Source organism: Bradyrhizobium sp. Leo114, from assembly GCF_055229415.2.
This window is the reverse complement of sequence record NZ_JBUYEN020000005.1, coordinates 111,515-303,275: the sequence shown is the minus strand read 5'-3', so window position 1 is coordinate 303,275 and position 191,761 is coordinate 111,515. Positions and strand designations below refer to the sequence as shown.

The 191,761-nt window shown below is 63.8% G+C and carries 177 protein-coding genes, 1 other RNA gene, 3 pseudogenes and 3 riboswitches (1 of these 184 only partly in view); of the genes and pseudogenes, 74 read left to right on the top strand and 107 right to left on the bottom strand.

Annotation, left to right across the window (positions count from 1 at the left end):
- Together ACZIRK_RS08990 and ACZIRK_RS08985 are read left to right on the top strand one after the other, a co-directional pair.
- Positions 1-122, top strand: a pseudogene (locus tag ACZIRK_RS08990) (ISAs1 family transposase); the annotation flags it as partial.
- A 196-nt stretch (positions 123-318) separates the two neighbouring features.
- Positions 319-1,920: an ABC transporter permease gene (locus ACZIRK_RS08985; RefSeq protein ID WP_463327160.1), complete on the top strand. Its 1,602-nt coding sequence runs from the start codon at positions 319-321 to the stop codon at positions 1,918-1,920.
- Positions 1,921-2,899: 979 nt separating this feature from the next.
- On the opposite strand, the gene ACZIRK_RS08980 is transcribed toward ACZIRK_RS08985, so the two are convergent.
- Positions 2,900-3,550, bottom strand: a complete 651-nt coding sequence (locus ACZIRK_RS08980) for a CoA transferase subunit B (protein ID WP_130227435.1) — start codon at positions 3,548-3,550, stop codon at positions 2,900-2,902.
- Between the two features lie 18 nt (positions 3,551-3,568).
- On the bottom strand, positions 3,569-4,276 hold the full coding sequence (locus tag ACZIRK_RS08975) for a CoA transferase subunit A (protein ID WP_028167022.1): 708 nt from the start codon (positions 4,274-4,276) through the stop codon (positions 3,569-3,571).
- Between the two features lie 243 nt (positions 4,277-4,519).
- Here ACZIRK_RS08975 and ACZIRK_RS08970 point away from each other — a divergent pair, with 243 nt between their 5' ends.
- From ACZIRK_RS08970 to ACZIRK_RS08955, 4 genes are all read left to right on the top strand, one after another.
- The gene (locus ACZIRK_RS08970) at positions 4,520-6,469 is read left to right on the top strand and encodes an AsmA family protein (RefSeq protein ID WP_130227434.1); all 1,950 of its coding nucleotides are present in this window, start codon (positions 4,520-4,522) and stop codon (positions 6,467-6,469) included.
- Between the two features lie 123 nt (positions 6,470-6,592).
- Positions 6,593-7,981, top strand: a complete 1,389-nt coding sequence (locus ACZIRK_RS08965; protein WP_130227433.1) for an ABC transporter substrate-binding protein — start codon at positions 6,593-6,595, stop codon at positions 7,979-7,981.
- Positions 7,982-8,052: 71 nt separating this feature from the next.
- Positions 8,053-8,922 carry a carbohydrate ABC transporter permease gene (locus tag ACZIRK_RS08960; RefSeq protein WP_130227432.1) on the top strand — a complete coding sequence of 290 codons (870 nt, stop codon included), beginning with the start codon at positions 8,053-8,055 and terminating at the stop codon, positions 8,920-8,922.
- Positions 8,919-9,770 carry a carbohydrate ABC transporter permease gene (locus ACZIRK_RS08955; protein WP_130227431.1) on the top strand — a complete coding sequence of 284 codons (852 nt, stop codon included), beginning with the start codon at positions 8,919-8,921 and terminating at the stop codon, positions 9,768-9,770. Before ACZIRK_RS08960 ends, ACZIRK_RS08955 begins: the two co-directional genes overlap by 4 nt.
- A gap of 4 nt (positions 9,771-9,774) precedes the next feature.
- On the opposite strand, the gene ACZIRK_RS08950 is transcribed toward ACZIRK_RS08955, so the two are convergent.
- From ACZIRK_RS08950 to ACZIRK_RS08940, 3 genes are read right to left on the bottom strand one after another with little or no spacing between them, the layout of a single operon-like run.
- Complete coding sequence (locus tag ACZIRK_RS08950; RefSeq protein ID WP_463327159.1) at positions 9,775-10,590, bottom strand: ABC transporter permease; 816 nt, start codon at positions 10,588-10,590, stop codon at positions 9,775-9,777.
- Positions 10,590-11,504: an ABC transporter permease gene (locus ACZIRK_RS08945; RefSeq protein WP_130227430.1), complete on the bottom strand. Its 915-nt coding sequence runs from the start codon at positions 11,502-11,504 to the stop codon at positions 10,590-10,592. The genes ACZIRK_RS08950 and ACZIRK_RS08945 overlap by 1 nt, the downstream gene beginning before the upstream one ends.
- Positions 11,501-12,673, bottom strand: a complete 1,173-nt coding sequence (locus ACZIRK_RS08940) for an ABC transporter ATP-binding protein (protein WP_463327158.1) — start codon at positions 12,671-12,673, stop codon at positions 11,501-11,503. The genes ACZIRK_RS08945 and ACZIRK_RS08940 overlap by 4 nt, the downstream gene beginning before the upstream one ends.
- 134 nt (positions 12,674-12,807) lie before the next feature.
- Here ACZIRK_RS08940 and ACZIRK_RS08935 point away from each other — a divergent pair, with 134 nt between their 5' ends.
- Positions 12,808-14,133, top strand: a complete 1,326-nt coding sequence (locus ACZIRK_RS08935; RefSeq protein WP_165435328.1) for a tetratricopeptide repeat protein — start codon at positions 12,808-12,810, stop codon at positions 14,131-14,133.
- 14 nt (positions 14,134-14,147) lie between these two features.
- Here ACZIRK_RS08935 and ACZIRK_RS08930 read toward each other — a convergent pair whose 3' ends face one another.
- The 3 genes from ACZIRK_RS08930 to ACZIRK_RS08920 all read right to left on the bottom strand — a co-directional run bounded on the left by ACZIRK_RS08930 (position 14,148) and on the right by ACZIRK_RS08920 (position 18,478).
- Positions 14,148-15,137 carry a Bug family tripartite tricarboxylate transporter substrate binding protein gene (locus tag ACZIRK_RS08930; RefSeq protein ID WP_130227429.1) on the bottom strand — a complete coding sequence of 330 codons (990 nt, stop codon included), beginning with the start codon at positions 15,135-15,137 and terminating at the stop codon, positions 14,148-14,150.
- A 257-nt stretch (positions 15,138-15,394) separates the two neighbouring features.
- On the bottom strand, positions 15,395-15,604 hold the full coding sequence (locus ACZIRK_RS08925; RefSeq protein ID WP_130227428.1) for a hypothetical protein: 210 nt from the start codon (positions 15,602-15,604) through the stop codon (positions 15,395-15,397).
- Between the two features lie 183 nt (positions 15,605-15,787).
- A complete protein-coding gene (locus ACZIRK_RS08920; RefSeq protein WP_463327157.1) occupies positions 15,788-18,478 on the bottom strand; it encodes a sensor domain-containing protein in 2,691 nt (896 codons plus the stop codon).
- 248 nt (positions 18,479-18,726) lie between these two features.
- On the opposite strand from ACZIRK_RS08920, the gene ACZIRK_RS08915 reads away from it, so the two are divergent.
- Entirely contained in the window at positions 18,727-19,824 is a 1,098-nt protein-coding gene (locus ACZIRK_RS08915) for an NAD(P)/FAD-dependent oxidoreductase (protein ID WP_130227426.1), read from the top strand.
- Positions 19,825-19,911: 87 nt separating this feature from the next.
- On the opposite strand, the gene ACZIRK_RS08910 is transcribed toward ACZIRK_RS08915, so the two are convergent.
- Positions 19,912-20,097, bottom strand: a complete 186-nt coding sequence (locus ACZIRK_RS08910; protein WP_028167009.1) for a YdcH family protein — start codon at positions 20,095-20,097, stop codon at positions 19,912-19,914.
- 243 nt (positions 20,098-20,340) lie between these two features.
- Between ACZIRK_RS08910 and ACZIRK_RS08905 the strand changes: the two genes are divergently transcribed.
- From ACZIRK_RS08905 to ACZIRK_RS08895, 3 genes are all read left to right on the top strand, one after another.
- Complete coding sequence (locus tag ACZIRK_RS08905; protein ID WP_028167008.1) at positions 20,341-20,547, top strand: YdcH family protein; 207 nt, start codon at positions 20,341-20,343, stop codon at positions 20,545-20,547.
- A 352-nt stretch (positions 20,548-20,899) separates the two neighbouring features.
- Positions 20,900-21,091, top strand: coding sequence for a hypothetical protein (locus ACZIRK_RS08900; RefSeq protein WP_028167007.1), 192 nt, complete (start codon positions 20,900-20,902; stop codon positions 21,089-21,091).
- Positions 21,092-21,107: 16 nt separating this feature from the next.
- The gene (locus tag ACZIRK_RS08895; RefSeq protein WP_028167006.1) at positions 21,108-21,356 is read left to right on the top strand and encodes a hypothetical protein; all 249 of its coding nucleotides are present in this window, start codon (positions 21,108-21,110) and stop codon (positions 21,354-21,356) included.
- 12 nt (positions 21,357-21,368) lie between these two features.
- On the opposite strand, the gene ACZIRK_RS08890 is transcribed toward ACZIRK_RS08895, so the two are convergent.
- Positions 21,369-22,103: a GGDEF domain-containing protein gene (locus tag ACZIRK_RS08890; protein ID WP_165435327.1), complete on the bottom strand. Its 735-nt coding sequence runs from the start codon at positions 22,101-22,103 to the stop codon at positions 21,369-21,371.
- 145 nt (positions 22,104-22,248) lie between these two features.
- Between ACZIRK_RS08890 and purE the strand changes: the two genes are divergently transcribed.
- Positions 22,249-22,737: a 5-(carboxyamino)imidazole ribonucleotide mutase gene (purE, locus tag ACZIRK_RS08885; RefSeq protein ID WP_130227437.1), complete on the top strand. Its 489-nt coding sequence runs from the start codon at positions 22,249-22,251 to the stop codon at positions 22,735-22,737.
- Complete coding sequence (locus ACZIRK_RS08880; protein ID WP_130227424.1) at positions 22,734-23,831, top strand: 5-(carboxyamino)imidazole ribonucleotide synthase; 1,098 nt, start codon at positions 22,734-22,736, stop codon at positions 23,829-23,831. Before purE ends, ACZIRK_RS08880 begins: the two co-directional genes overlap by 4 nt.
- A 54-nt stretch (positions 23,832-23,885) precedes the next feature.
- Here ACZIRK_RS08880 and aqpZ read toward each other — a convergent pair whose 3' ends face one another.
- The gene (gene aqpZ, locus ACZIRK_RS08875) at positions 23,886-24,608 is read right to left on the bottom strand and encodes an aquaporin Z (protein WP_028167002.1); all 723 of its coding nucleotides are present in this window, start codon (positions 24,606-24,608) and stop codon (positions 23,886-23,888) included.
- Positions 24,609-24,874: 266 nt separating this feature from the next.
- Here aqpZ and rpsU point away from each other — a divergent pair, with 266 nt between their 5' ends.
- Complete coding sequence (rpsU, locus tag ACZIRK_RS08870; protein ID WP_027579707.1) at positions 24,875-25,174, top strand: 30S ribosomal protein S21; 300 nt, start codon at positions 24,875-24,877, stop codon at positions 25,172-25,174.
- Between the two features lie 199 nt (positions 25,175-25,373).
- Positions 25,374-25,988 carry a tetratricopeptide repeat protein gene (locus ACZIRK_RS08865; protein WP_130227423.1) on the top strand — a complete coding sequence of 205 codons (615 nt, stop codon included), beginning with the start codon at positions 25,374-25,376 and terminating at the stop codon, positions 25,986-25,988.
- Between the two features lie 249 nt (positions 25,989-26,237).
- Here ACZIRK_RS08865 and ACZIRK_RS08860 read toward each other — a convergent pair whose 3' ends face one another.
- From ACZIRK_RS08860 to ACZIRK_RS08805, 12 genes are all read right to left on the bottom strand, one after another.
- Positions 26,238-27,125: a hypothetical protein gene (locus ACZIRK_RS08860; protein WP_130227422.1), complete on the bottom strand. Its 888-nt coding sequence runs from the start codon at positions 27,123-27,125 to the stop codon at positions 26,238-26,240.
- A gap of 108 nt (positions 27,126-27,233) precedes the next feature.
- Positions 27,234-27,518: a cupin domain-containing protein gene (locus ACZIRK_RS08855; RefSeq protein ID WP_028166999.1), complete on the bottom strand. Its 285-nt coding sequence runs from the start codon at positions 27,516-27,518 to the stop codon at positions 27,234-27,236.
- 13 nt (positions 27,519-27,531) lie between these two features.
- Entirely contained in the window at positions 27,532-28,629 is a 1,098-nt protein-coding gene (locus tag ACZIRK_RS08850; RefSeq protein ID WP_130227421.1) for a calcium:cation antiporter, read from the bottom strand.
- A gap of 43 nt (positions 28,630-28,672) precedes the next feature.
- Positions 28,673-30,004, bottom strand: a complete 1,332-nt coding sequence (locus tag ACZIRK_RS08845) for a sodium:proton antiporter (RefSeq protein ID WP_165435329.1) — start codon at positions 30,002-30,004, stop codon at positions 28,673-28,675.
- A gap of 97 nt (positions 30,005-30,101) precedes the next feature.
- The gene (locus ACZIRK_RS08840) at positions 30,102-30,902 is read right to left on the bottom strand and encodes an alpha/beta hydrolase (RefSeq protein ID WP_130227420.1); all 801 of its coding nucleotides are present in this window, start codon (positions 30,900-30,902) and stop codon (positions 30,102-30,104) included.
- Between the two features lie 18 nt (positions 30,903-30,920).
- Entirely contained in the window at positions 30,921-32,318 is a 1,398-nt protein-coding gene (locus ACZIRK_RS08835; RefSeq protein ID WP_028166995.1) for an NAD(P)(+) transhydrogenase (Re/Si-specific) subunit beta, read from the bottom strand.
- Positions 32,319-32,355: 37 nt separating this feature from the next.
- On the bottom strand, positions 32,356-32,673 hold the full coding sequence (locus ACZIRK_RS08830; RefSeq protein ID WP_028166994.1) for a proton-translocating transhydrogenase family protein: 318 nt from the start codon (positions 32,671-32,673) through the stop codon (positions 32,356-32,358).
- Between the two features lie 11 nt (positions 32,674-32,684).
- Positions 32,685-33,812, bottom strand: a complete 1,128-nt coding sequence (locus ACZIRK_RS08825; protein WP_130227419.1) for a Re/Si-specific NAD(P)(+) transhydrogenase subunit alpha — start codon at positions 33,810-33,812, stop codon at positions 32,685-32,687.
- Between the two features lie 137 nt (positions 33,813-33,949).
- Complete coding sequence (locus ACZIRK_RS08820; protein WP_028166992.1) at positions 33,950-34,102, bottom strand: aa3-type cytochrome c oxidase subunit IV; 153 nt, start codon at positions 34,100-34,102, stop codon at positions 33,950-33,952.
- An 86-nt stretch (positions 34,103-34,188) separates the two neighbouring features.
- Positions 34,189-34,575, bottom strand: coding sequence for a type II toxin-antitoxin system death-on-curing family toxin (locus ACZIRK_RS08815; protein ID WP_130227418.1), 387 nt, complete (start codon positions 34,573-34,575; stop codon positions 34,189-34,191).
- Entirely contained in the window at positions 34,572-34,844 is a 273-nt protein-coding gene (locus ACZIRK_RS08810) for an AbrB/MazE/SpoVT family DNA-binding domain-containing protein (protein ID WP_130227417.1), read from the bottom strand. The genes ACZIRK_RS08815 and ACZIRK_RS08810 overlap by 4 nt, the downstream gene beginning before the upstream one ends.
- Positions 34,845-34,915: 71 nt before the next feature.
- Positions 34,916-36,793: a M3 family oligoendopeptidase gene (locus tag ACZIRK_RS08805; protein ID WP_130227416.1), complete on the bottom strand. Its 1,878-nt coding sequence runs from the start codon at positions 36,791-36,793 to the stop codon at positions 34,916-34,918.
- Positions 36,794-36,929: 136 nt separating this feature from the next.
- On the opposite strand from ACZIRK_RS08805, the gene ACZIRK_RS08800 reads away from it, so the two are divergent.
- From ACZIRK_RS08800 to ACZIRK_RS08790, 3 genes are all read left to right on the top strand, one after another.
- Positions 36,930-38,426: a sigma-54-dependent transcriptional regulator gene (locus ACZIRK_RS08800; RefSeq protein ID WP_463327156.1), complete on the top strand. Its 1,497-nt coding sequence runs from the start codon at positions 36,930-36,932 to the stop codon at positions 38,424-38,426.
- A gap of 415 nt (positions 38,427-38,841) precedes the next feature.
- A complete protein-coding gene (locus tag ACZIRK_RS08795) occupies positions 38,842-41,088 on the top strand; it encodes a L,D-transpeptidase family protein (RefSeq protein WP_463327155.1) in 2,247 nt (748 codons plus the stop codon).
- 261 nt (positions 41,089-41,349) lie between these two features.
- Positions 41,350-42,960, top strand: coding sequence for a peptidoglycan L,D-endopeptidase MepK (locus tag ACZIRK_RS08790; RefSeq protein WP_245475030.1), 1,611 nt, complete (start codon positions 41,350-41,352; stop codon positions 42,958-42,960).
- A 244-nt stretch (positions 42,961-43,204) separates the two neighbouring features.
- Here ACZIRK_RS08790 and ACZIRK_RS08785 read toward each other — a convergent pair whose 3' ends face one another.
- The gene (locus ACZIRK_RS08785) at positions 43,205-43,474 is read right to left on the bottom strand and encodes a DUF2312 domain-containing protein (protein WP_028163653.1); all 270 of its coding nucleotides are present in this window, start codon (positions 43,472-43,474) and stop codon (positions 43,205-43,207) included.
- A gap of 292 nt (positions 43,475-43,766) precedes the next feature.
- On the bottom strand, positions 43,767-44,069 hold the full coding sequence (locus ACZIRK_RS08780; RefSeq protein WP_028163654.1) for a DUF1244 domain-containing protein: 303 nt from the start codon (positions 44,067-44,069) through the stop codon (positions 43,767-43,769).
- A 198-nt stretch (positions 44,070-44,267) separates the two neighbouring features.
- On the opposite strand from ACZIRK_RS08780, the gene ACZIRK_RS08775 reads away from it, so the two are divergent.
- Both ACZIRK_RS08775 and pyk read left to right on the top strand, forming a co-directional pair.
- Positions 44,268-44,858: a DUF1036 domain-containing protein gene (locus ACZIRK_RS08775; RefSeq protein ID WP_463327154.1), complete on the top strand. Its 591-nt coding sequence runs from the start codon at positions 44,268-44,270 to the stop codon at positions 44,856-44,858.
- Entirely contained in the window at positions 44,855-46,291 is a 1,437-nt protein-coding gene (gene pyk / locus ACZIRK_RS08770; RefSeq protein ID WP_028163656.1) for a pyruvate kinase, read from the top strand. Before ACZIRK_RS08775 ends, pyk begins: the two co-directional genes overlap by 4 nt.
- A 152-nt stretch (positions 46,292-46,443) precedes the next feature.
- Here pyk and ACZIRK_RS08765 read toward each other — a convergent pair whose 3' ends face one another.
- From ACZIRK_RS08765 to ACZIRK_RS08755, 3 genes are all read right to left on the bottom strand, one after another.
- The gene (locus ACZIRK_RS08765; RefSeq protein WP_028163657.1) at positions 46,444-47,118 is read right to left on the bottom strand and encodes a TetR/AcrR family transcriptional regulator; all 675 of its coding nucleotides are present in this window, start codon (positions 47,116-47,118) and stop codon (positions 46,444-46,446) included.
- 180 nt (positions 47,119-47,298) lie between these two features.
- On the bottom strand, positions 47,299-48,423 hold the full coding sequence (locus tag ACZIRK_RS08760; RefSeq protein WP_130229342.1) for a ribonucleotide-diphosphate reductase subunit beta: 1,125 nt from the start codon (positions 48,421-48,423) through the stop codon (positions 47,299-47,301).
- A 23-nt stretch (positions 48,424-48,446) separates the two neighbouring features.
- Positions 48,447-51,323 carry a ribonucleoside-diphosphate reductase subunit alpha gene (locus tag ACZIRK_RS08755; protein ID WP_463327153.1) on the bottom strand — a complete coding sequence of 959 codons (2,877 nt, stop codon included), beginning with the start codon at positions 51,321-51,323 and terminating at the stop codon, positions 48,447-48,449.
- A gap of 114 nt (positions 51,324-51,437) precedes the next feature.
- Positions 51,438-51,656, bottom strand: a riboswitch (cobalamin riboswitch).
- 132 nt (positions 51,657-51,788) lie between these two features.
- A riboswitch (cobalamin riboswitch) is annotated at positions 51,789-51,989 on the top strand.
- Positions 51,990-52,096: 107 nt separating this feature from the next.
- On the opposite strand from ACZIRK_RS08755, the gene metE reads away from it, so the two are divergent.
- Positions 52,097-54,427 carry a 5-methyltetrahydropteroyltriglutamate--homocysteine S-methyltransferase gene (metE, locus tag ACZIRK_RS08750; RefSeq protein ID WP_463327152.1) on the top strand — a complete coding sequence of 777 codons (2,331 nt, stop codon included), beginning with the start codon at positions 52,097-52,099 and terminating at the stop codon, positions 54,425-54,427.
- Positions 54,428-54,477: 50 nt separating this feature from the next.
- Entirely contained in the window at positions 54,478-54,786 is a 309-nt protein-coding gene (locus ACZIRK_RS08745; RefSeq protein ID WP_463327151.1) for a hypothetical protein, read from the top strand.
- 136 nt (positions 54,787-54,922) lie between these two features.
- Here the strand turns inward: ACZIRK_RS08745 and ftsH are convergent, their stop codons facing one another.
- The 10 genes from ftsH to tolQ form a co-directional block, all read right to left on the bottom strand.
- The gene (gene ftsH / locus ACZIRK_RS08740; protein ID WP_130229339.1) at positions 54,923-56,845 is read right to left on the bottom strand and encodes an ATP-dependent zinc metalloprotease FtsH; all 1,923 of its coding nucleotides are present in this window, start codon (positions 56,843-56,845) and stop codon (positions 54,923-54,925) included.
- Between the two features lie 262 nt (positions 56,846-57,107).
- Positions 57,108-58,130 carry a tRNA lysidine(34) synthetase TilS gene (gene tilS / locus ACZIRK_RS08735; RefSeq protein ID WP_463327168.1) on the bottom strand — a complete coding sequence of 341 codons (1,023 nt, stop codon included), beginning with the start codon at positions 58,128-58,130 and terminating at the stop codon, positions 57,108-57,110.
- Positions 58,131-58,176: 46 nt separating this feature from the next.
- Positions 58,177-59,241: a tol-pal system protein YbgF gene (gene ybgF, locus ACZIRK_RS08730; protein ID WP_463327150.1), complete on the bottom strand. Its 1,065-nt coding sequence runs from the start codon at positions 59,239-59,241 to the stop codon at positions 58,177-58,179.
- Between the two features lie 137 nt (positions 59,242-59,378).
- Positions 59,379-59,870, bottom strand: a complete 492-nt coding sequence (gene pal / locus ACZIRK_RS08725; protein WP_028163665.1) for a peptidoglycan-associated lipoprotein Pal — start codon at positions 59,868-59,870, stop codon at positions 59,379-59,381.
- A 274-nt stretch (positions 59,871-60,144) separates the two neighbouring features.
- Positions 60,145-60,882, bottom strand: coding sequence for an N-acyl amino acid synthase FeeM domain-containing protein (locus ACZIRK_RS08720; protein ID WP_130230745.1), 738 nt, complete (start codon positions 60,880-60,882; stop codon positions 60,145-60,147).
- 192 nt (positions 60,883-61,074) lie between these two features.
- On the bottom strand, positions 61,075-63,402 hold the full coding sequence (locus ACZIRK_RS08715; RefSeq protein ID WP_463327167.1) for a putative bifunctional diguanylate cyclase/phosphodiesterase: 2,328 nt from the start codon (positions 63,400-63,402) through the stop codon (positions 61,075-61,077).
- A 185-nt stretch (positions 63,403-63,587) separates the two neighbouring features.
- Positions 63,588-64,877 (bottom strand): Tol-Pal system beta propeller repeat protein TolB, encoded by a 1,290-nt coding sequence (tolB, locus tag ACZIRK_RS08710; protein WP_463327166.1) that lies wholly within the window; start codon positions 64,875-64,877, stop codon positions 63,588-63,590.
- 110 nt (positions 64,878-64,987) lie between these two features.
- Positions 64,988-65,968, bottom strand: coding sequence for a protein TolA (locus ACZIRK_RS08705; protein WP_130230747.1), 981 nt, complete (start codon positions 65,966-65,968; stop codon positions 64,988-64,990).
- Positions 65,969-66,009: 41 nt separating this feature from the next.
- Positions 66,010-66,483, bottom strand: a complete 474-nt coding sequence (locus ACZIRK_RS08700) for a biopolymer transporter ExbD (RefSeq protein WP_028163670.1) — start codon at positions 66,481-66,483, stop codon at positions 66,010-66,012.
- Between the two features lie 41 nt (positions 66,484-66,524).
- Positions 66,525-67,238 (bottom strand): protein TolQ, encoded by a 714-nt coding sequence (gene tolQ / locus ACZIRK_RS08695; RefSeq protein WP_027579741.1) that lies wholly within the window; start codon positions 67,236-67,238, stop codon positions 66,525-66,527.
- Positions 67,239-68,369: 1,131 nt separating this feature from the next.
- On the opposite strand from tolQ, the pseudogene ACZIRK_RS08690 reads away from it, so the two are divergent.
- Positions 68,370-69,444 (top strand): annotated as a pseudogene (locus tag ACZIRK_RS08690) (tartrate dehydrogenase).
- 176 nt (positions 69,445-69,620) lie between these two features.
- Here the strand turns inward: ACZIRK_RS08690 and ACZIRK_RS08685 are convergent.
- The 8 genes from ACZIRK_RS08685 to ACZIRK_RS08650 form a co-directional block, all read right to left on the bottom strand.
- A complete protein-coding gene (locus ACZIRK_RS08685; RefSeq protein WP_130228246.1) occupies positions 69,621-70,592 on the bottom strand; it encodes a Na+-dependent transporter in 972 nt (323 codons plus the stop codon).
- Between the two features lie 531 nt (positions 70,593-71,123).
- Positions 71,124-71,618 carry a DUF2852 domain-containing protein gene (locus ACZIRK_RS08680; protein ID WP_130228245.1) on the bottom strand — a complete coding sequence of 165 codons (495 nt, stop codon included), beginning with the start codon at positions 71,616-71,618 and terminating at the stop codon, positions 71,124-71,126.
- A 120-nt stretch (positions 71,619-71,738) separates the two neighbouring features.
- Positions 71,739-72,434 (bottom strand): TetR/AcrR family transcriptional regulator, encoded by a 696-nt coding sequence (locus ACZIRK_RS08675; protein ID WP_130228244.1) that lies wholly within the window; start codon positions 72,432-72,434, stop codon positions 71,739-71,741.
- Between the two features lie 287 nt (positions 72,435-72,721).
- Positions 72,722-73,087, bottom strand: a complete 366-nt coding sequence (locus tag ACZIRK_RS08670) for a YciI family protein (protein WP_463327149.1) — start codon at positions 73,085-73,087, stop codon at positions 72,722-72,724.
- A gap of 40 nt (positions 73,088-73,127) precedes the next feature.
- Complete coding sequence (locus ACZIRK_RS08665) at positions 73,128-73,547, bottom strand: YciI family protein (protein WP_130228243.1); 420 nt, start codon at positions 73,545-73,547, stop codon at positions 73,128-73,130.
- A gap of 155 nt (positions 73,548-73,702) precedes the next feature.
- Entirely contained in the window at positions 73,703-74,116 is a 414-nt protein-coding gene (locus ACZIRK_RS08660; RefSeq protein ID WP_130228242.1) for a YciI family protein, read from the bottom strand.
- Between the two features lie 154 nt (positions 74,117-74,270).
- A complete protein-coding gene (locus ACZIRK_RS08655; RefSeq protein WP_130228241.1) occupies positions 74,271-74,639 on the bottom strand; it encodes a nuclear transport factor 2 family protein in 369 nt (122 codons plus the stop codon).
- Entirely contained in the window at positions 74,640-75,293 is a 654-nt protein-coding gene (locus ACZIRK_RS08650) for a glutathione S-transferase family protein (protein ID WP_130228240.1), read from the bottom strand. It lies immediately after the preceding gene.
- Between the two features lie 162 nt (positions 75,294-75,455).
- Here ACZIRK_RS08650 and ACZIRK_RS08645 point away from each other — a divergent pair, with 162 nt between their 5' ends.
- Entirely contained in the window at positions 75,456-76,244 is a 789-nt protein-coding gene (locus tag ACZIRK_RS08645; RefSeq protein ID WP_130228239.1) for an SDR family NAD(P)-dependent oxidoreductase, read from the top strand.
- On the opposite strand, the gene ACZIRK_RS08640 is transcribed toward ACZIRK_RS08645, so the two are convergent.
- Positions 76,241-76,810 carry a histidine phosphatase family protein gene (locus ACZIRK_RS08640; RefSeq protein WP_130228238.1) on the bottom strand — a complete coding sequence of 190 codons (570 nt, stop codon included), beginning with the start codon at positions 76,808-76,810 and terminating at the stop codon, positions 76,241-76,243. The genes ACZIRK_RS08645 and ACZIRK_RS08640 overlap by 4 nt on opposite strands.
- 150 nt (positions 76,811-76,960) lie before the next feature.
- Here ACZIRK_RS08640 and ACZIRK_RS08635 point away from each other — a divergent pair, with 150 nt between their 5' ends.
- On the top strand, positions 76,961-77,398 hold the full coding sequence (locus ACZIRK_RS08635; protein ID WP_028163682.1) for a hypothetical protein: 438 nt from the start codon (positions 76,961-76,963) through the stop codon (positions 77,396-77,398).
- 1 nt (position 77,399) lies between these two features.
- Here ACZIRK_RS08635 and ACZIRK_RS08630 read toward each other — a convergent pair whose 3' ends face one another.
- From ACZIRK_RS08630 to ACZIRK_RS08620, 3 genes are read right to left on the bottom strand one after another with little or no spacing between them, the layout of a single operon-like run.
- On the bottom strand, positions 77,400-77,813 hold the full coding sequence (locus ACZIRK_RS08630) for a VOC family protein (protein WP_130228237.1): 414 nt from the start codon (positions 77,811-77,813) through the stop codon (positions 77,400-77,402).
- A 36-nt stretch (positions 77,814-77,849) separates the two neighbouring features.
- On the bottom strand, positions 77,850-79,127 hold the full coding sequence (locus ACZIRK_RS08625) for an RNA polymerase sigma factor (RefSeq protein WP_130228236.1): 1,278 nt from the start codon (positions 79,125-79,127) through the stop codon (positions 77,850-77,852).
- Complete coding sequence (locus ACZIRK_RS08620) at positions 79,124-79,492, bottom strand: YciI family protein (protein ID WP_130228235.1); 369 nt, start codon at positions 79,490-79,492, stop codon at positions 79,124-79,126. Before ACZIRK_RS08620 ends, ACZIRK_RS08625 begins: the two co-directional genes overlap by 4 nt.
- 404 nt (positions 79,493-79,896) lie before the next feature.
- Between ACZIRK_RS08620 and ACZIRK_RS08615 the strand changes: the two genes are divergently transcribed.
- The 3 genes from ACZIRK_RS08615 to ACZIRK_RS08605 all read left to right on the top strand — a co-directional run bounded on the left by ACZIRK_RS08615 (position 79,897) and on the right by ACZIRK_RS08605 (position 82,197).
- Positions 79,897-80,862, top strand: coding sequence for a 2-hydroxyacid dehydrogenase (locus ACZIRK_RS08615; protein ID WP_130228234.1), 966 nt, complete (start codon positions 79,897-79,899; stop codon positions 80,860-80,862).
- A gap of 737 nt (positions 80,863-81,599) precedes the next feature.
- Positions 81,600-81,947 carry a hypothetical protein gene (locus tag ACZIRK_RS08610; RefSeq protein ID WP_130228233.1) on the top strand — a complete coding sequence of 116 codons (348 nt, stop codon included), beginning with the start codon at positions 81,600-81,602 and terminating at the stop codon, positions 81,945-81,947.
- A gap of 64 nt (positions 81,948-82,011) precedes the next feature.
- Complete coding sequence (locus ACZIRK_RS08605) at positions 82,012-82,197, top strand: hypothetical protein (protein ID WP_028163688.1); 186 nt, start codon at positions 82,012-82,014, stop codon at positions 82,195-82,197.
- Between the two features lie 256 nt (positions 82,198-82,453).
- Here ACZIRK_RS08605 and ACZIRK_RS08600 read toward each other — a convergent pair whose 3' ends face one another.
- The 3 genes from ACZIRK_RS08600 to ACZIRK_RS08590 all read right to left on the bottom strand — a co-directional run bounded on the left by ACZIRK_RS08600 (position 82,454) and on the right by ACZIRK_RS08590 (position 83,291).
- The gene (locus tag ACZIRK_RS08600; protein WP_130228232.1) at positions 82,454-82,669 is read right to left on the bottom strand and encodes a hypothetical protein; all 216 of its coding nucleotides are present in this window, start codon (positions 82,667-82,669) and stop codon (positions 82,454-82,456) included.
- Between the two features lie 68 nt (positions 82,670-82,737).
- Complete coding sequence (locus ACZIRK_RS08595) at positions 82,738-82,983, bottom strand: transcriptional regulator (RefSeq protein WP_130228231.1); 246 nt, start codon at positions 82,981-82,983, stop codon at positions 82,738-82,740.
- 98 nt (positions 82,984-83,081) lie between these two features.
- Positions 83,082-83,291, bottom strand: coding sequence for a cold-shock protein (locus tag ACZIRK_RS08590; protein WP_130228251.1), 210 nt, complete (start codon positions 83,289-83,291; stop codon positions 83,082-83,084).
- A gap of 528 nt (positions 83,292-83,819) precedes the next feature.
- Between ACZIRK_RS08590 and ACZIRK_RS08585 the strand changes: the two are divergent.
- The 3 genes and pseudogenes from ACZIRK_RS08585 to ACZIRK_RS08575 form a co-directional block, all read left to right on the top strand.
- Positions 83,820-84,128 (top strand): annotated as a pseudogene (locus tag ACZIRK_RS08585) (transposase); the annotation flags it as partial.
- A gap of 495 nt (positions 84,129-84,623) precedes the next feature.
- Positions 84,624-86,099, top strand: coding sequence for a flavin monoamine oxidase family protein (locus ACZIRK_RS08580; RefSeq protein WP_463327148.1), 1,476 nt, complete (start codon positions 84,624-84,626; stop codon positions 86,097-86,099).
- Between the two features lie 175 nt (positions 86,100-86,274).
- Complete coding sequence (locus ACZIRK_RS08575) at positions 86,275-87,966, top strand: arylsulfatase (protein ID WP_130228229.1); 1,692 nt, start codon at positions 86,275-86,277, stop codon at positions 87,964-87,966.
- A 123-nt stretch (positions 87,967-88,089) separates the two neighbouring features.
- Here the strand turns inward: ACZIRK_RS08575 and ACZIRK_RS08570 are convergent, their stop codons facing one another.
- The 3 genes from ACZIRK_RS08570 to ACZIRK_RS08560 form a co-directional block, all read right to left on the bottom strand.
- Positions 88,090-89,007, bottom strand: coding sequence for a 5'-methylthioadenosine/S-adenosylhomocysteine nucleosidase (locus ACZIRK_RS08570; RefSeq protein ID WP_245474914.1), 918 nt, complete (start codon positions 89,005-89,007; stop codon positions 88,090-88,092).
- Positions 89,008-89,122: 115 nt separating this feature from the next.
- On the bottom strand, positions 89,123-89,893 hold the full coding sequence (mddA, locus tag ACZIRK_RS08565; protein WP_130228249.1) for a methanethiol S-methyltransferase: 771 nt from the start codon (positions 89,891-89,893) through the stop codon (positions 89,123-89,125).
- A 199-nt stretch (positions 89,894-90,092) separates the two neighbouring features.
- Complete coding sequence (locus tag ACZIRK_RS08560; RefSeq protein WP_130228228.1) at positions 90,093-90,758, bottom strand: TetR/AcrR family transcriptional regulator; 666 nt, start codon at positions 90,756-90,758, stop codon at positions 90,093-90,095.
- A gap of 97 nt (positions 90,759-90,855) precedes the next feature.
- Between ACZIRK_RS08560 and ACZIRK_RS08555 the strand changes: the two genes are divergently transcribed.
- Positions 90,856-91,500 carry a glutathione binding-like protein gene (locus ACZIRK_RS08555; RefSeq protein WP_130228227.1) on the top strand — a complete coding sequence of 215 codons (645 nt, stop codon included), beginning with the start codon at positions 90,856-90,858 and terminating at the stop codon, positions 91,498-91,500.
- 148 nt (positions 91,501-91,648) lie between these two features.
- Here the strand turns inward: ACZIRK_RS08555 and ybgC are convergent, their stop codons facing one another.
- The 6 genes from ybgC to ACZIRK_RS08525 all read right to left on the bottom strand — a co-directional run bounded on the left by ybgC (position 91,649) and on the right by ACZIRK_RS08525 (position 96,673).
- Complete coding sequence (gene ybgC / locus ACZIRK_RS08550) at positions 91,649-92,050, bottom strand: tol-pal system-associated acyl-CoA thioesterase (protein WP_080663688.1); 402 nt, start codon at positions 92,048-92,050, stop codon at positions 91,649-91,651.
- Between the two features lie 116 nt (positions 92,051-92,166).
- Complete coding sequence (locus ACZIRK_RS08545) at positions 92,167-93,087, bottom strand: metallophosphoesterase (protein ID WP_130228226.1); 921 nt, start codon at positions 93,085-93,087, stop codon at positions 92,167-92,169.
- A gap of 217 nt (positions 93,088-93,304) precedes the next feature.
- Positions 93,305-94,348: a Holliday junction branch migration DNA helicase RuvB gene (gene ruvB / locus ACZIRK_RS08540; RefSeq protein ID WP_130228225.1), complete on the bottom strand. Its 1,044-nt coding sequence runs from the start codon at positions 94,346-94,348 to the stop codon at positions 93,305-93,307.
- 253 nt (positions 94,349-94,601) lie between these two features.
- A complete protein-coding gene (ruvA, locus tag ACZIRK_RS08535) occupies positions 94,602-95,219 on the bottom strand; it encodes a Holliday junction branch migration protein RuvA (protein WP_028163700.1) in 618 nt (205 codons plus the stop codon).
- Entirely contained in the window at positions 95,216-95,743 is a 528-nt protein-coding gene (ruvC, locus tag ACZIRK_RS08530; RefSeq protein ID WP_028163701.1) for a crossover junction endodeoxyribonuclease RuvC, read from the bottom strand. Before ruvC ends, ruvA begins: the two co-directional genes overlap by 4 nt.
- Before the next feature lie 183 nt (positions 95,744-95,926).
- The gene (locus ACZIRK_RS08525) at positions 95,927-96,673 is read right to left on the bottom strand and encodes a YebC/PmpR family DNA-binding transcriptional regulator (protein ID WP_130228223.1); all 747 of its coding nucleotides are present in this window, start codon (positions 96,671-96,673) and stop codon (positions 95,927-95,929) included.
- Between the two features lie 201 nt (positions 96,674-96,874).
- On the opposite strand from ACZIRK_RS08525, the gene ACZIRK_RS08520 reads away from it, so the two are divergent.
- The 4 genes from ACZIRK_RS08520 to ACZIRK_RS08505 all read left to right on the top strand — a co-directional run bounded on the left by ACZIRK_RS08520 (position 96,875) and on the right by ACZIRK_RS08505 (position 102,926).
- Complete coding sequence (locus ACZIRK_RS08520) at positions 96,875-98,638, top strand: methyl-accepting chemotaxis protein (RefSeq protein WP_463327147.1); 1,764 nt, start codon at positions 96,875-96,877, stop codon at positions 98,636-98,638.
- Between the two features lie 265 nt (positions 98,639-98,903).
- Positions 98,904-99,368 (top strand): (2Fe-2S)-binding protein, encoded by a 465-nt coding sequence (locus ACZIRK_RS08515; protein ID WP_207231038.1) that lies wholly within the window; start codon positions 98,904-98,906, stop codon positions 99,366-99,368.
- Between the two features lie 10 nt (positions 99,369-99,378).
- The gene (locus tag ACZIRK_RS08510) at positions 99,379-101,586 is read left to right on the top strand and encodes a xanthine dehydrogenase family protein molybdopterin-binding subunit (RefSeq protein WP_463327146.1); all 2,208 of its coding nucleotides are present in this window, start codon (positions 99,379-99,381) and stop codon (positions 101,584-101,586) included.
- Complete coding sequence (locus tag ACZIRK_RS08505; protein WP_130226469.1) at positions 101,583-102,926, top strand: c-type cytochrome; 1,344 nt, start codon at positions 101,583-101,585, stop codon at positions 102,924-102,926. Before ACZIRK_RS08510 ends, ACZIRK_RS08505 begins: the two co-directional genes overlap by 4 nt.
- A gap of 247 nt (positions 102,927-103,173) precedes the next feature.
- On the opposite strand, the gene ACZIRK_RS08500 is transcribed toward ACZIRK_RS08505, so the two are convergent.
- The 3 genes from ACZIRK_RS08500 to ACZIRK_RS08490 all read right to left on the bottom strand — a co-directional run bounded on the left by ACZIRK_RS08500 (position 103,174) and on the right by ACZIRK_RS08490 (position 107,314).
- Positions 103,174-104,457, bottom strand: a complete 1,284-nt coding sequence (locus ACZIRK_RS08500) for an amidohydrolase family protein (protein ID WP_245474758.1) — start codon at positions 104,455-104,457, stop codon at positions 103,174-103,176.
- A gap of 533 nt (positions 104,458-104,990) precedes the next feature.
- Positions 104,991-106,520 (bottom strand): hypothetical protein, encoded by a 1,530-nt coding sequence (locus tag ACZIRK_RS08495; protein WP_130226471.1) that lies wholly within the window; start codon positions 106,518-106,520, stop codon positions 104,991-104,993.
- A gap of 143 nt (positions 106,521-106,663) precedes the next feature.
- Positions 106,664-107,314, bottom strand: a complete 651-nt coding sequence (locus ACZIRK_RS08490) for a LysE family translocator (RefSeq protein WP_130226472.1) — start codon at positions 107,312-107,314, stop codon at positions 106,664-106,666.
- 272 nt (positions 107,315-107,586) lie between these two features.
- Here ACZIRK_RS08490 and ACZIRK_RS08485 point away from each other — a divergent pair, with 272 nt between their 5' ends.
- Together ACZIRK_RS08485 and ACZIRK_RS08480 are read left to right on the top strand one after the other, a co-directional pair.
- Positions 107,587-108,159, top strand: coding sequence for a hypothetical protein (locus ACZIRK_RS08485; protein WP_245474759.1), 573 nt, complete (start codon positions 107,587-107,589; stop codon positions 108,157-108,159).
- A 272-nt stretch (positions 108,160-108,431) separates the two neighbouring features.
- Positions 108,432-109,181 (top strand): response regulator transcription factor, encoded by a 750-nt coding sequence (locus tag ACZIRK_RS08480; RefSeq protein WP_130226473.1) that lies wholly within the window; start codon positions 108,432-108,434, stop codon positions 109,179-109,181.
- Between the two features lie 21 nt (positions 109,182-109,202).
- Here the strand turns inward: ACZIRK_RS08480 and ACZIRK_RS08475 are convergent, their stop codons facing one another.
- The 9 genes from ACZIRK_RS08475 to ACZIRK_RS08435 all read right to left on the bottom strand — a co-directional run bounded on the left by ACZIRK_RS08475 (position 109,203) and on the right by ACZIRK_RS08435 (position 117,339).
- On the bottom strand, positions 109,203-110,627 hold the full coding sequence (locus ACZIRK_RS08475; protein WP_463327145.1) for an HlyD family type I secretion periplasmic adaptor subunit: 1,425 nt from the start codon (positions 110,625-110,627) through the stop codon (positions 109,203-109,205).
- Complete coding sequence (locus ACZIRK_RS08470; protein WP_130226495.1) at positions 110,624-112,378, bottom strand: type I secretion system permease/ATPase; 1,755 nt, start codon at positions 112,376-112,378, stop codon at positions 110,624-110,626. The genes ACZIRK_RS08475 and ACZIRK_RS08470 overlap by 4 nt, the downstream gene beginning before the upstream one ends.
- 122 nt (positions 112,379-112,500) lie before the next feature.
- A complete protein-coding gene (locus ACZIRK_RS08465) occupies positions 112,501-112,959 on the bottom strand; it encodes a hypothetical protein (RefSeq protein WP_130226475.1) in 459 nt (152 codons plus the stop codon).
- A 173-nt stretch (positions 112,960-113,132) separates the two neighbouring features.
- On the bottom strand, positions 113,133-114,521 hold the full coding sequence (locus tag ACZIRK_RS08460; protein ID WP_130226476.1) for a hypothetical protein: 1,389 nt from the start codon (positions 114,519-114,521) through the stop codon (positions 113,133-113,135).
- A 200-nt stretch (positions 114,522-114,721) separates the two neighbouring features.
- Positions 114,722-115,546, bottom strand: coding sequence for a TIGR00282 family metallophosphoesterase (locus ACZIRK_RS08455; protein ID WP_130226477.1), 825 nt, complete (start codon positions 115,544-115,546; stop codon positions 114,722-114,724).
- 6 nt (positions 115,547-115,552) lie between these two features.
- Positions 115,553-116,128 carry a 5-formyltetrahydrofolate cyclo-ligase gene (locus ACZIRK_RS08450; protein WP_130226478.1) on the bottom strand — a complete coding sequence of 192 codons (576 nt, stop codon included), beginning with the start codon at positions 116,126-116,128 and terminating at the stop codon, positions 115,553-115,555.
- 250 nt (positions 116,129-116,378) lie between these two features.
- Positions 116,379-116,539, bottom strand: a non-coding RNA gene (ssrS, locus tag ACZIRK_RS08445) — 6S RNA.
- Positions 116,540-116,635: 96 nt separating this feature from the next.
- Positions 116,636-117,019, bottom strand: a complete 384-nt coding sequence (locus ACZIRK_RS08440) for a cell division protein ZapA (RefSeq protein ID WP_463327144.1) — start codon at positions 117,017-117,019, stop codon at positions 116,636-116,638.
- Positions 117,016-117,339, bottom strand: a complete 324-nt coding sequence (locus ACZIRK_RS08435) for a DUF4164 domain-containing protein (RefSeq protein ID WP_028163719.1) — start codon at positions 117,337-117,339, stop codon at positions 117,016-117,018. The genes ACZIRK_RS08440 and ACZIRK_RS08435 overlap by 4 nt, the downstream gene beginning before the upstream one ends.
- Before the next feature lie 396 nt (positions 117,340-117,735).
- Here ACZIRK_RS08435 and tkt point away from each other — a divergent pair, with 396 nt between their 5' ends.
- From tkt to ACZIRK_RS08395, 8 genes are all read left to right on the top strand, one after another.
- A complete protein-coding gene (gene tkt, locus ACZIRK_RS08430) occupies positions 117,736-119,721 on the top strand; it encodes a transketolase (RefSeq protein ID WP_130226479.1) in 1,986 nt (661 codons plus the stop codon).
- A 142-nt stretch (positions 119,722-119,863) separates the two neighbouring features.
- On the top strand, positions 119,864-120,871 hold the full coding sequence (gap, locus tag ACZIRK_RS08425; RefSeq protein WP_463327143.1) for a type I glyceraldehyde-3-phosphate dehydrogenase: 1,008 nt from the start codon (positions 119,864-119,866) through the stop codon (positions 120,869-120,871).
- A 151-nt stretch (positions 120,872-121,022) separates the two neighbouring features.
- Positions 121,023-122,216 (top strand): phosphoglycerate kinase, encoded by a 1,194-nt coding sequence (locus ACZIRK_RS08420; protein WP_130226480.1) that lies wholly within the window; start codon positions 121,023-121,025, stop codon positions 122,214-122,216.
- Between the two features lie 46 nt (positions 122,217-122,262).
- Entirely contained in the window at positions 122,263-123,330 is a 1,068-nt protein-coding gene (gene fba / locus ACZIRK_RS08415; protein WP_130226481.1) for a class II fructose-bisphosphate aldolase, read from the top strand.
- A gap of 290 nt (positions 123,331-123,620) precedes the next feature.
- On the top strand, positions 123,621-124,646 hold the full coding sequence (locus ACZIRK_RS08410; protein ID WP_130226482.1) for a class I fructose-bisphosphate aldolase: 1,026 nt from the start codon (positions 123,621-123,623) through the stop codon (positions 124,644-124,646).
- Positions 124,647-125,333 (top strand): thiamine phosphate synthase, encoded by a 687-nt coding sequence (locus ACZIRK_RS08405; protein ID WP_130226483.1) that lies wholly within the window; start codon positions 124,647-124,649, stop codon positions 125,331-125,333.
- Positions 125,330-126,430: an SEL1-like repeat protein gene (locus ACZIRK_RS08400; RefSeq protein WP_130226484.1), complete on the top strand. Its 1,101-nt coding sequence runs from the start codon at positions 125,330-125,332 to the stop codon at positions 126,428-126,430. The genes ACZIRK_RS08405 and ACZIRK_RS08400 overlap by 4 nt, the downstream gene beginning before the upstream one ends.
- An 87-nt stretch (positions 126,431-126,517) precedes the next feature.
- A complete protein-coding gene (locus ACZIRK_RS08395; RefSeq protein ID WP_028163727.1) occupies positions 126,518-127,309 on the top strand; it encodes an inositol monophosphatase family protein in 792 nt (263 codons plus the stop codon).
- Between the two features lie 109 nt (positions 127,310-127,418).
- On the opposite strand, the gene ACZIRK_RS08390 is transcribed toward ACZIRK_RS08395, so the two are convergent.
- Together ACZIRK_RS08390 and ACZIRK_RS08385 are read right to left on the bottom strand one after the other, a co-directional pair.
- The gene (locus ACZIRK_RS08390) at positions 127,419-130,577 is read right to left on the bottom strand and encodes a multidrug efflux RND transporter permease subunit (protein WP_130226486.1); all 3,159 of its coding nucleotides are present in this window, start codon (positions 130,575-130,577) and stop codon (positions 127,419-127,421) included.
- A gap of 6 nt (positions 130,578-130,583) precedes the next feature.
- Positions 130,584-131,795 (bottom strand): efflux RND transporter periplasmic adaptor subunit, encoded by a 1,212-nt coding sequence (locus tag ACZIRK_RS08385; protein ID WP_130226487.1) that lies wholly within the window; start codon positions 131,793-131,795, stop codon positions 130,584-130,586.
- Between the two features lie 590 nt (positions 131,796-132,385).
- Here ACZIRK_RS08385 and ACZIRK_RS08380 point away from each other — a divergent pair.
- From ACZIRK_RS08380 to ACZIRK_RS08370, 3 genes are all read left to right on the top strand, one after another.
- A complete protein-coding gene (locus ACZIRK_RS08380; RefSeq protein ID WP_130226488.1) occupies positions 132,386-133,387 on the top strand; it encodes a flagellar motor protein MotA in 1,002 nt (333 codons plus the stop codon).
- A 221-nt stretch (positions 133,388-133,608) separates the two neighbouring features.
- Complete coding sequence (locus tag ACZIRK_RS08375) at positions 133,609-134,637, top strand: peptidoglycan -binding protein (RefSeq protein WP_028163731.1); 1,029 nt, start codon at positions 133,609-133,611, stop codon at positions 134,635-134,637.
- Between the two features lie 133 nt (positions 134,638-134,770).
- Positions 134,771-135,220 (top strand): GNAT family N-acetyltransferase, encoded by a 450-nt coding sequence (locus tag ACZIRK_RS08370; RefSeq protein ID WP_028163732.1) that lies wholly within the window; start codon positions 134,771-134,773, stop codon positions 135,218-135,220.
- Between the two features lie 18 nt (positions 135,221-135,238).
- Here ACZIRK_RS08370 and ACZIRK_RS08365 read toward each other — a convergent pair whose 3' ends face one another.
- Positions 135,239-137,098, bottom strand: coding sequence for an ABC transporter ATP-binding protein/permease (locus ACZIRK_RS08365; protein WP_463327142.1), 1,860 nt, complete (start codon positions 137,096-137,098; stop codon positions 135,239-135,241).
- 185 nt (positions 137,099-137,283) lie between these two features.
- Between ACZIRK_RS08365 and rpmE the strand changes: the two genes are divergently transcribed.
- Positions 137,284-137,511 carry a 50S ribosomal protein L31 gene (rpmE, locus tag ACZIRK_RS08360; RefSeq protein WP_028163734.1) on the top strand — a complete coding sequence of 76 codons (228 nt, stop codon included), beginning with the start codon at positions 137,284-137,286 and terminating at the stop codon, positions 137,509-137,511.
- A 207-nt stretch (positions 137,512-137,718) separates the two neighbouring features.
- Here rpmE and rcdA read toward each other — a convergent pair whose 3' ends face one another.
- Complete coding sequence (gene rcdA / locus ACZIRK_RS08355) at positions 137,719-138,231, bottom strand: protease adaptor protein RcdA (protein WP_165435262.1); 513 nt, start codon at positions 138,229-138,231, stop codon at positions 137,719-137,721.
- Here rcdA and ACZIRK_RS08350 point away from each other — a divergent pair.
- The gene (locus ACZIRK_RS08350) at positions 138,230-138,421 is read left to right on the top strand and encodes a hypothetical protein (RefSeq protein WP_165435263.1); all 192 of its coding nucleotides are present in this window, start codon (positions 138,230-138,232) and stop codon (positions 138,419-138,421) included. The two genes, rcdA and ACZIRK_RS08350, sit on opposite strands and share 2 nt — an antisense overlap.
- A 267-nt stretch (positions 138,422-138,688) precedes the next feature.
- Here ACZIRK_RS08350 and ACZIRK_RS08345 read toward each other — a convergent pair whose 3' ends face one another.
- Positions 138,689-138,880, bottom strand: coding sequence for a DUF1192 domain-containing protein (locus ACZIRK_RS08345; RefSeq protein WP_130226490.1), 192 nt, complete (start codon positions 138,878-138,880; stop codon positions 138,689-138,691).
- A 154-nt stretch (positions 138,881-139,034) separates the two neighbouring features.
- Between ACZIRK_RS08345 and ACZIRK_RS08340 the strand changes: the two genes are divergently transcribed.
- Both ACZIRK_RS08340 and ACZIRK_RS08335 read left to right on the top strand, forming a co-directional pair.
- Positions 139,035-140,036 (top strand): NAD(P)H-quinone oxidoreductase, encoded by a 1,002-nt coding sequence (locus tag ACZIRK_RS08340; protein WP_130226491.1) that lies wholly within the window; start codon positions 139,035-139,037, stop codon positions 140,034-140,036.
- A 119-nt stretch (positions 140,037-140,155) separates the two neighbouring features.
- A complete protein-coding gene (locus ACZIRK_RS08335) occupies positions 140,156-143,032 on the top strand; it encodes an EAL domain-containing protein (RefSeq protein WP_028163738.1) in 2,877 nt (958 codons plus the stop codon).
- A gap of 101 nt (positions 143,033-143,133) precedes the next feature.
- Here ACZIRK_RS08335 and ACZIRK_RS08330 read toward each other — a convergent pair whose 3' ends face one another.
- Positions 143,134-143,412 (bottom strand): DUF7662 domain-containing protein, encoded by a 279-nt coding sequence (locus tag ACZIRK_RS08330; RefSeq protein WP_456640923.1) that lies wholly within the window; start codon positions 143,410-143,412, stop codon positions 143,134-143,136.
- Between the two features lie 137 nt (positions 143,413-143,549).
- On the opposite strand from ACZIRK_RS08330, the gene ACZIRK_RS08325 reads away from it, so the two are divergent.
- The gene (locus tag ACZIRK_RS08325; RefSeq protein WP_130226493.1) at positions 143,550-145,043 is read left to right on the top strand and encodes a GGDEF domain-containing protein; all 1,494 of its coding nucleotides are present in this window, start codon (positions 143,550-143,552) and stop codon (positions 145,041-145,043) included.
- Positions 145,044-145,179: 136 nt separating this feature from the next.
- Here ACZIRK_RS08325 and ACZIRK_RS08320 read toward each other — a convergent pair whose 3' ends face one another.
- Positions 145,180-146,061, bottom strand: coding sequence for a UTP--glucose-1-phosphate uridylyltransferase (locus ACZIRK_RS08320; protein WP_130226494.1), 882 nt, complete (start codon positions 146,059-146,061; stop codon positions 145,180-145,182).
- A 249-nt stretch (positions 146,062-146,310) separates the two neighbouring features.
- On the opposite strand from ACZIRK_RS08320, the gene ACZIRK_RS08315 reads away from it, so the two are divergent.
- Positions 146,311-147,645, top strand: coding sequence for a lytic murein transglycosylase (locus ACZIRK_RS08315; protein ID WP_463327141.1), 1,335 nt, complete (start codon positions 146,311-146,313; stop codon positions 147,643-147,645).
- A 147-nt stretch (positions 147,646-147,792) separates the two neighbouring features.
- On the top strand, positions 147,793-149,472 hold the full coding sequence (locus tag ACZIRK_RS08310) for an SGNH/GDSL hydrolase family protein (RefSeq protein WP_463327140.1): 1,680 nt from the start codon (positions 147,793-147,795) through the stop codon (positions 149,470-149,472).
- Positions 149,473-149,590: 118 nt separating this feature from the next.
- Here ACZIRK_RS08310 and ACZIRK_RS08305 read toward each other — a convergent pair whose 3' ends face one another.
- Together ACZIRK_RS08305 and ACZIRK_RS08300 are read right to left on the bottom strand one after the other, a co-directional pair.
- On the bottom strand, positions 149,591-149,959 hold the full coding sequence (locus ACZIRK_RS08305) for a CsbD family protein (RefSeq protein WP_130229637.1): 369 nt from the start codon (positions 149,957-149,959) through the stop codon (positions 149,591-149,593).
- Positions 149,960-150,020: 61 nt separating this feature from the next.
- Positions 150,021-150,755: an SDR family NAD(P)-dependent oxidoreductase gene (locus tag ACZIRK_RS08300; RefSeq protein WP_130229636.1), complete on the bottom strand. Its 735-nt coding sequence runs from the start codon at positions 150,753-150,755 to the stop codon at positions 150,021-150,023.
- A 102-nt stretch (positions 150,756-150,857) separates the two neighbouring features.
- On the opposite strand from ACZIRK_RS08300, the gene ACZIRK_RS08295 reads away from it, so the two are divergent.
- A complete protein-coding gene (locus ACZIRK_RS08295; RefSeq protein ID WP_165435544.1) occupies positions 150,858-151,637 on the top strand; it encodes an SDR family NAD(P)-dependent oxidoreductase in 780 nt (259 codons plus the stop codon).
- A gap of 131 nt (positions 151,638-151,768) precedes the next feature.
- Positions 151,769-152,656 (top strand): TauD/TfdA dioxygenase family protein, encoded by an 888-nt coding sequence (locus tag ACZIRK_RS08290; RefSeq protein ID WP_130229635.1) that lies wholly within the window; start codon positions 151,769-151,771, stop codon positions 152,654-152,656.
- Positions 152,657-152,771: 115 nt separating this feature from the next.
- Here the strand turns inward: ACZIRK_RS08290 and ACZIRK_RS08285 are convergent, their stop codons facing one another.
- Positions 152,772-153,422, bottom strand: a complete 651-nt coding sequence (locus ACZIRK_RS08285; protein ID WP_130229634.1) for a YqgE/AlgH family protein — start codon at positions 153,420-153,422, stop codon at positions 152,772-152,774.
- A 135-nt stretch (positions 153,423-153,557) separates the two neighbouring features.
- Here ACZIRK_RS08285 and ACZIRK_RS08280 point away from each other — a divergent pair, with 135 nt between their 5' ends.
- Complete coding sequence (locus ACZIRK_RS08280) at positions 153,558-154,397, top strand: protein-disulfide reductase DsbD domain-containing protein (protein WP_463327139.1); 840 nt, start codon at positions 153,558-153,560, stop codon at positions 154,395-154,397.
- A 206-nt stretch (positions 154,398-154,603) separates the two neighbouring features.
- Complete coding sequence (locus ACZIRK_RS08275) at positions 154,604-155,980, top strand: lipopolysaccharide biosynthesis protein (protein WP_165435543.1); 1,377 nt, start codon at positions 154,604-154,606, stop codon at positions 155,978-155,980.
- A gap of 406 nt (positions 155,981-156,386) precedes the next feature.
- Here ACZIRK_RS08275 and ACZIRK_RS08270 read toward each other — a convergent pair whose 3' ends face one another.
- A complete protein-coding gene (locus ACZIRK_RS08270; RefSeq protein ID WP_130229638.1) occupies positions 156,387-157,034 on the bottom strand; it encodes a TIGR02594 family protein in 648 nt (215 codons plus the stop codon).
- A gap of 256 nt (positions 157,035-157,290) precedes the next feature.
- Here ACZIRK_RS08270 and ACZIRK_RS08265 point away from each other — a divergent pair, with 256 nt between their 5' ends.
- Positions 157,291-158,151 (top strand): alpha/beta fold hydrolase, encoded by an 861-nt coding sequence (locus ACZIRK_RS08265; RefSeq protein WP_130229632.1) that lies wholly within the window; start codon positions 157,291-157,293, stop codon positions 158,149-158,151.
- 276 nt (positions 158,152-158,427) lie between these two features.
- On the opposite strand, the gene metW is transcribed toward ACZIRK_RS08265, so the two are convergent.
- Together metW and metX are read right to left on the bottom strand one after the other, a co-directional pair.
- Complete coding sequence (gene metW, locus ACZIRK_RS08260) at positions 158,428-159,096, bottom strand: methionine biosynthesis protein MetW (protein ID WP_130229631.1); 669 nt, start codon at positions 159,094-159,096, stop codon at positions 158,428-158,430.
- Positions 159,097-159,099: 3 nt separating this feature from the next.
- Positions 159,100-160,302, bottom strand: a complete 1,203-nt coding sequence (metX, locus tag ACZIRK_RS08255) for a homoserine O-acetyltransferase MetX (RefSeq protein WP_130229630.1) — start codon at positions 160,300-160,302, stop codon at positions 159,100-159,102.
- Positions 160,303-160,384: 82 nt separating this feature from the next.
- Positions 160,385-160,464, bottom strand: a riboswitch (SAM riboswitch).
- Between the two features lie 307 nt (positions 160,465-160,771).
- Between metX and ACZIRK_RS08250 the strand changes: the two genes are divergently transcribed.
- From ACZIRK_RS08250 to ACZIRK_RS08240, 3 genes are read left to right on the top strand one after another with little or no spacing between them, the layout of a single operon-like run.
- On the top strand, positions 160,772-161,620 hold the full coding sequence (locus tag ACZIRK_RS08250; protein WP_130229629.1) for a chorismate mutase: 849 nt from the start codon (positions 160,772-160,774) through the stop codon (positions 161,618-161,620).
- 10 nt (positions 161,621-161,630) lie between these two features.
- Positions 161,631-162,728, top strand: a complete 1,098-nt coding sequence (gene hisC / locus ACZIRK_RS08245; RefSeq protein ID WP_456640910.1) for a histidinol-phosphate transaminase — start codon at positions 161,631-161,633, stop codon at positions 162,726-162,728.
- The gene (locus ACZIRK_RS08240) at positions 162,725-163,660 is read left to right on the top strand and encodes a prephenate/arogenate dehydrogenase family protein (RefSeq protein ID WP_130229627.1); all 936 of its coding nucleotides are present in this window, start codon (positions 162,725-162,727) and stop codon (positions 163,658-163,660) included. Before hisC ends, ACZIRK_RS08240 begins: the two co-directional genes overlap by 4 nt.
- 140 nt (positions 163,661-163,800) lie before the next feature.
- Here the strand turns inward: ACZIRK_RS08240 and ACZIRK_RS08235 are convergent, their stop codons facing one another.
- Positions 163,801-164,988 (bottom strand): DUF2125 domain-containing protein, encoded by a 1,188-nt coding sequence (locus ACZIRK_RS08235; protein WP_130229626.1) that lies wholly within the window; start codon positions 164,986-164,988, stop codon positions 163,801-163,803.
- A gap of 107 nt (positions 164,989-165,095) precedes the next feature.
- On the opposite strand from ACZIRK_RS08235, the gene ACZIRK_RS08230 reads away from it, so the two are divergent.
- On the top strand, positions 165,096-165,692 hold the full coding sequence (locus ACZIRK_RS08230; protein ID WP_028163760.1) for a gamma-glutamylcyclotransferase: 597 nt from the start codon (positions 165,096-165,098) through the stop codon (positions 165,690-165,692).
- Positions 165,693-165,904: 212 nt separating this feature from the next.
- Here the strand turns inward: ACZIRK_RS08230 and ACZIRK_RS08225 are convergent, their stop codons facing one another.
- The 4 genes from ACZIRK_RS08225 to ftsE all read right to left on the bottom strand — a co-directional run bounded on the left by ACZIRK_RS08225 (position 165,905) and on the right by ftsE (position 169,123).
- Positions 165,905-166,678 (bottom strand): lysophospholipid acyltransferase family protein, encoded by a 774-nt coding sequence (locus ACZIRK_RS08225; protein WP_130229346.1) that lies wholly within the window; start codon positions 166,676-166,678, stop codon positions 165,905-165,907.
- Between the two features lie 27 nt (positions 166,679-166,705).
- Positions 166,706-167,428: a YdcF family protein gene (locus ACZIRK_RS08220; RefSeq protein ID WP_130229347.1), complete on the bottom strand. Its 723-nt coding sequence runs from the start codon at positions 167,426-167,428 to the stop codon at positions 166,706-166,708.
- Between the two features lie 71 nt (positions 167,429-167,499).
- Entirely contained in the window at positions 167,500-168,471 is a 972-nt protein-coding gene (locus ACZIRK_RS08215) for a cell division protein FtsX (RefSeq protein ID WP_130229348.1), read from the bottom strand.
- Positions 168,464-169,123 (bottom strand): cell division ATP-binding protein FtsE, encoded by a 660-nt coding sequence (ftsE, locus tag ACZIRK_RS08210; RefSeq protein WP_130229349.1) that lies wholly within the window; start codon positions 169,121-169,123, stop codon positions 168,464-168,466. Before ftsE ends, ACZIRK_RS08215 begins: the two co-directional genes overlap by 8 nt.
- Positions 169,124-169,326: 203 nt before the next feature.
- Here ftsE and ACZIRK_RS08205 point away from each other — a divergent pair, with 203 nt between their 5' ends.
- Entirely contained in the window at positions 169,327-170,184 is an 858-nt protein-coding gene (locus ACZIRK_RS08205) for an MJ0042-type zinc finger domain-containing protein (protein ID WP_130229350.1), read from the top strand.
- Between the two features lie 35 nt (positions 170,185-170,219).
- A complete protein-coding gene (locus ACZIRK_RS08200) occupies positions 170,220-170,597 on the top strand; it encodes a response regulator (protein ID WP_028163766.1) in 378 nt (125 codons plus the stop codon).
- Between the two features lie 134 nt (positions 170,598-170,731).
- On the opposite strand, the gene ACZIRK_RS08195 is transcribed toward ACZIRK_RS08200, so the two are convergent.
- Positions 170,732-173,329, bottom strand: a complete 2,598-nt coding sequence (locus tag ACZIRK_RS08195) for a TIGR02302 family protein (protein ID WP_463327138.1) — start codon at positions 173,327-173,329, stop codon at positions 170,732-170,734.
- Positions 173,330-173,582: 253 nt separating this feature from the next.
- Here ACZIRK_RS08195 and ACZIRK_RS08190 point away from each other — a divergent pair, with 253 nt between their 5' ends.
- Positions 173,583-173,963, top strand: coding sequence for a carboxymuconolactone decarboxylase family protein (locus ACZIRK_RS08190; protein ID WP_463327137.1), 381 nt, complete (start codon positions 173,583-173,585; stop codon positions 173,961-173,963).
- Between the two features lie 143 nt (positions 173,964-174,106).
- Entirely contained in the window at positions 174,107-175,015 is a 909-nt protein-coding gene (locus ACZIRK_RS08185) for an NAD(P)-dependent oxidoreductase (RefSeq protein WP_130229353.1), read from the top strand.
- Positions 175,016-175,298: 283 nt separating this feature from the next.
- Here ACZIRK_RS08185 and ACZIRK_RS08180 read toward each other — a convergent pair whose 3' ends face one another.
- The 4 genes from ACZIRK_RS08180 to argH form a co-directional block, all read right to left on the bottom strand.
- Complete coding sequence (locus ACZIRK_RS08180) at positions 175,299-175,526, bottom strand: hypothetical protein (RefSeq protein WP_028163770.1); 228 nt, start codon at positions 175,524-175,526, stop codon at positions 175,299-175,301.
- Positions 175,527-175,938: 412 nt separating this feature from the next.
- Positions 175,939-177,204: a diaminopimelate decarboxylase gene (gene lysA / locus ACZIRK_RS08175; RefSeq protein ID WP_130229354.1), complete on the bottom strand. Its 1,266-nt coding sequence runs from the start codon at positions 177,202-177,204 to the stop codon at positions 175,939-175,941.
- A gap of 7 nt (positions 177,205-177,211) precedes the next feature.
- Complete coding sequence (gene lptM, locus ACZIRK_RS08170; protein ID WP_028163772.1) at positions 177,212-177,481, bottom strand: LPS translocon maturation chaperone LptM; 270 nt, start codon at positions 177,479-177,481, stop codon at positions 177,212-177,214.
- A gap of 92 nt (positions 177,482-177,573) precedes the next feature.
- Positions 177,574-178,971: an argininosuccinate lyase gene (gene argH, locus ACZIRK_RS08165; RefSeq protein ID WP_130229356.1), complete on the bottom strand. Its 1,398-nt coding sequence runs from the start codon at positions 178,969-178,971 to the stop codon at positions 177,574-177,576.
- Positions 178,972-179,093: 122 nt separating this feature from the next.
- Here argH and tlpA point away from each other — a divergent pair, with 122 nt between their 5' ends.
- Positions 179,094-179,771: a thiol:disulfide interchange protein TlpA gene (gene tlpA / locus ACZIRK_RS08160; protein ID WP_130229357.1), complete on the top strand. Its 678-nt coding sequence runs from the start codon at positions 179,094-179,096 to the stop codon at positions 179,769-179,771.
- Here tlpA and ACZIRK_RS08155 read toward each other — a convergent pair.
- The 6 genes from ACZIRK_RS08155 to ACZIRK_RS08130 all read right to left on the bottom strand — a co-directional run bounded on the left by ACZIRK_RS08155 (position 179,768) and on the right by ACZIRK_RS08130 (position 183,819).
- Complete coding sequence (locus tag ACZIRK_RS08155) at positions 179,768-179,956, bottom strand: putative motility protein (protein WP_028163775.1); 189 nt, start codon at positions 179,954-179,956, stop codon at positions 179,768-179,770. The two genes, tlpA and ACZIRK_RS08155, sit on opposite strands and share 4 nt — an antisense overlap.
- 99 nt (positions 179,957-180,055) lie before the next feature.
- Positions 180,056-180,937, bottom strand: a complete 882-nt coding sequence (locus ACZIRK_RS08150; protein ID WP_028163776.1) for a 3-hydroxybutyryl-CoA dehydrogenase — start codon at positions 180,935-180,937, stop codon at positions 180,056-180,058.
- 243 nt (positions 180,938-181,180) lie between these two features.
- Positions 181,181-182,131 carry an electron transfer flavoprotein subunit alpha/FixB family protein gene (locus ACZIRK_RS08145; RefSeq protein WP_130229358.1) on the bottom strand — a complete coding sequence of 317 codons (951 nt, stop codon included), beginning with the start codon at positions 182,129-182,131 and terminating at the stop codon, positions 181,181-181,183.
- Positions 182,132-182,881 (bottom strand): electron transfer flavoprotein subunit beta/FixA family protein, encoded by a 750-nt coding sequence (locus ACZIRK_RS08140; protein WP_130229359.1) that lies wholly within the window; start codon positions 182,879-182,881, stop codon positions 182,132-182,134.
- 120 nt (positions 182,882-183,001) lie between these two features.
- Positions 183,002-183,574, bottom strand: a complete 573-nt coding sequence (locus ACZIRK_RS08135; protein ID WP_130229360.1) for a cob(I)yrinic acid a,c-diamide adenosyltransferase — start codon at positions 183,572-183,574, stop codon at positions 183,002-183,004.
- 50 nt (positions 183,575-183,624) lie between these two features.
- Positions 183,625-183,819, bottom strand: coding sequence for a twin transmembrane helix small protein (locus tag ACZIRK_RS08130; protein WP_035690040.1), 195 nt, complete (start codon positions 183,817-183,819; stop codon positions 183,625-183,627).
- A gap of 121 nt (positions 183,820-183,940) precedes the next feature.
- Between ACZIRK_RS08130 and ACZIRK_RS08125 the strand changes: the two genes are divergently transcribed.
- Positions 183,941-184,834 (top strand): YihY/virulence factor BrkB family protein, encoded by an 894-nt coding sequence (locus ACZIRK_RS08125; protein WP_130229361.1) that lies wholly within the window; start codon positions 183,941-183,943, stop codon positions 184,832-184,834.
- On the opposite strand, the gene ACZIRK_RS08120 is transcribed toward ACZIRK_RS08125, so the two are convergent.
- Positions 184,761-186,011, bottom strand: coding sequence for an ATP-binding protein (locus tag ACZIRK_RS08120; protein WP_456640898.1), 1,251 nt, complete (start codon positions 186,009-186,011; stop codon positions 184,761-184,763). The genes ACZIRK_RS08125 and ACZIRK_RS08120 overlap by 74 nt on opposite strands.
- Positions 186,012-186,178: 167 nt before the next feature.
- Positions 186,179-187,051 carry a tRNA glutamyl-Q(34) synthetase GluQRS gene (gluQRS, locus tag ACZIRK_RS08115; protein WP_463327136.1) on the bottom strand — a complete coding sequence of 291 codons (873 nt, stop codon included), beginning with the start codon at positions 187,049-187,051 and terminating at the stop codon, positions 186,179-186,181.
- A gap of 117 nt (positions 187,052-187,168) precedes the next feature.
- Between gluQRS and ACZIRK_RS08110 the strand changes: the two genes are divergently transcribed.
- Positions 187,169-187,837 (top strand): DNA-3-methyladenine glycosylase family protein, encoded by a 669-nt coding sequence (locus tag ACZIRK_RS08110; RefSeq protein ID WP_130229751.1) that lies wholly within the window; start codon positions 187,169-187,171, stop codon positions 187,835-187,837.
- A 96-nt stretch (positions 187,838-187,933) separates the two neighbouring features.
- Here ACZIRK_RS08110 and ACZIRK_RS08105 read toward each other — a convergent pair whose 3' ends face one another.
- Both ACZIRK_RS08105 and ACZIRK_RS08100 read right to left on the bottom strand, forming a co-directional pair.
- Positions 187,934-188,449, bottom strand: a complete 516-nt coding sequence (locus tag ACZIRK_RS08105) for a hypothetical protein (protein WP_130229750.1) — start codon at positions 188,447-188,449, stop codon at positions 187,934-187,936.
- 157 nt (positions 188,450-188,606) lie between these two features.
- Entirely contained in the window at positions 188,607-189,494 is an 888-nt protein-coding gene (locus tag ACZIRK_RS08100; RefSeq protein WP_130229749.1) for a LysR family transcriptional regulator, read from the bottom strand.
- Positions 189,495-189,624: 130 nt separating this feature from the next.
- On the opposite strand from ACZIRK_RS08100, the gene ACZIRK_RS08095 reads away from it, so the two are divergent.
- Both ACZIRK_RS08095 and ACZIRK_RS08090 read left to right on the top strand, forming a co-directional pair.
- Positions 189,625-190,599 (top strand): NAD(P)H-dependent flavin oxidoreductase, encoded by a 975-nt coding sequence (locus tag ACZIRK_RS08095; protein ID WP_130229748.1) that lies wholly within the window; start codon positions 189,625-189,627, stop codon positions 190,597-190,599.
- Positions 190,600-190,812: 213 nt separating this feature from the next.
- Positions 190,813-191,761, top strand: the 5' portion of a protein-coding gene (locus tag ACZIRK_RS08090) for an ABC transporter substrate-binding protein (RefSeq protein WP_130229747.1). 233 nt of this gene lie beyond the right edge of the window; the window shows 949 of its 1,182 coding nt (coding positions 1-949); its start codon is at positions 190,813-190,815; its stop codon lies off the right edge, out of view.

Sequence of the window (191,761 nt, the reverse complement as noted above, 5' to 3'; positions counted from 1 at the left end):
TGCGCAGGCTCGCGCTCAACATCCTTCGGTCTTGTCCTGGTCCCACCTCCATACGTCGAAAAATCAAGCGCGCCGGCTGGGACGACAGCTTCCTCCTCACCTTGCTCGGCCATATGCGATAGCCCTGCGCCTGCGGGGGAGGGCCGGGGCGGTGGTGCTTCCGCGATTCACACTCCCCCAGTGGAGAGAGCCTCCACCCGCCGCGCTCTACGAGCACGGCGACCTCCCCCGCAAGCGGGAGAGGTGAAGGGAAGCAGCCGGTCCGGACAATCACCTCGACGACGCGTCTACGCCGGGCGAATCGCCGCGGCGATCGCGGTGGCGACTGCGGCGCTTGTCGCCGCGCCCGTCATCTCGATCGTTTCGCTTTCCATGCAGCCGGCGCCGGAAGTGTGGCACGACCTGATCAACTACGTGCTGCCCGTGGCGATGATCGACACCGCGCTTCTGCTCGCCGGTGTCGGTGCGCTGACGCTTCTGCTCGGTGCCGGCACGGCGTGGCTGATCTCGCGCTATGATTTCCGCGGCCGCCGCACGCTGCTGTGGTTGATGCCGCTGCCGCTGGCGGTCCCGACCTATCTCGCGGCCTATGTCTACGCCGATTTGTTCGAGCCGCTCGGCCTTGTCCATCGCACGCTCGCGATCTGGCTGCCGCTCCGTGACGCCGTGGGCTGGCTGCCCAATCTGCGATCCCTGCCCGGTGCGATTGTCGTGATCGGACTGGTGCTCTACCCCTACGTCTATCTGTCGGCGCGGGCGATGTTCCAGTTTCAGACGGCAGAATTCGCGGAGGTCGCGAAGACGCTCGGCGCCGGCAAATGGACCGTGTTCTGGCGCGTCTCGCTGCCGATGGCGCGGCCGGCGCTTGCGGTCGGCGTGGCGCTTGTGTCGCTGGAGACGTTGAACGATATCGGCGCCAGCGAATATCTCGGCATCCGCACGCTGACGGTTTCGATCTTCACGACCTGGCTCAACCGCGGCAGCCTCGCCGGTGCTTCGCAGCTCGCCTGCCTGATGCTCGCCATCGTCGCCGGGCTCGTCCTCATGGAGCGCTACGGCCGCCGCAATACCAATGCCGAACTCGCCGCCGAAAGCCCGCGGGTCACGCCGCGAACACCGCTGGTCGGCGCTCGAGCGTGGTCGGTATTCGCAACATGCCTGCTGCCGGTGCTGATCGGCTTCGTCGTGCCGCTGCTCTATCTCGTGCATCAAAGCGCCAGGCGCGGGCTGCTCGCCAATTTCGATGCGTCGCTGTGGCGCCACGCGTTCCACTCGGTCGCGTTTGCAACCCTGGCCACGCTGCTGGCGCTGCTGCTCGGGTTCTCCACCATCATCGCCCATCGCTGGCGGCCAAGTCCGTTGCAGCATATCGCGATGAACATCTCGCAGGCCGGCTACGCGTTGCCCGGCCTCGTGATCGCGCTTGGCCTGCTCGCGCCGGTGCTGGCCGTCGACAACGCCCTGAACGCGCTCGCCGGGTGGACCGGAGGATCGCTGCCGGGATTGATCCTGATGGGCTCGGGCTCAGCCGTGGTGATGGCCTACGCGATCCGCTTCCTGGCGGTGCCGACCGGCTTGATCAAAGCCGGCTTCGAGCAAATCCCACGCGATTATGACGAGAGCGCGCGCGCCGTCGGCGCCGGTCAGGCCACGATTCTGCACCGGATCCACCTGCCGCTGTTGAAGCCCGCCCTGTTCGGCGCCGCCATCATCGTGTTCGTCGATTGCCTGAAGGAGTTGCCAGCAACGCTTCTGCTGCGCCCGCTGAATGTCGAGACGCTGTCGACCTCGATCTACCAGTACGCCAGCCGCGGCAGCTTCGAGGAAGGCGCACTCGCAGCGCTCCTGATCATCGCCGCCAGCATCGGGCCGGTGGCGTGGCTGACACGCTTCTCCGACGTGCCCAACGGCCCGGCGTAGTCGCGCGGCGCACTCCGCTCTCGCCGTCATTCCGGGGCGCGCGTAGCGCGAGCTACGATGTGCAATTGCACATCAGAGAATCCATCGGGCCGCATGCGCAGGCGGAGAAATGGATTCCGGGCTCGTCCTTCGGAAGCCCCGGAATGACGGCGGAGAAAAATTCGCGAGCAATTTCAAACTGATTTGCCCCGTCCACCCCTCACGCAAAAAACATTCCGCTTCCGTCGTCGGGCAAATCAGTGATTTAACTCCGCGCGTCTCACCCAGATGAGGGGCGGCTCGCGATCGTCACGAACGTTGCGGTGAGATGCGGTGGACGTGAAGCGTGTGACTGACGAGCACACACATCACGGACGGCGAAGTCGTGTGGTCCTGGCGCCCCGACGCTGGCGCTAAGCTTCTTACGAAGTGACGGTGGCAAGAAAGCCCGGTCACCGGGGAGAGCGCGAAGGAAACCGTAACACCATCGCGCAGGGAAAGCCGGAATGCTTCGGTTGAACCTGTGGTCCTACCCCCGTGCTTTTTGTTGCACGGGACCCACGGGTGCAACCTGCACCCGGCTTTCCCTGCGCCCTCTGTTTTCGAGGAGGGTGAAACGAGAGCAAAGCACGGGCGTGACACGCCGTGAGAATGCGAACTCACATCCCCACTGCTGTTTGAAAATTGAATCGGAATGCCAGCCCCGTCATTGCGAGCGCAGCGAAGCAATCCATCGCGCCACTTGCGGAGGCATGGATTGCTTCGCTGCGCTCGCAATGACGACAATAGTGGAGAGAGCGTGCGATACGACGCTTTCTCCGTGCCCGTTGATGCGCCCTCTCCCCTTGTGGGAGAGGGCTACTCCGGCGTCGGCAATGAAACTCATTTGGGTGAGGGGTCTCTCTCCACGAGCACCGTCGCCCGCGGGGACAACCCCTCATCCGTCGCACATTTCATGCGCGCCACCTTCTCCCACAAGGGGAGAAGGGAAGAACCATCATCACGTGTTCTTCAGCGCCACCCGAAACTCGGCTTCGGTCTTGGCCTTCACCTCATCCAGCGTGACGCCGTCGGCGAGTTCGACCAGCGCCATGCCGTCCTTGCCATGCTTGTCGATGGTGAAGACGGCCAGATCAGTGACGACCATGTCGACCACGCGTTCGCCGGTCAGCGGCAGCGAGCATTGCTTGAGCAGCTTCGGGCCGTCCTTGGCGGAATGCTCCATCACCACTACGACGCGCTTGACGCCGGCGACGAGGTCCATGGCGCCGCCCATGCCCTTCACCATCTTGCCGGGGATCATCCAGTTGGCGAGATCGCCGTTCTGGGCCACCTGCATCGCGCCGAGGATCGAAAGGTCGATATGACCGCCGCGCACCATGCCGAAGGAATCGGCGCTGGAGAAATAGCTGGTCGACGGCAATTCGCTCACCGTCTGCTTGCCGGCGTTGATGAGGTCGGCATCCTCCTCGCCCTCGTAGGGGAACGGGCCCATGCCGAGCATGCCGTTCTCGCTCTGCAGGCTGACGTCGATGCCTTCGGGGATGTAGTTCGAAACCAGCGTCGGGATACCGATACCGAGGTTGACGTAATAGCCGTCGCGCAGCTCTTTCGCGGCGCGCGCCGCCATCTGTTCACGGGTCCAGGCCATGGGACTCTCCTGCTAAATTTAGGCTGCGGGGCGCGGGCGGGTATTGCGGAACTCGATCCGCTTCTTACCGGTGCCGACCTCGACGATGCGCTTTACGAAAATGCCTGGGGTGTGGATGTGATCGGGATCGATCTCGCCGGCCGGAACCAGATGCTCGACCTCGGCCACGGTGATCTTCGCGGCCGTCGCCATCATCGGGTTAAAGTTGCGCGCGGTCTTGCGATAGACCAGGTTCCCGGCGGTGTCGCCCTTCCAGGCGTGGATGATGGCGAGGTCGGCGAACAGGCCACGCTCCATGATGTACTTCTCGCCGTCGAATTCCTTCACTTCCTTGCCCTCGGCAATCAGCGTGCCGACACCGGTCTTGGTGTAAAAGGCCGGGATTCCGGCGCCGCCGGCGCGGATGCGCTCGGCCAGCGTGCCCTGCGGATTGAATTCGAGCTCGAGCTCGCCGGCGAGATATTGCTGCGCGAACAGCTTATTCTCGCCGACATAGGAGGAAATCATCTTCTTGATCTGGCGTGTCTCCAGCAGCCGGCTCAGCCCGATACCGTCGACGCCGGCATTGTTGGAGACCACCGTCAGGTTCTTGACCCCGGAGTCCCGGATCGCATCGGAGAGTGTTTCGGCGATGCCGCAGAGGCCGAAGCCGCCCGACATGATCATCATGCCGTCCTTAAGGATGCCGTCGAGTGCCGATTTGGCGTCGGGATAGACCTTGTTCATGAAAGAGGACCTGATCGAGAAAAGGCGCGGCGGCCGGAATTGGTTGGGATTATTAGGCGAAATCTTCGCAATGCGTCAATGACGCCCCGTTTCGCCATCTCACCTGCCTACAACCTCGACGACGGCCTTGAAAGCGTCAAGAAAACCCTTCAAGTTGCGTGGCTTGGCAGGGGCGCCAGGTGCGCTGCCCGGTTTTATTCGAAGATCCGATCACCTCAACCCGACCTGGATATGTCACTGACGATGGCCCAAGGAATGAAGCGCCTGGGGATGCCGATTGCGGCGTTTTTCGGCCTCGCGCTGCTTGGCCTGATCGGGACATCCTGGTTTCTGAACCGGGACGCCCTGCAGCAGGCGGTGGAGGCGCAAATCCGCGCCGTCACCGGGCTCGACCTCGTCGTCAACGGCCATATCGATGTCTCGGTGTTCCCCGGCAGCTATGTCTCGTTCCATGACGTCGGGCTGAGGGGCGGCGGGACCATCGACCCTGCGCTGCGGGTCGACGTGCTCACCGCCAATCTGCGCCTGCTGCCGCTATTGCTGCGGCGGTTCGAGATCGCCGACGTCATGATGCTGCGACCGCATATCCACGTCATCAGGGACGGCAAGGGCGACAGCAACTGGACGCCGTTCATCGACACCATCGCGCGCGCGATGAAACCCGGCGCCGAGAACCAGATGTCGTTCTCAGAGATCCGCATCCAGGACGGCATCCTCAATTATGAGGATGAGAGCAACCATGTCAGGGAGCAACTCGGCGACATCGACCTGTCGCTGGCCTGGCCGTCGATCTCGCGTTCTTTTGCCGCAACCGGACAGTTCGACTGGCGCGGCGAGCGCGTCGACGGCTCGATCAGCGCCAGCGACTTCATCGCGCTGTTGTCAGGCGAGCGCTCGGGGCTGAAGGCGCGCCTTGCCAGCGCGCCGCTCAAGCTCGCCTTCGACGGCACGGTCGCCAACCGGACCAGCCTGATGATGGAGGGCACCGCGACCATCGACAGCGTGTCCTTGCGCAACGCGCTGCGCTGGATGGGACAGGCCCCGCCTGGCAGCGGCGGGTTCGGCCGCTTCACGCTAAAGGCGCGCGCCAATCTCGTCGGCGGCTCGGTGGCGCTCACCAATGTCAATGTCGAGCTCGACGGCAACGTCGCCGAGGGGGTGATGACCTTCGCCAACAATGGCCGACAGACGCTGCAGGCGACACTCGCCGCCGGCAACCTCGATTTCACGCCCTATATCTCGACCTTCCGCCTATTGGCGAGCGGCCAGCGTGACTGGAACCGGCAATTGTTCGATTTGAACGCGCTCACCGCGACCGACCTCGACATGCGGCTGTCGGCGGCGCGGGTGACGGTCGGCTCGACCAGGCTCGGGCGCACGGCGCTCGGCGCCAATTTGCGCGGCGGCACGCTCGCGCTCTCGGTTGCGGAAGCGCAGATGTATGGCGGCATCGCCAAGGGCTCGCTCGGGATCGCGCGGTCGGATGCCATCGCCGATGTAAAGGCGCAGCTCGAGTTCATCGATGTCGACCTGCAGGCCTGCGCCAGCGAATTGTTCGGCGTCAGCAAGCTCACCGGCCGCGGCAACCTCAACGTCGCGCTGACGGCGTCCGGCTCCAGTCCGTTCGGGCTCGCGCAATCGCTCGATGGTACCGCGACGCTGAGCGGGCATGATGGCGCGATCGCGGGCTTCAATGTCGAACAGCTTCTGAAGCGGCTGGAGCGGCGACCGCTGTCCGGCGGCGGCAATTTCCGCTCGGGCTCGACGCCTTACGACAATCTGACGATCGGCGTGCGATTCAATGATGGCGTCGCCACCGCCGAAGACATCCGCCTCGAAGGACCTGCGGCCAAGATCACGCTGACCGGCACCGCCTCGGTGCCGTCGAGGGAATATGATCTGAAGGGCGTCGCCAGCCTGAATTCGGCGCCGAGCGGCAGCAACGGTTTTGACCTGCCGTTCGTGGTGCAGGGTCCGTGGGACGATCCTTTGGTCTTCCCGGATCCGGAAAGCCTGATCCGCCGCTCGCCGGCGTCGTCGCAGTTGCTCGATGCGGTGAAGGACCGCAAGACCCGCGACACCGTGCGCTCGGTGATCGAGCGCTTCACCGGCGGCCCGCGGCAGCAGCCCTCTGATGCCGCAGCATCCCCGACGCGAGCGCCGACGGCGGCCGAGAACGCCAAGCCGAATTGAACCTTTCGACTTTCGTCGTGGTTCAAAGGCGAACCGCGCGCGCCATCTGGATCAGGCCGCGGCCATGCGCTAGTCTTTTATCCAACCGGTTAAAAAAACCGGCATCAAGACAGGGAGAACAACGTGAAATCCAAGTTGGGTATTGCTGTGCTTTCTTTCGCGGTCGCCGCCATCGGGCTGATCCACGCGACCGCGCCGGCACTGGCGCAGGAGAAGAAGATCACGGTCTGGTGGGGCAAGGGCTTCTACAAATCCGAGGATGACGCGCTCCTCGAGGCGATCAAGAAGTTCGAAGCCAAGACCGGCATCAAGGTCGAGCTGTCGCAATACGCGATCCAGGACATGATCCCGAAGACGGTCGCCGCGCTCGATTCCGGCACCGTGCCCGACGTCGCCTATTCCGATACGTATGACGTGCAGGCCGGCGGCAAATGGGCGTTCGAAGGCAAGCTCGAGGACCTCTCCGACATCCTGCTGCCGATGAAATCGGCCTTCGCCCCGAACACGCTGGAGACTGCCTATCTCTACAACGACCAGACCAAGAAGAAGGGCTATTACGGCTTCCCGCTGAAACAGCAGAGCATGCATGTGCAGATCTGGGGCGACATGCTGCAGCAGGCCGGCTTCAAGCCGAGCGATATTCCGACCAAGTGGGCGGATTACTGGTCGTTCTGGTGCGACAAGGTGCAGCCGGCGATCCGTAAGGCGACCGGCAACCGCATCTACGGCGTCGGCCAGCCGATGGGTGTGGAATCGACCGACTCGTTCCAGTCGTTCTACACCTTCATGGACGCCTACGACGTCAAGCTGGTCGATGACGACGGCAAACTCCTGGTCGATGATCCCAAGGTGCGCGACGGGCTGATCCATGCGCTGAAGGATTACACCGACACCTACATCAAGGGCTGCACGCCGCCCTCCTCCACGACCTGGAAGGACCCGGACAACAACGTCGCCTTCCACAACAAGACCATCGTGATGACCCACAACTTCACGATCTCGATCGCGGCGAAATGGTTCGAGGATTCCAACAACCAGGCGCTGACGCCCGAGCAGCGCGCCGCCGGCAAGAAGGCCTATGAGGAAACCATCATCACAGCCTCCTTCCCCAACAAGCCGGACGGCAACCCGATCAAGTACCGCTCCGACGTTAAGACCGGCGTGATCTTCACCGCGGCCAAGAACAAGGCCGAGGGCAAGGAGTTCGTCAAATTCCTGCTGCAGGAGGAGAACCTCGGGCCTTATGTCGAGGGTGCGCTCGGCCGCTGGTTCCCGGTCACGGTCGCCGGCCAGAAGAGCCCGTTCTGGCAGGCCGACCGGCATCGCAAGGCGGTCTACACCCAGTTCACCGGCGGCACCACGCCGTTCGACTTCACCAAGAACTACAAGTTCACGATCCTGAACAACGAGAACGTCTGGGCCAAGGCCATGAACCGCGTCGTCAGCGAGAAGGTGCCGGTGGACAAGGCCGTCGACGAACTGATCGCCCGCATCAAGCAGGTCGCGGGCTGACGTCAACAAGGCCGGTCGCGGTCGACGCGGCCGGCCTCCCTGTCACGGCGATGTAGGACGTGATGTAACACATGGCGATCACGCTTTCCGATCATGCGATCCCGAGCCCGCCGCTGTCGGCGCGGCTGTCGACGCCGCAAGTCTGGGGCATCGTGCTGCTGGCGCCCTATCTGCTCGTGTTCCTGGCCTTCGTGCTCTATCCCGTCGGTTACGGGCTATGGCTCGCGCGCCATCCGCAAAGCTATGTCGAGCTCTATCACGACCCGATCTTCGCGCGCGCCGCCGTCAACACGCTGATCTTCCTCGTCATCGGCATCAACGTCAAAATGCTGATCGCGCTGTTCCTGTCGGGCTTCTTCGTCCAGCAGCGCCACTGGATCAGGTGGCTGTCGGTGCTGTTCATCCTGCCCTGGGCGGTGCCGTCGATCCCGACCATCCTGTCGGTGCGCTTCATGCTCAATCCGGAATGGGGCGTGGTCAATCACATCATCTTCAGCCTGACCGGCGATGACGGCCCGAACTGGCTCAACGATCCGGCGGTGGCGCTGACCATGGCGATCGGCGTCCACATCTGGAAGTCGCTGCCGTTCTGGACGCTGATCCTGATGACCGGGCGGCTCGCCATCTCCAACGACCTGTTCGAGGCCGCTGCCGTCGACGGCGCGAGCTTCTGGCAGAAATTCCGCTACATCACCTGGCCGTCGATGCGGACGCTCTACGTCACCTGCACGCTGCTCTCGATGATCTGGACGCTCGGCGACTTCAACAGCGTCTACCTCCTGACCGGCGGCGGGCCGGCCGACCTCACCCATGTGCTGTCGACGCTCGGCATCCGCTATCTCCGGCTCGACCAGCTCAATCTGGCGATGGCCTCGATCGTCTGCGCGCTGCCGCTGGTGCTGCCGCTTGTCTATTTCATGATGAAACGGTTGTCGCGATGAAGCTGCCCACCCTGCGCGAGATCGGCACCGAGGCCAAGCTGCTCCTGATCGGCATCCCCGTCCTGATCTGGACGCTGGTGCCGATCTATCACATGTTCCTGTTTGCGATCTCGCCAAAGGAGGACGCGTTCTCCGGCAAGCTCTGGCCCGATCATCCGACGCTGCACAATTTCGAGATCGTGTTCCGCCAGCAGCACTACTTCCTGCGCGATTTCTGGATGCAGTTCGGCAATTCAACCCTGATCGCGCTGGCGACCGGCGCGCTGACGCTGTTCATCGCAACATCAGCGGCGTTCTCGATCTCGCGATTGCGTACGCCCGGCGGCCGCGCGGTGATGAACCTGGCGCTGTTCACCTATTTCATCCCGGCCGCATTCCTGGCCGTGCCGATGTACCGCACCATGGGCAATTACGGATTGCTCAACACTCACTGGTCGCTGATCCTGGCGATGGTGACCATCGCCTCGCCCTACGCGATCTGGGTGTTGAAGCAAGCATCCGACAAACTGCCGGTCGAGCTCGACGAAGCCGCGACCATGGACGGCGCGACCACGCTGCAATTGTTCCGGCTGGTCTACGTGCCGCTGATGATGCCCTCACTGGTCGCGGTCGGCACGTACGCCATCCTGCTGGCCTGGAACGAATATCTCTATGCGTTCCTGCTGCTATCGAAGGACACCGACATCACGCTCCCCGTTGCGCTCGGCAATTTCCTCGCCGCCGACGATTCGCCGTGGGAGCTGTTGATGACGACCGGCTTCATCTACGCGCTGCCACCGGCGGCGATCTACTATGCCTTCAAGCGCTACATGGTCGGCGGCCTCACCGCGGGCGCGGTGAAGTCGTGACCGCTCACAGCGGCGCGGCGCTCTCGCCCTGGGAGCTCGACAATTTCGAAGCGAACGAGGCGATCACGATCAGGACGGCGATCAATGCGATCACCAGCGTGCAGATCGCGTTGATCTCCGGCTTCACCCCGAGCCGCACCTCCGAATAAATCCGGATCGGCAGCGTCGCCGAGCCGGGACCGGTGGTGAAGCTTGCGATCACGACGTCGTCGAGCGACAGCGTGAAGGCGAGCATCCAACCCGCGACGATGGCGGGAACGATCAGCGGCAGCGTCACCATCAGGAACGCCTTCACCGGATTGCAGCCGAGGTCCATCGCGGCCTCCTCCAGGCTGCGGTCGAGCGAAGCAAGGCGCGACTGCACCACCACGGTGACGAAGCACATGGTGAGCGTAGTGTGGGCGATAGTCACCGTCCAGAAGCCGCGCTCGGCGTTCAGCGCCACAAACAGGAGTAGCAGTGACAGTCCCGAGATCACCTCCGGCATCACCAGCGGCGAATAGAGCATGCCGGAGAACAGCGCGCGGCCGGCAAAGCGCTCGCCGCGCGCCAGGCCTATGGCCGCGAGGGTGCCGAGCAGCGTCGCCAATGTGGCGGACACGGCGGCGACGCGCAGGCTCATCCAGGCGGCTTCCAGCATGGCGCGGTCATTGAAGAACTCGATGTACCAGCGCGGCGACCAGCCGCCCCACACATTCACCAGCCGCGACGCGTTGAACGAAAAGATCACGAGGATCACGATCGGCAAATAAAGGAACGCGAGCCCGAGCGCGAGCGCGGTCATGTTGAAGCGCGAAAGCCGGTTCACGGTACGTGCCATCAGCGTCGGCCCTCGACCTGCCGACGCTGCAGCCGGTCATAGAGCACGAGCGGCGGCACCAAGAGAAGCAACAGCGCGATCGCGACGGCCGAGGCCACCGGCCAGTCCTTATTGGTGAAGAATTCGAGCCAGAGCGTCTGGCCGATCATCAGCGAATTGGAGCCGGCCAGAAGATCGGGGATCACGAACTCGCCGACAATCGGTATGAAGCAGAGCAATACCCCTGCCCCGACGCCCGGCAATGACAGCGGAAACGTCACAAGCCAGAAGGCCTTCCGCGGCGAGGCGCCCAGATCTTCGGCGGCCTCCAGCAGCGTGCGGTCCATCTTCGCGAGCGTGGCGTAGAGCGGCAGGATCATGAACGGCAGATAGGAATAGACGATGCCGATATACATCGCGGTGTCGGTCGACAGCCAGACAACAGGCCCGGGCACCAGATGCAATGCGAGCAAGATCCGGTTGAGCAAGCCGTCATGCTGCAGGATGTTGATCCAGGCATAGATGCGGATCAGGAACGAGGTCCAGAACGGCACGATGACAAGGGTCATCGCGATGCCCTGCCAGCGCTGCGGCAGCCGCGCCATGCCGTAGGCGATGGGATAACCGATCACGAGCAGAATCAGCGTCGATGTCGCGGCGACGACGAGGCTGCGCAGATAGGACAGGATGTAGAGATTGTCCGAGAGCAGCAGCCGGAAATTTTCCAGCGACAACTGCTCGAACGCGGCCTTGAACGCCACCCATCCCTCGCCGAGGTCGAACACCGGCGTATAAGGCGGCTGCGCAATCGCGGTCTGCGACAGGCTGATCTTCAGCACAAAGCCGAACGGCACCAGGAAAAACAGCGCCATCCAGAGATAGGGCGCGATGGCGGCATAGCGCGCCGGACGGGCAAAGATACGGCGCGTGCTCATTGCTCGAGCACCACCCCATCGTCGGGCGTGAACCAGACAGCCACGCGCTCGCTCGAACCATAGCCATCCGCGTCAAGCCGCGCGGTATTGGCCATCACCGAGCGGACCACCGCACCATTGTCGAGCCTGATCCTGTAAGCGGTGAGGCCGCCGAGGTAATTGATCTCCGCGACCTCGCCCTCGAAGCGATTGATTGCTTGCAACGCGTCGGCACCCGACGCCAGTCCACGCCGCGATAATTTGATCTTCTCGGGCCTGATCGCGACGGTCACGATCTCTTTCATCACCGATTGGCGCGGTTCGGCCACCGTGATGATCCCTGCTTCACGCGTCGTGACCTTCAGCCTGCCCTGCTCGCGCGAGATGACCTGCCCCTCGAACAGATTGACGTCGCCGACGAACTCGGCGACCCAGCGCGAGGCCGGCGCCTCATAGAGGTCGCGCGGGGTTGCGACCTGCGCCAGGCGGCCGGCGTCCATCACACCGATCCGGCTCGCCATCGTCATCGCCTCTTCCTGGTCGTGGGTGACGATGATGAAGGTCATGCCAAGGCGGCGCTGCAATTCCATCAATTCTGCCTGCGTGCTCTCGCGCAGTTTTTTGTCGAGCGCGGCCAAGGGCTCATCGAGCAGCAGCATCTGCGGCCGGCGTGCCAGCGAGCGCGCCAAGGCCACGCGCTGCCGCTGGCCGCCGGAAAGCTGGTCGGGCTTGCGTTTCTCCATCCCCTCGAGCTTGACGAGCGCCACCATCTCGGCGACGCGGGCGGCGATCTCGCCGCGCGCCATGCCGGCGCGCCGCAGGCCGAATGCGATGTTGTCACGCACCGAGAGATGCGGAAACAGCGCATAGTTCTGGAACATCATATTGACGGGCCGCTCATGCGGCATCACCTGCGCGATGTCGCGACCAGCAAGCAGGATGCGTCCCTCGTCCGGTGTCTCGAATCCCGCCAGCATGCGCAACAGCGTGGTTTTGCCGCACCCGCTCGGGCCAAGCAGGGCGAAGAATTCACCGGCGCGGATATCGAGTGAGAGCTCGTTGACCGCGGTGAAGTTGCCGAACCTTTTCGTCACGCCCTCGATGCGCAGCAGCGGCATGTCGGTCGCCCTCCGCGGCGCAGTTTTTTCCGTGGTCGAATTATTTGCGGTCTTCGCCAGTTCCTCAGCCATGATTCCCTTTAGCCCGAACGTGACCGCAAGCTAGCGGCGGATCGCCACTGGCTCAACCGCCTCACGCGGCGTCTTCCGCAATATTGTTGTCACAGGCGCCTCTGCTAGATTTCGCCTGCACGTCAGGAGGACGAATGATGAACCGGGACCGCTACGACCTGCCGCTGACGACCGCTTCCGATCGCGCCGCGGCGCTCTACCGTGATGGCATCGACTGTATCCTTGCGGCCTGGCATGGCGCGGATGCGGCCTTTGAGGCGGCCATCGCCGAGGATCCCGATTTTGCGCTTGCCCATGTGGCGCGTGCCCGCGTCCATCAGATCAACATGGAAGGCGCGGCGGCCCGCGACAAGGCGGCAAAAGCCCGGCAATTGGCCGCCGCCGCGAGTCGGCGCGAGCAGCAGCATGTCGAGATCGTAGCCTCGGTGGTTGAAAGCCAGACCAGGCACGCATTGCAAGTGGCCGAACAGCACCTGACGGAATTTCCGCGCGACGCGCTGATCCTGTCGCTGCTGCTCGGCGCCTTCGGCCTCTACGCTTTCTCGGGACGGCCCGACCATGACGCGGCACGGCTTTCGATCTGCGAGCGCTATGCTGCCGACTATGGCGAAGACTGGTGGTTCCTCACCTATCTCGGCTGGTCGCGAACCGAGGCGGGCGACGTCATCACCGGCCGCGATACCACCGAGCGCGCCTATTGGATGAAGCCGGCAAATGCCAGCGCGGCCCACGCTCTGTCGCATGCCCTGTTCGAGCAGGGTGATCCCAAGGAAGGCCGCACCTTCGTGTCCGGCTGGTTGCCGGCACACGACCGTGTGAGCTTCTTGCAGGGACATCTTGCCTGGCACCTGGCACTGATCGCGCTCGAGGACGGTGACACTGACGGCGCGCTCGACATCTACGAGCGGCATATCAGACCGCAGGGGCGGCCCTATCCGCCGCTGAACATTCTGACCGATACCACCTCATTGCTGTGGCGGGTCTCGCTGGCGGGAAGGACCGGGCTTGACTCGCATTGGCAGGAAGTCGCCGCCTACGGCGAGAAATTCTTCCCGAAAGCCGGGGCGCATTTTGCCGATGTCCATCACGCATTGGCTGCCGCGGCGAGCAACGGCGGCGCTCTGGAGCCGCGGCTTGCCGAAATGGAGGCGCGGCACGCCGAGGGCAAGCTGGCGCCCGGCGCTTCCGCGATCGGTCTTTGCCGCGGTATCCAGGCATTTGCCTCGGGCGACAACGAGGGCGCCGTGCGCATCCTCGAGCCGTTGATGCCGGAACTGGTGCGGATCGGCGGCAGTCACGCCCAGCGCGAGCTTTGGGAGGACACATTCATCGTCGCCTGTCTTCGCGCGGGGCGCGGCGAGAAAGCGACAAAGCTGATCGCCGACCGCCTGCACCGGCGGCCATCCCGCCGCGACGAAGCTTGGTCGCAGCAGGCGGATCGAAGCAGGGCGCTCAGCTAGTATCTCCAGATTGTCTAGGATGGTTCCAAGCCGAGCGCTTGCGCGCTCTCCATCCAGACCGGCAATTCCCTCTGATACAAAGCGTTGCTTTCCCTAAAGCCGAGCGCCGGGTCGAGCACGAAGGTGCTGAGAACTTCCTTCACTTTCGCATCGTTATTGGCTGCCACGCAGAGTTCCGCCAACCGGTCGACGATCGGCTGCGGCGTCGCCTTCGGCAACGCCCAGCCCGTGAAGCCGCTCACGGTGAAGAATTTCGCTGTCGCGCCTTGCTCAGGTAAAGTCTTGATGTTCGGGATCGCGTCGACCTTCTTCGAATGCACCGCGAACACAACGCCGCGATTGCTCTGCAGGACGGTTTGCGCAGCCGTGTAGCTGCCCATCGCGACATCGAGCGTGCCTTCCGCCAGCCCCGTCCACATTGGCGCTTCGCCACGGTAATGGATCGGTTCGATGTTGAGACCATACTGTTTGTTGAGCTCATTGATCGTCATGTGCGGGGCCGAGCCCGCACTATAGGTGCCGAAGTTCACCTTGCCGCTCTTGCGCGCGAAAGCGACGAATTCGTCCAACGTCTTGACGCCGGCCTTCGGGCTCGCGACCAGCAGCAGCCCTGCCCCCGGGATGATGCTGACGAGCGTCAGGTCCTTGTCCATGTCGTAGCCGGGGTTCTTCATCATGGCTCTGTTCATCACATAGGTGGTTGAGATGGAGCACAGGATCGTATGGCCATCTGGCTCCGCGCGCGCGACTTCCGCGGCGCCTATCGAGCCCGAGGCCCCCGCTCTGTTCTCTATGACGACAGTCTTTCCCACCTGCCTGGAGATGAATTCGCCGAAGGCGCGCGCGAGCAGGTCGGTCTGGCCGCCGGCCGGATAGCTGCAGATCATACGGATTTGCCGCGACGGCCACGCTTCCTGCGCCGCGGCCCTGCGCAAGAGGAACGGCATCGCTGCCGCTGTCGTACCCGCAGCAATGAATTGACGGCGATCAAGTTTCGCTGACATGGCTCCCTCCCTGAATTTTTCATCAGGGTATCGCATCGTCCGACCTCGGCCAGGGGCGAAAGACGGGACAGATTGGCGCAGAGGCACGTCAGAAGCGAACGTTTACGAACGTCCGCTTTGGTCTCTTTTGAATGTCGGCGTCAGCGTGCGGGCGTCTCTTCGTTCCACCACGCGGCACTGCGTGAGCTTGAACTTTGCCAAGGCGCTTTGGGCCGTCCGTTCGCTCGCACACACCGGATGGGATCGGAAGTCGATGCTCAGGGGCTTTTCCTGCTGACGATTCCGTCGGCTTCGAGGGCCTGAGCGATCTGCTCGAGGATTGCCTCCGTCGAATTCTCGCCCGACGCCAGAGTCTTACTTGCCAAACTGAGCTGCGCTGGCGCAGGCTGCTGGCCCAAGGACGCGTTCGCCTTTGGCACCAATTCGCCGAGTTCCTGCTCGACGCGGCTCCAATCCCGTTGATCCACGGCATCCTCCGCACTGATCAATTGCAAGACTACAGCGGGAGGTCTCGGGCGAAAAAGTAAAAGAAGCGCGATGGTTAAGACTGGCTAAGCGGCCGCGACGAGAGCACGCCCATGCCGGAAGGTCATAGCGCTCCCACGTGAAGGAGATACAGGCGCGGGTGAAGAAAACCCGTCCAGCAAGACTTACCCGGTCTTGCGGACCAGTTCCACGACATTACCGCCGTTGCCCACCAGCGCCGCGTACTGGCCGACCGGCGCCGGCTTGCCGATCAGATAACCCTGCACCGCGTCGCATCCCTCCTTTGCCAGGAAGCCGAGCTGCTCCTCGGTTTCCACGCCCTCAGCGACGATCGACATCTGCAGGCCGTGACCGAGATCGATGACAGCGCGGACGATCGCCGCCGATTGGGGGTTGCGGCCGAGATTCATGACGAAGGCGCGGTCTATCTTGATCTTGTCGAAGGGAAACGCCTGCAGGTAGCTCAGCGAGGAATAGCCGCTGCCGAAATCGTCCATCGAGATGCGCACGCCGAGCGCCTTCAGCCGCCTGAGCAGCGCCAGGCCGCGATCGAAATCCTCGATCAGCACGCCCTCGGTGATTTCGAGCTCGAGCCTGTCGGGCCGCAAGCCCGTTTCGAGCAGGATCGAATGCACGAGGCTGACAAGGTCGCCGTGCATGAACTGCGCCGGAGAAAGATTGACCGCGATCTGCAGCGGCTGCTTCCAGGAGGCGGCCTCGCGGCAGGCCTCGCGCAGGATCCATTCGCCCATCTCGACGATCAGGCCGCCTTCTTCCGCCAGCGGAATGAAATCCGCGGGCGAAACGAAGCCGCGCACTGGATGCTGCCAGCGCGCCAGGGCCTCGAAACCGATCACCCTGCTCTCGTCCACCGTTGCGCCGGCCGCGGCCAGCGGCTGGTAGTAGAGCGATAATTCGCCGTTCCGGATCGCGGCGGAGAGATCCTGATGCAGCACGCGCCGGTCGCGGATCTGCTGGTCCATTTCCGGCTCGTAGATCGAGATCGTGCCCCGCGACTTCGCCTTCGCGCGGAACAGCGCCGCGCCGGCATTGGCGAGCAGCGAGGCGGCATCCGAGCCATTGTGCGGGAATACCGAAATGCCCGCAGTGACGCCGGTGCGGACCGATTTGCCATCGATCAAGAATTCCTGGGCGAGCGCCTCCGCCACCTGCTCGGCAAGAACGATGCCGGCGGCCGGCTGCTTGCCGTCGATGATCAGGCCGAACTCATCGCCCGAGAGGCGCGCCACCACGCCGCCGCGCGCCGAGGTCTGCAGGCGCCGGGCCACCTCGATCAGCAATTTGTCGCCGATCGCATGGCCAAACACGTCGTTGATCTCTTTCAGGCCGTCGAGGTCGACGCAAAGCACGGCGAATTCCTCGTCGGTGCCGCCACAGGCCTCGATCATCTGCGCCAGCGCCTGCAGGAAAGCGGCGCGGTTCGGCAAATCGGTCAAACCGTCGTGATAGGCCATATGGGCCATGCGGGATTCGGTCTGGCGTCGATCCGTGACGTCCTCATGCGTCTTGATCAGGTATTGCGGCTCGCCATGCTCGTCGAGCACGGTCATGCGGCGGGTCAGGAATAGCCGCAAGCCGTCCTTGGTCGAGATCGGATGCTCCTCGGTGAGCAGGCCGCGTTTCTTGATCGCAGCCTCGTCGCGCGCGATGATCAGCTTGGCCTCGCGCGGATTGAAGATGTCCGTCGCCGTCAGGCCGGTGGCATCCTCGCGCCGGCGGTTCAGGATCGTCTCAGCCGAGCGGTTGGCGAGCAAATATCGGCCGTCGCTGACGCGCTCGACGATCAGCGAGACCGGAATGTTGTCGACCACGAGTTCGAGGAACTTCTTGGCGTTCTCCAATTCCCGCGACAGCGAACGGCGGTCGGTGACATCATCGAACAGCGCGATCAGGAATTCCGGCTCGCCCTTCTCGTTGCGCGCGATCACGCGGTTGGAAGCGAGGATGCGCCGCTCCGGGCCACGTTCGACCCAGAACTCGTTGCGGAAGGAGCCTTCTGGAGCTTGAAGCGCCGCCTTGTCGGCGGCCGCGATGCTCGCGGCGCTCTCGGGACTAAAGATCTCGTCGGCGCGCTTGCCGACGATGCGATCGCGCGAGAAGCGCGAGAACCGCTCGAAGGCACGGTTGGCGAAGATGTAGCGGCCGTCCTCGATGTTCTTCGCGGCCACGCAGACCGGCACGTTGTCGAGCACCGATTCCAGGAACTGGGTGGTGGATGCGAGCTTGCGCGACAGTTGCCGCTGGTCGGTGCAGTCCTCATGCGTCGCGATCGATCCGCCATTGGGCAGCCCGAAATGTCGGACCACGACCGATTTGCCGTTGGGCAATTCCGTCACCATCCCCTCGGGGCTGGCGGCCCGGACATAGAACTCCGCAGGTGTGGCATCCATCAAACCGCGTTTGTGCCGCATTGCCAGCAGTTCGGGCCCGGTCATGTTGCGCGGTATGTCAGAGCGCGACAGGCCATAGATTTCGAGATAGCGGTCGTTGCAGAACACGATCCGCTTTTGCGCATCGGTCATCACCACGCCCTGGTTCAGATGGTTGAGGGCGGAGCTGACGAAGGCATTGCGCCGGAGTTGTATGCGCTGCACCCTTCGCAGCGCCGAAAGCACCGAGAGCGTGATCGCGCCCACGAAGGAGGCGACGACGATGCCGCCGATCAAAAGCTCCCAGACCAGGTTCGGCCCGAGCGAACCGATATCGCTCGATGGGACCAGACCGGCTGACGCTGCGAGAGCCAATGCAGCCGACGCAATGGCCACGACAAGGCAGACGACGGCCGGCGCCGGAATCAGATTCCTCCCGCTTCCCTGCGCTTTCTTGCCAGCCATTCCGTCACCTTGCGGATTTCCGCATTACAGTCTCTGGCCTTGGCATTTTGGATCGGGTAAACGCCGCGCGATGCAACCGGAAAATGTGACTTAATTTAGGGCAATTGCCCTGACATGATTAATGCCGCACTAATGCCGGTGCGCCACGAAGCCTATTTCGAGGCAATCCGGGGCGTTGCTACCAAGGCGCGGATGGACAACAACACGCAGAACCCTATTCGCGCCGATTTCCGGGGCTTGAAGGATCCATGGACAGAGTTGATTGCGTCGTCATCGGAGCGGGTGTGATCGGGCTCGCCGTCGCACGCCGCCTCGCACAAGCAGGGCGCGAAGTGATCGTGCTGGAAGCCGCCGAGGGGATCGGCACCGTGACCTCCTCGCGTAACAGCGAGGTGATCCATGCCGGCATCTACTACCGTGCCGGCAGCCTGATGGCGCGGATGTGCGTCAGCGGCAAGCATGCGCTTTACCGTTATTGCAAGGAGCACGGCGTCCCCTATCGCAATTGCGGCAAGCTGATCGTCGCGACCACGCCGAAAGAGACCGAAAAGCTGCAATCGATCCGCGCCCATGCCGAGGCCAATGGCGTGCGCGACATGGAGCTGCTTTCGGGCGAATCCGCCCGCGCGATGGAGCCAGCGTTGAACTGCGACGCCGCACTGCTGTCGCCGTCCACCGGGATCATCGACAGCCACGCCTATATGCTGGCGCTCAGGGGCGATGCGGAGGCCGCCGGCGCCGCATTCGCCTTCCATACCCCGCTGCTCCGCGCCAAGGCGGCGGCCGGCCGGATCGAGATCGAGGCCGGTGGCGAAGCGCCGATGACGCTGGAATGCGACCTGCTCGTCAATGCCGCAGGCCTCGGGGCGCCGGCGGTCGCGCGCGGCATCGAGGGTATGCCGCTCGAATTGATCCCATGCGCCTATCTCGCCAAGGGAAACTATTTCAGTTGCAGCGCGCGGGCGCCGTTCTCGCGGCTGATCTACCCGGTGCCCGAGCCCGGCGGGCTCGGCGTGCACCTCACCCTGGACATGGCAGGGCAGGCCCGCTTCGGCCCGGATGTGGAATGGGTGGAGAGCATCGATTACGCCGTCGATCCGGCGCGCGCGGACCGCTTCTATCCGGCAATCCGCAAATATTGGCCCGGGCTGCCGGACGGGGCACTGATGCCAAGCTATTCCGGGATCCGACCGAAGATCGTTCCGCCGGCCGTGGCGACGCAGGATTTCCTGATCCAGGGGCCGCGCGATCACGGCGTCACTGGATTGATCAATCTGTTTGGTATCGAATCGCCCGGGTTGACGTCGTCGCTCGCGATCGCCGATTACGTCGGTGAGTTCGTGTGAGCAGTCGCAACATCGACCACGGATGAGCGCTTCGGCGCCCATCCGGCCTGAAGTGGTGTACGTTGCGATATGTTACCGGGGGACTGGCTAGTGGAATGTCTCGTCGACGGATTGTTTCAACCGTTCGATCTCGTCCTTGACCATCAACTTGCGGCGCTTGAGTTCGGTGATTTGCAGGTCGTCTGTAGAGAGGTGCAGGAGCGCTTCGTGTAGTTCGCTTTCGAGAATTTTGTGCTTGCGTTCCAGTTCAACCAGATGCGCCTGTATCGCCATTACGAAACCTCCTCGGCAGGTTGACCTCAATTTCGATCAGGACACCAAAGTGTACACCAGCCAGATTATCTGTCGACGGAGATTGCGAATCAGCGCTGCGACATTTTCGAATTTATCTGTAACAGAACGTGCGTATGGAACCGTCTTAACTTGCGCGGCGAGCGTGGAGGGAGGATATTTCGGCACGCAGATACCGAGCGATCCGGCCACAACTTCACCGTGCCTATTTTTTAGTACACAGCCATGACCGACGAAGATGAGCGCGAACTCCACGCAGAGCTTGCACGGCTGCAGCAGGAGCACCGCGATCTCGATGCAGCGATCGACGCGCTGCATCAGTCGCCGGCGCCGGATCTGCTGATGGTGCAGCGACTCAAGAAGCGCAAGCTGCACTTGCGCGATCGCATCGCCTTCATCGAGGATCAGATCACGCCCGACATCATCGCGTGACGCGCGCCGTCATTCCGGGGCGATACCAATGGGTCCGCGCGAAGCGCGGCCCGATGATAGGCTCCGCATCGAACCCGGAATCCATCGGGCCGCGCGTGCAAGTGGTAAAACGGATTCCGGGCTCGCGCTTTGCGTGCCTCGGAATGACGAGACGAGAGAATTTGCGCCTGGCTTTGCTGTCAGCGCATGTTGGCTAGCTGTCCCCGACATCCACAGGCAGACATCCACAGGCGCTTGGCGCGATCGGTCACAAGCCGCCGGCAAGGCGCTTCCGCCCTCTTGACTCCTCTAGAACAAAATAAGAACATTACCGCTGCCGCCAGCCAGAACCGGAAGGATCATCGCCATGCCCATGCCGTCAGTGTTCTCCGACAACAACCGCTACGAAGTGGCTTGCGACCAGGCGATCGCGATGTGCGACGGCAATCTGCGCAGCACCATCAAGGCGCTGATCATGGCCAACGAATTCCTCGAGACTGAGGTCGCGGAATTACAGGACGCGCTCGCGACCTGTTTCGCGCAGGCCAAGAACGACGCCGCGTAGGTAAAAGGAGCACGCCATGGCCGATATCACCTATTACGTTGCGCTGCCTTTCGTGCGGGACGACAGCGGTGAATTGGTCGCGGGCAATGCCGAGGAGTGTCAGAGCGCCGCGACCGCGTTGCGGCGCGCCGAGATGATGTCGCGGATGCCGGGCAGCATCGGCGCGGTCGCCTTCAGCCGCACCGGCGATCCCATGATCGGCGAATTCGGCGATGCGCACCTGCTGCGGAAATTCGGCAACCTGCCGGACGATCTCGGCCTGTGAAGCCGCTTGCCATCAACCCACCACTTCATGCCGCCGCTGCGCCTTGCGCACATACATCGCGCTATCAGCCTCTTCCAGCGCGCGGCTCGCCACGGAGTGCGGACCGAGGATCGCAACGCCGGCGGAGGCGCCCGCGCTGACGCTGCGGCCACCGAAATCGAAGGTAAGGCGATCGATCGATTGCTCCAGCGCCGCAGCCTTGGCCTTGGCGTCGGTCTCGGTCAGGTTCCACAGCAGCACCGCGAACTCGTCGCCGCCGAGCCGTCCGACCACGTCCGATGCACGCACCTGCTTCGTTACCGTCTTCACGATCGCCTTCAGCACCGCATCGCCGGCGGCATGGCCATAGGTGTCATTGATCGGCTTCAGGCGATCGACGTCGAGCATGACCAGCGCGCCGCTGGCGTGATAGCGCTTGATATAGGCGATCGAGCGGTTCAGCTCGCGCTCGAAGCCGCGCCGATTGAGGATGTCCAGCAGGAAGTCGGTCTCCGCGGATGCCTGCAGTTCCGCGATCTGCGCTTCCGCCGCGGCCAGTTCCGCCTTGAGGCGGCGAATTGTCGCCTTGGCCTCGGTCAATGCAGCCGATGGCACCTGGACAGGGGTGACTTTGGCGGGGGCGGCTTGGGCAGGCGCGGCTTGGGTGGTTGCGGCTTGGGCGCGGCGCGGCGCAACCTTGCGCGCAGCCGCGCTTTGTCTTTTCGCGGCCCCGGATGCGGCCGCCCTCTTCTTCTTTTTCATAAGCATCCTTGTTGAGGCCCGCTGATGAGGCTTGCCCGCATTCACCAAGACAGGATAGTCCATTCCAGATTCCTTGCCACGCCTTGGATCAGTGACGGGCCGCTCCTATAATCCGGCCCATGCTTCTGGATTCCCGATCAGAATTGACGATATGCCCGCCGCAATAGCCATTATCATGGGAAGCCAGTCGGACTGGGAGACCATGGGCCACGCCGCCGAAACGCTCACTGCCCTCGGGCTCGCGTTTGAGGCGCGGATCATTTCCGCCCACCGTACCCCGGACCGGCTGTACGCGTTCGCCAAGGCGGCAAAAGCGGCCGGTTTCAAGGTCATTATTGCCGGCGCCGGCGGTGCCGCGCATCTGCCCGGCATGACGGCTGCCCTGACGGAACTTCCAGTGTTCGGGGTTCCCGTCGAATCGAAGGCGCTGTCGGGCGTCGATTCGCTGTATTCGATCGTGCAGATGCCGGCCGGTATCCCGGTCGGCACGCTGGCGATCGGAAAATCGGGTGCCATCAACGCGGCGCTGCTCGCAGCGAGCGTGCTGGCGCTGAACGATCCGGCGCTGGCGACGCGTCTGGCCGCCTGGCGCAAGCAACAGACCGATGCGGTCAAGGAGCATCCGGAGGTATCGGCGTGACGGCTTCGACAACAGTGAAGCTGAAGCCGGGTGATACCATCGGAATTCTCGGCGGCGGGCAATTGGGCCGGATGCTGGCGATGGCCGCGGCGCGGCTCGGCCTCAAATGCCAGGTGTTCTCGCCGGATCCGGATTCGCCCGCCTTCGACGTGGTGCAGCACGCGACCTGCGCGGAATTTGCCGACGTCGAGGCGCTCGAACTGTTCGCCAATGACGTCGACGTCATCACCTATGAATTCGAGAACGTGCCGTCCGCGACCGCCTTGGTGCTGGCGGCGCGCCGCCCGGTGCTGCCGTCGCAGAAGATCCTCGAGACCACGCAGGACCGGCTGATCGAAAAGGATTTCATCACCAGGCTCGGCATCGGCACCGCCGACTATGCCGATGTGTCCTCGGTCGAAACGCTGCGCGCCGGCGTCGCGCGCATCGGCCTTCCCGCCGTCATCAAGACGCGCCGCTTCGGCTATGACGGCAAGGGCCAGGCGATGATCCGCGAGGGCGACGACATCGACCAGCTCTGGGAAGACCTCGGCACCAAATCCGCCATCCTCGAAGCCTTCGTGCCATTCGAGCGCGAAATCTCCGTGATCGCCGCGCGCTCCGCGGACGGCCACGTTGAATGTTTCGACGTCACCGAGAACGAGCACCGCGATCACATCCTGAAGATCTCGCGCGCGCCGGCGGCGATCCCGGCCGAGCTCGCCGTGCAGGCGCGATCGGTTGCGGAAAGAATCGCGCATGCGCTGAACTATGTCGGCGTACTCGGGGTCGAAATGTTCGTGGTCGCGGGCAACGACGGGCCGACCGTGCTGGTCAACGAGATCGCGCCGCGGGTTCACAATTCCGGACACTGGACGCTCGACGGCGCCTCGATCTCGCAATTCGAGCAGCACATCCGCGCCATCGCCGGCTGGCCGCTCGGCAAACCGATCCGCCATGGCGCGGTGACCATGACCAACCTGATCGGCGACGACATCCTGAGCTATGAGGAATGGCTGACAGTGCCCGGCGCAACCGTGCATCTCTACGGCAAGGGCCCGCCGCGGCCCGGCCGCAAGATGGGCCATGTCACTGAAGTGGCACCACCGAAGTAGCGCCGGCAGGCCACAAACAGTAGCCCGCCGGCAAAGTCTTAAATTAGAAACTGATCAAGCCTGTCGTACGCCTTCGACGACGCCGGTCGGCTCCTCGCTGAGCCAGCGATAGAGCACCCCGCCGAGCGCGCCGCCGATCAACGGCGCCACCCAGAACAGCCAGAGCTGCGCCAGCGCCCATCCACCAACGAACAATGCCGGCCCGGTGCTGCGCGCCGGATTCACCGAGGTGTTGGTGACGGGAATGCTGACCAGATGGATCAGCGTCAACGCGAGCCCGATCGCGAGCGGCGCAAAGCCCGCAGGCGCCCTGCCATGGGTCGCGCCCATGATGATGAACAGGAACATCATCGTCATCACCACCTCGGTGATGAAGCCGGACAACAGGCTGTACTGCCCGGGCGAATGCGCGTCATAGCCGTTGGAGGCAAAGCCCTTGGCGAGGTCGAAGCCGGGCGCGCCGCTCGCGATCAGATAGAGCACTCCCGCAGCAACGACCGCACCGATCACCTGAGCGATCACATAGGGCAGGATCTGGCCAACGGGGAAACGTCCGCCGGCAGCGAGACCGACGGTGACGGCCGGATTGAGATGGCAGCCGGACACGTGGCCGATCGCATAGGCCATGGTGACGACGCTCAATCCGAACGCCAGCGACACGCCGACCAGGCCGATTCCGACTTGCGGAAAGCCAGCGGCGATCACGGCGCTGCCGCATCCCGTAAATGTGAGCCAGAACGTGCCGATCGCCTCGGCGGCGTATTTTTGTGTCTCCATAGCAATTCTCCTATTATTTTGTTTCCCGGAGCCAGCAAAAGCTGCGGGAGCGGCCAAGCATTTGGCGCCGAATCACCCCAATCAAGGCCGCTAGGTGGCAATTTCGCCCTATTTCGTGGCTTTACTTGGCCCTTGCTCCCGCTTCACCGGTGGACATTTGCGATTTTGTCTGCTACATGCGCGCCCCTAGGGCTGAAGGTCTGGCCTTTTTGCCGACCTTGGCTTTTCCAGATTTCCGAACCGATCAATCGAAAAGAGGATGCCGCGTGCAGGTTCTCGTCCGCGATAACAATGTCGATCAAGCCCTGAAGGCGCTCAAAAAGAAGATGCAGCGCGAGGGCATTTTCCGCGAGATGAAGCTCCGCGGCCACTATGAGAAGCCTTCCGAGAAGAAGGCCCGCGAGAAGGCCGAAGCCGTGCGCCGCGCCCGCAAGTTGGCGCGCAAGAAGCTGCAGCGCGAAGGTCTGTTGCCGATGAAGCCGAAGCCGGTGTTCGGCGCCGGCGCGGGTGGTGACCGTGGCGCCGGTGGACGTGGCGGCCCGGGCGCTGGCCGCGGTCCGCGCTGATCGCACCTTTTTATAAAGGTCAGAAATGACAACGCGGGCCTGAGGGTCCGCGTTTTGCTTTTTGGTCGGTGCATTTTGCACCGCGGCCGGCTACCAATACGGAATTGCAGACGCGAGCATTTCCATTACGCGAGCAGTTCCGTTGATGGTGTTTCCGGCATCCCGCACCCGTTCTGGAATTTTGCCTCTCCCGCGCCTGATGGCACGGCCTGCCATTCTGCTGGCCGTTACACTTGGCATTCCCCTTGGTCTCCCCTTGGGCGGCTGCTCGTTCGATCTGGGATCATTGGGGCCCGGCAACGACAAACCCAAGCAGGCCGCCACCGACAAGCCGACCGGCAGCGTCAGTGCGCAGAACGTCAGCGACGCCAAGGAGCACGCGGCGCGTGGCCAGGAGTTCGCGCGGTCCTTCAAGACCGAACAGGCATTCGCCGAATTCGAACAGGCGCTCGCAGTCGATCCCTACAACACACAGGCGCTCTATGGCCGCGGCCTGATCTATCAGGGCCAGAACCAGCACCAGCAGGCGATCGAGGATTTCACCGCGGCCAGCGGCCTGGCGCCACAGAGCGTAGACCCGTTGCTGGCGCGCGCGAGCAGCTACCTCGCTCTCAACAAGGCCAAGGAAGCGGCCGCCGATCTTGACGAAGCGGTGCAGGCCGATCCGAACAGCGCCCAGGCTTGGACGGTGCGCGGCGAGGCCTATGAGAGGCTCGGCGACAAAGGCAAGGCAGCGATTTCGTACAGCCGAGCGATAGCATTGCGGCCTCGAGACGAGACCGCGCGCAGCGGCCTCGCGCGCACCGGCGGTTAAGATAGACGCACTCTCCTCGCCGTCGTCCCGGGCAAGCTAACGGGTCGCGCGAACGCGCGCCCGATGACAGGCTCCGCGCGACCCAGGACCCATAGCCACAGGGTTTAGTGATGTGTGAAGCTGCAACCACTTGCTCGCGCCACAACAACTCCCTGTGGTTATGCGTCCCCGCGTTCGCGAGGACGACAGCGTGTTTGTGGAGACAGCGAGATGACGCCGGCTATATCCAGCCTGCGCGATCGTACTCAGCTATTTCGGCAGGACGGCGTGGAATACCGATTTCATCGATGACAGCATGTCGTCGCCGATCGTCGGGCGCTCCTTGGCCGGCTCCGCCCCTGCTGCGTCGGCGCGCAGATCCAGCGGCGGACGTGAGGTCGGAATGTCCGCCGGCGGCGTCGGACGGTTCGGATCGTCAGCTGCGCTTGCGGCATAAGGCGGACGCGGCTGGGAGGTCTGGCCGAAGGTCTCGCTCGGCGGCGTCGAGACCATGATCGGCGGCGGCAACGGCCGCACCACTGACGGCGCGGTCGCGACGCGAGGCGCTTCCGGTGCACGTGCCGCCTCCGGCGAACGAGAGCCGCCCTCGGCGGTGCCGCGCAACCGCTCGATCGCGGCGCGCGCAAGGTCGTTGGCGTCACGATGCTCGTCCGGTACAGCCGCAGCTTCGGCTGGCGGCGAGGCGGGTGCAGCGGCGGGCACGGTAGCAGGCTGCTGCACCGGTGCCGGCGTCACCTTGGCGACGGCCTTTTCACGGGGTGCGGGCTGATGGCGACGGGGCTCGGCGGGCGGAATGCTTGCGGTCTCGGCGGGCGCTTCGGCGGCTGGTTTGTTCTCGGTCGCCTTCTCAGCCGGCTTCTCGATCACCGTGGCCTTCTCGGACGCCGTGCGCTCCATCAATGTGCGCTCGGACATGCCCTTGGCCTTCACGCCAGCTTCGGGAAGATTGGAGACCTCGGCAGGCTTTTCGACGGGTTTGCTCGCGACGGCCGCCTTCGGCTGGGCGGTCGAAACAGCGGCGGCGGCCGGTGCCTCCGGCTTGGCTACGATGTAGTGGTTAACGATGTAGGCCCCGATGACCGTCGCAGCCACCGAGGGAAAGATATCGACGACAAATTTCGTCAGGTATTTCAGCATTGCCAACCACTCCCCGCCGCGGCGTTAGATGCGGGAACTTTGAGGCACATTGAGGGATCAACTGCGTCGGATCAATGGCAACCGGCCGGTTCCGGCGATCACGGATGCTTACGGTTTGAGTTCAATCTCGAGGAAGACGATCTCCGTAGAGGTTTCATTAAGTACATCGTGCTCCACCCCCGCCTTCCGGAAATACGACTTGCCTACGCGGAGCTCGGCCTTCGACCGCTCGCCACTGGGCGCCACGATGGTCATCTCGCCGGCGGTCACGGGCACGATCACATAGTCCATCTCATGGACGTGAGGCCCGGTCGCACTGCCCGGCGCCAGCCGCCACTCGGTGACGCGGACTTCGGGGGTGTCGACCTGGACATCGGATTTCGCGGCAAGCATCGTCGTTGTCTCCCTATGGCAGGAATGCCAGGAACAAGAACACGGCAAATACCACCAGATGCACCACGCCGAACAGGATATTGGTGCGGCCTGTGCCGAAGGTCAGCATGCTCAAGAGGAAGGTCAAGAACAACAGCACCGTGCTCTGGGCGTTGAGCCCGAGGACAAGCTCCTTGCCCAGCAGGTAGGTGGCGACGCCGACCGCGGGGATCGTCAACCCGATCGTGGCAAGCGATGACCCGAGCGCAAGATTGATGCTCTTCTGCAAATCATTGTTGCGGGCGGCCGAAGCCGCGGCAACGCCTTCCGGCATGAGGATGAGAAGCGCGACCACGAGACCCGCGAAGGCGGGCGGCGCACCGATCATCGCTGCGGTGGCATCGATGACGAGCGAGAACTTCTTTGACAGCAGCACGACGGCGAGAAGCGAGACCAGCAGCAACGGAATGCTGAGCGCCAGCACGGCGCCCGATGACATCTTCGGCGCCTCAGCATCATTTGCGGACTCGGCCACGAAGTAATCGCGGTGCCGCATGGTCTGGATGTAGAGAAAGACACCGTAGAGGGCGAGCGTGACAATGTCGACAAATCCGAGTTGCATCGCCGAATAGACCGGCCCGGGCGTCGCCAATGTATAATTTGGCATGATCAGCGTTATCGTCGCCAATACGAACAACACGCTGAGATAAACGTTGGCGCCGGTAACCTGGAAATCCTGCTCGCGGTAGTGCAACCCGCCGATGAAGATGCACAGCCCAACGAGACCGTTACAAACGATCATCACAACCGCAAACACAGTGTCACGGGCCAGCGCCGGCTGCGGCTTGTCACCCAGCATGATCGTCGTGATCAGCGCCACTTCAATGATCGTCACCGCGAGCGTCAGCACCAATGTGCCGAAAGGCTCTCCGACCTCTTCGGCGATCACCTCCGCGTGATGAACCGCAGCGAACACCGTGCCGAACAGGATGGCCAGCAGGATCGCGGCCAGCAGCCATCCGCCGAGAGATGGGCTAAACACCCATCCGACGGCTGTCGCCGCAGCGAACAATCCCATCGCCAGCGCGGGGAAAATCCATGCCGTATGGGGCATCGGACCATGTGCGCTCATGAACTCCCCTTCCGCCGCTCAAAGGAGTTCCAGCATATGGCACTCAGTGAACGCTGAGAACAGGGGCGATCGGCAGAAATGTGAGAAGCAGGAACAGTGGTATCAACACGCAACCCGCAAAGAAGAGATAGCCGAAGAAGCTCGGCATCTTGATGCCACGCTCGTTCGCGATCGCCGCCACCATGAAGTTCGGTGCGTTTCCGATGTAGGTGAGCGCCCCCATGTAGACCGCACCCATGGAAATCGCCGCCAGCGTCCCCGACAATTCCCCCATCAACCGCTGCGGGTCGCCGCCGGCGACCTCGAAGAACAGCAGATAGGTCGGAGCATTGTCGAGGAACGCCGACATCAATCCGGTGAACCAGAAATAGGGAACCTCCCGTGGAGCGCCGTTCGGTTCGGTGACCGCGGACAACAGCCAGGCGAACGAGCCGTCACGCCCGGCATGGAGCATCGCCAGCACCGGGATGATCGCGGTGAAGATGGCGGCAAACAATTTCGCGACCTCCCGGATCGGCTCCCAGTTGAAGCCGTTGGCCTCGCGGTGTTCGTCCGGCGTGAGCCATAGCGAAAGCAGCGCGATTGCGATCAGAAGGCCGTCTCGCACCAGATTCTGCAGCTCCAGCCTGGTGCCGAGAACGTCGAAGGCAATTCCTGGCCGCCAGGTCGCCGACATCAGGATGCTGGCAATGATTGCGGCGATCAGCACCAGATTGATCAGGCCGCGAAGGCGGATCGGCGACGCTCCGCCGGGTGGAGCTGATGGCTCTTTGCGGAAGAGCCAGAGATCGAGCACGACAAAGACGAGCAGGAGGATGCCGGCCACGATCGCGGTCTGCAACCAGATGTTCCTCGTGGTCCAGAAGAACTCGACGCCGTGCAGGAAACCGACGAACAGTGGCGGATCGCCGAGCGGGCTGAGCGCGCCGCCGACATTGGCAACGAGAATGATGAAGAACACGATGACGTGCGCGTTATGGGGCCGCAACAGGTTGGCGCGGATCAACGGGCGGATCAGGATCATGGCGGCACCGGTGGTGCCGACGACGCTGGCCATCATCGTACCCACTGCAAGAACGGACGTATTGGTCCACGGCGTGCCCCTCAGGTCGCCGGTCACCAAGATCCCGCCGGCAACCGTATAGAGCGCGAACAGCAGCACGATGAAGCTCAGATACTCCCCGAGCATCGCATGCACGAAGCTCTCCAGCATGGCTGCACCTCCGGCGAACCAGACGAGCGAGGCGAGCGTCAGAAAGGACCAGCCAGCGGCGATCTTGCCGTAATGGTGATGCCAGAATTTCGGAAACAGCAGCGGCCCGAGCGCGATCGACAGCAGCAGACCAGCGAAAGGAAGCGCAAATGGCCAGGTCATCGCCGCGCCGTCGAGCGCTGCCGCTGCGCGCGCCTGTTCCGGCAGCAGCACCAACGTCGACAGGAGGAGCACACCACGCCATTTCTTCATTCCACACCTACGAACCGCCAATGAACTGCCGCACCGTTTCGATCGCGCCATAATAATCGAGATTGTCGTGGCCGCCGCCAGCAAAGCGAACGAGCCGCTTCGGCTCATGCGCGATTGTGAACAGACGCTCTCCGAAGACGATCGGAATCACGGGATCGTCGGTGCCGTGCATGACGAGCAGCGGCGCTGTGACGCGCGCAATGCGTTCGTCGGAACGGAACTGATCCCGCATCAGGCAGCGCACCGGCACGAGCGGGAATGCCGCACCAGCAATGTCGACCGTCGAGGTATAGGGCGCCTCCAGGATCAACTTGCCGATCGGCTGGTCAGAAGCCAGCGCGACCGCAACGCCGGTGCCGAGTGAAAATCCCCAGACGACAATTCGTTCCGCGGCATAGCGCGCCGCGGTGAAGGCGTAAGCTGCAGCGGCGTCCTGCAGAATGCCGCGCTCGCTCGGATACCCGCTCGAGCCGGCATAGCCGCGGTAGGAGAGCGCGACCAGGCCGGTACCGTCAGACGTCATCGCGCGGAAACGGCTGACTCGTCCCGCGAGAAAATCGCCATTGCCGGGAAAGTACAGGATCACGGGACGGCTGGGCTTTGCCGGCACGTGCCAGACGATGACCCTTTCGCCATCGCCTGCGGTGAGGACATGTTCCTCGGCTTCAGGAAAGCCGGCGGCTTCCGGTGAGGTTCGCTCCCGCGTCGGAATCGGAAACAGCATCTCGCGCTGCTTGACGAACAGCAGCGCGAGCGCTCCGAGATAACCGACTGCAGCGAGGATCAGGAGCCATTTCAGGACGAGCATCGCTGCCCGCAAACGGCCTCACATCGCCTTGACGATGCTCTCGGTCACCTTCTTGGCATCGCCGAGCAGCATCATGGTGTTGTCACGATAGAACAGCGGATTGTCGATGCCGGCATAGCCTGAGGCCAGCGAGCGCTTGATGAACATCACCGTGCCGGCCTTCCACACCTGCAGCACCGGCATGCCGTAGATCGGCGAGGTCTTGTCCTCTTCCGCAGCCGGGTTGGTGACGTCATTGGCGCCGATCACGAAAGCGACGTCGGCTTGGGCGAATTCGGAGTTGATGTCCTCCAGTTCGAACACCTCGTCATAGGGCACGTTGGCTTCGGCCAGCAGCACGTTCATGTGGCCGGGCATGCGGCCCGCGACCGGGTGAATCGCATACTTCACCTCGACGCCTTCCTTCTTCAGGATGTCGGCCATTTCGCGCAGCGCGTGCTGGGCCTGCGCCACCGCCATGCCGTAACCGGGCACGATGATGACCTTCGAGGCGTTCTTCATGATGAAGGCGGCATCATCAGCCGAGCCAAGCTTGGCCGGCTTCTGCTCGCCGGTCCCGCCGCCCGCCGCCGCGGTCTCGCCGCCGAAGCCGCCCAGGATGACCGAGATGAAGGACCGGTTCATCGCGTGGCACATGATGTAGGACAGGATCGCGCCGGAGGAGCCGACCAGCGCGCCGGTGATGATCAGCGCCGAATTGCCGAGCGTGAAACCGATGCCGGCCGCGGCCCAGCCGGAATAGGAGTTCAGCATCGAGATCACGACCGGCATGTCGGCGCCGCCGATCGGGATGATCATCAGCACGCCGAGCACCAGCGCGATGATGGTGATCAGCCAGAAGTCGACCGCACTGCCCGACAGCACGAGGCCAACGATGAAGAACACCAGCGCCAAAGCGAGCGCGATGTTGATGAGGTGACGGAACGGCAGGAGGATCGGTGCGCCGCTCATCCGCGCCGACAGTTTCAGGAACGCGATCACCGAGCCGGTGAAGGTCAGCGCGCCGATCGCGACGCCGAGCGACATCTCGATCAGGCTCTGGGTGTGGATGTTGCCGGGCGTGCCGATGTCGAAGGCCTCGGGCGCATAGAACGCGCCGGCGGCGACCAGCACCGCGGCCATGCCGACCAGCGAGTGGAAGGCGGCGACCAGTTCGGGCATCGAGGTCATCGGCACCCGCCGCGCGATCACGGCGCCGATCGCACCGCCAATGGCGACACCAAGTACGACGAGCAGCCAGGCGACGCCGTCCGCCGGCGGATGGCTCGCGAGCGTGGTGCCGATCGCGATCGCCATGCCGATCATGCCGAACAGGTTGCCCTGCCGCGAGGTGGCGGGGCTCGACAGCCCCCTCAGCGACAGGATGAACAGCACACCCGCCACGAGATACAACAATGCAGAGAGATTGGCGTTCATCTCAGGTCCCCGTTTGCCTCTTCCCCGAGGTGGCCGCTTACTTGGACTTCTTCTTGTACATCGCCAGCATGCGCTGGGTGACAAGGAAGCCGCCGAAGATGTTCACGCAGGCGAAGATCAGCGCCACGAAGCCGAAGCCACGCGCCCAACCCGAGCCGCTCGAGATCATGCCGACGCCGACCGCGAGCAGCGCGCCGACCACGATCACCGAGGAGATCGCGTTGGTGACGCTCATCAGCGGCGTATGCAGCGCGGGGGTCACCGACCACACCACGAAATAGCCGACGAACACGGCAAGCACGAAAATGGAAAGCCGGAATACGAAGGGATCGACGGCCTGCGCGATATGCTCCATGGCTTCTCTCCTTAGGCTTTCGGCTGGAAGTTCGGGTGGATGACGGCGCCGTCCTTGGTCAGCGCGGTGGCTTTCACCAGTTCGTCGTCCCAATTGACGGCAAGCGCCTTGTTCGCCTTGTCGACCAGCGTCTCGATGAAGGCGAGCAGGTTGCGGGCATAGAGACCGGAGGCGGAGGCGGCGACGCGGCCGGCAACATTGGTGTAGCCGACGATCTTGATGCCATCGACGTCGACGATCTCACCCGCCTTCGCGCCCTCGACATTGCCGCCACGTTCGACGGCGAGATCGACCAGCACCGAACCGGGCCGCATCGATTTGACCATGTCCGCGGAGACGAGCTTGGGGGCCGGGCGGCCTGGGATCAGCGCCGTCGTGATCACGACATCCTGCTTCTTGATGTGCTCGGCGGTGAGCGCGGCCTGCTTGGCCTGGTACTCCTTGGACATTTCCTTGGCGTAGCCGCCCGCGGTCTGCGCGTTCTTGAACTCCTCGTCCTCGACCGCGAGGAATTTGGCGCCAAGGCTCTCCACCTGCTCCTTCGTCGCCGGACGCACGTCGGTCGCGGTGACGATGGCCCCCAGCCGGCGCGCGGTCGCGATCGCCTGCAGCCCCGCGACGCCGACGCCCATGATGAACACTTTCGCGGCGGGTACGGTGCCAGCCGCGGTCATCATCATCGGAAAGGCGCGGCCGAAGGCTTCGGCGCCCTCGATCACCGCGCGGTAACCGGCAAGGTTCGCCTGCGACGACAAAACGTCCATGACCTGCGCACGGGTGATGCGCGGCATCAACTCCATCGCAAAGGCCGAAATACCGGCATCCGCCATCGCCTTCAGCGCAGCGTCATTGCCGTAGGGGTCCATGATGGCGATGACGAGCGCGCCGCGCTTGTATTTCGAGAGTTCGGACGCCTCCGGCCGCTTCACCTTGATGACGATATCGGCATCTTTCACCGCATCGGCGCTCACGGTGGCGCCGACGGCAGTGAATTCCGAATCCGGCAAGCCCGACTTGATGCCCGCGCCCGGCTCGACCGCGACCTCTGCACCGAGCGCCTTGAGTTTCTTGATAGTGTCAGGGGATGCGGCGACCCGCGGCTCGGACGGGTCGATTTCCTTGGCAACGGCAATCTTCATAAGGCCTCCGGCGGCGCGGGACAGCGCACGCAAGCAAACTTAGCGTTACTCCCGCAACGTTGGATACCGGTTTTGGGACCGGTTTGAATGCAATTTTTTTGAGCACCGCCGGCATTGGCGGCGCAGCCGGCGAGAGGTCAGAGCAGGAAGAAGGCCATCAGGATGAGAATGAGGGCGACCGTCGCGGTGCCGTATTTGACCAGCGCGATGAAGCCTTCGTAGGTCCGCTCATGCTCGATGTAGTCGTTGCCGTCGGCAGTGGTGTAAGCCACTTCGCTATGGTTCGCCATCCTTGTCCCCAGTCATCAAACGTCTGATTTTCAAGCGTGCCATAGCGCAAAGCCGCGGACAGGGCAACGCCGCCTCGCCTATCGCCTCATTCGGAACGCCAATTATCCCGGATCCAGCGGGTGAGGCCCTCTTCGTCCACCTCGCCTGCGGCGAGGGCGAGGATCATGGCGGCCGCCTCGGCCTCCGGCACATCGAAATCGATGCCGTTCACGCCGAGGAAAGTGTAGAGCGCAAGCAGCGAGTCGCGCTTGTTGCCATCGACGGATGGATGGTTGCGCGCAATGCCAAAGGCATAGGCCGCCGCCATGTCAGCCAGTTCGGCGTGCTCGTAGGACCATTTGTTCCTCGGCCGGTCCAATGCCGATTGCAGCATGCCTTCGTCGCGGAGGCCGCTCGCCCCGCCATAGATCGCGAGCTGCTCGTCGTGGATCGCTTCGATCATCTGCCGGGTGAGCCAGAACGGCTCACTCATTTGGCAAGTTCCGCCAAGGCGTTGTGGTAGCGCTTCATGCCGCGGCGCGCGACTTCCATCGCCTTCTCGAAATCCGGATCGTACCGCGTCAGGCGGAATCCGCCGTCAGGGGTCAGCGTGGCGTAGAGCGTATCGCCGACGCTGATCTGCATGCGCGCCATCACGTCCTTCGGCAGAATGATCCCGGAGGAATTGCCGATCTTCTTGATCTCCACCGTGGCGATCACCTTGCCGCGAGGGTTCGGCGGATTGTCTGGTTGGTCGCTCATGACAACGCTCCGTTATACGCAATGATAACGGAGCCGGAGATCCCGTTCAACAGAAGTTGTACGGCCTTCCCTCAGCCCATCGCCTCAAGCTCGTCGATCATGCCTGAAATCACCGACAGCCCGCCGTCCCAGAATTTCGGGTCCTTGGCATCCAGGCCGAACGGCTTGAGCAGTTCCGAATAGTGCTTGGTTCCGCCGGCTGCGAGCATGTCGAGATAGCGTTCCGCAAAGCCCTCGGAGGCGTGCTCGTAGACCGCGTAGAGCGAGTTCACCAGGCAATCGCCGAACGCATAGGCGTAAACGTAGAAGGGCGAATGGATGAAATGCGGAATGTACATCCAGAAATTCTCGTAGCCCGGCTTGATCTCGATCGCCGGCCCTAAGCTCTCGGTCTGCACGGAAAGCCAGATCTGGCCGATCCGCTCGGCGGTCAATTCGCCGTTCTTGCGCTCGGTGTGCACCGCGCGCTCGAACGAATAGAACGCGATCTGCCGCACCACGGTGTTGATCATGTCCTCGACCTTGCCGGCGAGCAGCGCCTGGCGCTGCTTGGCGCTCTTGGTCTCGGACAACAGGCGCTTGAAGGTCAGCATCTCCCCGAACACGCTTGCGGTCTCCGCAAGCGTCAGCGGTGTCGGCGCCATCAGGGGGCCGTTCTTTGCCGCCAGCACCTGGTGCACGCCATGGCCGAGCTCATGCGCCAGCGTCATGACATCGCGCGGCTTGCCCTGGTAGTTCATCAGCACGTAAGGGTGCGCCGACGGCGTGGTCGGATGCGAGAAGGCGCCTGGGGCCTTGCCCGGCCTCACCGGCGCATCGATCCAGCGGTCGGTGAAGAAGCGCTCGGCGATCGCGGCCATATCGGTGGAAAAGCCGCGATAGGCGGTCAGCACCATGCTCCGCGCCTCGGGCCAGGCAATCGTGCCGGTCGCGGCAAAGGGCAATGGCGCGTTGCGGTCCCAATGCGGCAGCTTCTTCTTTTTGAACCAGCCCGCCTTCAGCCGGTAGTAGCGGTGCGACAGCTTCGGATAGGCAGCGCGCACGGACGCGACCAACGCGTCCACCACCTCGCGCTCGACGCGGTTGTTGAGATGGCGGGAATCCGCGACATCCTGGAAGCCGCGCCAGCGGTCGGAAATCTCCTTGTCCTTGGCGAGCGTGTTGGTGACCAGCGCGAACGTGCGCTCATTGGCCTTGAAGGTTTTCGCCAGCGCTTCCGCCGCCGCCTTGCGCTTTGCGCCATCGCGGTCCTGCAGGAAGTTGAGCGTCGGCTCGATCGCGAGCTCCTTGGCGCCGACCTTGAAACGCAGGCCGGCGATGGTCTGGTCGAACAGCCGGTTCCAGGCGGAATAGCCGCTCTGCGACTTCTCGTGGAAAAGCTGCTCGATGCGATCCTCGAGTTGATACGGCTTCTCCTTGCGCAGATCTTCGATCCAGGGCCGGTAATGCGCGAGCTCTTCGGCCTGCATCGCGCGCTCGATCACATCATCGTCAATGCGGTTGAGCTCAAGCGCGAAGAACAGGAGGTGCGTCGAGGCCGCCGTCAGGCGCTCTGAAACATCGCCGTAAAATTTCGTGATCGCGGGATCGACGCTGTCGCCGGCATGCACGAGGCCGGCAAAGGAGCCGAGCCGGCCGGCGAGGTCGTCGATCGCTTCATAGCGTCGCACGGCCTCGGCGAGCCACTTTCCGCCATCTTCCCGGGCCGTATGTTCCGCAAGCTTGCCCTTGTAGTCGGTCTCAAACGCGACGCAATCTGCATCCATCTTCGCCAGGTCGCGCGCGACTTCCGGCGCGTCGATCCCGGAATAGAGGTCGGCGAGATTCCATTCCGGCAATTTGCCGGTTTTGCCCACGACCTTCTTCGCGGCGGACTTGTTGGCAGCGGATTTGGCCTTGGCCGGCTTGCGTTGGGTGGGTTTGCGGAGAGCGGAGGAGCGCGAGGTCATCTTGGCGGTAACCTGTGTTCAATCGGAGATGCGGCGGCGAAATGTGCGGGGGTGGGCAACGTTTAAGAGGGCGTTAATCGGCTTCGGCGAGAGTGCCCCGATTCGAGACAGATAAGCGTAACGTGCGGGGAAAACCATGGCTGCCACCATTTTGATTGCCGATGATGACGCAGTACAGCGCCGTCTGGTTGAAAACATGGTGCAAAAATGCGGCTACCAGCCCCTCGTAGTCGATAGCGGCGATGATGCCATCGCCGCACTCACCGCCCAGGAAAGCCAGACCATCGATGCGGTCGTGCTCGATCTCGTGATGCCCGGCCTCGACGGCCTCGGCGTGCTCGCAAAGATTCGTGACGCTGGTTTGAACGTCCCCGTCATCGTGCAGACCGCGCATGGCGGCATCGACAATGTGGTCTCGGCGATGCGCGCCGGCGCCCAGGATTTCGTCGTCAAGCCGGTCGGCTTCGAGCGGCTGCAGGTATCCTTGCGCAATGCGCTGAACACTTCTGCACTCAAGGGTGAATTGCAGCGCATCCGCCACAGCCGCGAGGGGCGGCTCACGTTCACCGACGTCATCACCCGCAGCGAAGCCATGACAAGCGTGCTGCGCACCGCGCAGAAGGCCGCTTCATCAGCCATTCCGGTGTTGATCGAAGGCGAATCCGGCGTCGGCAAGGAATTGTTCGCCCGCGCCATCCACGGCAGCAGCGAGCGCAAATCGAAGCCTTTCGTTGCGGTGAACTGCGGTGCGATCCCCGACAATCTCGTGGAGTCGATCCTGTTCGGCCACGAGAAGGGCGCCTTCACCGGCGCCACCGAACGCCATATGGGCAAGTTCGTCGAAGCCCATGGCGGCACGCTCTTCCTCGACGAAGTCGGCGAACTGCCGCTGACCGCACAGGTGAAGCTGTTGCGCGCGCTGCAGGAGGGCACGGTGGAAGCCGTCGGCGGCCGCAAGCCCGTGAAGGTCGACGTCCGCATCATTTCCGCCACCAACCGCAAACTGCTCGAGCTGGTGAAGGCCGGCCAATTCCGCGAGGACCTGTTCTATCGCCTGCACGTCCTGCCGCTGACGATTCCGCCGCTGCGGCAACGGCGCGAGGACATCCCGCATCTGCTGCGGCATTTCCTCGCGCGCTTCAACGCCGAGGAAAACCGCAACATCACCGGCATCAGCGGCGAGGCGATGGCGCATCTTTCGCAGCTCGATTGGCCCGGCAACATCCGCCAGCTCGAAAACACGGTGTATCGCGCCGTGGTCATGAGCGATGGCGACCAGCTTGACCTCGCCGACTTCCCGCAAGTCGCCGCGCATCCACTTGCTGACCCAGCCCCGACGCATGGCGAGCCGCTGATCGTCGCCCCGTCCACGGCGCCCGCGATGGTATCGGGTAGCGAAATACCCATTGCGCCGCTGCCTGCCACCGGCAATCTCTCGATGCTGACCAGCAGCGGCGATGTGCGGCCACTGGAAGAGATGGAGAACGAGATCATCCGCTTCGCGATCTCGCATTATCGCGGGCAGATGTCGGAGGTTGCGCGGCGCCTGAAGATCGGCCGCTCGACGCTCTATCGCAAGATCGACGAGGCCGCGGCAAATGACTCCGCCGACGGCACCGGCGGCACCAATTGAGCCGATCGGCATTTATGCCCCAGAGCGGGCATTGGGCCGAGGCTTCGCATGCTCAGTCCGGAACCTATTGAACCGTGGCTTGGGGGTGACAGACAAACGGGGTGCAGCGTGGCAAAAATCGCGCAAGATCGAGTGCAAGTGGTTGATCAAGGTCAGTTTGTCGTGAGTTGCCCCGCATGGCGCTGGCTGCATGAAAGGGGCGTCTATATCGTCTGCGTTGATTTGTTGCGTGCAGGCGTGAATGAGTTTTGATCGAGTGAGGCCGGCGCTTCCGCGCAATCTCAGAGCATGATCCGGGAAGATTATGCTCGAACGAATCGAGCGTGATGACGGCTCTACGAAGCGTCATCAGGCTCCAGGACCATGATTTGAGAACTGTTCCAATGCCGGGCAGTTCGCCCCAGGGGGAGTGACGATGCGAGACTGTTCGAAAGGCCGAACCGGATTCGACCGCGTGCTGATGGCCGTCGCCGCGACGTTCCTGACGGTCGCCGCGACCTCGGCGCTGGCCCAATCGGACACGCCACGCGCGAGTGCCGCAGAACTCGCGATCGACGCCGCAATCCCGCGTCCCGAGCCTGCCAACGTTCCGCCGCCGACCGCAGCCGATATCAAGCTGGACACCACCGCTTCGGTGCCGGATGCGACCAAGGACGCCATCACGTCGAGCGAACCCGACGCCGCCACCAAGACCGCAGAGCCCAAGCTGGAATCCAAGCCGGCCGATGTCGTCACCGCGCCCGCCGCCGAGCCGAAGCCGAGCGATGTGGCAAAGGACGCGCCCAAGGACACACCGAAGGAGCCGGTCAAGAACGACACCGCCACGGTGACCCCTTCAGCCGCGCCCGCCGCTCCTGCAACCGTCACTGCGCCTGCCCCGGCGACCGCCAACGCGCCTGCTGCCGAGCCCGCCAAGGAGCCGGTCAAGGCTGCGAGCAACGTGCCGGCGGAAGATCAGCCGGTTGCCGACAAGCTGCGCGAGACGCTGGCCAGCAAGACGCTGCGCACCTTCGACCGCAAGAACGAGCGCGCCGCGGTCGAGAAGTTCTACTCGGCGCGCGACTATGCGCCGGTATTCACGCAAGGCGGCAAGCTGACCGCAACCGGCAAGGGCGTGATCGCGCGGCTCAAGGACGCCGCCTCCGATGGCCTCAACCCGGAAGACTATCCGGTGCCGGAGTTTGCCTTGGCCTTGTCCTCGCCCGACGCGCTGGCGGATGCCGAGCTGAAGCTCGTCGCCAGCATGCTCGACTATGCGCGCCAGGCCCAGAGCGGCCGGATGCATTGGTCGCAGGTCTCGGCCGACATCCTCTATCCCGAGCACCCGATCGATCCGTCGGAAGTCCTCGCCAACGTGACCGGCGCCAAGGACGCCTCCGCCGCGCTCGACAGCTACAACCCGCCGCACAAGCTCTACCGTGAGCTCAAGGCCAAGCTCGCCGAGCTGCGCGGTCAGGGCGACGGCCCGGTGATCCAGATCGCCGAAGGGCCCACGCTGGCCTACAAGGCCGCCACCAAGAAGCAGCCGGGCGAGGCGCCGGAAGATCCGCGCGTGCCGCAGCTCCGCGCCAAGCTCGGCGTTGCCGAGAATCCGGACGATACGCGTTACGATGCCAAGGTCGCCGAAGCCGTGCGCAAATTCCAACGGAGCGTCGAGCTGAAGCCCACCGGCGTGCTCGACGACCGTACCGTGAAGGCGATCAACAGCCCGAAGCGCGACCGACAGATCGACACCGTTATCGTCAACATGGAGCGCTGGCGCTGGCTGCCGCGCCAGCTTGGCGCGGCGTCCCTCGGCAACGCCTATGTCATCCTCAACATCCCCGACTACACACTGCGGGTGATGCAGAACGGTGCACCGGTCTGGACCACGCGCGTCGTAACCGGCAAGCCGGGGCAGCACGCCACCCCGCTTCTGACCGAGACGATGAAGTACATCACGGTGAACCCGACCTGGAACGTGCCGCCGTCGATCATCTACAATGAATATCTGCCGGCCCTGCAGCAGGATCCGACCGTGCTGCAGCGGATGGGCCTGCGGCTCGAATACGGCCGCGACGGCTCGATTCACATCTCGCAGCCGCCGGGTGAAGCGAATGCGCTCGGACGCATCCGCTTCAACTTCCCGAACAAGTTCCTGGTCTATCAGCACGACACGCCGGACAAGAACCTGTTCGGCAGGGAAGAGCGCGCCTTCAGCCATGGCTGCATGCGCGTGCAGAACCCGGACCAGTACGCTTCCGTGCTGCTCAACATCACGATGACGGACGAGCGTTGGACGCCCGAGCGAATCCGCAGCATGTATGGCTCGAGCGAGATCGACCTGAAATTCCCGACCCCGATCCCGGTCAACATCACCTATCAGACCGCGTTCGTGGACGACGCCGGCAAGCTGCAATTCCGCAAAGACGTCTATGGCCGCGACGGCGCCATGCTGGCGCTGCTTAAGAACAACCGCGGCAAGGACCTCGAATCAGTGGTGGCGCATGCGCAGCCGAACTATTCGCGCCCGAGCCGCAACAGCCTGCCGCCCGGCGTCAGCATCGCCAGCGAGAACACCAATTCCGGCCTGAACTTCTTTGAACGGCTGTTCGGCGGCGGCCAGCCGGTGCCGCCCGCTCCGATTGGACGCGGACAACCGCGCGGGGTGTTCACCCGTTAATTTACCGCTCCCTGAGCGCGCCAGATTCCTGAGCAAAATCAACGATCCCGCCATGCGGCGGGATCGTTTACATTAACCATTATTCATCTGGTACCGCTGGCGGCTCTTTTTCGCCACAGTCAACAGTTTAGGTTGAGTTCAACTTGGGAAACGGGATGGTAAATCTCGGTTAACCGTCCCGCTTTAAGAATGCGTTCACCGCCTTTCGCCGGGGTCTGCGAAAGATAAGGTCGAACGCTCGACGATTGGGTGGGCTCATCGGTGCTGGCTGTCCGCACACGCCACTATAAACTGCTGTCTTTCCCGAAAGCCGGATGTCAGGTCGGGCTGACGTCGCTATTGCTGCTCGCAGGCGCCGGATCGGTTCACGACGCCGCCGCCCTGAACGAGACTCGCACCCTCTCCTTCCACCACACCCATTCGAACGAAGACCTCACCATCACCTTCAAGCGCGACGGCCGCTACGACGAAGACGCGTTGAAGAAGCTCAATCATTACCTGCGCGACTGGCGCACCCAGGACGAGACCACGATGGATCGTCGGCTCTTCGACATCCTCTGGGAAGTCTATCGCGATGTCGACGGCAAGCAGCCGATCAACATCATCTCCTCCTACCGCTCTCCCGCTACTAACGCCATGCTCCGCCGCCGCTCCTCCGGGGTGGCGCGCTTCAGCCAGCACATGCTGGGGCATGCGATGGATTTCTACATTCCCGGCGTGCCGCTCGAGCAGATCCGCTATGCCGGCCTGCGCCTACAGCGTGGCGGTGTCGGTTTCTATCCGACCTCCGGCTCGCCTTTTGTTCACCTCGACACCGGGTCGATTCGCCACTGGCCGCGCATGACGCACGACCAATTGGCAAGGGTGTTCCCGGACGGCCGCACCGTCCACGTCCCATCCGACGGCACCCCGTTGAAGGGGTATGAGCTTGCCCGCGCCGACATCGAGCGGCGCGGCAACGGCGATGGCTCCTCGTCCGGCGGCAACAAGATCGGCGGCTTCCTGACCGCGCTGTTCACGGGCAAATCGGCTGCCGGCAGCGACGAGGACGACGAGGGCGCGGCGCCGGCTGCCGCCGAGAAGCCCGCGCCCGTCCTGGCTTCCGCCAAATCTGCCGATTCGAAGCCGGCCGACCCCGTACCGATGCCGCGCGCAAAACCGCAATTCGCCTCGACCATCCAGCTCGCCGCGGCCGACGCCCAGATCGTCCCGGCGGCAAAGGCGAAGCCGGCTGCGCCGGCGCCAGCCGAGAAGTCCGAGCCGAAACCCGAGACGCCTGCTGACATCATCAATGCCCGCGGCTTCTGGGGCGACGATCTACCGGCAGCGAAACAGGCGACAGCCGCGCAGATCGCAGCGCTCAAGGCGCGCGAGGCGGTCGGCGCCGCCGATCCGCAGGCCACTGCCAGCGTGTCGGAGAATTTCAACAAGGCGCTCGCCTATGCCCCGGCCAACGCGCCTGTTGACCGCAACAATATCGTCGCCGCCTCTGCGCCAGTCCCGCGCAGCGCCCGACCGACCCGCAATGCCGGGGCCGTCGCGAGCGAGATCAACACCGTGGTCGCCAAGGGCACGCAGGGTCAGGGCAGCGTGATCTCGACCTCGACACGCATCTCCGCCGCCAAGGGCAACGATCTCTGGATGCGCGTGGTCATGCTGGCGCCGAGCGCCAGCAACGCCATGCAGACCACCGTGCTCGGCGATACCGACATGACCTTGATGCGCGCCCATTTCGTCAAGCCGCAGGCCGCGGTCAACATGACCTTCTCGAACGATCCGATGCTGGGCATGAGCTGCGACAGCTTCACCGGCTCGGCCACCGCAACGCTATCGACGACGTCCTTCGTCGTCCGCACCGCCGCGCTGCGCTGAGCTTTCCGTAGCCTTTCACGATTCCGATGTCGTCTCCGCGCGGGCGAAGCCCGCCGCAGTGCAGCCCCAGATCGCTGTTCGACAATTGAATCAGAAGCCTCCCCGTCATTGCGAGCGAAGCGGAGCAATCCATGCCACCACTTGAAGACATGGATTGCTTCGTCGCTTTGCTCCTCGCAATGACGGTGTCGTCCTGGGTCGCGCTTGCCCGGGACGACGAGAGTTGTGCGGCCGGACCAGCGCCTCAGATCATCCCCAGCGCCTGCATGTAGGTCTCGATGATCGTCTCCTGCTCCTGGCGCTCGTTCGGGTCCTGCTTGCGCAGGCGCACGATGGTGCGCAGGGCTTTGACGTCATATCCGTTGCCCTTGCTCTCGGCATAGACGTCGCGGATGTCGTCCGAGATCGCCTTCTTTTCTTCTTCCAGCCGTTCGATGCGTTCGATGATGGCCTTGAGCTGGTCCTTTGCGAATCGGGTCGCGGGTTCTTCTTTGACGGCTGCGGAGGTGGCCATCGGGTACTCCTGAAATGGAACTGGTGTTGAGGCGTCCTGTTGAGGCGTCTTGGCGGTATGCGCTCCTCACGGATCGCGTGTCGGAAATGACCCTCAAGTTTGGGACGGCTCCCGTCAAGGAAACGTCGCGCTCATCCACAGCGCGCCCACAGGAGATGCTGGCGTTACCCGCAACCACCGTCATTCCGGGGCAATGCGCAGCATTGAACGACGATGCGCAATTGCGCATCGGAGAATCTCGAGATTCCGGGTTCGTCCTTCGGACGCCCCGGAATGGCGGAATGCGTATGCCTCAATGCCCGGGGTGGGCCTTCTTCATCGCGGCCAGTTGCTCCGGCGTCGCCGTGCCCTGGTATTTTGCCTTCCACTCCTCATAGGGCATGCCGTAGACGGCCTCGCGGCTCTCGTCCTTGCTAACAGCCACACCCTTGGCATCGGCCTCTTCCTTCATCCAGTTGGAGAGGCAATTCCGGCAGAATCCGGCGAGGTTCATCAGGTCGATGTTCTGGACGTCGGTACGGCTCTGCAAATGCTGCACCAGGCGCCGGAAAACGGCGGCTTCCAGCTCGGTCTTGGTCTTGTCGTCAATGGTCATGGGCCGTCATCCCGGTTTGTGATTCCCACCATATTGATATCAGGTGGGATTCGTCACAGATTTTGCCACATCGCTGCGCAAAACAGCATGAAATCGGGTGGGACCGGCGGTTTTCGATGGCAGAAGTCCGCCTGCCTTCCGTTGACAGGCGCCGCCGAGCCACGCGAAATCGTCAATGATTCGGTGTAGCTTCGCCTCATGATCGTACTGGATTCCCTGCGCATCCCCCCTCGTCTGCTTGCCGGTCTTCTGCCCGTGCTCGCGCTTGCGGCGGCGTGCCTGTGGACCAGCCCGGCTGCGGCCGATTTCCGGCTCTGCAACAATACCGCCAGCCGGGTCGGCATCGCGCTCGGCTACAAGGACGCCGAGGGCTGGACCACCGAGGGCTGGTGGAACATCTCTTCGCGCTCCTGCGAGACCCTGCTGCGGGGCAATCTGGTCGCGCGCTATTATTACATCTACGCGCTCGACTATGACCGCGGCGGCGAATGGTCTGGCCAGGCCTTCATGTGCTCGCGCGACAAGGAATTCACCATTCGTGGCACCGAGAATTGCCTGGCGCGCGGCTATGACCGCACCGGCTTCTTCGAGGTCGACACCGGGGAGCAACGGGCGTGGACCGTACAACTGACGGAAGCCAACGAGCAGCCGGCGCAGAAGGTGCCGGGAATGCCGGGCGGGGTCGCACCGGGGACTCCCGCAGTGCCGGGCCTGCCCAATCCACCGGGCGGAACGCCTCCAGGCGCGTCTGGTCTACCTCCAGCCGCACCTCCCGGAAGCAAGCAATGAGAAGACTGCGTCGGATCAAGATCCTCGCGACCTTGGGTCCCGCCTCCTCCGACAGCGCAATGATTCGCAAGCTGTTCGAGGCTGGCGCCGACCTCTTTCGCATCAACATGAGCCACACCCCGCATGACAAGATGCGGGACCTCGTGAAGACCATCCGCAATGTCGAGTCCAGCTACGGCCGGCCGATCGGAATCCTGGTCGACCTGCAGGGACCCAAGCTCCGGCTCGGCGCCTTTGCCGAAGGCTCGGTGCAGCTCAACAACGGCCAGAGCTTCGTGCTCGATTCCGACAAGACGCCGGGCGACAATACCCGCGTCAACCTCCCGCATCCGGAGATCCTGGCGGCGCTGCGGCCCGGCCACGCGCTATTGCTCGATGACGGCAAGGTGCGGCTGATTGCGGAAGAGACCTCGCCCGACCGCGCGGTGACGCGCGTGGTGATCGGCGGCAAGATGTCGGACCGCAAGGGCGTCAGCCTGCCCGACACCGACCTGCCAGTGTCGGCGATGACGCCGAAGGACCGCGCCGATCTCGAGGCTGCGCTGACCACCGGCATCGACTGGATCGCACTGTCCTTCGTGCAGCGCGCCGAGGATGTCCATGAGGCCAAGAAGATGATCCGCGGCCGCGCCGCCGTGATGGCGAAGATCGAGAAGCCGCAGGCGATCGACCGGCTGGCCGACATCATCGATGCCTCCGATGCGCTGATGGTCGCGCGCGGTGATCTCGGCGTGGAGCTGCCGCTAGAGCGCGTGCCGAGCCTGCAGAAGCAGATGACGCGAATGGCGCGGCGCGCCGGCAAGCCGGTGGTGGTCGCAACCCAGATGCTGGAATCGATGATCCAGGCGCCGGTACCGACCCGCGCCGAGGTCTCCGACGTCGCCACCGCCGTCTATGAGGGCGCGGATGCGATCATGCTCTCGGCGGAATCGGCTGCCGGCAAATATCCGGTGGAAGCGGTCACCACCATGAACCGCATCGGCGAGGAGGTGGAGCGCGACCCGACCTATCGCGGCGTGCTCAATGCGCAGCGCGCCGAGCCGGAGCCGACGGTCGGCGATGCGATCGCGGATGCCGCGCGCCAGATCGCCGAGACGCTCGACCTCTCGGCGATCATCTGCTGGACCTCATCGGGCTCGACCGCGATCCGCGTCGCGCGCGAACGGCCCAAGGTGCCGGTCGTTGCGATCACGCCGAACTTGGCGACGGGCCGCAAGCTCTCGGTGGTGTGGGGCGTGCACTGCGTCGTCGCCGAGGACGCGCGCGATCAGGACGACATGGTCGACCGCGCCAACTCCATCGCATTCAGGGATGGCTTTGCCCGCGCCGGCCAGCGCGTGATCATCGTCGCCGGCGTCCCGCTCGGCATCCCCGGCACCACCAACATGGTCCGCATCGCCTCCGTCGCGCCGCAAGGGGAAGCGGAGAAGTAGGTTTCCCCGTCATTCCGGGGCGCGCGAAGCGCGAGCTATGATGTGCAATTTGCACATCAGAGAATCCATCGAGCCGCCGGCGTAGGCGGAGAAATGGATTCCGGGCTCGTCCTTCGGACGCCGGAATGACGGTAGAGAGATGGCAAACGCCCTTAGGCCCCCACCAGCGCCTTCGCGGGCGTGGTGGCCTGCACCACGAGGCCGCGGGCGCGGGCGTCCATGACGCCGACGGCGCGCAGTGCGAGTAGCGTCACGGTCTGCACGGCGTCGCGCAGCTTGACGGGATCGTCGAGATTGTCGGGCGCGAGCGGTCCGACCAGCGACTCATGCAGCGCGCCGAGCAGCGCGGTGGCGGCAAGCGCGGTATCCTGCGCCGGCAGATGGCCGGCGCGCACCGCGGCATCGATTCGGATGGCGATCTCACCGGCGATCTCGCGCCGGCTGGCCAGCCGCGAGGCGGTGACATCGACATCGACCGGCTCGGCCAGGATGCCCCAGGCGAGCTTGCGCTGCGACAGCACATGGACGGCAACCGTGGTGACCGCGGCGGCCAGCGCCGAGGACGGCCCGGGCGCGGCATCCGCGGCCCGGCGAATCGCGGCGAGCTCGTCGCGCGAGACCTCGGCGATCAATTCGGAGATCAGGTCGGCCTTGGACGGGAAATAGCGGTAGACGGTTCCCGCCGCGACATGGGCGCGGACCGCCACCGGCGCGATCTGCACCGCAGCCATGCCGCCGTCCGCCGCCGCCTCGCGCGCCGCCGCTAAAATGGCGCTGCGCCGGGCGGCCAGCCGCTTTACCACCTGATGGGTTCGCCGATAGACCATGGCGCAGTTCCCGTCCCCAAACTCCCGCCGGCTCGGGATCGGCCGAACGAGACTTCACTATTTTAGGCGATCGAGCGCAGATCGCTGCAAAAGCTGAACACCTATTCATGGCGTCTGGCAAGACGGATTTGTGCCTTCTGGAATGCACAAAAAGGAGGGGTCCCGGCCCAGCGACCTTGGTTACTCCCAGCTTAAGGCACCCCCGTTCTGGTACTCGATCACGCGGGTCTCGAAGAAATTCTTCTCCTTCTTCAGGTCCATCGCCTCCGACATCCAGGGGAAGGGGTTGTCGGCTTCATCGAATACCGGCGCGAGCCCAAGCTGGGCGCAACGGCGATTGGCGATGAAGTGCATGTAGGTTTCACAAAGTGCCGCGTTCAGTCCGAGAAAACCGCGCGGCATGGTGTCCCATCCATAGGCCGCTTCGAGCTCGGCCGCCGTCCGCACCATGTCGCGAATCTCCTCCTGGAAGGGCTTCGTCCAAAGATGCGGATTCTCGATTCGGACCTGGTTGATGACGTCGATGCCGAAGTTCAGGTGGATGGATTCATCGCGCAGGATGTACTGATACTGCTCGGCGATCCCGATCATCTTGTTGCGCCGGCCAAGCGAGAGGATCTGCGCGAAGCCGGTGTAGAACCACATGCCTTCGAAGATGACGTAGAAAGCGACGAGGTCGCGCAGGAACGCCTGGTCTGCTTCCGGCGTCCCGGTCCTGAAGTCGGGATCGTCGAGATGCTGCGTATGTTTCAGCGCCCACGCCGCCTTATCAGTGATCGAGGGCACCTCCCGGTACATGTTGAACAGCTCGCCCTCATCGAGCCCCAAGCTCTCGACGATGTACTGGAAGGTGTGGGTGTGCACGGCCTCCTCGAACGCCTGCCGCAACAGATACTGCCGACACTCCGGATTGGTCAGATGGCGATAGATCGCGAGCACGATGTTGTTGGCGACGAGGCTTTCGGACGCCGCGAAGAAGCCGAGATTGCGCTTGATCGCGCGCCGCTCATCTTCGGTCAGGCCGTCGCGCGACTTCCACAGCGCGATGTCCGCTTGCATCGAGACCTCCGTCGGCATCCAGTGATTGTTGCAGGCGGCGAGATATTTCTCCCACGCCCATTTGTACTTCAGCGGCAGCAATTGATTGACGTCGGCGCGGCAGTTGATCATGCGCTTGTCGTCGACCGAGACACGGCTGCCATGGCGATCGATCGCACCTAAGCCGGTCTGGTTGCCGGCTGCGGCGACGTTCATGAGGGGGACCGCGTGGCGCGCGGTCGTAGCGGGCTCTGACCAGTCGAGCATGGCGTTATTCCTTATTCCGCTGCTCACTGGCAGGCTTCACATTCGGGATTGTCGATCGAGCACGCGATGGCGCCGGACAAGTCCGGTGCGCTGGACATCGCGGGAGCTACGCTGACTGCGTTGAGCTTGCCGTCGGTGCCCTTCAGCGTCGACTTCTCGACATGAGTGGCGCTGCGCGAGCGCAAATAATAGGTCGTCTTCAGGCCGCGCTGCCAGGCCAGGCGATACAGCGCATCGAGTTTCTTGCCGGAGGGGTTGGCGATATAGAGGTTGAGCGACTGCGACTGGTCGATCCATTTCTGCCGCCGCGCCGCCGCCTCGATCAGCCAGGCGCTGTCGATCTCGAACGCGGTCGCATAGAGCGCCTTGAGATCATCAGAGATACGGTCGATCGCACCTAAGCTGCCATCGAAATATTTGAGATCACTGACCATCACCTCGTCCCACAAGCCGCGCGCCTTGAGGTCGCGGACCAGGAAGGCGTTCACGACGGTGAAATCGCCGGACATGTTGGATTTGACATAGAGGTTCTGGTAGGCGGGCTCGATCGACTGCGCCACGCCGCAGATGTTGGAGATGGTCGCCGTCGGCGCGATCGCCATCACATTGGAGTTGCGCATGCCGACCGTCTTGACGCGCTCGCGCAGGCCGTCCCAGTCCAATGTGCGCGAGCGGTCCATCGCGACGTCACCGCGCGCTTCCGCCAGCAGCTCGATCGAATCGATCGGCAGGATGCCCCGGCTCCACAGCGATCCCTCGAACGACGGGTAACGACCGCGCTCGGCGGCGAGATCGACGGAAGCCGAGATCGCGTGATAAGCGATCGCCTCCATGCTGGTATCGGCGAAGGCGACAGCCGCGTCGGACGCAAGCGGGATCCGCAGCACGTGCAGCGCATCCTGCAATCCCATCAACCCGAAGCCGACCGGCCGATGCCGCAGGTTCGAGCGCCGCGCCTCGGGAATGGTGTAGAAATTGATGTCGATGACATTGTCGAGCATCCGCATCGCGGTCGCGACCGTCCGCTTCAGCCTGGCCGTATCGAGCCCGCGCTCGCCGACGTGATTGAGCAGGTTGATCGAGCCGAGATTGCAGACCGCAGTCTCCTCATCCGAAGTGTTGAGCGTGATCTCGGTGCAGAGATTGGAGGAATGGATCACGCCGGCGTGGCGCTGCGGCGAACGCAAATTGCAGGGGTCCTTGAAGGTGATCCAGGGATGTCCGGTCTCGAACAGCATGGTCAGCATCTTGCGCCAGAGATCGACGGCACGGATCTTCTTGGATACCCGCATCTCGGCGCGCGCGGCCTTGTCTTCGTAGAAAGCGTAACGCTCGGCAAAGGCCTTGCCGTAGAGATCGTGCAGATCGGGCGTCTCGTCCGGCGAGAACAGCGTCCATTCGCCGTCGGCCTCGACGCGCTGCATGAAGAGATCAGGCACCCAGTTGGCGGTATTCATGTCGTGGGTGCGGCGGCGGTCGTCGCCGGTGTTCTTGCGCAGGTCGAGGAATTCTTCGACGTCGATATGCCAGGTCTCGATATAGGCACAGACCGCGCCCTTGCGTTTTCCGCCCTGGTTGACGGCAATCGCGGTGTCGTCGGCGACTTTAAGGAACGGCACGACGCCCTGGCTCTCGCCATTGGTGCCCTTGATATGGGCGCCCAGCCCGCGCACCCGCGTCCAGTCATTGCCGAGGCCGCCGGAATACTTGGCGAGCAGCGCATTGTCCTTGATCGACTTGAAGATGCCGTCGAGATCGTCAGGAACGGTGGTGAGGAAGCAGGACGACAATTGCGGCCGCAGCGTGCCGGAATTGAAGAGCGTCGGCGTCGACGCCATGAAGTCGAAGGAGGACAGGAGATTGTAGAACTCGATCGCGCGCGCCTCCCGATCGATCTCGCGCAGTGCAAGCCCCATGGCGACGCGCATGAAGAACGCTTGCGGCAATTCAATCCGGTGGCCGCGGACATGCAGGAAATAGCGATCATAAAGCGTCTGCAGCCCTAAGAACTGGAACGCAAGATCGCGCTCCGGCTTCAGTGCCGCGGCCAGCTTGTTCAGGTCGAAGCGGCCGAGTTCGGGATCGAGCAATTCGGCCCTGATGCCGGTCTTGATACAGGCCGGAAAATATTCGCCATAGCGCACCGCCATGTCCGCCTGCGACGCTGTCGTTGGCGCGCCCTGCACGAAGGACAGCACTTCAGTGCGGAGCTTGTCGAGCAAGAGGCGCGCGCTGACATAGGCGTAGTTCGGCTCCTGCTCGACCAGCGTACGCGCTGCCATCACGCTGGCGAGCGCGAGTTCCTCCTGGCTGATGCCGTCATAGAGATTGCGCTGGATTTCCGCGACGACAGGCGCAGCGTCGACACCGTCGAGCCCGGCGCAGGCCTCGCCGACGATCATCGCCAGCCGCGCATGGTCGAGCGGCACCTTGCTGCCGTCCGCGAGCGTGACGTGGACGATTGGCCCGCTCGATGCCGTTGCGGATTTAGTTGCCTGCTGTTCGGCGCGCTGCCGCGCCCGCTCCTCGCGATAGAGCACATAGGCGCGCGCCACCTTGTGATGGCCGCTGCGCATCAATGCCAGTTCAACCTGGTCCTGGATGTCCTCGATATGAAAGGTGCGGCCTTCGCTCATCCGGCGCGACAGCGCGCCGACGACTTCGGCGGTCAATTCCTCGACCGCTTCGTGCACGCGGCGCGACGCAGCCGCCGTATTCCCCTCGACCGCAAGGAAGGCCTTGGTCATCGCCACCGAGATCTTCCCGGCATCGAATTGCGACACCGTGCCATTGCGGCGGATCACCTGCATCGGCAGCCGTGCTTCCGGCGCCGCGATTGATTCGGGGCGCAGGTGGATGAGAGGTGACGCGGTGGTTTCGCGATCGAGAGAGAGTGACATCTTGCAGACCCCGTGATGTTGCTGGGGCCGGATGCCAGAGGCGACGCTGCGTGATGATGCCGGCGGCGTACCGGCATGAGCCTGCAAGCGGCCGCCGGGACACCCCGCCCGTGGACGTTATTTGCTGTCACGGCAGGTCTCCTGGCTCGCAGGTCGGCGTCACTCCCCGTCTTCCCAATGCGATGCCGCATCAGTGACGTCTAAAATCGGGAGCAACTCACTGCTTACAGTTGCGGGGGCAGCGCTGGATTCTCGCGAGAAACGCGCGATCACCAGCTTCCCTCTTAGCCACCATTCCTTGCGTCATGATGGACCGTGACAGCTACATCTGGTGCGATTTGGAGAATGCTGTCAATGGCACGTATGGGCGAAGCGCAAAAATTCCGGTCCATGCCGTTGGCGCTGTGAACAACCGGCTCCACGCGCACGTGATGTCAGCCGAGTTGACGTTCGCGCGATCTTGCCGGTAAGTGAACGCGTCGTGGTTCTTCGGAGAGATCTTTTCCGGAGCTAAGAGGGAAGCCGGTGTAAAGCCGGAGCTGCCCCCGCAACTGTAAGCGGCGAGCCGCGGTCCACAATTGCCACTGAAGCCTGCAAAGCTTCGGGAAGGCCGGACCACAGCAACGACCCGCGAGCCAGGAGACCTGCCTCGACAACATACACGTCCTCGGGCGGGGTGTCCCGGTGGTGCGGTTGCGATTCCGTGCGCACCTCGCGCAGGGAATCCAGACGTGTCACTACGGCCTTTGCCCCCAACTCATGGGGTTAAGCCAATGTCTTCCACTTCACTTGTTGTTGCGTCCCTCGGCACGCCGCGGATCGGTCCGCGGCGTGAACTGAAATTCGCGCTGGAACGCTTCTGGTCCGGCGCATCAGACGAAAAGACGCTGATCGAAACCGGCGTCGGGCTGCGCGCGGCCAATTGGGCGCGGCAAAAGAAACTCGGTATCACCGTGATCCCGTCGAACGATTTCTCGTTCTACGATCAGGTGCTCGACACCTGCGCAATGGTCGGCGCTATCCCAGAAAGCTATGGCTGGACCGGCGGCGCGGTGCCGCTTGCGACCTACTTCGCGATGGCGCGTGGCGCCAAGGCCGACGCGCATGACGAGGCCTGCGGACATGCCCATCACGCACATGGCGTGGCGGCGCTCGAAATGACGAAATGGTTCGACACCAACTATCACTACATGGTGCCGGAGCTTCGCAAGAACCAGTATTTTGCACTCTCATCACGCAAGCCGATCGAAGAGTATGAGGAGGCGAAGGCGCTGGGTTATCAGACCCGCCCCGTGCTGGTCGGCCCAGTCACGTTCCTGAAACTGGCCAAGTCCAAGGAACCGCATTTCGCCACGCTGTCGCTGCTCGACAGGCTCCTGCCGGTCTATATCGAACTATTGCGCGAACTCGCTGCCCGCGGTGCGGAATGGGTACAGATCGACGAGCCCTGTCTCGTGCTTGATCTGGACGCCGCCGCTCAGCAAGCCCTACGGCGCGCCTATTCCGAAATCGCCAAAGCGGTGCCGGACATCAGGATCATGCTGGCGACCTATTTCGGCGGGCTCGGCGGCAATCGTGCGGTCGCGTTTGATCTTCCGGTCGCCGGCCTGCATCTCGATCTCGTGCGCGCGCCCCAGCAGCTCGGCGATCTCATCGACGTTCCGAAAGAACGGGTGCTGTCGCTCGGCGTGATCGACGGCCGCAACGTCTGGCGCGCAGATCTGAGCCGGATCCTCGATCAGCTTGGGCCCGTCGTCGCAAAGCTCGGCAAGGAGCGCATTCAGATCGCGCCATCCTGCTCGCTGCTTCATGTACCCATCGATCTCGCCCTGGAAACCAAGCTCGATCCCGAGGTGAAGACCTGGCTTTCATTCTCGGTGCAGAAGCTCGAAGAGCTTGCCGCGCTGGGCGCGGCGCTTGGAAGTGGCCGGGCCCCTGCGTCCGAAGCGATCCGAGCGTCCGATGCCGCCGCGGCCGCGCGCAAGACCTCACCGCGGATTCACGATGCCAAGGTTGCCCAGCGTCTCGCCGCCATCGATGGCGGCATGCGCCATCGTGCCAGCCGGTTCGCCGAGCGTGCCGAGGTGCAGCGCGAGCGGTTCAATCTGCCACGCTTCCCGACCACGACCATCGGCTCCTTCCCGCAGACAACCGATGTCAGAAACGCACGCGCCGCACATGCCAATGGTGCACTCAGCGATACCGCATACAAGACCTATCTGCAGCATCAGACTGCGCGCGCCATCCGTTGGCAGGAGAATATCGGGCTCGACGTCCTGGTCCATGGCGAGTTCGAGCGCAACGACATGGTGCAGTATTTTGGCGAGCAGCTTTCCGGCTTCGCCTTCACCGAGCTCGGCTGGGTGCAGTCCTATGGCTCGCGCTGCGTCCGGCCGCCGATCCTCTACGGCGACGTCTCACGACCACAGGCGATGACGGTCGAATGGTGGCAATTCGCGCAGTCACTGACGGCAAAGCCGGTGAAGGCGATGTTGACCGGCCCCGTGACCATCCTGAACTGGTCGTTCGTCCGCGACGACCTGCCGCGCAGCGACGTGTGCCGACAGATCGCGCTCGCGATCCGCGACGAGGTGCGCGATCTGCAGGCGGCCGGTGCAGGCATGATCCAGATCGACGAAGCGGCACTGCGGGAAGGCCTGCCGCTGCGCGGGTCGGAATGGAAGACCTATCTCGATTGGGCGGTCGATAGTTTCCGCATCTGTTCCTCCGGCGTGCAGGACGAGACCCAGATCCACACCCACATGTGCTACTCCGAGTTCAACGACATCATCGACGCCATCGCGGAGATGGACGCCGATGTCATTTCGATCGAGACCTCGCGCTCGAAAATGGAATTGCTCGACGCCTTCCGGAACTACCGCTACCCGAACGAAATCGGTCCCGGCGTCTACGATATCCATTCACCGCGCGTGCCTGACATTGGCGAGATCACCGACCTCCTCAAGCTCGCAAGAGAGCGGCTCTCCGACACGCAGCTCTGGATCAATCCCGACTGCGGCTTGAAGACCCGCAAGTGGGAAGAGGTGCGCCCGGCGCTCGCCAACATGGTCGCCGCCGCCCGCGAATTGCGGTCGCTTGGCTAGACAGCGCCGCCCCGTCTCTTATCCTGCGGCGGCTCGAAGAGGAGAACGCCATGCGCTTCTGGATTCAATGCACAAGGTTCGAGACGGAGCAGCCCATTCACATCAATATCGCGCTCGTCGGCAGCATGTGGCGCGACGGCGAGCGCACCGTACTCGCCTTCGTCGGTGGCGATGGCGAGAGGATTGAGGTCGTCGAGACACCGGAGCAGATGTTGGACCGGCATCTCGGCACGCAGGACCGCATGACGATATGCAGGCGGTTGCAACATCATTGCGAAGAAGGACCCATAACCACAGGCGTTTACAGTGTGCTCCGCTACGACGGCTTGCTCGCGCCACGACAGCCGCCTGTGGAATGAGTCCCGGGCCCCGGCTACGCCCAAGGGGCTTCGCCGCGGCACGCAAGCCCGGGACGACGATGGAATGTGGAGCAATCGCCAAGGCAAAAGCCCGGCACTAGGCCGGGCTTCTGTACGTCTTGCTCTCTGATCGCGCTTACGCCTGCGGCTGCGGCTCCAGGCCGGGGTCCGGATCCGGGCGCGGACGCGACTTGCCGGCAGGCGGCACGGCGGAGGCACGTGGCGTGGTCGGCTCGAGCACGGACTCGCGGTTCGGCTTCTTACCCTTCAAGAGATCAACGATCTCGTCGCCGGTCAGCGTCTCGAACTCGAGCAGGCCTTTCGCCAGTGCTTCGAGATCGGCGCGCTTCTCGGTGAGGATTCGCGTCGCCTCGTTGTAGCCTTCCTCGACCAGGCGCTTGATCTCGGAGTCGATCTTCTGGACTGTCGCCTCCGAGGCGTTCTGGGTGCGCGACACCGACATGCCCAGGAACACTTCATCCTGGTTCTCGCCATAGGAGACGGTGCCGAGCTGTTCCGACAGGCCCCAGCGGGTCACCATCATGCGCGCCAGACGTGTCGCCTGCTCGATGTCGGAGGCCGCGCCCGAGGTGACCTTCTCGCGGCCGAACACCAGTTCTTCCGCGACGCGTCCGCCCATCATGATCGCGAGACGCGAGGTCATCTGCTCCAGCGACATCGACAGTTTGTCGCGCTCCGGCAATTGCATGACCATGCCGAGTGCACGGCCGCGCGGAATGATGGTCGCCTTGTGGATCGGGTCGGTGGCGACGACGTTGAGGCCGACGATCGCGTGGCCGCCTTCGTGATAGGCGGTCAGAAGCTTCTCTTCCTCGGTCATAACGAGCGACTTGCGCTCCGCGCCCATCATCACCTTGTCCTTGGCCTCTTCGAACTCGGCCTGCGTCACCATCCGCTTGTTACGGCGGGCGGCGGTCAGCGCGGCCTCGTTGACGAGGTTCATCAAGTCGGCACCCGAAAAGCCCGGGGTGCCGCGTGCGATGGTCTTCAGGTTGATATCGGGCGCCAGCGGCACCTTGCGGACGTGAACCTTCAGGATCTGCTCGCGGCCGACGACGTCAGGGTTCGGCACCACGACCTGACGGTCGAAGCGGCCGGGCCGCAGCAGCGCCGGATCGAGCACGTCGGGCCGGTTGGTGGCGGCGATCAGGATCACGCCCTCATTGGCCTCGAAGCCGTCCATCTCGACCAGCAACTGGTTCAGCGTCTGCTCGCGCTCGTCATTGCCGCCGCCGAGGCCGGCGCCACGATGGCGGCCGACCGCGTCGATTTCGTCGATGAAGATGATGCAAGGCGCGTTCTTCTTCGCCTGCTCGAACATGTCACGCACGCGCGATGCACCGACGCCGACGAACATCTCGACGAAGTCGGAGCCGGAAATGGTGAAGAACGGCACGTTGGCTTCGCCCGCCACCGCGCGCGCGATCAGCGTCTTACCGGTGCCGGGAGGGCCGACCAGCAACACGCCGCGCGGAATGCGTCCGCCCAAACGCTGGAATTTGCCGGGGTCGCGCAGGAATTCGACGATCTCCTGCAGGTCCTGCTTGGCCTCGTCGACGCCGGCGACGTCCTCGAACGTCACCCGGCCATGCGCCTCTGTCAGCATCTTGGCGCGCGACTTGCCGAAGCCCATCGCCTTGCCGGCGCCGCCCTGCATCTGGCGCGACAGGAAAATCCACACGCCGATCAGCGCGATGAAGGGCAGCCAGGAGACCAGCAGCGAAACGAACCACGGCACGTTGTCGCCCGGCGGCTTCGCAGTGATCTGCACCTTGCCGTCATAGAGGCGCTTCACCAGCGTCGGGTCGTTCGGCGCGTAGGTCTGGAAGCTCGAGCCGTTGGTGAAGGTGCCATGGATTTCCGGCCCCTGGATCACGACGTCGCGGACATGGCCCTGGTCGACTTCGCTGAGGAGCTGCGAGAACGAGATGTCCTGCGAGGACGCGCGCTGACCCGGATTCTGGAAGAGCGTAAACAACGCCAACAGCAGCAAGACGATAATGACCCAGAGGGCGAAATTCCGCAGATTGGCGTTCATTGATCTTCCTTCGTGGTCGCGCGGATCGCGGCCTCAAAACTATCCTCGGGCGGCCTCAGGCAGGGCACTTCAGGAAATCCCTGGGAATCCCCCCTTAGCGACTGCATACAATTTAGGTGCCACGGGAGTATATGCCAAGGGAACTGCACAGGACTATTTAGCGCATCCTAGCCCGATTCCCGGTCAAATAATGGCGCAAAGATCCGGGTTTTTCGGGGGTAGTTAAGCGGATATGACGGGAATTTTCCTATTCGGCTGAATATCAGCGGGCCCGGCTCCTGCGCGGCGGTGCCGGCTCGACCCGGATCCGCCCATTGGCGAGCCCAATGACCGCGCCGGCGAGCGTCTGCTTCAGCTTGCCCGCCCTCTGCGTAACCGCCTGATCGAGTGCGGCCAGCAGGGCCTCGATCTTGCCCAGTTCGGCCGGCCCCTCATGGCCCACGCGGTCGATCGCGCGCTTGAGCAGGCGCAGCCGGACCTCCTCGGGAAGGGCCACAAAGGCCCCGGCATCGAATCCGGGGCGCGCCGCATTGCCATCGCGCAGCGCAAGGTAGCGCTCGGCACCATCAGCCAGCACTTCCACCGCGGCATTGGCCCGAGCGAGCCGCGCTGCCAGCCGCGCCAGGTTCCGGGCATCGCCGCCCTCTGCAGCCAGTGCCGGCATCAGCGCACGCAGCCGCGGACGCGTGAACGCAGTGTCACGATTGGTCGGATCGACCGCATAACCGATCCTGGCTTTCTCCAGGGTAGCGATCAGCCGCGCCTTTGGAACAGCGAGCAGCGGCCGCGCCAATCTCACCCCTTCGCGCTCGGTCTCGCGCGCCATCGCGGCGAGGCCGGCGATGCCGCTGCCGCGCAGCAGCCGCATCAGAAGCGTTTCGGCCTGGTCGTCGCGGGTGTGGGCCGTGAGGATATGCGTCGCCCCGCTCGCGCGGGCCGCTTCGGCCAGCAGGCGATAGCGCGCCTCGCGTGCCGCCTCCGGCAGGCCGCTGTTCGGCTTGGTCCCGGTCCAGCGCAACGTCCGATGGGGCAGATCGAGGGTGCCCGCAAGGCGCTTGACCTCACGCGCTTCGCGCGCGGCCTCCCGGCGCAGGCCGTGGTCGACAGTGACTGCAATCAGCCGCGGCCCCTGCTTGAGTGTCCGGCGCCAGCGCACCGCGAGCCACATCAACGCCACCGAGTCCGGACCGCCGGACACGGCCAGAACGATCGCTGGCGCGCGCTTCCAGTCGTCTAACAGACGTTTGGCTTCTGTCGCGGAGATCGCCCTGCTGTCATCGGACATGGCGGTGCCATTGGTCGCGGAGCCGATCGGCTCCTGCGGCACCGGTTTAGCACTTGATCCGCTTCTGCTCACGGTCAACGGCGGTCTTGACGCCCGCGGAAGCCCGCGGATATTTCCGCGTCACTTCGCCGAGCGCGGCGCAGGCGGCTTCCTTCTCCTTCAGCGCCGCCAGTGACTGGCCAAGCCGCAGCAGCGCGTCCGGCGCCTTGGCCGACTTGTCGAATTTCGTGGTCACACCGAGGAAGGACTCGGCGGCGTCACGATACTGCTGACGCTGAAAGTAGCTCTCGCCGAGCCAATATTGCGCATCCGGGATCAAGGGGTCGCTCGGATATTTCTGCGAGAAATTCCGCATGGTTTCCTCGGCGAGCGCATAGTCCCTGCGCTGCATATAGCCGATGCCAAGATCGAACTCGTCCTTCGATGTCGCCGATGGCGGCAAGGTGGTCAGTGCGGCGGTGGCGCCACCCCCCGCCGGTGCGCCGGCATTGCGTGGGCTGGTGTTGCCGAGGTCGAGCGGTTCGCCGGCGCCACGTCCGCCGGGCGCGCCGACCGCAGCATCCGGTGACATCGGCATCTGGCCGCCACCGAGTGCGCGCGGCGCCCCCGGGGCGTTCGGGTTCTGGTTGGGATCGAAGGCATCGCCACGGCCGCGGCGCCCTCCCGCCGCTGGCGCTGCCGGCTCCTGAACGATTGGAGCGGGAGCTGCGATCTGGGTCTGGTCGTAGCCGCCCTGCGATTGCCTGTAACCCGGCTGCGGTTGCCCATAGCCCTGTTGCGGCTGTCCATAGGACGGCTGGCCGCCTTGCGGCGGGTAGGACTGTGCAGGCTGTGCGGCCGGCGGCATGGCGGCAACGCCGGGCTGGGCGGCCTGGGGCTGGCCGCCGGGGCCGGACGGCGCAGCGCCGAGCTGACGCAGGCGCTCCTCCAACTGGCGGTTACGATACTGCAGTTCCTCGTTCTGGCCGGTCAGCTGCCGAAGCTGGTTCTCCAGGTGCTGGACCCGCATTTCGAGGTCGGCATCGTCGGATTGTGCGAAGGCCGGTGCGGAAATGGCCAGTCCCGCGGCAACCGCCGCGGCGCGTGCAACTCTAAGAAATCTGGATGACATCTTGCCCTGACGACGAAAATCGACGCGGAACCACACTGAGGCAGGGAGTACGCCGGAATTGTGACTGAAGCAAATCAACGTTTAAACAAAACCGGCGCCTCTCGGCGCCGGCGGCAAATCGCAGAGTTTTCGAAAGCTCACGAACTCGCGTTCAGCACCGTGACGGCGCGGCGGTTCTGCGACCAGCAGGAGATGTCGTTGCAGACCGCCACCGGACGTTCCTTGCCGTAAGAGATGGTGCGCATCCGGCTCGGATCGATGCCGCGCGAGGCGAGATAGGAGCGAACCGCCTGGGCACGACGCGCACCGAGCGCAATATTGTATTCGCGGGTGCCGCGCTCGTCAGCATGGCCTTCAATGGTAAAGCTGTAACGGTTGTAGCTCTGCAGCCACTGCGCCTGCTTGTCCAGGGTCGCGATCGCCTGCGGGGTCAGGTCGGTCTGGTCGCTCTCGAAGAAAACACGGTCGCCGACGTTCACGACGAAATCCTGCTGGCTGCCCGGGGTCGCCGCGTTCGCCATCGCGCCATCGGCGCCGAGATTATTCTTGGCGCATGCACCCATCGATAGCGCGACCGCCACCACCGCGGCGAGCTTCAATCCCTGGAGGATTCGCATCTGATATTTCATTCCCGGAGCCTCCACGCTCACGTTCTCGAACTCTCATCCGATCTACAGGGCGATGGTTAAGCGAACGTTCCGTCAACCTTGATGGGACCTTGCCAGACCCGATCAAATGCGGACGAACGGCGAAAAGCGCCCCCGATGGTTAATGGGTTGTAAATGTGGCGCGAGGGTGAAGACAAGCGCGGAGGCCGCCGGAATCGCCGATTTCCCGGCTTTACCGGGAAGAATCGGCGCAGAGTGCGGGACTTCAGCGACAGTTCGGGCGAAGCCGGACTATTCAGGAACTTGGAACGATCGACGCTTGCGCGAAGGAGGGCCGGACATCAGTGGTACCAGATTGACCCCGCCCCCGCTCGAACAGCATCCTTCGTTCGAACGCGCTCGAGCGCAGGAACGGATAGCGGGCGAGCACCCGCTCAGACACGTTCGGCAGGTGTGCGGCCATCAATCCGACCGGCTTGACCAGGCCCGGATAGAGGCGGGGCTGGGACCAGACCTCGTGCAGGAATACCCGACGGTAGAACGCCATGTGCTCGGCACGAACGATGGCCAACCCGTAGTCCGCATTGAAGTGAACGCCGGCAGTCGAGCCGAGCCGCACCGTGACATAAGGCAGTTCCGGAAAATTCCGCGCCTTTTCAGGGTCGGCGACAAAGCGCGTTGAATCGATGAAGACGAGGCCCTGATCGAGCTTGGGATGAAGCACGTCGCCGAACAGCTCAACTGAGGGCGACATCCGCCACTCGGACGTCAGCACGCTGATCCGGATAGAGCTGTAGAGTTCGCCGTGAACGTACACGCCAAACGTCCAGGCGTTCGGAGCGTCCTCATATTGATCGACGACGCGCTCGTCGGCCGAAGGCTGGATTGCGCCTTCACGGAGATAGGCGCGATAGCGGAGTCGGTAGATCTCGTCCTTTTCCTCAGGGGTCTCGGCGAGACGGTAATCGACTCGATCCAGCGGGTCCGCAAGCCGTCCTGTAGCCGGCTTGATGGCTTCGGCTGCGGACCTCATGGGCTACTCCAAAAAACTATCACCAGCACACACAACTTTTGCGCGCGGTAAACCTTTACGCGCATTTGAATAAATTAACAGCTTCTTAACTGGTGTGCAAAGCGATCGCGGCATTACGGTTAACCGCTACGCGCACGGCTTGTACGCCGACCATGCGTCGGTACGCCGGTAAGACTACGGTATCGGGTGATCTCAGGCGATCGAACGCGAGGCAACCACGAACGGCTGATCGTCGGTATGGCGGCTGTGGGAAGCCTTCAACAACTGGCGGATGCGCACCGCAGGAACGGGGCGGCTGAATAGATAGCCCTGCGCCTCGGTGACCGCACCATCGGCGCCGACCAGCTCGAGCTGCTCGTTGGTCTCGATGCCCTCGACCACGACCAACATGCCGAGATCGGCCGACAGCCGCGCCACGCCGCGCAGCAGCGTCAGCGGGCGGTCGGTATCGATACCTTCGAGGAACGAGCGGTCGATCTTGACCTTCTGCAAGGGGAAGTTGTGCAGATAGCTCAGACTCGAATAGCCGGTGCCGAAATCGTCGAGCGAGATCCGTACACCCAGCGCATGCAGCTGCGACAGCACGTCGTGCGTCACTTGCGTATTGCGCAACAGTGAGGACTCGGTGATCTCGATCTCAAGACGTCGCGCTGGCAGGCCCGAAACCTCCAGCGCATAGCGGACCTCGCTCAGCACGTCGCGCTGATGGAATTGCTGCGGCGACAAATTGACCGCGACGCTGACGGATTCGGGCCAGGTCATGCATTCCATACAGGCCTTTCGTAGAATCCAGCGGCCGAGATCGACGATCAACCCCATGTCCTCCGCTACCGGAATGATCTCGATCGGAGAGACCGTGCCGCGCACCGGATGATTCCAGCGCAATAGCGCCTCGCAGGTCGTGATCCTGCCGGTCTTGAGATTGACCAGCGGCTGGTAATAGAGCTCGAACTCCTCGTTCGCCAGCGCCTTGCGCAGGTCGAGCTCGAGGATGCGGCGCGCTTCGACGATCTGGGCCATCTCGTCGCGGAAAAAGCAGAACGTGCCGCGCCCGTCAGCCTTGGCGCGATAGAGTGCCATATCGGCGTTCTTCAAAAGCGTGTCGGCGCTGACGCCCGGCGACGTCATGGCGATGCCGACGCTGGCCCCGATCTCGACCAGGTGATTGTGAATCTTGTAGCGCTCGCTCAGACGATCGACGATGCGACGTGCAAGGCTGGCCGCATCCTCATGTGATTTGATGTCCTGCTGGAACACCACGAACTCGTCGCCGCCGAAGCGCGCCACGAAATCTTCCGGCCGCAGCATTTCGCGGAGCCGGCCGGCTACCGCGCAGAGGAGCTGGTCGCCGCAGGGATGGCCGAGCGTGTCGTTGACCTGCTTGAATTGGTCGAGGTCGACGAACAGCAGGGCCGACAGTTGCGCGGCGCCCTGCTGGCCGGCTAGGAGGCGACCGATCTCGTCCCGGAAATGGACACGGTTGGGCAACGCCGTGAGTTCGTCGTAGCGCGCCAGATGGTTGATCCTGGCCTCGGCATTGCGCCGCTCAGTGATGTCCTGCAGCAGCGCGACGGCGCCACCGCCGGTCATCGGCTGGAACGTCCAGGACAGCGCGCGGCCGCGCGTGGCGTCCGGATCGTTGGTAACCATGTCCCGCGTCTCGGTGTGTTCGATCTCGGCGAGAATCTTCCTGCCACTTGCATCGGAGATCGAACCGGAGCTGACGCAGGCTGCGATGATGTCGGCCGCGCTGGCGCCGCGCTGCACCAGATCTTCCGACAACTGCATCATCTCGCTAAAGCGATGATTCATGACGGCCAGCCGGCCATCGGCGCGGAACATGCACAGGCCGTGCGGCATGTTGTTCAGCGCGGTGTCAAACTGGCTAGCCAGCGCGGCCTCGCGCTCGCCCGCCACCAGCGCCTGCACGAAGATCCGCTGCAAGTTGGTCGATATCTGTTTCAGGGCGAGGAAGAACACCGCGGCCACGATCGCCATCCCGATATAGTAAGGCGTTCCCTTCATCGCGAGCGCGATCGAGGTCGGACCACAGGCGAGCGCGATCTGGACATGGAATATCCACGGCCGGCCGTAGGTGCGGCCCGCGCCGGCCGCCACATAGCCTGTTGTGACGGACAGGCAGATCATGTGCGCGACCGCATCGTCGCTGCCGAGCAGCGTGACCGTACACCAGACGCCGAGCGCGATCGCATAGGCCATCGCGCCGATCTGATAGCGGACATCCCAGCGCGCCACCTCCTCGGTGGTCAGGACCGACCTGCGCGACATGTACCAGTGCATGTCGACCGCGCGGGCGGCGCCGGTGATCACCAGCAGTGCGACACAGGGCCAGAGCCAGAGCAGCTGCGTCTTCATGGCGGTCAGCACTGCCGCCATTGCCACCAGCGCAGCACCGGCGAACAGGGGCGCCGGATTCTGGAACAGCGAATCGATCAGTGCCGCGTAGATCGACGGCGACACCTTCTGGTCGGAATCCGCGCTCTGGTTGGCGAGCTGCATGCTGCTCATACACGTCCTGTTGCAACGTGCAGTTCTACCCGGCGCTGATGAAGTCTTTCTGAGGGAATATCGTTACCAAGACCTTGTTTCGAGTTTTATTCAGAAGAAATCCTCTTTTAGTTTCAATGGACTGGGAAAAATTTTCCGGTTAACGGGAATGGTTACCCGCTTAAGCCCCCGGCAATTTACGACAATAGCGGCGACCACGCCGGATCTGACGCGAAGCCCGGCGTCGGCACACGCAGTTCGTTGCGGCCGGAAACGTCGACGGTGAAGAGCGACGGTCCCTGGCCGGGATCGCGGAAGAACATCACAACGCGCCCGTTCGGCGCAAAAGTCGGCCCCTCATTGTGATAGCCCGAGGTCAGGATCCGCTCGCCCGAGCCATCGGGCTTCATGATGCCGATCGCGAACTGGCCGCCGCCCTGCTTGGTGAAGGCGATGTAGTCGCCGCGCGGCGACCACACCGGCGTCGAGTAGCTGCCGTCTCCAAAGGAGATGCGCTGCGCCTGCCCGCCGTTTGCGGCCATCACATAGATCTGCGGCTTGCCGCCACGATCGGACTCGAAGCAGAGGCGCGTTCCGTCGGGTGCAAAGGACGGCGAGGTGTCGATCGCCGGGGTGTCGGTCAGCCGCGTCATCGATTTCGAACGCAGGTCCATCACGAACAGGTTCGAGTTGCCGCCCTGCTGCAGGCTCATGATGATGCGCTGGCCGTCCGGCGAGAACCGCGGCGAGAACGACATGCCCGGGAAATTGCCGACGATCTCGCGCTGGCCGGTCTCGATGTTGAGCAGATAGACGCGCGGGTCGCCCTGGCCGAACTCCATATAGGTGATTTCCTGGGTCGACGGTGAAAAGCGCGGGGTCAGCACCAGGTCGGAGCCGCGGGTCAGGTAGCGTACATTGGCGCCGTCCTGGTCCATCAGCGCGAGCCGCTTGACGCGGCGCTCCTTCGATCCGGTCTCGTCGACGAAGACGATACGGGTATCGAAATAGCCCTTCTCGCCGGTCAGCCGTTCATAGATCTGGTCGGAGATGATGTGCGCGATGCGCCGCCAATATTCGGCCGAGGTGTCGTATTGCTGGCCGGCGAGCTGCTGGCCGGTATTGACGTCCCAGAGGCGGAATTCCGCCTTCACGCGCCCGTTGTTCTGCCGGGTCATGCGTCCGGTGACCAGCGCCTGCGCGTTGACCGACTTCCAGTTCTGGAAGTTCGGCGCGGCGTCGATATTGATGTTCTTCTCCAGATAGGCGGCCTGGTCGATCGGCGCGAACAGACCGCTTCGCTTGAGATTGTTGGTGATGACCTGGGTGACGCCGGCACCGACCTCGGTATCGCCGGGGGTACCGGCCGTGAAATTCGGGATCGCGATCGGCAGCGGCGCGAACTCGCCGTCGGGAATCTGCACGCGCTTCGGCCCTTGCGCGAATGCGCCACGCGGTGAGGCGGCAATGGTGCCGAGCGCGGCCATGCTGGAAATGATCTGGCGGCGGCTCGGGCGGAAAAACGTCTCAAACGATTTGTTCTGATTGGTCATCGTTGGCGAACTTTGCTTTATGGGACCTCAAGCGCACATCGCGCTCAGGTCTTTCGTTCGGTGAACACGGGCGAAAAATATTTCCATTCGTCGAAGAAGGCCGCCGGCAGATTGTACGGCTGGCATTCGATGATCGCGCGCAACGCGCTCTCCTGATAGACGCGCAAATAAGGCGTCGCTGCCGTGCCTTCCGGCACCGGCATGCCCTCGAGCGTGCCGTCGCGCTTCAGGCGGATCACGAAGGCGGCTTCCGTCTGCTGCGCCTCGATGCCGCCATAGGGCTTCTTCCAGCACCGCTCCACCTGGCTCTTGAACATCGCGCCCCAGGTCGCCGAATTGTCGGCGGCCTTGCCATGGGAAAGGCCGAGCGCTGCGTTGGAATTGAGCGTATCGCCGGCTGCCGCCTGGCGCGTCGGATCGCGCTTGTCGAGCAGGGCTGCGATCTTCGACTGGTCGAACACGCGCTCCTTCAGCTTCTGCTCCGGCGGCGGCTTGGCAGCCTGCTGTTGCGGCTTCGGCGGCGGCTTCTTCTCTTCCTTCTTGATCGCCTCGGCAATCGGATCGGGCTTCACGGGGTCCGGCTTCTTCTCGGCCTGCTTCGGCTCCTGCTTTGGCTCTTCCTTCTTGGCCTCTTCCTTTTTCGGCTCTTCCTTGGGCTTGGTCTCTGCGACTGGCTTCGGGGGATCGGGCTTCTTCTCGACCGGCTTCTCTTCCACCTTCGGGGTCGGCGGCGGCGCGGTGTCGGTGACGACGGGCGGCTTCTTTTCCTCGATCTTGCCGACGGCGTCGTCGACCGGCTTGGCCTCGGCGACCTTCTCGACGAGCGGCTTCGGATTTTCCTTCTTGCCGGTCCTCTGGCCCGCCATCACATGGGCAAGCTGGTCGGAAGAAATGACGTCGACCGCGACGGTCTCCTCGTCCGGCAGGACGTAGGCCTTGGACGAAAACGACACGAGGCCCCATCCCAGCACGAGCACGTGCAGGGCGATCGATGCCACCAGTGTCTTGTCGACCTTGACCTTCAATTTTCCCTGCAACTTACCCTGCTCTGCCACAGCTTAAGATCTCAAGATCCCCCCTCCGGGATGATGACGATGTTGGCCTTGAAGCCGGCGGTGCGAATCTGGCCCAGGAGCTTCATCATATCCGTGTAACAGACGTCCTTGTCCCCGCGCAGATATACCACGGCATCGTTATCCGACCGGGTCTCCCGGATAGCCTTGATTTTGGGCAAGAGGTCGGCAGCCGAGATCGGGGCGTCCCCGAGATAGAGTTCCACGTTCGAATTGCAACTCCCGCCGGTGCGCTTGACCGACAGCGTCAAGGGCGGGGTGTTCTGGGCAATAGACTTGCCGCCGCTCGCGATCGGCAGGTCGATGTCGATATTCGACGTCATCAAGGGCGCTGCGACCATGAAGATGATGAGCAGCACCAGCATCACGTCGACCATCGGCGTGACGTTGATTTCCGCCATCACGGCGGCGCGGCGCCGGCCACGGCGGCCACCGCCACCAGACGAACCGGCCATGCTCATCGCCATGGCCTAAAACCCACTGCTTGCGTTCATCACTTGCTGCCTCATCAGGCCCGTTCGTCGATCTGGCGCGACAGAATCGCGGAGAACTCGTCGGCAAAGCCTTCCAGCCGCTGGGCCTGTCGGTTCACCTCGGAAATGAACTTATTGTAGAAAATAGTCGCCGGAATTGCGGCGATCAGGCCGATTGCGGTCGCAAACAGCGCCTCCGCGATTCCCGGCGCCACCACCGCCAGTGAGGTATTCTTTGATGCCGCAATCGACTGGAAGCTCGACATGATGCCCCAGACGGTGCCGAACAGGCCGACGAAGGGGCCGGCCGAGCCGACGGTCGCGAGCACCAGCAGCCGCCGTTCCAGCCGCTCGACCTCGCGCGCGATCGACACATTCATGACCTTCTCGATCCGCATCTGAAGGCCGCCAAAGGAGCGCGAATGGCTCTCGAAGGAGCGCTTCCATTCGCGCATCGCCGCCACGAAACAGGCCGCCATCGACTGGGTCGGCTTGGCCGACAGCGTGCGATAGAGTTCCTCGATCGACTGCCCTGACCAGAACGCCTGCTCGAACCGGTCCATCGCGCGGCGGGTGCGCGAATACAGAAAGATCTTGTCGATCGCGATCGCCCAGACCCAGACCGAGCAGGCGAGCAACCCGAGCATGACCGCCTTCACGACCCAGTGGGCCTGCAGGAACAGCGCGATCAGCGACACGTCGCTCGAGGCCATGGGCAGCGCTGCCTGCGCCACGTCGGCGGGATTCATCGGCAATATCCTTTCAACGCAAAGATCCTCTGTCCTTCCCGGAGCAAATGGCTGCCGGTCCCGGATTTTCGTTTCGACGCGTTTTCCTCACGCGAACCGGTCTCCACCTCGCTTGAGCCGCCCCTCGCAGCCGCGCGCCCAGCGCGGCGGTAAGCGCCAGCCGCGAAAAGCTTTCATCTGTCGCATCTGTCGCATGGGAGGGCCGTCCAAGGCCGGGCCCTGCTTCCTCCGCCAACATGTCAAAACAAGGGCTGTTCGCGCGTCATTTCCGTCCCTCACCTGACTCTAACCGTGGTTAAGGCGAGGTTACCAAAGCCCGGTTTGGCGGCTGGAAATGCAGGAAATCCGGCCGGTTACGGGAATGGGCGGGTTCCCTGCTGCTTGTTCCCCATCCTAAGGAGATAGGCTGGCTTCAATTGTCAAACAGCGAAGGGGATATGACTCCGCATTCTCGCGGCATGACCTGCCCGAGCTTTGCGTTCGTTTCGCCCTCTCATTGAATAGAGGGCGCAGGGAAAGCCGGGTGCCGGTTGCACCCATGGGTCCCGTGCAACAAAAAGCACGGGGGTAGGACCACAGGTTCAACCGAAAACACTCCGGCTTTCCCTGCGCAGTGGTTTACGGCTTACTTCGTGCTCTTCCCGGTGACCGGGCTTTCTTGCCACCGTCACCCGCGGCAGCTCTTGCTGCTCGCGAGCTTAGCGCCAGCGTCGGGGCGCCAGAACCACACGACTTCGCCGTCCGTGATGCGTGCGCTCGTCAGTCGCACGCATCGCGTCCACCGCATCTCACCGCAACGTTCGTGACGATCGCGAGCCGCCCCTCATTCGGGTGAGACGCGCGGAGTTAAATCACTGATTTGCCCGACGACGGAAGCGGAAATGTTTTTTGTGTGAGGGCTGGACGGGGCAAATCAGGTTGAAATCGCTCGCGAATTTTTCTCCGTCATTCCGGGGCGATGCGAAGCATCGAGCCCGGAATCCATCCAACCACAGAGCATGCGGCGAAATGGATTCCGGGCTCGCGCTGCGCGCGCCCCGGAATGACGGACAAAACTTGGCGTGGGCGAAATGGTGGGTTACGCATCGGCCAAAGCTCGTCGAAGCCACAATCGCGCCCCGGGAGAAACTCATGCGCACCCATTCCATCGCTGCCATTCCTGCCGACGGTATCGGCCCCGAGGTGATCTCGTCGGGCATTCGTGTGCTGGAGGCGCTGGCGAAACGCTCCGGCGATGTTGCCTTCCAGTTCAAGACGTTCGACTGGGGCTCGGACTACTATAAGAAGCACGGCGTCATGATGCCGGCGGACGGGCTCAATGAGCTGAAGAAGTTCGATGCGATCTATTTTGGCGCGGTCGGCGCGCCCGATGTGCCCGACCACATCACGCTGTGGGGACTGCGGCTGCCGATCTGCCAGGGTTTTGACCAATACGCCAATGTGCGGCCGACCAAGATCCTGCCCGGCGTCGCCTCGCCACTGCGCAATGTCGGCGTCGGCGATCTCGACTGGGTGATCGTGCGCGAGAATTCGGAAGGCGAATATGCCGGCGCCGGCGGACGCGCGCATAAGGGCCTGCCCGAAGAGGTCGGCACCGAAGTTGCGATCTTCACCCGCGTCGGTGTTACGCGCATCATGCGCTATGCGTTTCGGCTCGCGCAGTCGCGACCACGGAAGTTTCTCACCGTGGTGACGAAATCGAACGCGCAGCGGCACGGCATGGTGATGTGGGACGAGATCGCCGCCGAAGTGGCGCAGCAAATTCCCCGATGTCACCTGGGACAAGATGCTGGTCGACGCCATGACGGTGCGCATGACGCTCAACCCGAAAAGTCTCGACACCATCGTCGCGACCAACCTGCACGCCGACATCCTGTCCGATCTCGCAGGCGCGCTCGCCGGCAGCCTCGGCGTCGCGCCAACAGGCAATATCGACCCCGAGCGCCGCTTCCCCTCGATGTTCGAGCCGATCCACGGCTCGGCCTTCGACATTACCGGCAAGGGCATTGCCAACCCGGTCGCGACCTTCTGGACCGGCGCACAGATGCTGGAGCATCTCGGCGAGAAGGACGCGGCCATGCGTCTGATGGCGGCGGTGGAACGCGTCTGCGCCGCCGGCGTGCTGACGCCCGACGTCGGCGGCAAAGCGACGACGAAAGAGGTGACGGACGCCGTGATCGACGCGATTCAGGGATCGAATGTATGAAGCCCCCCTCTCCCCCGCTCTTGCGCAGAACTTCGGACGAATGACTGCCCAGCCGTCATTGCGAGCGAAGCGAAGCAATCCATCGAGCCGCGTGCGCGGAAGCATGGATTGCTTCGTCGCTATCGCTCCTCGCAATGACGGCGCTATTTCTGGCGGCAGTTCTGCCGCACCTGTCTCTACCGCCGCTTCGTCAGCCTGCCCATGATCGGCTTGAGCAGTTGCGGCGCAAGATAGATCGGGAATTGCGATAGCGCGAAGTAGAGCCAGGTCAGGCCCGGCAGCACGCCGTCGGTGGCGGCGACCATCAGGCCCATGTTCCGCTGCGACACCATCACGGCCAAGGAAAGCGCGCGCTCCATGCCGAAGCGGCGAAACACCAGCATGGTGCCGGCGAGCAGCGCAAAGAACACCGCAAAGGCGAGCAGCGTCAGCCCCAGCGCCTGCAGCGGTTCACGCCAAAAACTCGGCGCGACCGGACCCATGACTGCGCAAACGAACACCAGGAGGATCAGGATGTTGAGGCCGTCAATCGGCGCCTTGTGGCGCTCGATGGCGGCAAGCCCGAACAACCATCGGATGATCGCGGCGGCCGCGAGCGCGCCGGCCAGGATCAGAAACAGTTTTGCGCCGAGGGCGACCGGCGACAATGTCAAGGCAGAGCCGAAGAAGAGATAGGCGAACAGCGGCGCGGTGAGCGGCACCAGCGCGGTGCCGGTCACCAGCGTGATCAGCACCAGCGTGGCGTCCAACCCCATCAGCGCCGCGAGCGAGGGCGACGCCATCATCGGCGAAGCCACCGCCTGCAGCATCAGGCCCAGGAACAGATCCGGCGACGCCGTGCGCAGGCCCGTCGCAAGCCAGAACATGCCGGTGATGGCCGGGACCGCCAGCAGCGTCCATCCCGTCGCGGTCACAACGATCGCAGGCCGGCGCAAATAGAGCCGCAGCGCGGAGAGGTCCACGCGCATGAAGGAAATGCAGAGCAGGAGAAAGACGGCTTCGGTGACGAAGGGCCGCAAGGCTTCGCCGAGCGGCGGGATCGCGATGCCGATGAACACCAGGGCAGCAACGGCGCGTGTACCCTGGCGGCCAAGCCATGCAAGCGGCCTGACGATGGCGGCGATGATAGCAGTCAAGGCAACAGGCATCGGCGTTCTCCTGATAGAGCCGCAGCACGGGGAGACCTGTTGAGACAAGAACACGCGCCCGCCGGACCGCGGCGGCACTCGTTCATGTTTTGCAGATGAGACAAGACGACGTGCCGCTCCTTAAAAGGAGCGCCACCAGCGCGACGCAGTGAGGGTCAGGCAATCGTCCATGGGACTTGATTGGCATCGTGCGACGCCATTGGCAAGAGGCGCAGTGTCGTCCTGGCGAAAGCCAGAACCCATAACCACAAGCGGTTGTTGTGGCGTGCAAGTGGTTGCAGCGGAGCACACGCCAAACACTTGTGGTTATGGGTCCCGGCTCAAGGCTGGGACGACAGCGTCATTGCGGCAACGGAAGTGTTCAACACGGCCGCTTCAAAAACCAAACCGCCCGTCTGCTTTCGCAAACGGACGGCTCAGGGCCATCAGGTTTTATGGGGGCACATCGCCTGAAGGCTAGCTCTCGATCTTATTCTTGACGCGTTTTCTTCACGCGAACCGGTGCCCACTTCGCTTGAAAACGCTATGGCTTTAGCCCTGCTGCGGCGGGGGCTGGTCGTTCGGCGGAGTCGGACGCTGGCGATGCTGGTTCATGAAGGCGTCGAACTCTTCCTTGTCCTTGGCGTGGCGCAGGCGGCTCAGGAATTCCTTGAACTCCTTCTGCTCCTCTTCGAGACGCTGCAGCGTCTCGGCGCGGTATTCGTCGAAGGCGCGGTTGCCGCTCGAGGGCGAACCAAAGCCCCAGCCGAAGCCGCGGCGCTCCATGCGGTCGCGCATGCGATCCATCTTGTACTGCATCCGCTCCATCTTGTTCTGCCAGCGATCCTGATCGTGGTGACTCCAGCAACCCATTCTTCTGCTCCCGAGTGTGAAAAAGAGGAGGGCGAGCCCGATCGGCCACCAAATGATGAAGCCGAGAATGGTCACGGCAATCCAGCCGGGGTGCCACGGGCTTTCGAACATGCGTGGGCGGTAGGGTTCTTCCACAGGGCCGCGCCATCGATTGACATCTGCGGTGTAGGCCATTTCCCTTCTCCATCACGGCATCACGCCGTTGTGAATGTAAATAACATTTACATACTTGGCCGATCCATTCCGAAAGTCAAGCCGACCCCACGGGGGTGCGACAAAATTATTTCGGCAATTTTATTTCGGTTTGCCCCAAGGACCAGCGGGCTTCTCCTCCGCCGGCTCGGGTGTGCGCTCGGTGGGGAAGCCGAGGCCGCGCAGATAGATCAGGACTTCGGCCTCCAGCAGCTCTTCCGGCGTCATCGGCAGTTTGCGACGCGCGGCGTCACCACGGCCAAATAACGAAGCGACACCGTGCGACATCGCCCAGATGTGCAGCGCCATCATCATCGCCGGCGGACGCGGCACGCCGGGCGGCGCCAAAGCCGCAAGCCGCTCGGCGGCGGCACGAATGACGGCAAAGGCGCGTTCGCTTGCCGCCATCAGTGCAGGAGTTGTCTCGACCGGAACGCCGGATTCGAACATCGCCGAATAGAACGCCGGCTCCTCGCGGGCGAAGGCTAGATAGGCCTTGCCGACGCGCTCAAACGCAGTGATCGTGTCCGGACGGCCGTCGTCCCAGGCCTGCGTCAGGAGCTGCTCGAACTGCTCGAAGCCGCGCTGGGCGATGCTCGACAATAGTTCGTCGCGGTCGCGGAAATGCCGATAGGGCGCGGCGGGGCTGACGCCGGCCATGCGCGCGGCGTCGGCGAAGGTGAAGCCGGCCGGCCCCTTCTGCGAAATCAAGTCGAGCGCCGCCTGCAGCAAGGCTTCTTTGAGATTGCCGTGATGATAGCCGCGCTCGCCGCGGCGCTGATCCTTGCGCCAGCTCATGTGAAAAGCTCTTACATGAGCCGGATGCAAAGGTCACTAGGGCCGAGGGCGCAACTTCGCGTCATTCCGGGGCGGCTCGCAGAGCCGAACCCGGAAGCTCGAGATTCCGGGTTCGATGCTATCGCATCGCCCCGGAATGACGGCGGTTCGTAGCCCGGGTGGAGCCAACGGGTCGCGCGAACGCGCGCCCGATGACAGGCTCCGCGCAACCCGGGACGGCTGTGTCCGCATTTCCGGGCCCCGGGTGACGCTGGCGCTTCACCCGAGCTGCAGGGCTGGCGGCGAAATTAACGGCCCGGAATCGGAAGGACCGGCATGATCTCCACGGAGTCGCCCGGGAAGATCGCGAAATGCGGGTGGTTCTCGAACATTTTGGCCGCGGCCTCCTGCGAGGCGGCGCGCACCACGGTGAACCCGGTCAACTGATTGGTGATGTCGGCAATGCCGTTCGCATCGACCTTCTTGGTCTTGCCGAGCGGGCCGCCCATCTCGACGATCACGCTCTGGTGCTTTTCGACCCAGGCGCCCCACGCCGCCATCCCCTGCTGCTCCTTGGCGCGCCGCTCGGCCTCCGGCAGCGCACGCCAGGCCGTCATTCGCGCGCCGTTCATGCTGCCGAGATAGACGGCGAGGAACGTATCGTTGCTGCTCATGTGCTTCTCCCTTGCGTTGAATTGACGATCGGTGCGTGGCTCAGCGGTGCGCCGAGTCCCGCTGCAGTTCTTCGAAGCCGGCGGCTGCCTTCTGCACCTCCTCCGAGAAATCGCTCATTTCCTGCACCTGGCGGATCTCGATGATCTCGTTCTCGCTGGCCGGGCATCGCTTGGCCCATTCGATCGCCTCCGCACGCGAGGCCACGTTGATCATCCAGTAGCCGCCGAGCACTTCCTTCGATTCGGTGAACGGACCGTCGGTGACCACGGGCTTGCCGGTCGCGAAAGAGACGCGGGCGCCCGCCGACGGCGGATGCAGGCCGTCCAGCGCGATCAGGACGCCGGCGTCCTTCAGCGCCTGGTTGTATTGCATCATCGCCCTAACGCGTTCGGGGTCGAGGTCGATCTTCGGCGGCGCGGTCTCAAAGCCGAGCGGGATCATCAGCATCATGAATCGCATGGGTGGTTCCTTTGGGTGGGCGGAGCGTCATTCTCTCCGTCGTCATTCCGGGGCATCGCGGAGCGATGAGCCCGGAATCCATTACTCCGCTTGCGCATGGGGCCTGATGGATTCCGGGCTCGTCCTTCGGACGCCCCGGAATGACGGAGAAGCCATTAGTTTCGAGCGACCTGGGCGCGCAGGCGCTCTTCCTGCTCGCGCAGTTCGGGGGTCAATGCCTCGCCGAAATCCTCGGTGGAGAACACCTGCCGGATCTCGATCTCGCCGTCCTCGAACGGGGCACGCTTCATCCAGTCGATCGCTTCATCGAGCGATTTGGTCTCGATCAGCCAGAAGCCGGCGACGAGATCGTTGCTCAAGCTGAACGGCCCGTGGCTGACGCGGGGCTGCCCGCCGCCATAGCCGACCCGCGCGCCCTTCGCACTCGGATGCAGGCCCTCGCCGGCTTGCAGGACGCCGGCCTTGACCATCTCCTCGTTGAAGGCGCCCATCGCGGCCAGAAGTTCCGTCGAGGGCATCACGCCGGCTTCGGTGTCACGGCTGGCCTTCACTATCACCATGAATCGCATCGTCTCGCGCTCCGTTAGGGGGTCACTTATTGGTTTGGTCACTTGTCTTCAGGCACTCGCAGATAAGACGAACCGGGTCTTGCCGCACCGACAGGTCCCTGCAAAATTATTCTGGAGATAATTGCGGCAATTGGGCGCGGGCGGCGTGCCCACCCTACGCGCCCTGCTTGACGAATTTGCCATCCTGATAGGTGGCGCCGAAATAGACGTCGATGCGCTTCACCTTGTCGCCGTCGAAGGCAAAGAACTCGGTATTGCGGAAGCTGTTTCCGTCCTTCGCCACGCAGCGATAGGTCACGAAGGCCTCGTCGCCTTTGACGAAGATCCGTTCCAGCTCATGGCTCGCGATCCAATCGCTATCCCGCCAGCAGCGGGCGAAATAGGTCAGCTTGTCCAGATTGTCGTCATAGGGGCTGGTGAAACGGAAGTCGTCGGTGAAGGCCGCCTCGACGCGCTGGCGGTCGTTCGCCAGATAGGCGGCGAAGATCGCGCGGATGATCCCGGCTTTGTCGGTGGATGGCATTCAGCTCTCCTTCGGCACCAGCTTGAAATAGGGCTCGGCCTCCTTCATCACCCGCGCGAAGGACGGACGCGCTTTCAGGCGCTCGAAATAAGCGCGCAGATTCTCGTGCTCGTCGCCCAACGGCACCATCATGTTGCCGTAGAACAAGGACGGCGCGGCGGCGCAATCGGCAAGCGTGAACGCCTCGCCCGCCGCCCAGCCGCCGGGCGCCAACTGCTCGTCGATGATGCGGTAGGAGGCGAGCAGCTGCGCCCTCGCCTCCTCGACGCCAAACGGATCCTTGCTGTCGGCCGGCCGCAGCCGGTCGCCGACGATCTTCTGCATCGGCAGGTGCAGATAGAGATCATAGAAGCGTTCACGCAGCCTGGTCTGCCAGGCGAGATCGGCCTCAGCCGGAATGAACTTGGTGCGGCCGGGATAATGGCGGTCGAGATAGTCGATGATGATGCTGGATTCCGGCACGACCTGGTTCCGCGCATGGTCCTGCAGCACCGGGAAGCGCCCGATCGGCGACAGTTTCAACAGCGCCGCGCGCTCGGCAGGATTGGAAAGGTCGACGGGATGGGGCGCGAACGGGACGTCGTTCTCATAGAGGGCGATGAGCACCTTCCAGCAGAACGACGACAGCGGGTGATAGTGCAGCGTCAGCGACATGGAAACTCCTGTTGCCGGCGGCCGGATGTGCCGCCACAGGGAAGACGAAGCAGGGCTCAGGGCGCCCGACATCGCCGGCGGATTTATTTCGCGGCCGCAGACCTTGCTTTCGCCAGGTAGACGGCGCAACAGGATCCGATATCGGAAAACGTTGGAACATCCATGACTTCATCTTCGCAGAAGGTCGCGCTCGTCACCGGAGCGGCGCGCGGCATCGGGCTTGCCACCGCCAGGCGATTCCTTGCCGAGGGCTGGCGCGTGGCGCTATTGGATATCGAGCGCGAATTGCTGAACGAGGCGGTCGCGAGCCTCAAACAGGCCGAGAACACGCTGGCGCTGCCTTGCGACGTCTCCGACGCCGCTGCTGTCGCGGCAGCAGTCGCCGCGGTGGAAAAACGCTTCGGCCGGCTCGATGCGCTCGTCAACAATGCCGGGGTTGCGGTGTTCGCGCCGCTGCTCGAGACCTCGGACGCCGATTGGAGCCGGATCCTGGCGGTGAACCTCACCGGACCGTTCCTTTGCGCCAAGGCAGCCGCGCCGCTGATGCGCGAGCATGGCGGCGGCGCCATCGTCAATATCACCTCGATCTCGGCGGTGCGCGCTTCGACGCTGCGCTCGGCCTACGGCACCAGCAAAGCAGGGCTAGCGCATCTGACCAAGCAGCTCGCGGTCGAGCTCGCCTCGCTCGGCATCCGTGTCAATGCGGTGGCGCCTGGCCCGGTCGACACCGCGATGGCGAAAGCGGTGCATACGGCCGCCATCCGCGCCGATTATCACGACGCGATCCCGCTCAACCGCTACGGCCTCGAGGAGGAACTGGCGGAAGCGATCTTCTTCCTCAGCTCCGAGCGCGCAAGCTACATCACCGGGCAGATCCTCGCGGTCGACGGCGGTTTCGATGCCGCCGGCATCGGATTGCCGACGCTGCGCGGACAAGGGCGGAACGGCTAGGGCCACCGGTTGACCGCGATGACGCGCCAGCCAGTAGCCAAGCGATCGATCCGGGTCAGCGACAGCGGATCGATCACGAACCGCAAGGCGTTCTCAGCCTGTAGGTCAAGCGCGATTGCGAGCACGGCGCGGATCGTGCCGGAATGCACGACCAACACGGCATCGCCCGCCGGCAGCGATGCCAGCCCCTCTCTCGCGCGCGCGATCTGATCGACGAAGCTTTCGCCGCCGGGCGGCCGGTTGCGCGCCGGCGATCGCCAGAAGGCCTGATAGGCGTCGCCGAGCTCAGCCACGAGATCGTTGTGACGCCGCCCGGTCCAGGCGCCGAAATCCTGTTCACGAAAGGCGGCGTTCTCGACCGCTGCGAGCCCGAGCGCGGCCGCGGTCTCCCGCGTGCGACGCGCCGGGCTGCAGGCCGCGAACGCGCCTTGCGGCAGCCTTGCCTTCAGCGCGGCAAGCGCCGCTTCGTCACCGAGGTCGGCCGGCGCGTCCGGGCCATGGATGACCCCTTTCGGCCCATCGACGGGCGCGTGCCGGATCAGCCACAGGTTGGTTTCGATGTTCATCTTGAAGCCTGGGCCAGCCTTGCGGCGAGCAGCATCATGCGAAGGAATCGCATGTAGTTCGATAGTCTAGACGAAGCTGCATGACAAAATCTTGCCGCATGCGACGCCGCTAAATATGCGAGGAGAACGAGGAGATCGGGGAGCCAGCGGATGTCAAGGGCGGTGATCAAGGCGGCTTTGATCGCAGCGGCGCTGCTCGGAGCAAGTTCGTTCGCGCGCGCCGAGGTCCGCATCCTGGCAAGCCCGGGCGGACAAGTCGAGCCGTTCATCGAATTGTTCGCGCGCGTGCGCGCCTCCGGCGAGCGCGTGGTGATCGACGGGCCCTGCCTGTCGGCCTGCACACTGGTGCTCTCGATGGTTCCGAACAACCGCATCTGTGTGACGCGGCGCGCCGTGCTCGGCTTCCATGCCGCGCGTTCGGTCGACAGGAGCGGACGTTTCTATGCCGAGCCGGAGGCCTCCGAGGCGGTGCTCGAGGCCTATCCGGCACCCGTGCGCGGCTGGATCGTAAGCCACGGCGGATTGACGTCGCGGCTTTTGCTGTTGCGCGGACGCGACCTCTCGGCGATCTATCCGCGGTGCCGATAGCTCACATTCCTTCGGCGGGGCAGTTCACCATCCAGGGGATGCCGAACTGATCGACGCACATGCCAAAACCCTTGGCCCAGAAGGTCGGCGTGAAGGCCATGGTCACGGTGCCGCCTTCCGCGAGCGCCTTGAACTTGCGTTCGCCGTCGGCGGGGTCTTCCACGGTGAGAGAGACCGCAAAGCCCTGCGGCTTGTTGAAATATTCCGGCGGCGAATCGGAGGCCATGATGATCTCGCCGTCGATCGTGATCTTGGCGTGCATGATCTTCTTCTTCCAATCGGGCGCGACCGGCATCGATTCCGGCGCCTGCTCATGGGTGAGTATCGCCTCGATCTTCGCGCCGAGCACCTTCTCATAGTATTTCAGCGCCGCTTCGCAATTGCCGCTGTAGAACAGATAGGGATTGACCTGCATGGCTTGCTCCTTGGGTTTGAGGGCAGTAGCGGAAAACTATTTCTTTGAAGATTTGGCGCCGCGCGGTTGGCTGTCGCGGATCAGGCGGTCGAGATGCATGCGGATGTGAGCGGCCTCCGCGGTCGTGTTGGCAAGTGCGATGGCGCGGTCGAAGGCGACGCGGGCCTCGTCATTGCGGCCGAGCTGCATCAGGAAGGCGCCGCGGACGCCATAGAAGTGGAAATAGTTCTGCAGCCGCTGGGCGAGCGGATCGATCATCTCGAGCGCCTCTTCCGGCCCGCGTACCTTCGAGACCGCAACCGCGCGGTTCAGCGTCACCACCGGCGAAGGCTGCATAACCTCGAGCGCGCCGTAGAGTAGGTCGATCTGTATCCAGTCAGTGTCTTCGGGCTTTTCGGCGCGGGCATGCAATGCGGAGATCGCGGCCTGCACCTGATAGGGACCGCTGCGGCGATGGCGCATCGCCTTGTCGATCAGCGCCAGCCCCTCGGCGATTAAGGTCTGGTTCCACAGGCGGCGGTCCTGGTCCTCGAGCAGGATCACGGCGCCGTCGGCATCGAACCGCGCCGCAGCGCGGGCGTGCTGCAACAACAACAGCGCGGTCAGCCCCATGATCTCCGGCTCGCTCTGGAACAGGCGCAGCAGCAGCCGCGCCAGCCGGATTGCTTCTTCGCAGAGGGGGCTGCGGATCTCGGCGGTGTCCCCGCTCGCCGAATAGCCCTCGTTGAAGATCAGGTAGATCATCGCCGCGACGGAAGCGAGGCGCTCGCTGCGTTCGGCCGCACCCGGCGCCTCGAACGGCACTTTCGCCTCCGCCACGCGCGCCTTCGCACGGGTGATGCGCTGCTCCATCGCGGCCTCGCTGACCAGGAAGGCGCGCGCGATCTGTTTCACAGAAAGGCCGGAGACGATGCGCAGCGCCAGCGCGATCTGCTGGGTCGGCGGCAAATCGGGATGGCAGCAGATGAACAGCAGCCGCAGGATGTCGTCGCGATAATGCGAGCCGTCGAGCCGTTCGGCGAGTGCGTCTTCGGCGTCGTCGAGATCGGAGATCGCCTGGTCGTCGTCCGGCAGCGCCTCCTGCTTGCGACTGCGCCTGATATCGTCGATCCCGACGTTGCGACCGACCATGATCAGCCACGCCGCGGGATCGCGCGGCGGACCGTTCTGCGGCCAGCTCTTCAGCGCGCGCAGGCAGGCGTTCTGGTACGCCTCCTCCGCCCGGTCGAGATCGCGGAAATAGCGGAGCAGCGCGCCGACCGCCTGGGGTCGCGCCGAAGTCAGCGCGGCGTCGATCCAGGCGGTATCGGTCACGGCTGAACACTCCCCGGGTTGAAAACCCCGACGGGCCTGATCTCATAGGCGCCGCCCGGATTGGCCGCGCCGAGATCGCGCGCGACCTCGAGCGCCTCGTCGAGATTCTTGCAGTCGACGACATAGAAGCCGAGCAGCTGCTCCTTGGTCTCGGCAAAAGGACCGTCCAGCACCAGCGGCGGATCGTCCTTGCGCAGCGTGGTCGCCGCCGTGGTCGGCAACAGCCGCGCCACCGGCCCCAGCCGGCCCTGCTTGGCCAGTTTCTCCTGCACGACGGAAAGTTTCTTCATGACGGCCGCGTCCTGTTCCTTGGTCCAGGAACCGACCATGTCCTCGTCGTGATAGCAAAGGATGGCATACAGCATGCGTCAGGCATCTCCGTTGTGTTGAAGACGAACGATTATGCCCGCAGCCGACAACACTTAGAAGAAATTTTGAGAAGGGGTGAGTTCCGCACCGCGGCCGCCGTCATTGCGAGCCAACGGGTCGCGCGAACGCGCACCCGATGACAGGCTCCGCGAAGCAATCCATGCCTCCACGAGTGGCGAGATGGATTGCTTCGCTCCGCTCGCAATGACGCGGGGCGGCAGCTTCCGCATCACCAGTAGATTCCGTACTTCGCCGCAATACGACGCGCCTTGGCTTCGTCGTCGCGCCAGCTATGGGCGTGGGCTTTCTCAAAGTCTCGCCTTGATCGGTGGCAGGAGAGTATGCGACCGATTCGATTCGTTATGTGATACAGGTCACGTTGTTGGCGAGGGGTTCAGGAATGACGAAAGGCGCGCTGGCGTTGCTGGTACATGGCGGCACCGAAAACTGGTCGCCGGTACGGTGGAAAGCCCGGTTCGACGAAGTCTGCCGGGACAGGCGCGTGCTGCTGTTACCCGATGCGGGCGCCGATCCCGCTGATGTGCACTACGCCGCGGTCTGGAAGCCGCGCCCGGGCGAACTTGCGGCGTTTCCGAATTTGCGCGTGATCTTCAATCTCGGCGCCGGCGTCGACGCGCTGATGGCGGATGCCTCGTTGCCCAACGTGCCGCTGGTCCGCGTCGCGGTGTCCGATCTCACCGGCCGGATGACGGAATATGTGACGCTGCACGTGCTGATGCATCACCGCCAGGAACTGTACTTACGCGAGTCGCAGCGCGAGAAACGCTGGGCGCCTCGGCATCAATGGGCAGCGGGCGCGATCACGGTCGGCATCATGGGAATGGGCACGCTGGGGGCCGACGCGGCGCAGGTGCTGCGGGCGATCGGCTTCCGCGTGGTTGGCTGGAGCCGCAGCGCGAAGCAGATCGACGGCATCGAATGCTTTGCCGGGACGGAACAGCTCGGCGCCTTCCTGCAACAGACCAACATCCCGGTCTGCCTGCTGCCGCTGACGCCGGACACGCGGCACGTGCTCAACCGCGACGTCTTTGCCAAACTGAACCGCAACAGCCCTATGGGCGCGCCGGTCCTGATCAATGCCGGCCGCGGCGGATTGCAGGATGAGGTCGACATTTTGCGCGCGCTCGACGACGGCACACTCGGCGCCGCCTCGCTCGACGTCTTCGAGACCGAACCGCTGCCTGCGGACAGCCCGTTCTGGAGCCATCCGAAGGTGGTGCTGACGCCGCACAATGCGGCCGACACCGATCCGGACGAGATCTCGAAATATGTCGCGCGGCAGATCGAGCGCTATGAGGCCGGCGACGCGCTGGAGCACGTGGTCGACCGCAGGCGGGGGTATTAGCGCAACTGTCGCGCCGGGCTTCAGTTATTCAAGAACGTAGGTGTCGCGAGAAGCGTCGCTTTCGGAGAGAAAGCTGACGTGCTGCGAACCTGACAACATCGATGCCTTTGACGCCTTCCGGACATTTGAGGGCTGGCAATCGTGGCTCGAGGAGCGCATAAAACCTCAATGACTGGGACTCGTCATCGAGGGTGCAGGTGCGGCGCTGTTTATAATCGCTCCGAAGCCATGGCTGAGAGCCGTGAGATCGGCAGCTTCGAATGTGCCGTTTGCGGAGCAACGATGGAGACGTGGAATACGGCGTGGGTTCCGACATATCGCCTGATCGCAGGTCCGGTGAGGCCGCCTGAAAAATAGAACGACCGAGCGCGAGCGCCTTTAGGAACCGGGTTAACATACGATCGTTGATCGCTCGGTTAGCCTTGCTGACGATTGGTCACAATGACGCGGTATTAGCCGTGAGCGAAGTCGCATTGCGCAGATCGTCCAAAGCAGTCGATGCATTGGGAAAGTAAGGGCCGCCTCAGTTACCAGCCCTCACTTCGTTGAATGTCAACTTCCGGCTCCAAGGCGCCCGTAATGGACGACCTTGAGGCTGGAGCGTCATCATCTTGCGCAAGGGATAGCTCCCGCTTCCCTGTTCAGTCGGAACCCATCGGGAGGACTGCTCGTTGGTTTTCTGATTGTGCCGAGGCGCGGGCCGCCACGGCCACTCTGTTTGCAAACTGAAAGGTCCGATGAGAAAACCGGTAAGCCGTTCCACCCAAGCTCAGGTTGCAGGCTTTAGTCCTTCGGAATCATTGCTGAGGGCCATCGTAGCATGGATAGATGAGCAGGAAGACAAGCCTGGCTTGTCCGAGGCGATAAGCCGCCTGGTGCAACTGGGACTTACGTCGCACGCCGATCAGGATCGCCAGAAGCAGAGCGCTCGCAAAATGGCTGGCGACACGATCGATGGCATAGGCGACACAACGACGACGGCAGATGATCGGGCAGTGCGCAAGCGTGATCTACTCGACGGCCCCAAGGAGTTCGACCGCGTGCGAATTGATCGCCCCAAGCGTAGTAAGCCGACCCGACGATAAGCCGAGCACCTCGAAGCCGCTGACATTGGGCGACTGAAGATCACCAGAAACAAGGAGGAGACGCATGAGACAGCATTCCCCATCGGATGCAGCCAATGAGGCGAATAATCTGTTCAAGCAGACCGAAAACAAAGTGATCACTGAGTACGAAAAGGCCGAACAGGCGTTCCATGCAAATCGGGAGCGGCTGAAAGCTGAACGGTTGGCCAGGGAAGCGGAGCGACGAAGTCAGCTCGACAGGGCGCCCTAGATGTCGCATTTCTAATTTGATGACGAGTCGGTTGCCGCAGACGAAGAAGGCCTGGGGTTGACCAGTCAAAGGGCCGCGGGGGCAGTGTGTTGCCGATATCGAAGGAGCTTGAAACGTTTACGGATATCGATAGCTTGCCACGGAAGCGCGGGACGAACGAAGCCTCGTCTCCAGAGCGACATTGGTCTGCGAAAGAGTCCAGGCATTCAATTGAGATCGCGAAAAGCGCTCTTGCAAACCTAGTCCGGCTTGACAACTAGAGCATCGAAAGTACGACAATCCCGTCTTCGAGCTCGCCTGAAGCAAGACGCGCCCGCGCCATACGCTCGAATTCTGTTCGATGCTTCTGCAGATAGCTGAAGGCCTGCTTCTGCGTGCTGAATGTCGTCGCTAACCGGCACATTTGTCGATTTGCGCCGAACGCGAGAAAGAAGGTGATCGTCCCGCCGCCGTCCGACCTGGCTCTACGCACGACCCGCGCTCTCTGGCATGTGATCGGCCCTCCCAATTTTCTTCGCCGTTGGCCCTGGTTGCAGGTCGCTAAATCCGCGGCTTCCTTGGGCGCTTCTTTGGCGCAGGCACTGGAGGCAAAGCTACTCGAAGGGCTGCGTCAGCTGCTTCCTTGGCCTCACGCGTCTCTCGAAGTCGCGCCATGTTCGTGCGAACTTCGATCGCATGCCTTTCGACGTCTGCCAATGCCCGCGCCCCCTCTTCAGCGGCCAGGCGCTTGCGATAGGAACGCGCAATGCCTTCGGGGGATGGCTCTGTCGGCTTCTTCGCGCTCATCGCTCACCGGGCTCCACAACGGACAAAACCCGCTCAATCCGAGGATCGAGCGGGCAGAGGGTCCGTTTCAGTACATCCGTGAAACGGCGCCGACGATATCAAGCCAGCGAGAGGTTCTCAGCGCTGACCTTGCCTCGCATCTTGTCGGTCTTGACCTCGAAATTGACCTTCTGACCCTCTCCGAGTCCGGAAAGGCCAGCCCGTTCAACAGCGCTGATGTGAACGAACACATCGTTGCCACCGTCGTTCGGCTGGATGAAACCAAAGCCTTTTTGGCCATTGAACCACTTAACAATACCTGTAGTCATTTTCTTCTCCAAAGCGCGCAAGCGCATGCCGCGCGACAGCCGCGCGGTTATCTTCAACTTCGTCGATGTCTTTGGAAAAGGAGCCCGCAGGCGCATTCAACAAGGCACAGCGGCTAATCGAACAAGTCCTATATACATCACTTTTCGGATTTTGCAAGGAGAGAAGCCAACTTGTTCGCCCAGCCAATTCTGGTGCTCCGATCAGAGAGGCTTTGAGTGAGTCTGTAGGCCTGCAAGAATAGGCTTCCTTGATTGACAGTGGTCAACGAGAGTGGTGACGTTGATGTCACCAAGCTGCATCGCTGTTGCAAGCAGATCAGCACGTCGACTCCGGTGACGAATGTCGCCGCCGCCATCCTCAAAATCGCAATGAAGCTCCTGCGCATTTGACTGCCTGCACGGAAGTGTCGCATTCGCAGCCACAAGCAAGGAGATTCAATTGCAGGTACTTGTCACAGACAACAATGTTGATGGCGGTCTCGGCGAGCGGGAGCGGCCCTGGGATCTCCCCTGCGATCAAAGACGCTAGGCTGCGCGATTAAGAGCCAATGCACGCCGTCAAAGGAGCGCCGCATCACGCGCTGGGAGCATGAGCATGTGGTCGAGGAGGTCCAGAGACGGCTCGATTCCAATCCCGACGCCATGCGGACGCGGCGCGAGACGGTCGAGCATCCCTTCGGCACGATCAAAGCCCGTATGGGTGCGACCCACTTCCTGATGAAGCGCCTACGGAATGTAGCCGCTGAGATGGCGCTGCATGTTCTCGCCTATAACCTCACACGGGTGATGAACATCGTCGGCAAACCGAGCCTGATTGCAGCCATCCGCGCTGCCTGAAGGTCGGAAAGTGCGTCCAAAAGCGCAATACCGCGTCGCATACCCACTTTAGCTGTCATTGGACGATCCGACGCGAGAACATCGGCCGCCTGCAATGACTGGCAACTACGGCCGCCTGCCGACCTATCCGTTTGCACACAACCAAGGCCCTTAGCGGACCTCACTACTGGAGTCGCCAAAGTCCGCTTCCAACGTAAAGCGAACCAGTGTTCACGCGTTGCTACCGGCACAGCTATGGGTCGTAAGCTCCCCCAGATCTTCCCCGCTCACTACGGAAATAGTTCTACGCATCGAAGTTCGGTTACGGTTGAAACATTGCATCTTTCCTGAACTCAGCGGACTGACCAAGTCTCTGGTGAAGATCAATGTGACTTACGTTCTACCTCGGCTCCCAGGCCACTCCTTATCAGGGGCCGCGCAGCATCGTAATCGTTCGACTTGACAGGAATAACCCCAATGAGCGGCAACGATCGATTTCGATCTACCGGTGAAACCTTGGACACAGCTATCGTCGGCGCCGGGGTTGGCGGCCTCTACACCGCATGGCGCCTGCTCGGTTGCGGCCAACCTCCCGGCGGCATGGCGGTGTTCGAGGCATCCGCGCGCGTCGGCGGCCGCCTGCTCAGCGTGACCATGCCGGGGACCACCGGCATCGCCGCAGAATTCGGCGGGATGCGCTTTCTTTCCAGTCACGCGCTCATCACCTCGCTCGCGGCAAAATTCGGTCTCGGGATTCGCGAGTTCACCACGGGCAACTCGGAGAGCATCTTCTATTTCCGGGGCAAGCAGTGGCGTGCCGGCGACATCGCAAAGAAGCAACCCCTCCCCTATGGGCTGCGCCCGGACGAACTCTATCTCGATCCGTTCGAATTGATCGTCAAAGCCGTGCGACGGGTGATGCCTTCCATGAAGCACCTGTCGCCGGACGAGTGGGTGAAGATGAAAGAGTCGCTCACCCTCGACGGCTTTCCGCTGATCGACTGGGGCTTCAGCAATCTGCTCGGCCGATTTCTATCCGATGAGGCCTTGCAGTTCATCGAGATGGGAATTGGCTACAGTGCAGTCGTGAGCAACTGGAATGCCGCCGACGCATTGTCGTTGGTGATCGAGTATACCGGCAGCCCGACCGAGAAAACTCTGGTGGACGGCATGCAGGCCTTGCCGAACGCGCTTGCGGCCGCCGTCATGCGCGAAGGCAGCACCATTCATCATCAGCATAGGTTGGTATCACTGCGCACTCCAGCCCAGACAGGCGATGGCCTGCACGAACTCGTCTTCACGACGCCTGACGGACCGCGCGCCGTTCGTGCGCGCCGCGTCGTACTTGCGCTGCCGCGCCGGGCGATGGAGATCATCGACGACTGCGCTGTGTTGAAAGAGCCACCCATCGCAGCTCTGCTTGCAACCGTGACGCCGCGCCCGCTTGGCAAGGTCTTTCTCGCTCATGAGCAGCCCTGGTGGCGTTCGCTCGGTCTGACCAGCGGACGGGCGACCACCGACCTGCCGATCCGACAGATCTATTATTTCGGCACCGAGCCCGACCGGCCGGCAGGCGCGACAGGCCATCTGACCATGGGCTATTTCGATCGTCCGCAGCTCGATTACTGGGCTGGCTTGCGGCGCCTGGAACAGCCGGGCGCCAGCGGATTCACCATGCTCGATCCTGACGGCCCCGTGGCGACAGAAGTCCGTCGCCAGATCGGCGTCGTGCACGGGCTCGATCAGCCGATGGCAGCGCCGCTGTCAGTCGGCTTCATGAACTGGGAAGAAGATCCGTACGGCGGCGCCTGGCACACCTGGAATCAGGGCGTGAAGAGCTGGGAAATCATGAAGAAAATCGCATCTCCGGTGCCCGGAACGGCGCTGCACATCGTCAGCGAGGCATGGTCGACCAAGCAGGGATGGGTTGAGGGAGCGCTGGAGATTGCGGAGGCCGTGGTGGGCACCATGACGCGCATACCCGCAAACTGAGGCCCCTCCCTCTCTCGGGATGCGATCTGCCGGAAGTGCATAGTCGCGGTCAGGCTACCTTTAATAGGCTGAAGAGCAGGAGGCGGAAGGCTCGCTCGGATGCGCTCGCTGCAGGGTGCGCTCCGAGAAGCGCTTGGTATTGCAATCGGCAACAGTTCGAGGAAGGGAACAGATCATGAGTATCCGAAAGACCGTTTGGATCGGCGTACTCGCGCTGTTCGCTGCCGTGCTGGCGGCGACCGCACCACCGGCGGCCGCGCAGCAGCAACGGCCGCCGAACATTCTTGTCATCATGGGAGACGATGTTGGCTGGTTCAACGTCGGCGCGTACCACCGCGGAATGATGTCCGGCAAGACGCCAAACCTCGACAAGCTGGCGTCGGAAGGCATGATGTTCACCGACTACTACGCCGAGGCGAGCTGCACGGCAGGACGCGCCAACTTCATCACTGGCGAGCTGCCAATCCGCACGGGACTAACGACTGTCGGTCAGGCCGGTGCCGATGTTGGCATCCCGGACCAGGCCGTGACACTGGCCACCGTGCTCAAGTCGCTCGGCTACGCAACGGGGCAGTTCGGCAAGAACCACCTCGGCGATCTCAACAAATATCTGCCGACAGTGCACGGCTTCGACGAATTCTTCGGATATCTATATCACCTCGACGCGATGTCTGATCCGTACTGGTACTCGTTCCCCGCCAACCAGGACTACTACAACAAGTATGGCCCGCGCAGCCTGATCCACAGCTACGCGACGGACAAGGACGACCCCACCGAGATGCCGCGCTGGGGCAAGATCGGCAAGCAAAGCATCGTCGACGAGGGGCCGCTGCCCCCGTTTCCAGATATGTCGAACGTGCCGAATATGCATGATCTGCCGTTCCTGAAGCCGAAGTACGACATGACCACTTTCGACGAGGTATTGGTCAAATCCTCCAGCGACTTCATGGATAAGGCCAAGCGCGACGGCAAACCTTTCTTCGTCTGGCACAACACGACGCGAATGCACGTCTGGACGTTCCTGTCGAAGAAATACAGTGCGATGCAGAACAACGAGACGAACTTCGGTCTCGAGGAAGCGGGCATGGCTCAACTCGACGACAGCGTCGGCGCCCTGCTCAAGCATATCGATGACATCGGCGAAACCAACAACACCATCGTCATCTTCACGACGGACAACGGCGCCGAGGTGTTCACCTGGCCGGACGGCGGCATGACCCCGTTCAAGGCCACCAAGGGGACCAGTTTTGAAGGCGGCTTCCGCGTGCCGGCCATCATTCGCTGGCCGGGCCGCGTCAAGCCGGGGTCGGTCGAGAATGGAATCTTCTCTGGCCTCGATTGGTTCCCGACACTAACCGCTGCGGCGGGAAACCCGAACATTACCGACCAGCTCCTTAAGGGCGTGACGCTGGAAGGCCGCAGCTACAAGAACCACCTCGACGGTTACAATCAGATGGATCTGCTGACGGGCAAGGGTCCCTCCGTTCGCCATGAGATCTTCTATTTCGCCGGTCCGCATCTCGGTGCGCTTCGCCACGATAACTTCAAGTTTCAGTTCTTCCAGCAGCCTTATGGGTGGCCGGGAGAAAAAGACACCACCGACATGCCAACCATGGTCAACATCCGCCAAGACCCGTTTGAGCGGACGCCGTCAATCCGCGGCGAAAGCCTGAACAACATGGGCGGAGGTTATATGAATGATTTCATGGCCCGCGAATTCTGGCGCTTCGTGCTTGTTCAGCAAGAGGTTGCCAGATTGGCGCAAACGGCCATCGACTTCCCTCCAATGCAGGCGCCGGCGAGCTTCAACCTTGAAGCCGTCAAACGGGAAGTCGAGCAAGCCATCAAGGCACATCCCGGCCAGTAGTGCGCTCTATCGTTCAACACGCGGGCGCTCTTCCGAGAGCGCCCGACACGATGAGACCGCGAGCACATCTCGTGCCTGGCTGGGAAGCGCCCGCGTTCCTGCCTGCGCAGCTACAGGTCTATGTTACTTGCTTCCTTCGCTCGAGCGGTTTTCGGGAGACTCTTGAGCTGGGAGAGCGCGGAGAAATGCTTTGACCACCGCGGCGGCGTTGTCCGACGCCAGGTGTTCGAGCTCATTCTCCGTGTTTTCGCCGGCATCGCCGCCGGCCAGATCCGACAGGCCGCGGAAGGCTATAAAGGGGATATGGTTCGAATAGGCGACATGGGCGACTGGCGCACTTTCATTGTCAACCAGGCTCGCCTTGAAAGTATCGTAAATCCACTTGCGGAATTCGGCATTGTCAATGAACGCGGGACCGGAGACGCCGGCACCTCCGACGACGACGCGAGGACGTGTGGTTCCGCAGACATCCGGATTAAGGCAGGCCTTCAGCTCGACTTTCGGCGCGACCGAACGTGCAATCTCCAGCATGGTCGGATCGACGTCAAACCAGAACCGCTTTTCCGGCTCGCGCTCACCCGGGTGAGCAATTCCGACCGCGCGGGGGAAAATCATGCCGTAGTTCGGCAGCGTCTTGCCGAGCCAGTTCGGTATCGACCAGCGGGCTCCGTCTTGCCGGGCAAACACAGATTCGAGATATTCAGACCAGCGATCGGCTACGACGACATCTCCTGGCGAAAGACTGGGGTTGATGCCGCCGGCAATCCCGGAGAAGACGATGCGCCTGATCTTGAAATGATCAATCGCGCCCTGCGTGGTCATGGCGGCGTTGACCATTGACACGCCGCTGAGGAAAAGAACGACGTCTTTGCCTTCGAGGCGACCCACGATGTAGGTCACGTCAGCTATGATCTCCGTCCGGGTCGCGCTCATTGCATTCTTGAGCGCGAGCCATTCGGGGCTATAGGCCGAAATGATCGCGATCCGCGGCGTGGGGTCGACCTGTTCGGCCGCGGCTGCGCGATCCGTCAGCAGCGTCAATGAGGCCAGCAGCAGTAGCGCAAGCCACAGAGCATCCCGCCGCCGCGGCCGACTGGCGGGCGCGTTACTATCCGGTCTCGAAGAGAGTTCTTGCACGAGCGCGCTACGAACAATCTCAGCGGTCGCTCGCGTTAGGCTCCGTTGTGTAGTGATCGGCCTTGATGGAACGAGGCCAGGGCACCAGCATCGCCACTCGCTCGCGATACTGCCGATACTGATCGCCAAACAGCGCAATCAGATCGCGCTCCTCCAGGCTGGCGCCAACGAAAATGTAGGCTGTTGCGACGGCCGCGAATAGAAAGTGCCCAGCCGTCATTGTTGGCGTCGACCAGAACGCGATGATGAAGCCCAGATAGAGCGGATGGCGTACCAGTTTGTACAAAAATGGAGTCTTGAAACGAGAGCCAACAGCGCTGACCGCCGGATCTGCGAACACCTGCTTCAGACCGAATAGCTCAAAGTGGTTTATCTGGAAGCTGGCGAACAGCACGATCAACCAGCCGAACAGTGCGAGCCCTGACAGGGCGATGGCGGCGGCCGGATCAGCAACACTCCAGATGATCGCTGGAATCGGGCGCCATTGCCAAGCCAGCAAGATCAGGACCAGACTGGCGAGAAGGACATACACGCTTCGCTCGATTTCTTGTGGAATGAAGCGGGTCCACCACTGCTTGAATGACCTGCGGGCCATCACGCTGTGCTGGAGAGCGAACAGCGACAGCAGCAGAAGATTGATGATCACCGCCTCGAGCGTTGGCGTAGCGGGTCCTTGGTCGATGTCTTTCGGCACGACGGCACCGAAGACGAAGCCGATCATATAGAGAATCGTGCCGAGGAAGGTTGCGTAGGCAATCAGACCGAAACCGATTGAGGAAATTCGGGCCATTTTTTCACCTTTCAGAGAGGGAGATGTTTTGATCATCTCGCACCGCTCGCATCGCATGGCGAAGGATGGAGGGGTGAGGTGACGGCGCTATTTCATTCCTGATTTAAACGATTGCAGACGTAATATTAGTCGTCGCACACCCCAGTCTGTTCAAAAAGGCATTGCGCTGGGCATCGCGAATTAGTCGGACTATGCCGCGCTAGCGGCACATCACCTCGATGGCGCCGTTGACGAGCGCTTCCAATTCCTCGCGCGAGACGCGGGCGCGGGCGCGGAGCGCGATGGTGTGCAGGGTGGCGGAAGCAAGCCGCCCGAGCGTGGCGATGTCGGCGGTTGCCGATAGCTCGCCCTTCTCCTTGGCGCGGCGGAAGCACGAGGCAAAAGCCTTGTCGAGCTCGACGAAGCCTTCGAGCGCCAAGGCGCGGATTTCGGGATCGGCGACCGCATCGGAAGCCGCCGTCACTACTGTGAAGCAGCCGCGCGGGGAATCGCCGGAAAGATAGATGTCGAGCGCCACCGCATAGATGCGCGTCAATCGTTCGCGGATCGGCAACTCCTCGCGGAAGATGTCGACCATCGCGGTGCGCGCATCGTCGCGGTAACGCTGATAGCTCTTGATGTAGAGCTCGCGCTTGTCGCCGAACGCGCCATAAAGGCTCGGCCGGTTCATGCCGGTCGCGGCACTGAGATCGTCGAGCGAGGTCGCTGCAAAGCCGCGCTTGCGGAACAGGTCGAGCGCCTTGCCGAGGGCAACGTCGGGCTCATAGGCGCGCGGCCGGCCGCGCCGCTTCGGCTCAGCGGCGTCAGCCTTTTTGCCAGCCGACGGTTTGGCAGCAGATGGCAGCTTCTTCTTTTTTTGTACCATTTCGCAGAAAATTCCTTGACCGAAACCATATTATGCAGAACAGTACAAAAATCAACAGGAGGCCCGGCCGCCGGGCCGAACCGCCAAGGAGGCACCCATGGAGCTTTATTTCTCGCCGCTCGCCTGCTCGATGGCGACCCGCATCGCGCTGTATGAAGCGGGCGCAAGCGCCGACTATCTCGAGGTCGATCCGAGGAGTAAGGTGGTGCTGAACGACGGCTCGGATTTCACAGAGATCAATCCGCTCGGCCTGGTGCCGACGCTGCGCACCGATGACGGCGCGGTGCTGACCGAGAACGCCGCGATCCTGCAATACGTCGCCGACCGCTTCCCAGAGGCCAATCTCGGCAGCGGCGCCGGCATGGAGCGCAGCCGGCTGCATCAATGGCTCTGCTTCATCGGCACCGAACTGCACAAGGGCCTGTTCGTGACGCTGCTCGACAAGAAGGCGCCGCAGGACGCGAAGACCTATGTCGTGGAGAAGAACCTGTCGCGGCTCGACTATCTCGAAAATTATCTGAAGGGGCGCGACTACCTGCTCGACCATTTCAGCGTGGCGGATGCCTATCTCGTCACCGTCATCAACTGGACCATGGCGACGCCGCCGGTTGACCTCGTAAAATGGCCGACGCTGAAGGCTTATTACGAACGCCTGCGCGCGCGGCCTTCGGTGACGAAAGCGATCGCGGAGGAGTTCGAGCTCTACAAGGCCGAAATCGCGCGCCACAAGGCTGCGGCGTGACACTACTGTCGTCCCGGACTTGAGCCGGGACCCATACCGCGGGATCTATCGGTGGGGCGATCTGGTCGACGTCGTCGCCAAACAACCGCTCACTGTGGTTATGGGTCCCGGCGTTCGCCGGGACGACACCGAATCTGTGGCACGATCTTCACACCACATCGGCCTTCAGCAAGAGCCGCAGCGATTTCGGGATCGGCTGCGCCCTGCCCTGGCTGATGAAGGCGACGCGCACCTGCGCTTTCACCAGCACTTCCTCGCCGCGCCGCACTTCCTGCGCCAGCATGATCGAGGCGCCCTTCACGGCGACCGGCCAGGTCACGACGTCGAGCACATCGTCCATCCGCGCCGGCCGCAGGAAATCGATCTGCATCGAGCGCACGACGAATGCAAAGCCCGGCGTCTCCACCTCGGTCTCGGCAAACAGCGCATGCTGCTCGGCGCCCATCAGCCGCAAATGATTGGTGCGGCCGCGCTCCATGAAGCGCAGATAGTTGGCGTGATAGACGATGCCGGAGAAATCCGTGTCCTCGTAATAGACGCGGCACTGCATGTGATGGCGGCCGTCGCGGATCTCGCCGTCGAGATGAGCTGTCACTTGCGAACCTCGATCGTCTCGCTGGGAAAATCGAGCTTTTGCGCAAAATCCGCGCCACACGCAAGCGCGTATTACGCCACGGCCGGTCCGGCCTTGCCGAGCGTCACCAGCACGATCTCGGGGGGAACGCCGATGCGGAACGGCATGATGCTGCAGCCGAGGCCGCCGGAGACGATGACGTCGCAATTGGTGCGCAGGTGGCCGTAGGCGAGCTCGACGCCCTGCCGCGGCGGCACCGCGGGCGACCAGCCGAGCACGCGGACCTGGCCGCCATGGGTATGGCCGGACAATTGCAGCGCCACGCGTGAGGGGACGCGCAGCGCGACGTCAGGCTCGTGTGCCAGCAGGATGACCGGTGCATCGTCGGTGACTTTCGCGAGCGTCGCGCCGAGATCGTCGACGCCGATACGGCGCACGGGGCGGAAACGCCGTGCCGGCATATAAGCGAGCTGATCGCCGAGGCCGGCGAGCCAGAACGGGCGGCCGGCCTTGGTCAGGCGCTTTGCATCGTTCTCGTAGACCGGAATGCCGTTGGCTTCGAGCGCACGATGGGCCACCGTCAGCCCCTGACCCTCGCGCTGCACGGTCTTGTCGTCCCAGTAGTCGTGGTTACCGAGGATCGCGTGCACGCCGAGCGGCGCCTTGAGGTTCGCCAGCACCGCGGCCCATTCGCTTGCCGGAATGAAGCGGGTGACATGGCGGTGGCCGGCGACGTAGTCCCCGAGCATGACGATGATGTCGGGCTCAAGTGCGTTGGTGCGCGCGACGATCGTCTCGATGCGCTCCAGCGACATCCAGGGATCGCAGGCGTGCAGGTCCGCGATCACGGCGATCTTCAGCGGGAAATCCGCCGGCCATCGCGGTGGGGTGAGATGGTAACGCGTGACGCGGAGCCGCAGGACCGGCTCGACGCCGAAGCCATAGGCCGAGGTCGACGCCGTGAGGGCGGTGAGGCCGCCGATGGATCTGAAAAATTGACGTCGTGAGAACATGGGGACAATCGGTGATGCCCCTCGTTGATGGGGTCCGATTGGAGCGGAATTGCGGTGCGCTTGTGCAGATTGTCAGGGGGTCTGCTGCACGAGGATGTGATGAGACACGTCGCCGTAGCCCGGGTGGAGCGAACGCGTAACCCGGGACTCCTGCACCAACGTTCAAGAGCGGCCCCGGATTACGCTGGCGCTTCACCCGGGCTACGACAATCGAAGATCAATCGTCGTCGTTGCCGAACAGGCCGAATTGCGAGGGATCGCGCGTGGGCTCGGCGAGGCCGAGGTGGCGGAAGGCATGCGAGGTGAGGAGCCGGCCACGCGGCGTGCGCTGCAGGTAGCCGCACTGGATCAGGTAGGGCTCGATGATGTCCTCGATCGCATCGCGCGGCTCCGACAGGGCGGCGGCCATCGTCTCGACCCCGACCGGGCCGCCGCCATAGTTCATCGCGATGGTGCTGAGATAGCGGCGGTCCATCGCATCTAGGCCAGCGGCATCGACCTCGAGCGCGGAAAGCGCGTGGTCGGCGATGGCGCGGTCGACCGAGGTGGCATCTGCTGCCGAAGCAAAATCGCGCACCCGGCGCAAGAGGCGGCCGGCGATGCGCGGCGTGCCGCGGGCGCGGCGGGCGATCTCATTGGCGCCGTCAGGGCTCATGCCGATGTTCAGCACGCGGGCCCCGCGGGTGACGATCTTCTCCAGCTCCTCCTCTGTGTAGAAGTTGAGCCGGATCGGAATCCCAAAGCGGTCGCGCAGCGGATTGGTCAGCAGGCCGGCGCGCGTGGTGGCGCCCACGAGGGTGAATTTTGCAAGCTCGATCTTCACCGAGCGCGCGGCAGGACCCTCGCCGATGATGAGGTCGAGCTGAAAATCCTCCATCGCGGGATAGAGTACCTCCTCCACGGCGGGACTCAGGCGATGGATCTCGTCGATGAAAAGGACGTCGCGCTCTTCCAGATTGGTGAGCAGCGCGGCGAGATCGCCGGCTTTTGCAATGACCGGGCCCGAAGTGGCGCGAAAGCCGACGCCGAGTTCGCGCGCGACGATCTGCGCCAGCGTGGTCTTGCCAAGACCCGGAGGCCCGACGAACAGCACGTGATCCAGCGCCTCGCCGCGCTTGCGTGCGGCCTCGATGAAGATCGAAAGGTTCTTGCGCGCCTGCGCCTGGCCGACGAAATCGGACAGCGATTGCGGACGCAGCGCGGTGTCGCCGACATCATCGGCGCGGCGTTCGGGAGTGACGATGCGGGAGGGCGGGTTCATGTCGTCAATTCCGTGACGATCGCAGCGATCGTAGGGTGGGCAAAGCGCGCGTCCTTCCCTTCTCCCCTTGTGGGAGAAGGTGGCGCGCATGCAATGCGCGACGGATGAGGGGTTGTCGCCGCGGGCGAGGTGCTCGCGGAAAGAAACCCCTCACCCAATCGTGTTCGTTGCCGATTCCGGTGCTGCCCTCTCCCACAAGGGGAGAGGGCACAGTAACAGGCAGTGCGAAGGCATAGTCCCGTAGGGTGAGCCATCACTTCGCGAGTTCCTTCAGGCCCAGCCGGATCAACTGCGCGGTTTCGGCCTGCTCGCCTGCACTGCGCGAGGCGGCGGCGATGGCGGCGGCGGCTTGCGGCTGGCCGTAGCCGAGATTGACCAATGCGGAGATCGCATCGGTCACCGGACGCGGCGCGCGCTCGTTGTCGATGGCGCCGGCGAGATGGACCACGGCGGGATCGACATTGGCAAAGGCCGGGGCCTTGTCCTTCAGCTCGCTGACGATGCGCTCGGCGACCTTCGGCCCGACGCCGGGCGTGCGCGCCACCGCGGCCTTGTCACGCAGCGCGATCGCGTTCGCGAGGTCGGAAGGCGGCAGCGTGCCAAGCACGGCGAGCGCGACCTTGGCGCCGACGCCTTGCACGGTCTGCAACAGGCGAAACCATTCGCGCTCGTTGTCGGTGCGGAAGCCGAACAGCTTGATCTGGTCTTCGCGCACATAGGTCTCGATCGAGAGCACCGCGGCCTCGCCGGGGGACGGCAGCGCCTGCAGCGTGCGCGCGGAGCAATGCACCTGATAGCCGACGCCGCCGACATCGAGGATCACATAATCCTCGCCATAGGAGTCGATGAGGCCTTTCAATTTGCCGATCATAGGCTGGCTACTCTCAGTCGCAGCGCGGTGCTTTGGCGGTGATGGGCGTGCGTGATCGCGACCGCGAGTGCATCGGCGGCGTCGGGCGATTGCGGCTCGGCCTTAGGCAGCAGGATCTTCAGCATCACGGCGATCTGGTTCTTCTCGGCGTGTCCGGCGCCGACCACGGTTTTCTTGACCTGGTTCGGCGCATATTCGGCAACCTCGATGCCGAACATTGCAGGCGCCAGCATGGCGACGCCGCGGGCCTGACCGAGTTTCAGCGTCGCAACACCATCCTTGTTGACAAACGTCTGCTCGACCGCGGCTTCCGCCGGTTTGAAATCGCCGAGCACGGCGGCCAGCCCCTCATGGATCGCAAGCAGCCGGCCTGACAGCGGCAGCCGTTCCGACGGCTCGATCGAGCCGCAGCCAATGAACACCAGCCGATTGCCCTCGACCTCGATCACGCCCCAGCCGGTGCGGCGGAGGCCCGGGTCGATGCCGAGAATGCGGGTGGGTTTGCGAATCGGCTGGACTGTCATGGGGTAGTGATAACCGCTGCGTTTCGAGAACGAAACACAAACGGGGAGGTCATGCACGGGGAAAGCGGTGCCCCCACCTCGTCATGCCCGGGCTTGTCCCGGGCATCCACGTCCTTCAGCACGAGTGGATACGCGTGGGTGGCCGGGACAAGCCCGGCCATGACGGCATCACGAGAGATGGGGCTACCCGCCCATCTTCGCGATCAGCGCGTCCGAGATCTCGAAATTGGCGAACACGTTCTGGACGTCGTCGTGGTCGTTGAGCAGATCCATCAGCTTGAGCAGCTTCTCGCCGGTCTCGTCATCGACGGCGACGGTGTTTTGTGGCTTCCAGGTCAGCGACGCCTTGCGCGGCTCGCCGAATTTCGCTTCCAGCGCCTTCGCGACCTCGCGGTAGGATTCCGGCGAGGCGTAGATCTCGTGGCCGCTTTCGCTCGATACGACGTCGTCGGCGCCCGCCTCGATCGCCGCATCCAGCACCGCATCGTCGGAGGCGGCCTTGTGGTCATATTCGATGATGCCGACCCGGTCGAACATGAAGGCGACCGAGCCGGTTTCGCCGAGATTGCCGCCCGACTTGGTGAAGTAGGAGCGGATGTCGGAGGCGGCGCGGTTGCGGTTGTCGGTCAGGGCCTCGACGATCACGGCGACGCCGCCGGGGCCATAGCCCTCGTAGCGGATCTCGTCATAGTTCTCGCCCTCGTTACCGGCGGCCTTCTTGATGGCGCGCTCGATATTGTCCTTCGGCATGTTTTCCGCGCGCGCGGCAACGATCGCGGCGCGCAGCCGGGGGTTCATGGCGGGGTCGGGGGTGCCGAGCTTGGCCGCGACCGTGATTTCGCGGGCCAGCTTGCCGAACAGCTTCGACTTCTGGGCATCCTGCCGGCCCTTGCGGTGCATGATGTTCTTGAATTGGGAATGGCCGGCCATGCGAGGTCCCTTGGGAATCGTCTTTCAAAAAGGGGGTGAGGCGCGGCGTTATAGGCCTCCGACAGGCCAAAATCAAAGACTTGCGGCGTGATCTGGCATGCCGGCCGTGCCGCCTTCCGGAAAATCAGGCAGCCGTTAACCACGATTTCACCTACGGATGGGAGAATCGGACAGTCCATTTCAACTTGCAAGAGAACCCCAATGGCGGCGTTCGGTTTGTTTCGCAAGCGAGATCCGGAACCCGTGGCAGCAGCCGTCGAGCCGAAGGTTGCGACCGCAGCGGCGGCGCCGGCCGATAACCCCTCCCACGATACCGGTTCGGCCGGGGAAATCCTCGAGCTGCTGGAACTCGAGCTCGGCGGCATGATCCGGCAACTCGAGCGTGCCGCCCAATCGGTGGCCGGCGGGGCCGAGGCAACCGCGGCGACGCTTGCGACCATCCGCGAGCGCACGGATGCGCTGACCGGCCGCACCAATGCGGCGCAGACCACGGCCGCGACCTTCTCGGAGGCCGCCGACAAATTCACCGATTCGGCGCAGGGGATCGGCGCGCAGGTGCGCGACGCCGGCCGGCTCGCCGACGAAGCGGGCGCCGCGGCGCGCGAGGCCCGCGCCAATGTCGACCGCCTGCGTGAATCCTCCGCCGCGATTGGCAACGTCGTCAACCTGATCGCACAGATCGCGCGGCAGACCACGCTGCTCGCCCTCAACTCGACCATCGAGGCAGCGCGCGCCGGCGCCGCCGGCAAGGGGTTCGCGGTGGTCGCGACCGAAGTGAAGGCGCTGGCGGTGCAGACCCAGGGCGCGACCGAAGAGATCACGAAGAAGATCGAGGCACTGCAGAAGGACGCCGCGGGCTCGGCCGATGCCGTACACCGCATCGCGCAGGCGATCGAGGCGATCCGCCCGGTGTTCGCGCATGTCAGCGGCGCGGTGACGGAGCAGCATAAGACCACCGGCGAGATCGCGCAGAATGCTGCCTCCGCCTCGAGCTTCATCGTCGCGGTCGGCGACAGCGCCGCCGAGATCGATCAGGCCACCAGGGACGCCGAAGCGCATGGCAAGGACGTCGCCCAGGCCGGCCGCGCGGTGACCAGCTTTGCGCAAAAACTGAAATCGCGCTGCGCGGTGCTGCTGCGGCAGGGCGAGCGCGAAGACCCACGCAAGGGCGAGCGGCTGCCCTGCAACCTCAAGCTCGAGATGCAAGCGCGCGGCAGCGTCGTCACCGCGCCGGTCTATGAGATATCCATGGACGGCATCCTGATCTCGGGACCCGAGGCCGAACGCCTGCAACTGCACCAGAGCCTTGCCGCCACACTTCAGGATGTCGGCGCCGTCAAGATCCGGATCGCCGACAAGACCAAGGCCGGCGCGCAGGCACGCTTCGAGGCGCTGACCTTGGAGCTGCGCGAGACGATCGAAGACAAATTGTGGGCGATCCGCGACGAGAACACCGAGTTCGTCATGCGCGCGATGGAAGCGGGCGTGGCGCTGACCAGGATTTTCGAGAACGGGATCGCGAGCGGCGCCGTCACGATCGAGGATATGTTCGACACCGACTATGTCGAGATATCCGACACCAATCCGATGCAGTACCGCACAAAAATATTGGATTGGGCGGAGCGCGCGCTGCCGCCGTTCCAGGAGGCTTTCCTCGCCAAGGATCCGCGGATGGCGTTCTGCGCCATGATCGACCGCAACGGCTATCTGCCGGTGCACAACAAGATCTATTCGCACCCGCAGCGGCCGGGCGATGTCGCCTTCAACACCGCCAACAGCCGCAACCGCCGCATCTTCAATGACGCGGCCGGCCTCGCCGCCGGGCGCAACCAGCGCGCCTATCTGATCCAGAGCTACGCCCGCGACATGGGCAATGGCAACATGGTGATGATGCGCGAGATCGACGTGCCGGTCCGCGTACGCGGCCGGCACTGGGGCGGCTTCCGCACGGCGTATAGGCTCTGACGGCCTCTTTTCTAAGCAGTCACCGCACTGTCCGGCACTTCACGCAGTCTTTTCAAAACGCACGGTTCTTTCGCGCGGCCTTGATCGATTTTCGCTTCCATCCCCTAGAATAACGCACACGATGATGTGATGACACTCATCATCCTATGCATGGTCAGCACGAACTAGCATTGCGAAACATGTCTTCGCTTCCTAGCTCGTCGCGATGCGATACGGTTTCGTTGACGCGTCCGCTGTCCGCGGCCGCTGAATCTGGGGTATGCTTATGGCGACGACACTCACCATCAATGGCGAACAGAAATCCTTCGATGCGCCGCCCGAAATGCCGCTGCTCTGGGTGCTGCGTGACATCTTAGGCATGACCGGCACCAAGTTCGGCTGCGGCATCGCGCAGTGCGGCGCCTGCACGGTGCATATCGACGGCAAGGCGGTGCGTTCCTGCGTGCTGCCGGTGAGCGCGGTGCAGGGCCGCCCCGTGACGACCATCGAGGCGGTCGGCAATTCGCCTGCCGGCGCGAAGGTGCAGAAGGCCTGGCTCGAACTTGAAGTGATCCAATGCGGCTATTGCCAGTCGGGCCAGATCATGGCCGCAGCCGCGCTCCTGTCCGCGACGCCGAACCCCGACGATTCCGATATCGATGCGGCGATGGCCGGCAACATCTGCCGCTGCGGCACCTATGTGCGGATCCGCGAGGCCATCAAGCAGGCCGCCTCCGGACGTCAGTCGTAGGAGGCGCGCCATGCTGACAGCAGAAAAACTCCACCAAGAAATCCACCCGGAAAACAGCGCGAACGGCGTCTCGCGGCGCGCGCTCCTCACCGGTGGGCTGGCCACCGGCTTCCTGCTCGCCTTCCATCTGCCGCTGCGCGCGGCCGTCAACGAGCCGGAGCAGCCGAAGGACGCAACCGACGGCAAGTTCGCGCCCAACGCCTTTATCCGCATCGACGAGAGCGGCCAAACCACGCTGATCATGCCGCAGGTGGAGATGGGCCAGGGTATCTACACCTCGATCTCGATGATCCTGGCCGAAGAACTGGACGCCGATTGGGCAAAGGTTGCGGTGCTGCACGCACCGCCGAACGACAAGTTCTACGCCAATCCCGTCTTCGGCTTGCAGGCGACGGGTGGCTCGACCTCGATCCGCGCCTGGTGGAAGCCGCTGCGCGCTGCGGGCGCCAGTGCGCGGGCAATGCTGGTGCAGGCCGCAGCAGTGCAATGGCAGGTCGAGCCTGCGAGCTGCACGACGTCGAAAGGCGAAGTCGTGCACGCGGCAAGCGGCCGCAAGCTCGGCTATGGCGAACTGGCGCTGGCCGCGCAAGGCGAGATGGCGCCGAAGGATGTCCCGGTCAAGGACCCCAAGGACTTCGTCTATATCGGCCAGCCCCTGAAACGGCTGGATACGCCAGACAAGGTCAACGGCAAGGTCGTCTACGGCATCGACGCGATCCTGCCGAACATGAAGATAGCAACGGTGGCTGCCTGCCCCGTATTCGGTGGCAAGGTCGGCAAGGTCGACGACAGCGCTGCGGTGAAAATCCCGGGTGTGCGCAAGGTCGTGGTCCTCGAGGAAACGGTCGCGGTGATCGGCGATCACATGTGGGCGGCGAAGAAAGGCCTCGAAGCGCTCAAGATCGAATGGAACGAGGGACCTAACGCAAAGCTCGGCACAAAGGACATCTGGCAGCATCTGCGCGCCGCCATCGAGAAGGACGGCGCGGTCGCAAAATCGGTCGGTGACATCGCCAAGGGTCTTGCGAGCGGCGACAAATTCGAGGCGAGCTTCGAACTGCCGTTCCTCGCGCACGCCTCGATGGAGCCGATCAACGCGACAGTTCACGTCAGGCCGGATGCCTGTGAGATCTGGACCGGCACGCAGATCATGACGCGCGTGCAGTCGGAGGCCGCAAAGGCCGCCGGCCTGCCCGTCGACAAGGTGATCGTCAACAACCACCTGCTCGGCGGCGGCTTTGGCCGCAAGCTCGAGCCGGACATGGTGATCACGGCGGTGAAGATCGCCAAGCAGGTCGATTATCCCGTCAAGGTGATATGGACCCGCGAGGAGGACATCCAGCACGACGTGTATCGCCCGGTCTATCGCGACCAGGTCACCGCGACTCTGGTCGACGGCAAGGTGGCGGCCTGGAAATACAAGATCGCCGGTTCGGCAGTCATTGCGCGCTGGCTGCCTGCGGCGTTCCAGAAGGGAGTCGATATCGACGCAGTCGACGCCGCCGTAGAGACCCCCTACGACTTTTCCAACTTCCACGTCGAATATGTCCGCGCCGAGCCGCCGGCGGTGCCGACAGGCTTCTGGCGCGGCGTCGGCCCGAACAACAATGTGTTCGCATTCGAATGCGCAATGGACGAGCTTGCGCGCAAGGCCGGCAAGGATCCGGTCGAATTCCGCCGGAGCATGCTGACCAAGAGTCCGCGCGCGCTCGCGGTGCTGAACCTCGCCGCCGAGAAGTCCGGCTGGGGCGAAAAGCTGCCACCGCGCGTCGGCCGCGGCGTCTGCGTGCAGCCCTCGTTTGCGAGCTTCCTTGCGACCGTGGTGGAAGCCGAAATCGACGACATCGGCGAGATCGCGCTCCGCCGCGTCACCTCGGTGGTCGACACCGGGATCGCGGTCAACCCCGACACGGTGAAGGCGCAGATCGAGGGCGGCCTGATCTTCGGCCTCACCGCCGCACTCTATGGCGAGATCACCATCGACAAGGGTCGCGTGCAGCAGTCGAACTTCCACGACTACCGCATGATGCGCATCAACGAGACGCCGAAGATCGAAGTCACCGTGGTCAAGAGCGGCGAAGCGCCAGGCGGCATTGGCGAAGCCGGCGTCAACGCCGGACCGCCTGCGCTACGCAACGCGATCTACGCCGCAACGGGAGTGGCGCTGCGGCGCCTGCCGATCGACCGTTCACTGATCGCCGTGGGGAAGAAGGCATGAGACGGGTAAAGCGTATCCTGTTGAGCCTTGCCGTGATCATCATCGCGGCTGTTGCGATCGGCGTCTGGATCGTCCGTGGCCCGGGCCCGCTTGATTTCGCAGGTGGCAACAAGGCGGCCGTCGCCGACTACCGCGCCGGCAGGCCGACCGGCGTGCCAGCAGCGCTGGAGAAAGCGAGCCTGGTGGAGCGGGGCGAATATCTGGCCAAAGCGGCGGACTGCATGGTCTGCCACACCAAGCCGGGTGAGAAGCAATACGCCGGCGGGCTGGCGTTCAAGCTGCCGTTCGGCACGCTCTATTCGACCAACATCACGGCTGACAAGGAAACCGGCATCGGCAATTACAGCGACCAGGATTTCCTCAACGCTGTCCAGCGCGGCAAGCGCCATGATGGGGCGATGCTCTATCCGGCGATGCCCTATGCGTCCTACACCTACATGACGGACGAGGACCTGCTGGCGGTGAAGGCCTATCTGTTCAGCCTGCCGCCGGTGCGCGCGCCGGCGCCGGAGAACACGTTGGCGTTCCCGTTCAACCAGCGCTGGGCGATGCTGTTCTGGTCGGCGGTGTTCAACCCGGACACGCGCTTTGCGCCCGACACCTCGAAGAGCCCGGAGTGGAACAGGGGCGCCTACCTCGCCGAAGCGCTCGCGCATTGCGGCGAGTGCCACACGCCGCGCAATCTCGGCTTCGCGCTCGACAACCGCAAGAAATTCGCGGGCGCCGTCACCGCCGGCTGGCGCGCCTTCAACATCTCCTCCGACAAGGCCACCGGCCTCGGCAATTGGAGCGAAGAGGCGCTCGTCTCATACCTCTCGACCGGTCATGCGCTCGGCCACGGCACCGCCTCCGGGCCGATGGGCGAAGCTGTCGACAACAGCCTGAGCCAGCTCGCGCCGGAGGACGTTCGCGCCATCGCCGTCTACCTGCGCAGCGTACCGCCGCAGGCCTCGCCCGACCTGCCGGCGACCACGGCTCCCGCAGCACCTGCCTCGCACAAGCAAGGCGTAACGGCGGATGCGAGGGGCAAGATGGTGTTCGAGGGCGCCTGTGTGAGCTGCCACGGCTGGACCGGCGAGAGCCTGGTGTCGCCGACGGCGACGCTGACCGGCTCGTGGGCGGTCAACGATCCCGCGGCCACCAACGTCGCGCAGATCGTTCTGTCCGGCACCAAGCGCACCACGCCGGACGGCGCGCTCTCGATGCCGGCATTTGGCAACGCCTATTCGGATGACGAGATCGCGGCAGTCGCCAACTATGTCACCGCCCGTTTCGGCGCCAAGGGCTCGAAGCTCACGGCGAAGGACGTGGCGGAGCTGCGGCAGCAGACGGCGCAGTAGGTATTTGGAAGTGCCGTAGCCCGGGTGAAGCGCCAGCGTAACCCGGGGCCGCTGGTAGAGGTTGACGGAGGTACCCTGGGTTGCGCTTCACGCCACCTGGGCTACGAAACCGGTGTCCAATTCGCATCGACGCGAATTGGACGAAGGCAAGGCAATTCACAGCGAGCTTGTCGCGCCGCGAATCGTTGTCCCTCTCCAATTGACGGAGGTCTCCTCGGCAAAGGGGTGCCGAGTCCGGGATCATGCTCTACGCGGCGCGAACGTATCCGTAGCGCAGGTTCGAGGGTTCCTTGGCCCCCAAGGCGTACTCATTCTTGAGCGCCGCCAGGCGGTCCTCTGAAAAGGCTGGCATACTGCTATTGTCAGCGGCCCTCAGCTTGATCTTGTAGAACCTGGTCGCGTTGCCGGCGAAGATCTGCTGCTTGACGGCGCTGTTAGCGTCGCCGAGCGGCGCAAACCCGTACTTCTTCTGCATATCCTCCGGGATTTCGAGCCGGCGTAGCGCCTCGATCTGCCATTGCGGCGAGCCGTACCAAACCGAGTCGGTGCCCCACATCACATGATCCACGCCCATGCCCTTGATCAGCGTGCCGACCAGCGCGGCGCAGAATTTCGGATGCGCGACCGCCGAGTTGGCAAAGGACGTGCCTAGCTCGGCATAGACATTGGTGACGCCGAACTTCTGCGGGATTTCCGCAAGATCGGAGGCCCACTGGATGCGACCCGTTTGTTCGAAATCCGCCCATGCCTTGTCCGGCAGCTCGAGGAACGCCCGCAGCGCCGAGTGATAGATCACGAAGTTCATCTGCGGCCAATCCTTGGCTGCCTTTCCGATGTCCCAAGCCGTCGCGTATTCCCAGACGCCGGCGAACGATTTCTCGTAATCGGGCGGCAGCAATCCCTTGTGGATGCACAGCGTGTTGATGCCTGCCTTCACCGCCTTTTCATAGAACGGATACATCACCTGCTCGTCGTCGAGCCGCCACGGGAACTTGGAAGGCGCCAGCGGATCGCCGATCGTATAGGACTTCCAGGAGTCCGGCTTGTAGACCTCGATCGCCTTGTCAACCTCCTCCATCCAGCCGGGCTGTTTGGGCGTTATGACGCTGTGCGCCAGCAGGCGCCGGGAGCCAGCGAAGCCGTTGATGAGTTCGCGCGCCTTGACGATCTGCTCGTTGGAGAGCAGCCACCAGCTCGGATCGTCGAACGGTGCTCCGCTTAAGAGAGCCATATTGGTGTCGCTGTCGTAATAGATCTCCTTAACGTAGTTCTGGAACTTGTAGCGGGCGAGCGACGACACGCCTTCCTCCTTCATCTTCGGATTCCAGTGGTCACTCGCAAATTGCGCTAGTCCCAACAGCTCCTTGTGGTCGAAGTCGTCGCGGACAAAGTGGGTCTGAACGTCAAAGATGAACTGCTCGGCAAGGTTTTGCGCCCGGGCAAGCATCAAATCGGGTTCGCGGGCCTCGGCCGGCGCGACTTGAAAGACGTTACCGTAGACATCGTTCATGGCTAGAAAGGCCGCGGCCATGCCGCAGCTCGTGTGCAGGAACTGCCGGCGGCTCAGGCCCAGCCGTTTGCCGTTAGAATCAGCAAGCTCGTTAATTCGAGTTTCAACCTTTTTCTGAAGGGCGCTCTGCGGGGGCGGGAGATACTCGCCGTTTGATACGATCTGGGTAGGAATCGGCGTCGCCGCCGATGCCGCTTCAGCGCCGGCAACGAGGCGCTGCTCTCGTTCACTTAGCCAAGTGCTCATCATTCTCCTCCCCGGCTATGTTGGCATGCACCAATGCCGATTGCGCTCATTCGGCCGAGCGCTTGGCTTGCGATCTACGAAAGGCAAATGCGCTCGGCATACGGCGTTCTGTCCGCATCGCGTGATCAGAACAGAAAGACTGCTTGAGAATTTGATGGGATCAGCGGCACCCGTTTAGGTAGCTTAGCTAATGGACTCAACGCCCAAACTCGTATCAGCGCAAGCGATGTAATTCGGCAGCTTCGCTGTCCCAACGCTTCGTCGTCCCCGTTGCTGCGAGCGAGCGCAGCGGATTGCTACGATGCCTATCAGCCGCTCCTCGGGCCGGAACGCATCGCACGTCTGATCGTCGCGGCGGCGACCGCGCGATCGGCCATCAGTGTCTCAGTCGGTTCGACGGCGAAAAGGGACAGCATGAGGCCCACCATCGGCACTGCGGGCATCAGATATCGCGAGACGTCGAGAGTGTGAGCGGCGGCGGCGGTCGCGATCGAAGCCGCCCACATCACGACCACGATGCCTGCGCGCGTCACGAAAGCTGGCCGCCGACGCCGCACGGCTGCCACCGTCCAGAACATGACGGCGATAACGAAGGCAGCGGACAATGCCTTGAACAGATAGGCGGAAGTTACAGGGAAGTCGGACAATAGGCCGATCCGAACCGGTCCGCCTTGCAGATCGTTCGGCTCGGCCGCCCGGCCGTGCCGCGCCATGATCTCGGACACGTGCGGCACGTCGTCGCTGGACACCGGTATGAAAGGCTCGAGTCCATAAGGCGGCCATGCCGACGAAAAGCCATAGGCCATCTGGCGAATGAACTTGCCTGCGTAGACCAGCGGCCGATCGCGCGCGGCGGCCAGGAAGATCCGCCAATAGGCTGCCGTTGCCCCGACGGCATGTCCGGTCGTGTCGGCGAAATCCCGATCCAGTTCGCTGTCGAACAGGCACGCGTCGCCAAAGAACCCGAGTACGGGCCAGCGGCCCGGCTCCGCGGCGAAGTCGGTGGCAAGCCGCGCCATTGTGGCATCGGCGCGGTCGCCTGCCGCCGATACGATCTCACCTCGCGCGGCATCGCTTGCGAGCACGATGTTCAGGTGATTGCAGAACAGTGTCTTGGGGACGAACACGGCCGAGGCCTGGTCGGAGCTGGAAGCTCCGAACCGTGAGCCGGCAAGGAGAAGCGCCAGCGCCGCCGCGACGGAGATGGCCATCACGGCAAGGCGCGCGGGCGTCTTCGGCCGGACAAGGCAGGCGCCCACCAGGATGGCGGCGATCGGGACGAGGAGTCCCTGCGATCTCAAGCACGCTGCGATCGCCGCGCACAGGATGGAAGCGACGACCGCGCAGCATCGCGCCGCTCCGTCGATGCAGGAGGCAACGAGCAATCCGGCTGTTGCCAGATTGAGGAAGACCGCAAAGAGAAGGTCCGCGGTGAGGACGTTCGTGAACAGCAACAAGCCCGGATACGTCGCGACCAGGATGATCGGAATCAGCCCGACGGCACTGCGCGTCGCCGCCTGCGCGGTTATCGCAAGCGCCAGCATCAGAACGGCCCAGGCCGCCTGGTGCAGGCGCACCACCGTTCCGAGGTCGCCTCCAAACGCGAACGTCACGGCCAGGAATGCCGGGTAGCCCGGGTCACGCCCACCCGTCACGGTCGGCCGTCCTGCCTCAAGCGTGCGCAGCGCAGATTCCACGAACGGCGGCGTGTCACCCCAGATGACCGGGACCGCCGGCCTGAACGACACGAGAATTGCCAAGAGGAGTGCGGCCCACGCCAGCGCGGCCCATGGCCGCCACGGCGACCCGACGCCGAAGGAGATGGCTCCGCTTTTCATACGCGCTGGAGCTTTTTGGTCGGACCGCACGATCACCGTCCACACGGGAGAAGACCCGCCCCGGCGTCATGCTAGACCAGGACGCGCTACATCACCATCGACCCTCAGCAGTGGCACGTCATGAAAGCAGCGCAGCCCGGCAATCAATTGGCCGGACGCTTCGCCAGCACGAGGCCGATGCCCAGCGCGACCATCGCAGCTCCCGATGCCTCTCGCAGGCGGCGAATCAACGCGGGACGTGCTGCTGCGCCTTGGCGGATGCGACTCGCGGCGAAGGCGACCACGATGTCGGCGAGGGTGTTGAGCGCGACCGACACGAAGCCAAGCATCACGAACTGCAAAGCGACGTGGCCTGCGCTCGGGGTCACGAATTGCGGAACGAAGGCAAGGAAGAAGGCTGCGGTCTTCGGGTTCAGCGCCTCGACCAGCACTCCTTCGCGAAACGCCCGTCGCGGCCCGATCGGCGGTGCCGCTGGTCCCCCCTTCAAATCTGGCGATGCGTCCCTGCGGGCCGACAGAAGAGTGCGAAGGCCTATCCAGATCAGATAGGCGGCACCGATCAGCTTCAGCGCTGTGAACAGTTCCGCACTCGCGAGCACGATAGCGGAAACGCCCAAGCCGCCCGCGACGACGTGGACCATGCCGCCCAATCCGGTGCCAAAGCTGGAAGCCACGCCTTCCGCACGGCCGCCAGCGAGGGTGCGTGCAGCGACGTAGAAGATGCCCGGACCGGGCGTGACGGCGAGCACCAAGGCCGCGGCGAAGAAAAGCGCGAATTGAGTCAGATCTGGCATGATCGTGAGTTTTACAGCATCACGGGCCTAGCGCCCAGAGCGCAGATCCTGATCGAACGTCCCACGGATCTCGCGCAGCAGATCATGCGCTTTGTGCCTCCTCGCTCCCGACATATTTCCTCGCTGCGTTAACCATGCACGAGCGCGGCTGAGCAATGGTTCGACGCTTAATGCGCGCTTAACGCTTTTGCGGGAAACATAGAGGATCAGCGCAAAATCAAGTCGCAAGAAGTGCGAGTGGAAGTCTGCCCTACCCCGAGGAGGGGGATTGCATGGGACTGCTTCTCATTGGCTTGGTGGCAGGAATGCTGATCGGCTATGGCATGCCTCCGTCTACCCAGGCGAGCTTGCAGATGTGCGGGTCGAAAATCTGTTTCGATGGGAGCGTGCCACCTCAGGCGGAGCCGAAGGCGAGCGCGCCCACGCCCGATACTGCGGCGAAGGCAACGAAGGCTGCAACGTCGGCGAAGCCAGAGAAGCGATCACCGCCCCGTCGGGACACAAGGGTTCCGCGTGGCAAGAACCCGCCGCCGAAGGCGATGGAAGACCGCGCCGCGGCTGCCGGGACATCCGAGGCCGTCCTGAGCAAGGCGAAGATGTCGGTCGCAGCAAAAATGGAAGATCCGGCATCGGCCGAGTTCACGGACGCGAAGCGGGCAATCAGGAAGAATACGCTGGGGCGATCGGTGGACACGATCTGTGGTCATGTCAGGGGAAAGAAGGCGTCGGGCGAGGACACCGGGGAGAAGCCATTTCTGTATCTCGTGAAGGAGGATGACGTCTACGTCGTCGACGGCAAAGCGAACTCAGCCGCGGCGATCGCATATCGGAATATTTGTAACTGAAGCGTGACACCGGGAAAGCGGATACCGGTGACCAACGTGCGCGTTCGATCGGCCAGAGGCTTGTGCCAAAGGCCGGTTGCGCGACGCTGGATCATGATCCGATTAGACGGAATCGGATCATGATCTCATCTCTTTGTTTGAGCATGATCTTCCTGCGCAAACGCTTTGCGTTTGTCGCAGGGAAAACCGGTTTCCACTTTTCCGAATCATGCTCTCGTCATTGGCATGGAAATGATTGGGGTAGGGCGGCAATTCCTTCAATTGAGGATATTATGGACGACCTTGTCTCTGCTGCAGAGCGGCTCAACGGATCGCTGCCGTTGCCGGTCCTGCTCATCATCGATCCGCTCACGCTGGCGCGGACCTGCATTCTGCACATTCTCAGACAGGAGCTGAGCGGATTCGAAATCGTCGAGATGGCCACGACCGACAATCTCGGCTGCGCCACGGGACGCGACGTTCGGCTGGCAACGCTCAGCATCGGGGACAAATCGGTGGCTGATCCCTCCGTCGCCGGCGACCTCGCGCTGCTCGCCGATTGCTGCCCTAACGCCTCGATCGCCCTGTTCTGCAACCGGGACGACGAAGCCACCGCGCTTGCAGCCCTGCATCGGGGAGTCCGAGGCTTTTTTCCGACCTCGATCCCGGTCGAGCTCGCTGTCGCCGGCTTGCGTCTTGTTCTCGCCGGCGGCGTCTACAGACCGCTTTCAATTGAAGGGCAGGACGGGTGCTCTAGCTGCGAACCGATCTACCATAGCCCGTTGGCGCCGATATATCTGGCAAACAAGGACCAGATCGAATTCACGCCTCGCGAGCAACATGTGCTTGCGGAATTGGAGCTCGGCCTGCCCAACAAGCTGATCGCCGCCAAACTGAAGCTTTCGGAAAACACGGTGAAGATGCACATTCACCACATCATGCGGAAGTGTGCCGCCCGCAATAGGACCGAGGCCGTGCTGCGCTGGCGCGCAAGATCGACCATTCACCGCGGACCGGAGCCCGGCGCATTCTCGTCGTCCTGATCTGGCTATTCCTGCCGTCGCTCAGTCTTCACTGAAGGCGGTGTGGAAGCTATCGAGCAGAGGCCGCAAGGCGTAGATCGCCACGGTGCCGCGCCCGGTTGTGATGAACACCTGGGCCGGCATTCCCGGAATGATCTTCAAGCCATTCTCCACGATCTTGGAATCCTGGACGCGGATTTTCGTCGCGTAGTATGGCTGGTCGGTGCGCTTGTCGAGCAGTCGATCGGCCGATACGTGCATCACCGTTCCCTTCAGACGCGGGACGCGACGCTGATTGTAGGGCAAGAGGTGCACGTCGGCGTTCAGCCCCGGATGAACCACGTCGATGTCCTCCGGCTTCAGGCGCGCGATCACGACCAGCCTGTCCTGCCGGGGCACCAGATCCATCAGCGCGGCGCCGGCGCCGATCACGCCGCCTGGCGTATGAACCCGCAGGTCGGTTATCACCCCGTCCTCGGGTGCCTTGACCTCCGTTCGGGACAATTGGTCCTGCGCCGCCAGCAATTTTTCGCGCAGTTGAAAGCCCTGGTTCTGCGCCTCGCGCAATGACTGTGCGATCTCGTTCTGCCGGTCGCTCTCGAGCTTCAGGAGCGTCGCCTGCGATTCGCTGATCACCTGCTTGGCGCGCGAAATATGCGCAATGATCTCGCCGCGCCGTCCCTCGATATCGGCCAGCTCCCGCTCGAGGTTCAACAGGCGCGGACGGCGCTCGAGTCCCTTGTTGACCAGGATGGTGACCATGTCGAGCTCTTCGCGCACGATCGCGGCGCGCTGCGCCACCGCGTCCTCCTGCGACTTGAGCCCCTCGATCTCCTTTGCGACCTGAAGCCGTTTTTCCCTGAGGATGGTGGCCTGGGACTGGAACACCTGCCGGCGCGTTTCAAAGATGTTCTGCTGTGCCGCCAGCACCGAATCGACCGAGCCGCTCGTGCTTCGGATTCTGTCGAGCCATGTCGGAAACGAGATCTGCTCCTGCCCCTGCTGCTCGGCCAGAAGCCTTGCCTCGCGCGCGGCCGCGTCCCACAACTGCCCCTGCAGGCTTTGCACCTCGGCGCGGGCCCTGGTGTCATCGAGCGCGATCAGCGTCTGTCCCGCACTCACGGCGTCGCCGTCGGCGACCAATATTTTCCTGATGATGCCGCCCTCGAGGTGCTGGATCGTCTTCCGGCTCGATTCCGATTCGACCACGCCGGACGCGATCGCCGCGCTTTCAAGCGGAGCAAAGGCCGACCAGATTCCCAGACCCAGCACAAAGCCGACGACCAATAGATTGCCGGCCAGGGTGACGTGGCCGAGCCTGTAGCGCGGCGAGGCTTGCGTCGGCGCCGGGCACCAGGGAAACTGCCGCGGCTCGAATTCGTCGATCGCGGTGATCACGACGCCGCTCTCGCGCTTCGGCAGGAAGGCGGGCGGCAACCGCACGAGGGCTCGGAGGTTTGCGATCATGGGAGAGCCGTTTCCTGCGATGCCACTTGGGAAGCCACTTGCGGCCGGCTCAAATACCGCTCGAAGATGTCCTCGCTCTCGCCGAACGCCGTGACCGCGCCGTCCTGCATGATGGCGATCTTGTCCGTCGCCGCGAGGATGCCCATCCGGTGCGTGACGATGACCACCGTGACGCTGGCGATCTTCAGTTGTTCGATAGCATCCAGCAGCACCCGCTCGCCGGTGTAGTCCAGGCTGGCATTCGGCTCATCCAGCACGACCAGCCGCGGCTCGCCAAAAAATGCCCGCGCCAGCCCCAGGCGCTGGCGAAATCCGCGCGAGAATATGCCGCCGTCATTGGCGACGACGGTATCGTATCCAACCGGCAGCCGCAGGATACTCTCGTGAATCCCGGCGAGCTTGGCGGCATGCATGACCTTTGGCAGATCGGCGTCGTCCAGTCGGGCGATGATATCCTTGATCGTCTCTCCGACGAGATCGATGTCCTGCGGCAAATAGCCGAGGTAACGGCCCTGCCGCCCTCCGCGCAGGGCCGAGATGTCGGTCTCGCCGAGCAGGACGCGCCCCTGCCCCGGCAACAAGATTCCGGCAATGATGCCTGCGAGTGTGGACTTGCCGGAGCCGGACGGACCGATGATGCCGAGGCACTCTCCGCGCGCGAGACGGAACGAGATGGTCTTGATGGGAAACCACTCGCCTTCCGAAATCTTCGCGCCGATATTGTCGACGACAAGATCGCCCGTCGACTGTTCCGGCAGACTGTCCGTGTTTTCGGTCGTAGGTGGAACGGCGGCAAGGACGTTGGTCAGCCGCTGATAGGCATCCAGCGCTCTCTTCAGCGCTTTCCAGCTTGCAACGGCGCCTTCGACCGGCGCAAGCGCACGGCTGAACATCAGCATCGTGACAAAGATGATCGCCGCGCTCTTGCCGTGATCGAGGACGAGCCACGCGGCTGCGCCCATGATGAGAACTTGCGCCAATGAACGCGTCGGCTTGGCGATCAGCATGATGATCTCGTTCCGCCGCTGCGCCAGGTCGTGCTCGCTTTGCGCGTTCCGCGCATCCACGTAGACCCGGCGCGCCACGTCGTCCAGCATTCCCATGCTGCGGATCAGGTGAACGTGGCCTGCGACCATCGCAAGGCGGCTATAGCTTCTGGACAGGGCGATCGCGGATTTCGCCAGCGCGCTTTCGGTGAGAAGATCGCCGACCACCGTGAGGCCGAACAGAAACAGCACGCTGCAGGCGCCAATGCCTCCAAGCAATGGATGCACGAAAAACAGCACGGCGAGGAATGGCGGAATCCAGAGCGCATCGAGCAGCGTCAGGGACGCGCCTGACTCGACGAACTGACGCACGGCCGTGAGATCGCGATAGGCATCCGAAGCGCGTGCTGAATCGTTACGAAACGCATGATCAAGGCAGGCGGAGAGCACGGTGGGCCGAAGCCGGTCTTCCAGCCAGGCACCCAGGCGCACCAGGACCGAGCGACGCAGCGCGTCAAGCACCCCGCCCACCACAACCGTGAGTGCAACGATCAAAGTGAGCATCAGGAGCGTTTCATTGCTCCGGCTCGGCAGCACGCGATCGTAGATCTGGAGCAGATAGATCGAGGGAGCGAACAGCAGCAGATTGTAGCTGCAGCTATAGGCGAGCACGATGGCGAGCGAGCCTGCGCAGGTCCGCAGCGCCGCCTGCAACGGCGTCCAGGGCGTCTGCAGCAGACTGAACCGAAGCAGCGGCACCAGCATGATCGTCACCGCCAGAGCTTCAAGGCTTGACCTTTTGCGCGGATCGTTTTGCGGGAGATCTGAGGCCGGCGGCATGGACCGCCGGCCTCAGCCGCCTCAATGAGGCCGCCGATCAGAAAGTACTAACCAATATGCACGTCAACGTCGCCGCCCATGCCGAGGTTGTCACTCCCGCCATTGCCGCCGATGCCCGCCGCGACTTCCTGGTGCATGTCCGCCTTCAGGTAGTTCGACTGATGCGCCGTCGTGTTGGCATACACCTTGGACGTGTCGTACCCGCTGGACGAGCTCTGATCGCCGTTCGACTTGGCGTCGCCGCCATAAGCCTTCGAGTACTTCGACGCCTTGGCGTCACCGCCGTCGGCATCCCAGGATGCCTTTTGACTGACGTAGTCGCCCGTCTTCACGTGTACGTCGGCACCATCGGCTTTGTTCGACGGATCGAACTTGATCGATGGTGAATTGCTGATGCTCCCCTTGAAGTAGCCGTCGCCGCCGTTTCCGACGCTCTGACCGCCTGTGTTGATTGACTTGAAGTCGATCGAATCGGAAACCTTGAGAAATCCCTTGCCTTTCGACATTTGAGCCTCCGTGCTGAGTTTACCTCGCGCGACATTCCTCCCTGTCCTGGAAGCGGATGCGCGATGCGAGTTTGTCCGCCGACGACGGGCCCGCGATAGATGCCAAATGGGATGTCATTCGATTCCGCGGACTACGCCCGAAAGGATTACATGCCCTATCGAAATTCGGCGCTCTATCCGATCAGATGAAGATCGGACAACAGATGCATCGCGACATCGCCGCCCAGCGCAAGATTGTCGTGGCCGCCGTTGCCGCCGATTCCGGCGATCTGAACCGCGCTCTGATCGATATGGACATTGTTGATCTGGTCCGCCTCGGCTGTCGAATGCGGCCCGGCGATGGCGATGTTGATGGGAGCATAGATCGCGACGCTGACATCGATGAGACTGCCGGAGAAATGGCCGCTGCCACCATTGCCCGCGCTGTTGTGTCCGGTTGCGATCGCATTCGAGCCGCCGCCCAGGAGTGCAGAGATGAGCGCTGCGCTGCCGCCCGCCGCGACATTGCCGCTGCCGCCGTCGCCCCCGCTGCCGGCCATCTGGAACGAGGACTGATCCAGATGCACGTCGTTGAGCTGGTATGCCTGGTTGGTGGAATTATATCCGGCGACCGAGATGTTGACGGGATCATAGACAGCGACGGACTTGTGGACGAGGTCGCCATGAAATTGGCCATCGCCGCCGTTGCCGGCCTGATTGCCGCCGGTGTCGATTGAACCTTGTCCGTTGCCGTTGGATTGACCATGAACGGATACGTCGCCACCGCCTGCGGCATTGCCGTTTCCGCCCTGCCCGCCGATCCCTGCGATCTGCACGGCGGACTGATCGATCTCGACCGTGTTCGACTGGCTCGCATGCGCGCTGCCGCCGGGCGCCGCAAACGCGAAGTTGACGGGATGGTAGATGACGACGGGCGCATCCAGCAGCGTTCCAAGGAAATGACCGTCGCCGCCGTTGCCGGCGTGATTGTCGCCTGTCGTGATCCCACTGGCGCCGAAGGAAGAGAGGTCGACGTTTCCGCCCGCGGCAATGTTACCATCGCCGCCATTGCCTCCGATGCCGGCCATCTGCAGCGCGGACTGGTTGATGTTCACATCGTTGGTCTGCTCGGCGATGGCGATTGAACCGTATCCCACCGATACTGCGATGTTGATCGGCTGATAGATCACCAGGGAGGCGTGAATGATGCCGCCATAGAAAAATCCGTCGCCGCCGTTGCCGGCCTCGTTCGCTCCTGTACCGATCGTGCCAGTATTGCTGTTACCCGAATTGGATTGGTGCGCGGGAGCGCCGCCGAACTGATCGGCATTATTGGGCTGGTGGACATCCGCGTTGCCATGAAGGCTGCCGCCTCCATCTCCAGTCGAATCGAGAGACGGGACAGACCCATTAGATGGCGAGCCGAACGAGGAGCCGCCGGCGCCGTCATGGCTATCGGCCGTGAGATGATGCAAACGGGCCGGAGAGAACTTGGTACCGTACGCGGGATCTCCATCATCCCAAGGATAATGCTGCGGCTGATCATGCAGCCGGATGCTGTCCGACATCCAATCGAACTTCATAGTCGCCTCCCTGGCGGGATCGCTCCGCGCAACGCGACGGACCACTCCCGACCGTGAGGCAATGTCACGCCGTATGCGTGAAAAGCCGAGCCATCAATTCGGATGCAACATTTCGGGTGAGATTGTACAAACGAAATCGGGTCGAAGAGGCGGTATCGCGCACGTTAGCGCACCCCATTCGCAGTCGACGCGTTCTTGAACTAGCCCACCCAAAAACCCGGCAGAGCCGGCTCGAGTCGTCCACCGACACGTACCGGCGCGATGCGGAGCGCGAGGCCGGTGGCGTCGTCGGTCTCGACCGCAACCCCGCTCAGCGTCGCTTCGCCGGCGGCCGGCTCAAAGCGGCCGGAGGGGATGCCGGTTTGGAAGCGCTGCAGCGGCTCTTCCTTCTGCATGCCGATGATGGAATCGTAGTCACCGGTCATGCCGGCGTCGGTCATATAGGCGGTGCCGCCGGGCAGCACCTGGTGATCGGCGGTGGGCACATGGGTGTGGGTGCCGACCACGAGGCTGACGCGGCCATCGCAGAAGAAGCCCATGCCCTGCTTCTCGGAGGTCGCCTCGCCGTGGAAATCCACCACGATCGCGTCCGCTGCCTGCTGCAGCGGACAGGCCTCGAGTTCGCGCTCGACCGCGGCGAAGGGATCGTTGGAGGGCTCCATGAAGACGCGGCCGATCGCGTTGATGACGAGCGCACGCTTGCCGTTCTTGGTGTCGACGAGCGTGGCGCCGCGGCCCGGCGCGTGCCGCGGAAAGTTGAGCGGGCGGATCAGGCGCGGGGCGCGCTCGATGAACACCAGCGCTTCCTTTTGATTCCACGCATGGTTGCCGAGCGTGATCGCGTCGGCCCCGGCATCCAGGAAGTCCTGGTAGATGGCCTCGGTGATGCCGAAGCCGCCGGCGGCATTCTCGCCATTGACGATGACGAGATCGAGCGACCAGTCACGGATCATGCCGGGAAGATGTTCTAAGATGGCGGTGCGGCCGGTCTTGCCGACGACATCACCGACGAAGAGGATACGCAAATTCAGCTACTCCCGGAAATCGAACGCCTTGCGCTCCGTTAGCACATAATCAAGCGCGACGTCGTGCGACAAAGCCGGAACCGCCTTGATTTCCTGCACCGCAAAGCCAAGCCCGATGCCGATCACGTGCTTGGTCTTGCGCAGATGGGTGAAGGTGAAGTCGTAATAGCCGGCGCCATAGCCGATCCGGTGACCGACCCGGTCGAAAGCGGCGAGCGGCACCAGCATGATGTCGGGGATCAACTCGGCCGCAACCGGCGACGGCTCGGGGATACCGAGCGAACCAAGCGTCAGCCGGTCGCCCTTGGCCCAGGCGCGGAATAGCAGGGAATGGCCGCGCGCGGTGACCGCCGGCAGCGCAAGCTGTGCGCCCTGCTCGGCGAGCTTCAGCATCAGCGGCATCGGATCGATCTCGCTGCGGACCGGGGAATAGCCGGAGACGATCGTACCCTGCGCGATCTCAAACGGCAGTCCGCGCTTGGCGATCTTCGCGGCGGCAGCAGTGCGCTCCTCTTCGCTCAGCGCATCACGTCGGGTGAGCGCGGCGCTGCGGAGCTCAGCCTTCGGAGAGATCGCGCGCATGATGTCTTGCTCCACGGTCATCACCCGCGAAGGCGGGTGATCCAGTATTCCAGAGCCGTCAGAGCGTTTTCAAGCGAAGTGGATACCGGTTCGCGTAAAGAAAACGCGTCAAACAAAAATGAAGAGCTTCGGATCAATCAGAACCGATGCTCCAGTGATCAACCTGCGAAGCCGCGGCGTACTGGATACCCCGCTTTCCGGGGTATGGCCGACGCCGGGTACCCGTGAACACCGCATGCAAAAAACAAAGCGCGAAGCCGCAGAGGCCGTTGGAGCGCTCGATCCCGGAGTTCCCTACGAAAGTAGGTGGGCACCATATGTCCGGGTCCACGGACCCGGCCAGGGACAGTTCCCTAAAGGATCGATAAGGCCCCGGGGATATATGGCTCCTGACGCGCAACGCAGCTTCGCAGGGGCTAATGTAGCGATGCGCGCGGCGTTCCGCCAGCGGGAATGGATTTCGGGTGGACGTTACCCTCACCTGAAAGGGGAGGGTAAGACAGCGGGCTAGCCGATCGCGATACCGCCGCCGATGGTGCGGTTGAGCACCTGCGTGGTTTTCTCGATCCGCTCAGCGGCGGCGTTGAGTGCGTTCGAGATCGCGACTTGCGTGGCGCGGGCGCGATCGACCGCCGCAGCGCCGGAGTCGCGCAAGGATTCGATTTCCTGCTCCAGGCTGCGGATGCGTGCGCCGGCGTCGACCAGTTCGTCGCAGGCGGTGAGCGCCGCCATCACGGTCAGGCGCGCATCGCCGATCTCACCGAACTTGCCGCGCAGCGATTCGATGCGCGATTCAAGGTTCTCCGCGAGCTTCAAGAGACGAACTTCCTGCCCCTCATCGCACGCCATGCGGTATTGCCGGCCGTTGATGGTGACGTTGATGTGACTCATCGCGTGTTCTCCTCGCCATCAAGCACGGCGCGGATGGTGCCGATTGCCGCATCCAGCTTCTCGGCGATCTCGCGATTGGTGCGCTCGAGCTTGCGCGTCTTCACCAATGAGCTATCGAGCTCGTCCGCAAGCCGCGAGCGATCGGCACCGAGCGCCTGGATCCGGCTCGCCAGTTCGTTCTCGTCGCGGTCAGCCTCGCGCCGCCGCTCAACGGCGCTTTCCAGAGCATCCAGCGCCGCCATCAGCCGCCGTGTGGCGGCGTCGACGTCGGCGATAGCGGGCTCGGCATTGGCAGCCGCGTTGGTGGAACGATCGCTCATACGAGACAACGTACATCCTCGATGGCGTGGCCGTCCGCGAATCCTTGCGGTTCGGCAAGCGCTTAGGCGATGAAATTTACGTGGTGAGCGAGGCCGGCGCAACGCCGCCGGTAAACTATGCACCGATAGATGGAGCCGCCCCGGGGGTCGCACCTGTCGGTTTTACCCAGGCCCGTCCGCTCGGGAAACCGGCGCCCAGAGGGTTCGTGCCCCCTTCGGCCGGACACACCGGAGGCAACTTTGCGGCCGAAAGCGCGTTTCCTTGCCTTCGACTTCCCTTGGACTTCCGGAATTGAGGTGCTATCCAGCCTTTCCCCGTGCCTACCACCCGCATATGGCGGCCCTCCGGGCAGCGCGCATGCAAGCCAAGCCTCTCATTTCAGACGGATTTTCATCATGACGCAAGTCGATCACACCCGTATGGCCAACGCCATTCGTGGGCTCGCAATGGATGCGGTCGAGAAGGCGAAATCCGGCCATCCCGGGCTGCCGATGGGTGCGGCCGACGTCGCGACCGTCCTGTTTACACAGTTTCTGAAATTCGATGCGGCCGACCCGGCCTGGCCGGACCGCGACCGCTTCGTGCTCTCGGCCGGCCACGGCTCGATGCTGCTCTATTCGCTGTTGTACCTCACGGGCAACAAGGACATGACGCTCGACCATCTCAAGCACTTCCGTCAATTGGGTTCGCTGACGCCGGGGCATCCGGAGAACTTCCACACCAAGGGCATCGAGACCACCACCGGCCCGCTCGGCCAGGGCATCTCGACGGCGGTCGGCATGGCGGTCGCGGAGAAGATGCTCGCTGCCGAATTCGGCAAGAAGATCGTCAACCATCACACCTACGTGCTCGCCTCCGACGGCGACCTGATGGAAGGCGTGTCGCAGGAAGCGATCGCGCTCGCCGGCCACTGGCGGCTCAACAAGCTGATCGTGCTCTATGACGACAACGGCATCTCGATCGACGGCCCGACATCGCTTGCGGATTCCGTCGACCAGGTGAAGCGATTCAAGTCGGCGGGTTGGGCCGCCGAGCACATCAACGGCCAGGATCAGAAAGCGATCGCGGATGCGATTACGCGCGCGCAGAAATCGAGCAAGCCGACGCTGATCGCCTGCAAGACCACGATCGGCTACGGCGCGCCGACCAAGGCCGGCACCAACAAAGTCCATGGCGAAGCGCTCGGCGCCGACGAACTGAAGGCCGCCAAGGAAAAGCTCGGCATCTCGCTCGAACCGTTCTCGGTGCCCGATGACGTGCTGAAGGCCTGGCGCGAAGCGGGTGCGCGCGGCGCCGCGGAGCGCCAGGAGTGGGACGCACGCTACGCCGAGCTCGGCAGCCGCAAGCGCGCGGAATTCGAGCGCCGGCTGCGGCACGAACGGCCGGCGTCGCTGGCAAAGGCGCTGAAGGGACACAAGAAGGCGCTGCTCGAAAACCCGCTCAACGTCGCGACCCGCAAATCGTCGGAGGCCGCGATCGAGGTGATCGCCGCCGCGATGCCGATGGAATTTCTGGCCGGCTCGGCCGACCTCACCGGCTCCAACAACAACAAGGCGAAATCGGCGGTCAACTTCTCCGCCAAGACGCCGAAGGGCCGCTTCATCCACTACGGCATCCGCGAGCACGGCATGGCCGCGGCGATGAACGGCATCTTCCTGCACGGCGGCTTTGCGCCGAACGGCGCCACCTTCCTGGTGTTCACCGACTATGCGCGGCCGGCGATGCGACTTGCGGCGTTGATGGGTACCGGCGTCGTCTATGTCATGACGCACGACTCGATCGGGCTCGGTGAAGACGGCCCGACACACCAGCCGGTGGAGCATCTCTCGGCGCTGCGCGCCATTCCCAACATGCGCGTGTTCCGCCCCTGCGATGCCGTCGAGGTTGCAGAATGCTGGGAGCTCGCGCTGAACCGGATCGACGGCCCGACGGTGCTGGCGCTGACGCGGCAGAACCTGCCGCAGCTTCGAACCACCGCGCCTGCCGACAATCCGTGCAGCCATGGCGCCTATGAGCTGGTCGCGGCGCAAGGTGACGCAAAAGTGTCATTCTTCGCCTCCGGTTCCGAAGTTCAGATCGCTGTCGACGCGCAGAAACAGCTCGCGGAACGCGGCATCCCGTCGCGGGTTGTGTCGGTGCCTTCGCTCGAATTGTTGCTGGCGCAGCCGGAAGAGCGGAAAAAGGCCATCATCGGCAACGCGCCGATCAAGATCGCGATCGAGGCGGCCGTGCGCTGGGGTTGGGATGCCGTGATCGGCCAGGACGGCGAGTTCATAGGCATGCACCGTTTCGGCGCCAGCGCGCCTGCCAAGGACCTTTTCAAGCATTTCGGAATTACCGCCGAGGCCGCCGTTAACGCTGCCCTGAAGCGCGTCGGCTAGCGGTTGAGCTTGCCCCGAAAAAGGACTAGGTAACTCCTATCTAATCCGTCCTCGTCCGGCCGAACCGGGCGATCCGCCGTAACACCCTCGCTGGAGCACGCGCCAGCGGGGACGGCAACAGCTATTAGAGGAGTGAAACAGCATGGCAGTCCGGGTCGCAATCAACGGGTTCGGCCGCATCGGCCGCAATGTGCTTCGAGCCATCGCCGAGTCTGACCGCAAGGACATCGAAGTGGTCGGGATCAATGATCTCGGCCCGGTCGAGACCAACGCCCATTTGCTCCGTTTCGACTCCGTGCACGGCCGCTTCCCGGGCACCGTCACCGTCGATGGCGATACGATCAGCGTCGGCGACAGCAAGATCAAGGTGTCCGCCGAGCGCGATCCGTCCAAGCTGCCCTGGAAGGATCTCGGCGTCGATGTCGCGCTGGAATGCACCGGCATCTTCACCGCCAAGGATAAGGCGTCCGCGCATCTGACCGCCGGCGCCAAGCGCGTGCTGGTCTCCGCGCCCGCCGACGGCGCTGATGCCACCATCGTCTACGGCGTCAACCATGACACGCTGACCAAGGAGCACCTGGTGATCTCCAACGGCTCCTGCACCACCAACTGTCTCGCGCCGGTGGCGAAGGTGCTGAACGACACCGTCGGCATCGAGACCGGCTTCATGACCACGATCCATGCCTATACCGGCGACCAGCCGACGCTGGACACGCTGCACAAGGATCTCTATCGCGGCCGCGCGGCGGCGATGTCGATGATCCCGACCTCGACCGGCGCGGCCAAGGCGATCGGCCTGGTGCTGCCTGAACTGAAGGGCAAGCTCGACGGCGTCGCGATCCGCGTGCCGACGCCGAACGTCTCGGTGGTGGATCTGAAGATCGTCGCCAAGCGCGCAACCGACGCCAAGGAAATCAACGAGGCGATGAAGCGCGCCTCGGAGCAGCAGCTCAAGGGCATCCTCGGCTACACCACCGCGCCGAACGTCTCGATCGACTTCAACCACGATCCGCATTCGTCGACCTTCCACATGGACCAGACCAAGGTGCAGAACGGTACGCTCGTGCGCGTGATGTCGTGGTACGACAACGAGTGGGGTTTCTCCAACCGCATGGCCGACACTGCCGTCGCGATCGGGAAGCTGCTGTAACCATTTGTTTGTCGTCATGCCCGGCCTTGAGCCGGGCATCCACGTCCTTGTTTCCATAGGAGCAAGGATGTGGATGGACGGGACATAGGCGAGCGAAAGCGACGCCGTCCTTCGGACGGCGAAGCCCGGCCATGACAGAGGAAGCCCTGACATGAAAAACTTCCGCACCCTCGACGACGTCGATGTGAAGGGTAAGCGCGTGCTGCTCCGCGTCGATCTGAATGTGCCCATGGAAAATGGCCGCGTCACCGACACCACGCGGCTGGACCGTGTGGCGCCGACGATCACCGAGCTTTCCGACAAAGGCGGCAAGGTCATCCTGCTCGCGCATTTCGGCCGCCCCAAGGGACGCGATCCCAAGGAATCGCTGAAGCCCGTCGCTGAGGCGCTGTCGAAAGTGATCAAGAAGCCGGTCGCTTTCGCCGAGGACTGCATCGGCGAGGCCGCGGCAAACGCTGTGGCGGCGCTGAAGGACGGGGAGATCCTCTGTCTGGAGAATACCCGCTTCCACAAGGAAGAAGAGAAGAACGATCCGGCCTTCGTCGCGGAACTGGCAAAGCTCGGCGACATCTGGGTCAATGACGCGTTCTCGGCGGCGCACCGCGCCCATGCCTCCACCGAAGGCCTCGGCCACAAGCTGCCGGCCTATGCCGGACGCACCATGCAGGCCGAGCTCGACGCGCTCGGCAAGGCCTTGGAAGCCCCGAGCAAGCCGGTGATCGCGATCATCGGCGGCGCCAAGGTTTCCACCAAGATCGACCTGCTCGAAAATCTCGTGACTAAGGTCGACGCGCTCGTGATCGGCGGCGGCATGGCCAACACTTTCCTGCATGCGCAGGGCGTCGGCATCGGCAAGTCGCTGGCGGAGAAGGATCTCGCCGCGACCGCGCTGCGCATCCTGGACAAGGCCGCGGCCTCCAATTGCGCCATCATCCTTCCCGTCGATGCCGTCGTCTCCTTCCACTTCGCGGCCAATTCGCCATCGCATGCCTACGGCCTGGACGCGATCCCGGCCGAGGGCATGATCCTCGACGTCGGCCCGCAATCGATCGCCCGCATCCATGCCGCGATCGACGATGCGGCGACGCTGGTGTGGAACGGCCCGCTCGGCGCCTTCGAGCTGCCCCCGTTCGATCGCGGCACCGTGGTGGCCGCCAAGCACGCCGCCGAACGCACCAAGGCCAAGAAGCTGATTTCGGTCGCAGGCGGCGGCGATACCGTCGCGGCGCTGAACCAGGCCGGCGTGGCGCACGATTTCACCTATGTCTCGACCGCCGGCGGCGCATTTCTTGAATGGATGGAAGGCAAGCCGCTGCCGGGCGTCGAAGTCCTGAAAATCCGCTGACTACCAGTTCACGCGCGAACGCACTGCAAATACAGGGAGAATTCGGATGGCGCGCATTACCTTGCGGCAACTGCTCGACCATGCGGCTGAGCACGATTACGGGGTGCCGGCCTTCAACATCAACAATATGGAGCAGGCGCTGTCGATCATGGAGGCAGCCTCGAGCGTTGACGCGCCCGTCATCATCCAGGCTTCGCGCGGCGCACGCGCCTATGCCAATGACGTGATGCTCAAGCACATGATGGACGCCCTCACCGAGATCTATCCGCAGATCCCGGTCTGCGTGCATCTCGACCACGGCAACGAGCCCGCCACCTGCATGACCGCGATCCAGTCCGGCTTCACCTCTGTCATGATGGACGGCTCGCTGAAGGCCGACGGCAAGACGCCCGGCGACTGGGATTACAATGTCGGCGTGACCAGGACGGTCACCAACATGGCCCATCTCGGCGGCATTTCGGTGGAAGGCGAACTCGGCGTGCTCGGCTCGCTCGAGACCGGCATGGGCGACAAGGAAGACGGCCACGGCGCCGAAGGCAAGCTCTCCCACGACCAGCTCCTGACCAATCCGGACGAAGCCGTGAAGTTCGTGAAGGAGACCAAGGTCGACGCGCTCGCGATCGCGATGGGCACCTCGCACGGCGCCTACAAGTTCACCCGCAAGCCGGACGGCGACATCCTCGCCATGAATGTGATCGAGGAGATCCACCGTAAATTGCCGAACACGCATCTGGTGATGCACGGCTCCTCCTCGGTGCCGCAGGATCTGCAGGACATCATCAACGAGTTCGGCGGCAAGATGAAGCCGACCTGGGGCGTGCCTGTCTCCGAGATCCAGCGCGGCATCAAGAACGGCGTGCGCAAGATCAACATCGATACCGACAACCGCATGGCGATGACCGGGCAGATCCGCAAGGTGTTCAAGGAACACCCGGAAGAGTTCGACCCGCGCAAATATTTGAAGCCCGCGATGGAAGCGATGACCAAGCTGTGCAAGCAGCGGCTGCAGGAGTTCAATACCGCCGGTCAGGCCAGCAAGATCAAGAAAGTGCTGACCACGGCGGAAATGGCCAAGCGCTACGCCAAGGGCGAGCTCGATCCGAAGGTGGCGTGAAGCCGCCGCTGCCGTAGCCCGGGTGAAGCGAAAGCGTAACCCGGGGCCACTTGCAACGCGGACACAGATGTCCCGGGTTACGCGTTCCGCTCCACCCGGGCTACAAGCTCTCCACCCTCCCCTCGCACCCGGAAGGCGGAGGGTCGTTCGATTTGTAGTCGCTGTTCGATTTTAATGTTAATCCTGCTCCGGCTTGCGCGACCGCCGGCCGCGGCGAACGTTTTCTAGGCAATTGCCCGATAACCGCCTATTTTGGTTTGCAAGGGCATGAACCATCTGGAGGACGTTCCATGAATCTCGCTGACCTCAACAAGATCGCGCTTGCCATGGTCACCCCGGGCAAGGGCATTTTGGCCGCCGACGAATCCTCAGGGACCATCAAGAAGCGCTTCGACGCGATCGGCGTGGAATCGACCGAGGAGAATCGGCGCGACTACCGCGAGATGCTGTTTCGCTCGACGGAGGCGATGAGCAAATATGTCTCCGGCGTCATCCTCTATGACGAGACGATCTGGCAGAACGCGAAGGACGGCACGCCGCTGGTCAAGCTGATCGAGCAGGCCGGCAGCATCCCCGGCATCAAGGTGGACGAGGGCACGCAAGCCTTGCCCGCCTGCCCCGGCGAACTCGTGACCGTCGGCCTCGACAAGCTGGCCGAGCGGCTGAAGAAGTATTACGAGCGCGGCGCGCGCTTTGCGAAATGGCGCGCGGTGATCGACATCGGACAGGGGATTCCCAGCACGACCGCGATCCATGTCAACGCGCATGCGCTGGCGCGCTACGCCGCACTGTGCCAGGCGGCGCAGATCGTGCCGATCGTCGAGCCGGAGGTGCTGATGGACGGCGGCCATGACATCGACCGCTGCTATGAGGTGACGCAGCAGGTGCTCAACACCGTATTCCACGAACTGTTCGTGCAGCGCGTCGCACTCGAAGGCATGGTGCTGAAGCCGAATATGGTGATATCCGGCAAGAAGAGCCCGAAGCAGGCATCGGTGCAGGAGGTTGCCGAAAAGACCATCCGGCTCCTGAAGGCCTGCGTGCCCGCGGCCGTGCCCGGCATTGCCTTCCTCTCCGGCGGCCAGAGCGACGAAGAGGCAACCGCGCATCTTGACGCCATGAACCGGATCGGCGGCCTGCCCTGGAAACTCACCTTCTCCTACGGCCGCGCGCTGCAGGCGGCGCCGCAGAAGGCGTGGTCCGGCAAGGCCGAGAACATCGCGGCCGGCCAGCGCGCCTTCACCCACCGCGCACGCATGAACGCGCTCGCGAGCAAGGGCGAGTGGGAGACCGGCCTGGAAAAGAAGGTGGCATAATTGGCCGCAAAGCCCGTTCCGCCGCGCCCGGCGCCGCGCCTCTATCTCGCGACGCCGGTGGTGGAAGATCCCTCCGAACTCATCGCAAGCCTGCCCGCTTTGCTCGCCGCGGCCGATGTCGCGGCAGTGCTGGTGCGGCTGCGCGAGACCGACCAGCGCACGATGATCTCGCGCGTGAAAGCGCTGGCGCCGGTGGTCCAGAGCGCCGGCGCGGCGCTCCTGATCGACGGCCATGTCGAGCTCGTCGCGCGCGCCGGCGCCGACGGCGCGCATCTCACCGGTCTTGCCGCGCTGGAGGACGCGCTGCCGTCGCTGAAGCCGGACCGCATCGCCGGCGTCGGCGGGCTGCCGACGCGCCACGAGTCCATGGCCGCCGGCGAACTCGGCGCCGATTACGTGCTGTTCGGCGAGCCCGGTGCGAGCGGGCAGCGGCCCTCGACGCAGGCGATCGCCGAGCGGCTCAACTGGTGGGACGAATTGTTCGAGCCGCCCTGCGTCGGCTACGCCATTTCGCGTGAAGAGGCTTTCGAATTTGCAGCCGCCGGCGCAGACTTCGTCCTGGTCGGCGATTTCATCTTCGCCGACCAGCGCGGCGCTGGCACAGCGCTCGCCGAGGTCGGCGCGACCATCCGCGAAGCGCATGCGAGCGCGGTTGGGAAGGCAAGGGCAGGACTGACTCCGGAATGAGTCTGCTGCGTCCGATAGCGGTGGTGCTCGGCTGCGCCGTGCTGACGACGGGCGCGGTCGCGCAGATTTCGCTGACGCCGCCCGCCGCACAGGCGCCGGCCAGCAAGCCGGCTCCGAAAAAGGAGGCGCCGAAGCCTGCGCCAAAGCCGAAGGCAGCAGCGGAAAAGCCGAAGGCCGCGGCGGAAAAGAAGCCGGCCACGCCAAAGCCGTCGCCTTCACCTTCGCCATCGCCGACCCCGACGCACCCGTTCGACGATCCCAATGTCGATCTCGTCTATGGCGCCTATCAGCGCGGCCTCTACAAGACCGCCTTCGACCTCGCCACCAACCGCGCAAACTACGCCCGCGACCCCAAGGCGATGACGATGCTGGGCGAGCTTTATGCCAACGGGCTCGGCGTCAAGCGCGATTACGGCAAGGCGGCCGAATGGTACCAGCGCGGGTCCGACGCCGGCGACCGCGAGGCGATGTTCGCGCTCGCGATGATGCGGCTTGCCGGCCGCGGCGGCCCGGTGAACAAGGACGAGGCGGTCAAGCTGCTGGCGTCCTCGGCCAAACTCGGCAATCCCAAGGCGGCCTATAATCTGGCGCTGCTTTATCTCGACGGCCAGACGCTGCCGCAGGACCTCAAGCGCTGTGCCGAATTGTTGCGGATGGCGGCCGACGCCGGCAGTCCCGAGGCGCAGTACGCGCTCGCGACCTTCTACAAGGAGGGCACCGGCGTGCCCAAGGATCTCGAGAAATCGGTGCGGCTGTTGCAGGCCGCCTCGCTCGCCGACAATGTCGATGCCGAGGTCGAATATGCGATCGCGCTCTACAACGGCTCCGGCACGCCGCGGAACCAGCCGGCGGCGGTGGCGCTATTGCGCAAGGCGGCCCGGCAGAACTCGCCAATCGCGCAGAACCGCCTCGCCCGCCTGCTCGCCACCGGCCAGGGCGTGCCGCAGGACAAGGTCGAGGCGTTGAAATGGCACACCGTCGCCAAGACCGCAGGCAAGGGCGATCCGGAACTGGACGAGATGCTGCTGGACATGAGCCCGCAGGACCGCGCCAAGGCCGAGGAGGCCGCACGCAATTGGCTCGGCACCGGCAAATGACGCCTTGACGGCGCCATCCCGAGAGGGCACGCAGTCGGAAATCCCCGACGGCGCTTGGGCCGTTTTCCCACCGACAAGCCCTCCATCATGCTCTATTCCGCCCTCATCAACGTCATGGTCAAGGCCGCGCGCCGCGCCGGCCGCAGCCTCAAGCGCGATCTCGGCGAGATCGAGCACCTGCAGGTGTCGCTGAAGGGGCCGGCGAACTTCGTCTCGCTGGCCGACAAGCGCGCCGAGGAGATGCTCTACACCGACCTCGCCAAGGCCCGCCCGGGCTACGGCTTCATCGGCGAGGAAGGCGGCACCCGCGAGGGCACCGACAAGAGCCATAGCTGGATCGTCGATCCGCTCGACGGCACCACCAACTTCCTGCACGGGATCCCGCAATTCGCGATCTCGATCGGGCTGGCGCGCGAGGGCACGGTGATCGCGGGGGTGATCTACAACCCCGCCAATGACGAGCTCTATATCGCCGAGCGCGGCAAGGGCGCCTTCCTCAACGACCAGCGCCTGCGCGTCGCCGGCCGCCGCAGGCTTGACGAATGCGTGGTCGCCTGCGGCCTGCCCCATATCGGCCGCGGCGACCATGGACTGGCGCTGAAGGAGATGGCCGTGCTGCAGAACAAGGTCGCCGGCTTCCGCCGCTTCGGCGCCGCCTCGCTCGACCTCGCCTTCGTCGCCGCCGGCCGCCTCGACGGCTATTGGGAACGCAACCTCTCCCCGTGGGACATCGCAGCCGGGCAGATCATGGTGCGCGAGGCCGGCGGCACCGTGAGCGGCATCGAGGGCAATGACGATCCGTTGCAAACCGGACACGTGGTCTGCGGTAACGAATTCGTGCACGGCGAACTGGTGAAGATTTTGAAGCCGCTGGGATAGTTGCTTCTTTGCAACCAAGTCGTCATGGCCGGGCTTGACCCGGCCATCCATCATCTTCGCAAAGAGTCGTTTTGGCGATGGATTGCCGGGTCAAGCCGGCAATGACATGTCAGTGCGTTGGCCGCGCCGGTGCCGGTGGCGCATGCGGCTGCTGCGGCGCCGCCTCCTTCGGCTCGCGGTCGCCGGCCAGCACGCGTTGAACGCTGACGAAGAACACCGGGACCATCAACAGCGCCAGGATCACGACCGCGATCATGCCACCCATGACGACGGTGCCGAGCGCCTGCTGGCTGGCGCCGCCGGCGCCGCTGGCGATCGCCATCGGGAATACGCCGAACACGAAGGCGAGGCCGGTCATCAGGATCGGGCGGAAACGCAGCGAACAGGCCTCGATGGTCGCCTCGAGCAGCGGCTTGCCATGGGCGCGCAGGTCCTTGGCGAATTCGATGATCAGGATGGCGTCCTTGGCGGCAAGGCCGATGATGGTGATCAGGCCGACGGTGAAATAGACGTCGTTGGCGAGCCCGCGCATGCTCGCGGCGATCACCGCGCCGGTGACGCCGAGCGGTATGGTCAGCAGCACCGCGATCGGAATCGTCCAGCTCTCGTACAGCGCGGCGAGCAGGAGGAACACCACCAGCACCGACAAGCCTAGCAGGAACGGCGCCTGCGAGCCCGACAACTTCTCCTGCAGCGACTGTCCGGTCCACTCATAGCCGAACCCGCGCGGCAATCTGTTCGCGAGCCGCTCCATCTCGTTCAGGGCATCGCCCGAGGTGTAGCCGGCTCGCGCCTCGCCGGAGATGCGCACGGCGGGATAATAGTTGAAGCCCGCGATCTGGGTCGGTCCCTTCTGCCATTCGACCGTGGCGAAGGAGGAGAACGGCACGAGCTGCCCGCGGTTGTTCTTGACGTTGTAATTCAGGATATCATCCGCATTCATGCGGGTGAACTTGTCCGCCTGCACCACGACGCGCTGCATGCGGCCGCGGTTCGGGAAATCGTTGATGTAGTTCGAGCCGAGATTGGTCGAGATCGTATTGTTGATGTCCTCGAAGGTGACGCCAAAGGCGCCGGCCTTTTCCCGGTCGATCACCAGATTGACCTGCGGCGCCGGCGGCAGGCCTTCGATATAGACCTTCTGCAGCACGGGGCTGGCATTGGCTTCCGCGATCAGGCGGTCGGCGGCGGCCATCAGCTGGGCGTAACCCTTCTGGCCGCGGTCCTGCAGGCGGAACGAGAAGCCCGAGGAGTTGCCGAGGTTGTCGATCGGAGGTGGCTGCAGCGCCGAGATCTTGGCGTCGCGGATCGATGAAAGGTCGCGGTTGATGTCGGCGACGATTGCGGCCGCCGAATCCTTCGGCCCGCGCTCCGACCAGTCCTTCAGCGTGATGAAGGCCTGCGCGGTGTTGAAGCCCTGGCCGAGGAAGCTGAAGCCGGTGAGAAACGTGACGTTCTCGATGGCAGAGCGCGCCAGGAGATATTTCTCGACCTTCTCGATCGCGGCCTCGGTGCGGGCGAAGGAGGAATCCGACGGCGTCTGCACGTCGGTGGTGATGAAGCCCTGGTCGTCGACCGGCAGGAAGCCGCCGGGCAGCCGCATGAAACCCCAGCCAAGCCCGACCAGAAGCGCGACATAGATCAGCATCAGCCGTCCGGTGCGCTTCAGCGTCCATCCAACCGTGCGCGTATAGCCGTCGCGGCCGGCATCGAGCGTGCGGTTGAACCAGCCGAACACGCCGCGGCGGGCATGGCCGTGCCCGGCCGTGACCGGCTTGAGCAATGTCGCGCACAGCGCCGGCGTCAGCGACAGCGCCAGCAGCGCCGAGAACGAGATGGCGGCGACCATGGTGACCGAGAACTGGCGGTAGATGATGCCGACCGATCCCGGGAAGAACGCCATCGGGATGAACACGGCAACCAGCACCAGCGTGATGCCGATGATGGCGCCGGTGATCTGCGACATCGCCTTGCGGGTCGCCTCCTTCGGAGGCAAGCCCTCCTCGGCCATGATGCGCTCGACGTTCTCGACCACGACGATGGCGTCGTCGACGAGGATGCCGACCGCCAGCACCATGCCGAACATGGTCAGCATGTTGATGGAATAGCCGAGAAGCATCAGCGTGGCGCAGGCGCCAAGCAGCGCGACGGGCACGACGATGGTCGGGATGATAGTGTAGCGGATGTTCTGCAGGAACAGGAACATCACGATGAAGACCAGCACCACGGCTTCGACCAGCGTCGTCAGCACCTTCTCGATCGCAGCCTCGACCACGGGCGTGATGTTGTAGGGGATCTCATAAGAGATGTTGGCCGGGAAGAAGCGCGACAGCTCCTTCATCTTGGCTTCCACCGCGCTTGCGGTCGCGAGCGCGTTGCCGGTCGGCGACAGCAGCACCGAGAGGCCCGCCGTCGGCTTGCCGTTGAGGCGGGTCTGGAACTGGTAGCTGAGGCCGCCGATCTCAAGCCGCGCAACGTCGCGCAGGCGCACGGTCGAGCCATCAGGATTGGCGCGCAGGATGATGGCGCCGAACTCGTCCGGCGAGGAGAGCTGGCCCTTCACCAGAACCAGCGCCGAGACCCGTTGCGAGTCCGTCGCCGGCTCGGCACCGATGCTGCCCGAGGCGACCTGCGCGTTCTGCGCGGCAATTGCCTTGTTGACGTCGTCGGCGGTCAAGCCATAGCCGACCAGCTTTGCCGGATCGATCCAGATGCGCAAAGAGCGCTCGGTCGAATACAGCGTGGCACGGCCGACGCCGGGGATGCGGCGGATTTCCCCGAGCACGTTGCGGATCATGAAGTCGCCGAGGCCAATCTCGTCGAGGCTGCCATCGGTCGAGTTCAGCGTGATGATCTGCAGCACGGCGCTGGACGCTTCCTCGACCAGGATGCCCTGCTGGATCACGGCACGCGGCAGGCGCGCCTCGATGCGCTTGAGGCGGTTCTGCACCTCGACGGATGCCTGGCTGGTTTCGGTGCCCGGAACGAAATTGGCGATGATCTCGACCTGGCCGAGCGAGTCGCTGGTGGATTCGAAATTGAGGATGCCGGAGGCGCCGTTCAGCTCCTCCTCGATCAGCCGGGTGACGCTGTTATAGAGATTTTCCGGCGAGGCGCCGGGATAGCTGGTCGAGATCGAGATCGAGGGCGGCGCAATGATCGGATATTGCGCGATCGCCAGCAGCGGAATCGAGATCGCGCCGATCAAGCAGATGAAGAGCGCGACGACCCAGGCGAAGATCGGCCTGTCGATGAAAAAGCTCGCCATCTCGGATCACCGCAGCGCTTGCGCGGCTTTATTTTCCCCCGGCACAACGATCGAAGCATCCGCCGCCTCGGTGAATGCCTGCGGCCGGACCTTGTCGCCTGCCGCGAATTTCTGGAAGCCCTCGACCACGACGCGGTCGCCGGACTTCAGACCTTCGGTCACGAACACCTGCCCATTCTGCAGCGAGCCGGTACGCACGGGCTGAACCGCGACGCGACCGTCGTCCTTGACGACGAACACCTCGCTGCCGCCACCGCCATTGCGCTGAATCGCCTGCTGCGGGACCGCGATCGAGTCGGAATCGATGCCCTGCTCGATCAGCACGCGCACATACATGCCCGGCAACAATTCGCGTCTTGGATTGGGGAACTCGCCACGCAGGGTCACCTGCCCGGTATAGGCGTCGACCTTGGCGTCGGAGAACAAGAGCTTGCCGGGAATCGAATAGATCGTGCCATCGTCCTGCAACAGGCGCACCTTCATCGCGTCAGGCGCGATGCGGTCGAGTTCGCCGGTCTCGAATGCGCGGCGTAGCTGGTTGAGCTCGGTGACCGACTGGGTGAAGTCGGCATAGATCGGGTCGATCTGCTGGATGGTCGCAAGCGAGGTGGAATCGTTCTGCACCACCAGGGCGCCTTCGCTGACCAGCGCGGCGCCGACGATGCCGTCGATCGGCGCGCGGATGGTGGCGTAATCCAGATTGAGCTTGGCGCGCGCGAGATCCGCCTCGCGGGCCGCGACATCCGCTTCGGCCTGGCGTTGCGCGGCAATCGCCTTCTCGTTCTCGGCCTCGGGCATCGCCTTCTGGCTGTAGAGCGTCGTAACGCGATGCGCATGCTGGGCGGCCTGATCGAGCACAGCCTTGGCGCGCGCGAGCGCAGCCTGATTGGACTGCACCTCGACCTCGAATGGCCGCGGGTCGATGCGATACAGGGGATCACCGGCCTTCACCTCGGTGCCCTGGTGGAACAGGCGCTCGACGACGATGCCGGAAACACGCGGGCGGACTTCGGCGACGCGCGTCGGCGCGACGCGGCCGGGCAGCTCGCGCAGCACCGCGCGCGGCTGCGGCTTGGCGACGACAACGCTCACCTCGGGTTCGGGCGCCGCCTCCGACGCAGCGGTTGCGGCAGTCGGCTCATCACAGCCGGCTAGCAGTGGCGCCGTGGCGGCCAGCATCAGGAGAATGCATGCCGTTCGTGCGCGTAGTCCGGACATTGAAAGCGTCGCCCCGAGTTTGAATTGTTGAACACACATGGACACGCGGTGTCTCTGCCGACTCCGCCTTGTCACGCTATTCAGGATAAGGTGGGGGTGCTGCGACGCAATACATGACGGCGGCGGCTCAATGTCACATACGGAGAACATATTGAATTAGCATATTTTTCTCCGATTCACCGGATTGTGAAACTGGTTCCATCGGAGCTTGTGGGGGTAACGGACTGCGCCTTCTCCGACGCAGCCGCTGAGACCCGATTTTCTCGAGCGCGCATCGGGGAGAATCGGCTTCCGGCGTTTTCCGATGGTTTCTCCCTCTCCAGCGATCCGGTGCAGGCATCCGTCCGCCGGCCTTCGCGATCAAGGCCGAATGAGGATCGGGTGCGCGTCCCGCTAAGCCGAGGTCGGCGATTCGCCCAATTGATGATGCGCGGAACATCATCGAACGAGACGATTTCGGTGGATGACATCGCGGCGGTCGCCGTCCAGTTCCGCTTCCGCCCCGAATCACTGGTTTCCTGTCTTTCTTCCCTTGGCCGCTGTGCCATATTGGCTGCCCAACGCGGCTTTTCGCAACGGACATGCCGGCAATGCCCTCCTCTCCCCGCTCCGACATGGAGACCGAACTCAGCAAACTGTCCTCTCCACGGATCTTCCTGGTGCGGATGCTGGTATTTCTGGTGCTGTGCGCGCTGATCGCCATCGTCCTCTACAAGCAGATCCTCGTCGCCTTCTTCGCCAATCCGGGGCTGAACGCGCTGATCGGCGCGGTGCTTTTGATCGGCATCATCCTGTGCTTCCGCCAGGTGATCCGGCTCTATCCCGAGGTGCGATGGGTCAACAATTTCCGGATCGCCGATCCCGGACTCGCGATCGACCGGCGGCCGACCTTGCTGGCACCGATGGCGGCGATCCTCGGCGGCGAGCGCAGCGGGCGGATGTCGATCAGCCAGCAGACGATGCGGCACCTGCTCGACTCCATCGCGACCCGCCTCGACGAGGCACGCGACATCTCGCGCTACATGACGGGCCTCTTGGTGTTCCTCGGCCTGCTCGGCACCTTCTGGGGCCTGATCGAAACCGTCGGCTCGGTCGGCAAGGTGATCGATGGATTGAAGGTCGGCGGCGACGCCGGCGCGCTGTTCGACACGCTGAAAGAGGGCCTCGCCGCCCCGCTCGGCGGCATGGGCATTTCGTTCTCGTCCTCGCTGTTCGGCCTCGCCGGTTCCCTGATCCTCGGCTTCCTCGACCTGCAATCCAGCCAGGCACAGAACCGTTTCTATACCGATCTCGAGGACTGGCTTGCGACCACGGTGCGCGAATACGCCGGTGACGGCGTCGTGGCCGCCGCAGGTGGTGGCGGCAACCTGCAGCACGCGATCGAGCGGCTGCGTGTCGCGGTGGAGGAAGGCGCGGGAACCCGCGGCACCACCGCGGCGATGGCCAATCTGGCCGAAGCGATCCAGGGATTGGTTGCGCATATGCGCACCGAGCAACAGATGATCCGGGAATGGGCCGACGGCCAGGGCGAACAGAACCGCGAGATCAAGCGCCTGCTCGAACGCCTCGCGCGTCAGCCGGAGAAGAGTTAGAGAGACGGGGACGGTGTCGATCTTGAAGACGGACGAGAGCCACTCGGTTACCTCTCCCGGAGGGAGAGGTCGGCGCGTAGCGCCGGGTGAGGGCGCCCGGTCTATCGATAGAGCAAAACCCCTCACCCGGATCGCCGAGGCGATCCGACCTCTCCCTCCGGGAGAGGTGTAACTTGCGGCCTCCCTGGAGGTACCCTTGCTAACGCTAGTAGAGAGTCAAAATGGCCCTTGCCCGTGCCCGCCGCGGTGAATCCGGCTTCAACTACTGGCCGGGCTTCGTGGACGCGCTGTCGACGCTGGTGCTGTCGATCGTGTTCCTGCTCTCGGTGTTCCTGGTGGTGCAGTTCTTCCTGTCGCAGGAAGTCTCCGGCAAGGACAAGGCGCTGGAACAGCTCAACGCCAAGATCGCCCAGCTCAACGACATGCTGTCGCTTGAAAAGCTCGGCAAGCTCAGCCTCGGCGAACAGATCGCGCAGCTCCGCGCCGGACTTGCCTCGGCCGAAGGCGAGCGCGACCGTGTCAAGGGCCTCTATGAGGGTCTGGCCAATGCCGGCAGCGACGCGCAGGGCCGCGCCACCGAGCTCACCAAGGCGCTCGATTCCGAGAAGCTGGTCTCCGCGCGGGCGCTGGCGCAAATCGAAGTGCTGAACCAGCAGATCAGCGCATTGCGTCGCCAGCTTGCCGCCCTCGAAGAAGCGCTCGATGCTTCTGAGAAACGTGACAAGGAATCGCAGGGGCGCATCGCCGATCTCGGCCAGCGATTGAATGTGGCGCTGGCGCAGCGGGTGCAGGAACTGTCGAGGTACCGCTCGGAGTTCTTCGGCCGTCTGCGAGCCATCCTGGGCAATCGGCCAGACGTCCGCATCGTCGGCGACCGCTTCGTGTTCCAGTCCGAAGTCTTCTTCGATACCGGACAGGCCACGCTGCTGCCCGAAGGCCGCGCCGAGCTCGACAAGCTCGCGGCTGCCCTGATCGACCTCGACAAGCAGATCCCGAGCGAGATCGCCTGGGTGCTCCGCGTCGACGGCCACACCGACGTGCGGCCGATCAACAGCCCGGTGTTCAAGTCGAACTGGGATCTCTCCGCCGCACGCGCGATCTCGGTGGTGCAGTATCTGGTTTCGCTCGGGGTGCCCGCACAGCGGCTCGTCGCCGCCGGCTTTGGCGAATTCCAGCCGCTCGACACCGCCCAGACGGAAGACGCCTACAAGCGTAACCGCCGCATCGAACTGAAGCTGACGGAACGGTAACGGCGATGTTGGGCAGGCTCTCGCCAGAGCGTCATGGCCGGGCTCGTCCCGGCCATCCACGTTCTCTGGCGTCGCGAGCAGGAAGGACGCGGATGCCCGGGACAAGCCCGGGCATGACGGCGTTGGTGGCGGCTTGAGCGGGGCTTTTGACCTCCGCCCCTATCGCGCCGAGGACGAGGACGCGGCGATCGAGCTTTGGCGGCGAACCTGGCAGCAGGCCTATCCGACGATCGATTTCGATGCGCGCGTGGCGTGGTGGCGCGAGCGCTGGCGCGGCGAACTGGTGCCGAAGGCAACCATCATCGTCGCGGAAGAGGCAAACGCGCTGATCGGTTTCGTCACCATCGATGCAAGCGGCTATCTCGACCAGCTCGTGGTCGATCCCGCGCATTGGGGTTCAAAGCTGGCAAGCGCGCTGGTCGATGAAACCAAGCGCCTTTCGCCTGATGGCGTCACGCTGCTGGTCAATAAGGACAATGCGCGGGCCATCCGTTTTTATGAACGAAACGGCTTTGTGCATGCCGGCGAGGACGTCAACCCGACGTCAGGACGTCCGGTACTGAAGATGCGGTGGAAGCCGTAGAGCCGAGATCGTGAGCTCTCAAACCCCTTCGAACTGCAACCTCGCCAGCCGCGCATAGAGCCCGTTGGCAGCAACCAGCTCGGCATGGGTGCCCTGCTCGACGATTCTGCCATGCTCCATCACCAGGATGCGGTCGCAGGAGAGCACGGTCGCGAGCCGGTGTGCGATGACCAGTGTGGTGCGGTGGCGCATCAACTCCTCCAGCGCGGTCTGCACCAGCGTCTCACTTTCGGCGTCGAGCGCGGAGGTAGCTTCATCGAGCAGCAAGAGCGGCGCATCGCGCAGGATCGCGCGCGCGATCGCGATGCGCTGGCGCTGGCCGCCCGACAGCGTCACACCGCGTTCGCCGAGCTGGGCCTCGAAGCCGCCGGGCAGCCGGCGCAGAAATTCGGTAGCGTGCGCGAGGTCGGCGGCGCGCTCGACTTCGGCATCGGAAGCATCGGGCCGCCCGAAACGGATGTTCTCGCGCGCCGACGCTGCGAACACCACGGTGTCTTGCGGCACCAATGCCATGCGCGAGCGCACCACGCTTGGATCGGCCTGCCGGATCGGCACGCCGTCGAACGAAATCGTGCCCGAGGCGGGATCATAGAAGCGCAGCAACAGATGGAACAGCGTGCTCTTGCCCGCGCCGGAGGGACCGACGATCGCGACCTTCTCGCCTGATCGCACCGAGAACGAGACACCGTCGACGGTCTTCACCGACCGCCGCGTCGGATAGGCGAAGCTGACATTGTCGAACGCAACGTCACCACGCGCGGGCTGCGGCAGCGCGAGCGGCGCGGCCGGCGCCGTGATCTCCGGCTTGACCCGCAGGATCTCGAACAGCCGCTCGGCAGCACCGGAAGCTGCGGAGATTTCGCCCCAGACTTCGCTGAGCTGGCCGAGGGCGCTCGCAGCAAAGGCGCTGTAGAGAATAAACTGGCCCAAACGTCCCGGCGTCATCGCGCCCGCGAGCACGTCGTGCGAACCGACCCAGAGAATCAGCACCACGCTCGAGAACACGATGAAGATGATGATCAAGGTGAGCACGGCCCGTGCGCGGGTGGAGCTGCGCGCGGCGTCGTAGGCCTGCTCGACCTCGCCACCGAAGCGCGTGGCGGCGAGCCGCTCGCTGGTGAAGGCCTGCACGGTCCGGATGGCGCCGACCAGCTCGGAAGCATAGGCGCTGGCGTCCGCGAGCGTATCCTGCGCATTGCGCGACAAGCGTCGCACCCAGCGCCCGAACGCGACCAGCGGGATCACGATGATCGGGATCGCCAAGAGCACGAAGCCGGAAAGCTTCGGGCTGGTGACCACCATCATCGCGGCGGCACCGAGGAACAGCATCATGTTGCGGAGCGCGATCGACACGGAGGCGCCGACCGCTGATTTGATCTGGGTGGTATCGGCGGTCAGGCGCGACACCAACTCGCCGCTGCGCGCGGAATCGAAGAAGGACGGCGACAGCGAGATCAGATGCGCGAACACGTCGCGCCGGAGATCGGCGACGATGCGCTCGCCGATCGTCATGACCAGGTAATAGCGGGAGGCGCTGGCGCCGGCGAGCACCGCCACCACCGCGATCATCACACTGAAGTAGTTGTTGATCATGGCGATGCCTTCGGCCGTGAAGCCGAAGTCGATCACGCGCCGGATCGCGACCGGCACGATCAGCGTCGTGATCGCCGCAACCGTCAGAGAAATAAAAGCGAGGATCGCCCGTCCGCGGTAGCGCGCCACATAGGGCGCAAGCGCCAGCAGCGGCTTCAGCCTGGCGCGGCTCTTCCCTTCCGTCTCGGTCAAGGTGGCTTCAACCAGCGCTTCGCCTTCGAGCAGCGCATCGCGCCGCGGCGGCATCGGGCTGGGCGGGTGGTCAAGCTGTTCGGCTGCGCTCATCGGGATAAGGACCAGTTTTTATGTTTTTCAGATAGGCCCCGCGGAAGCGGCTGGCAAATCCGGAAGAGTCCTAATCCGGTGATCCCCGGTGGCTTGTTTTGCGGGTTTCCTTACGCTATAGAGCGGCCCAAATCCCGTATCTTTGGACCACTTGCGACGGGCGCCGGCGCGCCGAAGGAACTGCCATGAAAGCCGATATTCACCCGAATTATCATACGATTACGGTCGTGATGACCGACGGCACCGAGTACCAGACCCGCTCCACCTGGGGCAAGGAAGGCGACAAGCTGCAGCTCGACATCGACCCCAGGTCGCACCCGGCCTGGACCGGCGGCTCGCAGCAGATCCTGGATCGCGGCGGCCGCGTGTCGCGGTTCCAGAAGAAGTTTTCCGGCTTTTTGAAAAAGGACTGAGCGCAAGACTGCGCTTCCTTCTTCCTTTTCGACGTTCAACGAACGCCCCTGCCAAATCAGGGGCGTTTTTTGTTTCCACGCGTCATTGCGAGCGCAGCGAAGCAATCCATAGCGCCGCGGGTGCAGGCATGGATTGCTTCGCGGAGCCTGTCATCGGGCGGCGCTTCGCGCCGACCCGGTGGCTCGCAATGACGGTTAGAGTTGCAGTTACCGTTCGAACGCGGCCTTCAGGCGGTTGAGCTGCGGCACCAGCGGGTTGCCGATCGCGGCGCGATCGGCGGGCGGCGCATGGATCGTGGTGTCGAGCCGGCGCACGCGTGCCTGCAGGTCCATCGAGCGGGTGATCAGGTCCTGCAATTGTTGCGGCAGTTTCTCGATCAGTTCCGCCGGACCCGGATCTACCGCGGAGAGCTTGACCTTGGTCTTCTCCCGATTGGCCTGGGTCAGCGTCATCTCGCCTTCCTTCACCGCGCGATGCAGCAGCAGCCAGGAGGCAAGCTGCATCAAACGGGTGGTCAGGCGCATGCTTTCGGTCGCATAGGTCAGGCTGACGGACCGTTCCAGCGCCTTGGCCTGGCCGCGGCCGTCGCCATCGAGATAGGCGGCGGTCTCCTCGACCAGGTCCATGCCCTCACGGAACAGGGCTCCGAATGCCGCAGAATTGGTCAGCCGCTCGCTGAACAGAACAAGTGCGGAATCGCTTTGCGACCGCTCCAGCATGGTTAACGCCCTCACGCCACTTTTAATTTTGAACACCGCCGGCTTTTGCGCCAGCTTTATGATGAACAAATCATTGCGCTTGCGGGGCGAAGAGTCCAGCCGCATCCGGATTTATGGTTTCCAGCCAAATGCCGGAAACGACGAGCCTGTGACAAAGCCAAAAAAGAGCCGCCGTTTCCGGCGGCTTTGAAGTTGATAACAGGGAGGCGTCAAACAGAGTGGACAGGAGCCACTCGGTGTCCAAACGAGGACGATGCAGTCATAAACGAGAAAGCTTAATTGATCGTAAATGAGCGATTTTGTTTAAGCTTCGTTTGCCATATCGGCCATTGGCCTAGTTTGGGACAGGATACCAGTTTCGTAGCCCGGATGGAGCGCAGCATAATCCGGGGATCGGTGCGAGCCGGATGCACCGGTCCCGGATTGCGCTGCGCTCCATCCGGGCTACGGGTGAGCGCTACGATTTGAAGAAGCTGTTGGCGGCTTCCTTGGAGGCCCGCTTCTTTGTCATCGCTTCGCGCAGGCGCTCCACTTCGGCCGAGAGCATCGCGATGCGTTCGGTCAATTCCTCGAGCGAGAGCAGCGACAGGTCCTGCCCGATCTCATGCGAAATCTTCTTCCTCGGCCGGTCGTCATCTTCCATCGCCATGCGCGTTCTCCGTGCTTTGCTTCAAGCATGAAAGCCGGTCTCCACTTTCCGGCCATGCTCTGTCACGATCCCGTTGCGGCGGTTGCCAGCGCGATGCAGGCTGGGTAATCAACGCGCCGCGTCTGGAATCCTCCCATTTCGCCAAGGAAAAACCATGGAAAAGCTGCCCGCGCAAATGACCGTCGTCGGCATCAGCAAGCCCGGCGGGCCGGAAGTATTGCTGCCGGAGACGCGCCCGGTGCCGCTACCGGGCCAGGGCGAAATCCTGGTCAAGGTGAAGGCGGCCGGCGTCAACCGGCCTGACGTGGCGCAGCGTTCCGGTTCCTATCCGCCGCCACCCGGCGCGAGCGACCTGCCCGGCCTCGAGATATCAGGCGAAGTGGTGGCGGTCGGTCCCGGCGCCACCAGGCACAAGGTCGGCGACACCGTGATGTCGCTGGTCGCCGGCGGCGGCTATGCGCAATATTGCATCGCGCAGGACGGGCAGGCGATGGCGGTGCCGCCGTCGCTATCGATCGAGGAAGCCGGCGCGCTTCCCGAAACTTTGATGACGGTGTGGCACAATGTGTTCGAGCGCGGCGGCCTGCAAAAAGGCGAGACGCTGCTGATCCATGGTGGCTCCTCCGGCATCGGCACCATGGCGATCCAGCTTGCGAAGGCGTTCGGCGCCAAGGTGATCGTCACCGTCGGTTCACAGGACAAGGCGGAGGCCTGCCTCAAGCTTGGCGCCGATCGCGCGATCAACTACAGGACCGCGGATTTCGTAGCCGAGGTGAAGGCCGCAACCGATGGCGCCGGCGCCAATGTCATCCTCGACATGGTCGGCGGCGACTATATCGACCGCAACTACGACGCAGCCGCCGTCGAGGGTCGAATCGTGCAGATTGCCTTCCTGGCCGGAGCGCCAAAAGCGAGCGCCAATTTCGCGAAACTAATGGTGAAGCGCCTGCACCATACGGGCTCGACGCTCCGCCCCCGTAGTAATGCGGACAAGGCGGCAATGGTCGCGGCGATCGAGGCCAAGGTAATGCCGCTACTCCGCGAGGGGCGGGTAAAGCCGCTGATGGACAGCACTTTCCCATTGGAAAAGGCGGCCGACGCTCACCGGCGAATGGAAACCAGCGCACATATTGGCAAAATTGTGTTGGTCGTTTAACGCTTCCACTGCCGGCCTAGCCGGAAACCCTTTGATTTCCTTCGCTTTCGTGGCATTTATCCGGGAGCGGCGGGGCGCTGGTTCGCCCGCATGAATCGTGAAAGCGCGGAGTACTGACATTGCGTCTGATCAGGTGGCTTGCGCCGCTTGCGCTGGCCCTCATGATGGTTGTCGGCGCCGCTCCGGCGCGCGCAGTTGACGCCGTCAGCGTCCGCAGCGACGCGCCCGCGATCGATCTCACCGCCGTTCTCGACCACCAGCGCAGCGAGACCGACCGCATCCAGGTCTCGACCGCGCCCGGCACCGACGGCATCGTCCGCCGCATCGAGGTCCGCGCCCGCGAGGGCGGGCAATATTGGGTGGTATTCGCGCTCGCCAACAATACCGACGACCAGCTCGACCGCCTGATCGTCGCGCCGCATTACCGCATCGTCTCATCCGGCCTGTTCTGGCCGGATCTCGGCCTGTCGCGCATCGCCACCATCACGCCGTCGGTCGGCGACCGTCCCGAGCGGCAGGAAAGCCCGACTGCCGACGTGTTCCGCATCACGCTCGATCCGGGCGCGGTCGTCACCTATGTCGCGGAATTGCGCACCGACAAGCTCCCGCAGCTCTATCTGTGGGAGCCGGAGTCCTACAAGGACAAGGTCAACTCGTTCACGCTCTACCAGGGCATCGTGATCGGTATTTCCGGCCTGCTAGCGCTGGTGCTGACGATCCTGTTCGTGGTCAAGGGCAGCATCATGTTTCCGGCGGCAGCCGCACTCGCCTGGGCGGTGCTGGTCTATATCGGCGTCGATTTCGGCTTCTGGGGCAAGGTGCTCGACATGTCGAACAACGCCGAGCGCGTCTGGCGCGCGGCGGGCGAGGCGATATTGGCGGCGACGCTGCTCGTGTTCCTGTTCGCCTATCTCAATTTGAGCCGCTGGCATGTGCGCTATTCCCACATCACCATCGGCTGGCTGCTGTTCCTGGGATCGCTGGTGGCGCTGGCGCTGTTCGATCCGGCGGTGGCTTCCGGCATCGCGCGCATGTCGCTCGTCATGATCGCCTTCGCCGGCTTTGCCCTGATCGTCTATCTCTCGACCCACGGCTTCGATCGCGCCGTGCTCTTGATCCCGACCTGGTTCCTGCTGGTGGTCTGGGTGGTCGCGGCCGGCATGACGGTGGCGGGCAGCGTCACCAACGACATCGTCGGCCCGGCGCTGCTCGGCGGCCTCGTGCTGATCGTGATGCTGATCGGCTTCACGGTGATGCAGCACGCGTTTGCCGGCGGCGGCGCCACCACCGGCGTCGTCTCCGATGTCGAGCGGCGGGCCCTGGCACTGACCGGCTCAGGCGACCTGATCTGGGACTGGGACGTCTCCGCCGACAAGGTGTTCACCAGCCCAGAGACCGAGGCCCTGCTTGGCCTAAAGCGCGGCACGCTGGAAGGACCGGCGGCGACATGGCTCGAGGTGCTGCATCCGCTCGACCAGGACCGTTTCCGTGCCGCGCTCGACAGCGTGCTCGACCAGCGCCGTGGCCGCCTGGTGCAGGATTTCCGGCTGCGCACGCCGGATGGCCATTTCATGTGGTTCGCGCTGAAGGCGCGGCCTGTCGTCGGCTCCGACGGCGAGGTCTCGCGCGTCGTCGGCACGCTCACCGACGTCACCGACATCAAGAACTCCGAAGAGCGGATGCTGCATGACTCGGTCCACGACAATCTGACCGGCCTGCCCAACCGCAAATTGTTCATGGACCGCCTCAGCGCGGTCGCCAATCTCGCAAAGACGGTGCCGACGCTGCGGCCGACATTGATGGTGATCGACCTCGACCGCTTCAAGCAGGTCAACGACTCCGTCGGCATGGCGGTCGGCGATTCCATCCTGCTGACGCTGGCGCGCCGCCTGACCCGCATCCTCAAACCCCAGGACACGCTGGCGCGATTGGCCGGCGACCAGTTCGGCCTGATCCTGTTGTCGGAGCAGGACCCGGCGCGGATCACCGCCTTTGCCGAGACCATCCGCAAGACCATCCGCGCCCCGATCGCCTTCAACGACCGCGAGATATTCCTGACCGCCTCGATCGGGCTGGCGCTCTCCGACCCGCAGACGCAGCTCACCGACGAGATCATCAAGGACGCCGAGCTTGCGATGTATCATTCCAAGCGCATCGGCGGCGACCGCATCGACGTCTACAAGCCGGCGATGCGCGCGCGCAAGACCGACCGGCTGACGCTGGAGAGCGAATTGCGCCGCGCCATCGAGCGGCAGGAGATCACCATCCTCTACCAGCCGATCGTGCGGCTCGAGGACCGCTCGATCGCCGGCTTCGAGGCCCTGTCGCGCTGGGATCATCCGAAACTCGGGCGGATGTCGCCGTCCGAATTCATCTCCATCGCGGAGGAGATCGGCCTGATCGTCGACCTCGGCACGTTCGTGATGGACCAGACCGCGCGGCAGCTTTCGATCTGGCAACGCGCGATGCGCTCGCGCGAGCCGATCTTTGCCTCCGTCAACGTCTCCTCACGGCAATTGCTGCGCCACGACCTGATCCACGACATCAGGACCGTGCTGTCGCGCTCCTCGGTGGCACGCGGCACGCTGAAATTGGAATTGACGGAATCGCTGGTGATGGAGAATCCGGAGCACGCCGCGCAGATGCTGGCGCGCATCCGCGAGCTCGGCACCGGGCTCTCCCTGGACGATTTCGGCACCGGCCACTCCTCGCTGTCTTACCTGCAACGCTTCCCGTTCGACACCATCAAGATCGACCAGTCCTTCGTCCGCACCACCAGCCGCGGCACCCGGCCCGTGATCCTGAAATCGATCATCGCGCTCGCCCACGACCTCGGCATGGACGTGGTGGCGGAAGGCGCGGAAACGGATTCGGATGCGGTCGAGCTCTACCAGCTCGGCTGCGAATACGCGCAGGGCTTCGCCTTCGGCGAGCCGATGGACGCCGACGCCGCGATGCGCCTGCTCACCGAGGAACGGCTGGAAGCCGCGAGCTGATCTTCCGCTGTCGTCCCGGCCTTGAGCCGGGACCCATAACCACAAGTGTGCATTTTGCAGCACGCTGGAGCCACAGCGAGCTTAACAACAACGCCCTGTGGTTATGGGTTCCCGCCTGCGCGGGAACGACGCTGGGGGAGCCGCTTGAACTTCACGCTGTTGCCGTCGGCCTGGCGCATGGCGGCATAGCCGGCTTCGAGACAGGCTTCACGCTGCGGCATCCTTTCCTGTGGACTACGCAGGCTATCCCACCAGGAGGCGCGCTGCGCCGCGCGCGGCAGCGGCGCGTCGATGATGGCCTCGATCTCCTCGAAGCTGAGCACCAGTTCGGTCAGCGTCTGCCTCTTCAGATAGTCCCGCAATGGGCCGTAATCGTTCACCTCAGGTCCCTTGAATTCACGTCATTGCCGAAAATTGTCAGTCGAACCAACCAACCGTTAACCCATTCGCGGTTCGCTGTCGCCGTTTAAGGCGGCAACAATGTTTCCGGTGCATGAAGGGTGGCCCGGGACCAAACATGCCAAACGAACGGCGACAACAAGCAAAGCGGCACTGGCGGCTATCGACGAAGCTCCTGATCGCTTCCTCGGTCGCGACTGTGATCGGCTTTTCCACCATCTGCACCAGCGTCATGCTCGACATGCGCCGCGGCGAGGAGGAGCTGGCACGGCAGACGCTGGAAAACCTCGCCGCCGGCATCGACTCCGATATCAGCCGCAACATCGAACTGTACGACCTCTCGCTGCGCGCGGTCGCCGGCGCCATGGTGATGCCGGAGATCAAGGAAGTCAGCAATGAGGTCCGGCACCTGATCCTGTTCGACCACGCCGCCACCGCAAAGCACTTTGGCGCGATCCAGGTCTTCGACAGCACGGGGCAATTGGTAGACGATGCATCGACGCTCGATCCCCTGATCGAGAACCGCAGCGACGAAGAATATTTCCACATCCATCGCGACCAGCCCTACACAGGCCTCTACATCTCAAAGCCGATGCTCCACCGCGGCGCCTACGCGATCGTGCTGAGCCGGCGCATCAGCGGCGAAGACGGAAGTTTTCTCGGCGTCGTCGCGGGCTCGATCCGCTTCAGCTATTTCCACGAACTGTTCGGACGGCTGACGCTTGCCCCCGGCGACACCATCACGGTGCTGCGTCGCGACCGCACGATCATCATGCGCACGCCGTTCGATCTCGATGTCATCGGCACCAACCTGGCGGAGCGGCGCAACTGGACTCCAGACAACCTGAAGAACAACGGCTCCTATGCCGGTGCCGGCCCGATCGACCAGACCCCGCGGCTCTATGTTCGCCGCAGCGGAAACGGCCCGCTGTTTACCGTGGTCGGAAAGCCGCTGGACGGCGTCTTCAGCCTGTGGCGCAAGGAGGCGACCCGGATCGGCGCCATCATGGCGGCACTGGTCCTGTTCGTGCTCGGCACCACGCTGTTTCTGGCGCGCGAGATCGGCCGCCGCGCCGAGGCCGAGGAGAAGCTCGAGGAGCTCGCGACCACCGACGCGCTGACCGGTTTGCGAAACCGGCGCAAGTTCGATGCCGATATCGATACGGAATGGCGCCGCGCCGGCCGGCATGAGACGCCGCTCGCCCTGCTCATCATCGACGCCGACCATTTCAAGGCCTTCAACGATACCTATGGTCACCAGGCCGGCGACCAGGTGCTGGTTGGCATCGCGATCTGCATCTCGGATTCGGTCCGGCGCGCCGGCGATTGCACGGCACGCCTTGGCGGCGAGGAATTCGCCGTGCTGCTGCCCGGCCAGAGCGCCGTGGAAGCGTTCGGCGTGGCGGAGATGATCCGCCGCAAGGTCGAACAATGGTGTGACGGAGAGACCATCACCACCGTCAGCATCGGCGTCGCGAGCCTGACGCCTCTGGCCGGCCAGAACTGGACCGATCTGGTGGAAGCCGCCGACCGGGCGCTCTACGCCGCCAAGGCCAATGGCCGCAACCAGAGTGTGGTCGCAAGCCTGCAGACAATGTCGCTGGTGGCGTAAGAGAGGCCGCCGTTACGGCCCCGTTTCTCCAGATCTTGTCATTGCGAGCGTAGCGAAGCAATCCATGCCTCCACAAGCGGCGAAATGGATTGCTTCGCTACGCTCGCAATGACGGCAATCGACAGCTCGTTTGCCGTCACTTCTCCAGATACTTCTTCATCTCCGCCAGCAGGCCGTCGCGCAGTTCGGGGCGGCGCAGGCCATAGGCGAGGTTGGCGCGCAGGAAGCCGGCCTTGGAGCCGCAATCGTGCCGCTCGCCTTCGAACTCCACGCCATAGAATTTCTGCGTCTTCGCCAGGCCGATCATGGCGTCGGTGAGCTGGATCTCGCCGCCGGCGCCGCGCTCCTGCGTCGCCAGGATTTCGAAAATCTCCGGCTGCAAAATATAGCGGCCGGTGATCGAGAGGTTGGATGGCGCCGTGCCCTTCGGCGGCTTCTCCACCATGCCGTTGATCTCGAACATGGTGGGATGGGCGTGGCGCGGGCCGACGCCGCAGATGCCGTATTGGTGGGTAAGATGGTCCGGCACCTCCTCGACCGCGATCAGGTTTGACTTCTCGCCGAGCTTGCTCGCGGCCTCGATCATCTGGGCAAGGCAGCCCGGCGTGTTCAGCACCAGTTCGTCCGGCAGCACCACCGCGAAAGGTTCATTGCCGATAATGTCGCGGGCGCACCATACCGCGTGGCCGAGCCCGTGCGGCGCCTGCTGGCGGGTGAAGCTCACGGCACCTGCTTCCGGCTGATACTGCGCCAGGACGTCCAACTCCGCCTTCTTGCCGCGCGCGACAAGCGTGGTGTCGAGCTCGAACATCCGGTCGAAATGGTCCTCGATGATGGCCTTGTTACGACCCGTGACGAAGACGAAATGCTCGATCCCGGCCTCCTTCGCCTCGTCATACACGTATTGGATGAGCGGCTTGTCGACGATGGTCAGCATTTCCTTCGGCATCGCCTTGGTGGCGGGCAGGACCCGGGTGCCGAGACCAGCGACGGGGAAGACGGCTTTACGGATTTTCATGGGAATGTCGGGCGCCTTGAGCCTTGAAATGTGTGAGACGGGTATCGCACCTTGCTATCCGGTTTGCAGCCGGGAACAAAGGCGGATGTGTGATGCCGCGTCGCTTTTGTCGTTGTGACCGATCAAAACAAAATCTCGCCTTTGTTAAGCTGTTGGAAACCGTCACAAGGCCTTCTGAACCAATCGTTGGAACGGGCAGATCGAGCCATGCGGCGGACGGGAACAGCGACCAGGAGCCGAACCAGCGCGATGATAATCGCGGCGGTTCTGCTTGTTTCCAATCAGGCCTTGGCCCAGTCCCAGGGTGGGCTCGCGGATCTGTTCGGCAATCTGTTCTCGGGACCCAACCCCTCGCCACCGCCCGCAGCCGCCACCGGCGACGGCTCGGCTCCGCCCTGGAGCGGAGAGGACGGCGCTTCCGGCCACCCATTGATGACGGCGGCCGCGATTCGGCAGGCGGCGGCCAATTTCGACAATTGTGTCGCCTCGATGTGGCCCGATGCGGCGCGACGCAACGTCACACGCGAGAATTTCGAGCGCTTCACCGCGGGGCTCACGCCCGACCTGCGCATCATGGATCTCTTGGATTCGCAGCCCGAATTCACCAAGGCGATCTGGGACTATCTCGACATCCTCGTGAACGACAACCGTCTCGCCAAGGGCCGCGAGATCCTCGCCAAATACAAGGCGCAATTCGACGCCGCGGAAAAAGCCTACGGCGTCGACCGCTACGCGGTCGCGGCGATCTGGGGTATCGAATCCAATTATTCGACCCAGATGGGCGACCGCAGCGTGGTGCAATCGACCGCCACGCTCGCCTGCATCGGCCGCCGGCAGGCCTACTTCAAGGATGAATTCCTCTCGGCGCTGGAGATCCTCAATCGCGGCGATCTTCGTCCCGAACAGCTTCGCGGTTCCTGGGCCGGCGCGTTCGGTCCGACGCAATTCATGCCGACCGCTTTCAAGCGTTACGCGGTCGATGGTGACGGCGACGGCAGGCGCGATGTCGTCGACAACCCGGCCGACCTGATCGCCTCAACCGCCAACAACCTGAAAAAGGACGGCTGGCAGACCGGGCAGAGCTGGGGTTACGAAGTCGTGGTTCCCAAGGACTTCAACTACATGATGGCCGACCGTGCCAAGGCGATGACGCTCGCGCAATGGCAGCAGCTTGGACTGCGACGCGCCAACAATCATCCGTTCCCGCACCCGACGGACAAGGCCTATCTGCTCGCTCCTGCCGGCGCCGAAGGCCCCGGCTTTTTGATGATGCAGAATTTCCGGGTGATCATGAAGTACAACCCGGCGGAGGCCTATGCGCTGGCGATCGGCCATTTTGCCGACCGCCTGCGCGGGGGGCCGCCCTTCGTGCAGCCCTGGCCACGCCAGGAACGGGTGCTGTCGCGGGCCGAACGGCTGGAACTGCAACAACTGCTCGCCCAGCGCGGCTTTTACCGCGGCACGCCGGACGGCCAGATCGGCGGCCAGACCAGGGAAGCGCTGCGCGGTTTCCAGGCCTCGATCGGCACGCCCGCCGACGGATTTGCCACTTCCGACATGCTGGAGCGCCTGAGAGGGCGATAGGACCCCAAAAATCACCCAAATACCGCTATTTGGCCGCCGCCTTGACGACCTGGGCGGATGCCCGATCCATGCTGGAAAATATGCCCGCTTGAGGCCCGATTCCGGTAGTATGGCGTTGTCCTCAAAATCCATTTCGACCGAGCTTTGATGCCGAAGCCAAAGTCCTTCCTGCGCATGTTCACCGAGAGCGGCCCGCTGGTCGCGCTCGCGGTTGTGATCGCGCTGCTGGTCGGGATCGCCGGCCCCGCCTCGGCGCAGTTCTTCGGCTTTCCGGGCTTTGGCGGTCCACCGCAGCGCTCGGCGCCGCGCAACAATGGCGGCGGCTGGTTCGGCGGGGATTTCTTCGCTCCCTTCCAGCATGCGCCGCCGCAGCAACAACAGCAGCAACAGGCGCCGCGTCAGGATTTTTCGCGAGCGCCACCGCCGGCGAAGCGCGACACGGCGCCGGAGCGCAACGTGCTGGTGCTTGGCGATGCCATGGCAGACTGGCTCGCCTATGGCCTCGAGGACACCTATTCCGAACAGCCCGACATGGGCGTGATCCGCAAGCACAAGACCGTGTCCGGCCTGATCAAATACCAGCCCAAGGGCGAGCCCTCCGATTGGGCCGCCGCCGCGCGGAGCATCCTCGCCACCGAAAAAGCGGATGCGATCGTGGTGATACTCGGTCTCAATGACCGCGTTTCGATCCGCGAGCCTGTCGTCGACAAGAAGGACGACAAGAAAACCGAGAAGAAGGACGCCAAGCCTTCGGATGGCGCCGCCAAGCCGGACGACAAGCCGGTCGATGCCGAATTATCGCCGGAGGATGCCGCCGACGCGCCGCAGGCCGCGGCGCCCGAGCGCAGCGCGCGTTCGGCAAACGGCGTCTATGAATTCCGCGACGAACGCTGGGTCGAGCTCTACAACAAGAAGATCGATGAACTGATCGGCGTGCTGAAGAGCAAGGGCGTGCCGGTGTTGTGGGTCGGCCTGCCGGCGATCCGCGGCCAGAAGGGAACATCGGACATGCTGTTCCTGGATTCGCTGTACCGGGACAGCGCGGCCAAGGCCGGCATCACCTACGTCGATGTCTGGGATGGCTTCGTCGACGAGGCCGGTCGCTTCATGCAGAAGGGCCCGGATTTCGAAGGCCAGATTCGCCAGCTCCGCACCTCGGACGGCGTCTTCTTCACCAAGGCCGGCGCGCGCAAGCTGGCGCACTATGTGGACCGCGAGGTGACGCGGCTGCTCGCCCGCTCCACACCGATCGCGCTGCCGACCGAGCCGGCGACTCCTGACGCCAGTGCTACGCCCGGCCAGCCTGCGCGGCCATTGGCGGGACCAATTGTGCCGCTGGTCGCCTCCTCCGTCGGCACCGATCAGTTGCTCGGCGGCCCCGGCTCGCGTCCAGCCGCGGTCGATCCGCTCACGGCACGAACCCTGGTGAAGGGCGAACCGCTCGCGCCACCCGCCGGCCGCGCCGACGATTTTGCCTGGCCGCGCCGCGAAATCGGTCGCGAGCAGGCCAAGGGAGAAACGCCGGTTGCCGCGACCACCCCCGAGGGGACTGGCGCAGGTGCGGGCGCCGGAACAGCGCCGGCGGCGACGGCCGCAGCTCCCGCGCCGCCAAAGCCGGCAGCGCAGAAGCGTGTGTTCCGGCCGGCCCAGCCCAATCCGCCGCCTGCCTCGACCTTTGGCGATTTCTTCGGCTTCGGCTCGCCGCCTGCCACCGGGCCGCGCCAGCAGACAGCGCCGCCGCGGCCGCCGGCCTCGATCGTTCCACGTCCACCGGCGGATGTCGGACGATCCGCGGAAGCGCCGTTCGGCAATTTCATGAGATGGTGACGGCAGTCATTCCAAAGATAGGGTGGACAAAGGCAAGCGTGCCCACCATCGCGAGCGGAATGTTAGGCGGTGGGCACGCTTCGCTTTGCCTGCCCTACCCGGCGCCCTGGAACGACGGCTAATAGCGCCAGCGCGGTGGCGGACGGCGCGGCGGCCGCGACAGCAATAGCCCGAGCGCCAAACCGAGGCCGCCGGCAATCAGCAAGGCGCCGATCGGATTGTCCTGCACGGTCTTGGTCAGCGCCTGCTGGCCGCTTCGAACGGTCTCGCCGCGATTCTCGTAAGCATCCCTGGCGTAGTTGACGGCGGTGTCCGCGGCGTCGTGCGCGGCATCCTTGGCTTGGCCATAGAGATTCTGCACCGTGCCGGCGGCTTCGCGCGCGCGGCCTGATGCTTCCGTCTTGCTGTCACCGGCCATTTCACCGACGGTGCCTTCCGCCTTGCCGGCAAACTCCTTGGTGGCACCAGCGATCCGATCAGTATCCATCGCGGTCACTCCTCTCCGTTTCCGGGAAAGTAACCGGCGAGCCCAGCCGCGGTTCCTGCGCCTACAAAATCAACCCGCCGTCGACGACGATGGTCTGGCCGATGATGTAGGCGGCGAGCGGCGAGGCCAGGAACAGCGCGGCACCCGCCATGTCTTGCGGCGTGCCGAGCCGCCTCAGCGGAATCCGCTCCAGCGCGCCTTCGAGCCGCTTCGGGTTCGCCGTCGTCACCTTGGTCATCTTGGTATCGACCAGGCCCGGTGCGATGCCATTGACGCGGATGCCATCCTCGGCCCAGGCCTCCGCAAGCGTCCGCGTTAGCCCGACCGCGCCGGTCTTCGAGGCGTTGTAGGCGGGATTTCCCATCGTCGAATGATAGGCGGCGGTCGAACTGACGATGATGAGCGAGCCCTTGCTCGCGCTCAGCATCGCCTGGAATTTGGTCGCACACGCCATCAGGCTCATGAGGTTGACTTCCATGACCTTGCGAAAGCCCTCCATCTCGAACTCGCCGCGGCGGTAGATCACCGCGCCTTGCGCCAGCACCAGCACATCGAGCCGGTCGAAGGTCGGCTTGAATTGCTCGATCGCACGAGCGTCGCCGACGTCGAGCTGCGAGTATTCCAACCCGTCCAGATGCGAACCTTCCTCTGCCGAATAGTCGCTCGCCTTGGCGCGCGTGCCGCAGACATGCACGCGCGCGCCCTTGGCGCGGAATGCTTGCGCGATGCCGTTGCCGATGCCGCTGGAGCCGCCCACCACGAGAACCTGCCTGCCGCTGAAATCGAGCTCGTTCATCGCACGCTTTCTCCCTTGCTTCTTGCTTGTTTGACCTGTCTGCGGATCGATGCCAGCCTTGTCAATCCTGCAACCTGTTCCCTCCATCCCACTGGTCACACGATGTCCGAATTCAAACAGCTCAGCCGCTCGGTGAAAGGCTTGACCGTTCTCGTCACCGGCGCCGCCAGCGGCATGGGCCGGGCCACCGCGCTGGTGTTCGCCGCTGAGGGCGCCAATGTCGCCGTCACCGACATCACCTCCGAAGGCACGGAGGCGGTTGCGCAGGAGATCGGCAAGAGCGGAGGGACGGCAAAGGCGTGGGCGCTCGACGTCGCCGATCGCAATGCAATCCCGGCCGTGATTAACGGCGTCGCCGCGCATTTCGGCGGGCTCGACATCCTCGTCAACAACGCCGGTATCTCCGTGCGCGTCGCAATCGACGACGACGGCTATGATGACGCGTGGGCCAAGGCGATCGCGGTGATGCTGACCGCGCATCAGCGCATCATCCGCGCCGCTTTGCCGCATTTGCGAAAATCGAAATGCCCGCGCATCGTCAATATCGCTTCCACCGAGGCGCTCGGCGCTACCGCATTGCACAGTCCTTATTCCGCGGCGAAGGCCGGCGTCACCGGGCTGACACGCTCGCTTGCCGTGGAACTGGGCCGCGAGGGCATCACTGTGAACTGCATCTGCCCGGGCCCGATCCGCACCGGGATTACCGACCGGATTCCGGAAGAGCATAAGACGATCTATGCCAAGCGCCGCACAGCGCTCGGCCGCTATGGCGAGCCGGAGGAGGTCGCGCACATGACCTTGAGCCTGTGCCTGCCGGCGGCGTCGTTCCTGACTGGCGCGGTGATCCCGGTGGATGGCGGGCTGATGGCGCGAAATGCGTGATGCGCTGCAACGTGTCCGGGCCGCCGCGTGCAAGGGGCCATGCGCCGGCGCCGCGTTGACTTGGCAACGTCACAGGATAGCCTTTCCTCAAACGAAGCGGAAAAACCGCCTGCACATGAGGAGAGAACGCCATGGCCATCGCGATCCGGCAGCTTCATCCGCATTTTGTCGGTGAGGTCACAGGCCTCGATCTGCGAAAGCCGCTGACCAGGCAGGAAGCGATCGAAGTCGAGGCGGCGATGGACAAATACGCCGTGCTCGTCTTCCACGACCAGGACATAACAGACGAGCAGCAACTGGCCTTTGCGCTGAACTTCGGCGAGCGCGAAAACGCGCGCGGCGGCAACGTGACCAAGAAGGCGGATTATCGCCTCTCCTCCGGGCTGAACGACGTCTCCAACCTCGGCAAGGACGGCAAGCCGCTACCCAAGGATCACCGCACCCATCTGTTCAATCTCGGCAACTGCCTGTGGCATTCCGACAGCTCGTTCCGGCCGATTCCGGCGAAATTCTCGCTGTTGTCGGCGCGGGTGGTGAACCCGAAGGGCGGCAACACCGAATTCGCCGACATGCGCGCGGCCTATGACGCGCTGGACGAGGAGACCAAGTCTGAAATCGAGGACCTGATCTGCGAGCACTCGCTGATGTATTCACGCGGCTCGCTGGGCTTTCTCGACTATAGCGACGAGGAGAAGGAGATGTTCAAGCCGGTGCTGCAGCGCCTGGTGCGGACCCATCCGGTGCATCGCCGCAAGTCGCTCTATCTCTCGTCGCACGCGGGCGCGGTGCGCGGCATGAGCATGCCGGAGGGCCGGCTGCTGCTACGCGACCTCACCGAGCATGCGACCCAGCCTGAATTCGTCTATGTCCACAGGTGGAAGCTGCACGACCTCGTGATGTGGGACAATCGCCAGACCATGCATCGCGTCCGCCGCTACGACCAGTCCCAGCCGCGCGACATGCGCCGCGCAACCGTGGCCGGCACCGAGCCGACCGTCGCGCAGCAGGCGGCGGAGTAGCTGTTGTACGCAATCAACCCTCGTCATGCGCGGGCTTGACCCGCGCATCCATCACCTCTTCAAGAACGCAATTTTTGACCGATGGATTGCCGGGTCAAGCCCGGCAATGACAGCCTCACGCGTGGCCAGCTTCGTTCGAGAGCATGCCGACGTCGATGCCTATCTTGCGCAGGGCGCGGTCGTATTTGTCCTCGACGTCGTCGCCGAAGATCAGATCCGAATCGGCGTCGCAATGCAGCCAGCCATTGTGCTGGATCTCGTTTTCGAGCTGCCCCGGGGCCCAGCCGGCATAGCCCAGGGCCAGGATCGCATGCCTGGGGCCGGAGCCCTTGGCGATCGCCTTCAGGATGTCGACGGTCGCGGTCAGGCAGATATCGTCGTCGATATTCAGCGTCGCATCCTGGATGTAGAAATCGCTGGAATGCAGCACGAACCCGCGGCCGGTATCGACCGGGCCGCCCTTCATCACCTTCATGGTCTCGGCATTTTCCGGCAATTTGATCTGGTCGGCCTTCTGGATGATGTCGAGTTGCACCAAGAGCCCCGGGAAATCGATGCTTCCGGCCGGACGGTTGACGATGATGCCCATCGCCCCCTCGGCGGAATGCGCGCACATGTAGATGACGGAGCGCTCGAAGCGGGGATCGCTCATAACCGGCATGGCGATCAGGATCTGGCCGTCGAGATAACCGCTGCCCGACGAATTGTCGCCGACGCCGGCCACCTTGCCGCGGGCGGTCTTTGGTGCTTTGCCTTCAGGAGTCATCTGAAAGGCCTCCATGCTGATTTGATATCCTGATATTGGGTGAGGCTTCTGTCAATCAAGCAGAGCGCCGTATTCGCGCCATCCATCACACGCAATTCAATGGTTTACGCAATAACCAGCCGGTAAAGACGTTCCATGATCGCCATAGTTCCCATGCGGGTTGCGCTCGGCCTGCTAGCCACTCTTTCAGTCGTCTGGCCTGCGACGGAGGTACATGCCGAGGATTCCTCGCCCTGGCAGCGGGACGCCCATTCGGCGGTACGGCTGCTTGCAGGTTCGCGTAGCGGCGCGGTTTTGCTAGGCGGTATAGCCATCCAACTCGAGCCCGGTTGGAAAACCTATTGGCGTACCCCCGGCGATTCCGGTGTGCCGCCGCGTTTCGATTTCTCGAAGTCGGAAAATGTCGACGCGGTGACAGTGTTGTGGCCGGCGCCGATGAAATTTGACGACGGCGCCGGCGGCACCTCGCTCGGCTACAAGCACCAGGTGGTGCTGCCGCTTCGGATCGTCGCCAAGAGTGCGGACAAGCCGCTGACGCTGCGGGCCAACATTAACTATGCGGTGTGCGAGAAGCTGTGCATCCCTGTGGAGACCAGCGTCGAGCTTGCTTTTGCGAGCGTCGCCTCCACCGAGGACGGCGCGCTGTCGTCCGCGCTCGACACCGTGCCGAAGCCGGCCAATATCGGCGATCCCAACCCGGTGACGATCCGCGACGTCAAACGCAGCGGCAAGGCGACCGTGCTGGTCGATGTCGCCGCGCCCGAAGGCAAGGACGTCAGCCTGTACGTCGAGGGACCGACGCCGGACTGGGCCCTCCCGGTGCCGAAGCTCAAGCCGAACTCGCCACCCGGGGTGAAACGGTTCTCCTTCGAGCTCGACGGCCTGCCGCCGGGCGCCAATCCGGACGGCGCCGCGCTGAAATTGACCCTGGTCGGCGGCGACCGCGCCTACGAGTTCAACACCAATCTGGAGTGATTAGGAATTTGTAACCCGGGGACAGTGGCCCCGCGCTGAAAGACGGGCCCGGATTGCGCGGAGCCTGTCATCGGGCGCGTATCGCGCGACCCGTTGGCTTCCATCCGGGCTATGGTTTCACCGTTATCCACCCAACCCATTCTTAACGTTTCGTTGATAGTTCAGGGCCCCTGTCGCAAACGCGCGGCATTTTGGGAATTTTCGCCTTGGCCGTGATGGACGCCCAATCCGCAACCGCTTCGCCCACGGGCATGATGGCGCGTATGCGCGGCCTGATCGGCGGCTCCGGCGAGGCATCTGTCACGCGGCGGCTCGCGGGGACGATCTTCGTCATCCGCGTCGTCAGCGCCGTCGCCGCCTATCTCTCGCAAATCCTGCTCGCGCGCTGGATGGGCAGCTCGGACTATGGCGTCTATGTCTATGTCTGGACCTGGGTGCTGCTGCTCGGCAGCATGATGGATTTCGGCATTTCGGCCTCGGCGCAGAAGCTCATTCCGGAATACCGCACGGCAGGCGAGCACGCGCTATTGCGCGGTTTTCTGTCCGGCAGCCGCTGGCTGACTTTTGCGGTGTCGACCGCGGTCTCGCTGCTGCTCGCAGGCCTCGTCAAGCTGCTGTCGCCATGGATCGGCATGGACACGGTCGTGCCGCTTTATATCGGCTGCCTGACGCTGCCAGCGTTCGTGGTCGCCAATACCCAGGACGGGATTGCCCGGTCGCATGACTGGATGCGGCTCGGCCTGATGCCGCAATTCATCGTGCGCCAGGGACTGATCATCGGCTTCACCGCGGGCGCCGTCGTGCTCGGCTTCGATCTCGGCGCCACCGCCGCGATGCTCGCCAGCGCCGCGGCGGTGTGGATCGCCATGATCGGCCAGATGCTGGTGCTGAACCGCCGCCTCGCGGCCCACGTCGAGCCGGGCGAGAAGGCCTACGACATCAGCGGCTGGCTTGCGGTCTCACTGCCGATCCTGCTGGTCGAAAGCTTTTATCTGCTGCTCTCCTACACCGATGTGCTGGTGCTGCAGCAGTTCCGCTCCTCCGAGGAGGTCGGCGTCTACTTTGCCGTGGTGAAGACGCTGGCGCTGGTGTCCTTCATCCACTACGCGATGTCGGCGACGACGGCGCATCGCTTCGCCGAATACAACGCGCTCGGCGACAAGGCGCGGCTATCGGCCTATGTCGCCCATGCGATCCAGTGGACGTTCTGGCCTTCGCTCGCCGCGACCGTCCTCCTGCTCGCCTTTGGCAAGCCGCTGCTCTGGCTGTTCGGGCCGCAATTCGTCGTCGGCTACGACATCATGTTCCTGGCCGCCATCGGCCTCGTGGTGCGCGCTGCAATCGGACCGGTCGAACGTCTGCTCAACATGCTCGGCCACCAGAAGATCTGCGCGCTCGCCTACGCGCTCGCCTTCGTCATGAACCTGGTGCTGTGCGTCGCACTGGTACCGCGCTTCGGCGGCCACGGCGCCGCCATAGCGATATCGACGTCGCTGAGCTTCGAGACCGTGCTCTTGTTCTGGATCGTCCGCCGGCGGCTCGGGCTGCACGTGCTGGCGTTCGGGAAGATCGGTTCCGGCTGATAGCAATCCCGGGCCGCGCCACATGTAATCGCAGCGTGACCGCAGCAGACCTGAAAGATCTTCTGGAACGCGTTCAGGCTTGGCCGAGGCTCGCAAGATGAGCTTGCTGCGCCGTTGCGGAGCAAATCGAGAGTGAACTGCGAGGCGACGCCTATGTCGTCACTTGCGGCAAACTGTGCGCGATCGACGACGCCATAGCCTCGATCGATGCCGACGACTTTGCGACCGACCGCGAAGTGGAGCGAAGCGAAGCAATCCGTAGCGCCGCAAGTGGAGGCATGGATTGCTTCGCGGAGCCTGTCATCGGGCGCGCGTTCGGGCGACCCGTTGGCTCGCAATGACGAAGGCTGTCATTCCGGGGCGATGCGAAGCATCGAGCCCGGGCTGACGGTGGAGAGTGTAGCGGCTAATTCGTCGGCATCACGTAGGCGTAGATGCGGCCGCGGGAGACCGGGGCTTCGCGGACGCGGTTGCCGTTGTTGCCGGAGATCATGATCGGATTTCCCTTGGCATCGATGCCGGTGATGATGCCGACATGGCCGCCGCGGCGTCCCCGCGACATCACGGCGATGGCACCGACCTGCGGGCCGGAGACTCGCTGCCCGTAACGGGCGAACGAACTCGCCATGTCGGAGCCGGTGCCGCGATAACCCGAATGCTGCAGCACCATGTTCATGAAGCGCGCGCACCACAGGCTGCCGCGGCTGGTCGGGTTGCCGCCGAGGTGACGGCGGGCTTCATCGACGATGTTCGACGAACCGAAGCTTGCCGCCTGCTGAGGCTCCGGCGACAGACTCGCATTGCTGTCGGCAAGGCCTTGCGCCTGCATCTGTGCGACGCCGCGCTCAAAGCGCGAGACGCGGACCCTGCGCCAGTGGTGAGCGCGGGCATGGTGATGCTTGGCATGATGACCGGCATGATAGGCCCTGGCGTGGCGCCCTGCGCCGTGATGAGGCCGTGCCGAAGCGGGAGAAATAGAAGCGACGATAACCGTCGAACACAACGCCAGCGCCAGAACTCGAAGCAACCGGCGGAACGCACGCAACTGAACCATACTTCCCATTTTTTCCTTCTGTTACACCCCCGTTTTCCAGGTGCGCCCGTCTGTGGATGACATCTGGATGACAGCCGCAGCGCGTTTTGTGCCGCTCAATGTGGCAAGACAAAGATGTCGTGCCGCGCTGCGGCGAAAAATTGCGGGACGATTTCGCGAACATTTGGCGGCGAAAAAGAAACGATGCCGCCGCATTGCAGCCGTGAAGGTTAATTGCAATCTTGCCGCGCAGGCTCACAAGAAGGAAAAGGTTAAAATGCCCTATGCCGTCGCCAAGGATAATGTCCGCCTCTATTTCGAAGAGGTTGGGAGCGGAACGCCGATCATCTTCCTGCACGAGTTCGCGGCCGATCACACCAATTGGGAGCCGCAGATGCGTTATTTCTCGCGCGGCCACCGCTGCATCGCCTATTCCGCGCGCGGCTACACGCCCTCCGACGTCCCGCCATCGGCCGAGGTCTACAGCTACAAGCATTTCTACACCGATGCGCTCGCGGTGCTCGATCATCTCGGCATCGCCCGCGCGCATTTCGTCGGGCTGTCGATGGGCTCCTATTCGTCGCTGCAGGTTGCGCTGAATGCGCCCGAGCGCGTGATGTCGATGACGCTCGCAGGCGTCGGCTCCGGCTCAAGTCTCGAACACCTCGACGCCTTCCGTGCGCAATGCCGGGCCAATGCCGAGCAGTATGAGACGATTGGATCGGAAGCGGTCGCCAAGGTGACGCGCGAGGCGCCGGGCCGGATTCCGTTCCTGGTCAAGGATCCGCGCGGCCATGCCGACTTCTATGCCGCGCTCGCGCGCCACGATGCCAAGGGCTCGGCCAACACCATGCGCAGCTTTCAAGGCGGCCGGCCCTCGATCTACACCATGGCGGAAGCGATTGGACGCGTGCCGACGCCGGCGCTGATCATCTGCGGCGACGAGGACGACAATTGCGTCGAGCCGAGCCTGTTTTTGAAGAAGCATTTGCCCGCGGCGGGGCTGACGTTCTTCCCGAAATCGGGACACGTGCTCAATCTCGAGGAACCCGCGCTGTTCAACGAGATGGTCGAGCGGTTTATTGCGTTGGTGGAAGCGGGAAGGTGGCTGCCGCGCGATCCCAGGTCGATGGTGTAACCGTCATTCCGGGGCACGCGAAGCGTGAACCCGGAATCCATTCATCTACGTGTTTTGCGGCGCAATGGATTCCGGGCCTGCGCCTTCGGCGCATCCCGGAATGACGAGGGGAGGTGCTCGCGGCAACAGTTTAGCCTGTCATTCCGGGGCACGCGAAGCGTGAGCCCGGAATGCATCGAGCCGCAGAGTTCGTGGAGGAAATGGATTCCGGGCTCGATGCTTCGCATCGCCCCGGAATGACGGAGGAGAGGTCTTCCGGAATGACGGGGAGAGTACTCAGCGTCCCTTCCCGCCCCTGCTCAGCAGGAACACACCCTGCTCGCCGAACATGTTCCAGACCCACCACGGCAGGTTCAGCGGCACCGGGCGGCCGTAGAGGTCGAGCGCGACGGCGCGCTCCATCTTGACGTGGATCTCGTCGCAGAGCTGCACGAAATCCTTGATGGTGCAGAAATGAATGTTGGGGGTGTCGTACCAGGTGGCCGGCAGATTTTCGGTGCGCGGCATGTGCCCGCCGATCAAAAGCTGCAGCCGCATCTTCCAGAAACCGAAATTCGGGAACGAGACGATGGCGCGGTGGCCGATGCGCAGGAGATTTTCCAGCACAGCCTTCGGCTGCCGCGTCGCCTGCAGCGTCTGCGACAGGATTACGTAGTCGAACGCATCGTCGGGATAGTTGCCGAGGTCGGTGTCGGCGTCGCCCTGCACCACCGCGAGTCCCTTGGCGACGCAGTGGTTGACGCCTTCGCGCGACAGCTCGATGCCGCGGCCATCGATGCCGCGACTCTCCAGAAGCTGCAACAGATCGCCGTCACCGCAGCCGACGTCGAGCACGCGCGACCCGGGCTCAACCATTTCGGCGACGAGAAGATGGTCCGGACGAAGGCTCGTGCTCGCCTGCGGCGCCAAGCCGGGCAGCGGCAGAGTTTGCTCCTGAAGCGCCATCACTTAAGCCCCCGCATCGCCAAGGCCACGCGACTTACCCGCCGAGTGCAGGAAGGCGCGCGAGATGTCGAAGAATTCGGGCACATCGAGCAGGAAGGCGTCGTGACCCTTGTCGGTCTCGATCTCCGCGAACGAGACCCGCGCGCTGGAGGCATTCAGCGCGTGCACCAGCGCCCGCGCCTCCGAAGTCGGAAACAGCCAGTCGCTCGTGAACGATACTACGCAGAAGCGGGTCTCGACGCCGCGGAACGCCTGCGCCAGCACACCATTGTGGTCGGCGGCGATGTCGAAATAGTCCATCGCGCGCGTCAGATAGAGATAGCTGTTGGCATCGAAGCGCTCGACAAAGGACGAGCCCTGGTAGCGCAGATAGCTCTCGACCTGGAAATCGGCATCGAAGGAGAATGTCGGCAACTCGCGATCCTGCATCCGCCGCCCGAACTTGCGATGCAGCGCCGCGTCAGAGAGATAGGTGATATGCGCGGCCATCCGCGCGACCGCGAGCCCGCGATGCGGATGCGTGCCCTGGTCGACATAGCTTCCGCCACGCCAATCCGGATCGGCCATCACGGCCTGCCGGCCGAGCTCATGAAAGGCGATGTTCTGCGCCGAATGCCGCGTCGAGCAGGCGATCGCGAGCGTCGAGAACACGCGCTCCGGATAGGCCGCCGCCCATTGCACCGCCTGCATGCCGCCCATGGAGCCGCCGACCACCGCGAACAGCGTCTCGATGCCGAGTTGGTCGATCAGCATCGCCTGCGCACGCACCATGTCAGGGATGGTGATGATCGGAAAATCCAGGCCCCATACCTTGCCGGTCGCAGGGTTCAGCGAGGCAGGGCCAGTCGAACCCATGCAGCCGCCAAGCACGTTGGAGCAGATGATGAAGTATCTGGAGGTGTCGAGCGGCCGGCCGGGGCCGACCATGGTCTCCCACCAGCCAGGCTTGCCGGTCACCGGATGCAAATTGTTGACATGCTGGTCGCCGGTCAGGGCGTGGCAGACCAGAATGGCGTTGGAGCGCTCGGCATTGAGCTCGCCATAGGTCTGATAGGCGATCTGGAATGGCGCAAGGTCAATGCCGCAGTCGAGCTTCAACGGCTGATCCATGCCGAACTTCGCCACCGGCGAGGACGGATGATCGGCCTCATGGGCGCGATCCTCACCCTGAATCGACGGACTCTTGATCGACTGCACCTTGGTCATTTGTGGCGCCTTCCTCCGACGCGGAGGTCCCGGACAGAAATCAGGCCATGAAAAACCCGGCCTGAACAAAGGTCCGGCCGGGATCGATCTGTCCCCGGCCTGTTTAGCGAATTCTTTAACGTGGCTGCAAGCCGGCCGGCTCAAATGACCACGGAGTGCTGGGAAAGTAGTCCCTTACCCGGCCTGCGTCAAGGCAAGTGGGGCCGTTAACCTAACCGTGACCTTTAGGCCGAGCTTGCGCCATCTGGCCCCATGGGACAGAACGGGGGCTCGCACTTTCTCCCTCTCCCCGCCCTTGCGCGGAGAGGGTTGGGGTGAGGGGCTCTCTCCGCGAACACGGTACCAGACGGATTCGCGGAGGCTCCCCCTCACCCGAAATTCAAGCTGCGCTTGAATTTCGACCTCTCCCCGTAGGCGGGGAGAGGTGAAGAGTCTGCTTGCTGATTGAAGAGAAACGACGGGCCCTAGCATGTCAAAACCGCCTCCGGCGCCGCCTTCGCTGGCCGAGCTGCGCAAAGAGATCGACGCGATCGACGAGCAGGTTCACCGCCTCTTGATGGCGCGTGGCGACATCATCGACCGCCTGATCAGGGTGAAGCAGACCCAGGAAGTCGGCTCCGCATTCCGGCCGGCGCGCGAGGCCTCCATGATGCGCAGCCTGGTCGAGCGCCATCGTGGCATCCTGCCGCTCGACACCATCGAGAGCATCTGGCGCGTCATCATCTCGACGTTCACCTATGTGCAGGCGCCGTTCTCGGTGCATGCCGATGTCTCGGTCGGCGAATCCATGATGCGGGATTCGGCACGCTTCCATTTCGGCTTCGTGGTGCCCTACGTCTCGCATTTCAGCGCGCAGGCGGCGGTCGAAGCGGTGGCGAAATCGAAGGGCGACCTCGCGCTGGTGTCGGCCATTTCCAGCCGCACGCCATGGTGGATCGACCTCGAGGCCGAGGGCGCGCCGAAGATCATCGCGCGATTGCCGTTCCTGGAGCGCGCCGATCATCCCGCGGCGCTGCCCGTGTTCGTGATCTCGCGCGTCGCTGACGATGCGATGGTGACCGAAGTCGAGATGTGGAGCGTGCGCGTTTCCGGCTGGAACGCCGAGATCGCCCGCGCGCTGGCCCCGCTCGCCGAGATCGTCGCGGTGCCGGATACGGCCTTCGACGGCGCGGCGCTTTTGGTATCGGTCGCCGGCCGCGGCTTCGAGGAGATCAAAATGGCCCTGATCCGCGCCGGGGCCTCGGTGCGCTCATCGGCCCTCGTCGGCAGCCACGCAACGCGCTATACGGTGCCCCCCGCCCCTACAATCCGGAGCTAGAGAGTTAGAGATGTCCCGCCCCGTGCCGAATCCCGGCATCCTCGATATTGCGCCCTACACCCCCGGCAAGAGCCCGGTGGCGGAACCGGGGCGCAAGGTGTTCAAGCTTTCCGCCAACGAAACGCCCTTCGGTCCCTCGCCGAAGGCGATCGAGGCCTATAAGCACGCCGCCGAACATCTCGAGGACTATCCGGAAGGCACCTCAAAGGTGCTGCGCGAGGCAATCGGCCGCGCCTATGGCCTCGACCCGAGCCGCATCATCTGCGGCGCCGGTTCGGACGAAATCCTCAACCTGCTCGCCCACACCTATCTGTGCGAGGGCTCGGAGGCGATCTCCACCACCCACGGCTTCCTGGTCTATCCGATCGCGACCAAGGCGAACGGCGCCAAGAACGTGGTCGTGCCGGAGACCGACTACACCGCAAGTGTCGATGCGATCCTTGAGGCGGTCACGCCGCGGACCAAGCTGATCTGGCTCGCCAATCCGAACAACCCGACCGGCACCTATCTGCCGTTCGACGAGGTCAAGCGCTTGCGCGCAGGCCTGCCGTCGGACGTGCTCCTGGTGATCGACGCCGCCTATTCGGACTACGTGGTGCGCAACGACTATGGCCTCGGTCTCGAACTGTGTGCGACGACCGAGAACACGGTGATGACCCACACCTTCTCCAAGATCCACGGGCTCGCGGCGCTCCGCGTCGGCTGGATGTTTGGCCCGGCGCATATCGTCGATGCGGTGAACCGGATTCGCGGCCCCTTCAACGTTTCTACTCCGGCGATGCTCGCGGCGGTAGCCGCGGTCGAGGACACCGCGCATGTCGAGATGTCCAGGGTGCACAACGAAAAGTGGCGGAGCTGGGTGACGGACGAGGTCCGCAAGCTCGGGCTGAAGGTGACGCCGAGCGTCGCCAATTTCGTGCTGATCCATTTCCCGACCGAAAAGGGCAAGACCTCGGCCGATGCGGACGCGTTCCTCACCAAGCGCGGACTGGTGCTGCGTGCCGTGAACAATTACGGCCTGCCGCACGCGCTGCGCATGACCATCGGCACCGAGGAGGCCAACCGCCTCGTGGTCGAGGGCCTGCGCGACTTCATGGATCAGAAGTGAACGCCGCGCCGCACTTTCAACGCATCGCGCTGATCGGCTTCGGCCTGATCGGCGGCTCGATCGCGCGCGGCGCGCGGGCGCAGGGGCTGGTCGGCGAGATCGTCACCACCGCGCGCTCGGAAAAGACGCGCGCGCGGGTCGCCGAGCTTGGCATCGTCGACCGCGTGGTGGAGAACAATGCGGAGGCGGTCAAAGACGCCGATCTCGTCATCCTCTGCATTCCCGTCGGCGCCTGCGGACCCGTGGCGGCGGAGATCGCGCCTTACCTGAAGAAGGGCGCCATCGTCTCCGATGTCGGCTCGGTCAAGGGCGCCATCGTCAGGGACATGGGCCCACATATCCCCGATGGTGTGCACTTCGTGCCCGCGCATCCGGTGGCGGGCACCGAGCACTCAGGTCCCGATTCCGGTTTCGCCGAGTTGTTCATCAACCGCTGGTGCATCCTGACGCCGCCCGAGGGCACTGAGGCGGGCGCGATCGGCAGGCTGCGTGACTTCTGGGCCGCGCTCGGCGCCAAGGTCGAGATCATGACGCCCGATCATCATGACCTCGTGCTCGCGATCACCAGCCATCTGCCGCATCTGATCGCCTACACCATCGTCGGCACCGCCGACGAGCTGGCGCAGGTGACGTCGTCGGAAGTGATCAAATTCTCCGCCGGCGGCTTCCGCGATTTCACCCGCATCGCGGCGTCCGATCCGACGATGTGGCGCGACGTGTTCCTGAGCAACAAGGACGCGGTGCTGGAGATGCTCGGCACCTTCAACGAGGATCTCTCCAAACTGACGCGCGCGATCCGCCGCGGCGACGGCGAAGCGCTGTTCGACCACTTCACCCGCACCCGCGCCATCCGCCGCGGCATCGTCGAGATCGGCCAGGATTCGGCTGCGGCGGACTTCGGCCGGCCGCATGCGAATCTGGAGAAGAAATAGCGCGGGATCTTGTAGCCCGGAGGGAGCCAACGGATCGCGCGAACGCGCGCCCGATGACAGGCTCCGCGCAACCCGGGACAGGTCTATCCGCATCGCGAGCAGACCCCGGGTTGCGCTGCGCTTCACCCGGGCTACGTGAGCTAGAACAATGGCGGGATTTGTCCGACCTTGATCGAGCCTAGCAGCACTGCGCCGTCGACGAAGCGCAGCGGGAAGCTGCGCGCCTTCTTGCCTTCGAGCATGGCTTCGCTGCCGAGCGAATTGATGCTGGCGGCAACGCCGACATTGGCGTTCTGCTTCACCATCTTGCCGAGACCAGGGACCGCGCGGTCGAGCGCGCCGAAGAGATTGTTGAGGTCCTGCGTCTTCACGCCGGGCGCGACGCGGTCGAGCGTTGATTGCGGCACGCCCTCCTCCAGCATCTTCTCGATGCCGAGCGCCGGGATCACGCGCTCGAGGCCGGTGACCGTCATCTGCAATTCGCCTTCGATGCGGCCACTCGCGTTGAGGCTCAAGGTGCCCGCGGAGATCGCGATCATCTCGCCCTGCTGGATGCGCGACTGCACGATCTCGACATGGCCGCCGGCGGCCTGGATCTCGCGGAAGCGCTCCGGCCACGGCTTTGGCGTGAAGTCCTTCAAGCCGGAAATCTTGGTACGGATGTCGGCATCGAACGGCGTTGCCAGCACCGGATGCACGTCCTGCAGGCTGCCGCCGCTGATCTGCAGCGCGGTCTCGATCACCGGATTGTCCAGGGAGGAGCCTTCGGCGAGGCGGCCGTGCAACTCGACGTGGCTGGCGCGGCCGAGCGGCGTCTGCACGGAGCCATTGACGCGGTCGATCGCGGGATCGTCGAACACCAGCGAGCCGCGTTGCGGCACCGCCGGCAGGCCCGCCACGCTGGCGCGCCCCGAGCGCCAGTTGACGGCGAGCTGTGGCTGTGCGCCTCGCTCGGCGAGCGTCGCCGGCGCCTTGAATTCGGCGATCACGCGTGTGGGGTCGTAGACCTGCGCCACCACCAGGATCTCGCCGAGCCGCGCGGTGAACGGCGTTTGCGCGCCGGCCGTCTGCGAGATCAAGGTCACGCTGGCGTCCTCGCAGCTGATCTCGAGACGGAAGGGGTAACCCGCGACCGATCGCTTGCCGCAATCATAGACCCGGCCCGCCTTCGCCTCCTGCGCGCGCCAGGCATCGGCCTGCACCCAGACCTGGGACGAGGCATAGAACCAGAACGCGCTCCACGCCACGGCGAGGATCAGGACGAGGACGGGGGCGGCAAAGAGACGCCAACGCGAGCGCCGGTGCGGCGCGGGGGTCATATCAGGCATGCGGCGACCTCTGGCTGTCAATTTTGGCAAATGTAAGCGGCAAATGCCGGCCGGAGGCCGATGAAACCGCTTCGCTTCGCCCCGCGCTTTTGCTAGCCCTTGCGCCGATGTCCGCGCAACTCCTCTCGCCGCCCGAATCAGGTGACAGCGACCTCTGGGTATTCGGTTACGGCTCGCTGATGTGGAAGCCGGGTTTCGACTTCGAGGAACAGGTGCAGGCGCGGCTGATCGGCGAGCATCGCGCGCTCTGCGTGTATTCCTTCGACCATCGCGGCACGCCGGAAAAGCCGGGGCTGGTGCTCGGGCTCGACCGCGGCGGCGCCTGCCGCGGCATCGCGTTCCGCGTCGCGGCGAAGCGGCGCAGCGAGACCATCGCCTATCTGCGCGGCCGCGAGCAGACCACCAACGTCTATCGCGAGGTGCACCGCTCGGTGTGGCTCGAGGACGACCCGCGGTCACGGGTGGCCGCGCTGACTTACGTCGTAGACCGCAGCCATGTGCAGTACGCCGGCCGGCTGACGCTGGCCGACCAGCTCCGCTACGTGCAGCAGGGCCACGGCCGCTCGGGCAACAACCGCGACTATGTGTTGTCCACGGTGCTCGCGATCGAGAAGCAGGGTTTTCGCGATCCGCAGTTGCACAAGCTCGCGACGATGCTGCACGACGCGCATCCCATCGAGCTGCCGCTGCAGGAAGGAACGTAGCTAAAGCGGGATGGCTCTTGTTTGAATCGGCGTGGCAGCGTTTGCCCACCTCTCCCATAGGGAGAGGTCGCGCGAAGCGCGGGTGAGGGGTCGCGGTCCATCGTTAGAGCCGCGGCCCCTCACCCGATTTGCTGCGCAAATCGACCTCTCCCCGACGGGGAGAGGTAAGGCACCTCCGACGTGGCGCCAACTCGACCTGATCTCATCATGCTCTACAGCTTCGCCTTCGCGGTATCGGGCACGGCGCCGAACAATTGCGCCTGCTCGGCGCGCGCGGCCTCGACGATACGGTCGGTGGCGCCCTCGATCGACTCGCGCAGCCGCGTCATGAACTCGTCGCGCCGCAAACCCGCCGGCAGCGGATCAAGGAATTCGACCACCAGCGTCCCAGGATAGCGCATGAAGGTGCGGCGCGGCCAGAACAGGCCGGAGTTGAGCGCGACCGGCAGGCACGGCACGCCGCTCTCGGCATAGATCTGCGCGACGCCAGTCTTGTAGCTCGGCGGCGCGCCGACCGGCCGCCGCGTGCCTTCCGGAAAGATCACGAGCTGGCGGCCGCGCTTCACTTCAGCCGCCGCGCGGCGCAGCGTCTTCACCAGCGAGCGCGGTCCGCCGCCGCGATCGATCGCGATCATGCCCGCCTTGATCAGGAACTGGCCGAACACCGGGATCCAGGTCAGCTCGCGCTTGAGCATGTAGAGCGGGTGGTCGAAGAAGCGCAAAAGCTGGAACGTCTCCCACATCGACTGGTGCTTGGCGGCCACGATCAAGGGCCCTTTCGGAATCTTCTCCACCCCTCGGAATTCGACCCGGATGTTGCAGACGACGCGCATCAGGAACAGCGTCGCGCTCGCCCACCATGCGGCCAGCGTCATCATCGCCCGGCGCGGCAACACGATGGTCGGGATCGCGATGATGCTTAAGCTCACCAGCACGAGATAGAACAGCACGTTGAAGATGAGCGAGCGCACGAAGATCGAAGACATCGAATTCCCGAACACGAGTTGGTCTGGTCAGTTCACCTGCGCGGTCGCGGGCCGGCGCGGCGCCTGCGCGCCGCCGGGTTGATCCAGGAATTCCGGCGTCAGGTCGAGACCGATTCTAGCCAGCCGCACCCGCACCTCCGCCGCGACATATTTGACGTATTCCGATAGCAGGAGGCGCAGCGTTCCGCCACTCATCCACCAGGGTTCGTCGCGCCATTTATCGCCGATCACCACGAACGGGATCAGCTCGACATCCGGCATCGCGTGCGACAGTTCGACGATCGCACGCGGCATGTGGTAGTTCGAGGTGACCACGATCAGCGACTTGAAGCCGCGCTCACGCGCCCAGCGCCGCGTCTCCGCGGCATTGCTCCTGGTATTGACCGCGGAGCGGTCGAGATCGACGCAGCACCTGAGCAGTGCCTGATTGCTCTCGGGCAGCGAGCGGGAAATATCGCTCGCCGCATTGGTCGGGTGAACGCCTGAGATCAGCAGCCGCTTGCCGTAGCCGGCCGCCAGCAATTCCACGGCGTCGGAGATCCGCGAGGAACCGCCGGTCAACACCACGATGCCGTCGGCGTTATGCTCGGGCTGGGTTTCGACGCCGCGCAATTGCGACAGGAACGCGACGAAGCCGAACCCCGCGGAGACGAACAGCACCGCCAGCGGCGCGACGATCAGCGCGCGCAGCCATCCGCGCGGCCGCGCTGGCCGGCGCTCTTGCGATCCGTCGTCGAGTTCAGAGCTCATCGGATAATGGCTGTCCTTCCCCGGACGCAATTTTAGTGCGTTTTCGGGCGAAGTGGAGTCCGGCCGTTCCATCAGTCGACATCATCGAGCGTGGCGAACAGCGTCCGCCGTGAGGCCCAGGCCGTGATCGCGGCGATCAATACCGCCTGCAGCGCCAGCACCAGATAGCCGGACGGCCGCAGCGAGAAAGTGCCGAGCAGGGCTGCGAACTGGTCGCCGACCGGGGTGCCCGAGAACCAGCTTGCGATCGATTCGGAGAAGCCGAAGAACAGCATCGCGACGCCGCCGCCGATCAGCCCGCCCTCGAGGCCCAGCATCAGGAAGTGCCGCAGGAAGCGGTTGGCGATGTAGCTGTCGGAGGCGCCGACGAAATGCAGCACCTCGACGATCGGCCGGTTGGCGGCCATCGCGCCGCGCGTGGCGAAGGAGACCGAGATGATCGTCGCGATGATCACGAGGGCCAGAATGCCGATGCCGGCGAACACGGTGGCGCCGCTCATCGAGCGCATGCGCTCGATCCAGGCGCGATGATCGTCGACGCTGGCGCCGGGGGCGGCCTGCGTGACCCGCGCTCGGAGCGCTGTGAGGTCGGGCGTGCCGCCGGGCTGCACCCGCGCCACGATGACGCGCGGCACCGGCAATTGCTCGATCGACAATCCGCTGCCGAGCCAGGGCTCGAGCAGTTTTGCGGATTCCTGCTTGCTGAACGGGCGGACTTCGACGATCCCACCCTGCGTCCGCATCGCCTCCGCCGCCGCTGATGTGTCGCGATCGAGATCGCGGCCGGGAGCCGGGCGGATCTGGATCGTGATCTCGCTTGCGACCTCCGACTGCCACTCGGCTGCGGATGCGCTGACCAGGAGCACCGTGCCCGTGGTCATCGAGGCGAGGAAGGTCATGATCGCCACGACAGCGACCAGCGCGCGGCCGGAGATCGAGGCGCGCGGCACGATCGGCGACATGTTGCGCGCGTTCGCCGACACCTGCGGGCGTTCATGCCCGAGGTCGACGAGCGGCACATGCTCTCGGCCGATCTTATTCATAGATGTGCAGCCGTCCCTGGTGCAGCACCAATCGCCGCGCCTCGTACTGGTCCATCAGCGTGATGTCGTGGGTCGCGATGATCACGGCGGTGCCGGACTTGTTCAACTCGATGAACAGGCGAAGCAGCCGCCGCCCGAGCGTCGGATCGACGCTGCCGGTCGGCTCATCCGCCAGCAGCAGTTGCGGCCGCGAGATCACCGCGCGCGCGATCGCGGCGCGCTGCTTCTCGCCGCCCGAGAGGATCGGCGGCAGCGCATCCATTCGCTCGCCGAGGCCGACCCATTTCAAGAGATCGATCACCTCGCGCCGGTAGCTGGATTCGTCGCGGCCCATCACGCGGAACGGCAGCGCGACGTTCTCATAGGTCGTCATGTGGTCGAGCAGGCGAAAGTCCTGCAGCACGATGCCGATGCGCTTGCGCAGGTTTGCGATCTGGTCCTTGCTCAGCAGCGAAACATCCTTGCCGAACAGATTCACCAATCCGCGCGTCGGCCGCAGCGACAGGAACAAGAGCCTGAGCAGCGAGGTCTTGCCAGCGCCCGACGGGCCGGTGAGGAACTGGAAGGAATGGGCGGGGACGGCGAAGCTGAGGTCGCGCAGAATCTCCGGGCCCAGTCCGTAACGCAATCCGACATTTTCGAACCGAACCAAGCTCTAGCTCCGCTCGACATTGGGTTGGACGTTGGGTTCAACTGGGGCGGCGGCCGGGAACCTCGAACCTTGGCTCAATCCTCGCGCCCGCTTCCGGCTGGGCCGGCGGGCCGAACAAAGCGTTTGTGCTTCGGTTATGGTTTCCGATTCGTTAACGGTCGCCTTGTAGCATCCCGGCGCATCCATGGTGGGGATTGGGCTCCATGCATATCGTTTGCCCGCATTGTACAACATCCTATGCGATCAAGCTGGAGACGTTAGGTCCGGCCGGGCGTACGGTGCGTTGTTCCCGCTGCAGGGAGGTCTGGCTGGCGCGGCCGGAGGATGCCGTCGACATCACGGCGCCGATGCCGGCGATGGCGGCGGCGAACAGGTCCGCCGCGTCCGATGCCGCCGCGGAATGGGAGGCGATGGCGCGGCAGGAGGAGGACGAGCGCACGCCTGTCGTCGACAGCCCCTCGATCTCGGCCGACTGGCCGGCGGACGATGCAGTCCGGCAGGACTGGCCGTCGGTCGCCCGGGAAGACGCCGAGGCTCACGTAGATGCCGAAGCCAAACCCCGCCGCCGGCTGCCAGGACTGTTCAAGCTGCCCACCCTGCCCCGCATCCGCATGCCCGCAACGAGCCTGCCCACCGCCTGCGCGGCGATGGCGGCGCTGATCGTGGCGCTGGTGGTGTGGCGCGGCGACGTCGTGCGCCTGTTGCCGCAGACCGCGCTGTTCTACCGGCTGGCCGGGCTCGAGGTGAATCTGCGCGGGGTGGCGTTCAAGGACGTCAAAGTCAGTCACGAGACAGTGGACGGCAAGCCGGTGCTGGTGATCGAAGGCATGATCGTCGGCGAGACCCGAAAGCCGGTGGAACTGCCGCGGTTGCGCTTTGCGGTCCGGGACGCGCAGGGCGCAGAGATTTATGCGTGGAACACGGTGCTGGAGCAGCCGGTGCTGAAGCCGGGCGAACGCGCCTTTTTCAAGTCCCGCCTTGCCTCGCCGCCCCCGGAAGGGCGCGACATCGATATCCGCTTCTTCAACAAGTGGGATCTGGCGGCCGGCGGCAAGGCTTAGAATACGAGACGTGTCTTGCGAAGGAGGTTAGCTCGATGCCGCGGGTGTTGATCGCCGACGACGAAGATTCGATGCGCTCGCTGGTGGCGCGCGCCATCGCCATGGACGGCCACGAGACCGTCACCGCGCAGGACGGCGCCGCCGCGCTCGAAATACTGGCGCGGGAACAGGGCGCCTTCGATCTGCTGCTCACGGATATCCAGATGCCTGTCATGGACGGGATTGCACTGGCGCTCGCCAGCGCGCGCGATTTTCCGGAGTTGAAGATCCTGTTGATGACCGGCTTTGCCGATCAGCGCGAGCGCGCCTCCGGCCTCAATGCGATCGTGCACGACGTGGTGACCAAGCCGTTCTCGGTCGCCGATATCCGCACGGCGGTGGCGGATGCGCTGTCCGCGCGGAAGGTGGCGTAGAGTTACGCTCTCCGTCATACCCGCGCAGGCGGGGGTATCCAGTAAAGAGCAGTCTCTCGATTGAACTCGGACGTCGCTGGAATACTGGATCGTCCGCCTTCGCGGACGATGACGACGGAGCGGGAGACTCCGAATTAGTAATCCTTCAACAACCGCTCGATGTAGTCGAGTTCGAGCTGCGGCCGCGACGGGTCGGCGAGGCGGCGGCGGAGTTCTTCCAGGATTCGCCGCACGCGCTGCACGTCGATCTCGCCGGGGATCTTGACGGTGTAGTCGTCGCCGAACTCGCGGCCGTGCAAGGGGCGCCCGAGCGGATCGGTCTGGTTGCCGCCGCTCTGCTGCCGGCCGACGCGGTTGCCGGGGCCGTCGCCCGCCTGCTCGCCCTCACCCTGCTGCATCGCCTCGGCGAGGCTCTGCGCGCCCTTGCGCAGCGCATCCAGCGCGCGGCCCTGCGAGTCCACCGCACCATCGGCATTGCCTTCGCCAAGCCGGCCGCTGGCATCGCCCATCGCGGAATCGGCCTGATCGAGCCCGTCCTCGCCGTCGCCCTGATCGCCCTCCTGGCCGCCCTGACCTTGCTGACCTTGCTGGCCCTGCTGTCCTTGTTGGCCGCGCTGGCCCTTCTCGCCACGCTGGCCGGGACCCATGCCGCGCTTGGCGAGCTCTTCCTGCAACTTCTGCAGCCGGTCGCGCAGCGCCTGCTGATCCTGCTGCAGGTCGCCCATGGACTGATCGCCCTGCTTGCCGCGCATGCGGTCGCGCCGCGAATCCTGGCCCTGCTTGAAGGTCTTGTCGCGCAACTGCTGCTGCTTGCGGATCATGTCGCCGAGTTCGTTCAGCGCCTGCTCCATGTCGTTGTCGCCGCTCTGGCCGGGCTGCGCCATCTGCAGGTTCTCCAGCATCTGCTGGAGCTGATCGAGCAACTGCCTTGCCGCGTCCTTATCGCCGGAACGCGACAGCCGCTCCATGCGGTCGAGCATGTTCTTCAGGTCCTGCTGGCTCAGGACCTTGGCGTTGGGATCGAGCGGGCGCGCCAATTGCTGCGGGTTGTTGCGGAACTGCTCGGCGAGCTGGCGCATGAAATTGTCCAGCGCCGCGCGCAGATTGTCGGTGAGCTTCTTGATCTCCTCGTCGCTCGCGCCACGCTCCAGCGCCTGTTTCAAAGCGTCCTGCGCCGCGCGCAGCGCCTTGTCGACGTCGGTGATGTTGCCGTCCTCGATGGTGACGGCAAGCGCCCACAGGCTGGCGACGACCTCGCGCAGCGCGTTGTCGGTATGGGCGGCCTCGAGCTGCCGCGCCACGCTGTGCAGGCCGAGATAGGTGCCGGCCTCGGGCGTGAACATTTCCGGCGCGATCAACAGCGCGTCCAGCGCGGCGTAGACATCGGCGTTCTTGTTGGCGTTGAGCGCGAGAATGCGGCGCTGCTCAATCAGTGCCCGCGCCAGCGGTTTCGTGAACAACCGCTCCGGCAGGCGCATGTTGAACGGTTCGCTCTTGGCCTCATTGCCGGCCTCGTCCTTTGCCGTCAGCGTCAGCGTCACATCCGCGCCGGCATAGGGGTCTTCGCTCAAATCCTTGACGGTCTGGCCGACGCCATTGCGGGTGCGCGCGTTCGGCAGCACGAGCGGGAATTGCGGCGGCTCGAACAGCGGCCGCACCTCTGCCGTCCTGGTTCCGGCATTCCCGGGGTCCGGCGCATCGCCCGGACGCGCGACGAACTGCGCGCGCGCTTCGGTGATGCCGTAATCGTCCTCGAGCCGGTAGGACAATTGCAGCGAGCCGCGCGCCTGGCGCTCGGGATCCTTGGCCAGGGCGATCGACGGCGGACGGTCAGGCGTTGCGGTAAAACGCCACAGCGGCTGGCCGGCCGGTGCGCGGACATGCGCGGTGCCGTCGCCAGCAATCTTGAAATGCCGCTCGTTGGTGCCCTTCGGCGCCTCGCCGCTCGGGGCAACCTCGGTCACGCCGCCGCCGACCACGACGTCGATATTGCCGCCGCTGGAACGCACGAGCAGCGTGCTGCCGGCGGGAACCGCTAATGGCCCGCTCTCGGCGGCAGCCGCTTCCCGGTTCGCCGACGACAGGATGATCGGCGGCTTGCCGGTATAGTTCGGCGGCGTCACCCAGGCATCGACCCGGATATTGGTCGGCGCGAGCACGCCATTCCAATCGAAGGCGGAGGCGAAACGGAGAGGACGCTCATCGCCTGCGGCGATATAGGTGCCGACCAGCATCACGATCACCAGCGCCCGCAGGGCCCAGGGATCATGGATCGGAAGCCGCGGCGACGGCAGGCCGGCACGAATGCGCTTGAGCGAGGCCAGCGTGCGCTCGCGCTGTGCCTGCCACAGCGCCTGCGAGACCGGGTCCTGGCTCGTGAGCGTGTCGCTCAGCGCGGTCGCCGGGCGATGGCGGATGCCGGTGCCGCGATCGAGCCGGCTCAAGCCCTCCTCGCGCGTCGGCCAGTGGAAGCGGACCAGCGGAAGCAGCGCGGAGAGCGCCAGCAGCGCGAACAGGCCCACACCGGCGAGGCGCACCGCAAGCGGCAGCGCCAGCCAGAGTCCCGCCCAGGAGACGACCAGGAACAATCCGATGACGGTCAGAAACCGGGCCAGATGCGGCCATACGCGCTCCCACGCGATCGCGTATTGTGCCCGCTGCAGGGCTTCGTTCAATTTTAGCCGCGCGACGGCGTTATGCTCGCGCGCGGGTTCAGTGGGGTCGCCGCTCAATAAAATCTCCGGGTTGCCCGACACGTCATCTTACCACAAGGGCGGCAATGAGGCACCCGTTCCGTTCCGGCAACCCACACGTGGAATTACGCATAACACGAAGGCGTGACTGCGCGTGAGCGACCCCGTAACGTCGCCGCCACAACCCCAGATCATGATCCGAAATCGGGCCATGATCTCATTTTTGTTCGGGCATGGAAAACCGGTTTCCATCTTTCCGGATCATGCTCTCTGAACTGCATGAGGAAACGTTATGGACCAAAAGACGCACGACAAAGGCCTGGAAATCCGCAAGGCCGTGCTCGGCGAGGCCTATGTCTCCAACGCGCTCAAGAACGTCGACAGCTTCAACAAGCCGTTCCAGGACCTGCTCAACGAATATTGCTGGGGCTCGGTATGGGGCCGCGAGGAATTGCCGCGCAAGACCCGCAGCATGCTCAACATCGCGATGATCTCGATCCTGAACCGACCGCACGAATTGCGCGCGCACCTGAAGGGCGCGCTGACCAACGGCGTCACCCGCGACGACATCCGCGAGATCCTGATGCAGGTCGCGATCTATGGCGGCATGCCCGCCGCCGTCGACAGCTTTCGTATCGCGCGCGAAGTATTCGCCGAGATCGATAAGGGCTGACGTAGTCAGCTCCTCATGGTGAGGAGGCGCTCTTGCGCCGTCTCGAACCATGAGGCCCCGTCTGTGGCCTCATCCTTCGAGACGCGCGCGTTGCGCGCTCCTCAGGATGAGGAGCATCTCCAGAAATCCGGAGCAAAATCACCATGGAAATTGGATTCATCGGCCTCGGGAACATGGGTTTTCCGATGGCGCGCCGGCTGGTCGAGGCCGGGCATCAACTTACCGTGTTCGATACGCGCAAGGAGGCCGTCGAGCGGCTGACCGCGCGCGGCGCGCTAGCCGCGTCCTCGCCGAAGGCGATCGCCGACCGGGTCGAGACCGTGATGGCGAGCCTGCCCTCGCTGCAGGCCTCGCTCGAGGTCGCGACCGGTGCCGGCGGCGTGATCGAGGGCGAGCGCGTCAAGCGCTTCGTCGATCTCTCGACCGTCGGCTCGCAGATGGCGGTACGCATCCATGACCTGTTGGCGAAGCGCAACATCGTGCAGATCGACAGCCCCGTCAGCGGCGGCGTCGGCGGCGCCGAGAAGGGAACGCTTGCAGTGATGGTCTCCGGTCCGCGCGCGGACTACGAGGTGCTGAAACCGGCGCTCGACGTGATCGGCAAGGTGTTCTTCATCGGCGAGAAGCCGGGCTCGGGGCAGACGATGAAGCTCGCCAACAATTTCCTGTCGGCGACTGCGATGGTTGCGACCTCGGAAGCGGTGGTGATGGGCGTGAAGTCCGGGCTCGATCCGGCCGTGATGATCGATGTCATCAATGCGGGTTCTGGCATGAATACGGCGAGCCGCGACAAGTTTCCGCGCTCGGTGCTGCCGCGCACGTTCGATTTCGGCTTCGCCACCGGCTTGATGGTGAAGGATGTGCGGCTGTGCCTGGACGAGATGAAGTCGCTCGGCCTGTCGATGGAAGTCGCCGAGGCCGTCGGCCGCCTCTGGGAAACCGTGATCCGCGAGACGGGACCGGACTCCGATTTCACCTCCGCGATCAAGCCGGTCGAGAAAGCGGCGGGTGTCGTGGTCGGCGGGACAAAGGGCAGTCACGCAGCGAAGTGAGCCGTGAAGTGAGATGTGGTCCCGGGGCTAGCTGTCGTCCCGGGCTTGCCCCGGCACCCATAACCACAGGGCGTTTGTCGTGGCGCGAGCAAGCGGTTGCAGCGGAGCACACCACAAACACCTGTGGTTATGGGTCCCCGCTTTCGCGGGGACGACAGCGGTGCGGGACGACACCGAACAAGGTGATGCTCGAGCCAAAATAAAGACCGCCTTGCGGCGGTCTTTAGGACTTCCATGAAGATGTTTTGTGTCGGTCGTTTTTGTGGCGCCTATCGCGCAAGCGCTATTTTGAGTTGCGACGGCGCCTGACGTACCAATAGACGCCTGCGGCGACGAGGAAGGGAAGGCCAGCGCCAGCGGCCGGGCCCGGCGCGCCACGATACGTTCCCTGGCCGACATAGGTGTAGACCTGGTCGGGAGGGAAGAACAGCGTGGCCGTGAAGTACACACCGGCGGGCACAGCCGCCGCCATCAAGAGGAAAATCGCGAGAACCCAGCCTGGCAATGACATTGTTACACCCCGCTCAGCCGCATTTGATAATATTAATCTCACTCGAATTTAAATACCTGTCAATGAAGATTTAATATTTAAATGGCAGGCATGCGAAAATGACGCAGGCATCTGGGGCAGAAAGTGAAAATACTACGCCCTCTCCGAGACTTATCAGTCACACCGACAAGCAGCGGGCACTGCTCCGCGGCTGTGAGATGGTGTGATCACCGTTCTGTTAAGGCAAAGCTGCGCAGACGCGCCGTCAGAGCCCAAAACGGCTCCCCCAAGCCTCCGCACTGCACCGGGAATTCGTCCGGGAGGCCCGATTATTGAAAACTTCCGCTGTCGCGCGGATTTTCAATCGTTAAGCTGAATTATAAAGCTGTTAAATCGCGACGGGAATTTAAATGAATTAATTCCCGATCGCCACTCACAGCCACGGGGCGGGCTTGTCCATCGCGATCAGCGCCTCGACGTCGACGCGCGGGCGCACGATGGCATACTGATCGTCCTTGACCAGCACTTCCGGCACCAGGGGCCTGGTGTTGTAGCTGCCGGACTGCACCGCGCCATAGGCGCCGGCGGTCATGATCGCCAGGAGATCGCCGGGCTTGGGCTCGGGCAGCGAACGGTCGAGCGCGAGATAGTCGCCGCTTTCGCAGACCGGGCCGACCACGTCGGCAACCATCATCGGCGCGTCTTTCTTGGCCTGCCGCACCGGCAGGATGTCGTGATGCGCTTCGTACAGCGTCGGCCGGATCAGGTCGTTCATCGCGGCATCGATGATGACGAAGTTCTTGGCATCGCCATGCTTCACATAGATCACGCGGGTGAGGAGGATGCCGGCATTGCCGACGATCATCCGCCCCGGCTCGAACATCAGCGTGCAGCCAAGGTTATGCGTCACGCGCCTCACCATCGCGGCATAGGCGTCGGGTGCCGGCGGCGCCTCGCGGTCCATGTAATAGGGAATGCCAAGGCCGCCGCCGAAATCGATATGCGAGATGTTGTGGCCGTCGGCGCGCAAGGTCTGGACGAATTCGGCGAGGATCCGGAACGCCGTCTCCATCTTGCTGAGATCGGTGATCTGGCTGCCGATATGCATGTCGGCCCCGCGCACCTCGATGCCCGGCAGCTTCGCCGCGCGGGCATAGACGTCTCTCGCACGGGAGATCGGGATGCCGAACTTGTTCTCGGACTTGCCGGTCGAGATCTTGGCATGCGTCCCGGCATCGACGTCAGGATTGACGCGCACCGAAATGCGCGCGGTCTTGCCCATCTCGGCCGCAAGCCGCGACAGCAGTTCAAGCTCAGGCTCGGATTCGATATTGATGCAGAGGATGTCGGCGGAAAGCGCGGCGCGCAGCTCGGCCTCGGTCTTGCCGACGCCGGAGAAGACGATCTTCGAGGGCGGGATGCCCGCGGCAAGGGCTCGCTTCAATTCGCCGCCCGAGACCACGTCGGCGCCGGCGCCAAGCTTTGCCAAGGTGCGCAGGACCGACTGGTTGGAATTCGCCTTCATCGCGTAGCAGACGAGCACCTTCTCGCCGGCGAAGGCTTCGGTGAACACCCGGTAATGGCGCTCCAAGGTCGCGGTCGAATAGCAATAGAATGGCGTGCCCACGGTCTCGGCAAGCCTGGACAGGTCAACGGCTTCGGCGTGCAGCACGCCGTCGCGATAGTCGAAATGATTCATGGCGCGCTCAGTCGAGAAGCGGGTCGAGGACGAAGGATCGCTGACGACCCTTGGCCGCAGCCGGCGGCGCATCCGTTCCGTAGTTCGGATTGAACAGGCTGGGCTGGGCTGCCCGCTGGGTCTCGGTATCTTGCGGCGCGGCCGGCGTCTGCGCCGAGCTCGCGGTCGGCGGCAGGTCGAGCGGTCCCTTGCGTCCGCAGCCGCCGAGCGTCAGCGCGGCAACGCCGACAAGGATGAGAGCCCATCCCGACCGGGTCAGGCGGTGGTTACTGGTCACGACGAAATCCCCAATGCGGGCCGCACCATACAAACATTGATTTGCTCTGGCGAGCCCCCGGATAACCATGAGATTGCAGCGAAATTTGTCGTTCAGCCCAATTTTCGCTCTTTTTCCAGCCGCTTCGCCCAGGCCCTCGCCTGGGAAAGCACGTTCTTCGGCGCGGTGCCGCCGTAACTGATGCGGCTTTTCACCGATGATTCGACCGAGAGCACCTTCAGCGCGTCGGCAGTGATCTTCGGCTCGACCTCCTGCATCGCCTTCAGCGGCAGTTCGTGCAGGGCGACGGCCTGCTGCGAAGCCAGCGCCACGATGCGGCCGGTGACGTGATGGGCCTCGCGGAACGGCATTTTCAGGGTCCGCACCAGCCAGTCGGCGAGGTCGGTGGCGGTGGCATAGCCCTCGCCGGCCGCGGCTTTCATCCGCCCCTCGTCGGGAACGAGGTCTTCGACCATGCCGGTCATGGCGCGGATCGCGAGCGAGAGCGCGACAAAGGCCTCCATCGCGCCCTGCTTGTCCTCCTGCATGTCCTTTTGATAGGCGAGCGGCAGGCCCTTCATCACGATCAGGAGCGCGGTGAGCGCGCCGATCACGCGGCCGGTCTTGGCGCGCACCAGTTCCGCCGCATCCGGGTTGCGCTTCTGCGGCATGATGGAGGAGCCGGTGGTGAACTTGTCGCTGAGGCGGACCAGGCCGACCAGCGGCGAGGTCCAGACCACGATCTCTTCCGCAAAACGCGACAGGTGCACAGCCGTGATCGCGGCAGCCGACAGGGTTTCCAAAACGAAATCGCGGTCGGAGACGGCGTCGAGCGAATTGGCCATCGGGCGGTCGAAGTCGAGCGCTTTTGCCGTCGCGGCCCGGTCGATCGGAAACGAGGTGCCGGCGAGCGCCGCGGCGCCGAGCGGCGATTCGTTCAGCCGCTTGCGAGCATCAGCGAAGCGGCCGCGGTCGCGCGCCGCCATCTCGACATAGGCGAGAAGATGATGCCCGAAGGTAACAGGCTGGGCCGTCTGCAGGTGGGTGAAGCCCGGCATGACCGTTCCGGCATGTTCTAGCGCGCGCTCGACCAGCGCGTTCTGGAACGCGGCCAGCGCCGCATCGGTCTCATCTATCGTGTCGCGGACATAGAGGCGGAAGTCGGTCGCGACCTGGTCGTTGCGGGAGCGCGCGGTGTGCAGCCGGCCGGCGGCCGGGCCGATCAATTCCGACAGCCGGCTCTCGACGTTCATATGGATATCTTCGAGCGCGCGCTTGAAATCGAACGATCCCTTGTCGATTTCTGACAAAATCGTGTCTAGACCTTTGCCGATATTTTTCGCATCAGACGCGGTGATGATGCCTTGCGCGGCGAGCATCGCGGCGTGGGCCTTGGACGCGGCAATGTCCTGGGCATAAAGGTGACGATCGACGTCGATGGAGACGTTGATTTCCTCCATGATCGCGTCGGGACGTTCGGAGAACCGCCCGCCCCACATCTTGTTGCTCATGATTGCTCGCTCACGACTTCTTAGAACTTCAGGCCCAGCCCTTGATCGCCCGACCGTCAAAACCGAACCGGCCACCGGCGCGGGCCCTGCTTAGCCATATCTGACGCGGAATGACAAACGATATGCCCGAAACTCCCCCGTCCCGTGGCGCCACGCGCCGGATCCCGCTCGTGATCGGCGCGGTGCTGGTCGGCGCGCTGATCGGCTATGCCGGCGTCTCCGGATTTGGCGGGCTGATGGGCCGCGGCCCGGCCGGCGATCCGGTCTGCAGCAGCGCGGTCGATCTGGCGAAGAGGCTCGGCCCGCTGGCACACGGCGAGCTCGCCGCGCTGACGATGGCGACGAAGCCCTTGCGGATCCCGGACCTCGCCTTCGAGGACGCCGAGGGCAAGCCGAGGAAGCTGTCGGACTGGCGCGGCAAGACCGTGCTGGTGAACCTCTGGGCCACCTGGTGCGTACCCTGCCGCAAGGAGATGCCGGCGCTGGACGCGCTGCAGGCCAAGCTCGGCGGCAAGGATTTCGAGGTGGTGGCGATCAACATCGACACCCGCGACTTCGACAAGCCTAAGAATTTCCTGAAAGACGCCAATCTGACCCGGCTCGGCTATTTCAGTGACGTGAAAGCCAAGGTTTTCCAGGATCTTAAGAGCATAGGCAAGGCGCTTGGGATGCCCACCTCGATGCTCATCGACGGCAACGGCTGCGAGATCGCGACCATTGCGGGTCCGGCCGAATGGGCCAGCGATGACGCCGTGAAGCTGATCACGGCCGCCGTGCAGCCGGCCGCGGCAGGGATTTAGGCAACGACGTTCAGATTACCGCCGACGCCCGGCGCCAGATTGGCCGTGGACGGGGCACCCAAGAGCGTCTGGACCGCGGATTTCTCAGCATCCGCATTGGATTTGATGATCGAGGTCTGAATCTGCGACTGCAGGCCGCCGGCCTGCATGGCCAGAATGCCCGAGACCATGCTCATCATATCCATACGCGGTACTCCCCAATTCGGGCGCACCATAGGCGGCGGGGGTTAATGAAAGCTGGATTGAGGATGGATTGCCGGGTCAAGCCCGGCAATGACGACAAGTTAGCGCGTCGGGACCGGCTTCTCGCCGCGATAGTCGTAGAAGCCGCGCTGGGTCTTGCGGCCGAGCCAGCCGGCCTCGACATATTTCACCAAGAGCGGGCACGGCCGGTATTTTGAATCGGCGAGCCCCTCATGCAGCACCTGCATGATCGACAGACAGGTGTCCAGTCCGATGAAATCGGCCAGTTCCAGCGGGCCCATCGGATGGTGGGCACCGAGCTTCATCGCCGCGTCGATGGCCTCGACGTTCCCGACGCCCTCATAGAGCGTGTAGATCGCCTCGTTGATCATCGGCAGCAGGATGCGGTTGACAATGAAGGCCGGAAAATCCTCCGATACCGCGACCTGCTTGCCGAGCTTGCCGACGAACGTCTTGGCAGCGTCGAAGGTGGCATCATCAGTGGCGATGCCGCGGATCAGCTCGACCAACTCCATCAGCGGCACCGGATTCATGAAATGAATACCGATGAAACGCTCGGGGCGGTCGGTGGAGGCGGCGAGCCGCGTGATCGAGATCGAGGAGGAGTTGGAGGCGACGATCGCCTCCGGCTTCAGGACCGCGCAGAGATCGTGGAAGATCTTGCGCTTGGTCTCTTCCTTCTCGACCGCGGTCTCGATCACAAGATCGCAATCCGCCAGTTCGTCGAGGCTGTCAGTCGCGACGATCCGGGACAGCGCCTGCTTGCGCTGCTCCTCGGTGATGGACTTCTTGGCCACCTGGCGCGACAGATTGCCGTTGATGGTTGCGAGCGCCGATTTCACGCGATCGGCGGAAATGTCGTTGAGCAGCACATCGAAGCCCGCAAGCGCCGCCACATGGGCAATGCCGTTACCCATCTGGCCCGAGCCGATTACGCCGACCTTCTTGATTGCGACCGTCATGTTGTCACCACCGGGACAGCGCGTCCATCGCGCCTCGCCCAAGTCCCCTACTACGTCCCCAATATCCGACAAGTCTTACGTTTGCGCATGATCTTTTTCGTAAACCGGCGCCCACTTAGCGCCGACGCGGCGCTCCGGGTACGGATCATGCTACGGGCGAAAGGTACCTGCTTCGCCGAAAAACGCCATTCAAAAACAAGAACACCGGCCGGGGCCGTACCATCCGGCCGGTGTTCTCTTTGCTTATTTTCCGAGCTTGCCGAGCGCTTCGGTCAGCTCCGGAACTGCCTGGTAGAGGTCGGCGACCAGGCCGTAATCGGCGACCTGGAAGATCGGCGCGTCCTCGTCCTTGTTGATCGCGACGATCACCTTGGAATCCTTCATGCCAGCCAGATGCTGGATCGCGCCGGAGATGCCGACCGCGACATAAAGTTCCGGCGCCACCACCTTGCCGGTCTGGCCAACCTGCCAGTCGTTCGGGGCATAGCCGGCGTCGACCGCAGCGCGCGAGGCGCCGACACCGGCACCGAGCTTATCGGCCAGCGGTTCGATGTACTTGGCGAAATTTTCCCGGCTCTGCATGGCGCGGCCACCGGAAACGATGATCTTGGCCGAGGTCAGCTCCGGACGATCGCTCTTGGCGACCTCCTCGCCGAGGAAGCTGGAGAGACCGGGATCGGCCGCAGCCGCCACGGACTCGACCGAGGCGCTGCCGCCCTCGCCCGCCGCGGCGAAGGTTGAGGTGCGGACCGTGATCACCTTCTTGGCGTCCTTGGACTTCACTGTCTGGATCGCGTTACCGGCGTAGATCGGACGCTCGAAGGTATCAGGCGCGACCACCTTGATGATCTCGGAGACCTGCATGACGTCGAGCAGGGCCGCGACGCGCGGCATCACGTTCTTGAAGCGCGAGGTCGCGGGCGCAACGATCGCGTCATAGGACGGCGCCAGCGAGACGATCAGCGCGGCAAGCGGCTCGGCGAGATCGTGCGCATAGGCCTCGCCTTCGGCCACCAGCACCTTCTTGACGCCGGCGAGCTTCGCCGCCGCTTCGGCCGCAGCCTTGGTGCCCGCCCCGCCGCCGGCGACCAGCACATGCACGTCGCCGCCCAACTGGGTCGCCGCGGTCAGCGCCTTGTTGGTGACGTCCTTCAGCTTCTCGTGTTCGTGTTCGGCAATCAGCAATGTCGTCATTTAGAGAACCCCGGCTTCGGTCTTGAGCTTCGACACCAGTTCGGCGACGTCCTTGACCTTGACGCCCGCCTTGCGGCCTGCCGGTTCCGAAGTCTTGAGGATTTCGAGATGCGGTGTGAGATCGACGCCGTAATCGGCGGCGTTCTTCTCGTCGATCGGCTTCTTCTTCGCCTTCATGATGTTGGGCAACGAAGCATAGCGCGGCTCGTTGAGGCGAAGGTCGGTGGTGACGATCGCCGGGCCCTTCAGCTTCACGGTCTGCAGGCCGCCGTCGACCTCGCGCGTGACCTTGAAGTCAGAACCTTCGACATCGAGCTTGGAGGCGAACGTCGCCTGCGACCAGCCGAGCAGCGCGGCCAGCATCTGGCCGGTCTGGTTGCTATCGTCGTCGATCGCCTGCTTGCCGAGGATGACGAGGCCGGGCTTCTCAGCCTCGACCACCGACTTCAGGAGCTTGGCGACTGCGAGCGGCTCCACCGTGCCCTCGGCCTTGACCAGGATGCCGCGGTCGGCGCCCATCGCAAGGCCGGTGCGGATGGTCTCGGAGGCTTGCGCCGGGCCGATCGACACCACCACAACCTCGGTCGCCTTGCCGGCTTCCTTCAGCCGCAACGCTTCCTCGACCGCGATCTCGTCGAACGGGTTCATCGACATCTTGACGTTGGCGAGCTCCACGCCCGATCCATCGCTCTTGACGCGGACCTTGACGTTGTAGTCGACGACCCGCTTTACCGGCACAAGAACCTTCATCGATCCTCTTTCGCTTTGAAATTAGGGGGTTGATTGGCTTGGGCGCGGAACCTAAAGGTCCCGCTATCGGCGGTCAACGCGCGAAAGCCAAAAATCGGCCCCGTGGATCTCAGACCCATTCTAGCGGTTCTGGCCCGGCACCCACAACACATCACCGGCACCCTTGTCGTTCTGGAAACGGCTGGCGACAAACAGGAAATCCGACAGGCGGTTCATATATTGGATGCCAGCCTCGCTGACTGGCTCATCCGGCTTGGCCGCAAGTTCCACCATCATCCGTTCCGCCCGGCGGCAAATCGTACGGGCGAGGTGCAGATAGGCTGCCGCCGGGGTACCGCCGGGAAGTACGAACGAGGTTAACGGCGCCAGCTCGGCATTGAGCGTATCGATGTTGCGCTCGAGCCGCTCGACCTGGCTCGCCAGCATCCGCAAACGCTCCGCCTTGCCCTCGCGCTGGGGCACCGCGAGGTCGGCGCCAAGATCGAATAGGTCGTTCTGGATCAGGCCGAGCATGCGGTCGAGCGCGGGATTATCCGCAAGATGAAGCCGCACCACGCCGATCGCGGCATTGGTCTCGTCCACCGTGCCGTAGGCGCTGACGCGCAGATCATATTTCGGCCGCCGCTCGCCGCTTCCGAGCGCCGTCGTACCGTCGTCGCCGGTGCGCGTATAGATCTTGTTGAGCACGACCATGTTCCAGCTCCGGTATTTGCGACCACCTCTTCCTTTTGGAGAGGTAAGAACTAGCGCCCCATCGCCCAGACCGCGAGCATCGCGATTACGATGGCGACGAATTGCAGCAAGACGCGCAGCCGCATCAATTTCTGCGAGGTGTTCGGGGAGCCGCCGCGCATCATGTTGGCGAGACCGAGCAACAGGACCACCCCGACGGCGCCGACCGCGATCGGGAGAATGAACGTACTTAAGAAGGATGCCATCTACGCTACATAACACCGCGATATCTGAAGCGCCACATAGGGCAAGTGCAACGATCTGGCGTTTGGCGCGATTATATCGGAAGCTGGTGTGCGGCCTCGGCTGGCCGGATCAGGGTGGGAAGTGAAGCAGGTTCGCTACGTCTACCACGTCGTGATGGATGCGTTCTACACGTTCCTCGCCGACGACGGCTGGGCGATTGCGAGCCATATCGCGCTGTCGACCCTGATGGCGCTATTCCCGTTCCTGATCGTGCTGACCTCCCTCGCCGGCTTTTTCGGCTCCAAGGAACTGGCCGACCAGGCTGCGAGCCTGCTGCTGCAGACCTGGCCCAAACAAGTCGCCGACACGCTGTCCAGCCAGGTCCACGACGTCCTGACGACCACGCGCGGTGACATCCTCACCGTCGGCGCGGCGCTCGCGGTCTATTTCGCCTCCAATGGCGTCGAGGCGCTGCGGGTGGCGTTGAACCGCGCCTACGCCGTCCCCGAGCGGCGCCGCTGGTACTGGCTCCGGCTTGAATCGATCGGCTACACCCTGATCGCCGCCGTCACCTCGCTCGCGATGGCGTTCCTGATCGTGCTCGGTCCGTTGATACTCGAGACGGCACGGCACTACATTCCGTTCTTCGTCGAGAGCAACGAGCGCATCCTCAACATTGCACGCTACGGCATCACGATCACCGCGTTGACCGTTGCGCTGTTCATCCTGCATGCCTGGCTGCCGGCGGGGCGCCGCAATTTCCTGCAGATCCTGCCCGGCATCATCTTCACCATGGTGGCCTCGCTGATATCAGGCATCGTGTTCGGCCAGTACCTGGCGCGCTTCGCTAAGAACTATGTCACGATGTATGCGGGGCTCGCGTCGGTGATCATCGCTTTGGTGTTCCTGTATTTCATCGCCGCGATCTTCGTCTATGGCGGCGAATTGAATGCGGCGATCATCAAGTCGCGCCTGCGGAAGGGCGTATCGCTTCAAGCAGCGCAGTCGCTAAAGCACGCGGACTCACAGGCTTGACCAGGAACGCGTCGGCGCCGGCCGCCCGCGATGCCGCCTCGTCCTCGCTGCGGCCGGAAATCCCGATGATCGGAATGCGGCCAAGCGGCGACTGAAGCGCGCGGATACGCCTGATCGCCTCCACCCCATCGATGCCGGGCAGCACCATATCCATCAGCACGGCGTCGAAGGCGCCCTGCTGAAGCCGCTCCGGCGCCGCTTCTCCATCGCCGATGAACTCCGCCTGATGGCCGAGCTCGGTGAGGATGGTGTTGAGCACGACGCGGCCGAACGGATTGTCCTCGACGCTGAGCAGCCGGAGCGCGCGCGGCGACCCGGCCGGGACGTCGCTCCCGGCATCGCCGTTGGATGCGGCCGGTTCGCCGGCGGACGCCAGCACGATCGTCAGCGTAAAGGTGGTACCCCCGCCCCGCCGCTGCCTGGCGACGATGTCGCCGCCCATCGCCCGCGCAAGCTGCTTGACCGAGGATAGGCCGAGGCCTGCGCCGCCGAAGCGCGAGGCGACCCGGACATTGGCCTGCGAGAACGGACGGAACAGGCGCTTGATCTCGGCGAGCGAAAGCCCGATGCCGCTGTCGGAGACCGCGAAGGCGACCCCGACCTTGCCTTTCGCGGCGCGCGTCGGCGTAACCTCGAACGCGACTGTTCCCCGCTCGGTGAATTTGACCGCGTTGTCGATCAGGTTCTCCAGCGCCGCACGCAGCCGAATGGGATCGCCGACGGCGAAGGCGGGCAGCTTTTCGGAGATATCGACCGAGGGCTGCAGGCCCTTGGCCGCCGCCCGCCCGGCGAGTGAATTCCCGGCGTTGCGGGCAAGCGTGCCCAGGTCGAAAAAATCCTGCCGGATCTCAAGGCCGGGGCCACGGCTTCGCGCGGCATCGACGAACAGGGTGGCAAGGCTGGCCAGATGCTCGGCGCCGGCCTGGATGGTATCGACCCAGCGCCGCTCGCGCTCGTCGAGGTCGGAGGTCGCAAGCAGGTTGCTGATCGCGAGAATACCGGTAAGCGGGGTGCGCACCTCATGCGCGAAAGCCGCCAGCGCAGTCTCGACCACGCCGGGGCCCGCCTTGGCAGGCGCGCGTCCGCGGCGTGCCTTTGCCGCCTTCAAGACACGCTTCCGCGACGGCGTCTTCTTGGGATGCCGAATGGTGCGCCCAACGCGCGATCTTGCCGCCATGATTCCCGTGAACCCTGCCCCGGCCGGCAGAATGGCATGCGAGGGTGGTGGGTGTCACGGAGACCTTTTTGGCGACGGCGCCATTACGCGAAGTGGGCTGAGGCCGTTTGGTTGAGCTCGATCTGGCCGCGAGGACCACCTCTCCCCATCGGGGAGAGGTGAAGCACCTAGGGTAACCCCACCAGACGGCGGATATCAGCGGGCGTCGCACCGCCGGCGCGCAGTTCCCGCAAGGCGGTTGCCTTGGTCGACTTCGACAGCTTCTGTCCGACCGAATCGCGGATCAGCCGGTGGTGCCGGTAGGCCGGCGAAGCGATGCCGAGCAGCGCCTGCAGCAGCCGGTGCACGCTGGTGGACCAGAACAGGTCCTGCCCCCTGATAACGTCAGTCACCCCTTGCAGGGCGTCGTCGATCACGACCGAGAGGTGATAGCTGGTTGGCGTCTCCTTGCGCGCTAGGATGACGTCACCCCACCCCTCCGGCCGGGCGATGACGGTTCCGTGCTCGCCGGCAGGTCCCGCCCCCTGTTCGGCCCAGCTCAGATCTTTCACCCGCGCGCGAGCCGCCGCCATGTTCAACCGCAGCGCGTAAGGCGCCCCCGACTGGATCAGCCGCCGCCGCTCCGGCGCCGGCAGCGATCGCGCGGCGCCCGGATAAAGCGGCGCGCCATCCGGATCGCGCGGCCATGGTCCCGCCGCCTCGCGCTCGGCGACCAGGCGCGCGATCTCAGCGCGGCTTTCAAAGCTCGGATAGAGCAGGCCCTCGGCGGTCAATCGCTCGACCGCCTCGCGATAAGCGTCAAGATGCTCCGACTGCCGCCGCACCGGCGTCTCCCAGGCGATGCCGAGCCAGGCGAGGTCCTCGTAGATCGCAATCTCGAACTCCGCCCGGCAGCGCGTCGGATCGATGTCCTCGATCCGCAGCAGGAAGCGTCCCCCGGCCTCGCGCGCGAGGTCAAAATTCAACAACGCCGAAAAAGCGTGGCCGAGATGGAGATAACCGTTCGGGCTCGGCGCGAATCGGAAAACGGGTGGCGACATTGTATTGGAATTCGTCATTGCCGGGCTTGACCCGGCAATCCATCCTCTAGGACTCTTATCGATAGCAGATGGATGCGCGGGTCAAGCCCGCGCATGACGCGACGAGACTGTTCCTCCATGCTCATCCACTTCGAAACCCAATCGGACCTCGAAGACGCGATCAAAACTCTTGTGAAGCAGGACAAGCGGCTGAGGCCAGTCCTGGAGATCACCGGCATGCCGGCGCTGCGGCAGCGCGAGCCGGGCTTTGCCGGGCTTGCCGCGATCGTCTGCGGCCAGCAGCTTTCGACCGCGAGCGCCGCGGCGATCTGGGGCCGGGTCAGCAAGGCATTCGATCCCTTTCATCATGATGCGATCAGCAAGGCGCGCGCCGACCGGCTTGGCCGGCTCGGCCTGTCGGCGGCGAAGATCAAGACACTGAAGCACATCGCGCGCGAGCTCGCCGCCGAGCGGCTGAACCTCGACGTGCTCGCGAACGAAGACGCCGACATCGCCCACAACACGCTGACCGCGCTGCCCGGCATCGGACCATGGACCGCGGACATCTATCTGTTGTTCTGCCTCGGCCACGGCGACGCCTGGCCGGCGGGCGACCTCGCCGTGCAGGAAGCGGTCAAGATCGGGCTGGGACTGAAGGAACGGCCGACGGCAAAGCAGATGGCGCCGCTGGCCGAGCCCTGGCGCCCGCTGCGCGGCGCCGCGGCGCATCTGTGGTGGGCCTACTATCGGGTGCTGAAGAAACGCGAGGGCGTAATTGCCGGCGCGAAAACGAGCGCAGGATCGTAGCCCGGGTGAAGCGTAAGCGTAACCCGGGCCCGGCGGCAAACGTCGATACTGGTGTCCCCGGGTTGCGCTTCGCTCCACCCGGGCTACGGGGCTTCGTCAAAGTTTTCGGCTGTCGTAGGCCCAATGGAGCAGCGCTTGGCGTTGCCGCGGCCTGCACGTCAGATCACCGGGTTCGCAACTGCGCTTGATCTGCGCGACATGTCGCCGGATCGCTTTCCAGCGCCTGATCTGCCGCGCATCCTCCATCGATATGCGACGGCCCATGTAATAGCGGCAATACCACTGAAACCAGCCGCGCGGATCGTCGGGGTGGATCCATCCTTTCTGTCGCCAGACCGAAAGAGGCTGGCTCGCGTTGACGCCGAAGTAGTTCAGCGAGCAGTCGCGTCTCGAAAGCGAAAGCCGGGCGCCGGCAAACCAGCTCGCCGGGAATTCCTTGCGGCAGTCCGTCATGTACTTGCCGCAGAAGATGCCGAGGGCCAGCAGCTGCTTCGGCGTGAGTTCGGGACGAAATTCCGGATCGAAATTGCGTCCGGCAGGTTCGGTGAGGACGTAGCGGTACCCCCGCTGCATCTTGTCGTTGACTGTAACACTTACAGAGCGTCGGCGCATGATTGTGAGCCTCATGTCCTTTGACAAGCGCGGCGGGCGGCGAAAGTTCTCTGGACAGGCCCGTAGCCCGGGTGAAGCGCAGCGTAACCCGGGACCGATCGTCAATGTTGATGCAGATGTCCCGGGTTGCGCTGCGCTCCACCCGGGCTACGGGGCACTAGCCGCGCAGCCTGATGCGGTCTTCGCGGGCACAGGCGGTGACGAAGCTGGTCACGGCGCGGACGGCGGGCAGTTCGATCAGGTCGGGATGCGCGAGCAGCCAGAGGTCGGAGACGCTGCCGAGCTTCTGCGGCGCGACCCGCACCAGGTCCGGGCAGCTCTCGGCGACGAAGCAGGACAGCGCCGAGATGCCGAGCCCGGCGCGCGCGGCGGCCAGCATGTCGCCTTGCGACGAGCAGCGCATCACCACCGTTCCCTGCCGCGTAATGAAGTCGCTCCAGCGCGCCAGATGCGCGTTGGACGCCTGGTCGGCAAACCCGATCACGCTGTGACCCCGCCACTCCTCGCGCCGCTCCGGCAGCTTGCGCCGCGCGGCATAGTCGCGCGAGGCGTAGAACCCGGTGCCGAGCCGGCCTATTCTGCGCCCGATCAGGTTCTCCTCGCCGGCATCGACCGGCCGCAGCACCACATCGGCCTCGCGGCGGCGCACGCTCGCCGGAAACGGATGGGTGATGATCTCGAGCTGGATATGGTCGTGGTCGCGCAGGAACGGGCCCAGCCGCGGCATCAGCCAGTGCGCGGCCAAGGTCGCACCGATCGACAGCTTCACGACGCCGCGAGCCTGTTCGCCGGTTGCGGACGCCGCGGCCTCGGCGCGCAGCGCTGCGGCCGCCATGGCGTCGGCATGCTCGCGAAACTTGCGGCCCTGCGAAGTCAGCGACAACCCGTCATTGGAGCGCGCGAACAGGCGGGTGCCGAGCTGCTTCTCCAGCGCCGCGATCTTGCGGCCGATGGTCGGGTGGCTGGCGCGCAGGCGGCGTGCGGCGCCTGCGAAACTCCTGGTGTCCGCGACGGCGACGAAGGTCTTGCACAGGTCCCAATCCATCCGGCAGCCTCGCATAGCCTGTTCATTTCTGCTGAAACGACTGTTCAATATTGAACAGCGCCACCGCTTCGTCCAGCCCTATATTGACAGCGTCAAGATCAAGATGCCGCAGGCACCGGAGGACCCAGGAATGACGCTGCCCGCTTTTCTCGCCAATAGTCTCGAACTACCGGTGGTCGGCTCGCCGCTGTTCATCGTGTCAGGGCCCGATCTCGTGATCGCCCAGTGCAAGGCCGGTATCGTCGGCTCGTTTCCGGCGCTGAACGCCAGGCCGGCCGAGAAGCTCGACGAATGGCTGACGCAGATCGAGGACGAGCTCGGCGAGTACAAGGCGCGACATCCGGACAAGAAGGTCGCGCCTTACGCGGTGAACCAGATCTGCCATGCCTCCAACGACCGGCTGATGCGGGACATGGAAACCTGCGTGAAGCACAAGGTTCCTGTCATCATCACCTCGCTGCGGCCGCCGTCGGAAATCGTCGAGGCCGCGCATTCCTATGGCGGCGTGGTGTTTCACGACGTCATCAACGTCAAGCATGCACGGAAAGCCGCCGAGCAGGGCGTCGACGGCCTGATCCTGGTCTGCGCCGGCGCCGGCGGGCATGCCGGCACGCTGTCGCCGTTCGCGCTGGTGCGCGAAGTCAAGCAATGGTTCAAGGGCACCATCCTGCTGTCGGGCGCGATCTCCGACGGCTGGAGCATCGCCTCCGCGCTCGCGCTTGGCGCCGACCTCGCCTACATGGGCACTCGCTTCATCGCCACGCAGGAAGCCAATGCCGATCCGCGCTACAAGCAGGCGCTGACTGAACATGCCGCCCACGACATCGTCTATTCGAACCTGTTCACCGGCGTGCACGGCAACTACCTCGGACCGTCGATCGTGGCCGCCGGTCTCGATCCGAACAATCTGCCTGTTGCCGACAAGTCGACGATGAACTTCGGCTCCGGCGGCAACATGAAGGCCAAGGCGTGGCGCGACATCTGGGGTTCGGGCCAGGGCATCGGCCAGATCACGGATGCGCCGCCGGTCGCCGAACTGGTGGAGCGGCTCAAGACGGAATTCACCGAAGCAAGCAGCGACTTCCAGAGACGCGCGAGCGCATGAATTCACCTCGCCCCGCTCTTCGCGGGGAGAGGTCGAAATTCAAGCTGCGCTTGAATTTCGGGTGAGGGGCTGCCTCCGCGAATGTCTCTGTCATCGTATTCGCGGAGAGAGCTCCTCACCCCAACCCTCTCCCCGCAAGAGCGGGGCGAGGGAAAGGCGCGATCAAGCGCCCTCAATTCAGAATAAAAATCTTTAGTCATCGGGAGAGAGACCATGAAGCTGCGGCACGCATTGGCCGTTCTGTTTACCTTGGGCGCGATCGCAACGGCCTTCGCCGAGGACAAGGAAGACATCCGCATCGGGCAGACCCTGCCCTACAGCGGTCCGCTGTCCGGCTTCGGCATCATCGGGCGGACGCAGGAAGCCTTCTTTGCCAAGGTCAATGCCGAAGGCGGCATCAACGGCCGCAAGGTGAAGTTCATCACGATGGACGACGCCTACTCTCCGCCCAAGACGGTCGAGCAGACCCGCAAGCTGGTCGAGCAGGAAGAGGTGCAGATGATATTCGGTTCGCTCGGCACCGCGACCAACAGCGCCGTGCACCGCTACCTCAACGGCAAGAAGGTCCCGCAACTGTTCCTCTTGAGCGGCGCCACCAAATGGGCCGACCCGAAGAACTTTCCCTGGACCATGCCCGGCATGGCCGCCTACGAATCCGAGGGCGTCGTCTATGCCAAATATGTGTTGCAGGCCAAGCCCGACGCCAGGATCGCTATCCTCTCCCAGAACGACGATTTCGGCCGCGACTATGTCGCCGGCTTCAAGCGCGCGCTCGGACCAAAGGCCGCCAACATGATCGTCGCGGAGGCGAGCTACGAGACCAGCGCGCCGACAATCAGTTCGCAATTGGCGACATTGAAGGCCTCCGGCGCCAACGTGCTGTTCGCCGTGGTGCTTGGGAAATTCACCTCGCAGTCGATCAAGGGCGTGGCCGAGCTCGGCTGGAAGCCCGAACTGTTCTTCGTGCCGACCTCGGCCTCCTCGATCTCGTTCCTGGAGCCGGCGGGACTGGAGAATGCAGTCGGCCTGATCTCCTCGAGCAATCAAAAGGACACGATGGATGTGCAGTGGGCCGATGACGCAGGTGTGAAACAATATTTTGCGTTCATGAAGCAGTATCTGCCGAATGCCGATCTGAACAATTCGAACTACGCCGCCGGCT

What these genes read in the sequence shown, in the direction of transcription:
- ACZIRK_RS08980 (WP_130227435.1), bottom strand. Translation starts at nt 3,550, where the DNA reads ATGGCCTGGACCCGTGAACAGATGGCGGCGCGCGCCGCGAAAGAGCTG.
- ACZIRK_RS08975 (WP_028167022.1), bottom strand. Translation starts at nt 4,276, where the DNA reads ATGAACAAGGTCTATCCCGACGCCAAATCGGCACTCGACGGCATCCTT.
- ACZIRK_RS08970 (WP_130227434.1), top strand. Translation starts at nt 4,520, where the DNA reads ATGGCCCAAGGAATGAAGCGCCTGGGGATGCCGATTGCGGCGTTTTTC.
- ACZIRK_RS08960 (WP_130227432.1), top strand. Translation starts at nt 8,053, where the DNA reads ATGGCGATCACGCTTTCCGATCATGCGATCCCGAGCCCGCCGCTGTCG.
- ACZIRK_RS08955 (WP_130227431.1), top strand. Translation starts at nt 8,919, where the DNA reads ATGAAGCTGCCCACCCTGCGCGAGATCGGCACCGAGGCCAAGCTGCTC.
- ACZIRK_RS08950 (WP_463327159.1), bottom strand. Translation starts at nt 10,590, where the DNA reads ATGGCACGTACCGTGAACCGGCTTTCGCGCTTCAACATGACCGCGCTC.
- ACZIRK_RS08945 (WP_130227430.1), bottom strand. Translation starts at nt 11,504, where the DNA reads ATGAGCACGCGCCGTATCTTTGCCCGTCCGGCGCGCTATGCCGCCATC.
- ACZIRK_RS08940 (WP_463327158.1), bottom strand. Translation starts at nt 12,673, where the DNA reads ATGGCTGAGGAACTGGCGAAGACCGCAAATAATTCGACCACGGAAAAA.
- ACZIRK_RS08935 (WP_165435328.1), top strand. Translation starts at nt 12,808, where the DNA reads ATGATGAACCGGGACCGCTACGACCTGCCGCTGACGACCGCTTCCGAT.
- ACZIRK_RS08930 (WP_130227429.1), bottom strand. Translation starts at nt 15,137, where the DNA reads ATGTCAGCGAAACTTGATCGCCGTCAATTCATTGCTGCGGGTACGACA.
- ACZIRK_RS08920 (WP_463327157.1), bottom strand. Translation starts at nt 18,478, where the DNA reads ATGGCTGGCAAGAAAGCGCAGGGAAGCGGGAGGAATCTGATTCCGGCG.
- ACZIRK_RS08915 (WP_130227426.1), top strand. Translation starts at nt 18,727, where the DNA reads ATGGACAGAGTTGATTGCGTCGTCATCGGAGCGGGTGTGATCGGGCTC.
- ACZIRK_RS08910 (WP_028167009.1), bottom strand. Translation starts at nt 20,097, where the DNA reads ATGGCGATACAGGCGCATCTGGTTGAACTGGAACGCAAGCACAAAATT.
- ACZIRK_RS08905 (WP_028167008.1), top strand. Translation starts at nt 20,341, where the DNA reads ATGACCGACGAAGATGAGCGCGAACTCCACGCAGAGCTTGCACGGCTG.
- ACZIRK_RS08900 (WP_028167007.1), top strand. Translation starts at nt 20,900, where the DNA reads ATGCCGTCAGTGTTCTCCGACAACAACCGCTACGAAGTGGCTTGCGAC.
- ACZIRK_RS08895 (WP_028167006.1), top strand. Translation starts at nt 21,108, where the DNA reads ATGGCCGATATCACCTATTACGTTGCGCTGCCTTTCGTGCGGGACGAC.
- ACZIRK_RS08890 (WP_165435327.1), bottom strand. Translation starts at nt 22,103, where the DNA reads ATGCTTATGAAAAAGAAGAAGAGGGCGGCCGCATCCGGGGCCGCGAAA.
- purE (WP_130227437.1), top strand. Translation starts at nt 22,249, where the DNA reads ATGCCCGCCGCAATAGCCATTATCATGGGAAGCCAGTCGGACTGGGAG.
- aqpZ (WP_028167002.1), bottom strand. Translation starts at nt 24,608, where the DNA reads ATGGAGACACAAAAATACGCCGCCGAGGCGATCGGCACGTTCTGGCTC.
- ACZIRK_RS08865 (WP_130227423.1), top strand. Translation starts at nt 25,374, where the DNA reads ATGGCACGGCCTGCCATTCTGCTGGCCGTTACACTTGGCATTCCCCTT.
- ACZIRK_RS08860 (WP_130227422.1), bottom strand. Translation starts at nt 27,125, where the DNA reads ATGCTGAAATACCTGACGAAATTTGTCGTCGATATCTTTCCCTCGGTG.
- ACZIRK_RS08855 (WP_028166999.1), bottom strand. Translation starts at nt 27,518, where the DNA reads ATGCTTGCCGCGAAATCCGATGTCCAGGTCGACACCCCCGAAGTCCGC.
- ACZIRK_RS08850 (WP_130227421.1), bottom strand. Translation starts at nt 28,629, where the DNA reads ATGAGCGCACATGGTCCGATGCCCCATACGGCATGGATTTTCCCCGCG.
- ACZIRK_RS08845 (WP_165435329.1), bottom strand. Translation starts at nt 30,004, where the DNA reads ATGACCTGGCCATTTGCGCTTCCTTTCGCTGGTCTGCTGCTGTCGATC.
- ACZIRK_RS08840 (WP_130227420.1), bottom strand. Translation starts at nt 30,902, where the DNA reads ATGCTCGTCCTGAAATGGCTCCTGATCCTCGCTGCAGTCGGTTATCTC.
- ACZIRK_RS08835 (WP_028166995.1), bottom strand. Translation starts at nt 32,318, where the DNA reads ATGAACGCCAATCTCTCTGCATTGTTGTATCTCGTGGCGGGTGTGCTG.
- ACZIRK_RS08830 (WP_028166994.1), bottom strand. Translation starts at nt 32,673, where the DNA reads ATGGAGCATATCGCGCAGGCCGTCGATCCCTTCGTATTCCGGCTTTCC.
- ACZIRK_RS08825 (WP_130227419.1), bottom strand. Translation starts at nt 33,812, where the DNA reads ATGAAGATTGCCGTTGCCAAGGAAATCGACCCGTCCGAGCCGCGGGTC.
- ACZIRK_RS08820 (WP_028166992.1), bottom strand. Translation starts at nt 34,102, where the DNA reads ATGGCGAACCATAGCGAAGTGGCTTACACCACTGCCGACGGCAACGAC.
- ACZIRK_RS08815 (WP_130227418.1), bottom strand. Translation starts at nt 34,575, where the DNA reads ATGAGTGAGCCGTTCTGGCTCACCCGGCAGATGATCGAAGCGATCCAC.
- ACZIRK_RS08810 (WP_130227417.1), bottom strand. Translation starts at nt 34,844, where the DNA reads ATGAGCGACCAACCAGACAATCCGCCGAACCCTCGCGGCAAGGTGATC.
- ACZIRK_RS08805 (WP_130227416.1), bottom strand. Translation starts at nt 36,793, where the DNA reads ATGACCTCGCGCTCCTCCGCTCTCCGCAAACCCACCCAACGCAAGCCG.
- ACZIRK_RS08800 (WP_463327156.1), top strand. Translation starts at nt 36,930, where the DNA reads ATGGCTGCCACCATTTTGATTGCCGATGATGACGCAGTACAGCGCCGT.
- ACZIRK_RS08795 (WP_463327155.1), top strand. Translation starts at nt 38,842, where the DNA reads ATGCGAGACTGTTCGAAAGGCCGAACCGGATTCGACCGCGTGCTGATG.
- ACZIRK_RS08785 (WP_028163653.1), bottom strand. Translation starts at nt 43,474, where the DNA reads ATGGCCACCTCCGCAGCCGTCAAAGAAGAACCCGCGACCCGATTCGCA.
- ACZIRK_RS08780 (WP_028163654.1), bottom strand. Translation starts at nt 44,069, where the DNA reads ATGACCATTGACGACAAGACCAAGACCGAGCTGGAAGCCGCCGTTTTC.
- ACZIRK_RS08775 (WP_463327154.1), top strand. Translation starts at nt 44,268, where the DNA reads ATGATCGTACTGGATTCCCTGCGCATCCCCCCTCGTCTGCTTGCCGGT.
- pyk (WP_028163656.1), top strand. Translation starts at nt 44,855, where the DNA reads ATGAGAAGACTGCGTCGGATCAAGATCCTCGCGACCTTGGGTCCCGCC.
- ACZIRK_RS08765 (WP_028163657.1), bottom strand. Translation starts at nt 47,118, where the DNA reads ATGGTCTATCGGCGAACCCATCAGGTGGTAAAGCGGCTGGCCGCCCGG.
- ACZIRK_RS08760 (WP_130229342.1), bottom strand. Translation starts at nt 48,423, where the DNA reads ATGCTCGACTGGTCAGAGCCCGCTACGACCGCGCGCCACGCGGTCCCC.
- ACZIRK_RS08755 (WP_463327153.1), bottom strand. Translation starts at nt 51,323, where the DNA reads ATGTCACTCTCTCTCGATCGCGAAACCACCGCGTCACCTCTCATCCAC.
- metE (WP_463327152.1), top strand. Translation starts at nt 52,097, where the DNA reads ATGTCTTCCACTTCACTTGTTGTTGCGTCCCTCGGCACGCCGCGGATC.
- ACZIRK_RS08745 (WP_463327151.1), top strand. Translation starts at nt 54,478, where the DNA reads ATGCGCTTCTGGATTCAATGCACAAGGTTCGAGACGGAGCAGCCCATT.
- ftsH (WP_130229339.1), bottom strand. Translation starts at nt 56,845, where the DNA reads ATGAACGCCAATCTGCGGAATTTCGCCCTCTGGGTCATTATCGTCTTG.
- tilS (WP_463327168.1), bottom strand. Translation starts at nt 58,130, where the DNA reads ATGTCCGATGACAGCAGGGCGATCTCCGCGACAGAAGCCAAACGTCTG.
- ybgF (WP_463327150.1), bottom strand. Translation starts at nt 59,241, where the DNA reads ATGTCATCCAGATTTCTTAGAGTTGCACGCGCCGCGGCGGTTGCCGCG.
- pal (WP_028163665.1), bottom strand. Translation starts at nt 59,870, where the DNA reads ATGAAATATCAGATGCGAATCCTCCAGGGATTGAAGCTCGCCGCGGTG.
- ACZIRK_RS08720 (WP_130230745.1), bottom strand. Translation starts at nt 60,882, where the DNA reads ATGAGGTCCGCAGCCGAAGCCATCAAGCCGGCTACAGGACGGCTTGCG.
- ACZIRK_RS08715 (WP_463327167.1), bottom strand. Translation starts at nt 63,402, where the DNA reads ATGCAGCTCGCCAACCAGAGCGCGGATTCCGACCAGAAGGTGTCGCCG.
- tolB (WP_463327166.1), bottom strand. Translation starts at nt 64,877, where the DNA reads ATGGCCGCGCTCGGCACCATTGCCGCCTCACCGCGTGGCGCATTCGCG.
- ACZIRK_RS08700 (WP_028163670.1), bottom strand. Translation starts at nt 66,483, where the DNA reads ATGGCGATGAGCATGGCCGGTTCGTCTGGTGGCGGTGGCCGCCGTGGC.
- tolQ (WP_027579741.1), bottom strand. Translation starts at nt 67,238, where the DNA reads ATGAATCCCGCCGACGTGGCGCAGGCAGCGCTGCCCATGGCCTCGAGC.
- ACZIRK_RS08685 (WP_130228246.1), bottom strand. Translation starts at nt 70,592, where the DNA reads ATGCCTGTTGCCTTGACTGCTATCATCGCCGCCATCGTCAGGCCGCTT.
- ACZIRK_RS08680 (WP_130228245.1), bottom strand. Translation starts at nt 71,618, where the DNA reads ATGGCCTACACCGCAGATGTCAATCGATGGCGCGGCCCTGTGGAAGAA.
- ACZIRK_RS08675 (WP_130228244.1), bottom strand. Translation starts at nt 72,434, where the DNA reads ATGAGCTGGCGCAAGGATCAGCGCCGCGGCGAGCGCGGCTATCATCAC.
- ACZIRK_RS08670 (WP_463327149.1), bottom strand. Translation starts at nt 73,087, where the DNA reads ATGAGCAGCAACGATACGTTCCTCGCCGTCTATCTCGGCAGCATGAAC.
- ACZIRK_RS08665 (WP_130228243.1), bottom strand. Translation starts at nt 73,547, where the DNA reads ATGCGATTCATGATGCTGATGATCCCGCTCGGCTTTGAGACCGCGCCG.
- ACZIRK_RS08660 (WP_130228242.1), bottom strand. Translation starts at nt 74,116, where the DNA reads ATGCGATTCATGGTGATAGTGAAGGCCAGCCGTGACACCGAAGCCGGC.
- ACZIRK_RS08655 (WP_130228241.1), bottom strand. Translation starts at nt 74,639, where the DNA reads ATGCCATCCACCGACAAAGCCGGGATCATCCGCGCGATCTTCGCCGCC.
- ACZIRK_RS08650 (WP_130228240.1), bottom strand. Translation starts at nt 75,293, where the DNA reads ATGTCGCTGACGCTGCACTATCACCCGCTGTCGTCGTTCTGCTGGAAG.
- ACZIRK_RS08645 (WP_130228239.1), top strand. Translation starts at nt 75,456, where the DNA reads ATGACTTCATCTTCGCAGAAGGTCGCGCTCGTCACCGGAGCGGCGCGC.
- ACZIRK_RS08640 (WP_130228238.1), bottom strand. Translation starts at nt 76,810, where the DNA reads ATGAACATCGAAACCAACCTGTGGCTGATCCGGCACGCGCCCGTCGAT.
- ACZIRK_RS08635 (WP_028163682.1), top strand. Translation starts at nt 76,961, where the DNA reads ATGTCAAGGGCGGTGATCAAGGCGGCTTTGATCGCAGCGGCGCTGCTC.
- ACZIRK_RS08630 (WP_130228237.1), bottom strand. Translation starts at nt 77,813, where the DNA reads ATGCAGGTCAATCCCTATCTGTTCTACAGCGGCAATTGCGAAGCGGCG.
- ACZIRK_RS08620 (WP_130228235.1), bottom strand. Translation starts at nt 79,492, where the DNA reads ATGCTGTATGCCATCCTTTGCTATCACGACGAGGACATGGTCGGTTCC.
- ACZIRK_RS08615 (WP_130228234.1), top strand. Translation starts at nt 79,897, where the DNA reads ATGACGAAAGGCGCGCTGGCGTTGCTGGTACATGGCGGCACCGAAAAC.
- ACZIRK_RS08610 (WP_130228233.1), top strand. Translation starts at nt 81,600, where the DNA reads ATGAGAAAACCGGTAAGCCGTTCCACCCAAGCTCAGGTTGCAGGCTTT.
- ACZIRK_RS08605 (WP_028163688.1), top strand. Translation starts at nt 82,012, where the DNA reads ATGAGACAGCATTCCCCATCGGATGCAGCCAATGAGGCGAATAATCTG.
- ACZIRK_RS08595 (WP_130228231.1), bottom strand. Translation starts at nt 82,983, where the DNA reads ATGAGCGCGAAGAAGCCGACAGAGCCATCCCCCGAAGGCATTGCGCGT.
- ACZIRK_RS08590 (WP_130228251.1), bottom strand. Translation starts at nt 83,291, where the DNA reads ATGACTACAGGTATTGTTAAGTGGTTCAATGGCCAAAAAGGCTTTGGT.
- ACZIRK_RS08575 (WP_130228229.1), top strand. Translation starts at nt 86,275, where the DNA reads ATGAGTATCCGAAAGACCGTTTGGATCGGCGTACTCGCGCTGTTCGCT.
- mddA (WP_130228249.1), bottom strand. Translation starts at nt 89,893, where the DNA reads ATGGCCCGAATTTCCTCAATCGGTTTCGGTCTGATTGCCTACGCAACC.
- ACZIRK_RS08560 (WP_130228228.1), bottom strand. Translation starts at nt 90,758, where the DNA reads ATGGTACAAAAAAAGAAGAAGCTGCCATCTGCTGCCAAACCGTCGGCT.
- ACZIRK_RS08555 (WP_130228227.1), top strand. Translation starts at nt 90,856, where the DNA reads ATGGAGCTTTATTTCTCGCCGCTCGCCTGCTCGATGGCGACCCGCATC.
- ybgC (WP_080663688.1), bottom strand. Translation starts at nt 92,050, where the DNA reads ATGCAGTGCCGCGTCTATTACGAGGACACGGATTTCTCCGGCATCGTC.
- ACZIRK_RS08545 (WP_130228226.1), bottom strand. Translation starts at nt 93,087, where the DNA reads ATGTTCTCACGACGTCAATTTTTCAGATCCATCGGCGGCCTCACCGCC.
- ruvB (WP_130228225.1), bottom strand. Translation starts at nt 94,348, where the DNA reads ATGAACCCGCCCTCCCGCATCGTCACTCCCGAACGCCGCGCCGATGAT.
- ruvA (WP_028163700.1), bottom strand. Translation starts at nt 95,219, where the DNA reads ATGATCGGCAAATTGAAAGGCCTCATCGACTCCTATGGCGAGGATTAT.
- ruvC (WP_028163701.1), bottom strand. Translation starts at nt 95,743, where the DNA reads ATGACAGTCCAGCCGATTCGCAAACCCACCCGCATTCTCGGCATCGAC.
- ACZIRK_RS08525 (WP_130228223.1), bottom strand. Translation starts at nt 96,673, where the DNA reads ATGGCCGGCCATTCCCAATTCAAGAACATCATGCACCGCAAGGGCCGG.
- ACZIRK_RS08520 (WP_463327147.1), top strand. Translation starts at nt 96,875, where the DNA reads ATGGCGGCGTTCGGTTTGTTTCGCAAGCGAGATCCGGAACCCGTGGCA.
- ACZIRK_RS08515 (WP_207231038.1), top strand. Translation starts at nt 98,904, where the DNA reads ATGGCGACGACACTCACCATCAATGGCGAACAGAAATCCTTCGATGCG.
- ACZIRK_RS08510 (WP_463327146.1), top strand. Translation starts at nt 99,379, where the DNA reads ATGCTGACAGCAGAAAAACTCCACCAAGAAATCCACCCGGAAAACAGC.
- ACZIRK_RS08505 (WP_130226469.1), top strand. Translation starts at nt 101,583, where the DNA reads ATGAGACGGGTAAAGCGTATCCTGTTGAGCCTTGCCGTGATCATCATC.
- ACZIRK_RS08500 (WP_245474758.1), bottom strand. Translation starts at nt 104,457, where the DNA reads ATGGCCGCGGCCTTTCTAGCCATGAACGATGTCTACGGTAACGTCTTT.
- ACZIRK_RS08495 (WP_130226471.1), bottom strand. Translation starts at nt 106,520, where the DNA reads ATGAAAAGCGGAGCCATCTCCTTCGGCGTCGGGTCGCCGTGGCGGCCA.
- ACZIRK_RS08490 (WP_130226472.1), bottom strand. Translation starts at nt 107,314, where the DNA reads ATGCCAGATCTGACTCAATTCGCGCTTTTCTTCGCCGCGGCCTTGGTG.
- ACZIRK_RS08485 (WP_245474759.1), top strand. Translation starts at nt 107,587, where the DNA reads ATGGGACTGCTTCTCATTGGCTTGGTGGCAGGAATGCTGATCGGCTAT.
- ACZIRK_RS08480 (WP_130226473.1), top strand. Translation starts at nt 108,432, where the DNA reads ATGGACGACCTTGTCTCTGCTGCAGAGCGGCTCAACGGATCGCTGCCG.
- ACZIRK_RS08475 (WP_463327145.1), bottom strand. Translation starts at nt 110,627, where the DNA reads ATGATCGCAAACCTCCGAGCCCTCGTGCGGTTGCCGCCCGCCTTCCTG.
- ACZIRK_RS08470 (WP_130226495.1), bottom strand. Translation starts at nt 112,378, where the DNA reads ATGCTGGTGCCGCTGCTTCGGTTCAGTCTGCTGCAGACGCCCTGGACG.
- ACZIRK_RS08465 (WP_130226475.1), bottom strand. Translation starts at nt 112,959, where the DNA reads ATGTCGAAAGGCAAGGGATTTCTCAAGGTTTCCGATTCGATCGACTTC.
- ACZIRK_RS08460 (WP_130226476.1), bottom strand. Translation starts at nt 114,521, where the DNA reads ATGAAGTTCGATTGGATGTCGGACAGCATCCGGCTGCATGATCAGCCG.
- ACZIRK_RS08450 (WP_130226478.1), bottom strand. Translation starts at nt 116,128, where the DNA reads ATGCGCGCGATCTCTCCGAAGGCTGAGCTCCGCAGCGCCGCGCTCACC.
- ACZIRK_RS08440 (WP_463327144.1), bottom strand. Translation starts at nt 117,019, where the DNA reads ATGAGTCACATCAACGTCACCATCAACGGCCGGCAATACCGCATGGCG.
- ACZIRK_RS08435 (WP_028163719.1), bottom strand. Translation starts at nt 117,339, where the DNA reads ATGAGCGATCGTTCCACCAACGCGGCTGCCAATGCCGAGCCCGCTATC.
- tkt (WP_130226479.1), top strand. Translation starts at nt 117,736, where the DNA reads ATGACGCAAGTCGATCACACCCGTATGGCCAACGCCATTCGTGGGCTC.
- gap (WP_463327143.1), top strand. Translation starts at nt 119,864, where the DNA reads ATGGCAGTCCGGGTCGCAATCAACGGGTTCGGCCGCATCGGCCGCAAT.
- ACZIRK_RS08420 (WP_130226480.1), top strand. Translation starts at nt 121,023, where the DNA reads ATGAAAAACTTCCGCACCCTCGACGACGTCGATGTGAAGGGTAAGCGC.
- fba (WP_130226481.1), top strand. Translation starts at nt 122,263, where the DNA reads ATGGCGCGCATTACCTTGCGGCAACTGCTCGACCATGCGGCTGAGCAC.
- ACZIRK_RS08410 (WP_130226482.1), top strand. Translation starts at nt 123,621, where the DNA reads ATGAATCTCGCTGACCTCAACAAGATCGCGCTTGCCATGGTCACCCCG.
- ACZIRK_RS08400 (WP_130226484.1), top strand. Translation starts at nt 125,330, where the DNA reads ATGAGTCTGCTGCGTCCGATAGCGGTGGTGCTCGGCTGCGCCGTGCTG.
- ACZIRK_RS08395 (WP_028163727.1), top strand. Translation starts at nt 126,518, where the DNA reads ATGCTCTATTCCGCCCTCATCAACGTCATGGTCAAGGCCGCGCGCCGC.
- ACZIRK_RS08390 (WP_130226486.1), bottom strand. Translation starts at nt 130,577, where the DNA reads ATGGCGAGCTTTTTCATCGACAGGCCGATCTTCGCCTGGGTCGTCGCG.
- ACZIRK_RS08385 (WP_130226487.1), bottom strand. Translation starts at nt 131,795, where the DNA reads ATGTCCGGACTACGCGCACGAACGGCATGCATTCTCCTGATGCTGGCC.
- ACZIRK_RS08380 (WP_130226488.1), top strand. Translation starts at nt 132,386, where the DNA reads ATGCCCTCCTCTCCCCGCTCCGACATGGAGACCGAACTCAGCAAACTG.
- ACZIRK_RS08375 (WP_028163731.1), top strand. Translation starts at nt 133,609, where the DNA reads ATGGCCCTTGCCCGTGCCCGCCGCGGTGAATCCGGCTTCAACTACTGG.
- ACZIRK_RS08365 (WP_463327142.1), bottom strand. Translation starts at nt 137,098, where the DNA reads ATGAGCGCAGCCGAACAGCTTGACCACCCGCCCAGCCCGATGCCGCCG.
- rpmE (WP_028163734.1), top strand. Translation starts at nt 137,284, where the DNA reads ATGAAAGCCGATATTCACCCGAATTATCATACGATTACGGTCGTGATG.
- ACZIRK_RS08350 (WP_165435263.1), top strand. Translation starts at nt 138,230, where the DNA reads ATGGTTAACGCCCTCACGCCACTTTTAATTTTGAACACCGCCGGCTTT.
- rcdA (WP_165435262.1), bottom strand. Translation starts at nt 138,231, where the DNA reads ATGCTGGAGCGGTCGCAAAGCGATTCCGCACTTGTTCTGTTCAGCGAG.
- ACZIRK_RS08345 (WP_130226490.1), bottom strand. Translation starts at nt 138,880, where the DNA reads ATGGCGATGGAAGATGACGACCGGCCGAGGAAGAAGATTTCGCATGAG.
- ACZIRK_RS08340 (WP_130226491.1), top strand. Translation starts at nt 139,035, where the DNA reads ATGGAAAAGCTGCCCGCGCAAATGACCGTCGTCGGCATCAGCAAGCCC.
- ACZIRK_RS08325 (WP_130226493.1), top strand. Translation starts at nt 143,550, where the DNA reads ATGCCAAACGAACGGCGACAACAAGCAAAGCGGCACTGGCGGCTATCG.
- ACZIRK_RS08320 (WP_130226494.1), bottom strand. Translation starts at nt 146,061, where the DNA reads ATGAAAATCCGTAAAGCCGTCTTCCCCGTCGCTGGTCTCGGCACCCGG.
- ACZIRK_RS08315 (WP_463327141.1), top strand. Translation starts at nt 146,311, where the DNA reads ATGATAATCGCGGCGGTTCTGCTTGTTTCCAATCAGGCCTTGGCCCAG.
- ACZIRK_RS08310 (WP_463327140.1), top strand. Translation starts at nt 147,793, where the DNA reads ATGCCGAAGCCAAAGTCCTTCCTGCGCATGTTCACCGAGAGCGGCCCG.
- ACZIRK_RS08305 (WP_130229637.1), bottom strand. Translation starts at nt 149,959, where the DNA reads ATGGATACTGATCGGATCGCTGGTGCCACCAAGGAGTTTGCCGGCAAG.
- ACZIRK_RS08300 (WP_130229636.1), bottom strand. Translation starts at nt 150,755, where the DNA reads ATGAACGAGCTCGATTTCAGCGGCAGGCAGGTTCTCGTGGTGGGCGGC.
- ACZIRK_RS08295 (WP_165435544.1), top strand. Translation starts at nt 150,858, where the DNA reads ATGTCCGAATTCAAACAGCTCAGCCGCTCGGTGAAAGGCTTGACCGTT.
- ACZIRK_RS08290 (WP_130229635.1), top strand. Translation starts at nt 151,769, where the DNA reads ATGGCCATCGCGATCCGGCAGCTTCATCCGCATTTTGTCGGTGAGGTC.
- ACZIRK_RS08285 (WP_130229634.1), bottom strand. Translation starts at nt 153,422, where the DNA reads ATGACTCCTGAAGGCAAAGCACCAAAGACCGCCCGCGGCAAGGTGGCC.
- ACZIRK_RS08280 (WP_463327139.1), top strand. Translation starts at nt 153,558, where the DNA reads ATGATCGCCATAGTTCCCATGCGGGTTGCGCTCGGCCTGCTAGCCACT.
- ACZIRK_RS08270 (WP_130229638.1), bottom strand. Translation starts at nt 157,034, where the DNA reads ATGGTTCAGTTGCGTGCGTTCCGCCGGTTGCTTCGAGTTCTGGCGCTG.
- ACZIRK_RS08265 (WP_130229632.1), top strand. Translation starts at nt 157,291, where the DNA reads ATGCCCTATGCCGTCGCCAAGGATAATGTCCGCCTCTATTTCGAAGAG.
- metW (WP_130229631.1), bottom strand. Translation starts at nt 159,096, where the DNA reads ATGGCGCTTCAGGAGCAAACTCTGCCGCTGCCCGGCTTGGCGCCGCAG.
- metX (WP_130229630.1), bottom strand. Translation starts at nt 160,302, where the DNA reads ATGACCAAGGTGCAGTCGATCAAGAGTCCGTCGATTCAGGGTGAGGAT.
- ACZIRK_RS08250 (WP_130229629.1), top strand. Translation starts at nt 160,772, where the DNA reads ATGTCAAAACCGCCTCCGGCGCCGCCTTCGCTGGCCGAGCTGCGCAAA.
- hisC (WP_456640910.1), top strand. Translation starts at nt 161,631, where the DNA reads ATGTCCCGCCCCGTGCCGAATCCCGGCATCCTCGATATTGCGCCCTAC.
- ACZIRK_RS08235 (WP_130229626.1), bottom strand. Translation starts at nt 164,988, where the DNA reads ATGCCTGATATGACCCCCGCGCCGCACCGGCGCTCGCGTTGGCGTCTC.
- ACZIRK_RS08230 (WP_028163760.1), top strand. Translation starts at nt 165,096, where the DNA reads ATGTCCGCGCAACTCCTCTCGCCGCCCGAATCAGGTGACAGCGACCTC.
- ACZIRK_RS08225 (WP_130229346.1), bottom strand. Translation starts at nt 166,678, where the DNA reads ATGTCTTCGATCTTCGTGCGCTCGCTCATCTTCAACGTGCTGTTCTAT.
- ACZIRK_RS08220 (WP_130229347.1), bottom strand. Translation starts at nt 167,428, where the DNA reads ATGAGCTCTGAACTCGACGACGGATCGCAAGAGCGCCGGCCAGCGCGG.
- ACZIRK_RS08215 (WP_130229348.1), bottom strand. Translation starts at nt 168,471, where the DNA reads ATGAATAAGATCGGCCGAGAGCATGTGCCGCTCGTCGACCTCGGGCAT.
- ACZIRK_RS08205 (WP_130229350.1), top strand. Translation starts at nt 169,327, where the DNA reads ATGCATATCGTTTGCCCGCATTGTACAACATCCTATGCGATCAAGCTG.
- ACZIRK_RS08200 (WP_028163766.1), top strand. Translation starts at nt 170,220, where the DNA reads ATGCCGCGGGTGTTGATCGCCGACGACGAAGATTCGATGCGCTCGCTG.
- ACZIRK_RS08190 (WP_463327137.1), top strand. Translation starts at nt 173,583, where the DNA reads ATGGACCAAAAGACGCACGACAAAGGCCTGGAAATCCGCAAGGCCGTG.
- ACZIRK_RS08185 (WP_130229353.1), top strand. Translation starts at nt 174,107, where the DNA reads ATGGAAATTGGATTCATCGGCCTCGGGAACATGGGTTTTCCGATGGCG.
- ACZIRK_RS08180 (WP_028163770.1), bottom strand. Translation starts at nt 175,526, where the DNA reads ATGTCATTGCCAGGCTGGGTTCTCGCGATTTTCCTCTTGATGGCGGCG.
- lysA (WP_130229354.1), bottom strand. Translation starts at nt 177,204, where the DNA reads ATGAATCATTTCGACTATCGCGACGGCGTGCTGCACGCCGAAGCCGTT.
- argH (WP_130229356.1), bottom strand. Translation starts at nt 178,971, where the DNA reads ATGAGCAACAAGATGTGGGGCGGGCGGTTCTCCGAACGTCCCGACGCG.
- tlpA (WP_130229357.1), top strand. Translation starts at nt 179,094, where the DNA reads ATGCCCGAAACTCCCCCGTCCCGTGGCGCCACGCGCCGGATCCCGCTC.
- ACZIRK_RS08155 (WP_028163775.1), bottom strand. Translation starts at nt 179,956, where the DNA reads ATGGATATGATGAGCATGGTCTCGGGCATTCTGGCCATGCAGGCCGGC.
- ACZIRK_RS08150 (WP_028163776.1), bottom strand. Translation starts at nt 180,937, where the DNA reads ATGACGGTCGCAATCAAGAAGGTCGGCGTAATCGGCTCGGGCCAGATG.
- ACZIRK_RS08145 (WP_130229358.1), bottom strand. Translation starts at nt 182,131, where the DNA reads ATGACGACATTGCTGATTGCCGAACACGAACACGAGAAGCTGAAGGAC.
- ACZIRK_RS08140 (WP_130229359.1), bottom strand. Translation starts at nt 182,881, where the DNA reads ATGAAGGTTCTTGTGCCGGTAAAGCGGGTCGTCGACTACAACGTCAAG.
- ACZIRK_RS08135 (WP_130229360.1), bottom strand. Translation starts at nt 183,574, where the DNA reads ATGGTCGTGCTCAACAAGATCTATACGCGCACCGGCGACGACGGTACG.
- ACZIRK_RS08130 (WP_035690040.1), bottom strand. Translation starts at nt 183,819, where the DNA reads ATGGCATCCTTCTTAAGTACGTTCATTCTCCCGATCGCGGTCGGCGCC.
- ACZIRK_RS08120 (WP_456640898.1), bottom strand. Translation starts at nt 186,011, where the DNA reads ATGGCGGCAAGATCGCGCGTTGGGCGCACCATTCGGCATCCCAAGAAG.
- gluQRS (WP_463327136.1), bottom strand. Translation starts at nt 187,051, where the DNA reads ATGTCGCCACCCGTTTTCCGATTCGCGCCGAGCCCGAACGGTTATCTC.
- ACZIRK_RS08110 (WP_130229751.1), top strand. Translation starts at nt 187,169, where the DNA reads ATGCTCATCCACTTCGAAACCCAATCGGACCTCGAAGACGCGATCAAA.
- ACZIRK_RS08105 (WP_130229750.1), bottom strand. Translation starts at nt 188,449, where the DNA reads ATGCGCCGACGCTCTGTAAGTGTTACAGTCAACGACAAGATGCAGCGG.
- ACZIRK_RS08100 (WP_130229749.1), bottom strand. Translation starts at nt 189,494, where the DNA reads ATGGATTGGGACCTGTGCAAGACCTTCGTCGCCGTCGCGGACACCAGG.
- ACZIRK_RS08095 (WP_130229748.1), top strand. Translation starts at nt 189,625, where the DNA reads ATGACGCTGCCCGCTTTTCTCGCCAATAGTCTCGAACTACCGGTGGTC.